This window comes from Micromonospora chalcea, assembly GCF_028768405.1.
Taxonomy (GTDB): domain Bacteria; phylum Actinomycetota; class Actinomycetes; order Mycobacteriales; family Micromonosporaceae; genus Micromonospora; species Micromonospora chalcea.
Genome location: NZ_CP118233.1, coordinates 1,330,402 through 1,555,511, shown reverse-complemented (window position 1 = coordinate 1,555,511; position 225,110 = coordinate 1,330,402). Strand labels below are relative to the sequence as shown.

The 225,110-nt window shown below is 73.9% G+C and carries 220 protein-coding genes, 1 tRNA gene, 1 pseudogene and 3 riboswitches (2 of these 225 only partly in view); of the genes and pseudogenes, 125 read left to right on the top strand and 97 right to left on the bottom strand.

Annotated elements, in window-relative coordinates:
* The 6 genes from PVK74_RS07300 to PVK74_RS07275 form a co-directional block, all read left to right on the top strand.
* Positions 1 to 197 carry the end of a hypothetical protein gene (locus tag PVK74_RS07300; RefSeq protein ID WP_274478603.1) on the top strand. Its footprint begins 535 nt before the window's first position, so 197 of the gene's 732 nt are visible here — the last part of the coding sequence; its start codon lies beyond the left edge, outside the window; the stop codon is at positions 195 to 197.
* Positions 198 to 352: 155 nt separating this feature from the next.
* Positions 353 to 1,588, top strand: a complete 1,236-nt coding sequence (egtA, locus tag PVK74_RS07295) for an ergothioneine biosynthesis glutamate--cysteine ligase EgtA (RefSeq protein ID WP_064445809.1) — start codon at positions 353 to 355, stop codon at positions 1,586 to 1,588.
* Positions 1,585 to 2,913, top strand: coding sequence for an ergothioneine biosynthesis protein EgtB (egtB, locus tag PVK74_RS07290; RefSeq protein ID WP_274478601.1), 1,329 nt, complete (start codon positions 1,585 to 1,587; stop codon positions 2,911 to 2,913). The genes egtA and egtB overlap by 4 nt, the downstream gene beginning before the upstream one ends.
* 9 nt (positions 2,914 to 2,922) lie before the next feature.
* A complete protein-coding gene (gene egtC, locus PVK74_RS07285) occupies positions 2,923 to 3,669 on the top strand; it encodes an ergothioneine biosynthesis protein EgtC (protein WP_064445811.1) in 747 nt (248 codons plus the stop codon).
* Positions 3,670 to 3,706: 37 nt separating this feature from the next.
* Complete coding sequence (gene egtD / locus PVK74_RS07280) at positions 3,707 to 4,672, top strand: L-histidine N(alpha)-methyltransferase (protein ID WP_274478599.1); 966 nt, start codon at positions 3,707 to 3,709, stop codon at positions 4,670 to 4,672.
* Between the two features lie 227 nt (positions 4,673 to 4,899).
* On the top strand, positions 4,900 to 5,487 hold the full coding sequence (locus tag PVK74_RS07275) for a TMEM165/GDT1 family protein (protein ID WP_043323720.1): 588 nt from the start codon (positions 4,900 to 4,902) through the stop codon (positions 5,485 to 5,487).
* Positions 5,488 to 5,542: 55 nt separating this feature from the next.
* Here the strand turns inward: PVK74_RS07275 and nhaA are convergent, their stop codons facing one another.
* The gene (gene nhaA, locus PVK74_RS07270) at positions 5,543 to 6,841 is read right to left on the bottom strand and encodes a Na+/H+ antiporter NhaA (protein ID WP_113972798.1); all 1,299 of its coding nucleotides are present in this window, start codon (positions 6,839 to 6,841) and stop codon (positions 5,543 to 5,545) included.
* Between the two features lie 154 nt (positions 6,842 to 6,995).
* Complete coding sequence (locus PVK74_RS07265) at positions 6,996 to 8,843, bottom strand: nucleoside-diphosphate sugar epimerase/dehydratase (RefSeq protein ID WP_274478597.1); 1,848 nt, start codon at positions 8,841 to 8,843, stop codon at positions 6,996 to 6,998.
* A gap of 185 nt (positions 8,844 to 9,028) precedes the next feature.
* On the opposite strand from PVK74_RS07265, the gene PVK74_RS07260 reads away from it, so the two are divergent.
* Positions 9,029 to 10,480: a tyrosine-protein kinase domain-containing protein gene (locus PVK74_RS07260; RefSeq protein WP_043323724.1), complete on the top strand. Its 1,452-nt coding sequence runs from the start codon at positions 9,029 to 9,031 to the stop codon at positions 10,478 to 10,480.
* Here PVK74_RS07260 and PVK74_RS07255 read toward each other — a convergent pair.
* On the bottom strand, positions 10,461 to 11,015 hold the full coding sequence (locus tag PVK74_RS07255; protein ID WP_043330096.1) for an arsenate reductase/protein-tyrosine-phosphatase family protein: 555 nt from the start codon (positions 11,013 to 11,015) through the stop codon (positions 10,461 to 10,463). The genes PVK74_RS07260 and PVK74_RS07255 overlap by 20 nt on opposite strands.
* Before the next feature lie 144 nt (positions 11,016 to 11,159).
* On the opposite strand from PVK74_RS07255, the gene PVK74_RS07250 reads away from it, so the two are divergent.
* The 8 genes from PVK74_RS07250 to PVK74_RS07215 all read left to right on the top strand — a co-directional run bounded on the left by PVK74_RS07250 (position 11,160) and on the right by PVK74_RS07215 (position 20,156).
* Entirely contained in the window at positions 11,160 to 12,422 is a 1,263-nt protein-coding gene (locus tag PVK74_RS07250) for a glycosyltransferase family 4 protein (RefSeq protein ID WP_274478596.1), read from the top strand.
* 78 nt (positions 12,423 to 12,500) lie between these two features.
* A complete protein-coding gene (locus PVK74_RS07245; RefSeq protein ID WP_140946351.1) occupies positions 12,501 to 14,285 on the top strand; it encodes a DUF4012 domain-containing protein in 1,785 nt (594 codons plus the stop codon).
* 13 nt (positions 14,286 to 14,298) lie between these two features.
* Positions 14,299 to 14,919, top strand: coding sequence for a hypothetical protein (locus PVK74_RS07240; RefSeq protein WP_043323730.1), 621 nt, complete (start codon positions 14,299 to 14,301; stop codon positions 14,917 to 14,919).
* 98 nt (positions 14,920 to 15,017) lie between these two features.
* Complete coding sequence (locus PVK74_RS07235; RefSeq protein ID WP_166455883.1) at positions 15,018 to 15,434, top strand: protein-tyrosine phosphatase family protein; 417 nt, start codon at positions 15,018 to 15,020, stop codon at positions 15,432 to 15,434.
* Positions 15,435 to 15,534: 100 nt separating this feature from the next.
* On the top strand, positions 15,535 to 16,833 hold the full coding sequence (locus PVK74_RS07230) for a D-alanyl-D-alanine carboxypeptidase family protein (RefSeq protein WP_274478594.1): 1,299 nt from the start codon (positions 15,535 to 15,537) through the stop codon (positions 16,831 to 16,833).
* A 54-nt stretch (positions 16,834 to 16,887) separates the two neighbouring features.
* Positions 16,888 to 18,051, top strand: coding sequence for an MGDG synthase family glycosyltransferase (locus PVK74_RS07225; RefSeq protein ID WP_274478593.1), 1,164 nt, complete (start codon positions 16,888 to 16,890; stop codon positions 18,049 to 18,051).
* Complete coding sequence (locus PVK74_RS07220; protein WP_069088599.1) at positions 18,048 to 18,770, top strand: polysaccharide deacetylase family protein; 723 nt, start codon at positions 18,048 to 18,050, stop codon at positions 18,768 to 18,770. Before PVK74_RS07225 ends, PVK74_RS07220 begins: the two co-directional genes overlap by 4 nt.
* Before the next feature lie 99 nt (positions 18,771 to 18,869).
* Positions 18,870 to 20,156, top strand: coding sequence for a D-alanyl-D-alanine carboxypeptidase family protein (locus PVK74_RS07215; protein ID WP_274478591.1), 1,287 nt, complete (start codon positions 18,870 to 18,872; stop codon positions 20,154 to 20,156).
* Positions 20,157 to 20,171: 15 nt separating this feature from the next.
* On the opposite strand, the gene PVK74_RS07210 is transcribed toward PVK74_RS07215, so the two are convergent.
* A complete protein-coding gene (locus PVK74_RS07210; protein WP_043323734.1) occupies positions 20,172 to 21,197 on the bottom strand; it encodes a LacI family DNA-binding transcriptional regulator in 1,026 nt (341 codons plus the stop codon).
* Positions 21,198 to 21,396: 199 nt separating this feature from the next.
* Between PVK74_RS07210 and PVK74_RS07205 the strand changes: the two genes are divergently transcribed.
* From PVK74_RS07205 to PVK74_RS07195, 3 genes are read left to right on the top strand one after another with little or no spacing between them, the layout of a single operon-like run.
* Positions 21,397 to 22,362, top strand: a complete 966-nt coding sequence (locus PVK74_RS07205; protein ID WP_043323736.1) for an acetylxylan esterase — start codon at positions 21,397 to 21,399, stop codon at positions 22,360 to 22,362.
* A 60-nt stretch (positions 22,363 to 22,422) separates the two neighbouring features.
* Positions 22,423 to 23,235, top strand: a complete 813-nt coding sequence (locus tag PVK74_RS07200) for a M15 family metallopeptidase (RefSeq protein ID WP_069088688.1) — start codon at positions 22,423 to 22,425, stop codon at positions 23,233 to 23,235.
* Positions 23,236 to 23,279: 44 nt separating this feature from the next.
* Positions 23,280 to 23,786 (top strand): DinB family protein, encoded by a 507-nt coding sequence (locus PVK74_RS07195; protein ID WP_064445820.1) that lies wholly within the window; start codon positions 23,280 to 23,282, stop codon positions 23,784 to 23,786.
* Positions 23,787 to 23,796: 10 nt separating this feature from the next.
* On the opposite strand, the gene PVK74_RS07190 is transcribed toward PVK74_RS07195, so the two are convergent.
* Positions 23,797 to 24,570 (bottom strand): alpha/beta hydrolase, encoded by a 774-nt coding sequence (locus PVK74_RS07190; protein ID WP_043323740.1) that lies wholly within the window; start codon positions 24,568 to 24,570, stop codon positions 23,797 to 23,799.
* Between the two features lie 147 nt (positions 24,571 to 24,717).
* Between PVK74_RS07190 and PVK74_RS07185 the strand changes: the two genes are divergently transcribed.
* The 3 genes from PVK74_RS07185 (at position 24,718) to PVK74_RS07175 (ending at position 27,434) form a co-directional block, all read left to right on the top strand.
* Entirely contained in the window at positions 24,718 to 25,110 is a 393-nt protein-coding gene (locus tag PVK74_RS07185; RefSeq protein ID WP_043323741.1) for a hypothetical protein, read from the top strand.
* A 76-nt stretch (positions 25,111 to 25,186) separates the two neighbouring features.
* Positions 25,187 to 25,861, top strand: a complete 675-nt coding sequence (locus tag PVK74_RS07180; protein WP_064445822.1) for an HAD family hydrolase — start codon at positions 25,187 to 25,189, stop codon at positions 25,859 to 25,861.
* A 373-nt stretch (positions 25,862 to 26,234) separates the two neighbouring features.
* Positions 26,235 to 27,434, top strand: coding sequence for an RtcB family protein (locus tag PVK74_RS07175; protein WP_064445823.1), 1,200 nt, complete (start codon positions 26,235 to 26,237; stop codon positions 27,432 to 27,434).
* Between the two features lie 32 nt (positions 27,435 to 27,466).
* Here the strand turns inward: PVK74_RS07175 and PVK74_RS07170 are convergent, their stop codons facing one another.
* From PVK74_RS07170 to PVK74_RS07150, 5 genes are all read right to left on the bottom strand, one after another.
* A complete protein-coding gene (locus PVK74_RS07170) occupies positions 27,467 to 27,631 on the bottom strand; it encodes a hypothetical protein (protein WP_274478586.1) in 165 nt (54 codons plus the stop codon).
* A complete protein-coding gene (locus PVK74_RS07165; protein WP_030499989.1) occupies positions 27,628 to 27,846 on the bottom strand; it encodes a helix-turn-helix domain-containing protein in 219 nt (72 codons plus the stop codon). Before PVK74_RS07165 ends, PVK74_RS07170 begins: the two co-directional genes overlap by 4 nt.
* Entirely contained in the window at positions 27,846 to 28,325 is a 480-nt protein-coding gene (locus PVK74_RS07160; RefSeq protein ID WP_274478583.1) for a DUF2975 domain-containing protein, read from the bottom strand. Before PVK74_RS07160 ends, PVK74_RS07165 begins: the two co-directional genes overlap by 1 nt.
* Positions 28,326 to 28,356: 31 nt before the next feature.
* Entirely contained in the window at positions 28,357 to 28,998 is a 642-nt protein-coding gene (locus PVK74_RS07155) for a dihydrofolate reductase family protein (RefSeq protein WP_274478582.1), read from the bottom strand.
* Positions 28,999 to 29,081: 83 nt separating this feature from the next.
* Positions 29,082 to 29,702, bottom strand: a complete 621-nt coding sequence (locus PVK74_RS07150) for an HD domain-containing protein (RefSeq protein WP_274478581.1) — start codon at positions 29,700 to 29,702, stop codon at positions 29,082 to 29,084.
* 139 nt (positions 29,703 to 29,841) lie between these two features.
* Here PVK74_RS07150 and PVK74_RS07145 point away from each other — a divergent pair, with 139 nt between their 5' ends.
* The 5 genes from PVK74_RS07145 to PVK74_RS07125 all read left to right on the top strand — a co-directional run bounded on the left by PVK74_RS07145 (position 29,842) and on the right by PVK74_RS07125 (position 34,295).
* Positions 29,842 to 30,789, top strand: a complete 948-nt coding sequence (locus tag PVK74_RS07145; RefSeq protein WP_113972788.1) for a TolB family protein — start codon at positions 29,842 to 29,844, stop codon at positions 30,787 to 30,789.
* Positions 30,790 to 30,896: 107 nt separating this feature from the next.
* Positions 30,897 to 31,667, top strand: coding sequence for a class I SAM-dependent methyltransferase (locus PVK74_RS07140; protein ID WP_064445828.1), 771 nt, complete (start codon positions 30,897 to 30,899; stop codon positions 31,665 to 31,667).
* Positions 31,668 to 31,722: 55 nt separating this feature from the next.
* The gene (locus PVK74_RS07135; protein ID WP_274478580.1) at positions 31,723 to 32,727 is read left to right on the top strand and encodes a hypothetical protein; all 1,005 of its coding nucleotides are present in this window, start codon (positions 31,723 to 31,725) and stop codon (positions 32,725 to 32,727) included.
* Entirely contained in the window at positions 32,724 to 33,377 is a 654-nt protein-coding gene (locus PVK74_RS07130) for a hypothetical protein (protein WP_064445830.1), read from the top strand. Before PVK74_RS07135 ends, PVK74_RS07130 begins: the two co-directional genes overlap by 4 nt.
* 15 nt (positions 33,378 to 33,392) lie before the next feature.
* Positions 33,393 to 34,295: an inositol monophosphatase family protein gene (locus PVK74_RS07125; protein WP_064445831.1), complete on the top strand. Its 903-nt coding sequence runs from the start codon at positions 33,393 to 33,395 to the stop codon at positions 34,293 to 34,295.
* 28 nt (positions 34,296 to 34,323) lie between these two features.
* On the opposite strand, the gene PVK74_RS07120 is transcribed toward PVK74_RS07125, so the two are convergent.
* On the bottom strand, positions 34,324 to 35,088 hold the full coding sequence (locus tag PVK74_RS07120; protein WP_210871602.1) for an SDR family oxidoreductase: 765 nt from the start codon (positions 35,086 to 35,088) through the stop codon (positions 34,324 to 34,326).
* A gap of 140 nt (positions 35,089 to 35,228) precedes the next feature.
* Here PVK74_RS07120 and sigJ point away from each other — a divergent pair, with 140 nt between their 5' ends.
* Entirely contained in the window at positions 35,229 to 36,089 is an 861-nt protein-coding gene (gene sigJ, locus PVK74_RS07115) for an RNA polymerase sigma factor SigJ (protein WP_113972785.1), read from the top strand.
* A gap of 56 nt (positions 36,090 to 36,145) precedes the next feature.
* Here sigJ and PVK74_RS07110 read toward each other — a convergent pair whose 3' ends face one another.
* From PVK74_RS07110 to PVK74_RS07100, 3 genes are read right to left on the bottom strand one after another with little or no spacing between them, the layout of a single operon-like run.
* Positions 36,146 to 37,045 (bottom strand): GNAT family N-acetyltransferase, encoded by a 900-nt coding sequence (locus PVK74_RS07110; protein ID WP_274478579.1) that lies wholly within the window; start codon positions 37,043 to 37,045, stop codon positions 36,146 to 36,148.
* 55 nt (positions 37,046 to 37,100) lie between these two features.
* A complete protein-coding gene (locus tag PVK74_RS07105; RefSeq protein WP_043323765.1) occupies positions 37,101 to 37,424 on the bottom strand; it encodes a nuclear transport factor 2 family protein in 324 nt (107 codons plus the stop codon).
* 10 nt (positions 37,425 to 37,434) lie between these two features.
* Positions 37,435 to 38,667: an ArsB/NhaD family transporter gene (locus PVK74_RS07100; RefSeq protein WP_043323767.1), complete on the bottom strand. Its 1,233-nt coding sequence runs from the start codon at positions 38,665 to 38,667 to the stop codon at positions 37,435 to 37,437.
* A 108-nt stretch (positions 38,668 to 38,775) separates the two neighbouring features.
* On the opposite strand from PVK74_RS07100, the gene PVK74_RS07095 reads away from it, so the two are divergent.
* A complete protein-coding gene (locus PVK74_RS07095) occupies positions 38,776 to 44,541 on the top strand; it encodes a WD40 domain-containing protein (protein WP_274478578.1) in 5,766 nt (1,921 codons plus the stop codon).
* A gap of 464 nt (positions 44,542 to 45,005) precedes the next feature.
* Here PVK74_RS07095 and PVK74_RS07090 read toward each other — a convergent pair whose 3' ends face one another.
* From PVK74_RS07090 to PVK74_RS07055, 8 genes are all read right to left on the bottom strand, one after another.
* Positions 45,006 to 46,241, bottom strand: coding sequence for a ricin-type beta-trefoil lectin domain protein (locus tag PVK74_RS07090; protein ID WP_274478577.1), 1,236 nt, complete (start codon positions 46,239 to 46,241; stop codon positions 45,006 to 45,008).
* A 114-nt stretch (positions 46,242 to 46,355) separates the two neighbouring features.
* On the bottom strand, positions 46,356 to 47,636 hold the full coding sequence (locus tag PVK74_RS07085) for an MFS transporter (protein ID WP_166457647.1): 1,281 nt from the start codon (positions 47,634 to 47,636) through the stop codon (positions 46,356 to 46,358).
* On the bottom strand, positions 47,633 to 48,208 hold the full coding sequence (locus PVK74_RS07080) for a helix-turn-helix domain-containing protein (RefSeq protein ID WP_043323777.1): 576 nt from the start codon (positions 48,206 to 48,208) through the stop codon (positions 47,633 to 47,635). The genes PVK74_RS07085 and PVK74_RS07080 overlap by 4 nt, the downstream gene beginning before the upstream one ends.
* A gap of 61 nt (positions 48,209 to 48,269) precedes the next feature.
* Positions 48,270 to 48,707 carry a VOC family protein gene (locus PVK74_RS07075; RefSeq protein ID WP_187694610.1) on the bottom strand — a complete coding sequence of 146 codons (438 nt, stop codon included), beginning with the start codon at positions 48,705 to 48,707 and terminating at the stop codon, positions 48,270 to 48,272.
* A 109-nt stretch (positions 48,708 to 48,816) separates the two neighbouring features.
* A complete protein-coding gene (smpB, locus tag PVK74_RS07070) occupies positions 48,817 to 49,308 on the bottom strand; it encodes an SsrA-binding protein SmpB (RefSeq protein ID WP_166457646.1) in 492 nt (163 codons plus the stop codon).
* Positions 49,281 to 49,940 (bottom strand): lysoplasmalogenase, encoded by a 660-nt coding sequence (locus tag PVK74_RS07065; RefSeq protein WP_233607917.1) that lies wholly within the window; start codon positions 49,938 to 49,940, stop codon positions 49,281 to 49,283. The genes smpB and PVK74_RS07065 overlap by 28 nt, the downstream gene beginning before the upstream one ends.
* Positions 49,941 to 49,951: 11 nt before the next feature.
* Complete coding sequence (locus PVK74_RS07060; protein ID WP_043323784.1) at positions 49,952 to 50,779, bottom strand: sterol desaturase family protein; 828 nt, start codon at positions 50,777 to 50,779, stop codon at positions 49,952 to 49,954.
* Positions 50,776 to 51,504, bottom strand: a complete 729-nt coding sequence (locus PVK74_RS07055; RefSeq protein WP_043330104.1) for a FadR/GntR family transcriptional regulator — start codon at positions 51,502 to 51,504, stop codon at positions 50,776 to 50,778. The genes PVK74_RS07060 and PVK74_RS07055 overlap by 4 nt, the downstream gene beginning before the upstream one ends.
* Before the next feature lie 197 nt (positions 51,505 to 51,701).
* Here PVK74_RS07055 and htpG point away from each other — a divergent pair, with 197 nt between their 5' ends.
* Entirely contained in the window at positions 51,702 to 53,534 is a 1,833-nt protein-coding gene (gene htpG, locus PVK74_RS07050) for a molecular chaperone HtpG (protein WP_244206151.1), read from the top strand.
* A gap of 559 nt (positions 53,535 to 54,093) precedes the next feature.
* On the opposite strand, the gene PVK74_RS07045 is transcribed toward htpG, so the two are convergent.
* Genes PVK74_RS07045 through PVK74_RS07035 form a run of 3 tightly spaced genes read right to left on the bottom strand, consistent with a single transcriptional unit; the run spans position 54,094 to position 56,911 of the window.
* The gene (locus PVK74_RS07045; RefSeq protein ID WP_064445843.1) at positions 54,094 to 54,792 is read right to left on the bottom strand and encodes an SDR family oxidoreductase; all 699 of its coding nucleotides are present in this window, start codon (positions 54,790 to 54,792) and stop codon (positions 54,094 to 54,096) included.
* 33 nt (positions 54,793 to 54,825) lie between these two features.
* The gene (locus PVK74_RS07040) at positions 54,826 to 55,302 is read right to left on the bottom strand and encodes a winged helix-turn-helix transcriptional regulator (protein ID WP_043323791.1); all 477 of its coding nucleotides are present in this window, start codon (positions 55,300 to 55,302) and stop codon (positions 54,826 to 54,828) included.
* Positions 55,303 to 55,348: 46 nt separating this feature from the next.
* Complete coding sequence (locus PVK74_RS07035; RefSeq protein ID WP_209962033.1) at positions 55,349 to 56,911, bottom strand: LLM class flavin-dependent oxidoreductase; 1,563 nt, start codon at positions 56,909 to 56,911, stop codon at positions 55,349 to 55,351.
* Positions 56,912 to 57,082: 171 nt separating this feature from the next.
* Positions 57,083 to 57,228: riboswitch (cyclic di-AMP (ydaO/yuaA leader) on the top strand.
* Between PVK74_RS07035 and PVK74_RS07030 the strand changes: the two genes are divergently transcribed.
* Positions 57,227 to 57,871 carry a transglycosylase family protein gene (locus PVK74_RS07030; RefSeq protein WP_274478571.1) on the top strand — a complete coding sequence of 215 codons (645 nt, stop codon included), beginning with the start codon at positions 57,227 to 57,229 and terminating at the stop codon, positions 57,869 to 57,871. (Overlaps the previous riboswitch by 2 nt.)
* A gap of 183 nt (positions 57,872 to 58,054) precedes the next feature.
* Positions 58,055 to 58,504, top strand: a complete 450-nt coding sequence (locus PVK74_RS07025) for a YbaB/EbfC family nucleoid-associated protein (RefSeq protein ID WP_043323797.1) — start codon at positions 58,055 to 58,057, stop codon at positions 58,502 to 58,504.
* 134 nt (positions 58,505 to 58,638) lie between these two features.
* Here PVK74_RS07025 and PVK74_RS07020 read toward each other — a convergent pair whose 3' ends face one another.
* The 4 genes from PVK74_RS07020 to PVK74_RS07005 form a co-directional block, all read right to left on the bottom strand.
* A complete protein-coding gene (locus PVK74_RS07020; protein WP_274478570.1) occupies positions 58,639 to 60,702 on the bottom strand; it encodes a M4 family metallopeptidase in 2,064 nt (687 codons plus the stop codon).
* A 403-nt stretch (positions 60,703 to 61,105) separates the two neighbouring features.
* Positions 61,106 to 63,424 (bottom strand): transglycosylase domain-containing protein, encoded by a 2,319-nt coding sequence (locus tag PVK74_RS07015; protein ID WP_187694301.1) that lies wholly within the window; start codon positions 63,422 to 63,424, stop codon positions 61,106 to 61,108.
* A 192-nt stretch (positions 63,425 to 63,616) separates the two neighbouring features.
* Positions 63,617 to 64,282 (bottom strand): hypothetical protein, encoded by a 666-nt coding sequence (locus tag PVK74_RS07010; protein ID WP_113972776.1) that lies wholly within the window; start codon positions 64,280 to 64,282, stop codon positions 63,617 to 63,619.
* A 130-nt stretch (positions 64,283 to 64,412) separates the two neighbouring features.
* A complete protein-coding gene (locus PVK74_RS07005) occupies positions 64,413 to 65,567 on the bottom strand; it encodes a hypothetical protein (RefSeq protein ID WP_274478568.1) in 1,155 nt (384 codons plus the stop codon).
* A gap of 152 nt (positions 65,568 to 65,719) precedes the next feature.
* Here PVK74_RS07005 and PVK74_RS07000 point away from each other — a divergent pair, with 152 nt between their 5' ends.
* The 4 genes from PVK74_RS07000 (at position 65,720) to PVK74_RS06985 (ending at position 71,317) form a co-directional block, all read left to right on the top strand.
* Positions 65,720 to 66,655, top strand: a complete 936-nt coding sequence (locus tag PVK74_RS07000) for a diacylglycerol/lipid kinase family protein (RefSeq protein WP_069088619.1) — start codon at positions 65,720 to 65,722, stop codon at positions 66,653 to 66,655.
* Positions 66,656 to 66,684: 29 nt separating this feature from the next.
* Positions 66,685 to 67,455, top strand: coding sequence for a nucleotidyltransferase domain-containing protein (locus tag PVK74_RS06995; protein WP_274478567.1), 771 nt, complete (start codon positions 66,685 to 66,687; stop codon positions 67,453 to 67,455).
* Positions 67,456 to 67,491: 36 nt separating this feature from the next.
* Positions 67,492 to 70,287, top strand: a complete 2,796-nt coding sequence (locus tag PVK74_RS06990) for an FAD-binding and (Fe-S)-binding domain-containing protein (RefSeq protein ID WP_274478566.1) — start codon at positions 67,492 to 67,494, stop codon at positions 70,285 to 70,287.
* Between the two features lie 163 nt (positions 70,288 to 70,450).
* On the top strand, positions 70,451 to 71,317 hold the full coding sequence (locus PVK74_RS06985) for an SDR family NAD(P)-dependent oxidoreductase (RefSeq protein ID WP_043323809.1): 867 nt from the start codon (positions 70,451 to 70,453) through the stop codon (positions 71,315 to 71,317).
* A 105-nt stretch (positions 71,318 to 71,422) separates the two neighbouring features.
* Here the strand turns inward: PVK74_RS06985 and PVK74_RS06980 are convergent, their stop codons facing one another.
* The gene (locus tag PVK74_RS06980; RefSeq protein ID WP_274478564.1) at positions 71,423 to 74,407 is read right to left on the bottom strand and encodes a glycosyl hydrolase; all 2,985 of its coding nucleotides are present in this window, start codon (positions 74,405 to 74,407) and stop codon (positions 71,423 to 71,425) included.
* A gap of 260 nt (positions 74,408 to 74,667) precedes the next feature.
* Positions 74,668 to 75,012: a hypothetical protein gene (locus tag PVK74_RS06975; RefSeq protein ID WP_043323812.1), complete on the bottom strand. Its 345-nt coding sequence runs from the start codon at positions 75,010 to 75,012 to the stop codon at positions 74,668 to 74,670.
* A gap of 96 nt (positions 75,013 to 75,108) precedes the next feature.
* On the opposite strand from PVK74_RS06975, the gene PVK74_RS06970 reads away from it, so the two are divergent.
* Both PVK74_RS06970 and PVK74_RS06965 read left to right on the top strand, forming a co-directional pair.
* Positions 75,109 to 75,729: an L-threonylcarbamoyladenylate synthase gene (locus PVK74_RS06970; RefSeq protein WP_064445853.1), complete on the top strand. Its 621-nt coding sequence runs from the start codon at positions 75,109 to 75,111 to the stop codon at positions 75,727 to 75,729.
* 78 nt (positions 75,730 to 75,807) lie between these two features.
* Positions 75,808 to 77,382, top strand: a complete 1,575-nt coding sequence (locus tag PVK74_RS06965) for a Na+/H+ antiporter (protein WP_231915433.1) — start codon at positions 75,808 to 75,810, stop codon at positions 77,380 to 77,382.
* Positions 77,383 to 77,420: 38 nt separating this feature from the next.
* Here PVK74_RS06965 and PVK74_RS06960 read toward each other — a convergent pair whose 3' ends face one another.
* Entirely contained in the window at positions 77,421 to 78,356 is a 936-nt protein-coding gene (locus tag PVK74_RS06960) for an NHL repeat-containing protein (RefSeq protein ID WP_274478562.1), read from the bottom strand.
* A gap of 116 nt (positions 78,357 to 78,472) precedes the next feature.
* A complete protein-coding gene (locus PVK74_RS06955; protein ID WP_274478560.1) occupies positions 78,473 to 79,921 on the bottom strand; it encodes a glycoside hydrolase family 10 protein in 1,449 nt (482 codons plus the stop codon).
* A gap of 382 nt (positions 79,922 to 80,303) precedes the next feature.
* Here PVK74_RS06955 and PVK74_RS06950 point away from each other — a divergent pair, with 382 nt between their 5' ends.
* Positions 80,304 to 81,149: a S1 family peptidase gene (locus PVK74_RS06950; RefSeq protein WP_274479256.1), complete on the top strand. Its 846-nt coding sequence runs from the start codon at positions 80,304 to 80,306 to the stop codon at positions 81,147 to 81,149.
* A gap of 52 nt (positions 81,150 to 81,201) precedes the next feature.
* Here PVK74_RS06950 and PVK74_RS06945 read toward each other — a convergent pair whose 3' ends face one another.
* A complete protein-coding gene (locus PVK74_RS06945; protein ID WP_043323822.1) occupies positions 81,202 to 81,534 on the bottom strand; it encodes a putative quinol monooxygenase in 333 nt (110 codons plus the stop codon).
* Between the two features lie 40 nt (positions 81,535 to 81,574).
* Positions 81,575 to 82,537 (bottom strand): hypothetical protein, encoded by a 963-nt coding sequence (locus PVK74_RS06940; protein ID WP_064445857.1) that lies wholly within the window; start codon positions 82,535 to 82,537, stop codon positions 81,575 to 81,577.
* A gap of 165 nt (positions 82,538 to 82,702) precedes the next feature.
* Here PVK74_RS06940 and PVK74_RS06935 point away from each other — a divergent pair, with 165 nt between their 5' ends.
* Positions 82,703 to 83,008, top strand: coding sequence for a DUF1330 domain-containing protein (locus PVK74_RS06935; RefSeq protein WP_043323825.1), 306 nt, complete (start codon positions 82,703 to 82,705; stop codon positions 83,006 to 83,008).
* Between the two features lie 7 nt (positions 83,009 to 83,015).
* On the opposite strand, the gene PVK74_RS06930 is transcribed toward PVK74_RS06935, so the two are convergent.
* Positions 83,016 to 83,759, bottom strand: coding sequence for a hypothetical protein (locus PVK74_RS06930; RefSeq protein ID WP_064445858.1), 744 nt, complete (start codon positions 83,757 to 83,759; stop codon positions 83,016 to 83,018).
* Between the two features lie 71 nt (positions 83,760 to 83,830).
* On the opposite strand from PVK74_RS06930, the gene PVK74_RS06925 reads away from it, so the two are divergent.
* Positions 83,831 to 84,253: an acyl-CoA thioesterase gene (locus tag PVK74_RS06925; protein WP_043323829.1), complete on the top strand. Its 423-nt coding sequence runs from the start codon at positions 83,831 to 83,833 to the stop codon at positions 84,251 to 84,253.
* Between the two features lie 7 nt (positions 84,254 to 84,260).
* Here the strand turns inward: PVK74_RS06925 and PVK74_RS06920 are convergent, their stop codons facing one another.
* Together PVK74_RS06920 and PVK74_RS06915 are read right to left on the bottom strand one after the other, a co-directional pair.
* Positions 84,261 to 84,920 (bottom strand): response regulator transcription factor, encoded by a 660-nt coding sequence (locus PVK74_RS06920; RefSeq protein ID WP_043323831.1) that lies wholly within the window; start codon positions 84,918 to 84,920, stop codon positions 84,261 to 84,263.
* Positions 84,908 to 86,191, bottom strand: a complete 1,284-nt coding sequence (locus PVK74_RS06915) for a sensor histidine kinase (protein WP_113972768.1) — start codon at positions 86,189 to 86,191, stop codon at positions 84,908 to 84,910. Before PVK74_RS06915 ends, PVK74_RS06920 begins: the two co-directional genes overlap by 13 nt.
* A 132-nt stretch (positions 86,192 to 86,323) precedes the next feature.
* On the opposite strand from PVK74_RS06915, the gene PVK74_RS06910 reads away from it, so the two are divergent.
* From PVK74_RS06910 to PVK74_RS06895, 4 genes are all read left to right on the top strand, one after another.
* A complete protein-coding gene (locus PVK74_RS06910; RefSeq protein WP_274478559.1) occupies positions 86,324 to 86,965 on the top strand; it encodes a DUF998 domain-containing protein in 642 nt (213 codons plus the stop codon).
* 4 nt (positions 86,966 to 86,969) lie between these two features.
* Positions 86,970 to 87,257 carry a DUF1905 domain-containing protein gene (locus PVK74_RS06905; protein WP_069088624.1) on the top strand — a complete coding sequence of 96 codons (288 nt, stop codon included), beginning with the start codon at positions 86,970 to 86,972 and terminating at the stop codon, positions 87,255 to 87,257.
* Entirely contained in the window at positions 87,254 to 88,114 is an 861-nt protein-coding gene (locus PVK74_RS06900) for an SIR2 family NAD-dependent protein deacylase (RefSeq protein WP_113972767.1), read from the top strand. The genes PVK74_RS06905 and PVK74_RS06900 overlap by 4 nt, the downstream gene beginning before the upstream one ends.
* A gap of 104 nt (positions 88,115 to 88,218) precedes the next feature.
* Entirely contained in the window at positions 88,219 to 89,457 is a 1,239-nt protein-coding gene (locus PVK74_RS06895) for a low temperature requirement protein A (RefSeq protein ID WP_274478546.1), read from the top strand.
* A gap of 3 nt (positions 89,458 to 89,460) precedes the next feature.
* Here PVK74_RS06895 and PVK74_RS06890 read toward each other — a convergent pair whose 3' ends face one another.
* The gene (locus PVK74_RS06890; protein ID WP_043323841.1) at positions 89,461 to 90,006 is read right to left on the bottom strand and encodes a hypothetical protein; all 546 of its coding nucleotides are present in this window, start codon (positions 90,004 to 90,006) and stop codon (positions 89,461 to 89,463) included.
* A gap of 69 nt (positions 90,007 to 90,075) precedes the next feature.
* Between PVK74_RS06890 and PVK74_RS06885 the strand changes: the two genes are divergently transcribed.
* Positions 90,076 to 90,654: a TetR/AcrR family transcriptional regulator gene (locus tag PVK74_RS06885; protein ID WP_274478545.1), complete on the top strand. Its 579-nt coding sequence runs from the start codon at positions 90,076 to 90,078 to the stop codon at positions 90,652 to 90,654.
* Between the two features lie 25 nt (positions 90,655 to 90,679).
* Here the strand turns inward: PVK74_RS06885 and PVK74_RS06880 are convergent, their stop codons facing one another.
* Genes PVK74_RS06880 through PVK74_RS06860 form a run of 5 tightly spaced genes read right to left on the bottom strand, consistent with a single transcriptional unit; the run spans position 90,680 to position 97,760 of the window.
* On the bottom strand, positions 90,680 to 93,424 hold the full coding sequence (locus tag PVK74_RS06880; protein ID WP_274478544.1) for an ATP-binding protein: 2,745 nt from the start codon (positions 93,422 to 93,424) through the stop codon (positions 90,680 to 90,682).
* A gap of 48 nt (positions 93,425 to 93,472) precedes the next feature.
* Positions 93,473 to 94,894 carry a hypothetical protein gene (locus tag PVK74_RS06875; protein ID WP_209962010.1) on the bottom strand — a complete coding sequence of 474 codons (1,422 nt, stop codon included), beginning with the start codon at positions 94,892 to 94,894 and terminating at the stop codon, positions 93,473 to 93,475.
* Between the two features lie 8 nt (positions 94,895 to 94,902).
* The gene (locus PVK74_RS06870; protein ID WP_064445868.1) at positions 94,903 to 95,448 is read right to left on the bottom strand and encodes a hypothetical protein; all 546 of its coding nucleotides are present in this window, start codon (positions 95,446 to 95,448) and stop codon (positions 94,903 to 94,905) included.
* A gap of 12 nt (positions 95,449 to 95,460) precedes the next feature.
* Positions 95,461 to 96,012: a hypothetical protein gene (locus tag PVK74_RS06865; protein WP_104114162.1), complete on the bottom strand. Its 552-nt coding sequence runs from the start codon at positions 96,010 to 96,012 to the stop codon at positions 95,461 to 95,463.
* Positions 96,013 to 96,059: 47 nt separating this feature from the next.
* Complete coding sequence (locus PVK74_RS06860) at positions 96,060 to 97,760, bottom strand: sugar ABC transporter permease (RefSeq protein WP_274478543.1); 1,701 nt, start codon at positions 97,758 to 97,760, stop codon at positions 96,060 to 96,062.
* Positions 97,761 to 97,874: 114 nt separating this feature from the next.
* Between PVK74_RS06860 and PVK74_RS06855 the strand changes: the two genes are divergently transcribed.
* Complete coding sequence (locus tag PVK74_RS06855; RefSeq protein WP_274478541.1) at positions 97,875 to 98,804, top strand: diacylglycerol/lipid kinase family protein; 930 nt, start codon at positions 97,875 to 97,877, stop codon at positions 98,802 to 98,804.
* A 5-nt stretch (positions 98,805 to 98,809) separates the two neighbouring features.
* Here the strand turns inward: PVK74_RS06855 and PVK74_RS06850 are convergent, their stop codons facing one another.
* Positions 98,810 to 99,070, bottom strand: a complete 261-nt coding sequence (locus tag PVK74_RS06850) for a hypothetical protein (RefSeq protein ID WP_064445871.1) — start codon at positions 99,068 to 99,070, stop codon at positions 98,810 to 98,812.
* Positions 99,067 to 99,465: a DUF2267 domain-containing protein gene (locus PVK74_RS06845; RefSeq protein WP_064445872.1), complete on the bottom strand. Its 399-nt coding sequence runs from the start codon at positions 99,463 to 99,465 to the stop codon at positions 99,067 to 99,069. Before PVK74_RS06845 ends, PVK74_RS06850 begins: the two co-directional genes overlap by 4 nt.
* 135 nt (positions 99,466 to 99,600) lie before the next feature.
* Here PVK74_RS06845 and PVK74_RS06840 point away from each other — a divergent pair, with 135 nt between their 5' ends.
* Genes PVK74_RS06840 through PVK74_RS06830 form a run of 3 tightly spaced genes read left to right on the top strand, consistent with a single transcriptional unit; the run spans position 99,601 to position 102,495 of the window.
* Positions 99,601 to 100,353 (top strand): dienelactone hydrolase family protein, encoded by a 753-nt coding sequence (locus PVK74_RS06840; RefSeq protein WP_069088633.1) that lies wholly within the window; start codon positions 99,601 to 99,603, stop codon positions 100,351 to 100,353.
* Between the two features lie 60 nt (positions 100,354 to 100,413).
* Positions 100,414 to 101,772 (top strand): FUSC family protein, encoded by a 1,359-nt coding sequence (locus tag PVK74_RS06835; protein WP_274478539.1) that lies wholly within the window; start codon positions 100,414 to 100,416, stop codon positions 101,770 to 101,772.
* Between the two features lie 9 nt (positions 101,773 to 101,781).
* Positions 101,782 to 102,495, top strand: a complete 714-nt coding sequence (locus PVK74_RS06830; RefSeq protein ID WP_274478538.1) for an RraA family protein — start codon at positions 101,782 to 101,784, stop codon at positions 102,493 to 102,495.
* A gap of 5 nt (positions 102,496 to 102,500) precedes the next feature.
* Here the strand turns inward: PVK74_RS06830 and PVK74_RS06825 are convergent.
* From PVK74_RS06825 to PVK74_RS06795, 7 genes and pseudogenes are all read right to left on the bottom strand, one after another.
* Positions 102,501 to 103,126 (bottom strand): annotated as a pseudogene (locus tag PVK74_RS06825) (response regulator).
* Entirely contained in the window at positions 103,123 to 104,340 is a 1,218-nt protein-coding gene (locus tag PVK74_RS06820) for a sensor histidine kinase (protein ID WP_274478537.1), read from the bottom strand. The pseudogene PVK74_RS06825 and the gene PVK74_RS06820 overlap by 4 nt, the downstream one beginning before the upstream one ends.
* Positions 104,341 to 104,349: 9 nt before the next feature.
* Entirely contained in the window at positions 104,350 to 104,802 is a 453-nt protein-coding gene (locus PVK74_RS06815; protein WP_274478534.1) for an ABA4-like family protein, read from the bottom strand.
* The gene (locus PVK74_RS06810; protein WP_064445878.1) at positions 104,799 to 105,731 is read right to left on the bottom strand and encodes a hypothetical protein; all 933 of its coding nucleotides are present in this window, start codon (positions 105,729 to 105,731) and stop codon (positions 104,799 to 104,801) included. The genes PVK74_RS06815 and PVK74_RS06810 overlap by 4 nt, the downstream gene beginning before the upstream one ends.
* Positions 105,732 to 105,836: 105 nt before the next feature.
* Positions 105,837 to 107,024: a DNA polymerase IV gene (gene dinB, locus PVK74_RS06805; protein ID WP_274478533.1), complete on the bottom strand. Its 1,188-nt coding sequence runs from the start codon at positions 107,022 to 107,024 to the stop codon at positions 105,837 to 105,839.
* 99 nt (positions 107,025 to 107,123) lie between these two features.
* The gene (locus PVK74_RS06800; RefSeq protein WP_274478532.1) at positions 107,124 to 110,309 is read right to left on the bottom strand and encodes a penicillin acylase family protein; all 3,186 of its coding nucleotides are present in this window, start codon (positions 110,307 to 110,309) and stop codon (positions 107,124 to 107,126) included.
* A gap of 259 nt (positions 110,310 to 110,568) precedes the next feature.
* On the bottom strand, positions 110,569 to 111,702 hold the full coding sequence (locus PVK74_RS06795) for a peptidoglycan recognition protein family protein (RefSeq protein ID WP_274478530.1): 1,134 nt from the start codon (positions 111,700 to 111,702) through the stop codon (positions 110,569 to 110,571).
* Positions 111,703 to 111,914: 212 nt separating this feature from the next.
* Here PVK74_RS06795 and PVK74_RS06790 point away from each other — a divergent pair, with 212 nt between their 5' ends.
* The 9 genes from PVK74_RS06790 (at position 111,915) to PVK74_RS06750 (ending at position 122,674) form a co-directional block, all read left to right on the top strand.
* Positions 111,915 to 112,361 carry a thioredoxin family protein gene (locus tag PVK74_RS06790; RefSeq protein ID WP_233607907.1) on the top strand — a complete coding sequence of 149 codons (447 nt, stop codon included), beginning with the start codon at positions 111,915 to 111,917 and terminating at the stop codon, positions 112,359 to 112,361.
* A gap of 113 nt (positions 112,362 to 112,474) precedes the next feature.
* Entirely contained in the window at positions 112,475 to 112,915 is a 441-nt protein-coding gene (locus PVK74_RS06785; RefSeq protein WP_274478527.1) for a DUF4395 domain-containing protein, read from the top strand.
* Positions 112,916 to 112,956: 41 nt separating this feature from the next.
* Positions 112,957 to 114,747: a CehA/McbA family metallohydrolase domain-containing protein gene (locus PVK74_RS06780; protein ID WP_274478525.1), complete on the top strand. Its 1,791-nt coding sequence runs from the start codon at positions 112,957 to 112,959 to the stop codon at positions 114,745 to 114,747.
* 292 nt (positions 114,748 to 115,039) lie between these two features.
* A complete protein-coding gene (locus PVK74_RS06775; RefSeq protein ID WP_274478524.1) occupies positions 115,040 to 116,677 on the top strand; it encodes a serine/threonine-protein kinase in 1,638 nt (545 codons plus the stop codon).
* A gap of 54 nt (positions 116,678 to 116,731) precedes the next feature.
* Positions 116,732 to 117,739 (top strand): hypothetical protein, encoded by a 1,008-nt coding sequence (locus tag PVK74_RS06770; protein WP_113972755.1) that lies wholly within the window; start codon positions 116,732 to 116,734, stop codon positions 117,737 to 117,739.
* A gap of 73 nt (positions 117,740 to 117,812) precedes the next feature.
* Positions 117,813 to 118,817: a mechanosensitive ion channel family protein gene (locus PVK74_RS06765; RefSeq protein ID WP_043323872.1), complete on the top strand. Its 1,005-nt coding sequence runs from the start codon at positions 117,813 to 117,815 to the stop codon at positions 118,815 to 118,817.
* Between the two features lie 204 nt (positions 118,818 to 119,021).
* Positions 119,022 to 120,251 carry an MFS transporter gene (locus PVK74_RS06760; RefSeq protein ID WP_274478521.1) on the top strand — a complete coding sequence of 410 codons (1,230 nt, stop codon included), beginning with the start codon at positions 119,022 to 119,024 and terminating at the stop codon, positions 120,249 to 120,251.
* A gap of 81 nt (positions 120,252 to 120,332) precedes the next feature.
* Positions 120,333 to 122,195 carry a transketolase gene (locus PVK74_RS06755; protein ID WP_064445888.1) on the top strand — a complete coding sequence of 621 codons (1,863 nt, stop codon included), beginning with the start codon at positions 120,333 to 120,335 and terminating at the stop codon, positions 122,193 to 122,195.
* Between the two features lie 89 nt (positions 122,196 to 122,284).
* Positions 122,285 to 122,674, top strand: a complete 390-nt coding sequence (locus PVK74_RS06750) for a DUF2267 domain-containing protein (RefSeq protein WP_043323876.1) — start codon at positions 122,285 to 122,287, stop codon at positions 122,672 to 122,674.
* Positions 122,675 to 122,771: 97 nt separating this feature from the next.
* Here PVK74_RS06750 and PVK74_RS06745 read toward each other — a convergent pair whose 3' ends face one another.
* Positions 122,772 to 123,170 carry a YchJ family protein gene (locus tag PVK74_RS06745; protein WP_274478518.1) on the bottom strand — a complete coding sequence of 133 codons (399 nt, stop codon included), beginning with the start codon at positions 123,168 to 123,170 and terminating at the stop codon, positions 122,772 to 122,774.
* Positions 123,171 to 123,280: 110 nt separating this feature from the next.
* Between PVK74_RS06745 and PVK74_RS06740 the strand changes: the two genes are divergently transcribed.
* Positions 123,281 to 124,282 carry a phosphotransferase family protein gene (locus PVK74_RS06740; RefSeq protein ID WP_274478516.1) on the top strand — a complete coding sequence of 334 codons (1,002 nt, stop codon included), beginning with the start codon at positions 123,281 to 123,283 and terminating at the stop codon, positions 124,280 to 124,282.
* A 3-nt stretch (positions 124,283 to 124,285) separates the two neighbouring features.
* On the opposite strand, the gene PVK74_RS06735 is transcribed toward PVK74_RS06740, so the two are convergent.
* From PVK74_RS06735 to PVK74_RS06720, 4 genes are all read right to left on the bottom strand, one after another.
* The gene (locus PVK74_RS06735) at positions 124,286 to 124,927 is read right to left on the bottom strand and encodes a class F sortase (RefSeq protein ID WP_069088694.1); all 642 of its coding nucleotides are present in this window, start codon (positions 124,925 to 124,927) and stop codon (positions 124,286 to 124,288) included.
* Between the two features lie 73 nt (positions 124,928 to 125,000).
* The gene (locus tag PVK74_RS06730; RefSeq protein WP_043323881.1) at positions 125,001 to 125,483 is read right to left on the bottom strand and encodes a hypothetical protein; all 483 of its coding nucleotides are present in this window, start codon (positions 125,481 to 125,483) and stop codon (positions 125,001 to 125,003) included.
* Positions 125,484 to 125,724: 241 nt separating this feature from the next.
* The gene (locus tag PVK74_RS06725) at positions 125,725 to 126,393 is read right to left on the bottom strand and encodes a response regulator (protein ID WP_069088645.1); all 669 of its coding nucleotides are present in this window, start codon (positions 126,391 to 126,393) and stop codon (positions 125,725 to 125,727) included.
* On the bottom strand, positions 126,390 to 127,493 hold the full coding sequence (locus tag PVK74_RS06720; RefSeq protein ID WP_274478513.1) for a sensor histidine kinase: 1,104 nt from the start codon (positions 127,491 to 127,493) through the stop codon (positions 126,390 to 126,392). Before PVK74_RS06720 ends, PVK74_RS06725 begins: the two co-directional genes overlap by 4 nt.
* A gap of 169 nt (positions 127,494 to 127,662) precedes the next feature.
* Here PVK74_RS06720 and PVK74_RS06715 point away from each other — a divergent pair, with 169 nt between their 5' ends.
* The 5 genes from PVK74_RS06715 to PVK74_RS06695 all read left to right on the top strand — a co-directional run bounded on the left by PVK74_RS06715 (position 127,663) and on the right by PVK74_RS06695 (position 132,342).
* Complete coding sequence (locus PVK74_RS06715) at positions 127,663 to 128,079, top strand: DUF6069 family protein (protein WP_274478511.1); 417 nt, start codon at positions 127,663 to 127,665, stop codon at positions 128,077 to 128,079.
* Between the two features lie 178 nt (positions 128,080 to 128,257).
* Positions 128,258 to 128,665, top strand: coding sequence for a YciI family protein (locus PVK74_RS06710; protein ID WP_043323886.1), 408 nt, complete (start codon positions 128,258 to 128,260; stop codon positions 128,663 to 128,665).
* Between the two features lie 8 nt (positions 128,666 to 128,673).
* Positions 128,674 to 129,819 (top strand): RNA polymerase sigma factor, encoded by a 1,146-nt coding sequence (locus tag PVK74_RS06705; RefSeq protein ID WP_274479255.1) that lies wholly within the window; start codon positions 128,674 to 128,676, stop codon positions 129,817 to 129,819.
* Between the two features lie 42 nt (positions 129,820 to 129,861).
* Positions 129,862 to 131,109: an MFS transporter gene (locus PVK74_RS06700; protein ID WP_043323888.1), complete on the top strand. Its 1,248-nt coding sequence runs from the start codon at positions 129,862 to 129,864 to the stop codon at positions 131,107 to 131,109.
* Between the two features lie 48 nt (positions 131,110 to 131,157).
* Positions 131,158 to 132,342, top strand: coding sequence for a lycopene cyclase family protein (locus PVK74_RS06695; RefSeq protein WP_338020355.1), 1,185 nt, complete (start codon positions 131,158 to 131,160; stop codon positions 132,340 to 132,342).
* Between the two features lie 45 nt (positions 132,343 to 132,387).
* On the opposite strand, the gene PVK74_RS06690 is transcribed toward PVK74_RS06695, so the two are convergent.
* Both PVK74_RS06690 and PVK74_RS06685 read right to left on the bottom strand, forming a co-directional pair.
* Positions 132,388 to 133,503, bottom strand: coding sequence for a serine hydrolase domain-containing protein (locus PVK74_RS06690; RefSeq protein WP_274478510.1), 1,116 nt, complete (start codon positions 133,501 to 133,503; stop codon positions 132,388 to 132,390).
* A gap of 91 nt (positions 133,504 to 133,594) precedes the next feature.
* On the bottom strand, positions 133,595 to 134,383 hold the full coding sequence (locus PVK74_RS06685) for a tyrosine-protein phosphatase (protein ID WP_274478508.1): 789 nt from the start codon (positions 134,381 to 134,383) through the stop codon (positions 133,595 to 133,597).
* Between the two features lie 70 nt (positions 134,384 to 134,453).
* Here PVK74_RS06685 and rnhA point away from each other — a divergent pair, with 70 nt between their 5' ends.
* The gene (gene rnhA / locus PVK74_RS06680) at positions 134,454 to 135,017 is read left to right on the top strand and encodes a ribonuclease HI (protein WP_043323891.1); all 564 of its coding nucleotides are present in this window, start codon (positions 134,454 to 134,456) and stop codon (positions 135,015 to 135,017) included.
* Here rnhA and PVK74_RS06675 read toward each other — a convergent pair.
* The 4 genes from PVK74_RS06675 to PVK74_RS06660 form a co-directional block, all read right to left on the bottom strand.
* Positions 134,936 to 135,196 (bottom strand): hypothetical protein, encoded by a 261-nt coding sequence (locus PVK74_RS06675; protein WP_043323893.1) that lies wholly within the window; start codon positions 135,194 to 135,196, stop codon positions 134,936 to 134,938. The genes rnhA and PVK74_RS06675 overlap by 82 nt on opposite strands.
* Before the next feature lie 73 nt (positions 135,197 to 135,269).
* The gene (locus PVK74_RS06670; RefSeq protein WP_104115932.1) at positions 135,270 to 135,524 is read right to left on the bottom strand and encodes a preprotein translocase YidC; all 255 of its coding nucleotides are present in this window, start codon (positions 135,522 to 135,524) and stop codon (positions 135,270 to 135,272) included.
* A gap of 190 nt (positions 135,525 to 135,714) precedes the next feature.
* Positions 135,715 to 136,590: a pentapeptide repeat-containing protein gene (locus PVK74_RS06665; RefSeq protein ID WP_420800516.1), complete on the bottom strand. Its 876-nt coding sequence runs from the start codon at positions 136,588 to 136,590 to the stop codon at positions 135,715 to 135,717.
* Between the two features lie 124 nt (positions 136,591 to 136,714).
* The gene (locus PVK74_RS06660; RefSeq protein ID WP_274478504.1) at positions 136,715 to 137,107 is read right to left on the bottom strand and encodes an SSI family serine proteinase inhibitor; all 393 of its coding nucleotides are present in this window, start codon (positions 137,105 to 137,107) and stop codon (positions 136,715 to 136,717) included.
* 410 nt (positions 137,108 to 137,517) lie between these two features.
* On the opposite strand from PVK74_RS06660, the gene PVK74_RS06655 reads away from it, so the two are divergent.
* From PVK74_RS06655 to PVK74_RS06630, 6 genes are all read left to right on the top strand, one after another.
* Positions 137,518 to 138,549, top strand: a complete 1,032-nt coding sequence (locus PVK74_RS06655; protein ID WP_210882755.1) for an ABC transporter permease — start codon at positions 137,518 to 137,520, stop codon at positions 138,547 to 138,549.
* 59 nt (positions 138,550 to 138,608) lie between these two features.
* On the top strand, positions 138,609 to 140,354 hold the full coding sequence (locus PVK74_RS06650; protein WP_064445899.1) for an ABC transporter substrate-binding protein: 1,746 nt from the start codon (positions 138,609 to 138,611) through the stop codon (positions 140,352 to 140,354).
* A gap of 65 nt (positions 140,355 to 140,419) precedes the next feature.
* Positions 140,420 to 141,409: an ABC transporter permease gene (locus tag PVK74_RS06645; RefSeq protein ID WP_043330115.1), complete on the top strand. Its 990-nt coding sequence runs from the start codon at positions 140,420 to 140,422 to the stop codon at positions 141,407 to 141,409.
* 17 nt (positions 141,410 to 141,426) lie between these two features.
* On the top strand, positions 141,427 to 142,491 hold the full coding sequence (locus PVK74_RS06640; RefSeq protein ID WP_274478502.1) for an ABC transporter ATP-binding protein: 1,065 nt from the start codon (positions 141,427 to 141,429) through the stop codon (positions 142,489 to 142,491).
* Entirely contained in the window at positions 142,488 to 143,513 is a 1,026-nt protein-coding gene (locus tag PVK74_RS06635; protein ID WP_274478500.1) for an ABC transporter ATP-binding protein, read from the top strand. The genes PVK74_RS06640 and PVK74_RS06635 overlap by 4 nt, the downstream gene beginning before the upstream one ends.
* Before the next feature lie 269 nt (positions 143,514 to 143,782).
* On the top strand, positions 143,783 to 144,013 hold the full coding sequence (locus PVK74_RS06630; RefSeq protein ID WP_274478499.1) for a hypothetical protein: 231 nt from the start codon (positions 143,783 to 143,785) through the stop codon (positions 144,011 to 144,013).
* Here PVK74_RS06630 and PVK74_RS06625 read toward each other — a convergent pair.
* Together PVK74_RS06625 and PVK74_RS06620 are read right to left on the bottom strand one after the other, a co-directional pair.
* Positions 143,951 to 144,658 (bottom strand): B3/B4 domain-containing protein, encoded by a 708-nt coding sequence (locus tag PVK74_RS06625; protein WP_104115798.1) that lies wholly within the window; start codon positions 144,656 to 144,658, stop codon positions 143,951 to 143,953. The genes PVK74_RS06630 and PVK74_RS06625 overlap by 63 nt on opposite strands.
* A 13-nt stretch (positions 144,659 to 144,671) precedes the next feature.
* The gene (locus tag PVK74_RS06620; protein WP_274478498.1) at positions 144,672 to 145,280 is read right to left on the bottom strand and encodes a LysE family translocator; all 609 of its coding nucleotides are present in this window, start codon (positions 145,278 to 145,280) and stop codon (positions 144,672 to 144,674) included.
* A 28-nt stretch (positions 145,281 to 145,308) separates the two neighbouring features.
* Here PVK74_RS06620 and pdxR point away from each other — a divergent pair, with 28 nt between their 5' ends.
* Positions 145,309 to 146,784, top strand: a complete 1,476-nt coding sequence (pdxR, locus tag PVK74_RS06615; RefSeq protein ID WP_064445906.1) for a MocR-like pyridoxine biosynthesis transcription factor PdxR — start codon at positions 145,309 to 145,311, stop codon at positions 146,782 to 146,784.
* Here pdxR and PVK74_RS06610 read toward each other — a convergent pair whose 3' ends face one another.
* Positions 146,785 to 147,768, bottom strand: coding sequence for a helix-turn-helix transcriptional regulator (locus PVK74_RS06610; RefSeq protein WP_274478497.1), 984 nt, complete (start codon positions 147,766 to 147,768; stop codon positions 146,785 to 146,787). It lies immediately after the preceding gene.
* Positions 147,769 to 147,813: 45 nt separating this feature from the next.
* Between PVK74_RS06610 and PVK74_RS06605 the strand changes: the two genes are divergently transcribed.
* Entirely contained in the window at positions 147,814 to 148,290 is a 477-nt protein-coding gene (locus PVK74_RS06605; protein WP_274478496.1) for a hypothetical protein, read from the top strand.
* Positions 148,290 to 148,745, top strand: a complete 456-nt coding sequence (locus PVK74_RS06600; RefSeq protein WP_274478495.1) for a hypothetical protein — start codon at positions 148,290 to 148,292, stop codon at positions 148,743 to 148,745. The genes PVK74_RS06605 and PVK74_RS06600 overlap by 1 nt, the downstream gene beginning before the upstream one ends.
* Here the strand turns inward: PVK74_RS06600 and PVK74_RS06595 are convergent.
* Positions 148,720 to 149,400, bottom strand: a complete 681-nt coding sequence (locus PVK74_RS06595) for a TetR/AcrR family transcriptional regulator (RefSeq protein ID WP_064445910.1) — start codon at positions 149,398 to 149,400, stop codon at positions 148,720 to 148,722. The two genes, PVK74_RS06600 and PVK74_RS06595, sit on opposite strands and share 26 nt — an antisense overlap.
* 116 nt (positions 149,401 to 149,516) lie before the next feature.
* Between PVK74_RS06595 and PVK74_RS06590 the strand changes: the two genes are divergently transcribed.
* From PVK74_RS06590 to PVK74_RS06570, 5 genes are all read left to right on the top strand, one after another.
* Positions 149,517 to 151,007, top strand: coding sequence for a flavin-containing monooxygenase (locus tag PVK74_RS06590; RefSeq protein ID WP_274478494.1), 1,491 nt, complete (start codon positions 149,517 to 149,519; stop codon positions 151,005 to 151,007).
* Positions 151,000 to 151,911 (top strand): SDR family NAD(P)-dependent oxidoreductase, encoded by a 912-nt coding sequence (locus PVK74_RS06585; protein ID WP_274478493.1) that lies wholly within the window; start codon positions 151,000 to 151,002, stop codon positions 151,909 to 151,911. Before PVK74_RS06590 ends, PVK74_RS06585 begins: the two co-directional genes overlap by 8 nt.
* Positions 151,908 to 152,747, top strand: a complete 840-nt coding sequence (locus PVK74_RS06580) for an alpha/beta fold hydrolase (protein WP_274478492.1) — start codon at positions 151,908 to 151,910, stop codon at positions 152,745 to 152,747. Before PVK74_RS06585 ends, PVK74_RS06580 begins: the two co-directional genes overlap by 4 nt.
* A gap of 73 nt (positions 152,748 to 152,820) precedes the next feature.
* Entirely contained in the window at positions 152,821 to 153,471 is a 651-nt protein-coding gene (locus PVK74_RS06575; protein WP_043323924.1) for a GntR family transcriptional regulator, read from the top strand.
* The gene (locus tag PVK74_RS06570) at positions 153,468 to 154,748 is read left to right on the top strand and encodes an MFS transporter (RefSeq protein WP_064445915.1); all 1,281 of its coding nucleotides are present in this window, start codon (positions 153,468 to 153,470) and stop codon (positions 154,746 to 154,748) included. Before PVK74_RS06575 ends, PVK74_RS06570 begins: the two co-directional genes overlap by 4 nt.
* A 38-nt stretch (positions 154,749 to 154,786) precedes the next feature.
* Here PVK74_RS06570 and PVK74_RS06565 read toward each other — a convergent pair whose 3' ends face one another.
* On the bottom strand, positions 154,787 to 155,200 hold the full coding sequence (locus tag PVK74_RS06565; RefSeq protein WP_030504610.1) for a hypothetical protein: 414 nt from the start codon (positions 155,198 to 155,200) through the stop codon (positions 154,787 to 154,789).
* A gap of 139 nt (positions 155,201 to 155,339) precedes the next feature.
* Here PVK74_RS06565 and PVK74_RS06560 point away from each other — a divergent pair, with 139 nt between their 5' ends.
* The 4 genes from PVK74_RS06560 to PVK74_RS06545 all read left to right on the top strand — a co-directional run bounded on the left by PVK74_RS06560 (position 155,340) and on the right by PVK74_RS06545 (position 159,088).
* A complete protein-coding gene (locus tag PVK74_RS06560; RefSeq protein ID WP_043323928.1) occupies positions 155,340 to 156,428 on the top strand; it encodes an S-(hydroxymethyl)mycothiol dehydrogenase in 1,089 nt (362 codons plus the stop codon).
* A complete protein-coding gene (locus PVK74_RS06555; protein WP_069089614.1) occupies positions 156,425 to 157,054 on the top strand; it encodes an MBL fold metallo-hydrolase in 630 nt (209 codons plus the stop codon). The genes PVK74_RS06560 and PVK74_RS06555 overlap by 4 nt, the downstream gene beginning before the upstream one ends.
* Positions 157,055 to 157,469: 415 nt before the next feature.
* On the top strand, positions 157,470 to 158,210 hold the full coding sequence (locus PVK74_RS06550; protein WP_176722887.1) for a hypothetical protein: 741 nt from the start codon (positions 157,470 to 157,472) through the stop codon (positions 158,208 to 158,210).
* A gap of 326 nt (positions 158,211 to 158,536) precedes the next feature.
* A complete protein-coding gene (locus tag PVK74_RS06545) occupies positions 158,537 to 159,088 on the top strand; it encodes a hypothetical protein (RefSeq protein ID WP_274478491.1) in 552 nt (183 codons plus the stop codon).
* 51 nt (positions 159,089 to 159,139) lie between these two features.
* Here the strand turns inward: PVK74_RS06545 and PVK74_RS06540 are convergent, their stop codons facing one another.
* On the bottom strand, positions 159,140 to 160,057 hold the full coding sequence (locus PVK74_RS06540; protein WP_274478490.1) for an alpha/beta fold hydrolase: 918 nt from the start codon (positions 160,055 to 160,057) through the stop codon (positions 159,140 to 159,142).
* Positions 160,054 to 160,395: a hypothetical protein gene (locus PVK74_RS06535; RefSeq protein WP_274478489.1), complete on the bottom strand. Its 342-nt coding sequence runs from the start codon at positions 160,393 to 160,395 to the stop codon at positions 160,054 to 160,056. The genes PVK74_RS06540 and PVK74_RS06535 overlap by 4 nt, the downstream gene beginning before the upstream one ends.
* Before the next feature lie 71 nt (positions 160,396 to 160,466).
* On the opposite strand from PVK74_RS06535, the gene PVK74_RS06530 reads away from it, so the two are divergent.
* On the top strand, positions 160,467 to 161,024 hold the full coding sequence (locus PVK74_RS06530; RefSeq protein ID WP_274478488.1) for a helix-turn-helix domain-containing protein: 558 nt from the start codon (positions 160,467 to 160,469) through the stop codon (positions 161,022 to 161,024).
* On the opposite strand, the gene PVK74_RS06525 is transcribed toward PVK74_RS06530, so the two are convergent.
* The gene (locus PVK74_RS06525; protein ID WP_274479253.1) at positions 160,997 to 162,427 is read right to left on the bottom strand and encodes an MFS transporter; all 1,431 of its coding nucleotides are present in this window, start codon (positions 162,425 to 162,427) and stop codon (positions 160,997 to 160,999) included. The genes PVK74_RS06530 and PVK74_RS06525 overlap by 28 nt on opposite strands.
* Positions 162,428 to 162,431: 4 nt before the next feature.
* On the bottom strand, positions 162,432 to 162,668 hold the full coding sequence (locus tag PVK74_RS06520; RefSeq protein ID WP_043323944.1) for a hypothetical protein: 237 nt from the start codon (positions 162,666 to 162,668) through the stop codon (positions 162,432 to 162,434).
* A gap of 137 nt (positions 162,669 to 162,805) precedes the next feature.
* On the opposite strand from PVK74_RS06520, the gene PVK74_RS06515 reads away from it, so the two are divergent.
* Both PVK74_RS06515 and PVK74_RS06510 read left to right on the top strand, forming a co-directional pair.
* Positions 162,806 to 163,951, top strand: coding sequence for a geranylgeranyl reductase family protein (locus PVK74_RS06515; protein WP_166457411.1), 1,146 nt, complete (start codon positions 162,806 to 162,808; stop codon positions 163,949 to 163,951).
* 9 nt (positions 163,952 to 163,960) lie between these two features.
* Complete coding sequence (locus tag PVK74_RS06510) at positions 163,961 to 164,752, top strand: DUF2785 domain-containing protein (RefSeq protein WP_274478486.1); 792 nt, start codon at positions 163,961 to 163,963, stop codon at positions 164,750 to 164,752.
* A gap of 10 nt (positions 164,753 to 164,762) precedes the next feature.
* Here PVK74_RS06510 and PVK74_RS06505 read toward each other — a convergent pair whose 3' ends face one another.
* Positions 164,763 to 165,797 (bottom strand): NAD(P)-dependent alcohol dehydrogenase, encoded by a 1,035-nt coding sequence (locus PVK74_RS06505; RefSeq protein WP_274478485.1) that lies wholly within the window; start codon positions 165,795 to 165,797, stop codon positions 164,763 to 164,765.
* 95 nt (positions 165,798 to 165,892) lie between these two features.
* Here PVK74_RS06505 and PVK74_RS06500 point away from each other — a divergent pair, with 95 nt between their 5' ends.
* Positions 165,893 to 166,078, top strand: a complete 186-nt coding sequence (locus PVK74_RS06500; RefSeq protein WP_274478483.1) for a hypothetical protein — start codon at positions 165,893 to 165,895, stop codon at positions 166,076 to 166,078.
* A gap of 39 nt (positions 166,079 to 166,117) precedes the next feature.
* Here the strand turns inward: PVK74_RS06500 and PVK74_RS06495 are convergent, their stop codons facing one another.
* Complete coding sequence (locus PVK74_RS06495; protein WP_274478481.1) at positions 166,118 to 167,908, bottom strand: bifunctional metallophosphatase/5'-nucleotidase; 1,791 nt, start codon at positions 167,906 to 167,908, stop codon at positions 166,118 to 166,120.
* A 152-nt stretch (positions 167,909 to 168,060) separates the two neighbouring features.
* Here PVK74_RS06495 and PVK74_RS06490 point away from each other — a divergent pair, with 152 nt between their 5' ends.
* On the top strand, positions 168,061 to 168,963 hold the full coding sequence (locus PVK74_RS06490; RefSeq protein ID WP_064445930.1) for an SDR family oxidoreductase: 903 nt from the start codon (positions 168,061 to 168,063) through the stop codon (positions 168,961 to 168,963).
* Positions 168,964 to 169,102: 139 nt separating this feature from the next.
* Here the strand turns inward: PVK74_RS06490 and PVK74_RS06485 are convergent, their stop codons facing one another.
* Entirely contained in the window at positions 169,103 to 169,753 is a 651-nt protein-coding gene (locus tag PVK74_RS06485; protein WP_069089624.1) for a nucleotidyl transferase AbiEii/AbiGii toxin family protein, read from the bottom strand.
* Positions 169,750 to 170,076, bottom strand: coding sequence for a hypothetical protein (locus tag PVK74_RS06480; RefSeq protein ID WP_043323958.1), 327 nt, complete (start codon positions 170,074 to 170,076; stop codon positions 169,750 to 169,752). Before PVK74_RS06480 ends, PVK74_RS06485 begins: the two co-directional genes overlap by 4 nt.
* A 519-nt stretch (positions 170,077 to 170,595) precedes the next feature.
* Between PVK74_RS06480 and PVK74_RS06475 the strand changes: the two genes are divergently transcribed.
* From PVK74_RS06475 to PVK74_RS06435, 9 genes are all read left to right on the top strand, one after another.
* Positions 170,596 to 171,186, top strand: coding sequence for a hypothetical protein (locus tag PVK74_RS06475; RefSeq protein WP_274478478.1), 591 nt, complete (start codon positions 170,596 to 170,598; stop codon positions 171,184 to 171,186).
* Between the two features lie 302 nt (positions 171,187 to 171,488).
* Positions 171,489 to 174,812, top strand: coding sequence for a formate dehydrogenase (gene fdh / locus PVK74_RS06470; protein ID WP_274478477.1), 3,324 nt, complete (start codon positions 171,489 to 171,491; stop codon positions 174,810 to 174,812).
* A complete protein-coding gene (locus tag PVK74_RS06465; RefSeq protein ID WP_043323965.1) occupies positions 174,805 to 175,848 on the top strand; it encodes a 4Fe-4S dicluster domain-containing protein in 1,044 nt (347 codons plus the stop codon). The genes fdh and PVK74_RS06465 overlap by 8 nt, the downstream gene beginning before the upstream one ends.
* Positions 175,845 to 177,014 (top strand): NrfD/PsrC family molybdoenzyme membrane anchor subunit, encoded by a 1,170-nt coding sequence (gene nrfD / locus PVK74_RS06460; protein WP_274478476.1) that lies wholly within the window; start codon positions 175,845 to 175,847, stop codon positions 177,012 to 177,014. Before PVK74_RS06465 ends, nrfD begins: the two co-directional genes overlap by 4 nt.
* Before the next feature lie 45 nt (positions 177,015 to 177,059).
* Positions 177,060 to 177,155, top strand: a tRNA-Sec gene (locus tag PVK74_RS06455).
* 21 nt (positions 177,156 to 177,176) lie between these two features.
* Entirely contained in the window at positions 177,177 to 178,469 is a 1,293-nt protein-coding gene (gene selA, locus PVK74_RS06450; protein WP_104115415.1) for an L-seryl-tRNA(Sec) selenium transferase, read from the top strand.
* Positions 178,470 to 178,474: 5 nt separating this feature from the next.
* Positions 178,475 to 180,238, top strand: coding sequence for a selenocysteine-specific translation elongation factor (gene selB / locus PVK74_RS06445; RefSeq protein ID WP_113974169.1), 1,764 nt, complete (start codon positions 178,475 to 178,477; stop codon positions 180,236 to 180,238).
* Positions 180,239 to 180,283: 45 nt separating this feature from the next.
* The gene (locus tag PVK74_RS06440; RefSeq protein WP_030503909.1) at positions 180,284 to 180,481 is read left to right on the top strand and encodes a hypothetical protein; all 198 of its coding nucleotides are present in this window, start codon (positions 180,284 to 180,286) and stop codon (positions 180,479 to 180,481) included.
* A gap of 66 nt (positions 180,482 to 180,547) precedes the next feature.
* Positions 180,548 to 180,730 carry a hypothetical protein gene (locus PVK74_RS06435; protein WP_043323969.1) on the top strand — a complete coding sequence of 61 codons (183 nt, stop codon included), beginning with the start codon at positions 180,548 to 180,550 and terminating at the stop codon, positions 180,728 to 180,730.
* Positions 180,731 to 180,735: 5 nt separating this feature from the next.
* Here the strand turns inward: PVK74_RS06435 and PVK74_RS06430 are convergent, their stop codons facing one another.
* Positions 180,736 to 181,392 (bottom strand): hypothetical protein, encoded by a 657-nt coding sequence (locus PVK74_RS06430; RefSeq protein WP_043323971.1) that lies wholly within the window; start codon positions 181,390 to 181,392, stop codon positions 180,736 to 180,738.
* A gap of 127 nt (positions 181,393 to 181,519) precedes the next feature.
* On the opposite strand from PVK74_RS06430, the gene PVK74_RS06425 reads away from it, so the two are divergent.
* A complete protein-coding gene (locus tag PVK74_RS06425) occupies positions 181,520 to 181,720 on the top strand; it encodes a hypothetical protein (protein ID WP_043323973.1) in 201 nt (66 codons plus the stop codon).
* On the opposite strand, the gene PVK74_RS06420 is transcribed toward PVK74_RS06425, so the two are convergent.
* The 3 genes from PVK74_RS06420 to PVK74_RS06410 form a co-directional block, all read right to left on the bottom strand.
* The gene (locus PVK74_RS06420; protein WP_043323975.1) at positions 181,717 to 182,190 is read right to left on the bottom strand and encodes a hypothetical protein; all 474 of its coding nucleotides are present in this window, start codon (positions 182,188 to 182,190) and stop codon (positions 181,717 to 181,719) included. The two genes, PVK74_RS06425 and PVK74_RS06420, sit on opposite strands and share 4 nt — an antisense overlap.
* Entirely contained in the window at positions 182,187 to 182,396 is a 210-nt protein-coding gene (locus PVK74_RS06415; protein ID WP_030503913.1) for a hypothetical protein, read from the bottom strand. The genes PVK74_RS06420 and PVK74_RS06415 overlap by 4 nt, the downstream gene beginning before the upstream one ends.
* A gap of 69 nt (positions 182,397 to 182,465) precedes the next feature.
* Entirely contained in the window at positions 182,466 to 183,305 is an 840-nt protein-coding gene (locus PVK74_RS06410; RefSeq protein ID WP_064445938.1) for a universal stress protein, read from the bottom strand.
* A gap of 128 nt (positions 183,306 to 183,433) precedes the next feature.
* Between PVK74_RS06410 and PVK74_RS06405 the strand changes: the two genes are divergently transcribed.
* The 15 genes from PVK74_RS06405 (at position 183,434) to PVK74_RS06335 (ending at position 195,151) form a co-directional block, all read left to right on the top strand.
* Complete coding sequence (locus tag PVK74_RS06405) at positions 183,434 to 184,180, top strand: SAM-dependent methyltransferase (RefSeq protein WP_043323979.1); 747 nt, start codon at positions 183,434 to 183,436, stop codon at positions 184,178 to 184,180.
* A gap of 89 nt (positions 184,181 to 184,269) precedes the next feature.
* Positions 184,270 to 185,457, top strand: a complete 1,188-nt coding sequence (locus PVK74_RS06400) for a PP2C family protein-serine/threonine phosphatase (protein ID WP_043323981.1) — start codon at positions 184,270 to 184,272, stop codon at positions 185,455 to 185,457.
* A gap of 48 nt (positions 185,458 to 185,505) precedes the next feature.
* On the top strand, positions 185,506 to 185,976 hold the full coding sequence (locus PVK74_RS06395; protein ID WP_043323983.1) for a MarR family transcriptional regulator: 471 nt from the start codon (positions 185,506 to 185,508) through the stop codon (positions 185,974 to 185,976).
* Between the two features lie 305 nt (positions 185,977 to 186,281).
* Positions 186,282 to 186,920, top strand: a complete 639-nt coding sequence (gene clsA / locus PVK74_RS06390) for a cardiolipin synthase ClsA (RefSeq protein WP_043323984.1) — start codon at positions 186,282 to 186,284, stop codon at positions 186,918 to 186,920.
* Entirely contained in the window at positions 186,917 to 187,873 is a 957-nt protein-coding gene (locus PVK74_RS06385) for a DUF881 domain-containing protein (RefSeq protein WP_043323986.1), read from the top strand. Before clsA ends, PVK74_RS06385 begins: the two co-directional genes overlap by 4 nt.
* On the top strand, positions 187,870 to 188,202 hold the full coding sequence (locus tag PVK74_RS06380; protein WP_007071104.1) for a small basic family protein: 333 nt from the start codon (positions 187,870 to 187,872) through the stop codon (positions 188,200 to 188,202). The genes PVK74_RS06385 and PVK74_RS06380 overlap by 4 nt, the downstream gene beginning before the upstream one ends.
* Positions 188,203 to 188,212: 10 nt before the next feature.
* A complete protein-coding gene (locus tag PVK74_RS06375; protein ID WP_043323991.1) occupies positions 188,213 to 189,142 on the top strand; it encodes a DUF881 domain-containing protein in 930 nt (309 codons plus the stop codon).
* A gap of 54 nt (positions 189,143 to 189,196) precedes the next feature.
* Positions 189,197 to 189,577: a glycine cleavage system protein GcvH gene (gene gcvH, locus PVK74_RS06370; RefSeq protein ID WP_043330119.1), complete on the top strand. Its 381-nt coding sequence runs from the start codon at positions 189,197 to 189,199 to the stop codon at positions 189,575 to 189,577.
* 216 nt (positions 189,578 to 189,793) lie between these two features.
* Positions 189,794 to 190,246, top strand: coding sequence for an oxoglutarate dehydrogenase inhibitor Odhl (gene odhI / locus PVK74_RS06365; RefSeq protein ID WP_030503922.1), 453 nt, complete (start codon positions 189,794 to 189,796; stop codon positions 190,244 to 190,246).
* A gap of 50 nt (positions 190,247 to 190,296) precedes the next feature.
* Positions 190,297 to 190,998 carry a transcriptional regulator FtsR gene (gene ftsR, locus PVK74_RS06360; RefSeq protein ID WP_176722889.1) on the top strand — a complete coding sequence of 234 codons (702 nt, stop codon included), beginning with the start codon at positions 190,297 to 190,299 and terminating at the stop codon, positions 190,996 to 190,998.
* A 212-nt stretch (positions 190,999 to 191,210) separates the two neighbouring features.
* Positions 191,211 to 191,675, top strand: a complete 465-nt coding sequence (locus PVK74_RS06355; RefSeq protein WP_043330120.1) for a bifunctional nuclease family protein — start codon at positions 191,211 to 191,213, stop codon at positions 191,673 to 191,675.
* Between the two features lie 218 nt (positions 191,676 to 191,893).
* Positions 191,894 to 192,481: a MerR family transcriptional regulator gene (locus PVK74_RS06350; protein WP_064446489.1), complete on the top strand. Its 588-nt coding sequence runs from the start codon at positions 191,894 to 191,896 to the stop codon at positions 192,479 to 192,481.
* A gap of 437 nt (positions 192,482 to 192,918) precedes the next feature.
* A complete protein-coding gene (locus PVK74_RS06345) occupies positions 192,919 to 193,308 on the top strand; it encodes a group I truncated hemoglobin (protein WP_043323993.1) in 390 nt (129 codons plus the stop codon).
* A gap of 2 nt (positions 193,309 to 193,310) precedes the next feature.
* Positions 193,311 to 194,471, top strand: coding sequence for a globin domain-containing protein (locus PVK74_RS06340; protein ID WP_064445942.1), 1,161 nt, complete (start codon positions 193,311 to 193,313; stop codon positions 194,469 to 194,471).
* A complete protein-coding gene (locus tag PVK74_RS06335; protein ID WP_064445943.1) occupies positions 194,468 to 195,151 on the top strand; it encodes a DivIVA domain-containing protein in 684 nt (227 codons plus the stop codon). Before PVK74_RS06340 ends, PVK74_RS06335 begins: the two co-directional genes overlap by 4 nt.
* Before the next feature lie 43 nt (positions 195,152 to 195,194).
* On the opposite strand, the gene PVK74_RS06330 is transcribed toward PVK74_RS06335, so the two are convergent.
* On the bottom strand, positions 195,195 to 195,851 hold the full coding sequence (locus PVK74_RS06330; protein WP_069089634.1) for an NAD(P)H-binding protein: 657 nt from the start codon (positions 195,849 to 195,851) through the stop codon (positions 195,195 to 195,197).
* 80 nt (positions 195,852 to 195,931) lie between these two features.
* Between PVK74_RS06330 and PVK74_RS06325 the strand changes: the two genes are divergently transcribed.
* Both PVK74_RS06325 and gcvP read left to right on the top strand, forming a co-directional pair.
* Complete coding sequence (locus PVK74_RS06325; protein WP_064445944.1) at positions 195,932 to 196,774, top strand: NAD-dependent protein deacetylase; 843 nt, start codon at positions 195,932 to 195,934, stop codon at positions 196,772 to 196,774.
* A 59-nt stretch (positions 196,775 to 196,833) separates the two neighbouring features.
* A riboswitch (glycine riboswitch) is annotated at positions 196,834 to 196,925 on the top strand.
* Between the two features lie 72 nt (positions 196,926 to 196,997).
* Complete coding sequence (gene gcvP / locus PVK74_RS06320; protein ID WP_274478470.1) at positions 196,998 to 199,820, top strand: aminomethyl-transferring glycine dehydrogenase; 2,823 nt, start codon at positions 196,998 to 197,000, stop codon at positions 199,818 to 199,820.
* Positions 199,821 to 199,914: 94 nt separating this feature from the next.
* Here the strand turns inward: gcvP and PVK74_RS06315 are convergent, their stop codons facing one another.
* Entirely contained in the window at positions 199,915 to 200,115 is a 201-nt protein-coding gene (locus PVK74_RS06315) for a DUF5999 family protein (protein WP_013286363.1), read from the bottom strand.
* Positions 200,116 to 200,238: 123 nt separating this feature from the next.
* On the opposite strand from PVK74_RS06315, the gene PVK74_RS06310 reads away from it, so the two are divergent.
* The gene (locus PVK74_RS06310) at positions 200,239 to 201,435 is read left to right on the top strand and encodes a chorismate-binding protein (protein ID WP_274478468.1); all 1,197 of its coding nucleotides are present in this window, start codon (positions 200,239 to 200,241) and stop codon (positions 201,433 to 201,435) included.
* A gap of 54 nt (positions 201,436 to 201,489) precedes the next feature.
* Here the strand turns inward: PVK74_RS06310 and pip are convergent, their stop codons facing one another.
* Complete coding sequence (gene pip, locus PVK74_RS06305) at positions 201,490 to 202,440, bottom strand: prolyl aminopeptidase (RefSeq protein WP_274478467.1); 951 nt, start codon at positions 202,438 to 202,440, stop codon at positions 201,490 to 201,492.
* 99 nt (positions 202,441 to 202,539) lie between these two features.
* On the opposite strand from pip, the gene def reads away from it, so the two are divergent.
* Entirely contained in the window at positions 202,540 to 203,049 is a 510-nt protein-coding gene (def, locus tag PVK74_RS06300) for a peptide deformylase (protein ID WP_064445948.1), read from the top strand.
* Here the strand turns inward: def and PVK74_RS06295 are convergent.
* Together PVK74_RS06295 and PVK74_RS06290 are read right to left on the bottom strand one after the other, a co-directional pair.
* Positions 203,029 to 203,832 carry a GNAT family N-acetyltransferase gene (locus tag PVK74_RS06295; protein ID WP_274478466.1) on the bottom strand — a complete coding sequence of 268 codons (804 nt, stop codon included), beginning with the start codon at positions 203,830 to 203,832 and terminating at the stop codon, positions 203,029 to 203,031. The genes def and PVK74_RS06295 overlap by 21 nt on opposite strands.
* Positions 203,817 to 204,587, bottom strand: coding sequence for a sulfite exporter TauE/SafE family protein (locus PVK74_RS06290; RefSeq protein ID WP_176722890.1), 771 nt, complete (start codon positions 204,585 to 204,587; stop codon positions 203,817 to 203,819). Before PVK74_RS06290 ends, PVK74_RS06295 begins: the two co-directional genes overlap by 16 nt.
* A gap of 174 nt (positions 204,588 to 204,761) precedes the next feature.
* Between PVK74_RS06290 and PVK74_RS06285 the strand changes: the two genes are divergently transcribed.
* Positions 204,762 to 205,541 (top strand): endonuclease/exonuclease/phosphatase family protein, encoded by a 780-nt coding sequence (locus PVK74_RS06285; RefSeq protein ID WP_210882863.1) that lies wholly within the window; start codon positions 204,762 to 204,764, stop codon positions 205,539 to 205,541.
* Between the two features lie 3 nt (positions 205,542 to 205,544).
* On the opposite strand, the gene PVK74_RS06280 is transcribed toward PVK74_RS06285, so the two are convergent.
* Positions 205,545 to 206,411, bottom strand: coding sequence for a bifunctional 5,10-methylenetetrahydrofolate dehydrogenase/5,10-methenyltetrahydrofolate cyclohydrolase (locus PVK74_RS06280; protein ID WP_064445951.1), 867 nt, complete (start codon positions 206,409 to 206,411; stop codon positions 205,545 to 205,547).
* Positions 206,412 to 206,424: 13 nt separating this feature from the next.
* Positions 206,425 to 206,506: riboswitch (ZMP/ZTP riboswitch) on the bottom strand.
* A complete protein-coding gene (locus tag PVK74_RS06275; protein WP_274479252.1) occupies positions 206,505 to 207,437 on the bottom strand; it encodes a hypothetical protein in 933 nt (310 codons plus the stop codon). (Overlaps the previous riboswitch by 2 nt.)
* A gap of 225 nt (positions 207,438 to 207,662) precedes the next feature.
* Between PVK74_RS06275 and PVK74_RS06270 the strand changes: the two genes are divergently transcribed.
* A complete protein-coding gene (locus PVK74_RS06270) occupies positions 207,663 to 208,685 on the top strand; it encodes a beta family protein (protein WP_274478465.1) in 1,023 nt (340 codons plus the stop codon).
* On the opposite strand, the gene PVK74_RS06265 is transcribed toward PVK74_RS06270, so the two are convergent.
* From PVK74_RS06265 to lanKC, 4 genes are all read right to left on the bottom strand, one after another.
* Positions 208,675 to 209,670 carry a tyrosine-type recombinase/integrase gene (locus PVK74_RS06265; protein WP_274478464.1) on the bottom strand — a complete coding sequence of 332 codons (996 nt, stop codon included), beginning with the start codon at positions 209,668 to 209,670 and terminating at the stop codon, positions 208,675 to 208,677. The genes PVK74_RS06270 and PVK74_RS06265 overlap by 11 nt on opposite strands.
* A 449-nt stretch (positions 209,671 to 210,119) precedes the next feature.
* Entirely contained in the window at positions 210,120 to 210,842 is a 723-nt protein-coding gene (locus PVK74_RS06260) for a hypothetical protein (RefSeq protein WP_147265160.1), read from the bottom strand.
* A gap of 133 nt (positions 210,843 to 210,975) precedes the next feature.
* A complete protein-coding gene (locus PVK74_RS06255) occupies positions 210,976 to 212,241 on the bottom strand; it encodes an MFS transporter (protein WP_274478463.1) in 1,266 nt (421 codons plus the stop codon).
* A gap of 329 nt (positions 212,242 to 212,570) precedes the next feature.
* On the bottom strand, positions 212,571 to 215,186 hold the full coding sequence (lanKC, locus tag PVK74_RS06250) for a class III lanthionine synthetase LanKC (protein WP_274478462.1): 2,616 nt from the start codon (positions 215,184 to 215,186) through the stop codon (positions 212,571 to 212,573).
* A gap of 285 nt (positions 215,187 to 215,471) precedes the next feature.
* Here lanKC and PVK74_RS06245 point away from each other — a divergent pair, with 285 nt between their 5' ends.
* From PVK74_RS06245 to PVK74_RS06235, 3 genes are all read left to right on the top strand, one after another.
* Positions 215,472 to 216,041 (top strand): hypothetical protein, encoded by a 570-nt coding sequence (locus PVK74_RS06245; protein ID WP_158560005.1) that lies wholly within the window; start codon positions 215,472 to 215,474, stop codon positions 216,039 to 216,041.
* 7 nt (positions 216,042 to 216,048) lie between these two features.
* Complete coding sequence (locus tag PVK74_RS06240; protein WP_069089646.1) at positions 216,049 to 217,308, top strand: sensor histidine kinase; 1,260 nt, start codon at positions 216,049 to 216,051, stop codon at positions 217,306 to 217,308.
* A gap of 99 nt (positions 217,309 to 217,407) precedes the next feature.
* On the top strand, positions 217,408 to 218,115 hold the full coding sequence (locus PVK74_RS06235) for a response regulator (RefSeq protein ID WP_043324014.1): 708 nt from the start codon (positions 217,408 to 217,410) through the stop codon (positions 218,113 to 218,115).
* 39 nt (positions 218,116 to 218,154) lie between these two features.
* Here PVK74_RS06235 and PVK74_RS06230 read toward each other — a convergent pair whose 3' ends face one another.
* The 4 genes from PVK74_RS06230 to pdxY all read right to left on the bottom strand — a co-directional run bounded on the left by PVK74_RS06230 (position 218,155) and on the right by pdxY (position 222,420).
* Positions 218,155 to 220,530: an excinuclease ABC subunit UvrA gene (locus PVK74_RS06230; RefSeq protein WP_274478461.1), complete on the bottom strand. Its 2,376-nt coding sequence runs from the start codon at positions 220,528 to 220,530 to the stop codon at positions 218,155 to 218,157.
* Positions 220,531 to 220,586: 56 nt separating this feature from the next.
* Positions 220,587 to 221,000 carry a VOC family protein gene (locus tag PVK74_RS06225; RefSeq protein ID WP_043330132.1) on the bottom strand — a complete coding sequence of 138 codons (414 nt, stop codon included), beginning with the start codon at positions 220,998 to 221,000 and terminating at the stop codon, positions 220,587 to 220,589.
* Between the two features lie 5 nt (positions 221,001 to 221,005).
* Positions 221,006 to 221,470, bottom strand: coding sequence for a helix-turn-helix transcriptional regulator (locus PVK74_RS06220; RefSeq protein ID WP_113974130.1), 465 nt, complete (start codon positions 221,468 to 221,470; stop codon positions 221,006 to 221,008).
* A 98-nt stretch (positions 221,471 to 221,568) separates the two neighbouring features.
* Positions 221,569 to 222,420, bottom strand: a complete 852-nt coding sequence (gene pdxY, locus PVK74_RS06215) for a pyridoxal kinase PdxY (RefSeq protein WP_043324020.1) — start codon at positions 222,418 to 222,420, stop codon at positions 221,569 to 221,571.
* Between the two features lie 178 nt (positions 222,421 to 222,598).
* Between pdxY and PVK74_RS06210 the strand changes: the two genes are divergently transcribed.
* A complete protein-coding gene (locus PVK74_RS06210; protein WP_274478459.1) occupies positions 222,599 to 224,008 on the top strand; it encodes an OFA family MFS transporter in 1,410 nt (469 codons plus the stop codon).
* Positions 224,005 to 224,130 carry an MFS transporter small subunit gene (locus tag PVK74_RS06205; protein ID WP_255361250.1) on the top strand — a complete coding sequence of 42 codons (126 nt, stop codon included), beginning with the start codon at positions 224,005 to 224,007 and terminating at the stop codon, positions 224,128 to 224,130. The genes PVK74_RS06210 and PVK74_RS06205 overlap by 4 nt, the downstream gene beginning before the upstream one ends.
* 51 nt (positions 224,131 to 224,181) lie before the next feature.
* Here PVK74_RS06205 and PVK74_RS06200 read toward each other — a convergent pair whose 3' ends face one another.
* The gene (locus PVK74_RS06200; protein WP_069089648.1) at positions 224,182 to 224,910 is read right to left on the bottom strand and encodes an SDR family NAD(P)-dependent oxidoreductase; all 729 of its coding nucleotides are present in this window, start codon (positions 224,908 to 224,910) and stop codon (positions 224,182 to 224,184) included.
* A 75-nt stretch (positions 224,911 to 224,985) separates the two neighbouring features.
* Here PVK74_RS06200 and PVK74_RS06195 point away from each other — a divergent pair, with 75 nt between their 5' ends.
* Positions 224,986 to 225,110 carry the 5' end (the start) of a patatin-like phospholipase family protein gene (locus tag PVK74_RS06195; RefSeq protein WP_274478458.1) on the top strand. Its footprint extends 709 nt past the window's final position, so 125 of the gene's 834 nt are visible here — the first part of the coding sequence; it begins with the start codon at positions 224,986 to 224,988; the stop codon falls past the right edge of the window.

Genomic DNA, 225,110 nt, shown 5'->3' with positions numbered 1-225,110 from the left:
GGATCGTCGCCCACTGCCGCGCCTACCTGGTCAAGTCGGAGCGGCAGCGGGAGAAGGCGCTGACCAGGCCCGGCTTCGCCGACCTGGTGGCCGCCGCCGGCGGCCCCGAGCAGGTGGAGAGCTACTGCCGGAATCTGGTGGGGGAGCCTTCGGGGACCCCGCCAGCCGAAGACGACGACCAGGACGAGGACGACTGAGCGCGGGGGCGCAATCAGATTCCGGACAAAAATTCATCTCTCCGGGCAAGCGGATCACGTCTGCTAGACAGAGGATGGTGTGACGGCGTCCCGCGCCGAACGGGCCGGGCGCGTCGCGACACCGTGGTCGTCCGTCGCCGAGGAGGAGCCGCCCCATGGTGATGTCGCCGGACCTGGACCGCGCCGTCGTCCTGGGCGACGAGCAGGCGGCCCGGGGCCACCTGGCCCGGATCTGCTTCAAGACCGGACCGCCCACGCTCGTCGGCGTCGAACTGGAATGGACCGTGCACGACGCCGCGGACCCGGCCCGGCCGGTCGACCGCGAGCGACTACGCAGGGCGCTGGGGCGGCACAGCCCCGTGACGCTCGACCCCACCAGCCCGGCCGACGAGCTCCGTCGCGCGAGCGCCGTGACCGTGGAGCCCGGCGGGCAGGTGGAGATCTCCGCCGCGCCGCGACCGACTGTCGGCGCGCTCGTCCTGGCCACCGAGGCCGACGTCGCCGAGCTACGGGCCCGGCTGGACGCCGCCGGGCTGGTGCTCGGCCGTAGCGGCATCGATCCCTGGCGGCTGCCGCGACCCGTCGTGGAAACCCCCCGCTACCGGGCCATGCGGTGCGCCTTCGACCGGCGCGGCCCGGCGGGGCGGGCGATGATGTACAGCACGGCGGGCCTGCAGGTCTGCCTCGACGCGGGCGAGCCGGAGCACCTCGCGCAGCGGTGGGCCGCCGCGCACGCCGTCGGCCCGCCGCTGCTGGCCGCCTTCGCCACCGCCGACCGGCACGCGGGCCGGGCCACCGGCTGGGCCTCCGCCCGGATGGCCACCTGGCTGGCCATCGACCCGGCCCGGACCCGCCCGGTGTGGTCGCCCGAACGCGCCGACGAGGATCCGGTGGCCGCCTGGACCGGGTACGCGCTCGCCGCGCCGCTGCTCTGCGTACGCGGCGACGGCCCGGACTGGACCGCGCCGCCGGACGTCACGTTCGCCGACTGGCTGGCCGGCGCGCTGCCCCGCCCGCCCACCACCGACGACCTGGAGTACCACGTCAGCACGCTCTTCCCGCCGGTGCGCCCGCGCGGCTACCTGGAGCTGCGCTACCTGGACGCACAGCCCGGGGCGGCGTGGACCGTGCCGCTGACGGTCCTGGCCGCGCTCTTCGCCGACCCGGCGACCACCCGGGACGCGCTGGCGGCGGCCGCGCCGGTCGCCGACCGGTGGCGCGCGGCGGCCCGCTGCGGACTGGCCGAGCGCCCGCTGGCGACCGCCGCGGCGGCGCTGTTCGACCTGGCCCTGACGGCCCTGCCCCGCCTCGATCTGCCGCCCGCCATCCACGAGGAGACCCACCGAGAGATCCGGCGGCGACGTGCCGCCGCGGAGAGGGGACACCGGTGACCACGACCGAGCGACCGGGCACTGACGCCGAACGACTGCGCGACCGGATCGCCGCGGAGCTGGAGCGGACCCGCGCCCGCACCGCGACACTCACCGACGCGGTGGACGACGACGACCTGGTCCGGCAGCACTCCACGCTGATGTCGCCGCTGGTCTGGGACCTGGCGCACGTCGGCAACCAGGAGGAGCTGTGGCTGGTCCGCGACGTCGGCGGCCGCGAACCGGTGCGCCACGACATCGACGACCTCTACGACGCGTTCAAGCAGCCCCGCAAGGACCGCCCGGCGCTGCCGCTGCTGCCGCCGGCCGAGGCGCGCGCCTACGTGCGTACGGTCCGCGACAAGGTGTTCGACCTGCTCGACGGCATCCGCTTCACCGAGCGTCCCCTGGTCGCCGACGGGTTCGCGTTCGGCATGATCGTGCAGCACGAGCAGCAGCACGACGAGACCATGCTCGCCACCCACCAGCTGCGCGCCGGCGCCCCGGTGCTGGACGCGCCGCCACCGCCGGAGCCCCGGGCCCGGATCGGCGGGGAGGTACGGGTGCCGGCCGGGCCGTTCACGATGGGCACCTCCACCGACCCGTGGGCGCTGGACAACGAGCGCCCGGCGCACACCGTCGACCTGCCCGCGTACCTCATCGACGCCGCGCCGGTCACGAACGGGCAGTACCGCGCGTTCATCGCCGACGGCGGATACGACGAGCCGCGCTGGTGGAGCGAGGCCGGCTGGCGGCACCGGATCGAGGCGGAGCTGAGCGCGCCGATGCACTGGCGGCGCGACGGCGACGGCTGGGCGTACCGCCGGTTCGGCCGCTGGTCGGCGGTCCGCGACGACGAGCCGGTGGTGCACGTCTGCTGGTACGAGGCGCAGGCGTACGCGGCGTGGGCCGGCAAGCGGCTGCCCACCGAGGCGGAGTGGGAGAAGGCGGCCCGCTGGGACCCGGCGTCCGGCCGGTCCCGCCGTTACCCGTGGGGCGACGAGGATCCGGGCGCCGAGCACGCCAACCTGGGCCAGCGGCACCTGTGGCCGGCGCCGGTGGGCGCGTACCCGGCGGGCGCCTCGCCGCTGGGCGTGCACCAGCTCGTCGGCGACGTGTGGGAGTGGACCTCGTCGCCGTTCCGCGGGCACCCGGGCTTCACCGCGTTCCCGTACCGGGAGTACTCGGAGGTCTTCTTCGGCGACGACCACAGGGTGCTGCGGGGCGGCTCGTTCGGCACCGACCGGTCCGCCTGCCGGGGCACGTTCCGCAACTGGGACTACCCGATCCGGCGGCAGATCTTCAGCGGTTTCCGCTGCGCCCGTGACGCCGGACCGGAGGAGTGAGCCGGCCCGATGTGCCGTCACCTCGCGTACCTCGGTCCACCCGTGCTCCTGGGCAGCCTGCTGTTCGACCCGCCGTACGGCCTGCTGCGCCAGTCGTGGGCGCCGCGTGACATGCGCGGCGGCGGCACCATAAACGCCGACGGCTTCGGCGTCGCCTGGTACCCGGACGACGGCGACCCGGTCCGGTACCGGCGGGCCCAGCCGATGTGGAGCGACACCACGCTGCCGGAGCTGGCCGCCGTGACGCGGGCGCGGGCGGTGCTGGCGGCGGTCCGGTCCGCCACCGTCGGCATGCCGCTGCACGAGACGGCGGCGGCCCCGTTCGCCGAGGGACGGTGGCTGTTCAGCCACAACGGCGTGGTGCGGGGCTGGCCGGACAGCCTGGTCCCGATCGCCGCCGGCCTGCCCGTGCGCGACCTGATCACGCTCGACGTGCCGACCGACTCGGCGCTGCTGTGGGCGCTGGTCCGGCACCGGCTGCGCGCCGGGGCGCCGCCGGACGAGGCGGTCGCGGACACGGTCGCGGCGGTCGCCGCAGCCGCTCCCGGCTCGCGGCTGAACCTGCTGCTCACCGACGGTACGACGGTGGTGGCGAGCACGGGCGGCCACGCGCTGTCGGCGCGTCGCGGGCCGGACTCGGTGCTGCTGGCCTCCGAACCGTTCGACGACGACCCGGCCTGGCAGGCGGTGCCGGACGGCCGGCTCGTGGTGGCGTCCACGGGCCGGTTCGACGTGCGGGAGCTGACCGCCGCCTGACCTTTTCCCATCACCGGCAGGACAGAGAGGACACCTGATGAGCGCGGAGCCGCTGGAGATCCACCTGGAGGAGCGGGACCTCGACCGTGGGTTGCGGGAGGACGTACGGGTGGGGCTGGCCGCGACGCCGAAGTGGCTGCCGCCGAAGTGGTTCTACGACGCCCGGGGCAGCGAGCTGTTCGAGGAGATCACCCGCCTGCCGGAGTACTACCCGACCCGGGCCGAGCGGGCCGTGCTCGCCGCGCACGCCGACGACGTGGCCACCCTGACCGGCGCGAAGACGCTGATCGAGCTGGGGTCGGGCTCGTCGGAGAAGACCCGCCTGCTGCTGGACGCGTTCACCCGGCACGGCGACCTGGGCACGTTCGTGCCGCTGGACGTGTCGGTGAGCGCGTTGCGCTCCTCCACCGAGCAGATCGCCGCCGCGTACCCGGGGCTGCGGGTGCGGGGGATCGTCGGTGACTTCACCCGCCACCTGGACCGGCTGCCCACCGGCGGCCGGCGCCTGGTGGCGTTCCTCGGCGGCACGATCGGCAACCTGCTGCCGGCGGAGCGGTCCGGGTTCCTCACGGCGATGCGCGCGGCGCTGGAGGCCGGCGACTGGCTGCTGATCGGCACCGACCTGGTGAAGGACCCGGCGGTGATCGTGCCCGCGTACGACGACGCGGCGGGCGTGACCGCCGAGTTCAACCGCAACGTGCTCCGGGTGATCAACCGGGAGCTGGGCGCGGACTTCGACGTCGACGCGTTCCGGCACGTGGCGGTCTGGGACCCGGAGCGGGAGTGGATCGAGATGCGGCTGCGCGCCGAGCGCCCGACAACGGTGCGGGTGCTGGACACCGACGTCGTGTTCGCCGCCGGCGAGGAGCTGCGTACCGAGGTGTCGGCCAAGTTCCGGCCGGAGGGGATCGCGGCCGAGCTGACCGCCGCCGGGTTCACCCGGCAGGCGTTCTGGACCGACCCGGGCGGGCTGTTCGGGGTGAGCCTGGCCCGGGCCGACTGAGGGCCTGGGTGGTCCGGGCCACACCCGCTGACGGGCCCGGCGGGTGATCGGCTAGGCTGGCTGCGCGAAGGGGAGTAGCCCCCAATGTCGTGGTCGACACACTGGTGCGTTCCGCATCCGGCCACGCGGCCCCGGTCTCCGGGGCGGGCGAGACCTTCGACTCAGGCTGTCGCAGCCGGGTCGAGGGCGCCCCCGTTCCTCCTCCCGGCTTGATCGGGAAGGTTCACATGGAGGGTTTCCTCGTCGCGCTGGTGGTCAGCTTCGGCGTGATCTTCGTTGCGGAGCTGGGCGACAAATCCCAGCTCATGGCGCTGACATTCGCCACTCGGTTCAAGACGGTGCCGGTGCTCATCGGCATCACGATCGCCACCGCGATCGTGCACCTGGCCTCGGTGGCCATCGGGTACGGCCTGAACGCCGCGCTGCCCACCGGCTGGATCTCGCTCATCGCCGGCCTGGCGTTCCTCGGATTCGGCGCGTGGACGCTGCGCGGCGACAAGCTGACCGAGGAGGAGAAGCGCAAGGCCGAGCGCAGCGGCAAGTCGGCGATCCTCGCGGTGGGTGTGGCGTTCTTCCTGGCCGAGCTGGGCGACAAGACCATGCTCGCCACCATCACGCTGGCCACCAAGTACGGCTGGTTCGGCACCTGGCTCGGGTCGACGCTCGGCATGGTCGCCGCGGACGCGCTGGCGATCCTGGTGGGCCGGATGCTCGGCCGGCACCTGCCGGAGCGGGCGATCCGTTACGGCGCGGCAGTGCTGTTCGCCATCTGCGGCCTGTGGCTGATCTTCGAGGCGGTGGCGGAGCTGAACTGATCGGCCCGTGTCGCGCCGGCCGTCCTCTCCCGGGGGACGGCCGGCGCGACACGGGTCAGGCGGTTCCGCCCTGGTAGACGTCCGGGATGCCGTCACCGTCGGCGTCCCGGTTCTCCCGTTCGCTGATCCGGCGGTAGACCCGGTTGCGGCGGACCAGCACCACCGAGGCGAGCAGGGCGGAGGTCAGCGAGCCGAGCAGCACCGCCACCTTGACGCCGTCCTCCTCCGGGCTGCCCGTGCCGAACGCGAGCTCGCCGATGAGCAGCGACACGGTGAAGCCGATGCCGGCCAGCAGCGCGAGTCCGAGCAGGTCGGCCCAGGTGATCTCCTCGTCCAGTTCGGCCCGGGTGAACCGGGCGAGCAGGTACGTCGAGCCGAACACGCCGACGACCTTGCCCAGCACGAGTCCGGCGGCGACCGCGAGCACCACCGGGTTGCTGAGCACGCCGCCCACGTCCACGCCGACCAGCGTCACCCCGGCGGCGAAGAAGGCGAAGACCGGTACGGCCAGGCCGGCGGAGACCGGCCGCCAGCGGTGCTCCAGCCGCTCGGCCAGGCCGGGCGAGCCGTCGCGTCCGCGCAGCACGGGCACGGTGAAGCCGAGCAGCACGCCCGCGACCGTGGCGTGCACGCCGGAGGCGTGCACGAGCGTCCAGGCGGTCACGGCCAGCGGGATCAGCGCCCACCACCAGGTGCGGCGCCGCTGCACGAGCAACCCGAACACGGCGATCGGCAGCAGCGCGCCGAGCAGCGGCAGCGGGTGGAAGTCGGCGGTGTAGAACACCGCGATGATGGTGATCGCGAAGAGGTCGTCCACCACCGCGAGGGTGAGCAGGAACGCGCGCAGCCCCTGCGGCAGGTGGGAGCTGACCACGGCGAGCACTGCGAGGGCGAACGCGATGTCGGTGGCGGTGGGGATGGCCCATCCGCGCAGCCCGGCGCCGCCGGCGCTGAGCGTCACCGCCAGGTAGATCAGCGCGGGCGCGACCATGCCGCCGACGGCCGCGATCACCGGCAGCGCGGCCCGGCGGGGATCCCGCAGGTCACCGGCGACGAACTCGCGTTTGAGTTCCAGGCCCACCACGAAGAAGAAGATCGCCAGCAACCCGTCGGCGGCCCAGGTGCGCAGGCTGAGGTCGAGGTGCAGCGCCGCGCCGCCGGGCCAGGGCACCCAGTGGCTCAGTTCCGCGTACCCGGCGCGCCACGGCGAGTTGGCCCAGATCAGCGCGATCACGGCGCCGAGAAGCAGCAGAGCGCCGCCGACCGTCTCGGTGCGCAGCACGTCGGCCAGGAACCGGGCCTCCGGCCAGGAGCGGCGGGAGAGCAGGCGCGACGGAGGTGGGGTGTGGGTCATGCGGCGTCCGTTCGGGAGCTGGGGTCGGCGAATCCATCGCCGACCAGGCTTCCCGGCACACCGGTTCCAAGCCTAACGGCCGCCGGGACCGGCGGCGAGCTGGGCCGGTGGGACGCTCGTCCCATCTCGTGGGCGGGCGTCCCACCGGCTCCGGTCAGCGCTGGCCGGGCAGCGCCGGCAGGGCGGCGCCGGCCGGTTCGCAGAACGCCGCCAGTCGCTTGATCAGCTCGTCCGGTTCCGCGTACGGGTCCAGCGTCCGCACCTCGTCCGGGTCCAGTTCCGGCACCGGGACGTGGGAGATCAGCGGGTGCAGCGGGCGGGTGTCCACCTCGTCCGCGCCGAACAGGTGCTCGTGCAGCTTCTCACCGGGCCGCAGCCCGGTGAAGACGATCTCCACGGGCCGGTCCGCCTCGGCGGCGAGCCGGCGCGCCACGTCCGCGATCCGGACCGGCTCGCCCATGTCGAGCACCAGCGCCTCGCCGCCCCGGCCGATGGTCGCGGCCTGGAGCACCAGGTGCACCGCCTCCTGGACGGTCATGAAGTAGCGGGTGACGTCGGGGTGGGTGACGGTGACCGGCACGCCGGCGCGGATCTGCGCCTGGAACGCGGTGAGCACCGACCCGCGGCTGCTGAGCACGTTGCCGAACCGGACGCTGAGGTAGGTGCCGTTGAGCCGCTGCGCGTGGTACGCGGTGAGCCGCTCGGTGATCCGCTTGGAGTAGCCGAGCACGCTCGCCGGGTTGGCCGCCTTGTCGGTGGAGATGTTCACGAACTGGGCGACGTCCCGGCACGCCTCCAGCACGTTCAGCGTACCCAGGATGTTGGTCTTGATCGCCTCACCGGGGTGGCGCTCGAGCAGCGTGAGGTGCTTGAGCGCGGCGGCGTGGAACACCACGTCGGGCTGCCGGTCGGCGATCACCCGGGCGATGCCCTCGGCGTCGCGGATGTCGGCCAGGATCAGCTCCGGGCCGTCCAGCAGCGCGCGCCCGTGCAGGGACATCTGCAGCGCGTGCAGCGCCGACTCGTCCCGGTCGAGCATCATCAGCTCGTCCGGCTCGCAGCGGGCGATCTGCCGGCACAGCTCCGAGCCGATCGAGCCGCCGGCGCCGGTCACCAGCACCCGCCGGCCGGCCAGCCCACCCCGCTCCACGCTCAGCTCCGCCACCCGGTGCGCCCGGCCCAGCAGATCGGTGAGCTGGACGTCGCGCACGTCGGTGGCGGCGACCGGCCGGTCGAGCAGCTCGCGCACCGGCGGCAGCACCTTGAACGCCGCCCCGGCCTCCAGGGTCCGGGTACGCACGTCGCGCAGCAGCTGCGGGTCCGAGCCGCTCATCGAGAAGATGACGGTGGTCGCCCCGGTCGCCCGAACGGCGTCGCCGACCTGCTCGCGGCCGCCCAGTACGCGCAGCCCCTCCAGCCGCAGGCCGCGGCTGTCGGCCGCGTCGTCGAGCAGGCCGACCGGCCGGTAGCTGCTGTCGGGATCCTGCAGCAGCACCCGGACGAGCCGCTCGCTGGCCGCGTCCACCCCGTAGACCAGGCAGCGCTCGGCGTTCCGTGGGGCGGGTGGCCGGCGGTCGGCGTGGGCACGCCACAGGCCGCGGGCGGTCGCCATCACCACCAGCGCCACCGTGCCGCCGACGAGCGGCGTGCTGGCCGGTACGGGATGCCGCGTCCACTGCATCACGGCGACGGCGCCGACGGCCGCGACGAGCGCGACGGTGACGGCGAGCCCCTGTGCGTCCCCCGAGCTGCCGATCGGGTAGCGGCCGTAGATCCGGGAGCGCAGCAGCGTGAGCGCGGCGTACAGCGCGGCGCAGGCCAGCGCCAGGCCGAGCGTACGGGCGCTGGCGGCGACGGTCAGGTCGAACTCGTACCTCGTCCAGGCGGCGCCGAGAAATCCTCCGCACCACGCGGCCGTGTCCAGCGTTAACAGGGAAAGGGTGGCGGCGCGGTGGGTGATCCGGCGGTGCGGTCGCACTGCTGTGCTGGCTTCACGATCCATGGGCTGCCCTCTGTGTCCTATCCGGATTGAAAGGATTAGACCTTCTGTGCCTGTTCGGTCGTTTACATTCGTCAAGTCACGTAACGTCGTGAATAGGCGATTCGATCCTGGCACGGGTACGGGTGCTTTTAGGGGGCTTTCGTGCAGTTTCATCGGCAGACCGGCGTGTCGCTAGGGAGGGCGTGATGGACGTTCTCGGCTACCTGCGCCTGGTCCGACGCCACTGGTGGATCGTGTTGGTGACGGTGATGCTCGCCCTGGGCACCGCCGCGCTCGTGACGGTCCGGACGGCGCCTCGGTACGAGGCCTCGGTGACGTTCTTCGTCACCACGCCCAGCCAGGGCGTCACCGACGCCTACCAGGGCAGCCTCTTCCTTCAGCAGCGGGTGAAGTCCTACGGTGACCTGCTCACCAGCGACCGGCTGGCGCAGAGCGTGGTGGCCGACGCGCCGCTGGGTCTCACCGCCGACCAGGTGCGCAGCCGGATCCGGACCGCCAGCACGACCGGCACGGTCCTGCTCAAGGCCACGATCACCGACACCGACCAGACCCGGGCGCTGAAGACCACCGAGACGCTCGCGACGAAGTTCACCGAGCTGGTGCGCAAGGTCGAGACGCCGCCGGACGGCAATGCCCCGCCGATCAAGATCGAGGTCGTCAGCGGTCCCCGGGTGACGTCCAGCCCGGTCTCGCCGCAGCCCACGCGCAACCTGGTCATGGGCGGTGTGCTGGGCCTGCTGCTCGGCGCCGCGCTGGCCGTGCTGCGCGGGCTGGCCGACGTCCGGATGCGCGACGGCGCCGCGCTGCAACGGGTGACCGGCAGCCCGCTGCTCGGCGAGATCCCGTACGAGAACGGCGCGAAGGCGGCGCCGCTGATCGTCGGCGCGGCGGCCACCTCCGCCCGTGCCGAGGCGGTCCGCAAACTGCGCACGAACCTGCGCTTCGTGGACGTGCACGAGCCGGCCCGGGTCATCGCGGTCACGAGCGCGTTGCAGGGCGAGGGGAAGACCACGATGGCCTGCAACACCGCCATCGCGCTGGCCGAGGCGGGCTGGCGGGTGCTTCTCATCGACGCCGACCTGCGCCGCCCGAAGGTGGCCGACTACCTGGGCCTCGACGGCGGCGTCGGCCTCACCGACGTGCTGGTCGGCGACGTCCAGGTCGGTGACGTGGTGCAGCGCTGGGGGGAGAAGTCCCTTCTCGTGCTGCCCAGCGGCGCCACCCCGCCCAACCCGAGCGAGCTGCTCGGCTCGAAGTCCATGGCGGACCTGCTGGTGGCGCTGCGGGACTCGGCGGACATCGTGGTGATCGACACCGCGCCGCTGCTGGCCGTCACCGACGGCGTGGTGGTGGCCGTGCAGGCCGACGGCGCGCTCCTGGTCACCCAGCAGGGCCGGACCTCGCGCAGCCAGGTGGCGGCGGCGGCGAACGCGCTCAGCTCGGTCTCGGTGCGCCTGCTCGGCTGCGTGCTCAACATGGCCAAGGTGGCCAAGTCGGACGCCTACCAGTACGAGGCGTACAAGGTGGTCGTGCCGCCGGCCGCGCCCTCGGTGCCGGCCGACCGGGCCGGCAGCCGCCGGGGCGCCAAGGCCGTCGGGGGCGACCGGACGCAGGAACTCACCCGGCTGTCGCGATGAGCGCGAGCACGGGGCGGATCGACCGCTCGATCTCCTCCGCGCACCGCCGGAAGTCGGCCGGCGAGCCGCCGATCGGGTCGCGCAGGTCGTCCACGTCGGGGGCGGCGGGTTGCAGCCGCCCCCGGGCGCGCACGGCGGCCGACACCGCCGCCCGCAACGGCGTGCCCGCCTCCGCCTCATCCGCCCGGGCCTCGGTGGCCAGCCGGGCGAACTGCCGGAGCGTGAACGTCCGCGCCAGCGTGGCCGGGGCCATCGCGGTGCAGGCCGAGCGCTGGCGGCGGGTCGCGGTCAGCACCAGCGCCGCTCCGGTCAGGTGCTCGGGGCGCAGCCGCCGGGTGCGGAAGGCCGCCGGGTCCGCGCCGGTCCGGGCGGCCACCTCGACCGCGTACGGGTGCATGGCGGCGCCGTCGATCGCGTCGGTGCCCGCGCTGGCGACCGCCAGCGGCAGACCGGCCAGCATCCGGCGGGCGATGAACTCCGCCATCGGTGACCGGCACATGTTCGCGTGGCAGACGAAGAGGACCTCGTCGACCATCTGCACCCCTCTCGTCGGCACGGTCGCGACGCAGAGTGCCGCGACGGCGTTCTTCCGGCGGTCGCGGCCGGACGCAGAGGGGTTGCCGGAATCGTACGCGCCGCGCCGCGCGCCCGTCCGGCAAGCCGCGCCGGGAGCGTGGACATGAGGATCGGCATCCTGTCGTACCACTTCCCGCCGGAGCCGGCGTTCGTCCCGGGCAGCCTGGCCGAGGAGCTGGTCGCCCGGGGCCACGAGGTACGGGTGCTCACCGGGTTCCCGGACTATCCGGGTGGCCACGTCTATCCGGGCTGGCGGCAGCGCTGGCGGCACCAGACGCACAGCGAGCGGCTGACCGTACGCCGGGTGCCCCGGTACGCCGGCGGCGACGGCACGCCCCGGGCCCGTACCGCGAGCTGGCTCTCCTTCGCCGGCAGCGCCGCGCTCGCCGGGCGGGGCCTGCTGCGGGGCGTCGACGCGCTCTACGTCTTCGGTCACCCGGCGGTCACGTTCGCGGCGTCCGGGCTGCTGCGGCTGCTCGGCCGTACGCCCACCGTCCTGCACGTGCAGGGCGTCTGGACGGAGCACGAGCCGGGCCCGGCGCAGAGCGACCGGGCGCCGGCCCGGCTGGAGGCCGCCATGCGCCGCCTCTACCGGGAGGCGGCAGTGGTGGCGGTCAGCTCGCCGTCCATGGCGGATCTGGTGCGCGCCCGCGGGGCCGATCCGGCGCGGGTGCGTACGGTGCTCAACTGGACCGACGAACGCATCTTCCGTCCGACCCAGGCCGGTCCGGCCGTCCGCCGGCTCATCCGGCGGGACGACCGTTGCGTGGTGATGCACGCCGGGACGATCGGCGTGCGCCAGGGGCTGGAGACGGCGGTCCGCGCGGCGGCGGCGCTCGGCGACCGGATGGACCTGGTGCTGGTCGGCTCCGGTCCGCAGGAGCGGCGGGTGCGGGGGCTTGCCGCCGAGCTCGGCGCGGACAACGTCCGGTTCGTCGAGCGACGGTCCGCCGTGGACATGCCGCAGCTCTACGCGGCCGCCGACTATCAGCTCGTGGCGCAGCGCGACCTGCCCGAGCTGCGGGGGACCGTGCCCGCCAAGCTCCAGGCCGCGCTCTCCTGTGCCGCGCCGGTGGTCGCCTCCGCCGGTGGGGAGACGGCGGAGCTGGTCGAGCGGGCCCGCGCGGGGCTGTCCTGCCCGCCGGAGGACTGGGCGGCGCTCGCCGACCGCTTCTGGCTGGCCGCCGCCATCCCGGCGGCCGCCCGGATCGACATGGGTAGGCGGGGCCGGGGCGCGTACCTGCGGGAGATGTCGATGCGGACCGGCGTGGACCGAATCGAGGCCCTGCTGCAGGAGGCGGCGGGTGTGGCGCCGAAGCGAGCAAAACTCGCAGAAGCGATGCAAGCCGACAGAGCGGCGGAATAGCCAACTAAAGCTTCCTTTTCCATGCTAGAAAGCAACTCGATTGCGAAAAGTGTCTTATTCGTCTCGTAGGAGGATTTTGTGTCCGGACCCGGTCCTTCGCCCGGCCGCCGACGGCGCTCGCGGCGGCGCCGGCGCGCCCGGGTCCGCCGGATCCTGCTGACCGGGCTGGTCGTCGTCTCGGTGCTGCTCAGCGCCGGTGGCTGGGTGGCGTTCCGGGGCTGGCAGGCCCGCGCCCACCTGGTCAACGCCGCCGGGCTGGCCAAGGAGCTCAGCGCCCAGGTGCTCGACGGCGACGTGGCCCGGGCGCAGCGCACGCTCGCCGCGTTGCAGGAGCAGGCGGCCGCCGCGCGCGGCGCTACCGGGGATCCGGTCTGGTGGGCCGGCCAGCAGGCCCCCTACGCGGGGGACAACCTGGCCGCGGTGCGGCAGATCTCGGTGGCGGTGGACGACCTGGCCCGGCTCGCGTTCCCCACGCTGCTGCGGGTCGACCTCGCCTCGCTGGTGCCGAAGCAGGGCCGGCTGGACCTGGCCCGCCTGCGCGGGGTCTCGGCCGAGGTCGCGGCGGCCGACCAGGCGGTCCGGGCCACCGCCGAGCGGTTGCGGCAGGTGCCGGTGGACAGCCTCGTGGCGCAGGTGCGCGACGCGGTCACCGCGCTGCGCGCGGAGCTGGACAAACTGGGCGAGCTGACCTCGGCGGCGGATCGGGGCGCGCGGCTGCTGCCGCCGCTGCTCGGTGCGGACGGGCCACGCAGTTATCTGCTCGTCTCGCAGAATCCGGCCGAGCTGCGCGCCACCGGCGGCATGTTCGGCGCGTACGCGGTGCTGCGGGCCGAGGGCGGCCGGGTCCGGTTGGTCAAGCAGGGCAGCTCGTCGGACCTGCGGTCCTTCGACCCACCGCTCAAGATCGGCGCGGAGGCGAAGCGGCTCTGGGGCGACCTGCCGGGCATCTATCCGGCGGATGTGAACCTCAGCCCGGACTTCCCGGCCGCCGCCGCGCTCTACCGGGACATGGTGCGCCGCCGTACCGGCACCACCGTGGACGGCGTGCTGGCGGTGGACCCCGTGGTCCTGTCGTACCTGCTCGGCGTGGTCGGCCCGGTGACCGTGCCGGACGGGCCTTCGCTGGCCGCCGCCACCGCCGTGCGGACGCTGCTCAGTGACTCGTACCGGGACCTGGACACCAAGGACCAGGACGTGTTCTTCGCCCGGGCCGCGTCCGGCGTGTTCGACACGTTGTTCACCAAGACGGTCGACCCTCGGTCGCTTTTGACCGTTTTTAGTCGTTCCATTAGCGAACGTCGGATATTGTTCTGGAGTGTCCGATCCGATGAGCAGCGCGCGCTGGCCGACACCCGGCTGGCGGGTCAGCTCCCGGAGAAGGACACCGTGCCGACTGTCGGCGTGTTCCTCAACGACGGCAGCGGCGCGAAGCTCGGTTACTACCTCAGGTTCTCGGCCACCGTGACGGTCGGCGAATGCCATCCGGACGGGCGCCGCGAGCTGCGGCTGAAGGTGACGGTGCACTCCACCGCCCCGAAGTCGGGCCTGACCAAGTCGGTGACCGGGCTGGCCCTGTCCGGCGACAAGTACACCGCACGCACCTTCGTCTCCGTCCACACGCCCACCGGGGGCGCCGTCCTCACCGGGCGGCTCGACGGGAGGGACACCGCGATGGGCAGCGGCACCGACGGCCGCCGCCAGGTGGCGGTGGCCAACGTGGAGACCCGCCCGGGGCAGACCCGGACGCTCGACGTCACGGTGCTCACCGGCCAGACCGGTGCCGGGACGGCCGAGCTGGTGCACACGCCCACCGTCACCCCATGGACCACCCAAGTAGTCAACGCACCAAGCTGTGAACAGTAGGAGGGAAACCATCATGCGGCTATCCCGCATCATCATGGCGCTCACGGTGGGCCTGGCCGTAGCGGCCGTGCCGACCGCGGCCGGGGCGGCGCAGCCGCAACCCCCGGTCTACCCGCCCGAGGTCGCGTCGCTGACCGTCTCACCGACGACCATCCGGCTCGGCGAGACGTTCACCCTGCGGGGATCGAACTTCGGGCCGAACGAGACGGTCCGAATCGACGTGGCGATCTCGGGCCTGCCCGCGGCCGCCCCGGCCGACGGTTCCGCGCGACGCAGCGACGGCAGCACGGTGGCGATGGCGCCGGTCGCCTACACGCCCAACCGTGCCCAGCCGCAGCCCGCGCCGACCACGTTCACCGTGACGACCGACGCCAGCGGCAACTTCACCGTGACCTACCGGCCGACCCGGCCCGGGCGGTACACGTTCACCGCCACCGGTCTGACGTCCGGTCGGATCGCCAGCGCCACCGGCACCGTCCTGCCGCCGCGGCCGACCAAGTCCCCGCACCACGGCGGGCTGCCGGTCACCGGTGACAGCATTGGCACGCCGCTGAAGCTCGGTGGGGGCCTCGCCGCCGCCGGCGCGGTGCTGCTGCTGGCCTCCATGGCCTGGCGTCGCCGTCGCCTCGGCTGATCCGGGGCGCGCCGGGAAAGACCCGGCTCGATCGTGAGTGCCCGCCGGACGGAGTCCGGCGGGCACTCACGTGTCCGTGCCACACGACACAATGGGCCATGGACGCGACACCGTGGACCGATCAGGCCGGCCTGCTCACGCTGCCCGGGGGCGCCACCGTCCGCGGGCGGCGAGTCGCCGAGCCCGCCTCGCCCGCCGACTTCGCGCTGCTGCTGGCGCCCGGCCCCGAACCGGAGTGGCCCGCCCGGCGCATCCGCTGGCCCGACTTCTGGATCCCGGCCGACCGCGCCGACGCGCTCGACGCGCTGCGGGAGGCATGGCGGCGCGCGTACGCGGGCGAGCGGGTCGAGGTGGCCTGCCACGGCGGTGTGGGGCGTACCGGAACCGCGCTCGCCGCCTTCGCCGTACTGGACGGGCTGCCGCCCGCCCGGGCGGTGGCCTGGGTCCGCTCCCGCTACCACCGGAAGGCGGTGGAGACGCCGTGGCAACGATGGTGGTTGCGCGGCGTGCGCTGACCCCCGGCCGGTCACCGAGCGGGGCGGCGTGATCGGCGCGGCGTCACGGTCCCGGTGAGCCACCCGGCCCTGATCAACGGGCTCGGTATGGTGCCTTCTCATGAGAGCCCGGGTCCTGGCCGCCGTCACCGCCGTCACCCTGCTCGCCGCCGGGACACCCGCACCGGCGCCGGCCGCCCCCGGGACGGCCCCCGCGCCCGGCGCCCCCGCGCCCGGCGCCCCCGCGCCCGGCGCCACCGTGCCCTGCCCCCGGCAGCCCGCGCCGAAGGTGAGCCGGCCGCCCCGCCCCACGCCGCCGGCCACGACGCCCGAACAGGCGGCGGTGGGCGGGGAGGCGCTGGCCGGCGCCGGACTGGTCGCGCCGCCGGGCAGCCCCGCGCCCCCGGCGGTCACCGCCAGCACCTGGCTCGTGGCGGACCTGGACACCGGCGCCGTTCTGGGCGCGTGCGGGGCGCACGTCCCCGGCACGCCGGCCAGCACCCAGAAACTGCTGCTGGCCGCCACCATGCTGAGCCGGCTCGACCCGAAGCAGGTGGCCGTCGCGACCCGCGCCGACCTCGACATCGAACCGGGCAGCTCGGCCGTCGGGCTGCTCGTCGGTGGCCGCTACAGCGTGGAGACGCTCTGGCTGGGCCTGCTCCTGCAGTCCGGCAACGACGCGGCGAACATGCTGGCCCGTCTCGGCGCCGGCAGCACGCAGGCCGGCGTCGCCGAGATGAACGCGCAGGCCCGCCGGCTCGGCGCCGGGCAGACCCACGCGGTCACCCCGTCCGGACTGGACGGCCCCGGGCAGTTCACCACCGCGTACGACCTGGCGCTGATCGCGCGGGCCTGCTTCGCCGACGCCGCGTTCCGCCGGTACGCGCTCACCGAACGCACACAGATCCCGGCCCAGCCCGCCCTGAAGAAGGGCGGGTTCCAGATCCAGAACGAGAACCAGCTGATCTACCGCTATCCGGGCGCGCTCGGCGGCAAGACCGGTTTCACCGAGCTGGCCCGGCACAGTTACGTCGGCGCCGCGCAACGCGGCGGACGCCGTCTCGTGGTGACGCTGCTCGGCGCCGAGGCCCGGCCGGTACGCGGCTGGCAGCAGGGCGCCCAGCTGCTCGACTGGGGCTTCGGGCTGCCCCGGGACGCCTCGGTCGGCCGGCTGGTGGAGCCGGGTGAGGGGGACGCCGCGGCGGCGGAACCCCGTAACGCTCCCGCCGCCGCGCCGGCCCGTACCGTCTCGCCGCCGTGGCGGGGGCCGGCCGGCACCGCGCTGCGCCGCGTCGGCGAGGGGGACTGGCGGATGATCGTGCCGCTCGCCGGTCTGCTCGCCCTCACCGTCGGCGGGGTGGCGGCGGTGCTCGCCGCCCGCCGGGGCCGGTCCCGCCGCCGCGGACGCCGCCGCGCCTGAACCCGGCGTCCCGGCGGGTCGCGTGGACACCGATTCCGTGGGTATGCGCCCGGCATGGAGCACCCGGGCCGGATCGTGGTGGTCTCGGCGGACATCGGCGCCGGACACGACCGGGCCGCTGACGAGCTGGCGCAACGGCTGCGTGCGCGGGGCTTCGCGGTGGACCGGCTGAACCTTCTGCACCTGCTGCCCCGCCCGCTGCACCGGGCGGTGCGCGAGACGTACCGGGGGGTGCTGCACCGGCTCCCGTGGGGCTACCACGCGCTGTTCCGGCTGACCGGCAGCTCACCGACGGCCGTACGCGCGATCCGCGCGCTGCTGAGGCCGTTGCGCCGTCGCCTGCGCCGCCGCATCCCGTCCGACACCCGGGCCGTGGTCACCACCTATCCGTTCGCCAACCAGCTCCTCGGCCCGTTGCGGCGGCACGGGCGGCTCCGTGTCCCGGTGATCACCTACGTGACCGATTTCGTGGTGCACCCGACCTGGCTCGCGCCGGGCGTGGACGTGTACTGCGCGGTCCGCCACGCCGAGACGCGCCAGGCCGACGCCGCCGACGTCACGGTGGTGCAGCCGCTGGTGTCCCGCGCCTTCGCCCGGCCCGGCCCGGAGGACCGGCAGCGGGCCCGGCAGCGGTTCGGCCTGCCGGCCGACGGTGTGCTCGCGCTTGTCGTCGCGGGCTCCTGGGGCGCCGGCGAGGTGCCGGCGACGGTGGCCGAGGTCGCCGCGGCGGGTGTCCGCCCGGTGGTGGTGTGCGGGCACAACGCGGCGCTGCGCCGCCGGCTGCACGGCGCCGGCCGGTACGTGCTGGGCTGGGTCGACGACATGCCGGCACTGATGCGCGCCGTCGACGTGATGGTGGAGAACGCCGGCGGGCTGACCTGCCAGGAGGCGCTGGCGGCCGGGCTGCCGGTGGTCACGTACCGGCCCATCGCCGGTCACGGGCGTGCGAACGCCGCGATCCTGGCCCGCGCCGGCCTGATCCGGTGGGCGGGCACACCGCAGCAGCTCGGGCCGGTGCTCGCGGCGGTGATCGGGACTTCACCGGTGATCCCGTCCCACGACGACGTGTCCCAGGACCCGGCCGGCCTGGTCGCCGAGGCGGCTCGCCGGGCGCCGCCCGCGGGTTCGGCCGGCACGCGCCGCCCGTTGCTGGACCCGGTCGGCGACGCGGTCGCCGTACTCGCCGCGATGCTGCAGTCCACCGGCGGTCTGCGATGAGAGCGGCGACCCTGGCCCGGGCCGCCGCGCTCGCGCTGCCGGTGTTGCAGGTGGCGCCGTCGGTCACGGCGCTGCCCGCCGTGCGGCGGCGGTGGCTGCCCGGCCTGCACGGAATCGGGGCGCCCGACCGGGTCGCGCTGACCTTCGACGACGGCCCGGACCCGGAGTCCACCGGCCACGTCCTGGACGTGCTGGCGGCACACCGGGTCCGTGCCACGTTCTTCGTGCTCGGCGCGATGCTGCGGCGCAACCCGGCGCTGGGCCGCCGGCTGGTCGACGACGGCCACGAGGTGGCCGTGCACGGCTGGACGCACGACAACCTGCTGCTGCGCGGCCCGGCCCGCACAGTCCGGGACCTGACCCGCGCGTACGACCTGGTCACGGACGTGACCGGCCGTGCGCCCCGGTTCCTGCGACCGCCGTACGGCGTGCTCACCGCCGCGGCTCTCACGGCCGCCCGGCGGCTGCGTCTGCGGCCGGTGCTGTGGAGCTGCTGGGGGCGGGACTGGACCGCCACGGCCACCGCCGACACGGTCGCGCGAACCGTCCTGTCCGGGCTGGAGGGAGGCGGCACGATCCTGCTGCACGACTCCTCCCGTACCGCCGCGCCGGGCGCCTGGCGTGCCGGTGTCGCCGCGCTTCCGCGCGTGCTGGCCGAGTGCCGTCGCCGCGGATGGCACGTCGGCCCGCTCAGCGGCCACGGGCTGCCCGCGCGCTGATCCGGGCACGGGCGGGGAGCCTACCGCGTGGCCCCGGCGCCGGGGCCCGAATCCCGGAGCCGGTGACCCGTTCGGGTCGGCGTGGCTAGCGTCCGGGTCATGAGGACCTGGGGATCCTTCGTGGCGCTGGCCGCCGCCCTGCTGGTGCCGGTGTCGGCGACGCCCGCGGTGGCGGGCGTCCGCGCGCCCGTACGCCGGATGCCGGCCGCGCCGCCCTGCCCGAACGTGCCGCCCTCGTCGACCCGGCCGCCGCAGCCGCCGCCCGCGCCCGATCCGGCCGCGCGGGCCGTCGGCGGCGCGGCGCTGGACACCGCCGGGCTGGTCGTCCCGCCCGCGTCGACCGCGCCGCCGCCGGTCACCGCCACCTCCTGGGTGGTCGCCGACCTGGACAGCGGCGCGGTGCTCGGCGGCTGCGGGCCGCACGAGTACGCGGTGCCCGCGAGCGTGCAGAAGCTGCTGCTGGCGGCCACGATGCTGCCCCGGCTGGACCCGAACCGGGAGGTCACCGTGACCGCCGGGGATCTGGCCGTGGAACCGGGCAGCTCGGCGGTCGGGCTGGTCGAGGGCGGGCGGTACCGGATCGAGACGATCTGGCTGGGACTGCTGCTGCGTTCCGGCAACGAGGCGGCGAACGCGCTGGCCCGCCTCGGCGGCGGCCCGGACGGGCTGGCCGGCGGGGTGCGGGCGATGAACGAGGAGGCGCACCGGCTCGGCGCGCGGCAGACCCACGCGGTCACCCCGTCCGGGCTGGACGGTCCGGGCCAGTTCACCAGCGCGTACGACCTGGCGCTCATCGCGCGGGCGTGCTTCGCGAACCCGGCCTTCCGCCGGTACGCCGCCACCCGTACGGCGCAGATCCCGGCCCAGCCGGCGCTGCGCAAGAAGGCGTTCGCGATCTCCAACGACAACATGCTGCTGGACCAGTACCCGGGCGCGATCGGCGGCAAGACCGGCTTCACCGACCTGGCCCGGCACACCTACGTCGGCGCCGCCGAGCGCGGCGGGCGGCGGCTCGTGGTCACGCTGCTCGGCGCCGAGGTGACCAGCCAGCGGGGCTGGCAGCAGGGCGCCGCGCTGCTGGACTGGGGATTCGCGCAGCCTCGGGACGCCTCGGTCGGGCGGCTGGTCGAGCCGGGTGAGCTGGACCGGACCGCGCCACCGGCGGGCGGCGGGGCGTCGGCCCTGGCCGGGCACGCCGACCTGCGTGGCGGCGCGCCGGGCCCCGGCGCCGCGCCCAGCGCCGGTGTGACGGTGGCGGTGGGCGCGGTGCTGACGGCCGGGGGAGCGGTGCTGCTGGCACGGCGGCGCCGGCACGCCGCGGCGGCCGCCGCCACCATGTCGACCGGGCCGGTTCTGCGCGAGCCGGAAATTCCGGAACAGGACTGAAAGCGGCGGTCCGGGTCAGCGGCAGGCGGGCGCCGCGGTGCTGTCGCGCACCACCAGTTCGGTGGCCAGTTCGACCCGGGGCGAGTCGATCTCCTCACCCTGGGCCAGCCGCAGCACGGTACGCGCGGCGAGCCGGCCCATCTCCACGAGCGGCTGGCGCACGGTGGTCAGCGGCGGGGAGGCCCACCGCGCCTCGGGCAGGTCGTCGAAGCCCACCACGCTCACGTCGTCGCAGACCCGCAGGCCGCGCCGGCGCACCGCCTCGTACACCCCGAACGCCATCTGGTCGCTCGCCGCGAAGATGGCCGTCGGCGGCTCGTCGAGGTCGAGCAGCGCGCCACCGGCGGTGAACCCGGAGGCGTGGTAGAAGTCGCCGGGCTGCACCAGCCGGTCGTCGGCGGCCACACCGGCAGCGGCCAGCGCGGCCCGGTAGCCGTCCAGCCGGGCCCGGCTGCACAGCAGGTGCGGCGGGCCGGCCACGAAACCGATCCGCCGGTGGCCGAGCTTGAGCAGGTGCTCGGTGGCGGCCAGGCCGCCGGTCCAGTTGGTGGCGCCGATCGCCGGCACGTCGGTGGCGGCCACGCCGGCGGCCGGGTCGACCACCACCACCGGCACGTTGAGGCGGCGCAACTGGGCCTGCACGGCCGGGCTCAGGTGCGAGGTCACCACGATCACGCCGTCGGACGCGCGGGCGCGCAGGTTGTGCAGCCACTGCCGGGTGGAGCTGGACTCGCGGTGGATCGCCGAGACGACGGTGCCCACCCCGGCGGCGTGACTGACGTCCTCCACGCCGCGGATGATCTCCACGGCCCAAGGGCTGTCCAGGTCGTTGAAGACCAGGTCGACCAGGTCCGCCCGGCGCACCGTACGGCTGCCCCGGCGCCGGTAGCCGTGGTGGCGCAGCAGCTCCTCGACCCGTTCCCGCGTGTCCGGCGCGACGTCGGACCGCCCGTTGAGCACGCGCGACACGGTCGGGACCGAGACGCCGGCCTCCCGTGCGATCGCGGTGATGGTCACCCTGCGTTCGTCGTCCGCGCTCACCCGTGTTCCCTTCGCCGGCTGCCGGAACCGACCGGTAGACCGTCCCGCCCCACGCACATCTTGCCGTACGCAGAGGGCTTGACGACAGGCCGGACCGGCCCTAGCGTTCGCACGAGTTGCGGAAACGTTCCGGAAATGCGCCAGTCATCTTCCGGCGGCTCGCCGTCCACCCCCGACGAACGACGAGGAAGACCGAGGCGTGCTCACCGACCTGACCGAGGCCGAACTCCGTACCTACCGCAGCGACCTGCACGAGCCTGCCGACTTCGACGCCTTCTGGGCTGACACTCTCGCACAGGCGCGCTCGTGCGGCGACCCCGTGACGGCGACCCCGCTGCCGACGCCGCTGACCGGTGTCGACGTCTTCGACGTGACCTTCCCCGGCTTCGCCGGACAGCCGATCCGCGCGTGGCTGCGGGCGCCGCGCGGCGCGTCCGGCCCGCTGCCCACGATCGTGCAGTACGTCGGGTACGGCGGCGGGCGCGGCCACGCGCTGGAGAACCTGCTCTGGTCCGCGGCCGGCTTCGCCCACCTCCAGATGGACACCCGTGGCCAGGGCTCGGGGTGGAGCCGGGGCGACACCCCGGACGTGGCCGCCGCCGGGCCGCAGGCCCCGGGCATGGCCACCCGGGGCATCGAGGACCCGAACAAGTACTACTACCGTCGTTTCCTCACCGACGCGGTCCGCGCCGTGGACGCCGCGCGTGAGCTGCCGGCAGTCGACCCGGACCGGATCGCCGTTCTCGGTCACAGCCAGGGCGGGGCCGCAGCGCTCGCGGCCGCCGCGCTGGCGCCCTCGGTACGCGCGGCGGTGGCGTACGTGCCGTTCCTCTGCGACATCCCGCGCGCGATCACGATCACCGACTCCGCGCCGTTCCGGGAGATCCGGGACTACCTCGCCGTGCACCGCGACCGCGAGGAGCAGACGCTGCGCACGCTCGGCTACGTCGACGGCGTCGCGTTCGCCCGCCGCGCCACCGCGCCGGCCCGGTTCTCCGTCGCGCTGATGGACGAGATCGTCCCGCCGTCCACGGTCTACGCCGCCTACCACGACTACCGGGGCGACAAGGACCTGACGGTGTGGCGGTTCAACGGCCACGAGGCGGGCGGCATCGACGACGACGCCGCCGCTGTGGACTTCCTGCGTACCGTGCTGGGCGCCTGACCACCGGTTCCGCCGATGCCGGCCCGCCCGGGCTGGTAGACACGGCGGATGGGCACCGGCATGCGCGCGACGGCGGGCCTGGCCGTGGCGACCGCGCTGCTCGCCGCCGCCTGCCAGCGGCCCGCGCCGTCGCCGTCGCCGTCCGCGCCGCCGTCAGCCACCCCGACCGGCCCGCGGGCCCCGGCGGACTTCGTGGACCTCAGCACCGTCGACCCCACCGTCCGCACCGACATCCGGTACGCGGGCCCGCACAACTTCGTCGGCCGTCCGATCGACGGGTACGCCGAACCACGCTGCCTGCTCACCCGCCCGGCGGCGCAGGCGCTGCACCGGGTGCAGACCGCCGCGCTCGCCGGCGGGCACAGCCTCAAGGTGTACGACTGCTACCGCCCGCAGCGCGCCGCCGACGACTTCGTCGCCTGGGCGAAACTCCCCGGCGAACAGCTGATGAAGGGCGAGTTCTACCCCGCCGTGCCGAAGGACCGGCTCTTCGCCGACGGGTACATCGGCGCGCCCACCGCGCACAGCCGGGGCAGCACCGTCGACCTGACCCTGGTCCCGGTCTCCGGGCCCCCGCAGGCCGGGTACACGCCCGGCCAGCCGCTGGTGCCCTGCACCGACCCGGCCGGCCGCCGCTTCGCCGACGACTCGATCGACATGGGCACCGGCTTCGACTGCTTCGACCCGCGTGCCCACACCGCCGACGCGCGGATCAGCGACACCGCCCGCAACAACAGGGACCTGCTGCGCCGGCTGATGTCCGCGCAGGGCTTCGAGAACTATCCGCTGGAGTGGTGGCACTACCGCTACGTCGACGAGCCGTACCCGGACACCTGGTTCGACTTCCCGGTGGCCGGTTCGTCGCTGCGGTGACGCGGCCGTTCCATCATGATCGATTGCGGCTAGGGTGGGCGTTCATGGAGACCGAACGGATCGGCCCGCCGCTGCTCGGCGGGGAGCGGGAGTCGCTGCGCGCGTTCCTCGACTTCCACCGGGCCACGCTCGCCCTCAAGTGCGAGGGGCTGACCGACGAGCAGTTGCGCCGGCAGGCGTCGCCGCCGTCCACGCTGTCCCTGCTCGGGCTGGTCCGGCACATGGCGGAGGTGGAGCGCACCTGGTTCCGCCGGGTCATCGCCGCCGAGGACGTGCCGCTGGTGTGGTCGGACACCGGTGACTTCCAGCAGGCGTACGACGCCCGCGACGCCGACGTGGCGGAGGCGTTCGAGGCCTGGCAGCGCGAGATCGAGCACGCCCGGCGCATCGAGCGGGAGGCCGAGTCCCTCGACGTGACAGGTCACCAGGCCCGCTGGGGCGAGGACGTGTCGCTGCGCCTGGTCATGCTGCACATGCTGCACGAGTACGCCCGCCACAACGGGCACGCCGACCTGATCCGCGAGGCGATCGACGGCACCGTCGGCGTCTGAGTCCGGCCGATCAACGCGTGCGCAGCGGCAGCCAGGCCAGCACGTCGGAGATGCGTGCGTCCCAGTACGCCCAGTCGTGGTCCCCCGGACCGAAGTCGACGGTGACCGGCACGTCGCGCTTGCGGGCCGCGTCGAGGAACCGCACGTTGTCCTCGTACAGGAAGTCCTCGGTGCCGCACGCGACGTAGAGCGCCGGCCGGTCGTCGCCGGAGCGCTCCAGCAGCCCCACCGTGTCGTCGTCCGCCGGCACCGGGTCGTCGCCCCAGACCGTGTGCCACACCGCCGGGTCGACCGGGTGGGTCGGATGGTGGCGGCGGCGGGTCACGTCCAGCGCGCCGGACAGGCTGGCCGCCGCCGCGAACCGCTCCGGCCGGCGCAACGCCCACTTGAGCGCGCCGTAGCCGCCCATCGACAGGCCCGCGACGAACGTGTCCTCCCGGCGGTCGGACAGCCGGAAGAACGACCGGCACACCTCGGGCAGCTCCTCGCTGAGGAACGTCCAGTAGCGGTTGCCGTGTGCCTCGTCGCAGTAGAAGCTGCGCTGCACCTGCGGCATCACCACGGCCAGCCCCAGCGGCGCCACGTACCGCTCGATCGACGTGCGGCGCGTCCACACCGTGTCGTCGTCGGTCAGCCCGTGCAGCAGGTAGAGCACCGGCGGGTCACCGTCCGCGCCGGAACCCGCCATGCCGATCCCGGCGGCGCCCGGGTCGGGCAGCAGCACCGTCATCGAGGTGCCCACGCCGAGCGCCTCGGAGAAGAAGTCACACCGGATGTGCGCCATGAGGCGGGAGCGTACCTCGCAGGGGTTCGATGAGGGCGTTCCTATTGCCCCCGGACGGTCGTACGGGACAGGATGGCCGTGCGTGCCGGTAACACACCCGTAACCTGCGCGCTGCTGGTCTCTGTCACAAGGAAGTGGGAGTCAGGCATGAGCGACGTGTCGGCCGCACTGGGTGTGCGCCTCTACCCGGACCTGGTCGAGCCGGGTGGTCTCGCCCCCGCGCTCGTGGCGACCGCCGCCGCGCACCAGCTCGACGTCGGCGCGGTCTCCGCGCCCGAGCAGGGGCGCAGCCGCTTCACCTGCGCCGAGATGACCTCCCCCCGGGGCGTGGTCTGCGTCAGCCTCGGCTCCCAGGCCCGCTACTTCATGATCGACCTGAGGGTGGACGGCGACGTCCAGGCCCGCGGCGACGCCACCGACCTGCTCCAGGTCGCGCAGGTGGCGGCCGCCTGGCGGGCGGGGATCACGCTCGCCGAGCTGACCGCGCGCTACCCGTTCATGGAGGAGATGCGGCGCCACCCGGTCGCGCAGGCCGGCTGAGGCCGGGCACCCTGGCCCGGCCCGATCCAGGTCGACCGCCGCTCCCGGACGCGCCGTGTCGATCTAGGGTGATGCGATGACCGCCAGGCGCGTGACGACAGTACTGTTCGACTTCGCCTGGACTCTGTTCGCCAGAGACTCGGAGCGCTGGGTGGGCAACGCGGCGGCATCGATCGACCGGACATTGGCTGTCGGCGAGGCGCACCGTATTGCCGGCGACTTCGCGGAACTGTTGCGGGAGACGGCCACGGATCCGGCCCACATCGCCCGAGATCTGGACCCGCGAGTCTGGGATCGGGCGATCCTCGCTGTGCTGGAACAGATTCCTGGGGTGGACCAGGCGCTGGCATCGGCCATGCACGAAACACACGCCGAAGCAGTCGAGCCGTACGCCGACACCGTCGCCACCCTGTCCGCATTGCGTGACAGCGGTGTTCGCATCGGCGTTGTCAGCAACGTCGGCTGGGACATCCGCACATGCTTTGCGCGGCACGGACTCGACGGCTATGTCGATGCGTTCGTACTGTCCTACGAGGTCGGCTTCGTCAAACCGGACCCTCTGATCTGGGTCGCCGCCCTCGAAGCCCTCCATGCCGCACCGGGCCAGACCCTGATGGTCGGTGATCATCCCGCCGGCGACGGCGGATCGGTTGCCGCCGGCATACCGGCGCTGATCCTGCCAATGGTGGATTCGCCCGCGCAGAAACGCGGATTCGAATACGTGCTCAGGCTTGCCCAGGTTCCGTCCTGACGGGTCTTTCGCTGGTCACTCACGTGAAGCTCCTGGTAATCAGCGCGTGCGCGGAAAGGTTCAGTGCTGTCGCAAATTCGCGTTGCCGCCGGTGCGCGGCGCCCGTACGGTGAGCGGGCAACGTCGATCTGATCCACCAGGGAGTCCACCGTGTCGCAGCAGAACCGCACCCGCGCCGAGCGGCAAGCGCCGCGCGCCGGTGCCCTGCTGCCCGAGCCGGGCACGGGCCGGGAACGGCAGTGGCAACCAGGGTGGTGGCGCGTCTAGCGCCGGCGCGACGATCCGCGCGAACCGCCCGCCCCGACACCGGAGCAGGGCGGTTCTCCGTTTCCGGGGGTACCTATCTCCGACGGACACGAGCAAGGAGACGACGATGGGTTTCACCCCGCTGGCCGGTACCCGGGCGCCGGTCCGGGTCTGGACCGACCCGTACACGATCGAGGCGCAGGCGGCCCGGCAGCTGCGCAACATCGGCGCGCTGCCGTGGGTGCAGGGCGTCGCGGTGATGCCGGACGTGCACTTCGGCAAGGGCGCCACTGTCGGCTCGGTGATCGCGATGCGGCAGGCCGTGTCGCCGGCCGCGGTCGGCGTGGACATCGGCTGCGGCATGTCCGCGGTGCGGACCTCGCTGACCGCCGCCGACCTGCCCGACGACCTCGCGCCGCTGCGTTCGGCAATCGAGGCGGCGATCCCGGTCGGCTTCGCGATGCGCGACGACGCTGTCGATCCGCGGCGGGTCCGGGGCCTGGAGCAGGCCGGCTGGGACGAGTTCTGGCGGCGGTTCGCCACGCTGGACCGGAAGGTCGCCCAGCTCGAGACGCGGGCGCAGCGGCAGCTCGGCACGCTCGGCGGCGGCAACCACTTCATCGAGGTCTGCCTGGAGCAGGGTGGCCCGGACGACGGCCGGGTCTGGCTGATGCTGCACTCCGGTTCCCGCAACATCGGCAAGGAACTGGCCGAGCGGCACATGTCGGTGGCGCGCGGGCTGCCGCACAACACCGACCTGCCGGACCGGGACCTCGCGGTGTTCCTCGCCGGCACGCCGGAGATGGAGGCGTACCGGCGGGACCTGTGGTGGGCGCAGGAGTACGCCCGGCGTAACCGGGCGGTCATGCTCGCGCTGCTGAGCCAGGTGGTCCGGGAGGCGTTCCCGCACGTGCGCTACGACGAGCCGATCTCCTGCCACCACAACTACGTGGCGGAGGAGAGCTACGACGGGGTGGACGTGCTGGTGACCCGCAAGGGAGCGATCCGGGCCGGTAAGGGGGACCTGGGCATCATCCCCGGCTCGATGGGCACCGGGTCGTACATCGTGCGCGGCAAGGGCAACGTCGACGCGTACTGCTCGGCGTCGCACGGGGCCGGGCGGCGGATGTCGCGGGGGCAGGCGAAGCGCACGTACAGCACGGCGGATCTGGCCGCGCAGACCGCCGGTGTGGAGTGCCGTAAGGATGCCGGTGTGGTGGACGAGATTCCCGGCGCGTACAAGGACATCACCGAGGTGATGGCCCAGCAGGAGGACCTGGTCGAGGTGGTCGCCCACCTCAAGCAGGTCGTCTGCGTGAAGGGCTGAGCGGCAGGGCCGGCGTCGAGGGGGCGCCGGCCCTAACGGGTACGCCGGGCGACACGTACGCCGATGGCTACCGCGCCGATGACGAGCAGCGCGGACAGGAACTGGAGGCCGGGGGAGTCATCGGCCTCGCCGTACACGAAGCCGGCGACGCCGAGCACGACGGCGAGCACCGCCACGGCGGCGGCCAGGTGCCTCATCGCTCCTCCTCGTCGGGGACCCATTCGAGCAGGTCGCCGGGCTGGCAGTCGAGCACCCGGCACATGGCCTCCAGGGTGCTGAACCGGACGGCCTTGGCGCGGCCGTTCTTGAGCACGGCGACGTTGGCCGGGGTGAGCCCCACGCGCTCGGCGAACTCGCCGACGCTCATCTTGCGCTTGGCCAGCTCCACGTCGATGCGCACGACGATCGGCATCAGATCACCGCTTCCATGTCGGTGCGCAGCGTGGTGGCCTGGCGCAGCAGCGCGCGCAGCACAACCATCAGCAGCCCCAGCACGGTGACGCCGGTGACCAGCAGGAACAGCAGCAGCGGCAGCCCGGGGTCGTCGGCGTTGAAGCCCACATAGCCGAACACACCGACGAGCACCACCCAGGCGGCGGCGACCGCCCAGACGATCCCGTCGACCCAGCGCAGGGACGCCTCGGTGAAGATGCGGTCGCGCTTGACCAGGGTGAGCAGGTGCCAGGTGCAGACGATCACCACCTGGACGCAGAGCACCCAGAAGACCGTGACCGCGGTGGCGGGCCATCGCAGGTACGCCATGTCCGGGTCTTCCCGGGCCATGTGGGCGAACTGGCCGGGCAGCGACATGGTCTGGAACAGCACCAGGATCGCGAACAGCAGGACCAGGAAGGCGCGGAGTGGTGTCACCGCGCGTTGCGCCGTAAGCATGCATCGACTATCGCGCGGAACCTATCGAAAGTCAATCGGTATCGCTCGCGCGGCGGGTGACGGCGTAGCGGACGTGCACGGCGTACCGCGAGTGGTGCACGGCGCGGATCTCCAGGTCGACGTCCCGGTCGAAGCCCTCGAAGAGCCGCTTCCCGCCGCCGAGCACCACCGGAGCCGTGGACAGGCCCAGCTCGTCGACCACGCCGGCGGCGAGCGCCTGCCGGATCACGTCGGCGCCCCCGCCGATGACCACCGCGCCGTCACCGGCCGTACGCCGGGCCGCCGCCAGCGCCGCGTCGAACCCGTCGACCATGAGGAAACCGGCGTCCGGATCGGGCTGGTCGGCGGTGCGGTGGGTGAGCACGACCAGGGGCGCCTCGAACGGGTTCCGGCCGCCCCAGGCGCCCGCGGCGTCGTACATGCCCCGGCCGCACAGCGCCGCGCCGGCACCCTCCAGCAGCTCGTCGAAGTACGCGCGGTCCTCGGCGGTCATGCCGGCACCGGGTTCGCGTGGCGTGTCGTACGTCCACGGCCCGCCCATCACCCAGTAGTGCAGCCGCTCGCCGCCGGCACCGAGCCCCTGACCCGCGTGGTCGTCCGGACCGGTGACGTAGCCGTCCAGGGACACGGTGACGAACGCCCGCACCCGGCCCCGCGCTTCGCTGGTGCTCATGCTTCCTCCCGGAGACTCGGAGAACACCGACTCACCGAAGACCGCGCACCGGCACCGGACTCATCGCCGTCCTCGGTCCGGCGTCAGCCGTACACCGGATGTTCGGCCTGGAACGCCAGCCGGCGGTCCGCGCCGGCGGCCAGCTCGGCCAGCACGTCGTCCAGGTCCAGGAACGTCTGCCAGCGCTCCTGGCCGGTGATGCCGGCGAGCCGGTCGACCACGAGTTGCTCCAGGTCGGCGACCCGGCGGCCCTTCCACACCTTGTCGGCCAGGCTGACCATCAGGTCCTCCAGCTGTACGCCGGGGGAGTGCCAGGCGGCGTGGGTCACGGCGAAGCGGGCCCGCTCCTCCGGTACGCCGAAGCGGGCCCGCTCCTCCGGTACGCCGAAGCGCAGCAGCAACTGGTAGCCCGCCTCCTCGTGCGCGGACCCCGGGCCGGTCAGCTCGGCCGGATGCTCGACCTTGCCGAGGTCGTGCACCGCGGCGCCGAACAGCACCGCCTGCCTGTCGAACGGCACCGCGGCGAACCGGTCGGCGAACGCGGCGGTCAGGTGCCAGGCGACGTCGTGCACCAGCCGCAGGTGCGCGCCGAGGCGCGGCGGGGCGGCGAGGGCGGCCAGCAGCTCGACCGCCACGCCGGGCAGCGCGAGCAGCGGCGGGTCACCCGGCTCGGTGAGGGCGCGGCGCAGGGCGTCGGAGGTCATCGGGGCGAGCGTACCGGGTCGCTGCGGCCTCACCAGCGGTGATGGACGAGCAGCCGAACGTGAAGCGGCCGCTCGCCCGATTCCCGTCGATCGATCCACTCGGGAGGGTGGGGGCCACGTCTCTCACGGGGGTTGTCGAATGACCGCGTTGAATCGTCGTGCCCTGCTGCGTACCGCCGCGTTGACCGGGCTGGCCGCCGCGACCGGGCTGGCCGCCACGTCCCACGGCGCGGCCGCCGCCGAGCCGGTCAACGGGCCGTGGCTGGTCAGCGTCGGCTGGGGTGTGCTCCAGGTCGACCCGGGCCGCACCACGCCGCGGGAGCTGCTGCCGAACGGGGACCACGCCAAGACCTCGCCCGACGGCCGGTACGTGGCCTGGGTCAACACGGCCCGCTCCGGCGACGGCACGCTGGAGCCGTTCGTCGCGGTGTACGACCGGACCACCGGCCAGAAGCGCACGCTGCTCGCCGACCCGTTCGGCGTCCGCTACGGCGCGCCGACCTGGTCGCCGGACGGCACCGAAATCGCGCTGGTCACCGGGCAGGACAACGACCGCCTGATCGCCGTCGACGTGGCGACCGGTGCCACCCGGGTGCTGGTCGAGGGGCACGTTATGGCCGACCCGGACTGGTCCCGGGACGGCTCCTCGATCGCCCTGCGGTGGCGCAGCCGTTCCGAGGGGCCGCAGCTGCGCGTGCTGGACCTGGCGACCGGCAGGGCGCGGCCGATCTACACACCGCTGGCCGGCGAGCGGTTCGGCTCGCCGGTCTTCATGCCCGACTCCGGGCGCGTGGTGTTCTGCACCGACCGCTGGTATCCGGACCTGGAGACGCTCAACCAGTCCCTCGCCTCGGTGCGGATCAACGGGACCGGGCTGAAGAAGCTCACCGACGAACCCCGGTTCTACCTGTCCCCGGTGTTCTCCCCGGACGGCCGCTACTGCGCCGCGCTGTCGATCCCGCCGGAGAACGAGTACCCCGACGGCGGCAACATCATCGTGTCCACCAGCGGTTTCGGCGAGCAGTGGTGGATACCCGGCGACGAGTACGACGACAGCACCCGGCTGGACTGGGCGCGGGCGATCTGACGCACCGGGCGCGCGCATCACGGACCGGATGCGCGCCGCCGGGCGTGACCGGTGCGAGGCTTGGAGCGGACGCCGCCGACGGGGCCGGCGTCCGCTCTGGAGGGGTGATGGCCGAGCCGCCGACCGGGACGTCGTCGCACCGCGCGCAGGCGCACGGCCGGCACGCCAACCACCGCCGCTACCACGACGGCGCGGAGGTCGACGGGTACGTCGACGACCCGTACCACAGGGTGCGCCGCGCGGTCGCGGCCCGGCTGGTGACCGAGGGGGTGACCGGCGGCGGGCCGGTGCTGGAACTGGGCTGCGGACCGCGCGGCATGCTCGACCCGGCGGCGCTGCCCGGCCCGCTCGTGCTCGCCGACATGGCCGAGGCGGCGCTGGGCGCGGCGCGCGCGGTGACCGGCGGCCGGGCGCTGCCGGTCTGCCTGGACGCCACCCGCGGGCTGCCGTTCCGCGCCGGCAGCTTCGCCGGGCTGCTCGCCGGGGAGCTGATCGAGCACGTGTACGACCCGCTGGCGCTGCTGCGGGAGTGTCACCGGGTGCTGGCGCCGGACGGGCTGCTGGTGCTCACCACCCCGAACCTGGCGCCGGTGCAGGACCGGCTGGCGTTCCTCGCCGGCCGCGCGCCACGCCAGGTCGACCCGCTGCACCCCTATCTGTGGCTGCACATCCGCCCGTTCACCGCCTCGCTGCTGCGCCGCACGCTGCGCCGGGCCGGGTTCACGCCGGTGGCCCTGCGCTCCAACGAGGTCGGCTGGCGGCTGCCCGGCGGGCGGTGGGTGGCGTCGCGGCGGCTGGCCCGCGCCGCGCCCGGGCTCGGCGGCTCGCTGATCTGCGCCGCCCGCCGGCAGCCGCCGCCGGCCGGAAACAGGGTGTGATGGTGACATTGACAGCGGGCTATCATGGAGGTTCCGTCGTCGACCGGGGGATGTCATGACGCGCCTGCTCGCCTGGGTCGTGACCAACCTCGACGCGTTCATCGGTCTCGTCCTGGCCCTCACGGTCGCCGTGCTCGGCCTGACCAACGACGCGGTCAGCCAGGAGGTCGTCAACAGCGCGATCCTGCTGGTGCTGGGCCTGCTCGCGCAGGCGGTGCTGCGGGACCGGCTGCGCCGGCGCACCACCGAGCGGGAGATCCGCCAGGTCATCGTGGACACCCGCGACCGGCTCACCGAACTGGTGCCGCAGATGCGGGAGATCACCGGCCCCGAGGGCGCGCTGAACCGGGCCCGCGAGGCCATCGACAGCGTCTCCATGGTGCGGGTGCTGCACGGCAGCGAGGTCGGGCAGGCGCTCGCCGAGGCCCGGCGGCACACCGACCAGTGGAGCTTCAAGGGCGGCACCGGCACCTTCCTGCGCGCGGTCACGCTGCCGGACTGCCTGGAACACGCCCGGCGGCGCAACGCCACGCTCACCGTCGCCATCGAGATCATCGACCCGACCGACGAGGAGGTCTGCGAGCGGTACGCGCGGTTCCGGCGCAGCCTCGACCCGGACGCGCCGGGCGAGCCGTGGACCGTCGACCGCACCCGCGAGGAGTCGTACGCGACGGTGCTGGCCGCCTGCTGGCACCTGCAACGCTCCGGCCTGCTCACTGTCGACGTGCGGCTCTCCGCGCAGATGACCACGTTCCGCTACGACCTCTCCTCCTCCTGCGTCGTCGTCACCCAGGAGAACCCGCAGACGCCCGCGCTGCGCATCGACCGCGGCGAGGTCTACTACAACCGTTTCAACATCGAGCTGGACTACAGCCGCCGGCAGAGCCGGCGCGTGCCGATCGAGGCGGCGGCCCAGGTCAAGCTCGACGACGAGCCGTCGGTCGAGCAGGTACGGCGGTTGTTCACCGCCCTCGGCCTGACGCTGCCCCGGTCCTTCGGCGACCGCGAGGTCGCCGACATCATCGGCAAGGCCGTCCAGGCGAGGAACCCCTACTCATGACCAGTTACGCCGACCTCGAACGGGAGATCGACCGGGGCACCCGGCCGGAGCTCCTACGCGGCTGGGCGCTGGACGTGCTCGACGACGTCGCCGAGGGGCGGCGGTCGCTGCGCGCGGTCCGGCACCCGCTCGGCTTCACCTGCCTGCCAGTGGAACGCGACGGCCCGGACGGCGTCTGCGTGCACGCCTGGCCCGCCGACCCGCCGCCGGTGCGCCCGACCACCTCCACCATGCACTCGCACAGCTGGGACCTGCTCAGCCACGTGCTGCACGGCACCGTCCGCAACGAGCTGATCGAGGTCGACGACGCGCCGGCCGACCCGGCCTGGCGGGTCTACGAGGTGCGCAGCCTCGGCGAGGTGGACGAGATGGCCGCCACCGACCGGCTGGTCACCGCGATGACCGCCACTGTGGAGACGCACTCGGCCGGCGACTCGTACGCGCTGCGCGCCGGCGGCTTCCACACCTCGGAGGTCGACGCCGGTGAGCCGGCGGTGACAGTGGCGCTCGGCCGGACCACTCCCGGCGCGTGCGACCTCAGCCTCGGCGCGGTGGACGGGCGCAGCCACCGGGTACGCCGGGACCGATGCGACGCGGTGGAGACCGCGCGGATGGCGCGGCAGATCGCGCGACTGGTGGCACGGGGCTGACTGGCTGGAGGAGCCATGGACGTGGAGCCGAGCAGAGGCGGGCCCGACCTGCGCGAGGCGCACCGGTTCGCGGTGGAGGCCGCCCAGGCGGCGGGCCGGCTGCTGCGCCGGGGCACCCGGGGGGAGGTGCGCGCCCGGGCCAAGAACGACACCGGCGACCTCGTCACCGACCTCGACCTGGCCGCCGAGCGGCTGATCGTCGACCGGATCCGGGCCCGCTGGCCGGAGCACGGCGTGATCGCCGAGGAGGGCGGCGAGTACGCCCCGGACACCGCCTTCGCCTGGCTGGTCGACCCGCTCGACGGCACCAACAACGTGGCGATCGGACTGCCCGCGTACGTGGTCGGGATCGCCCTGTGCGACAACGGCTCGCCGGTGCTCGGCGTGGTCCACGACCCGGTCGCCGGCCGTACCTGGTCGGCGGTGCGCGGCCGGGGCGCGTTCGTGCACCCCTCCGGCCCGGCCGCCCGTCCGCTGCGCGCCGCGCACCGGCCGGTGCCGGCCGCGCCGGTGCTGGCCTGGACCCAGGGGCACGAGGTACGCCGGGACGACAGCACCGCCCGGGCGCTGAAGGTGGTGCTCGACACCACCGCGCGGCGGGTGCTGCAACTGTGGGCGCCGCTGCTGTCCTGGGTGATGCTGGCCCGCGGCGACATCGACGGCATCGTCGGCTACCGCCCCGAGGCGGTCGACCTGCCCGCCGGGATGCTGCTGGCCGCCGAGGCCGGCATGGCGGTACGCGCGCTCGACGGCGGCACGTTCGACGACCGGTACGGCTGCCCGGCGGACCGGCGCAGTTTCGTGGCCGGGCCGCCGGAGACCATCGACCGGCTGGTCAAGCTGGTCACCGCGGCACAGTGGATCGAGCCGCAGGTGCGCCGCCTCACCCCGGTCAGTCTCGGCTCGGTCGGCTGGTGAGACGCGATCCGCTGCAGACGAACCTGCGCTACCCCGGCCTTCGGTCGGCCAGGAAGTCGGTCCAGGTCCGCACGCCCCTCGCCGCACCGGGCCGGGCGAGGTTCGCGCCGTCCCGGTACGCCCGGCCCGCCCGCCCGGGGATGCGGACCGGCAGGCGTGCCCGGCGCTTCCCGGTGGCCGCCAGGTAGCCGGTCAGCAGCTCGCCGATGCCGTGGGTGTGCGGCCCGGCCAGGTCCGGCACCAGCCCGGCCGGTGCGCCCAGCGTCAGCTCGGCCAGCCGCGCCGCCACCTCGGCGGCGTCGACCGGCTCCAGCCGCAGCCCGCCCGGCACCGGCGTCACCGGCAGCCGGGTCATCGCCGTCAGCATGGTCAGCACCAGGTCGTGCACCTGCGCGGCGCGCAGCACCGTCCACGGGACGCCGGAGTCCGTCACCGCGCGCTCGGCGTCGAGCTTGGACCGGATCCAGGCCAGCGGCACCCGGTCGGCGCCGGTCACGGAGATGTGCACCAGGTGCGCCACACCGGCCCGGTGCGCGGCGCGGGCCAGGTGGGCGGTGGCGCAGTCGTCGCCCCTCGCGCCGCCGGCCAGGTGCAGCACCGTGGACACCCCGCGCAGCGCGGGGCCGAGGTCGGCGCCGGTGAGCAGGTCGGCGGTCACGTGGGTGACGCCGTCGCCGGACCGTCCGCCGCGCCGGCTGAGCACCCGCACCGGATGCCCGGCGGCGCGCAGCAGCGGTACGACGTGCCGGCCGATCGTGCCGGTGCCGCCGGTGACCAGGATCTGTGGGTTCATCGTCTTTCCCTCCGTCGCCTGTGCTGCCACGTCGACCCGCGCCGACCCGTCGACGTGACAGGTGTGACGGTGGTCACCTCCGGTCACCTCGGCCGGTTGTGGCGGGTCGGGACGACGTGCGGGAGAGGGAGGCTCAGGTGATGGACCACGGGCTGGCGGAACGGTTCGAGCGGGAGCGGCCGCGTCTGCGCGCTGTCGCGTACCGGCTGCTCGGCTCGCTCACCGACGCCGAGGACGCGGTGCAGGAGACCTGGCTGCGGCTGGCCCGTACCGACCCGGCCGCCGTGGACAACCTGGATGCCTGGCTCACCACAGTGGTCGCCCGGGTCAGCCTCAACGCGCTGCGGTCCCGCGCCGCCCGCCGGGAGGACCCCCTCGACGTACGCCTGCCCGACCCGGTGGTGGACGCCGACGACCCGGCGCATGCCGCGGTGCTCGCCGACTCGGTGGGGCTGGCGTTGCTCGTGGTGCTGGACACGCTGAGCCCGGCCGAGCGGCTCGCGTTCGTGCTGCACGACATGTTCGGGGTGCCGTTCGACGAGATCGGTCCGCTCGTCGACCGCTCACCGGCGGCGGCCCGGCAGCTCGCCAGCCGGGCCCGCCGCCGGGTACGCGGACAGGCGCCCACCCCCGATCCCGACCTCACCCGGCAGCGGGCGGTGGTCGACGCCTTCCTCGCCGCCGCCCGCGACGGCGACCTCGACGCGCTGATCGCGGTGCTGCACCCGGACGTGGTGCTGCGTTCCGACGCGGGGACCGCCCGCGCCCGCCACACGGTCGTGCTCACCGGCGCGACGACGGTGGCCGCGCAGGCCACCACGTTCGGGCGGCTGTTCCCGCACGCCCGGCCGGTGCTGGTCAACGGCGCCGCCGGGGTGCTGGTGAGCGCCGGGGACCGCCCGCTGTCGGTGATGGCGTTCACCGTCACCGGCGGACGGATCGCCGCCGTGGACGTGATCGCCGATCCGCGCCGGCTGGCCGCGCTCGGCCTCACCGGCTGACCCGGAGCCCGCTCGGTCGGCCGGGACCAGGTCGGCTCGGTCGGGACCAGGTCGGCTCAGTCGACCAGGGCCAGGTTGGCCATGTCGACCACCGGCCGGAAACCGAGGCCGGCGTAGAGCCGGTTCGACACCGGGTTGGCCTGGTCGGTGAACAGGCACACCCGCGCGCCCTCGGCCGTGAGCAGCCGGCTGACCTCGGCGACCGCGTTGCCGGCCCAGCCGCGTCCGCGCTGCTCGGGTGGCGTGTAGACCGGACCGACCCGGGCCACGCCGAACGACGGCGGGTTGGCGGCGGTCAGGTGCACCGGAGCGCCCGACCCGTCGGTCCAGAACCAGACCCGGCCGTCCCGGATGCGGCGCAGCAGATCGGCGCGGTCGGGCGTCTCGTGGGCGCTCGTGCCGCGCGGGCGGCCCGCCTGCTCGTCGGCGTCGGCCATGAACGCGGCGAACCACGCGGCGACCAGGTCGACCTCGTCGGCGGTGGCCGTCCGCAACGCGCCCGGCGCCGGCGCGGGCGGCGTGAGCTGGTCGAGCACGTGCAGCCGGGTGTGCTGGGCGACAGCGACCCGGCCGCCGTCGAGCCGGGCGACCTCCTCGGCGCAGGCGCGCGCGGCGGGCAGCGCGCCGTTCACCGCGCGGACCCGCTCGCCGCGCCGGTGCCACGCGCGGGCCAGCGCCTCGGCGGCCTCCGGCGGCATCGGCAGCAGGAACGCCGGTCGCGGCGGGAACGGCGCGGTACGCATCGCGGCGCCCACCACCGCCCCGGAGGCGTCCCGCACCACCAGCCACCAGTCGTCCTCGGGCAGCGTCACGCCCTCGGCGCGGCGGGCCGCCATCCGGCGCGTGACGCTGGCGACGACGGTGCTCACCACCGGGTCGGCGGCCAGGTACGTCCCGGCGGCGGCGAGGAACTCCTCCGGGTCGGCGTAGAAGCGCAGGGTGGGATCGGCGGTCATGCGGGCACGGTAGCCACTGCCCGCGGCCGGGCCGTAGCGGTTTTCCCGCCCCGGCTCAGGGTGCGATGCGCAGTCGGCGGATGCGGGTGTCGTCGTACTCCTCGAACCGGAACCGCAGCCCGGCGAACGGGCTGCCGGGGAAGTCACCGCTGATCGTGGCGGTCACGACCGTCCCGGCGGGTGTCTGCTCGACGTCGGTGATCTCGTACGACACCAGCGGCGTGCCGTCGCGCCAGGCGCGGATCTCCCCGATCCCGCGGTGGGTGCGGCCCTCGTCCTCGACCACCGCGTCGTCGGCGAACAACGCGAGCCAGGGCTCCTTGTCGGCCTGGCCGGCGAGCGCGAAGTAGCGGCGGACGATCTCGGGCGGGTTGCTCATGGACGCGATGCTAGGCGCCGGGACCGACAAGAAGCGCTGTGACGGTGGCGGTGGTGGCGAGCACGGCGAGCGCGGCGCTGGTCGCCACGAACCGGCCCAGCGGCACGGCCACCCCGGCGGCCCGGCAGCGCTCGTACCAGATCAGTGTCGCCAGCGACGCCCACGGCGTGGCCAGCGGACCCACGTTCGTGCCGATCAGCAGCGCCAGCAACTGGGTGTGCCGGTCGGCCGCGATCACCGCCTCGCCGGCCAGGTACGCGGGCAGGTTGTTCACCGCGTTGCTGAACAGCGCGCCGACCGCGCCCGCCCGCAGCGCGCCCTCCGCGCCCGGGTCGGTGCCGATGAGCGTGCCCATCACGGAGTCCAGGCCGTACCGGCCGATGGTCTGCACCACCAGGAACAGCCCGGTCACGAAGACCAGCAGCCGCCACGGCACCAGCGCGAGCCGCAGCCGGTGCCGGGCCCGTACCGCGAAGCCGGCGACCAGGATCGCGGCGGCCACCCCGGAGGCGACGCCGATCTCCACCCCGGCGAGGATCCCGGCGACGAACAGCAGGCAGGCGGCGAGCGCGGTGCGGTAGAGCACCCGGTCCGGCGGCACGTACGGCGGCGGCGGGTCGAACGGGTCGGCCCCGGCGCGCGCCGGACGCCAGTACCACCACCACAGCAGCAGCGCGGTGACCGCCACGGCGACCAGTTGCGGCCACCACATCCGGGCCGCCCACGGCACCGGGTCCAGGTCGACCCGGTCGCTGGCCAGGATGTTCGTCAGGTTGGACACCGGCAGCAGCAGGCTGGCCGTGTTCGCCAGCCACACGGTGGTCATGGCCAGCGGTGTCGGCGGCACGTTCAGCGCCCGGGCCAGCGCGATCATCACCGGCGTGAGCAGCACCGCCGTGGTGTCCAGGTTGAGCGCGATGGTGGTCACCGAGGCGAAGCCGACGCAGAGCCAGAACAGGGCCCGGAAACTGCCCCGCGCGGTCACCGCCACCCGGGTCGCGAGCGCGTCGAACACCCCGGCCACAGCGGTCAGCTCGGCCAGCACCACCACCGTGCCGAGGAAGATCAGGATCGGGATGATCCGCCGCATCGTGCCCTCGGCGTCGGCGCGCGGCAGCAGCCCGGTGAGCACGCACACCAGCCCGACCGCGGCCAGGCCGATCGCGATCCAGTCCAGCACGTGCAGTCGGCCCCAGCGGGAACGGTCGGGCACGGCGTTCGGCGGATCGCCGGGGGTCTCCACGAGTGATGATCCTCGCACATGCGGGCGTGGCCGCAGGAGCCCGACGCGGGCCCGATCCGGGCTGCCGAGGGTGTCGATCTGTTGACCGTCGGTGGCCATAATGACCACGTGGCTGTAGGCGCGCACCCCACCCGGTCCGACCGCCCCATCGACTTCTTCATCAGTTACTCACCGGCCGACGAGCGCTGGGCGACGTGGCTGGCGTGGGAGTTCGAGGCGGCCGGCTACCGCACACTGTTGCAGGCGTGGGACTTCGTCGCCGGCACCAACTTCATCGACTTCATGGACCGTGGCGTCCGCGAGGCCGAGGTCGTGGTGGCGGTGCTGTCCGAACGCTACCTGCACTCCACGTACGGCAAGCTGGAGTGGCAGGCCGCGCTGCGCGCCGACCCCGACGGCACCGGAAACAAGCTCGTCACGGTACGCGTCGAGGACTGCCCGATCGACGGGCTGCTCGCCACCATCACCTATGTGGACCTGGTCGGTGTGGACGACCCGGCGCAGGCCCGTAACCGGGTGCTCGACCGCATCCGGGAGGCGCTCGACGGCCGGGCCAAACCGATGCGGCAGCCGGCGTTCCCGCACCACCCGGCCGACCCGCACGGGGTGCTCGCCGCGCCCGCCGCCGGAGCGCCCGCGCCGCGCCGCGCCCGGCGTACCCCGATCAACCCGCCGCCGTTCCCGCCGGCCGCGGTGGCGCCGCCGACCGCCCGGGACACCGTCACCGTGCTCCAGGTCGCCGGGCCGCGCTTCGGCCGGGGCGTGATCACCCCCGGCGCGCCGGTCACCCCCGGCGAGGTGCAGGAACACCTGATGGGTGACCTCACGCTGCTGATGAACGACGGCGTGCCCCGGCCGGACCTGCTCGTCGTCGCCGGCAACCTGACCGAGTCGGGCAGCCCGCGCGAGTTCTCCGACGCGCTGAGCTTCCTCACCGGCCTCCGGGTGCTGCTCGGGCTGGAGCCGCACCGCCTGATCGTGGTGCCCGGCCCGCGCGACGTGACGATGGCCGCCTGCCGCGCGTACTTCGCGACCTGCGAGGCCGACGACGTCGACCCGCAGCCGCCGTTCTGGCCGAAGTGGCGGCACTACGCGCGCCTGTTCGACGACCTCTACCAGGGCCTCGAGGACCGGATCTTCGACAGCGAGCAGCCCTGGACGCTGTTCCCCGTCCCGGACCTGCGGGTGGTGGTGGCCGGGCTGAACTCCACCATCGCCATCACCCACCGCGAGGAGGACCGGTACGGCTTCCTCGGCGAGGCGCAGTCCAGCTGGTTCGCCCAGCGGCTGCGCCACTACCAGCAGTCCGGCTGGCTGCGGCTGGGCGCGATGGCGCACGCGCCGGGGGCGCGCAGCCCGTACGCCGACGAGGTGCCCCCGGACCCGGTGTCGCTGCGCGACCGCGGCTCGGTGAACCGGCTGGTCGGCCCGATGCTCAACCTGCTGCTCTCCGACGCCGCGCCGTCGGCCCGGGTCGACCCGGTGGTGCCGCTGGCCGCCGCGCCCCGCGACGGCCGGGCGCAGGTGCTGCGGCTCGGCGGCGACGGGATGACCCGCTGGGTGCTCGGCCGCGACGACCGCCTCGACTCCGGGGCGCTGACGGCGGTGAACTGGCCGCATGCCGAGGCGACGTTCGGCGCGGCCGGCCCGGCCCAGGTGCCCGACCCGCGCCGCCCGGTGGCCGTCGAGGGGGCCACCCAGGGCGTGGCGGTCACCGCCGCACCGGTGCAGCGCCTGCTGGACCGGCTCGCCGAGGTCTGCGAGGCCCGCTACGACCGGGTGGTGGTACGCCGCGTCGACACCGACCCGCCGCACCTCTACATCAGCTACCGCTCCGACGGCGTGGTCCGCCAGCAGCGCGTCGGCGCGCACGTGGGCACCCCCACCGCCGCCGACGTGGACGTCTTCGCCCGCCGGGTGCACGCCACCGATCCGGACATCGCCTCCGAACTGGTCTACGACGGTGACCGGGTGCCGCGCGGGCTGGCCGAGGAGGCGCAACGCCGGGGCGTGCGCGTGCTGCACCTGACCGAGTTCCAGGGCCTGCTCGACCTGCGTGACTACGTCGCGGCGCAGACCGCCCGGCTGCAGGCCGACCGCCTCTACCCGCCCGGGCAGTACGTGCCGCAGCGCTACCGCCATCTCGTCGGCGCCGACCAGCGCGTCCGCGACGACGTGGTGGACGAGCTGCTGGAGACCGTCTCCGCCCCGGACGGCCGGTTCGTGCTGGTGCTCGGCGACTTCGGCCGCGGCAAGACGTTCGCGCTGCGCGAGGTGGCCCGGCGGCTGCCCACCGCCGCGCCCGACCTGATCCCGATCCTGGTCGAGCTGCGCGCGCTGGACAAGGCACACTCCGTCGACGGCCTGGTCGCCGCGCACCTGGCCAACCACGGCGAGCAGGTGATCGACCTCAAGGCGTTCCGCTACATGCTGCGCCAGGGCCGCATCGTGCTGCTCTTCGACGGGTTCGACGAGCTGGTCGCCCGGGTCACGTACGACCGGGCGGCCGACCACCTGGAGACGCTGCTGCAGGCCGCCGAGGGCAACGCGAAGATCGTGGTGAGCAGCCGGACCCAGCACTTCAAGACCAACTCGCAGGTGCTGACCGCGCTCGGCGAACGGGTCGGCCTGCTGCCGCACCGGCGCGTGCTCGCCGTGGAGGACTTCACCCCCGGGCAGATCGAGGCGTTCCTGCGCAACCGGTACGGCGGCGACGAGCGGGCCGCCCGCGAGCGGATGGACCTGCTGGCCGGCGTGAAGGACCTGCTCGGGCTCTCCCGCAACCCGCGCATGCTCGGCTTCATCGCCAACCTGGACGAGGGGCGCCTCGCCGCCGTCGCCGGCGCGGGTGGCACGTTCAGCGCCGCCGCGCTGTACCGGGAGATCCTGGAGTCCTGGCTGGACTTCGAGGAGCGCCGCACCCAGGGCATCCCCGGCGCGCCGGTGAGCCTGCGCCGCCCCGAGCTGTGGCAGGCGGTGAGCCGGCTGGCGTTCCAGCTCTGGGAGAGCGGCGAGGCGTACCTGCGCCTGGCCGAGCTGGCCGAGTCCACCGGCCAGCTCGCCGGGCGCGCCGACTCGCGGCTGTCCGGCCCGCAGGCGGCGCACGCGGTCGGCGCGGGCAGCCTGCTCGTCCGCACCGACGACGGACTGTTCGGGTTCATCCACACCTCGGTCATGGAATGGCTGGTCGCCGAGGGCGTCGCCGAGCAGATCAACCGGGGCGAGGAACCGGCCGCGCTGGCGGTGCGGTCGCTGTCCGCGCTCGCCGTCGAGTTCCTCGGCGACCTCGCCGACCCGGCCCGCTGCACCGCCTGGACCGCGCGGGTGCTCGGCGACGAGTCGGCGGGGGAGACGCTGCGCGCCAACGCGCTGCGGCTGTCCGCCCGGCTGCGCCTGCCCGACCGGGCCGACCTGCGCGGCGCGGTGCTGCGCGGCGAGGACCTGTCGCACCGCGAACTCGCCGGCGCCGACCTCACCGGCGCCGACCTGACCGACGCGCGGCTGGTCGCCACGAACCTGACCGAGGCGCGGCTGGAACACGCCCGGCTGCGCGGCGCCCGCCTGGACCAGGCCCGCCTCGCCGGGGCGGACCTGCGCGACGCGGAGCTGGCCGGGGCGCGGCTGTTCCGTACCGACCTGCGCGGCGCGCGCGTGGGCGGCAGCAGCTGGCACCGCACCGCGCTGATCGACGTCAGCGCCGACGCGGCCATGCTGCGCGCCCCGGAGCTGCGCGGCGCCGTCGTCGCGCCGGGCCGGCCGGTCGCGCCGGGCCTGGCCCCGCCCGCGGTGGGCGTCGCCTACGGCTTCGAGGTGGGCCGGCTGCCGGTGCCGGCGGCGTACAGCCCGGACGGCGCGGTGCTCGCCGTCGGCAGCGACGACGGCGGTGTGCTGCTCTGCGACACCAGCACCGGGCTGCCGGTACGCACGCTCCAGGGACACCGGTCCCGGGTGTACGCGGTCCGCTACGACGCCGCCTCCCACCAGCTCGTCACCGGCGCGGCCGACCTCACCGTACGGCTGTGGGACGCCGACCACGGCGACGTGCGGCACGTCATCGAGGACGTCTTCACCGGCTGGGTGTGGCCGCTGCTCACCGACGGCCGCCGCGGCCGGCTCGTGGTGGGCGACGCGGCCGGCGTGGTGCGGCTGTACGACACGCGCACCGCCCGGCTGCGCCACGAGTGGCCCGGCCACGCCGCGCCGATCTGGGGCACCTCGTTCAGCCCCGACGGCCGGCGGGTCGTGGTGGCCGACAGCGGCGGCACGGTACGCGGCTGGGACATCCCCACCGGCCGGCTGGCGTTCGAGGTGCGCGAGCCGGAAGTCGTCTACCGGCTGGCGCACACGCCGGACGGGCGGCTGCTGGCCGCGGTCGGGCAGCACGGCCGGGTCTGGGTCCGCCGGGCCGCCGACGGCGAGCTGCTGCGCTCGCCGCGCGGCCACGAGGCCGACGTGTACGCCCTCGACATCCACCCCGACGGCACGCTGATGGCCACCGGCGACACGCACGGCGCGCTGCGGCTGTGGGAGACCGAGACCGGCCGGCCGGTACGGGTGCTCGGGCGGCAGCGGGGCGCGATCTACAGCGTCCGGTTCAACGGCGACGGCAGCCTGCTCGCCACCGCCGCCAGCGACGGCGCGATCCAGCTCTGGGACACCGACGACGGGCAGGTCCGGCACGAGCTGACCCGGCACCGCGGCTCGGTCTGGCCGGTGGTCTGGCGGCCGGACCAGAACCAGGTGGCCACCAGCAGCAACGACGGCACCACCCGGCTGTGGGACGTACGCACCGGGCAGCTCCAGCACACGTTGCGCGGGCACGGCCGGCGGGTCACCGCGCTGTCCTTCCGCGACGACGGGGAAGTGCTCGCCGCCTGCGGCAACGACGGCGTGATCCGGCTCTGGGAACCGCGTACCGGCCGCCTGCTGCGCCAGCTCGCCAGCCCCGCCGACCGGCTGCTGTCCGTGGTGTTCTGCCCCGAGGAGCCGCTGGTCGCCTCGCCCAGCGGCGACGGCGGCGTGCACCTGTGGAACACCGACACCGGCGCCGACGAGCGCGAGCTCAACGTGGACACCGACCACGTCTGGGCGGTCGCGTTCAGCCCCGACGGCGACGCGCTCGCCACCGCGAACGACGACGACACGGTACGCCTGTGGTACCGCCGCACCGGCCGGCACTTCGCCACGCTCACCCCGCACCGGGGCCGGGTGCGCACCGTCGCGTTCAGCCCGGACGGCGAGACCATCGCCACCGGGTGCGACGACCAGACGGTTCGGCTGTGGGACGCCGCCACCGCCACCTGCCGGATGACGCTGGAACACCACACTGACCGGGTCTACTCGGTCGGCTTCAACAGCGAGGGCACGCTGCTGGCCAGCGCCGGCAACGACGGCACGGCGGTGGTCTGGGACGTGCAGACCGGCCAGCCGCGTGTCGTGCTCACCGAACACGACGGCCGCCTCTGGTCGTGCGCGTTCAGCCCGGACGGCAACCTGCTCGCCACCGCCGGGGACGACCTGGTGATCCGGCTGTGGGACCCGGTCACCGGCCGGCTGCACGGCACGCTGGCGGCACACACCCGGCGGGTCTGGTCGGTGCACTTCAGCCCGGACAGCAGCCTGCTCGCCAGCGCCGGTGACGACGGCACCGTACGCCTGTGGGACGTGGCCGACCCGGAGCACGCCCAGCTGCGGACCACGCTGATCGGGCTGCCGGACGGATGGGCGGCGGTCAGCCCGGACGGCCGGTACAAGCTGGACGGTGACCCGGGCGGCCAGTTCTGGCACGTCATCGGCACGTGCCGCTTCGAGGTGGGCGAGCTGGATCCTTACCTGACCCAGGTCCGCCGACTACCCGTGGACGCCCCCTTCTGACCCCCGCGAATCTCCCCGTGCTCTCCGCGGTGATCAAGGAGTTTGTGTCCCGATCCGCGCCCGATCCGGACACAAACTCCTTGATCACCGCCGTGGGTGCTGCCGGGAGGTGCTCGTCCCGCCGGGCCGCCGTGGGCGCCTCGTCCGAGGCGGTCCGGAGATCTTGGTAGGAAAGGGTCCCTATGGGGGCCCTTTCCTACCAAGATCTACTGCAGTCCCGGGACGTGGTCCGCGAATCCTGGAAACCGGACACGCGTGGCTGGTGCGGGTGGCCGGGCGGGGGGCGGGTGGGCCGGCCGCACCCCATGCCCGCGATCTTGCACTTTGTACCCGGGCGAACGGGACATTCGGAGCGCGACTCGGGCCGAAAGTGCAAGATCGCGGGTGCGGGTGCGGGTGCGGGTGCGGGTGCGGGTGACGCCGGGGCGGGCGGATGCGCCGCCCGCCCCGGGCCGGGACGCCGGTCAGCGGCGCCACTTCTGGTTGGCGGCGCCGGTGCAGTCCCAGATCTGCAGCCGGGTGCCGTCGGCCGAGCTGGGACCGGTGGCGTCCAGGCACTTGTTGGCCTGGGGATTCACGATGTCGCCGGCCGCGCTGAACACCCACTTCTGCGCGCCGGTGCCGTTGCAGTCGTAGAGCTGCACCTTGGCGCCGCTCGCCGTGGACCCGGCGGCCACGTCGAGGCACTTGCCGAGCGCGCGTACCGAGCCGTCGGCGTTCCAGCTCCAGCGCTGGGCGGCGGTGCCGTTGCACGTCCAGAGCTGCACCGGGGTGCCGTTCGCGGTGCCGGCGCTGGCCACGTCGACGCACTTGTTGCCGTACCCGGTGATCTGGCCGCCGGTGCCCCCGCCGCCGTTGTCCCAGGCCTGGACCCGGACGTAGTCGATGGTCATGGTCTGCGGGAACGTCGTGCTGCCGTCCGGCGAGCCGGGCCAGTTGCCGCCGACCGCCACGTTCATGATCATGAAGAACGGGTGGTCGAAGACCCAGCGGTTGCCGCCGATGTCGGCGGGCGTCTTGCGGGAGTACGCCACGCCGTCGAGGTACCAGGTGATCGAGTCCGGCGCCCAGTCCACGGCGAACGTGTGGAAGGCGTCGGCGAGCGCCTGCCCGCCGGGCAGCGAGGTGGAGGCGCCGACGCCGCTGCCGCCGGAGTAGCCGGGGCCGTGCAGCGTGCCCCAGACGGTCGACGGCGCGTAGCCGATGTTCTCCATGATGTCGATCTCGCCGCTGCCGGGCCACGGGTTCGTGCCGATGTCGTTGCCGAGCATCCAGAACGCCGGCCACAGCCCCTGTCCACGCGGGACCTTGATGCGCGCCTCGAACCGCCCGTACGCCTGGGCGAACGTGCCGTTGGTGAGCAGCCGGGCCGAGGTGTACTGGCAGCTTCCGTACCAGCAGTTGTAGCCGCCGGGGTTCTCCCGGCGGGCGGTGATGACCAGGTTGCCGTTGCCGTCGAGCGCGGCGTTGCGGGTGCTGTTGGTGTAGTACTGCAACTCGTTGTTGCCCCAGCCGCCGCCACCGATGTCGTAGCGCCACTTGCTCGCGTCGGGCGCGGCGCCGGCGGGGCCGTTGAAGTCGTCGGACCAGGTGACCGCGCCGGGGGCGGCGATCGCGGGGGAGTGGGGGACGACGGTGAGGGCGGCGGTGAGGCCGACCGCTGTCACCGCCAGGGCGGCGAGGGTACGGATGGTGCGCACGGGGCGCCTCCTGCGGGGGTGGTGGCCGTTTCCGTCACGGCGGCCGGCCCCGCCCAACGGTTAACAAACCATACAAATAGACTTCGATGAAGGTATGAACGAAGTCGGTCGATGTCAAGAGAGCGTTTCCCGCCTGCGCTCCGAGACGGGCTCGGGCTCGCGCTGCCGCACCACTGTGGGCCGGCGCATGTCCCGCCACGGGCCGCCCAGCAACGGCGTCAGCACCACCAGCAGGTAGCAGGCGCCCATCACGACCAGTGTGGACGTCGGGCCGAACCGGTCCGCGGCGAATCCCGCGCCTACCGCGCCGGCCGGCATGGCCGCCCACGCGCCCGCGCCGATCACGCCGTACACCCGGGCCCGCATGGCCGGCGGCACCCGCTCCAACTGGACCGCGCCCATCAGCGGGTTGAGCGCGCCGGCGGCGAGCCCGGCCATCGCCACCACGGCGGCCACCACCGGCAGCGGCGGCGCGGCGGCGAGCGCCCACAGCGGTGGGGCGCCGCACAGCGCGTACGCGGTGACGAATGTGGCCCGGCGGGGCAGGCGGTGCCCGATCGCGCTGAACACCAGCGAGCCGACCAGCGCCCCACCACCCATGACGCCCACCAGCAGGCCGAACGCGGCCGGCCCGCCGAGTTCCCGTTCGGCGACCACCGGCAGCAGCACCTGGCTCTTGGCCGCGTCGAACAGGTTCGTCACCAGCACCAGCAGGACCATGGCGCGCAGCAGCGGCTCGCGGACCAGGAAGCGCAGCCCGGCGGCGAACTGCCGCCAGTAGCCGCCGGTCTCCGGCTCGCTCCCGTCGTCGGACGGCCGCAGGCCACGCGGCACCAGCAGTGTCACCACGAGCGCCGACACGGCGAACGTCACCGCGTCCAGCGCCAGCACCGGCACCGCCCCGAACACGCCGACCAGCAGGCCGGCCAGGGGTGCGCCGATCATCCGGGCGCCGCGCGAGGTCGCGTCCTCCCACCCGGCCGCCCGCTCGATCGGCACCCCGGCCGCCGCCGCGGCCTCCGGCAGCAGCGCGGTGCGCGCGGTCTGCCCCGGCGTGTCGAGCAGTCCGCTGACGAAGACCAGGGCCAGCAGCGCCGGGAACGGCAGGCCGACGGTGGAGTGCAACAGGGGTACGGCGGCGATCGTCACGCCGGAGACCACGTCGGCGAGCACGCTGGAGCGCCGGTAGCCGATCCGGTCGACGAGCACGCCGCCGAACGCGCCGCCGAGCACCACCGGCGCGGTGGCGAACGCGCCGGCCAGCCCGGTGGCGCCCGGCGAGCCGGTCTCGGCCAGCACGTAGAGCGGCAGCGCGATGAGCGTGAGCACGTTGCCGGTCAGCGAGACGGCGTGCCCGATCAGCAGTCCGGCCAGCGGCCGGCGGTCGCGGGTCACCGCGGCCCCCGGTACGCCTGCCAGATGAGCGTGACCATCTCCGCGCCGGGCCGGCCGGCGGCGCCGCGTTCCCGCCAGCGCCGGCCCAGCTCGGACAGTTCGTCCCGCAGCTCCACCAGCTCGTCGGGGGTCAGGTGCAGCACCGTGTCGCTGCTCGTGGTGCCGCGGACCCAGGCCGGGTCGAGGTCGGCCTCCGATTCCAGGTACGCCTGGTAGCGGGCCACGTAGCGCTGCATGGCGGCCTGGCGCAGCAGGTTGCCGGCGAGCCGGCGCTCGGGGTCGTCGAGCAGTTCGAGGGGATCCCAGTCGGTGGTGGCGTGCGCGGCCCGCCACCACCGTTCGCGCCGGTCCCGGGCCAGTTCGGGGGCCTCGGTCACGAAGCCGTGCTCGGCCAGCTTGCCGACGTGGTAGCTGACCGAGCCGACCGCCTCGCCGGTCCGCTCGCTCAGCATGCCGACGGTCTGCGGGCCGCGCAGGCGAAGCTCGCCGAGCAGCCGCAGCCGGGTGGGGTGGGCCAGCGCCCGCATGGCGCGCGGGTCGCTGAGGCGCCGGTTGCCGGTTCCGTCGGTCATGCCGTCAGGCTAGACCGACAAGAAGTAATGTACAAGGAGCCTTGTTGAATCTCCTCGGGTCTCAGTCGAGGCAGAACTCGTTGCCCTCCGGATCGGTCATCAGCACGTGCCCCGCCTCCAGCGGGGGAGCGGGCTCGAAGCGCCCGACGCGCGTCGCGCCGAGCGGAACGAGCAGGTCGGCCGCCGCCTCCAGCGCCGCCATCCGGGCCTCGCCGGTCAGGCCGGGCGCGGCCCGGACGTCCAGATGCACCCGGTTCTTGATCCGCTTGGACTCCGGCACCCGCTGGAAGAACAGTCGCGGACCGGCGCCCTCCGGGTCGACCACTGCCGAGGCGTCGTTGTGCCGCTCCGGCGGAACGCCCATCGCGGTCAGCGCCTGCTCCCACGAGTCGAAGCCCTCCGGCGGGCCCTGGACCCGGTAGCCGAGGACCTCGGCCCAGAACGCCGCCAGCTTCGCCGGGTCGGCGCAGTCGATGGTGATTTGCACGTCGCGGGCCATCTCGGCTCACCTTCCGTCGGTCCCGCCGGCGAACCGGCGGCACGTGTGATCGGTCGCCGTCCAGCCTGCCGGAGCCAGCGGACAGCGACTGTCCTCAACACGGGACGGATCAGGTTCGGCGGCCGGTGGTGCGGCCCTTGAGCCGGCGACCCATCTCGCGGGCGATCTCCTTCTTCGCGTCCCGCTCGGCCAGCGCCTGACGCTTGTCGTACGACCGGCGGCCCCGGGCCAGGCCCAGCTCCACCTTGGCCCAGCCGTCGGCGAAGTACATCGACAGCGGCACCAACGTGACGCCGCCGTCGCGCAGCTTCTCCAGGATGCGGGCGATCTCCACCCGGTGCAGCAGCAGCTTGCGGGTGCGCCGGGGCGCGTGGTTGGTCCAGGTGCCGAAGCCGTACTCGGCGATGTGCAGGCCGTACAGCATGATCTCGCCGTCGCGCTCCTGGGCGAACGCGTCGACAAGCGACACCCGCCCCTCCCGCAGCGACTTGACCTCGGTGCCGGCCAGCACGATACCCGCCTCGTACGTCTTGAGGATGTCGTAGTCGTGCCGCGCCTTCTTGTTCGAGGCGATCAGCTTGCGCCCGTTCTCCCTGGCCACGCGAGCAGGGTACCCGCGGGCGGCGACTCCGGGCCGGTCGCCGGGCGGGTCGCGGCCACCCAGCCGGTGGTGATCAGCAGCAGCGCCGCGCAGTAGGTGGTCATCACCAGCAGGCCCCGCCCGGGCAGCTCGATCCCGGCCGCGCCCACGCCGATGAGCAGGTCGGAGACGAGGAAGAACGCGCCGCCGGCGGCGACAGGCGCGGACACCCCGGCCGCGGCGGCGGCCATCAGGCACAGCGCCAGGCTGTAGCCGAGCACCGGCAGCCGCAGCGGCCCGAGCATGCCCCACAGCAGCGCGTTCGCCCCGGCCCAGGCGAGCAGGTAGCCGGCCCACGCCACGACCGGCGCGCGCCGGTGCCGGACGAAGGCGGTTATGAACGCGATCTGGGTGACCAGGAAGAAGCCCATGCCGGCCAGGAACGCGGTGTCACCCTCCAGGAGCAGGGCGACGTCGCCCGCGGTGGCGGCGACCAGGCCGACCGCCACCGCGTCCACCCGGCGGCGGCGCGCCCAGAGGTACGCCAGCAGCACCGGCGCGAGCAGCGGCTTGGCCAGCCACTGGAGCACCGTCGAGTCGAGCGCGACCCCGACCAGTTCGACGGCGGCGACCAGCCCGAACAGGAGCAGCATCCAGGAGCGCCTCATCGGGCCGGCTGCCAGCCCGGGCGGCCGAACAGGTAGCCGAGTCGGTGCCGCCAGCAGTCGGCCCGGCGTACGTCGGACCAGATCGCGGCGAACTCGTGGGTGGCCACCCGCAGCGGGTTGTAGGTGCCGATGTTCTTGGTGAGGCCGTAGCGCGCGGAGGCCCGCTCGGGCTCGAACGTGCCGAACAGCCGGTCCCAGATGATCAGGATGCCGCCGTAGTTGCGGTCCAGGTACTCGGTGTTGGAGCCGTGGTGCACCCGGTGGTGCGACGGCGTGTTGAAGATCCACTCGATCGGCCGGGGCAGCACCCTGATCCGTTCGGTGTGCAGGAAGAACTGGTAGAGCAGGCTGACCGACTGCTGCAGGAAGATCATCCACGGCGGAATTCCGAGCAGGGCCAGCGCGAGCCAGAACGGCAGCGAGGTCATCGGCGTCCAGCTCTGCCGCAACGCGGTCGAGAAGTTGTAGTAGACGCTGGAGTGGTGGACCACGTGGCTGGCCCAGAGCACGCGCACCTCGTGGTGCGAGCGGTGGAACCAGTAGTAGGCCAGGTCGTCGGCGAAGAACAGGATCACCCAGGTCCACCAGTCGCCGGGGGACAACTGCACCGGCGCCACGGTCCACAGCGCCGCGAACAGGCCGACGGTGAGCAGCTTCCACGGGAAGCCGATGATCTGGCTGCCCAGCCCCATGGACAGGCTGGTGGTGGTGTCGCGCAGCTCGTAGCCGCGCTCGTCGTCGTCGGGCAGGAAGCGGTAGGAGACCGCCTCGATCACGATCAGGAGCAGGAACGCCGGGACGGCGTACAGCACGGCGGGGATCATGCGCGCGCTTCCCTTCCGGGGGTGGTGGTGGGGGTGGGGGTGACCGGCGCGGTCAGCAGCTCCCGGGCGTGCCGGGCGGCCGCCGCGCCCTGACCGGAGGCGATCGAGGTGGCGAGACGGCGGTGCCCGGCGACGTCGAGCAGTTCGGCCGCGCGGGCGTCCGGGGGGACGTCACCGACCGCGAACGTGCCGGCCACCAGGCTGTTGAAGGCGAGCTGGTAGGCGGTGTTGCCGCTGCCGCGTACGACCAGCCGCCAGATGGCGATGTTCGCCTCGTTCATCAGGTCCAGGTCGGGGGCCAGGTCGCCGTACTCCTCGGCGGCCCGGACCACGGCGGCGACGACGGCCGCGTCGCCGCGCTCGGCGCACAGCCGGGCCGCGTCGATCCCGACGCACGCCCGCATCTCCAGCATGTCGCGCACCAGCGTCTCGACCGGGAGTACGTCACCGGAGCGGGCCAGTGACAGCGCCAGGTCCAGCCCGGCGTGGACCCGCCAGTCCAGCACCCGGGTCGCGCCGCCCTGGCTGACCCGGACCAGGCCGAGCTGCTGCAGGCGGCGCAGCGCCTCCCGGACCGCGTGCCGGTTGACCGCGAACGCGCCGGCCAGCTCGCGCTCGCCGGGCAGCGTCTCGTCCGGCGCGTACCGGCCGGAGACGATCGCGTCGCGCAGCCGGCCGAAGACGTGGTCGGAGACCGAGACGCGGGGCGCGGGATCGAAGGTCATGCGCAGCAGTGTGGCCCCGTGCACATCAACCCGTCAACTGGTTGTACCAGTCGATTTCCGGGGCGGCCGGTGCGTGCCGCAGCGGTCACCCCTCGTATCCTTTCCGCCGTAGGAGCCGCCAGAGGGAAGGAGCCGGTGTGAGCGACGGGGTCGAGACGTTGGAGTTCCAGGCCGAGGCCCGTCAGCTGTTGCAGCTGATGGTGCACTCGATCTACTCGAACAAGGACGTCTTCCTGCGCGAACTGATCTCGAACGCGTCCGACGCGCTGGACAAGCTGCGGCTGGAGTCGCTCGTCGACAAGGACCTGCCGGCCGACACCTCCGACCTGCACATCGAGATCGAGGCCGACAAGGACGCCCGTACGCTCACCGTGCGGGACAACGGCATCGGCATGACCCGTGACGAGGTGGTCCGCCTGATCGGCACCATCGCCAAGTCCGGCACCGCCGAACTGCTGCGCAAGCTGCGCGAGTCCTCCGACGCCGCCGCGTCCCAGGAGCTGATCGGCCAGTTCGGCGTCGGTTTCTACGCCACGTTCATGGTCGCCGACAAGGTGACGCTGCTGACCCGCCGCGCCGGACAGTCCGGCGGCACCCGCTGGGAGTCCACCGGCGAGGGCACGTACTCGATCGAGGAGGTCGAGGACGCACCCCAGGGCACCTCGGTCACGCTGCACCTCAAGCCCGTCGACACCGAGGACAACCTGCACGACTACACCGCCGAGTGGACGATCCGGGAGATCGTCAAGCGCTACTCCGACTTCATCTCGTGGCCGATCCGGATGACGGTCGACAAGCCCGGCGAGGACGGCGCCACCACCCGCGAGGAGCAGACGCTCAACTCGATGAAGGCGCTCTGGGCGCGCTCGCGGGACGAGGTCGACGAGGCCGAGTACAAGGAGTTCTACCGGCACGTCGCGCACGACTGGGCCGACCCCCTCGAAACCATCCACATGCGCGGCGAGGGCACCTTCGAGTACGAGGCGCTGCTGTTCCTGCCGTCGCACGCCCCGCTGGACCTGTTCTCCCCGCAGGGCCGCCGCGGCGTGCAGCTCTACGTCAAGCGCGTGTTCATCATGGACGACTGCGACGCGCTGATGCCCAACTACCTGCGCTTCGTCAAGGGCGTGGTGGACGCGCACGACCTGTCGCTGAACATCTCCCGGGAGATCCTCCAGCAGGACCGGCAGATCCGCGCGGTGCGCCGCCGGCTGGTCAAGAAGGTCCTCGCCACGCTCAAGGACATGTCCGCCGAGTCGTACCGCACCTTCTGGACCGAGTTCGGCGCGGTGGTCAAGGAGGGTCTGCTGGAGGACCCGGACAACACCGAGACGCTGCTGGAACTGGTCCGCGCCGCCAGCACCCACGACCCGGCCGAGCCCACCACGCTGCGGGCGTACGTGGAGCGGATGAAGGACGGGCAGAGCGAGATCTACTACGCCACCGGCGAGAACCGGGCCACCATCGAGAACTCGCCGCACCTGGAGGCGTTCCGCGCCAAGGGCTACGAGGTGCTGATCCTCACCGACCCGGTGGACGAGGTGTGGGTCGAGCGCGTCGGCGCGTACGACGGCAAGACGCTGCGCTCGGTCGCCAAGGGCCAGGTGGACCTGGAGACCGAGGAGGAGAAGGAGAAGGCCGAGGCCGAACGGCAGGAGTACGCCGACCTGCTCACGTTCCTCGGCGGCGCGCTCGCCGACAGCGTCAAGGAGGTGCGCCTGTCCACCCGGCTGACCACCTCGCCGGCCTGCGTGGTGGGCGACGCGCACGACATGACGCCGACGCTGGAGAAGATGTACCGGGCGATGGGCCAGGAGGTGCCCCAGGTCAAGCGGATCCTGGAGCTGAATCCGGCCCACCCGCTGGTCACCGGGCTGCGCAAGGCGCACGGTGAGGGCGGCGACACGGCCGCGCTGACCGAGACCGCCGAGCTGCTGTACGGCATGGCGTTGCTGGCCGAGGGCGGCGAGCTGGCCGACCCGGCCCGGTTCACCCGCATCCTGGCCGACCGCCTGGCCCGCGGCCTGTAGCCCGACCCGACCCGGCCCGCTTGATCGACTCCACTACGCCGAGGTGGCGGTATCTGGGTGCCCCCGATGCCTCCACCTCGGCGAGCTTGTCGATCAAGCGCCGGGAAGTCGATCCGGGTGGTTGTCGGGTCAGTCCTTCGCCGGGCTCGTGCGGGCGGCTGGCTGCCGCTTGATCGACTCCAGCTCGCCGAAGTGGTGGTATCAGGCGGGCTCTGACCCCGCCACTTCGCCGAGCTGGTGTTGATCACCTGGGGCGTCCCGGAATGAGGAAGATCGATCCCAGTTGGAGGGACGCTCGGGGCTCTAGATGAGTGAGGGCTCTGGCGGAGATGGTCTTGCGGGCCCGCGTCGGCGGGGCGGCCCTAATGCGCAGGTGTCGAGCGGGTGGATCTGACGGAGCGCCGCTTGGCGAGCGTCGGCTGATGTCGGGCTCTTGTCGAAGGCTGTTGATCGGCTGTGTCCGGGCGGTTGTCGTGGCTTGTGCTTGATCGACACCATTGCGCCGAAGTGGCGGCATCGGACGGGTTCTGACCCCGCCACCTCGGCGAGACGGGTCTGTTCAGGGGAGCGCGGGGTAGAGCGCTGCCACCCCACCGGACAGCCCCGCCTGGACCCGGCGGGCGACGTCGTCGGCCAGGATCTCGTAGCTGCCGGACTCGATGCCGTCGGCGGCGAGCCGGGCGACGTCGGCCGGGTGCGCCTTCGGGCCGGGCACGGCGGCGGCCATCTCGGTGTCCATGTAGCCCACGTGCAGCCCGGCGACCCGGACGCCCCGGCCGGCCAGTTCCAGGCGCAGCGCGTTCGTCATCGACCACTCGGCGGCCTTGGCCGCGCCGTACGCGCCGACGCCGGGGATCGTGAACCAGGACAGCGCCGACAGCACGTTCAGGATCGTGCCGCCGCCGTTCGCCGCGATCCGGGGCGCGAACGCGCGTACCACCGACAGCGTGCCGAGGTAGTGCGTCTCCAGCTCCAGCCGGATCTGCGCGAGGTCACCGTCGAGCAGGTCGGCGCCGGTGCTCACGCCGGCGTTGTTCACGAGCAGCGTCACGTCACCGGCCCGCTCCGCGGCGGCGGCCACCGAGGCGGGGTCGGTGATGTCGAGGCGTACCGGGGTGACGCCGGGCAGGTCGACGGTGTCCGGGTTGCGGGCGCCGGCCCAGACGGTGGCGCCGCGCGCGACGAGTTCGGCGGCCAGGTGCCGGCCGAAGCCGCGGTTGGCGCCGGTGACCAGGGCGGTGCTTCCAGCGATCTTCATGTCTCGCTCCGAGGGGTGGGGAAGGAAGGTGGGTCAGGCGGACAGCAGGCCCGGACCGGGCAGGACGGCCAGCTCGCCGGGCGGTACGTCGTGTCCGGCGTCGCAGCGCAGCCGGGCGTGCACGGCCGCGCCGCACTCGTCGTGGGTCAGCCGGACGGCCGGGCCGGCCTCGTCGGCGGCGTACGTGTCGCCCCACTGCCGCAGCGCGACCAGCACCGGGATCAGGTCGCTGCCCTTGGCGGTGAGCACGTACTCGTCGCGGGTGCGCTGCCCGGGCTCGCGGTAGGGGCGCCGGTCGAGCAGCCCGTCGGCGACGAGCTGCTTGAGGCGTGCGGCGGCGACGGGCTCGCTGACGCCGACCCGCCGCGCGAAGTCGTCGAAGCGGCGGGTGCCGAACGACGCCTCGCGCAGCAGGAGCAGCGTGGTGCGGTTGCCGACCACCTCCAGCGCCCGGGCGATCGAGCAGTTGGCGGTGGACCAGGAGTCACGCTGCGCAAGGAGGTCCGTCATGGCGTCGACGGTACCCCCTGACTTAGGAAATCAAAAGTCAGCTACCTCACAGCTGGCCGGGGAAGAAGCCGTGCCGGGCCAGCGGCTCGACGATCTGGTGCTCCTCGTACGACAGGTGCGACAGCAGCGTGTCGGTGAGCAGGTCCACCGCCTCCTGGAGCTGCGTGAAGTCGCCGGGCCGGTGGACCAGTTCCACGAGCGCCCGGTCGACGCTCTCCACCACCCCGTGGATCACCACGTGTTCCTCCTCGAGGCGGTCGAGCACGGCCGCCAGCCCGGCCTCGGAGCGGCGCAGGTGCGGGAAGATCGAGGCGTCCTCCAGCCCGTGGTGCTGGGTGACCATGGTGCAGTAGGCCGCGCAGTACGCCCCGAGCGTCCAGTTGTTCTGCCGCATGGTCATCTCGTTGAGCGCCGCACGCGCCCGGCCCGGCGAGACGGCGCCCCGCTTGACCTGTTCCAGCAGGTCGCGCACCTGGGCCAGCTCCTGGCGCAGGTGGTCGTGCACGTCCACCAGGTGCTGCCCGGCGGCCTGCCCCCGGGGTGGGTAGACCTGGCCGGCCGGAGGCGGCGGGGCGGTCGGCCGGGTCGACTCGTCCCAGGGGCGGCGCGCGCTCAGACGTACCCCCGGGTCGGGGGTGGGGGTGACCGCCAGTGTGGCCGCGCCGCCGGTGGCGGCCGTGTCGTCGGCGACCGCACGGGCCCCGCTGCCGGGCGCGGTGCGCTCGGCGGCGACGAGTTCGCGGACCGCCGGCGCGACCTCCTGGGCGAAGATCTGGATCGCGCGCGGCTCGTCGCTGCCGAGGATGAACGTGGTGATGCCGTGCTCCAGCGTGAGCCCGGCCAGCTCCTCCGCCCACTGCGCCGGCGGCCCGGCCAGGAAGCCGGCCGACGAGCGCGCGAACGTGCCGTTCACGTTGAGCATGCGGCGGATCTCGGCCGGGTCGCGCCCAGCGGCCTCGGCGCCCTCGTCCACGAGCGCGTTCAGGGCGGGCAGCTCGTCGGGGCCCTTCGGCAGGTAGGACAGGGAGGGCAGCCAGCCGTCCGCGGCGCGGCCGACCAGGCGCAGCATGCGCGGCTTGTACGCGCCGACCCAGATGCCCACCTGATGAGCGGGTGCCGGACCGCGCTTGGCGCCGACCACGCGGTAGTGCTCGCCGTCGACGCGGATCATGCCGCGCCGGTCGGTGTCCCAGACCTCGCGGATCACCCGGATCGCCTCGTCCAGGGCCTGGACCGCCGCGCCGGGGGACAGGCGCCGCCCGCCCGTCGCCTCGATCGCGTCCCAGAACGCGCCCGCGCCGAGTCCCATCTCGACCCGGCCGCCGGTGAGCAGGTCCAGGCTGGCCACGCTGCGGGCCAGCACCACCGGCTGGCGCAGCGGCAGGTTGAGGACGTTGCCGGCCAGCCGGATGCGCTCGGTGACGGCGGCCACGTAGGACATCAGCGTCCAGGTGTCCAGGAAGCCCGGCTGGTACGGGTGGTCCTGGAACGTGACCAGGTCCAGCCCGACCTGTTCGCAGAGCGTGGCCAGCGCCACCACCTGGTCGGGCTGCCCGGCGGCGGGGGTGATGAAGCCGCCGAAGGTCAGCTCGTGTCCGTGATCGGTCATCCGTTCCGCCCTCCCGTGATCTTGCTCGGCCCTGCCACGGTAGCTCCACAGGTGGTAGCCCGGCCGGGTGAACACCGTCACAAGAAGTGGACGATCGCCGCAAACCGTCCTTAGCGTCGGTTTCGTTCGCATTCGCGGGCACCGCGGGCCGGAAACGCCAAATCCCGCCGCCGGCCCCGGTAACCGAACCTCGCGCGGGAGCGGGGGAACCACACGTTCCACGGTGCATCGTCACCTCGGGGTGAAGCCGCCACCGGCGGCCGGGCTCCTCGGCCCGAACCCGACAGCTCACCTCGTCGGCGTGGAGGAATCCACATGTCAACTGCATACTCGGCCCGAAGTCGCCGTACCGCTCTCGGTGCGGTGGTGACCGGCGCCGTCGTCGGCGTCGCGACCCTGTTCGGCCCGGCCGCTCCGGCCAGCGCGGGCGTCAACTGGGACGCGGTCGCGCGCTGCGAATCCGGCGGCAACTGGAAGATCAACACCGGCAACGGGTACTACGGCGGGCTCCAGTTCTCCCGCGCCACCTGGAACGGCTACGGCGGCCAGAAGTACGCCGCCCGCGCCGACCTGGCCAGCCGGTCCGAGCAGATCGCCGTCGCGGAGAAGGTGCTGCGCGGCCAGGGCATCGGCGCGTGGCCGACCTGCGGCAAGAAGGGCGGCTCGGCGAACGCCGCGGCGACCCGGTCCGAGCGGGCCGCCCCTAAGAAGGCCACCTCGAAGAAGTCCGCCCCGAAGCGGGCCGCCACGCGCAAGGCCGCGCCGGAGCGGGCCGCGATGACTGCGGCGCCGCAGCCGTCGGCCGGGACGTACGTGGTCCGGCGCGGGGACACGCTGTCGGAGATCGCCGTGGCGCAGCGCGTCGACGGTGGCTGGCGTGCCCTGCACGAGCGCAACCGGGCAGTGGTCGGCGACGACCCCGGCCTGATCTTCCCCGGTCAGCGGCTGCGTCTGCGCTGATCTGGTCCGGACGCCCGGCCGGTTCGACCCGGCCGGGCGGCCGGCCGCCCGCGACACGCCGCGCCGCCGGTGTCCGGCCTGCTCGCGGCGCCGGACGCCACCCGTGACGGCCGCTGACCGCGATTCGTCGGAGCCGGTTGCTAGGGTCACGATGATCGGCTCAGACGTGAAGAAAGCGCGGAAATGACCAACGATCCGTTCTCGGCGGCCGCGAGCATCGACGAACTGCTGACCCGCACGCAGCAGGCGCTCACCGCGATGCGCTCCCGGGCCTCGGAGCACGCCGACGGCGAGCCGGGCGACCTGCTGCGCGCCGAGGGCACCGCAGCCGACGGCCGGGTCCGCGCGGTCGCCGTTCAGGGTGGCCGGCTGGATTCCGTGACGATCGACCCGGACTTGGCCGGCGAGCCCCTCGACGTCCTGTGCGGACATGTCACCGCCGCCGCCAACGCCGCGCTGTCCGAGCTGGACGCCCGGGTCAGCGCGTCGGCGCGGGCCGACGCCGACGCGCTCGCCGCCCGGCTCGGCAGCATGGGTGACCAGGCCGAGCTGTTCGGTCGCGCGATGCACGAGGCGGCCGCGCGGATCCACCGCGACCGCGGCACGGCGTCCCAGGCCGGGCGTCCGGCCTGACCCGACCGCACACGGCCCGGCACGACGCGGCGCCGCCCCGGCACGTGGCGGCGGCCACGCGCGACGCGGCACCGCCCGGCACGACGATGCGGCCGGCCGCCGGGAGGACGACGACCGGCCGCGCTACGCCACGGTCAGCTCAGGGTGACCGCGGTGTCGTCGACGACGAAGGACGTCTGCAGTGAGCTGTCCTCCACGCCGCTGAACGAGATGGTCGCCGTGGTGCCTGCGAGCGACGAGATGTCGAAGGACCGCTGCACGTAGCCGGTGGCCTTGTTCAGGTTGGAGTAGGTGGCCAGCGTGGTGCTGCCGGCCTTGACGGTGAGCTTGTCGTACGCGGTGCCGGTGGTCGTCTCCGCGCTGTCGATGTGCAGCCAGAAGCTGAACGTCGCGCGGCATCCGGCCGGGATCGTCACCGACTGACTGAGCATGTCGGTGTGCGACGAGCCGTACCCGTCCAGCCACGCCTTGTACGAGCCGCCGTGGGCGGCCTGGCCGCTGTCGGTGGTGATGACGCCGGACGAGGCGGTCCAGCTCACGTTGCCCGACTCGAAGCCGGGGTTGGCGAGCTTGTTGCCGGAGCAGCCGCCCGACGGCGGGGTGGTGGTGGCGGTCGGCGTGGGCGTCGGGGTGCCGCCGGCGCAGGTCGGCTCACCCGACTGGGCCGGCACGCTGACCGCCGCCCAGGCCGCCTTGACCGCGTTGAACTCGGTGCAGCTGCTCGGGTAGAGGTTCTTCGCCGCCTGCAACGTCCAGACGCGGTACTTCAGGTAGGACGAGGACGACGTCTTCAGCAGCATGGCGTTGTACATGATCTTGATGGCCTTCTGGATGCCCAGGCCGCTCACGCTGCTGCTGTTGCAGGTCGAGCTGGACGGCTGCCCGTTGGTCGGGCTGCTGCCGTTGGCCAGCAGGTAGAACCAGTGGTTGCCGGGCCCGGCCGCGGCGTGCACCTCGGTCGACGGGATGCTGCTGGAGTAGCAGTTCGGGTCGCCGAGCGCCGACGGGTTGTACATGTTGCGGATCGGGCCGGAGCCGACCAGGTTGATCTTCTCGCCGACCAGGAAGTCCGGCGCGTCGTAGCTGGACGGCTCGTTGGCGAACCACTCGGTGGCCGCGCCGAACGTGTCCGCGACGAACTCCTGCGTGCCGCCGCCGGAGATGCCGCCGGGGGTGTTGTCGTCGATGCCGTGGCCGATCTCGTGCGCCACCACGTCCAGCGAGCCGATCCACTGACCGGCGGTGTTCTTGCCGATCTGCACCTGGCTGCCGTCGTAGTAGGCGTTCTGGTCGTTGAGGCCCACCCGGATCGGCCAGTAGCCGCCGTTGCCGTTGGCGCCGTTGCGGCCCAGCCACTGGGCGAGCATCTTGTGCTCGGTCTGCGCGGAGAACAGCGCGTCCACGCAGCCGGTCTCCTTGTTCGTGGCGGTGCCGTTGCCCCACACGTCGTCGGAGCCGCTGAACGTGGTGTTGTTCGCCGCGTCCTGGCAGCTCAGGTTCGTGACGGTCGGGTCCTTCATGGTGTACGTGGAGCCCGACTGGGTGGTGTTGAGCGTGAGCGGGCTGGGCCCGTTCCAGGCGCCGGTGCCGGTGCCGCGTACCACGTGCTCCTGCTTGCGCAGGACCGCGCCGGTGCGGGCGTCGACGTCGACGGTGAGCCGGCTCGGGCCGTCCGCGCTGGTGCCACGTACCGTGGTCTCCCAGGCCAGCGCCGGTGCGGCGCCGAGCGTGTAGACGACGAGCGTGGTGCCCTCGACGGCGCTGACGGTCTTGAGCTGGGCGCGCGCCGTGGCCGCGGCGGCGGCCTGGGTCAGCGCGGGCGTGGTGGCGAGGGCGCCGATCGGCCGCTGCTGGGCGACCGAGGCGTACTTGAGGTTGCCGGCGGAGTCGGTGGCCAGCACGAAGTCGCCGCCGACCACGGGCAGGCCCTTGTAGGTGCGCTCGTACGGCACGTACTGGGTGCCCTCGGAGGAGATGACCGGCTTCTGGACGAACGCGTCGTCGGAACCGGCCTGGAGGTAGGCGGGGCGGTTCGCGACCAGCGCGCGGGTCGAGTCGGCGGCGGCTGCTCGGGCCTGGGCCGGGTTGGGGGCGGCGGGCCCGGGTGGCGCGGCCTGCACGGCCGCGGCGGTGCCGGCGGCGATGACGCCGGCCGCCGCCGCGCCGGTGAGCGCGGCGAGGCGAGGTGAGAGTTTCACGGAGGTTTGCTCCTGTTCTACAGGCGCGCCGCACGAGCCCGGTGGGGACGGGCGGCGCGGTGGTGCGAGGCAGGGTGACGGCCGGTCACCGGAGCTGCCGGCGTGGCTCCGGGTCGACAGATCGACCGTCGCGATTCGCCGGGGGTCGGCGGTTCGCTGGTGCACAATCACACGCCGCGCGAGCCGTGAGCAATGGGTGACCTGGGCAACGGCTGGCAGTCGGGCGTGTCGCCGCGCGTGTCGTCCCAGGCAACCATGATCTTCAATAGGCCCTGATCAGGGCGAACATCGCCGACAGTGGATGGGGCCCGTGCAAATTGCGGACGTTGCCTATGTGCGCGAATGGCGCACATAGACGCGAGGACGCCGCCGCACGCGGGCCGCCACCGCGCGGCCGGGTGCGTCAGCGCGGGCCGCGGGTCCGCGTCGGCGTGATCGTGGGCGGCGGTGGCAGCGTGGGCGTCAGCGTGGGCCGCGACGTCGGCCGCCCGGTCGGCTCCGGGCTCGGGCTGGGGCTCGACGGGGTCGGGCTCGGGCTCGGGGAGTCCGACGGTGTGGGCGCGGCGGTGGACGGCGGCGGTGCCGACGCGGTCGGCTCCGGGGTGTCGCCGGGAAACTTCGGCTCACCGAAGCGGTACTTGCCCGGGTCGAGCTTCATCGCCTCGGTGGCCTTTGTCATGAACTGCCGCCAGATCGGCGCGGCGCCGGTCGAGCCGTACACGTCGTAGCTGCCGTCGCTGGTCCGCAGCGGCTTGCCGTCGGTGGTGCCCAGCCACACGGCCGAGGCCAGCGCGCCGGTCCAGCCCACCATCCAGGTGTGCACGTTCTGCGTGGTGCTCTTCCCGGCCTGCCAGGTGCCGGTCTTGCCGGCGGAGTCCCAGCCGTTGTCCAGCTTGGCCGCCCGGACCCGGCGCAGCGTCCAGTCAAGCTGGTCGACGGCCTCCCGGTCCAGCCCGAGGTCGGTGGTGCGTAACTGCTCGGTCCACACCTCCTCGTCGTCCTTGCTCACCGACCGGACGAAGTGGGCGTCGGCGCGCTTGCCGCCGGCCGCGAACGTGGCCATCCCGTTCGCGTGGTCCTGCACGGTGATGCCGTACTGCCCGATGCCGACCTCGGTGGAGAACCGCTTCGCCACCTCGTCGGCGGGGTCGCTGCGCAGGTCGACGCGCTGCGGTCGGGGGTTGCCCCGGACCGTCTCCCACATCGACTCCACGCCCGCCTGCCGGGCCATCTCGATCACCTTGTCCGTGCCGAGCCGCTCGGTCAGCTCGAAGTAGGTGACGTTGAGCGAGGCGACGGTGGCCTCCCAGAGCGCGCAGTCCGGCTGGCAGGGCGCCCGCTCGGCGTTGCGGATCGGCCCGGCCGCGCTGCCCTTGGTGCGCCCCGAGGCGGGGAACTCCTTGGTGTCCGGCGAGTCGAACCGCTCCTTCACCGAGATCCCGTCGCGCACGGCGGCGGCCAGGTCGTACACCTTGAACGACGACCCCGGCGGATGCTGGCCGAAGCCGCGGGCCTGGCCGTCCTCGTCGGAGTACCAGCCCGCGTAGTCCGCGCCCGAGCCCTTGTCGCCGCCGTAGTAGCCGAGCACCCGGCCGGTGCCCGGCTCCACCGCCACCAGCGCCGCCTGCCAGTTCCGCGGCTGCCCGCGCACCGCTCGCGGGGCGGTGTCGCGGCGGATGTCCGCCGCCGCCTCGGCCGCGTCCTGCACGCGCTTGTCGATGGTGGTGACGATGCGGTAGCCGCCGTCCCGGATCACCTCGTCCGGCTTGCCGCGGAACGGCTCGGTCCCGCGCAGCTCGGCCAGCACGTGGTTGACCACCAGGCCGGTCGGCCGGTCCAGGTCGGACCGGCCCGCGTCCTTGTCGATCGGCCGGACCGTGTCCGGGTACGCGAGGTCCGCCGCCTGCTGCGACGTCAGGTAGCCGAGCTTGACCATGCCGTCGCGGATGTAGTTCCACCTGTCGATCGAGTTCTGCTTGGCCAGCGCGTTGCGGCGCGGGTCGTAGCCGGGCGTGCCCTCGGGGTCGGCCGGATCCGCCTCCGGCTGCTTCACCATGGCGCAGAGCACCATCGCCTCGGCCTGGGTGAGCTGCCGCTCGGGTGGGGCGTCCCGGCGGACCGTCTTGCCGAAGTACGTCTGCGCGGCCGCCTCGATCCCGTACGCTCCCCGGCCGAACGGCACGGTGTTCAGGTAGAAGCCGAGGATCTCCTCCTTGGTGTACGCGTCGTCGAGCTTCCACGCGATCACCGCCTCGCGCAGCTTGCGGGAGTAGGTGACCCCGCGCAGGTCGGCGGCGATGCGCGCGTACTGCTGGGTGAGCGTGGACGCGCCCTGCCGCTGCCCGCCGCTCACGTTGGCCCAGGCGGCGCGCAGCACACCCTTGAAGTCGATGCCGCGGTTGGTCCAGAAGGTCCGGTCCTCGGCCGCCACGATCGCCTGCTTGGCCGAGTCGTTCATCTGGTCGTACGGCACGATGGTGCGGTTCTGCGCGCCCAGCTTCGCCATCGGCGTGCGCCCGTCGGCGTAGAAGACGGTTGTCGACTCGGGCAGCTTCAGGTCGCTGGGCGTGGGCACGCTGTCGAAGTAGTAGCCGCCCGCGACCAGGCCGCACCCGGCCAGCAGCACGCAGACCGCGAGGACGACCGGCAGGCGCCGCCGCTTGCGCTTCGGGCTCGCGGTCGTGGCGCCGGCCGGCCCCGGGGTCTCTCCCGTTCCTCGCACCGTTACCTCCGGTCGCTCGGCGAAGTCGTGCCCGGCTCGCAGGCTAACCGAGGTGCGGCGCCCGCACCGGCCGACGACGTCGGGGCAACGGATCAACCTCCGGCTCGCCGAGGCCGAGCACAGCGACGTCTGCGTGAAGGCGGCGGGCGGGAGCCGGGGCGGCTGGGTGGCCGCCCCGGCCCGGTCAACCGGTCAGCGCGCCGCCCGGTCGGTGGCCCGGCCGTCGCGGTCCGGGCGGCCGAAGCCGCGGTGACGCACCGGCCAGCGGTCGTTGCCGCCCGCACGGAACGGCGTCGACCGCCACAGCGCCCGCAGCTCGGTGCCGTCCGGGGCCGCGAAGGCCTCCCGTGCGGTGTAGCCGAGCCGCCGCAGCAACTCCTCCTGCTCCCCGGCGCACGGGTGCGCGTAGGTGGGCAGGCTGAGGGTGTCCATCCGGCGCTGCGCCCCGGCGAGCGCCTCCGCCGCACCGCCCCGGGGAGCGGCCAGCAGCGCCAGGTTGTTGTGCGGCTCGACCGGACGCCGGGCGGCGAGCGCGTCACCGAGGCGGCGGAACCGCTCCTCGTCCGGGCCGGCGGCGGCGGCGAGACGATCGGCGTACCGGTGGGGCGTCGGGATCGGCCGGTAGCGGTGGAACCACACGGTGGCGGCGCTGCCGTCGGGCAGCAGGAACGCGTCGCCGAACAGCAGCGCGTGTTCGGTCCAGATCCGCGCCACGGCGGCGAGGACCGGCAAACGGCGCGGCGCGTCGGGGACGAGCCAGGCCGCCAGGGCGGTGGGCATCAGGGCCTCGGCGACGAGATCGGCGATGCGGCCGATGTCGCACCACCGGGCGCGGGCGACGGGCAGGGCTGTGCTCATGAACGAACTCCTGTTTCACAGGCGTGATCGGGTCTGGTGCGGGCGCCGGACGACGGCGCCGCCGCGCAGGCGCGGCAGTCGGGCGGGACACGCCCGTGCTCCGGATCGCATGTGGTCCTGTGAAGTCCGCTCAGGCGGGTCTGGTGCCGGGCCGTGACGTGCGGGAGGCCGGCAGGCGTTCGTGCGACGGGCGCCCGTACTGGTGGGCGAGCGTCGGCAGCCCCCAGCGGCACGCGTCCGCGTCGGCCGCCTCGCTGTGCACCGCGCCGCCGGCATGGCTGGCGCCGTCGTACGGCTGCGGCGCGACGGGGGTCGGGGCGAAGTCGGCCGCCGTGCGGACAGCCTGTGTCGCGCTGCGCGCGGCGGCGCCCCGGGGTTCGACGGCGAAGGCACGCGCCACCGGGCCGGCGGCGACCGTAACGCTGTCGCCCACGCGGGCCGGCGCAGCCGGGCGGGCCTTCACGGCCGGATCAGCGGTGCCGGCCGGATCAGCCGGACCAGCCGGATCAGCCGGGTCGGCGGGGGCTGTCGGGTCACCGGGGTCGGTCGGGTCAGCGGGGTCGGCCGGGTCCGGCTGCGACGCCGCCGGTGGGTCGAGCAGATCGGTCACCGGGCTGAGCGGGTCGAGCACCGGGTCCAGCGGCGCGACCACCGGTTCCAGGCCCCGCCAGACCGGACCGAGAATCGGGCTCAGCGGCTCCACGACCGGGGACAGCACGTCCGCGACCGGTTCGAGCACGCCCTCCGTGACCGGGCCGGTGAGCGGGCGCAGGGCCTCCGCGACGGGCGTGAGCAGGTGATCGCGTACCGGGTCGGTGGCCGGGCGCAGGCCCTCGGTGACCGGGGTCAGCACGTGGTCGCGGACCGGCGTCACCACCGCCTCGACGACGCGGCCGGTGACCGGCGTCGTGGCGGCCGGGGCCGCCTCCGGGGCCGCCTCCGGGGGCGTCGCCACGGCCTTTCCGGGCGTGGCCGTGCCGGACGTGGGCGTGCCGGGCGCGTCAGCGCTCGGCGCGGTGGCGTCGGCGGCGGGAGCTGTCGTGCCGGATGCCGGCGCGGCGGCGGGTGTGGACTCGACACCGACGGCCCCGGACGCGGGCAGGCCGAGAACCGCGCCGAGTGTGTGGGTCAGAGTCTCCACGGTGGCCGTGAGCGGCGGACGGTCGGCGGCGTGGGCGGCCGAGCCGGCCGCCACCTCGTGCGCGCCCCAGACGGCTGCCACGCCGCCGAGCAGCAAACCGAGGCGCAGCGTGTAGTACGCCACCCACCCGATCCGTCGCTTCATCGCACACCCTCCGGATCCGCGCCCGGCGGCGCGGATCATCGTCCGCACTGTACCGAACGTGGCCGTCCGGGCACAGTACGCCGCGAATCGGTTTCGGGCGCGTCGCGCCGGGCGCAGGCGTGGGACGCGCGCGCTCCGGGTACAGCGGGACCATGAACACGAGCACGGCCGAGCGCCCGGCCACCGCCCCCGCCGCGCCCCCGGCCGGTGTGGTCGCCGTCGTCGCCCATCGGAAGAAGACGTTCGGGGGAGGGCTCGACGAGCTGCGCTCCCGGCTCGTCGCCGCCGGGGTCGGGCGGCTGCTCTGGTACGAGGTGCCGAAGAGCCGCAAGGCGCCCAAGCGGGTCCGCGCGGCGCTGGACTCCGGCGCCGAGCTGGTGCTGGTGTGGGGTGGCGACGGCATGGTGCAGCGGTGCGCCGACGCGCTCGCGGGCAGCGGCGTGCCGATGGGCATCCTGCCGGCCGGCACGGCCAACCTGTTCGCGGTGAACCTGGGCATCCCGGTCGACCTGCCGGAGGCGGTACGGATCGCGCTGCACGGCCGCCGCCGCGAGCTGGACCTGGGCCGGATCAACGGCGAGCACTTCGCGGTGATGGCCGGCGCCGGGTTCGACGGCGACCTGATCCGGGACGCCGACCGGCAGCTCAAGGGCCGGTTCGGCCGGATCGCGTACGTCTGGACCGGGCTGCGGCACGTGCGCGGCGAGTGCGTACGGACCCGGATCCGGGTCGACGGCGCGGACTGGTTCGACGACGAGGCGAGCTGCGTGCTGTTCGGCAACGTCGGCACCATCACCGGCGGCATCCCGGCCTTCGACGACGCCCGTCCGGACGACGGGGCGCTGGAGGTCGGCGTGTCCACCGCCAGCGGCGCGGTGGACTGGGCGCGCACGCTGGGCCGGATGGCCGCCGGACGCTCCGAGGAGTCGCCGTTCGTGCGGATCACCCGCGGTCGCAAGATCACGGTGCGGTTCGACGCGCCGAAGACGTACGAGCTGGACGGCGGCGCCCGGGGCAAGGCGAAACGCCTCAAGGTGAAGGTGGTCCCGGGCGCGTTGACGGTGTGCTGTCCCGACCCGCCGGACTGACCGCGTTCTGGCCGGGGCAGGATGCCGGCATGCGCGACGACATCCGCGACTACCTGGCCGAACTGGTCCACCGCTCCCGGGACGTGCTCGGTGACGACCTCGTCGGCGCGTACGCCGCCGGGTCGGTCGGGCTGGGCGCGTACCAGCCGGGGCGCAGCGACGTGGACGTGGCGCTGCTGGTCGCCGGGCCGCTGCCCGAGGCGGCCAAGCGGATACTCGTGGAGCGGCTGCGGCACGAGTCGCTGCCCTGCCCGGCGCGCGGCCTGGAACTCGTGGTCTACCGCCGCGACGTGGCCGCCTCCGGCGCCCCGGAGCCCGGCTTCGAGGTCGAGCTGAACACCGGCGCGACAATGCCGTTCCGCGCCACCTACGACCCGGCCGACCGGCCCGCCGCCGACGGGCGGTTCTGGTACGCGCTGGACCGCAGCATCCTGCGCCAGTCCGGCCTGACGCTGCTCGGCCCGCCCGCCGCCGACGTGTTCGCCGACCCGTCACCGCAGGCGCTGCGGGCGCTGCTGGCCGACGCGCTGCGCTGGTGGCTGGCGCTGCCCACCCCACCCGGCGACGCACCGGCTCCCGGCGCGGAGGACGCGGTGCTCGGCGCCTGCCGCGCGCTGGTGCGCCACCGCGACGGCGTCTGGCTGGGCAAGGTCGACGCCGGGCTGCGGGTGGCCGCCGACGACCCGGACGCCGCGCTGATCCGCGCCTCGATCGAGGCCCGCCGCGGCGGCACGCCGCCGTCCGGACCGGCCGCCCGCGCGTTCCAGCGGCGGGTGCTGGACCGGATCACCGCGGACTGAACCGCGACTACTGTGAGCCGGGGAGGTGCGGTGATCATGACGGAGCTGAGCGCGTCCACGCGGGCCGGACTGGAGTCGGTGGTGCCCGGCGGCGTGGCGACCCGGGCCGCGGACCGGCTGCGGATGGCCCACGACGCCTCGCACTATCTGCTGCACCCCGGCGCGGTGATCACCCCGGCCGACGCCGGTCAGGTCGCCGCGCTGCTGGCGCACAGCCGCCGCACCGGCACCCCGCTGACGTTCCGCTCCGGCGGCACCAGCCTCAGCGGCCAGGCCGTCACCGACCGGCTGCTCGTCGACGTGCGACGGCACTTCCGCGACCTCACGGTGCTCGACGACGGGCGGCGGGTGCGGGTCCAACCGGGGGTGGTGCTGCGGCAGGTGAACGCGCGGCTCGCGCCGTACGGCCGCAAGCTCGGCCCCGACCCGGCCAGCGAGTCCGCGTGCACGGTCGGCGGCGTGGTCGCCAACAACTCCAGCGGCATGACCTGCGGAACCGAGTTCAACACGTACCGGACGCTGGAGTCGCTGGTCCTCGTGCTGCCCAGCGGCAGCGTGCTGGACACCGGCGCCCCGGACGCCGACGCCCGGCTGCGCGCCGCCGAACCGGCGCTGCACGCCGGGCTGCTGCGGCTGCGCGACCGGGTACGCGGCAATCCCGACTCGGTGCGCCGCATCCGCGCCCAGTACGCCATGAAGAACACCATGGGGTACGGCGTGAACGCGTTCCTCGACCACGACGACCCGGCCGATCTGCTCACCCGGCTCGTGGTGGGCAGCGAGGGCACGCTCGCGTTCGTCGCGTCGGCGACGTTCCGCACCGTACCCGTGCACCGCCATGCCGCGACGGGCCTGCTGGTCTTCGACTCCCTCGGCGCGGCGATGGCGGCCATGCCGGCGCTGGTGGCCGCCGGGCCGGCGGCGGTCGAGCTGCTCGACGCCGCCGCCCTGCGGGTCGCCCAGCGGGACCCGAAGGCGGACGCCACGCTGCGCGGCCTGGCCGTGCGCGGGCACGCCGCGCTGCTCGCCGAGTGGCAGGAGTCCGACGCGGCGGCGCTCGCCGACCGGGTCGCCGACGCCGGACCTGTGCTGGCCGGTCTGCCGCTGAGCGCCCCGGCGCGGCTCAGCGGCGAACCGGCCGCCCGGGCCGCGCTGTGGCACATCCGCAAGGGCCTGTACGCGGCGGTGGCCGGCGCGCGCCCGTCCGGCACCACCGCGCTGCTGGAGGACATCGCCGTGCCGGTCGAGGCGCTCGCCGGCACCTGCGCGTCGCTGGCCGAGCTGTTCGAGCGGCACCGGTACGCCGACAGCGTCATCTTCGGCCACGCCAAGGACGGCAACCTGCACTTCATGCTCAACGAGCGCTTCGACGGCGGTGCGGCCCCGGCGCGCTACGCCGACTTCACCGAGGAGATGGTCGACCTGGTGCTCGGCCACGGCGGCACGCTCAAGGCCGAGCACGGCACCGGCCGGGTGATGGCCCCGTACGTGCGCCGCCAGTTCGGCGACGAGCTGTACGAGGTGATGCGCGAGCTGAAGACGCTCTGCGACCCGGACGGCGTGCTCAACCCGGGGGTGCTGCTCAGCGACGACCCGGAGATCCACATGCGGCACCTCAAGACCGTGCCGACGGTGGAGGAGGAGGTCGACCGCTGCGTCGAGTGCGGCTACTGCGAGCCGGTCTGCCCCAGCCGCGACCTCACCACCACGCCCCGGCAGCGCATCGTGCTGCGCCGGGAGATCGCCGCAGCGCAGGCCGCCGGCGACACCGCGCTGGTCCGGGAACTGACCGACGACTACGACTACGACGCGGTGCAGACCTGCGCCGTCGACGGCATGTGCGCCACCGCCTGCCCGGTGCTGATCAACACCGGTGACCTGGTCAAGCGGCTGCGCGCGCAGGAGCACGGCCGGGCGGCGGGGACCGCCTGGCGCGGCGCGGCCCGCCGCTGGGGCGCCACCACCCGGGGCATGGCCCGGGGACTCGATCTGGCCGGGGCGCTGCCGCCCGCGCTGCCCGAGGCCGCCACCCGGGCCGCCCGCGCGGTGCTCGGCTCCGACCGGGTGCCGCAGTGGCAACGGGACCTGCCGCGCGGCGGCACTCCGCGCCGCCCCCACCCGGCCGACGACCCGGACGCCGTGTTCGTGCCGTCCTGCCTGGGCACGCTGTTCGCCCCGGCCGATGGCGGCAGCGGCGTCGCAGCCGCGCTGCTCACGCTCGCCGAGCGGGCCGGCGTACGCCTGCTCGTGCCCGACGGCATCGGCGACCTGTGCTGCGGCACCCCCTGGTCGTCGAAGGGACTCACCGACGGCTACCGGCAGGTCCGCGACCGCGTCCCGCCGGTGCTGCGCGCCGCCAGCCGCGACGGCGCGCTGCCCGTGGTCAGCGACGCCGCGTCCTGCACCGAGGGCTTCGAGCGGCTGCTCGACGGCGCCGGGGACGTGCGGGTCGTCGACGCCGTCGCGTACACCGCCGGCACGCTGCTGCCCCGGCTGACAGTGCGCCGCCGGATCGGCTCGCTCGCGCTGCACCCGACCTGCTCGTCGGTCCGCCTCGGACTCGACGACGCGCTGCTCACCGTGGCCCGCGCGGTCGCCGACGAGGTGGTCGTCCCGGAGGGCTGGCAGTGCTGCGGCTTCGCCGGGGACCGGGGACTGCTGCACCCGGAGCTGACCGCGTCGGCCACCCGGGCCGAGGCCGCCGCCGTCACGGCACGCGCCTTCGACGGGTACGCCTCGGTGAACCGTACGTGCGAGATCGGGCTGGCGCGGGCGACCGGGCAACCGTACCGGCACGTGCTGGAGTTGCTGGCCGAGGCCACCTCGCCGTAGCGACGTCCGCGGAGTGCCGGCTTTTCGCGTGATCGACACCAGTTCGGGGATGAGGGGAGCAGGCGCCGTGAGCTGGGCTGGCGTACCGAGGGCTTGATCGCGGGCGGGGCGGGGACGGCAGGGCTTACGGTGCGGGAGGGGAGTCCACGGGAGGGGTGACGCGGTGGCTGCGGGCGTGTTGTCGGGGCGGGTCGCTGTGGTCACCGGCGCGGCGCGGGGGATCGGCCGGGCCGCGGCGGTGGCGCTGGCCGAGTCGGGCGCGGACGTGGCCGGGATGGACGTCGCCGGGCCGGTCAGCCCGATCCTGGACCTCCCGCCCGCCACCCCGGAGGACCTGGCCGAGACCGGGCGCCGGGTGACGGCGGCCGGCGCCCGCTGGTCCGCGCACGTGGCCGACCAGCGCGACATCGGGGCGGTACGCGCGTTCGCCGAGGCGGTCGAGCGGGAGCACGGCGGCGTGGACGTGCTGTTCGCCAACGCCGGCATCCAAGCGTTCGCGCCGCTGCTGGAGATGACCGACCAGCACTGGCACGACCAGATCGACGTGAACCTCACCGGCGCCGCGAACGTGCTGCGGGTGTTCGCGCCACTGCTGGTACGGCGCGGCGGCGGGCGGATCGTCATCACGTCGTCCACCCAGGGACAGCACGGCACCACGAACGGGTCCGCGTACTCGGCGTCCAAGTGGGGGCTCATTGGGCTGATGAAGTCCGCCGCGCTGGAACTCGGGCCGCACGGCGTGACGGTGAACGCGGTGATCCCGGGGCTGGTCGACACCGCGCTGACCCGGCACCGGGACCGTTACGTGCAGGCGCTGGTGGAGGCGGGGAAGTCACCGTCGGGTGACCTGGCCGAGGTGGAGCGGGAAGCGGTCGGGGCGCTGCGGGCGAAGACGCCGCTGGGCGTGCCGTGGGTGGAGCCGGAGGACGTCGCGCCGCTGGTGGTGTTCCTCGCCTCCGACGCGGCGCGCATGGTCAGCGGCACGTCGTTCGCCGCGACAGCGGGCGACAGCGCGCACGTGACCGCCTGATCCCGCCGGGCCGCCGGCGACGGCGGTCGTGGCCGGGGACGCATCGAGCCGGCGCCCCGGCCACGAGGGCCGGGGCGCCGGAGTCGCGCGTTCAGGAGCTTCGGGTCAGGAACCGTACGGCAGCGTGACAGTCGAGCCGTTGCCCACGCCGAGGATCGTGGGCGCGCCGCCGATGGCGTTCCACACCTCGACGCGTACCGTGCCGCCGGACAGATTGCCCAGCGTGCCGGTGGCCGAGAGCAGGCCCTGGGTCTGCCGGTAGCGCTCCGCGCCCGGGATCGGATCGGTGGCGAAGTACCGGTAGGTTTCCACCCGCTCGACGCTGCCGTTGCCGGTCAGGTCGTAGGAGACCCGGATCTGGACGCCGTTGCCGATCGCCGTGCCGGCGTCGACGGCCAGGTCGAAGGCGGTCGCTCCGCCGGTGTACGTGCCGGTCAGCCCGGTGGCCGTGAACACCTGCGGGTTGGTCGGCGTGCCGTCGTGGTTGCCGTTCGCCGCCGCCACGTTCACCGTGCCGGCGGTGCCGGCGTTGCCGTCCAGCCCGCCGCCCGAGCGCAGGTACCGGACCGGCTTCAGCGCGCTGCCCGTACCCGTCGGGCTGGGGCTGGCGGAGGTCGGCGTGGGACTCGCGGTGGTGGGGGTGGGGCTGGGCGTCGAGGTCGTCGGCGTGCCGGTCGGCACGGTCCCGCCGCCGGTGGCGTTGCCGCCGCTCCACGTGTACGCCCCGGACGTGGCGGTCTTGCCGGCCGGCACGGCGAGCGTGACGCCGTTGGAGAACGTGACGGTGAGCGGCCGGGCGGTGATGTTCGACGCCACGTAGGTGCGGACGCCGTTCTTGACGAACACCTTCGCCAGCGGGTGGTTGGCGGTGACCGTGGTGTCCACGGTGCCGAGCGCGGCGAGGTTGCGGATCCAGTGGAACGTGTGCGCCTTGCTCTCGCCCTCCTCGCTGGTGAACCCGCTGTTCGCGCGGAAGTTGCGCAGCGCCTGCTCGCCGTCGCCGAGGGCCAGGAACTCCCAGATGATGTCCTGCCACACCGTCGGCGGGCCGCCCTTGTTGGTGACCAGCTCGGCGTAGTTGGCCTTGACGTACTCGGGGAAGTCGCCCAGGTAGAGGTGACCGCCGGTGATCGGCAGCATGTTGATGCCCTGGATCATCTCCGGCGCTGCGGAGAACCAGGTGGAGTACGACCCGCCGTCGCCCCACACCATGCCGACGGTCTTGTGCCCGAACGCGGCCGGGAAGTTCTGGTCGTACACGTCGAACCAGTACTCGGAGATGGCCGCGGACTGGGTGGTCCACAGGTAGACCCCGGCGTCGCGCACGGCGGTGTCGCCGGTGGCCTGACCCCACTGGATCAGGGCGTTGGCGAAGTTCATCCCCTCCGACGAGGACTCCTGGTTGTTGCCGGCGAAGAACGGCGCCAGGCCGGAGGCCCAGTCGTGCCCGGCGTAGATGTCGAAGTCCCGCAGGTAGGGGAAGCGGCTGTCGGCGCGGTCGTAGTTGTTGGCGTCGCGGATGAGCAGGTCGATCATGCCGCCGTAGCGGCTGTCGTCGGCCCAGCCCGGGTCGAACTTGGCGACCGTGGCGGCGGCGGCGATGAAGTAGCCGTAGTGGAAGTGGTGGTCGTTGAGGTCCTCGTCGGAGCCGTACGAGGCGGGGTAGCCGATGAGCGTGCCCCAGTTGCGGTCGTAGTAGAACAGCTGGCCGGTCTCGCCCGAGCTCGCGGTGAGCCAGTTGGTCAGCCGGTTCTTCATCGCGGTCACCGCCGCGTCGCGGACCGAGGTCTGCCCGAGCTGGTCGGCGATCTCGGCGATCCGGGCGGCCCGGCCGAGTCCCTTGCCGGCCCAGTACGTGTCGGTGCCGCTGACGCCTTCCGGGTTGCCCTGCTCGGCGTTCAGGTAGCCGGTGACGGTGGCCAGGTCGGCGCCGCTGGAGTCGCCGACGGCGGGCACCTCGGGCAGCACGCCGGTGAAGCGCATCGTGGTGGTGAACGACGGCACACCGGTGAGCACCCGCATGGCGCCGCGCGCCGAGACGTACGTCGGGGTGATCGGGGTGGCGCCGGTGAGGCTGCGCCACTGGTGCGGGTAGAGCGCCACCACGGTCTTCGTCTCGCTGCCCTCGCGGGGCGTGGTGGTGAACGCGTACGTGGTGCGCACCGTTCCCGCCGACGGGTCGTACGTGTAGCTCATCCGGGTGCCGGTGACGTGGGCGTGGGCGTACCGGCCGTAGGTGTCGGCCAGGGCGGCCCGGTCACCGCCGCCGGGCAGCACCGCCACCGAGAAGTACCCCTTGCCGGCCAGCGTCGAGCTGATGCCGGCGCCGTTGACGGTCCAGGTCGCGCCGGTGGGGGCGTACGCGACGTAGTCGTGGCCGTTGACCGTGAAGCCGATGGTGGCGCCGGAGTTGCGCCACACGGTGGGCGTCGCGGTGGCGGTGAGCTGCGCGGTGCCGCCGCTGACCGTGTAGTAGCTGAACGGCAGCCCGTGGCCGATGGTGGCGCGCATGGTGCGGCTGCCGTCGCTCCAGTCGGCGGTGACCGTCCAGTCGCTCCAGCCGGCGGCCTTGACCACCGGCGCCGACAGTCCGGGCATCCCGACGCGGACGTCCTCGCCGTACGGGTAGTGGAACTCGCCGACGCCGGTCGCGGTGCCGCTGATGGCGGGCGTGGTGGTGTACGACAGGCCGAGCCCGTTGTTCTCGGCCTTGAACGCCAGCGGGTGGGCGTGCAGGTTCTCGCTGCCGGCGCAGTTGTTGCGCTTCCAGATCAGCGACGACCACCAGTCGTTCGTGGGGATGGCGCCGGCGGGCGCGTCGGCGGTGGTGAAGATGCGCGGGTTGGTGCTGATCGCGCCGCAGCCCTTGGGCAGCAGGGCGCCGGGCGGCAGCGTCTCGGTGTAGCTGCCCGCGCCGACGGCGCCGGCGGTGGCGGTGCCGCCGCCGCCGACCACGGCGCCCAGCAGGCCGGCGGCCAGCACGGACGCGGCGACGAGGGCGGTCGCCCGCAGACCGCGACGGCGGGCCGGGGACGGGACGGGCGCGGTCGGGGGTACGGGGTCGGGAGAGAAGTCCCGCAGGAGGGTCATGGAGGTCCCCTTCACGAGGAGAAGGCGGGGTACGGAGTGGTGGTGCGGCAGTCGTGAGAGCGCTCTCCTGAGAAGGGACAGTAAGGTTCGGGTTACGGATCCGTCAATGTCTTGTTACCGAAGAGAGCGCTCTCCCGCACACGCGACCGACCCTTCGATCACCTCACGAAGCGCGCTGACCAGGCTCGACGGTGCGCACGAGCGCCGCCCCGGGCCGAGGCGGCCGGGGGCGGCGTGAGGACGCGTGTGCCTACGCTGCGTCAGGCGGCGGTGGCGGCGAGGCTCCGCGCGTCGGTCCGTGCCGCGGCCGTGCCCGGCTCACCGGCGGCACCGGGCCGGCTGACGCCCGGCTGTCCGGCGACGGGCCGCGAGGCGGACTGCGGCGAGCCGGCGGACTGCCGGGGCGCGCGGGCGGCACTCAGCCCCGCCTGCGCGTTGTTCCACGCGCCGCAGGGCCAGGCGGCCCCGGCGCAGCTCGGGCTCGCGCAGACACGTTCGGCGTCGGGCTGGTGCGCGTCTGCCACCGCGGCGGCCAGGTCCCACAGCAGCGGATCGGTCACCTCCGCGGGGCGGTCGGTGACGCGGTCTGTGCTGGCTTCGGACATGATTCGGTCCCCCTGTCGTGAACGGCCCCCACCTGTTTCCGGAAACCGCCCCGGCCAAACCTGCGCCCGCCAGGTCGCGGGCATAGGCTGGCCGTCGTGGCGAGGTACTACGACCTGCATCCGGACAACCCCCAGCCCCGCGTGATCCGGCAGGTGGTGGACCTGCTGCGCGCCGACGGGGTGATCGCGTACCCGACGGACTCCTGCTACGCGCTCGGCTGCCGGATCGGCAACCGCGACGGCGTGGAACGCATCCGCGAGATCCGGCGGCTCGACGACCGGCACCCGTTCACGCTCGTGTGCGCCGACTTCGCCCAGCTCGGCCAGTTCGTCAAGCTCAGCAACGCGGTCTTCCGCCAGGTCAAGTCCGTCATCCCGGGCAGCTACACGTTCCTGCTGCCGGCCACCGCCGAGGTGCCCCGGCGGTTGCAGGACCCGCGCCGGCGGGTGGTCGGGGCGCGCGTGCCGAGCCACACGGTGACCCAGGCGCTGCTGGCCGAACTGGGTGAGCCGCTGCTGTCCAGCACGCTGCTGCTGCCCGGCGAGGACGAGCCGATGACCCAGGGCTGGGAGATCAAGGAACGGCTCGACCACCTGATCGACGCCGTGGTCGACGCCGGTGACTGCGGGCTCGAGCCGACCACCGTGGTCGACCTGTCCGGCGAGGAGCCGGAGATCCTGCGTCGCGGCGCCGGAGACCCGGCCCGCTTCGAGTAACGATCACCGATTCCGCCCCGTCCGGGCGCCGTCGTGGGGCACGGTAGGGACCCGGGGGAACGGTGACGGGGGTACGGCGTGGAAGCACTCCTGCTGATCACGGTGCTCGGCGCGACAGTGCTCGTCGGGACCACGATCGGCGGTCGCTACAGCGTCGCGCCGCCCGTGCTGCTGATCGCCATGGGCGCGCTGATCGGCCTGCTGCCGCCGTTCGACAACCTGATCCTCGAGCCCGAGGTCGTGCTGGTGCTGTTCCTCCCGGCCATCCTCTACCGGGAGAGCCTGGTCATCAGCCTGCGCGAGATCCGCGCCAACCTGGTGGTGATCATCGGCCTCGCCGTCGTGCTGGTGATCATCACGATGGCCGCTGTCGCGTTCACCGCGCAGGCTCTCGGCGTGGCGGCGTCCGCCGCCTGGGTGCTCGGCGCGGTCCTGGCCCCCACCGACGCCGCCGCCGTGGCCGGCCTGGCCAAACGGATGCCGCGCGGCATCCTCACCACGCTGCGCGCGGAGAGCCTGGTCAACGACGGTACGGCGCTCGTGCTCTTCGCCGTGGCGGCCGGCGTGATCGCGGGCGGGACGGTGCCCGGGCCGCTGCTGCTCACCGGCGAGTTCATCGGCAAGTCGGCCGGCGGCGTGGCCGCGGGACTGCTCGTCGGCGCGGTCGTGGTGCTGATCCGCAAGCACGTCGACGACCCGATGCGCGAGGGCGGGCTGAGCATCCTCACCCCGTTCGTCGCGTTCCTGCTCGCCGACGCGGTGCACGCCAGCGGCGTGCTCGCGGTGGTGGTGTCCGGACTGTTGCTGTCCTACGCCGCGCCCCGGGTGATCCGGGCCCGCTCCCGGGTCACCGCGTTCGCGTTCTGGGACCTCTCCACCTTCATGATCAACGGCGGCCTGTTCGTGCTGCTCGGCACGCAGGTGCCGCGTTCACTGCGCAGCATCACCAGCCACTCGCCGGCCGCGTCGCTCGGCATCGCGGTGCTCGTCGCCCTGGTCGTGGTGATGATCCGGCTGCTCTGGGTGCACCTGTCGGTGTCGGCGCTGCAACGGGCGGACCGGCGGGAGTCGAGCCGGGCGCGGCACTTCGACTTCCGCATGCGTACCGCCGTGGGCTGGGCCGGGTTCCGCGGCGCCGTCTCGCTCGCGGCGGCGCTGGCCGTGCCGGTCACCATGCACGACGGAAGCACGGTACGCGAACGCGACCTGATCATCTTCGTGACCGTGGTGGTGATCGTGCTGATCATGCTGGTGCAGGGCACCACGCTGCCCGCCGTCGTGAGCTGGGCCGGCCTGACCGGCGACCGGGAACGCGACGACGAGGTGCGCTGGGCCCGGATCCGGGCCACCGAGGCAGCCCTGGAGGCGCTGCCCCGGGCCGCCAGCGACGTGGGCGCCACCCAGGACACGGTGGACCGGCTGCGCGCCGACTACGAGGACCACCTGGCCGCCGCGCGCGACCCCGGCGGCGAGGAGGCGGAGGGGGAGCGGCAGATGGCCCGCCGGCTGCGGTTGCGGGTGCTCGACCACAAGCGGCAGGAGATCACCCGGCTGCGCAACACCAGGCAGATCGATGACGTGGTGCTGCGGCAGCTCCAGGCGGCCATCGACATCGAGGAGATCCGCCTGCTCGGGCCGGAGATGGAGGAGTGAACCGGCCGCCACCCGGAGAGGGTGGCGGCCGGCGTGGCTCAGCGCGCGTCGACAGCGACGACCGTGTACGGGGTGGTCGGAGTCGGCGGGGTGGTGAACCGGCCGTTCGGCAGGTAGAGCCGGCCGAGCGCGGCGGCCACCGTGGTCGGCACGTCGAAGCCCGGGTCGGTGATGACGCCTCGGGCGACGCCGGCCGTGCCGGCGCGGTTCAGGTCGACCACGGCGACCTGGTTGAGGAAATTCTGCACCACGTACAGCCTGCGGCCGAGCAGCAGCAGGCCGTCACCGTTGAGGAAGGTGGCGCCCGGCACGTCGACGGCGGTGGTGACGCCGGTGGCCGGGTCCACCCGGAACAGCGTGCCGGTGTTCGACTGCACGACGATCAGCGCCCGCCCGTCCGGGGTGGGCGCGATGCCGTTGAGGTTGACGCCGGTGCCGATCTGCTGGAAGTCACCGGTGAGCGGCAGCGTGGTGAAACCGCCGGCGGGCGGCAGCGTGCCGCCGTGTCCGAGCGGCAGGCGGTAGAGCACCGGCCGGTTCGAGTCGGTGAACCAGGCGGCGTCGCGGGTGAGCGTCACGTCGTTGACGAACGTCGGCGCCTCGGCGAACCGGTAGCTCGCGAGCACGGCGCCGGTGCGGGTGTCGACGACCCGGGCGTCCCCGGCGGTGCCGCCGGCGACGAAGAGCCGGTCCCGCGCGTCGACCTTCAGGCCGAGCGACGGGGTGCCGGTGGCGGGGCTGACCTGCTTGCCCGCCCCGGTGATCAGGTCGGCGCGGTAGATCTCACCGGTGGCCCGCGACCCGAACCAGGCGTAGCGGCCGGCGGCGGCGACGCCCTCCGGCTGGAAGCCGTCCGGCAGCGTGATGACCGTGGGACGGCGGTCGTGGGCGGAGGCGGCGGGGGCCGGGGCGGCGGTGGTGACGAGGGTGGCGGCCAAGGCGACGCCGAGGACGGTCCTGATGCGTCGGTTCACTGTGGTCCTTCCGGACGAAACGGTGGAACAGGACCTGCCCCACTGTACGGTCACCGGCCGGTGACCGCCGGGGACGCGACCCGGCACGGTGCTCCCGTGCCGGGTCGCGCCGACTGTCAGCCTGCCGCGCAGGTCGGCGTGCCGGAGGGCGCGGTACCGGTGCCCTGGAACCCGAACTCGGTGGTGCCACCGGCACCGACCTGGCGGTTGTAGTCCACGTTGCGGAACGTCACCGCGCCGGTGGTGCCGCTGGCCTGGGCGCTCCAGGTGTTCGTGACCGCCGAGCCCGAGGGCACGGTGAGCGACACGGTCCACCCGTTGAGCCCGCTGGAACCCGCGGTGATCCGTACGTTGGTGACGAAGCCGCCCGGCCACTGGTTGGTGGTGATCGTGGCGGTGCAGGCGCCGGTCGGCGGCGGAGTCGTCGTCGGCGGCTCACTGGTCGGCGGGGTGCTGGTCGGCGGCGTCGAGGTGGGCGGGGTGCTGGTCGGCGGCGCGGTGGTGGGCGGCGGGGTGCCGCCCTCGTTGAGCGCGTTCAACACGGCGGTGTACGCCTGCTTCTTGTTGCCGCTGCCGTCGAACAGCAGCGGGGTGCCGCTGGCCCGCCACGAGTCGGTGTCGCGGATGCCCCACACGGTGATGCCGTTGCAGCGCGCCACCGCCAGGCAGTCCCGGGTCACGTTGCCGTACGAGGTGGCCTGGCTGCTGCCGGAGCCCTCGATGTCCAGCTCGGTGATCTGCACGTCGACGCCGAGCGCGGCGAAGTTCTGCAGCGTGGTGCGGTAGTTGCTCGGGTACGGCGACCCGCTGTTGAAGTGCGACTGGAGGCCGACGCAGTCGATCGGCACGCCCCGGGACTTGAAGTCCCGCACCATGTTGTAGACGCCCTGGGTCTTGGCCCAGCTCCAGTTGTCGATGTTGTAGTCGTTGTAGCAGAGCTTGGCGCCCGGGTCGGCGGCGCGCGCGGCACGGAACGCGGCCTCGATCCAGTCGTTGCCGGTCTGCTGGAGGTTCGAGTTGCGGCGGGCGCCGCTGTTGCCGTCGTCGAACGCCTCGTTCACCACGTCCCAGGAGTGGATCTTGCCCCGGTAGTGGGTGGCGACCTGGGTGACGTGGTTGATCATCGCGTCGCGCAACGCGCTGCCGGACAGGCTTCCCGTCCACCCGGGCTGCTGCTGGTGCCAGAGCAGCGCGTGGCCGCGTACCCGCATGCCGTTGGCCTGGGCGTGCGCGACGAGCCGGTCGCCGTTGGTGAAGTTGAACTGGTTCCGGGACGGCTCGGTGGCGTCCCACTTCATCTCGTTCTCGGCGGTGACCATGTTGAACTCGCGGTTCAGGATGCCGACGTACGTGCTGTCGGACAACTTGTTCACCGCCACCGCCGTGCCGAAGTACCGGCCCTGCTCCGCCGCCGACGCGCCGAGCGTCGTGCCGGCGCTGGCGCTGGTCGCCACCGCTATCGTGGCGGCGACCATCGCGGCCCCCGCCACCATCGCGACCACAGCGGTCCGCGGGCGTGACCGGGCTGCCGCGCTCCCGCTGCCGCGGGCGAGCACCTTGTCCATCTGAACGCCTCTCTAGCCTGTCAATGGGATCGGCTCGCCTCGGCCACCGCCCGCCACGATGTCGGCTCCGCGCGGTCGCCCGGTGGCCGCGCCAACTCGGGGAGCGACTCCCCGGGACATCGTGAGTGGATCGAAGCGAATCTCTGCCCGAAGCCTACCGGAAGCGTTCCGAAAACTTAATCACCTCGATGCGTCGACATCGGGGCACGCGGTGGCGGGTGGAGGCCGGGAATCCGAGGGCGGGCGCGGGGGGACGGGCGCGCGCACCGCCCGCCGCTACTCCGGAAGTTTCGGGAATCGCCGGTTCTGCCGGTTGAGTGGATCGCGCCCGCGGGCTGATGCTGTGCCAATCGACCGTAGACGATGGAGGAGGTCCCGGATGATGCGCCGACCCGCGCTCGTCGTACTCGTCCTCGCCGTCCTGCTGACCGGCGCTCCGGCGGTCGCCCGGGCCGGCGTCGCCACTCCACCGGCCGGGCCCGCCGCGCTCGCCGGGATCCGCACGCCCGGCACCGCCTGGGAGCACGACCCGGCCACCGGCCGGCTCACGGTCACCGCCGACGACACGGTACGCGGCAGCGAGCTGGCCGCGCTGCGCCGCACCGCGGCCCGGGCCGGCGCGGTGCTGCGCCACGAACCCGGGCGGCTGCGTACGCTCATCGCCGCCGGTCAGGCGATCTACGGCGGCGGCGGGCGCTGTTCACTGGGCGCGAACGTGCGCAGCGGCGCCACCTGGTACTTCGTCACCGCCGGACACTGCACGCGCCTCGCCGCCACCTGGTACGCCGACAGCGCCCGCACGACGGTGCTGGGCAGCCGGACCGGCAGCAGCTTCCCCGGCAACGACTACGGCGTGGTCCGCTACACCGGAACCGTCGCCCACCCGGGCGCGATCCACACCTACCCGGGGCAGGTCACCGTAACCGCCGCCGGCAGCGCGTACGTCGGGCAGGCGGTCTGCCGCAGCGGCGCCACCACCGGCGTACGGTGCGGCACCGTCACCGGGCTGAACGCCACAGTCAACTACGCCGAGGGCAGCGTCACCGGGCTGATCCGCACGAACATCTGCGCCGAGCCGGGCGACAGCGGCGGACCGCTCTACGTGGCCGCGACCGGCACCGTCCTCGGCGTGCTGTCCGGCGGCAGCGGCAACTGCACCAGCGGCGGCACCAGCTACTACCAGCCGATCCTGGAGATCCTCGCCGCCTACGGCCTGACCATCCCCTGACCGGCCGCGCGGGCGGCCCGCCGCGCCGCCCGCGCGCAGTTGCGCCGTCCGGTCAGGCGTCGCCGGGTACGGCCATCTCGCCCAGGCGCGACCAGTCCTGCTGCGGCACCGTCACGTTGACGATCCGGGGCGTCTCGGCCAGGTGCGGCGGCAGCGTGCGCTGGGCTTCGCGGAAGTGCTCCGACTGCACGTGCGCCGCGCCCGCCTCGTCGTCGCGGAACGCCTCGACCAGCACGTACTCGGTCGGGTCGTCCAGGCTGCGGGACCAGTCGAACCACAGGCAGCCGGGCTCGGCCCGGGTCGCGGCGGTGAAGTCGGCGGCGATCCGCGGCCAGTTGTCGGCGTCTTCGGGGCGGACCCGGAACTTGGCGGTAATGAAGATCATGGGATCAGGCTACCCAGGGCCGCCGGTGACCCGCGCCCGATCAGCTCTTGGCCGCCGGGCCGAGCAGTTCGGCCGCCCGCCGGTCGGCGAACGCGGTGACCGCCTGCTGCCCGGCGCCGAACACGATGGCCAGGCCCAGCAGCGCGGCGGTGCTGCTCACACTGGTCTCCACCAGGCCGCCGATGACCAGCATGATGCCGACCACCGCCACCAGCGGGCCGACCGCGAGCTTGAGCAGCCCCTGCTGGAACGGCAGCTTGTAGGGCAGCCCGCCGGACCGGGACGTGATCATCGACGGCAGCGCGCTGAGGAACGCGCCGAGCGCCCCGGCGATCAGCACGAAGAACAGCAGCCGCCAGGCCGGTACGCCACCGGCGTCGGTCGGCGCCTCCAGCAGCCGGACGTCGTGGCTGAGCCACTGCACCAGCACCACGAGGATCTCCGCCACCAGCGCGAACACCGACAGCCCCAGCATCCGGTTGCGCAGCCGCCGCGCCGACTCGTGGAACTCGTCGGACGCGGAGTGGAAGCGCAGCAGCAGCGCCTGCACCCGGGCGCGCAGCAACTCCACGGGCACCCCGCCGGTCGCGGTGTCGAGGTCGCTGAGCACCTTGTCGTCGGCCGGCAGCACCTGCGCCGCCGCGCTGCGGTACGCCGGCAGCAGCCCGGCCAGCTCGTCCGGGCTGCGCAACCCCACCATGGCCCGCTCCACCGAGTGGATGGTCTGCCACGCGTACTCCAGGTTGCCGCCGCGCAACCACTCGACCACGCCGCTGCGTCCGAGCACCACCTCCACCCGGGACAGCTGCGCGCGCAGCGCCTCGGCCCGATCGGGGTCGCGCGCGGACAGCACCGCGAGCTGCTGGTACAGGTCGTCGAGTTTGGTCCGTACGCGGACCTGCCACACCGCGCCGGGAACCGGCGTGGCGGGCCGGGACGGCCCGCCCTCCGGCGTGTTCCGGGGCTCGGGTATGGCCTCCGGCTGGGTCTCCTGCTCGATCATCCTGCCCCACCTCTTTCCCCCACGCCGCCCGGACCTGCTACCAGTATTCGCAGGTCAGAGCCATAATGGCTAGAGCACACCGGACAGTCGACCCGGCTCGCGGAGGCGGCGGATCCGGCCCGACGGACGAGGCCGGAGCGCTCGGGCGGTCGGTAGCCTGAGCCGGTGACCGTCTACGCCCTCGCGCAGCTCACCATCCACGACCGGGCGCGCTACGACAGGTATGCCGCCGCCTTCCCGCCGGTGCTGGCCCGCTACGGCGGTCGGCTGCTCGCCGCCGACACCAGCCCGCGCGTGGTCGAGGGGGAGTGGCCGCACCACAAGGCGGTGCTGTTGTCGTTCGACAGCCGGGAGGACTTCGAGCGCTGGTCCACCTCGCCGGAGTACCGGGAGATCTCCCGGGACCGGGAGGCGGCCACCGAGGGCGTGGTCCTGCTGCTCGACGGGATCGGTCACGCCTGGCCGGCCTGACGACCGGTCAGAGCCGGTGGCGTACCCACACGTTGGGCTCCACGTACGCGGCGTGGTCGTGGTCGACGTCGACGAGCACCGGCGTCAACGCACCCGGCACCCGCACCGGCCCGGAGGTGTCGAACGGCAGCCCGGTCCAGCGCCGCCAGTCCGCGAGCGTCCCGGTCACCGTCATCGACCGGGGCGCGACCCGCTCGATCACCCCGCCCGCCCGCACGTGCACCCGCAGCCACGGATCGGCCGGCAGGCCGTCGGGGCGGCGGCGGGCCGCGTACTCGGTCATCGGCACGTCCGGGGCGTCGGCCTTGCCGTTCGGGCGCACCGGCGCCACCAGCGTGTCGAACCCGGCGCGGGCCACCGCCGCGCGCATGGCCGCGAGCATCAGCCCGGACACCCCGCCGCCGCGCCGGTCCGGGCGCACGCAGATCTCCAGCGCGGACACCAGGTTGGGGGTGGACCCGGTGAGCCGGCCGAGCGTGGCCCGCTGGATCACCCGGTCCCAGCCGCCGTCGGGCAGCTCGTCCTCCGTCCAGCGCAACGGCGCCGCGTAGCCCCGGGCGACGGCCCGGCCCGGCTCGGCCGGGTCGACGGCGGCGAAGACGAACTCGGGGTACGTCTCGTGTGCGACGCCGTAGTAGAGCGCGCCCATCGGATCCCAGAGCATGAACGGCGGCCAGGCGCCGTCGAAGTCGGTGTCGAGCAGCGGCGCCAGGTCGGGCCGCTGCGCCAGGGTCACGATCTCCAGAGTCACGCCGGGGAGGCTAGAGCCGCGTGGCCCGGACCGCACGCCGTTTTGTCCGCGCCGCTGGTTAGGCTGCCGGCATGGCAGATCCGTTCCGGGTGCGCGTCACCGTGCGCGGCTACGAACTCGACACGCAGGGGCACCTCAACCAGGCGGTCTACCTCCAGTACGCCGAGCACGCCCGCTGGGAGTGCCTGCGCGCCTCCGGCATCGGCCAGGACCGGCTGATCGCCGGCGGCGTCGGGCCGGTCGCGCTGGAGGTGACTGTGCGTTACCTGCGGGAGCTGCGCGGCGGCGACGAGGTCGACGTGACCTGCGAGTTCCACTGGGGCGAGGGCAAGACGTTCCGGATCGGCCAGGAGTTCACCCGCGCGGACGGCACCCCCGTCGCCTCGGTGTCCGGCGTCGGCGGCCTGCTCGACCTCGCCGAACGGCGGCTGGTGCCCGACCCGCGCGAGCGGTTCCGGGCGCTGGCCACCGACCCCGCGCCGATGAGCCTGTAGCGCCCGGTCAGCCCGCCGCGCGCAGGTGGGCGAGCACTGCCAGCACCCGTCGGTTGGTGTCCTCGTCCGGCGGCAGGCCGAGCTTGGCCAGGATGTTGCCCACGTGCTTGCCGATCGCCGCCTCGGTCACGTGCAGCCGCGCCGCGATCGCGCTGTTGGAGTGGCCCTCGGCGACCAGGCCCAGCACCTCCCGCTCCCGGGGGGACAGCGCGCCGAGCGGGTCGCGCGGGCGGCGCAGCAGGTGCCGCACCACGTCCGGGTCGACGGCGGTGCCGCCGGCCGCCACCCGGCGCAGCGTCGCGGCGAACTCCTCGACGTCCGCCACCCGGTCCTTGAGCAGGTAGCCGACCCGGTTGCCGTCGCCGCTGTCGAGCAGCGCGGCGGCGTACCCGCTCTGCACGTGCTGGCTGAGCACCACCACGGCGAGGTCGGGGCGTTCGGCGCGCAGCGCGACCGCCGCCCGCAGGCCGTCGTCGCGGTGCTGCGGCGGCATCCGGATGTCGGTCACCAGCAAATCGGGCCGGTGGGTGCGGACCGCGTCGAGCAGGTCCGGGGCGGAGCCGACGGCGGCGTCCACAGCGAAACCGAACCGGGTCAGCAGGCCCACCAGGCCCTCCCGGAGCAGCACCTCGTCCTCGGCCAGGACGACGCGGATCACGGACGGCACGGCAGCTCCACCCGCACGAGGGTAGGCCCACCGGGCGGGCTGGACAGCAGCAGCCGCCCGTCCACCGCCGCCACCCGGTCCGCGAGCCCGGTCAGACCGGTGCCGCGCGCCGGGTCGGCGCCGCCCCGGCCGTCGTCGCGCACCTCCACCACCAGCAGTCGTTCGTCGCGGATCAGGCGCACCTGCGCCCGGGTCGCCCCGGAGTGCCGGGCCACGTTGCCGAGCGTCTCCGAGACCACGTACCAGGCGGTGGTCTGCACCAGGTCCGGCACCGGGCGGGTCAGGTCGGCGTGCACGGTGACCGGGACGACCGACCGGGCGGCCAGATCACCGACGGCGGCGGCCAGGCCGAGTTCGGTGAGCTGCTGCGGGCGGATGCCCTGGACGATCCCGCGCAACGTCACCATCAGCTCCTTGGCCTGCTCGTGCGCCGCCGCGAGCGGCTTCGCCGCCGGGGAGCCGTCCGGCACGTCGAGGCGGGCCAGCCCGAGCTGGAGGGTGAGGCTGGTCAGGCGCGGCTGCACGCCGTCGTGCACGTCCCGCTCGACGCGGCGGCGCTCGGCCTCGTAGGCGCTCACCAGGCGGGCCCGGGACCGGGTCACCTCGCGCAGCGCCGTCCCGCCGGGCGCGTCGTCGAGCAGCAGGCGGGTCACCGCCGCCTGGGCCGCGACGAGCAGACCGGCCAGGTAGACCAGCGCGGGGACCGCCAGCAGACCGGCGACCGCGTACGGCACCGCCTCGGCGGGGGAGTCGACAGTGGCCCAGATCAGCACGATGCGGTCCTCGCCGCCGGCCAGCCACGGACCGGCCACCAGCGCCACGTCCAGCAGCACGAGCAGACCGAACATCCCGTACGCCAGCGGCACCGCCACACCCAGCACCGCCAGGTACGCGCCCTCCCGCCACCCGTCGGCGGTGGTGAAGCGGGCGACGAGTCCCCGCCATTTCGGCGCGGTCACCGGGCGGTCGTCGACCAGGCCGAGACGCCACCGCTCGACGGCCGCCACCGGCGCGCCGGCCAGCGGCGCGAGCGCCACCACCGCCAGCGCCAGCACGGCCAGCACCGCCAGCGCCGTGGCGTCGACCGGGCGGCCCCGCCGCAGCGCGCCGGCCACCAGCAGCAGCGGCGCGGCGACCACCGCCGCGCCGAGCGCCGCCGCGCCGGCCAGGGGCAGGGTCGTGACGGCGTACGCCAGGGCCCGCCACGGCCACGCGGACAGCAGGTAGCGGCGGCGGCGCAACGCTGCCGCCAGCCCGTGATCAACGGTCATGCCGTGACGCTAGCCAGACCCCGCCGCCCTTCCCAGCCATCCAGGCCCCATCCGCGGGTAGGTCTGGCCCTACCTCGAACCGGCCCGCCACGCCCCGTGCGCCGGGGCGCCCCGAGACGGTGCACTCGTCGGGTGAGAAACCGTCTCGCGGGCGCCTGCTGGCTGCTCGCCGCCGTGTCGTTCCTGACCGCCAACGTCCTCGTCGGCCTGGCCTGGGACCAGCCCCGGTTCAGCTGGGCCGAGCACAACATCAGCGACCTCGGCAACGTGACCTGCGGCGTGTGGGACACCAGCCGGCCGCGTCCGGTCTGCTCACCGTGGCACGCGGGCATGAACGCCGTGTTCGTCGGCGCCGGGCTGCTGCTCGCGGTCGGCGCGCTGCTCGCGCGCCGGGCGCTGCGCCCGGGCCGCGCCGCGACCGTCACCGTGGCGTCGGCAGTGGCCGCCGGGTCCGGGTACGTGCTGGCCGGTCTCTACCCGGCCGACGTGGACGAGAACCTGCACATGCTCGGCGCGCTGCTGGTCTTCGCGCTCGGCAACGCGGCGCTGCTGGCCGCCGCGCTCGGCAGGTCGCCGCTGCTGGGTGAGCTGCGGACCGTCAGCGCGGTCCTGGGTCTGCTCGGCCTGGCCGGCACCGTGCTGTTCCTGGCCCGGGTGGACGCCGGCATCGGCGTGGGCGGCATGGAGCGTGTCGCCGTGTTCCCGTTGTTCGCCTGGGTGACGGCGGCCGGGCTGCGGCTGCTCGGGTTCCGTCGGTCCCGGCCCCTATCCTGACCGGATGGAGCTGGCGTTCAGCGGCGAGGTGTGGTTCTGGCGCGGCCCGGCGCCGTACCACTTCGTCACGGTGCCCGACGAGCAGAGTGCGGCGATCGAGGCCGCCTCGGCGTCGGTCACCTACGGCTGGGGCATGATCCCGGTGACGGTCCGCATCGGCGGCACCGACTGGCGGACGTCGCTGTGGCCCAAGGACGGCCGGTACGTGGTGCCGCTGCGGGTCGCGGCGCGCCGGGCCGAGGGCATCGAGCTGGGTGACCGGGTCGACGTGCGGCTGACGGTGGACGTGTGACCGGGCCGGAGCTGGCCGAGGCGGGCCGGCTGCTGGCCGCCGCGCGCCGGCCGGTGGTGTTCACCGGCGCGGGCATGTCGGCGGAGAGCGGCGTGCCGACGTTCCGGGACGCCCAGACCGGGCTGTGGCAACGCTACGACCCGCAGGAGCTGGCGACACCGGCCGCGTTCCGCGCCGACCCGGCGCTGGTCTGGGGCTGGTACGAGACACGTCGGCGCGGGGTTCGCCGGGCGCTACCGAATCCGGGGCACCGGGCGGTCGCGGCGATCGCGGCCCGGCTGCCGGACACCGTGGTGATCACCCAGAACGTCGACGACCTGCACGAGCGCGGCGGCGTGCCCGCCCCGGTACGCCTGCACGGCAGCCTGTTCGCGCCCCGCTGCTCGGCCTGCGCCCGGCCCGCGCCGCTGCCGTCGGACCTGCCGCCGTCCGCCGGTCCGCCGGAGCCGCACGACGGGGCGGAATCGCACGGCGGGGCGGAATCGCACGGCGGGGCGGAATCGCATGCGCCGGAGGCGCACGACGGGCCGCTGGACCCGCCCGCGTGCGCCGACTGCGGCGCGCCGGTGCGGCCCGGGGTGGTGTGGTTCGGCGAGGCGCTGCCGTCGGCCGCGCTCGACGCGGCGGTCGAGGCGGCCTCCGGTTGCGACCTGCTGCTGACGGTGGGCACCTCCGCGCTCGTGCACCCGGCCGCCGAGATCCCGCTCGTCGCGGCCCGTCTCGGCGCGCCGGTGGTGCAGGTGAACCCGGTACCGACGCCGCTGGACGCGATCTGCGCGGTGAACCTGCGCGGCCCGGCCGGCGAGGTGCTGCCCGCGCTGGTCCGCGCCGCCTGGCCGGACGACGCGGTCGGCTGAACTGACCGCAGGCCGAGCCCGGCGTGATCCCGGGAATCGCCCGATCGCCCGCCCTGCGCCACCTACCGTCGGCGCAGGAGGTGGACCGGCGGAGGGCGGCGGGCGTGGGACGCGAACGGGTGCGACGACGGCCGCGCGCGCCCCGGCCGGGGCCGGACGAGCGCCGGGTCACGCCCTTCGAGATCTTCTTCGATCTGGTCTTCGTCTTCGCGCTCACCCGGATCATGGCGCTGATCGAGCCGCACCCGACCCCGGCCGGGATGGCCAAGGGCCTGCTCCTGCTCGTGCTGCTCTGGGTGGCGTGGTTGTCGTACACCTGGTTGGGCAACCACACGCCCGCCGACGTCGGGGTGGTGCGCGGCGGGTTCCTGGTCGCGATGGCCGCGTTGTTCCTGGCCGCGCTCGCCATGCCGCAGGCGTGGACGCCGGGCCCGGGGCTGGACGGTCCGTTGATCGTCGTGCTGGCCTACGTGGTGCTGCGCGCGGTGCACCTGACGCTGTTCCACTGGGCCGCGGCGGGTGACCCGGAACTGCGCGCCCGGATCCGGTTCTTCGCGTGCGTCAGCGCCGTCGGGTGGGTGCCGCTGCTGCTCGGCGCGCTGCTGGACGGTGCCGCGCACGCGGCGCTGTGGGTGCTGGGCTTCGCCGTCGAGGTGGCCGGGCAGCGGCTGTCGTACGCCCGCCGGGGCGCCTGGCCGCTGCGCAGCCCGACGCACGTCGCCGAGCGGTACGGCCTGGTGCTGATCATCTCGCTGGGGGAGTCGGTGGTGGCCGCGGGAGTGGGCGCGGCCTCGGCGGTCACCGAGCTGTCGGTCCTCGCCGTGGCGCTCGTCGGTTTCGTGGTGACCGTCTGCCTCTGGTGGCTCTACTTCCGCAGCACGTCCCCGGAGGCGGCCCGGGCGCTCGCCGCCGCACCGGCGGCGCGGCGGGACCGGATGGCCGCGGACGCCTACAGCCAGACCCATCTGCTGCTCGTCGCCGGCGTCATCTACCTGGCGCTCGGCATCGAGCAGGTGCTGGAGCACGTCGCCGACCCGGAGGCCGGGCCCCGGCTGAACCGCTCGGCCGCGGTGGCGCTGTTCGGTGGCGCGGCCGTCTACCTGGCCGGACGGCTGCTGTTCCGGCGGCTGACCGGTCAGCCGGTGGGCGCGGCCCGGCTGGCCGTCGCCGGTGCGGCGTTGCCGCTGGCCGCGCTCGGGACGGCGCTGCCGCCGCCGCTGGCGCTGGCGGCGCTGGCCGGGCTGTTGCTGGTCGCGATCGCCGTCGATCGGCGCGGTGAGCCGTCCGCCGCCGGGCGGTCGGCGAATCAGCCGGTAGGCCGGGTCGCCGGGGGCGGAGGGTGAGCCTCACGCGTCGCGCGGCGCCCGCTTCGGGAAGACGGTGTACGCGACCGGCCAGAACACCAGCCAGCCCGCCATCACCACGGTGAGCCGGCCGGCCCACGCCCACAGCTCGGCGGTGCGCTCGCCGTCGCCGACCAGGGCGATGCCGCCGAGCAGCACGGCGCAGGCGACCGTCCAGCCGATCATGCCCTTGCCCCACTCGCGCCACTCGTGCCGGGCCCGCGCCATCCCGTACTTCGGGGCCCGGCGCGGGGGTGGCCCGCCGGCGAACCGGTGCGCGAACCGCTCGTCGGCCCAGCGCACCATGCTGTGCCCGAACGCCACCGAGAACCCGAGGTACGCGGCGGCGAGGCCGTGGGCGAACGTGGCTGTCGCGCCCCGGCGCAGGTCGATCATCGTGGCGGCCAGCAGCACGAGATCGACCACGGGCACGGCGATCAGCAGCGCCGCGCCGAGGCGGGGCCGGCGCAGCGGGTACCGGGCGATCAGCCCGGCGAGCAGCACCACCCAGAACGCCACCTCGCATCCGACGATCACTGCCACGAGCATGCGGCCTCCTTTTTTAGTACGCTGTGCGATAACCGTAGCAGCGTTCGTCGACCAGGTTCCGGAGGGCCCGTGCCCAAGATCGTCGACCACGACGCGCGCCGTGCCGAACTGGCGCGGGCGATGTGGCGGGTCGTCTACCGCGACGGCGTCGGCGCCGCCACCGTGCGCAGCATCGCGGCCGAGGCGGGCTGGTCACCGAGCGCGCTGCGGCACTACTTCGCGACCCAGACCGAACTGCTGGTGTTCGCCATGGAGCACGTACAGGCCGAGGCGGCCGAGCGGATCGCCGCCGACGACCGGACCGGCGGCCCCCGCGAGGTCGCCCAGCGGGTGCTGGAACACCTGCTGCCGCTGGACCGGCAGCGCGTCCGCGAGGCCGAGGTGTGGCTGCTGCTCGCCGCGCGCGCCCAGACCGACCCGGCCGCGCGATCCCGGATGGCCGAGGCGGACGACGGCATCCGCCGCGCCGCCGAGTTCGCCGTCTGCCTCCTCACCGGGGAACCGGCCCCCGACCCCGAGGCGGTCGACGGGCTGCACGCCCTGCTCGACGGGCTCGCGCTGCACGCGCTGCTGCACCCCGAGCGGATGCCACCCGGGCGCGCCCGGGCGCTGCTCGGCGCGCACCTGGACACGCTCGCCGCGTCCTGACCGCCCTGGCCGCGTCCTGAGCGACTCAGTCCTCCGGACGCCGGCCCATCGCCGCGCCCAGCTCGGCGCGGCTGGCGATGCCCAGCTTGCGGTAGACCCGGGCCAGGTTCGCCTCGACCGTCTTCGGGCTGATGTAGAGCGCGTCGGCGATGAGCCGGTTCGTCTGCCCCCGGGCGGCGAGCCGGGCCACCCGCTCCTCCGTCGCGGTGAGCGCCGTCGGGGCCGGGGTGCGGGCGCCGATGCGGCCCAGCTCCGCCCGCGCCCGGTCGGCGAACGCGGACGCGCCGAGCGCGTCGAACTCGGCCACCGCCGCGTCGAGCGCCGCCCGCGCCTCCCGCCGCCGCCGCACCCGCCGGTACGCCCGCCCGGCCGCGAGCAGGCAGCGGGCCCGGTCCAACGGCAGCACCGCCTCCGGCACCGTGGCCCGGGCCTGCGTCAGCGCGTCCAGCGCCTCGCCCGGGTCCGCGCCCGTCGCGCCGGCCAGCAGCACCCGGCTGCGGGCCAACCCGAGCGTCGTCCACGGCCGCGGCAGCCGCGCGTGCCGCCGGGCCAGCCGGTCCAGCGCCGCGTGCGCGGTGTCCAGGTCACCGGCGCCCACGCACGCCTCGATCCAGTCCGGCTCGAACCGCTGCCCCAGCGGCTCGACGATGCCCGAACCGTCCAGGTCGGCCGCGAGCGAGCCGTACGCCGCCGCGGCCGTGACCCACTCGCCCGAGGCGAGCGCCACCAGCCCGGTGAGCTGGTGGTGCAGCCGGCGGCTCCACGCGTCGCCGAGGTCGTCGTCGCGACGTAGCCCGGCGGCGGTGGCACCCGCCCGCGCCAGCCGGCCCCGGTGCGCGTCGAGCATGCCGGCCAGCCAGCTCTCGCCCACCAGGCCGGTGCCGAGCTGCTCACCCAGGTCACGGGCGTCGGCGATGTGCGTACCGGCCTCGGCGAACCGCCCGGCGAGCAGTTCCGTCTCGCCGAGATGGGTGAGCGCCTCGTGCCGCAGCGGGTCGTCCCCGCGCGCCACCGCCCGGTCCAGCATCAGGTGCAGCCGGGCCCGCGCCCGGTCGTGGTCGTCCACGGCCTTCCACCAGATCGCCGGCACCGAGCCGGCCAGGTAGGACGGTTCGCCGGCCTCCAGCGCCAGCGCCCGGTCGAGCAGGCCGGTCGGCGCCTCGCCACCGGCGCGTACCTCGTGGAAGAAGAACAGCAGCAGCGCGGCGGTGAACAGCGGGCGGTGGTCGTCGCGGTCGGAGAGCCGGGCGATCGCCGCCCGCGCGTGCGCCCGCGCGGCCTCCGGCTGGTCGTGGAACATCGTCAGGTGCGTGTGGATCCGCCCGGCCAGGTCCCCGTCCGGCCCGGCCGCGGCGAGCGCCTGCTCGGCCACGCGCACCGCGGTGACCAGGTCGTCGGCGCACCAGGCGACGAGGGCGCGCAACAGCAGCGCCTCACCCCGCTCGGCGCCGGTCAGCTCCTCGGCCGCGGCCTCGGCGGCCCGGCCGGCCGCCGCGTAGTCCCCGCTGTCGATGCGGCACTGCACCGCGTCGAGGCGACGCCGGTTGCGGTCGGCGGTGGCGGCCTGCGGGGTCAGCTCGGCCGCCCGGGCGTACCAGTCGGCGGCGAGCGCGGGCGCGCCGCGTATGCGCTGCCGGGCCGCCGCGGCGGCCAGGTCGGCGGCGACGTCCGCGTCCGGCGCGACAGCGCACCGGGCCAGTTGCCGGGCCCGCTCGTCGGGGTCGGCGACCGCGCGGGCGAGCACCGCGTGCAGGCGCCGCCGGGCTCCCGGCGGGATGCTCTCCCGGACCGCCGCGGCGTACCGGGGGTGGGCGAAGCTGATCCGGCTCGGCGTGACCACGACCAGCCCGGCGTCCTCCGCCGCGTCCAGCGCGCCGGGCGGCATGCCCGCCGCCGTCAGGTCCCGCATGTCCGGCACGGTCAGCAGCGCGGCCAGCCGGACCGCCTCCCGGCTCGGGCCGGGCAGCGCCCGCAGCGTCTCGGCGAGCAGCCGGCGCAGCGACGACGGTACGGGCAGGTCCTCGTCGTGCGCGGGTGGGCGGGGCAGCCGCAGCACCGCCCGGGCCAGTTCGACGGCGAGCAGCGGGTTGCCGTCGGCGTCGCGTGCCAGCCGCTCGACCAGCGGGCGGCTGAGCGTGCCGCCGAGGCGGGCCTGAAGGATGCGGTGCAGGTCGGGCGCGGGCAGCGGCGGTACGTCGGCGCGCAGCAGCGGGTGCCGGCCGGTCGGGTCGTCGTCCAGCCCGAGCGGCACCGGCGTCGCCGGGGTCTCGCCGGTGCGGTGGGTGGCCAGGACGGCGGGCCACCGGGACAGCCGGCGCAGCGCGAACCGCAGCGCCCGGGCGCTCGGCAGGTCCAGCCACTGCGGGTCGTCGACGGCGAGCAGGAGCCGGGGCGCGTCCGTGACCGCCGCGTCGAGCAGGGTGCGGGTGGCGGCGCCCACTGCCCGTTCGTCGACCGCCGCGCCGTCGTGCTCGCCGGTCAGGAGCACCATGTCGGCCGCCGCGCGTTGCGGCGCCGGCAGCCCCGGTAGCGCGTCGGCCAGCGGGCGCAGCACGTCCGCCAGCGCCGCGTACGGCAACGCGCTCTCGGCCTCGGTGGGCGCGGCGGACAGCACCCGCCAGCCGGTGCGCCGGGCGTGGTCGAGCACTGCTCGCCACAGCGTCGTCTTGCCGATGCCGCTGGGACCGTCGAGGAGCACCGGAGTGCCCGCCGCCAGGGCGCGCCACACCCGCTCGACGACCGCGTCGCGGCCGACCAGTGCGGCGTCCATGGCGGGATGGTGGCACAGCCGCGCCCCCGAACCCAGCGTCGGCGCGGCCTAGCCCGGAACCTGTCCGCATATCGAGACGGGCGGGATCACCTCCTGGTTGCGGTAGACGTCGGCGCTCCAACTCGGCCCGCTGGTCGCCGCGATCGGCGGGATCCGGGGCGCCCGGGACGGGCTGAGCAGGCTGAGGAACTTGTTGATCACTTGGACGACGGGTTCCAGGATGCGGTAGCCGATGCCGAACCTCGCCCGTACGCCGAGGCCGACGCCCCGGCACACCGCGTACGGGGCGCCGAGCGCGGACCCGATCGTGGCCCCGTACGAGGTGACCAGCTCGAACCAGATGCCGGCGGTGAACAGGAACGCGCTGATCCCCATGGTGAACCGCACGCCGTGCCGGACGACCAGCCCCATCACGCCGACCGGCACGCCGGTGAGCGAGTCGAGCAGGCTCACCCGGCGCGCGAAGCCCTCCGTCACGCGCGACCCCACCTGGCCGTTCGCGTAGCCGAACCCGAGCTTGCCGGCCAGGGCGTACTCGCCGGAGCCGCGGAACGTGCCCAGTTTCGCGCCGAACGCGGTGGCCACCTCCAGCGTCTGGCTCACCGTGAACGACAGCGGCAGGCCGGCGACCAGTCCGATCGGGAACGCGATGTCGACCGGGACCGGGAACGTCTTGCGGTGGTTCTGCCCGCCGTCGACGCCGGCGGTGAAGTCCACCTTGATGCCGAAGCCGCCGCCGATCTCCAGTTCGGCCCGGGTCACCTTGCCCGCGCCGATGGCCAGGTGGAACGACGCGGCCGGGCGGCCGACTGTGAGCGTGACGGTGCCGGCGAGCCGGACGCCGCCGTCGTCGTACGTGAAGTGCGTGCCGACGCCACCGGCGCAGCAGAACGTCCGTACCCGGTAGCCGTGGGCGCTCGCGGCGGCCTGCCCGCCCGGCGCGGGCGGCGGCTGCGCGGGCGCGACGGCGAGCGGCCGGGATCGGCCGAGCGTGCCGCCGGCCGCCGCGGCGTCCCGGGTCCACGACGGCTCACCTGCTACGTAGACGGTCGGCTGGTCGAGGGTGACGTCGTCCCCGCCGAACGTGCCGTCGCGGATCACCTCGGTGAGTGTGACCGGGCCGATCGTGACGACCAGGTCGCCGCCTTCCTCGGCCAGGTCGAGCACCCGGCCCACGCCGCGCCCGGTGAGGAACATGACCCGGCCGGGCGCGAGCCGGTCGGCGTCGCGCGCGCCGGGGTCGAGCCGCCAGGTCAGCCCGTCCGGGCTCACCGACCGCACGGTGCGGCTGCCGCCGCCGACCAGCACCACGTCCGGTTGCAGCGTGACGTCCTTCCCGGGCGCCGGCGCCTGCCCGTACCGGGGCTGCCCGTCGTCGGCCGCGTCGGCCGGGCCGGGCGTGGGGCCGCCGCAGCCGGTCACCGCCAGCAGCGCCGCCACGCCGGCCGCGAGCAGCCGACGGCCGCGCACCGGCCCCCTCACATCCGGCCGGCGACGGTACGGGCGAGCCGTTCCAGCGGCGCCCGGTTCTCCTGCGGGTCGTTGAGCCGCACCAGCCGCACCGCGACCCACAGGTCGCCCTTGCGCAGGAAGAACGCCTCCGCGGTGAGCAGGGCCTCGTCGGCGGTGCCGGCCAGCTCACGGATCTCGTGCTCGAGTTGCCGCTCGATGTCGAGGTACTTCTTGGCGCCGTCACCCACGAACACCTCGACCTGGGCGGTCGGCCCGCTCGTCGGCCCCGTGTAGGTGCAGGACTGCCCGGCGGCGACCGGCTCGTCGAGGGGCGTGCCGGCGAGACGTTCGGCGTCGGCCTTGGACACCAGCGCGCAGGCGTCCGGCCCGGCGGCGTCGTCCACCGGTTCGGCGCTCGGCTCGGCCGGCGCCTCCCCGGTCGGGTCCGCGACCGGCGAGCCCGCGCCGGGCGCGGCGGAACCGGCGGCCGGCGGTTCGTCGCCGCCGCAACCGGCCGGCGCGGTGAACAATGTCGCGGTCAACGCGAGCGCGATCAGTCGACGGGTTCGCATGCCGGCCCCCGCTCAGGCCGGGATCGCGTCGAGCGTGCGGCGCAGGATCTGCTCGTTGCCGGCGGTGCCGCCGCCGAAGCTGCTGATCGTCACCGTGTACGTGCCCTTGCCGTCGATCAGCACCGCCTCGCCGCGCACGTCCTTGACCGCGAGGTAACCCCGCTCGCCCCGGTCCAGGTCGACGACCTTCTCGTACTGCTGGCCGGCCTGCTCGTGCTGGTAGTCGTAGGTGGCCTTGCCGGCGGTGGCCGAGGCCGTGGTGACCGCCAGCTGGGCGATGCCGTCGCCGAACGAGCAGTTGCCCTCGTCGCGCAGCTTCCGGTCGACCAGTTCGGAGACCTGGGCGGCGGTGAACGGGCACGGCGGTCGCACGTCGTCCACCGCGCCCGCGTCGGTGTCGCCGCCGTCCTCGCCCGCCACGGTGTCGGCCGCGCCTCCGTCGAGCACGTCGCCGCCGGAGTCGCACCCGGCCGGCGCGAGCAGGGCGAGCAGCACCAGGGGCAGCGCCAGGCGGGCGCGGTGGAGACGGGCGGTCCGGGCCGGTGTGAGCGCGTCAGTTGCCATGCCTGCGACGCTAGGCGCGACGTCACCGCCGGTAATCGGGGGTTTCCCTATGCGGTGACCTTGGCGGCAGGCTCGCGCGCCCCGGTAGGCGGCGCGTCCGGGCCGCCGCGCCGCCCCACCCGGACGGCGAGCCGATCCAGGTAGCCGACCATGAGCGCGACGAACAACACCACGAACAGGATCAGCATGGGCAGCGGCAGGACCAGGCCCAGCGGAAGCTCGCCCCCGGCGCCGAAGGCGCGGCCGGCGATCATCTGCACCAGCGCGGGAGCGGTGAGGCTGTCCGGGCCCCGGCCCACGAGCATCGACCACAACGGCGACTGGGCGTGTGCCAGCCAGGTCGGCAACGCGGTCACGGCCAGCATCGGCAGCGCCGGCAGCAGCAGCGTACGGCCGGCGCCGCCGCCGGAACGCCACCGCTCGTGCTGGCCCCGGAACAGCAGCGTGAACGCGAACAGCGCGGGCACCGACAGCCAGGTCGGCGGCACCAGGCCGAGGAACAGGCCCAGCTGTTCGCGCTCCATCGTGCGTTCGAAATTGGCGATGGCCAGTGGGCCGGCGCCGACGAACAACCACGGCGCGAACGGCACCAGCAGCAGCTCGCTCCAGCGCCCCAGCGGGCGCAGCGCGCTGATCCCGAACCCGGCCAGCGCCGCGACCGTCACCGCGACGAGTGTGGACAGCAGCGGCGGCACCCAGGTGTTGGCGAACAGGTTCGCCGTCTCGACCCCCTTGGGCAGGGGCCCGGTGTCGGCGGAGAAGTTCCGCAGCCACGGCAGCGACGCCCAGACGGTCACGCCGAGGACGACGACGAGCGCGACAGCGGTCAGCCCGACGAGCAGCGGCCGGCGGCCGGTGAAGGACTCCGCCTCCCGGACGGCCGGGCCGTCCCGCCAGCCGTCGAACTCGATGCGCAGCCGGGTGGCCAGGATGAGCGCCACCGCGGCCATCCCGAGCAGCCCGAGCAGCACCAGCAGCAGCGTCGACGTGGCGGACCCGACACCGAAGCGCATCGTCCGGAAGGTGGTCTGCACGGCGGTGAACACCGGCGTCGCAGTGGATTCGCCGCGCGGCCCGCCGCCGGTCAGGATCACCGGGGCGGTGTAGGTCTGCAGGGCGGCGGCGAGGACGCCCAGGCCGAGCAGCCCGCCGACAGTCAGCATGGCGGGCGCGGGCCGCTGGTCGGGGTCCCGCCGGCGCAGGGCGCTCAGGTACAGCGTCGCGGCCACCGCGACGACCAGCCCGAACGTCACCTGTGCCAGCGCCGAGACGAGGAACGTCCGGGGGGACTGCAGATCCTGGGTCAGGGTGCCGTCCTCGATGCCCTCGGCGCGCCGGCCGAGGTACACCGCGACCGGCGCGTACGCGGCGAGCGGCAGCGCCAGCACGCCCCGGGTGACCAGGCGGGCGACCCGGCCGGCCCGGTCGGCGAGGACGGCGAGCAGCGGCGCGGCGAGCAGCGCCACCGCCAGCGGGATCAGGGCGAGCAGCACCGCGAACCCGACCTGCCCGGCGAAGCCGGAGGTGAGGGCGGCCTCGTAGTTCGCCGTACCGGCCGACTCGCCCGAGCCGCGCGGCCCGTCACCCTGGAAGCTGCGGGCCACTGTGGACAGGGTGGGCAGGACGTACGACCAGACCCAGGCGATCACGGCCGGGACGATCAGCGCCAGCCCGATCAGGGTCTGCGCCGGGCGGTTCGGCTGGGTGTGCTGGGGCGCTGGCGCCTGCGGTGTTGCCGGCTGATTCATCGGGACATCCACCCTCGAAGATCGACGATCACGGCCGTCGCGACGGTAACCGATGCCGTCCACGTCGGCAGCGCGACCGGACCGCTGCCGGGCGGGGCGGCTACTGTCGCAACCGTGCGGAGCAAGCAGGAGCTGACCACGGCGATCCGGGGACGACGGCGGGCGGCGCTGGTGGTCAACGCCCACTCCCGCCGTGGCCGGCGGCTCTACGACACCGTCCACGCACGCCTGCGCGCGGCCGGGTTCACGCTGCTCGGCGCGTACCCGGTGGACCGGCCCGGCGAACTGGACCGGGTGCTCGCCGAGGCCGCCGACCTGGGCCCGGACCTGCTGGTCACCGGCGGCGGCGACGGCACCGTCGGCGCGGCCGCCCGGCTGCTCGCCCACCGGGACGTCGCGCTGGGTCTGCTGCCGCTGGGCACCACCAACAACTTCGCCCGCACCGTCGGCGTGCCGCTCGACCTGGACGCCGCGATCGCGGTGCTCACCGACGGCAAGGTGATCGACGTCGACCTGGGCCTGATCGGCGACACCCGGTTCACCAACCACGTCGGGATCGGGCTGTCCGCCGACATCATGCAGGCCGCGCCGCCGGGGCTGAAGCGGGCCGCCGGGCGGCTCGCGTACCCGATGACCGGGCTGGGTCTGCTGGCCCGGCACCGGCCGCTGCGCGTGACGGTCCGCGCCGAGGGACGCGAGCACACGTTCACCACCCATCAGGTGTACGTGGCAAACGGCGGTTTCCACGCCGGCCGCCCGATCACCGCCGACGCCACCGCCGACGACCGGCTGCTGGTCGCGTACCCGGTGGGTGGGCCGACCCGGCGCGGGCTGCTGCGCGAGACGGCGCGCAACGCGGCGGCCGGCCACCGCCGCACGCTCAGCGACGAGCCGTTCCTGGCGGTACGCCAGCTGTGGCTGGACACCGACCGGCCGGCCCGCATCGAGGTCGACGGCGAGCCGTACGGGCAGACCCCGGTCCGGATCGGTCTGGACCCGAACGCGCTGCGGCTGATGGCCCGGGCGGACAGCCCGGACCACTGAGCCGGTCAGGCCCAGTGCTCCTCGTCGGGCAGCGGGATCTCCGTGTTCTGCTCCACCGCGTCGGCGGCGGTCAGATCGTCGCGTACCGACTCGCCCAGGCCGGCCCGGTCGCTCGGCGGGCGCAGCACGCCCTGCTCGGCCAGGTCCGCCTCGCTCGCCTCGGGCACCGCCCTGTCGACCGTGTCGGGTGGCCCGACGAGCGTCTCGTCCTGCCGCTGTTCCTGCGCGTCGGCCTCGGGCGGGCGGCGCAGCGCGTCCTCGCTCACGCGGTGCGCCGCACGTACGGGGCGCTCTGGTCGGCCACGTCGCCGTACTCGGCGGGAAGCTGCGTGACGACCTGGGTGTACGCGGCCGGGTCGACGGCGTCGCGCAGTACGTCGAACACCGCCGTGATGCCGTCGCGGGCGGCGTCCACGTCCACGTCGGCGCGTCCGCTGACCCGCTCCACGAACACGTCGAGCCCGAACGGCTCGGCCGCCTCGGCCGGGCCGAACGCGTAGGCCCGCAGCGCCTCGGGCAGCTGGTCGGCAAGGTCGCGGGCCTCCCCGCCGTCGATCCGCTCGGCCAGCGTCGTCAACGTCGCCCGGGTGATCGCCGTGGCCTGCTCCGCGGACGCGCCGCACCGCCGGGCCACCGCGCCGATGAACTGATCCTGGTCCATCTCGCCGCCTTCCTCCGCTGGGATTGCCGGATTCCCACGCTGGACGTCGGCAAACGGGTCGCGAGCCCGAGGCGCCGGCGCCGCCGGGCCGGGGGTAGCGTGCAGCCCGGAACCCGCAGCAAGGAGGCCCCGACAGTGCAGCCGACGACCGTGGACGTGCCCACCCCCGACGGAACGGCGGACGCCTACCTGGCGCGGCCGGACTCCGGTGGCCCCTTCCCGCCCGTCCTGCTGTTCATGGACGCCTTCGGGCTGCGGCCCCGGGTGGCGGAGATGGCCGCGACGATCGCCGAGCGCGGATACGTCGTGCTGGCGCCCAACCTGTTCCACCGCGCCGGACGCGCCCCGCTGATCGACCTCGGCGCGCTCGCCGACGACAGCCGCCGCGGCGCCCTGTTCGAGAGCATCGGGCCGATGATGGCCGCGCTGACGCCGGAGACGGTGGCCCGGGACACCGCCGCCTACCTGGACTTCCTCGCCGCCCAGCCGGACGTCGCGCCGGGTCCGGCGGCGATCACCGGGTACTGCATGGGCGGCATGAACGCGCTGCGCGCGATCGAGGCGCTGCCGGACCGGATCGCCGCGGCGGCCGCGTTCCACGCCGGGCGGGTCGTCACCGACGCGCCGGACAGCCCGCACCTGGGCCTCGGCGCGGTGAGCGGCGAGCTCTACTTCGGGCACGCCGACGCCGACCCGTCGATGACCGCCGAGCAGATCGCCGTGCTGGAGAAGGCGCTGGACGCGGCCGGTGTCACCTACCGCTCCGAGGTCTATCCCGGCGCCCGCCACGGCTACACCCAGTCGGACACGCCGATGTACGACGAGCAGGCCACGAAGCGGCACTGGGCCGCGTTGTTCGACCTGCTCGACCGCACCTTCGGGCGCTGATCCGGGCGCCGGCCGGGCCGGGCGGACGATTCACCGGCACGGGGGCGGGTAACCGGCGACATGGCCGACCGCCCTCGCGACACCGTCCGCTCGCCCCTGGACCGGGTGGTCGAGCGGGGCGGCAGCGCCCTCGCCCGGGCCCGTGCCGAGGGCGGCATGGCCAGCCGGAACCGGATGCGCCAACTGGAGATCACCGTGGTGATCTCCGCGCAGGCCGGGCTGGCCGCGGCGCTCGCCGCGCTGCTCGCCCAGTGGCTGCTCGGCTCCGGCGGGCACGTCTTCGCCCCGGCCGCCGCGGTCGGCACCATCGCCACCGCGATCGGCCAGCGGGCCCGGCGCACGTTCGAACTGCTCATCGGCGTGGGCCTCGGCATCGTGGTCGGTGACCTGCTGCGCGCCCTGCTCGGCAGCGGCTCCTGGCAGACCGGCCTGGTGGTCACGCTCGCCATCGCCACCGCGCTGCTGGTGGCCGGGCGCGGCGGCGCGCTGGTCGGCCAGGCCGGTGGTACGGCGGTGCTGATCGCCACGCTCGCGCCGGTGCAGCCCGGTCTGGAGCTGCCCCGGCTCTTCGACGCGCTGGTGGGTGGGCTGGTCGGCCTGTTCGTGGTGGCGCTGCTGCTGCCGGTCAACCCGATCCGGGTACTGGGCAAGGCGGTGGAGCCGGTGACCGCCGGGCTCACCGCGCAACTCGACGCCGTCGCGCACGCGCTGACCCGGCGCGACGCCGACGAGGCTCAGCGCGCGTTGGAGGACCTGCGCGGACTCGAGCCGGACATCGGGCGGCTCAACGACGCGCTCAGCGGGGCCGAGGAGGTGGTGACCATCGCGCCCGTCCGCTGGCGCCGCCGGGCCCAGTTCCACAGGTACGCCGAGGCGACGCAGCACCTGGAACGGCTGGTGCTCTACGCCCGGTCGATCGCCCGGCGCTCCGCCACCGCGTTGCAGTACGACGAGCCGATCCCGCCCGCGCTGCCGGACGCGGTGGTCCGCCTCGGCGCGGCCACGCGGGAGCTGAACCGGGCCTGCCGCGGCGGCGACGACGAGGACCTGGAACGCACCCGGGAGTTGGTGCGGGAGGGCGCGGAGCTGGCCGGACGCGCGTGGTCGCAGGGGGTGCGCACCTACGGCGAAGCGATGATCAGCGACCTGCGGACCGCGCAGAGCGAGCTGCTGCGGGCCACCGGCTGCCGGGCCGAGGACGCCAACGGCAGCGTGCGCCGGGCCGCCGGCGCGGGCGAGGCCGAAGCGCGCCCGCCGATCCGGGCCCGGATGAGCCGGCCGGTCCGGCGCCGGGTGGCCGGGCGGGGCGTGCCCGGTCGGCGCCCGGACATGTTCCGCCCGCCGACCCGCGTCGGCTGGGGGCTGTCGAAGGCCACCGGGCGGCAACTGGCACCTGCCCCGGCCGGTCCGGCTCGTTAGCGTCGGCCCATGGACACCCGTCACGCCGCGCTGGTCGCGCGGTTCGCCGCGCTGACCACCGCTCACGTCGCCGACGCCTGCCTGCGCGCCGGCGTCGAGGTCCGGTGCGCTGCGGCCGCCGTACGCCCGGTGCTGCCCGGGCGGCGGCTTGCCGGGCCGGTCCGCCCGGCCCGGCACGTCGGCAGCGTGGACGTCTTCCTCGAGGCGATCGAGCGGGCCGCCGAGGGGGACGTGCTCGTCGTCGACGACGGCGGGCGCACCGACCGGGCCTGCGTCGGCGACCTGGTGGTGCTGGAGGCGCGGGCCGCCGGGCTGGCCGGCCTGGTGGTGTGGGGCGCGCACCGCGACACCGTCGACCTGGTGGCGGTCGGGCTGCCGGTGTTCAGCCTCGGCGCCACCCCGAGCGGGCCGCTGGAGCTGGACCCCCGCCCGGACGGGGCACTGGAGCACGCCCGGGTCGGGTCGTTCACCGTCGGCCCGCGGGACCTTGCCCTGGCCGACGACGACGGCGTGCTGTTCGTGCCCGCCCACCGGGCCGGGGAGCTGTTCGACCTGGCCGAGTCCATCCGGGACACCGAGCGGCGGCAGGCCGACCGGATCCGGGCCGGCGAGTCGCTGCGGTCGCAGGTCGGCTTCGCCGCCTACCTGACGGCCCGCGCGGCCGACCCGGCGCTGACGTTCCGGGCGCACCTGCGCGCCGTGGGCGGCGCGATCGAGGAGTGAGCCGCTCAGCCGCCGCGCGCCCACAGCGCCAGGCGTACCCGGTTGGGGCTGCCGGTCTTCGTCATCAGGCTGGTGATGTGCGTCTTCACCGTGGTCACGCCGATGTGCAGCCGGTCGGCGATCTCGGTGTTCGACAGTCCGTCGGCCACCAGGTCCAGCACGTCCCGCTCGCGGGCGGTCAGCTCGGCCGCGCGCCGGGGCGCGCCGGCTCGGGCGTGCACCGCGCGTTCGACCAGCCGGCGCAGGATCTCCGGGCTGAACGGGCTGTCCCCGGCGGCGGCGCGGCGGATGCCGTCCAGCAGGTCGGCCGGGGCGCGTCCTTGAGCAGGAAGCCGCAGGCGCCGGCGGTCAGCGCCGGGTAGAGGTGGTCGTCGTCGCCGAACGTGGTGAGCACCATGATCCGGGTGGCGGGCCGGTCGGCGAGGATCCGGCTGGTCGCGGTGATGCCGTCGACGCCGGGCATCCGCAGGTCCATCACCACCACGTCGGGCCGCAGCCGGGCGGCGAGGGCGATCGCGTCCCGGCCGTTGTCGGCCTCGCCGACCACGTCGAGGTCGGGCTGGGCGTCGCAGAGCATCCGCAGACCGGCCCGGATGAGGTGCTGGTCGTCGACCAGCAGCACCCGGATCACGCCGGCTCCGGCGCGCCCGCGCGGGGGCGGGGCGTGTCGGGGGCGGGCCCGGCCGCCGGCAGCACGGTCCGTACCCGCCAGCCGGACCCGGTGGGCCCGGCCTCCAGCCGACCGCCGAGCACCTCCACCCGTTCCCGCATGCCGACGATGCCGTGGCCGCCGCCGGAGGGCACCCCAGCCGGCGCCGCGCCCCGCCCGTCGTCGGACACCGCCCAGTGCACCGCGCCGTCCTCGACCGACACGGTCAGCTGCGCCCGCGCCGCCGCGCCCGCGTGTTTCGCCACGTTCGTCAACGCCTCCTGGGTCAGTCGCAGCACCGCCTGGCCGCGTACCGCGTCGAGCGCGCCGACAGCCGGGTCGACGTCGGCCTCCACCACGACGCCCGCCTGCCGGGCCCGGTCCACCGCCGCGCCGAGCGCCGCCGGAAGCGCCGACGGCTCGATCGCGGTCAGGGCGGCGTCGCCGCGTACGCCGTCCGGGTCACGCAGCACCGCGACCAGCCGCCGCAGGTCGGTCAGCGCCGCCGTGCCGGTGGCGTGCACGTCGTCGAACACAGCGCCGACCCGGGGGTCCAGGTCGGGCAGCACGTGCCGGGCCACCCCGACCCGCAGCACCATCGACGCGACGTGGTGCGCGAGCACGTCGTGCAGTTCCCGGGCGATGGCGCCGCGCTCGTCGGCGCGGGCCGCCCGGCTCTCCGACTCGCGCCGGCGCCGGTCCGCCTCGGCCCGCTCCTCGGCCTGCCGGCTCAGCTCCCTCGTGGTCCGCACGACCAGCCCGAGCAGCAGGGGCAGGCAGACGGTGACGGCGAGCCCGAACAGCCCGGTCAGCGCTGTGCGGACCGGTTCGCCGATCAAATTGGTCAGGTCGACGGCGGCGAGCAGCCCGGCGCCGAGCCAGATCGTGCGCGGCCAGGTGGCCCGCATGGTCAGCTCCAGCAGCGCCCAGCTCGCGCCGACCTGGTTGATCATCACGTCGTCGACCAGCGGGAACGCCGCCGCGAGCAGCGCCGACTGGAGGAGCAGGTTCAGCAGCGGCCGGCGGTGGCACAACAGCGCCAGGAGAAACGCCGGGACCGCCAGCGCCCACTGCGTTCCGGTGGGCCCGGGGCGGCCGTGCACGCCGACGACCAGGTAGCCGATGCCGCTGAGATCCAGCAGCAGGATCCGCGCGAGCGTGTCGCGTGCGTCGAACAGCCGACCGACCCAGCCCACCGCGTCAGCCTAGGCAACCGGCGCGGCCGGGGCCACCGCGTTGGCTCGCCGCCGCCGGACGGCGCGCAGTCCGAGATGGACGGCCAGCCCGAGCGGGCCGAGCACGACGGTGAGCAGCAGCACCGGAGCGGTGAGCAGGGCCGGCAGCCCGCGCTCCCGCGCGTCCTGCCAGATCCACCGGCCGACGAACAGGTCGAAGGCGATCATGTGGGCCCAGGCCGCCGCCGCGCCGTCTGCGGTGCCGAGCAGGTCCCGCAGCCCGTCGAGGGTGGGCGCTGTCACCACCGGCAGCACCGTTCCGAGCGACGGGAGCACGAGGACGGCGTAGACCAGCAGCACCGGCGCGACGATCAGCGGTGAGCCGACGATCCGGGCGGTCCAGGACCAGCGCGGCGCGAGGATCATCAGCGCCCAGAACGGGGCGGCGAGCAGGAACGTCAGGTCGAACAGGATCCCGATCATCCGACGAGCACCACCCCGGCGCGGCGGGCCCGGCGCGCCAGCACCAGCGCGGAGGCGGTTGCCGTGGCCGCCACCAGCACTCCCGCCGCGGCGAGCGTGAGCGCGTCCGGGGCGAGCAGCGGCTGCCCGCGCAGGGCCTGGGCGGTCACCAGCAGCGTGAGTCCCGCGTACGCGGCCCCGCCGACGAGCACCAGCCGGGCCCGGGTCAGCCCGTCCAGCCGCCGGCCGAGGAACCGGTCGAGCAGGATCGCCAGCAGAGGCAGCGCCTGCAGCGCGTGCATCCCGACGAAGTGCCCGACGCGCAGGTCGCCGCCGGTGGTGCTCCAGCCGAGCAGCGGCAGCCCGGGACCGCCGTCGGGCACCCCGACGCTGTGCGCGCCGCTGATCCCGGCCGGCGCTCCGGCGGGCTGCCGCATGACCATCGGGAACGCGACGACCATGCCGAGCAGGGACACGGCGAGGCCGAGCCGTACCGCGTATCCGCCGGCGCGGTCCGCGAGCGACCGGCGGGACAGCACGACCGCCAGCACGAGTTGGGCGGCGAACAGCACGGTGATCGCCGCGCCCATGACGCTGTACAGCATCGCGTCCAGTGTCGTGGCGCCGTTGAAGTGGCTCGCGGTGCCGCGCAGCACCTGGCCCACGATGATCGTCATCTCCAGCACCGCCATGGCCACGATGAGTGTGGCCGCCCGCTCGGCGGCCCGGCTGCGGCGCGGCAGCAGGGACAGCATCCAGGCCAGCGTGACGCCGTAGAGCACGAACGAGATCGCGAACTTCAGCGGCTTGGCCCAGATGGGCGCGCCGGTCAGCACGCGCGGGTCGGCGACGACGCCGACCGCGGCGACGACGGTGAGCACCGCCATCGCGGACACGAGGAGCATCAGGGGGCGGTGCCATCCGGCCGCCCGGTTCCGCACGGTAGTCATGCCTGTAGATGCTGGTGGCGGACCGGGACCCGCGCGCCCGTCCGCAGGCCGCGTCCGTGACCCCGGGTCGGAGCGCGCCTCCTACCGGGGGAGGAGGCGGAGCGGTCAGTCCGGCAGCCGGGGCATCTCGACGCCCGGATCGCGGCCGAGCAGCACCCCACGGGTCAGCGCCCGTGATCCGAAGCGGTCGCGTACCGCGTCGACGGCGGCGTCCAGCGCCGGACCCGGGTCGGCGGTGAACGGCAGGGCCAGCTGGGTGTGCCCGCCGCCGAGGTTTGCCACCGAGACGCCGAGCAGCGTGACGCCGCGCAGCGCGATCTGCGGCAGCGCGGCGCCCAGCAGGTCACGGGCGGCGTCGCGCAGCGGCGCGGTCTGCGCGGTCGGCTCGTCGAGCGTGTGCGACCGGGTGACCCGCGTGTAGTCGGCGAAACGCAGCCGCAGGGTCACCGTGCGGCCGGTGCGCCGGGCCGCGCGCATCCGCCCGGTCACCCGGTCGACCAGACCGGCCAGCACCGCGTCCAGCTCGGCGGGGGAGTGCGGGCCGCGCCCCAGCGCGTGCTGCGCGCCCATCGAGGAGCGGCGGCGGCCCACCTGCACCGCCCGGGGGTCGCGGTTGTGCGCCAGGGCGTGCAGGTGCCGGCCGGCGCCCGCGCCGAGCAGCGACACCAGCGCCGGCTCGTCCAGCCGTGCCACCTGCCCGACGGTACGGATGCCGCGTTCGCGCAGCCGGGCGGCGGTGACCGGGCCGACGCCCCACAGCCGCTCCACCGGCAGCGGGTGCAGGAACGCCAGTTCCCGCTCCGGCTCGACCACCAGCAGCCCGTCCGGCTTGGCCACGCCGCTGGCGACCTTCGCCAGGAACTTCGTCCGGGCCACGCCGACGGTGATCGGCAGGCCGACCTCGCGGCGTACCCGCTCCCGCAGCGTGGCCGCGACGGCGTCCGGCGTTCCGGCGAGCCGCCGCAGCCCGCCCACGTCGAGGAACGCCTCGTCGATGCTGAGCCCTTCGACCAGCGGGGTGGTGTCCCGGAAGATCTCGAACACCGCCCGGCTGGCGGCCGTGTACGCGGCCATCCGGGGCGGCACCACGATCGCGTCCGGGCAGAGTCGCCGCGCCTGCCGGCCGCCCATGGCGCTGCGCACGCCCCGGGCCTTGGCCTCGTAGCTGCACGCGAGCACCACGCCGCCGCCGACGATCACCGGCCGGCCGCGCAGCCGGGGGTCGTCGCGCTGCTCCACCGAGGCGTAGAACGCGTCCAGGTCGGCGTGCAGGATGGTGGCCTCGCTCGACACCCCGCCATCCTCGCACACATGTTCGAACGGGCGCGGCTGACCTGCCCGGACGCACGCGACCGGCCGGCGGATGGCTCCCGCCGGCCGGCCGCGTGCGCCTCACCGTCCGTAGACCTCGAACTCGTAGAGCGAGAAGCCGTACGAGGTCGCCCGCGTCACGCCGTACATCCGCACGTAACGGGCGCTGACCGGGGCGAACGTCACGTTGTCGACGCCGCCGTTGCCGGTGGTGGTGCTGAACACCGGCTGCCAGGAGTTGCCGTCAGCGGAGACCTCGATCCGGTAGCCGGTGGCGTACGCAGCCTCCCACCGCAGCACCGCCCGGCTGATCGTCCGGGCCGAGCCGAGGTCCACCCGCAGCCACTGGTTGTCGTTGTAGCTGCTGGCCCACCGGGTGTCGAGGCTGCCGTCGACCGCCTTGGCCGGGGTGTTGCTGGTCAGGAACTGCGTGCTGGACGCGGTGGCGGTACGGCCCTGCGCCAGGTTGGTCACCGTGTCGCCCCGGCGCGCCGGGAACGACACGACCTGCTGGTACGTGGGCCGGTTCTGCCAGCCGATCAACGGGTGGGTGATGCCGCCGAGCCCGGACTGGGCGATCGCGTCGGCGCACCACTGGTCCCCGGCACCGCAGGACGAGTCACCCGGGTAGACGGTGGCCGCCGGGGCGGCGGTGGCCTGGCCGAGCGTGTCCAGCAGCGCCTGCCGGCACGCGCCCAGGTTGCCGTTGCCGCAGTACGTGCGCCCGAGCCCGCCGGCCACCGGGTCGCCGAGCACCGCGCGCAGGTCCTTGTCGACGTAGCCCCACCAGCCGTACTGGAACGCCGAGCCCTTGTGCGCCTGGCCCTGCGACGCCCAGCTCACGCTGCCGTCGCGCGCCGCGTTCTGCCCGCCCGAGGGCGACTCGTTGACCTGCAGCGCGTCGACCAGCGCGCCGTACAGGTCGGGGCCGAGGCCGGGCCGGAACTGCGCCGCCGCCAGCAGCGGCCACCAGGCGTCGAAGATCCGGATGGCGTCGGCGTGCTGGTAGACCTTCGAGCCCGGTGACGTCTCCACCCGGCGGGACCCGGCCTGCTGCCAGGCCCGCAGCTTGGTCACCGCGGCGGCGAGCGCCGGGTCGGTGACCGGCGTGCTGTCCAGCACCCGCAGCAGTTCGCCGAGGACCTGCTGGCCACGCAGGTCGGTGACTCCCGCCTCGGCGGTGATCCGGACGACGTCGGCGCGGCTGAGCTTGCGCTGGGCGATGGCGGCCTTCACCGGGCCGTCGAGCAGTTGACCGCGGTGCACCGCGCCATAGCTGAAGTTGCCGTCGGCCGCGCCGAAGTCCCGCGCCTGCTTGTTGTTCCAGCTGACGTAGTAGTCCTGGTTGACCGACTGCGGGTGGGCCGACGCCGGTGCGTAGGTGGCGTCGTTGGTGTCCGGGTTCCAGCCGACCCACTCGTACGCCGGCTCGGCCTTGGCCGGCAGGTTCGGGTCGAGCGTGGCCGGGCGGACCGGGTTCGCGCCGGAGTTGTAGTACGCCGCCTCGGTCGAGTTGACGTAGAACCAGTTGAACGCGTACCCGACGTTCGCGGCGGACGCCTGGAACGCCGCCGCGCTGCCCATCGCCGCCGGGTCGTTGAACGCCTGGAAGCCGATCGCCGAGTCGGCCTCGTGCCGGTAGGTGGAGCGCAGCTTCGTGAACGCGGTCGGCTGCCCGTTCACCATGCCCCGGTAGGCGACCAGCCCGTACTTGGTGCGCAGCGCGCGCAGCGTGTACGCGCCGGCCGGGGTGGAGTCGGCGAGCGTCGGCGACCACGAGTTGCGCTTCTCCAGCACCTCCATGGCCACGCACTGACCGCGGTAGAGGTAGCGGTTGGAGCGCAGCGTCGGCGCGGTGCCGTCGGTGGTGCACAGCGGCACCGCGTACGTGTCGGTCAGGTCCTGGGAGGCGGAGGTGGCGCTCCACGCGTAGTCCTGGCCGCGGCCGAGCAGCACGTAGAGGTTCAGCCCGGCGAACGCGGCGCCGCGCGCGCTGATCCCCGGCCCCTGCAGTTCCTGGAGCATGAGCAGCTGCGGGGCGAAGTAGCCGGTCTGCGGGCCGAACACGGCCACCGGGTTGCCGGTGGTGGTGTGCCGGCCGGAGACCACCACCGCGTTGGACATGCCGTGCGTGCGCAGGGTGGACAGGCCGCCGAGCAGGTCCTTGGTGGCGGCGCTGCTGCCGGTGCGGGCGGCGGCCCCGCCGGTGGCGTCGTACGCGAGCGGCTCGGCGACCACGGTGCCCGCGTCCGGCAGCACCGCGCTGGTGGCGCCGGGCGGTGTCGCGCCGTACGGGAAGCTCTGCCCGTCGTGCAGCGTCAGTACGGTCTCCGGGTCGTTCTGCGAGCGGAACGCCGCCCAGACCCGGTCGCCCTCGGTCGGGCCGTACTTGGCGCGGGCGGCCACCCGGACCAGCGCGGACCGGACCTCGCTGCCGCCGCCTCCGCCGAACAGCCCGCCGATGACGCCGGCGGTGGCGATCAGGTCGGTCATGGTGAAGTGCTTGGGCTTCCCGGCGCCGGTGAGCACGTACTCGCCGGGGTAGTTGTCGTCGGCGATCGACTTGTCGATGTAGGCGTTGATGCCGGCGATGTAGTCGGCCACGTCGGTGTAGAGCTGCTGGCCCCGGGTGCCCTTGAGGCGCAGCGCGTCCACCTGGGCCTGGAGGTCCGCCTCGGTGTAGGGCGAGTTGGCCCAGACGCTCTGCTCCAGCTCGCGGTTGCCGGGGGCGCCACCGGCGAACGAGCTGACGTTGCCGCGGCCGACGTGCCGCAGCAGGTCCATCACCCAGAGCCGGTCCTGGGCCCCGGCGTACCCGGCGCCGAACATGGTGCCGCCGCGGGTGGTGCCGGTGATGTGCGGGACGCCGGTGGCCTTGTCCCGCACGATGGTGACGTCCGAGCGTGGCGAGATCCTGCTCTCGACCTGGGCGTCGGGGACGCCGAACGAGGCGTCGTTGTAGAAGTGGGCGATCTGCTCGTCGGTCAGCCCGGCGTAGTTGTAGACCAGGTTGGCGTACTCGTCGAGCTGGTCGCTGGAGTGCGCGGGCCGGGTGCCGAGCGTCTGGTGGGCGAGGATCGCCACGAGCGTGGCGTTGCCGTTCTGCCCGGGCGGCAGGATGTCGGCGCACTGGCCGAGGCAGTAGTCGTCGGGGGTGAACGTGGTGGCGGCGAGCGCCGGTGACGGCGCGATGACCGTCAGGACGCTCGCGGTGAGGGCGGCGGTGGTGAGCGCCGCGAGGCGGGCACGGATGGCGGGTAATGGCATGGCGATCCTCCGGGGGACGCGGAGTAGGGCCGTTCGGTACGCCCGGCTGACGGCGTCTCGGCCTCCGCGCCCGGGCGTCCTGCCCGGAGGTGAGAATGACTCATATCTATCTGCGGGCAATGATCGGGGCACCACCGCCGTCCGGGATAGCCGTCGTTCACCAGTCGTCAATGCCGACGTTTCGCCGCGATCCCGGCCGTAACGACGCGGTGGGGGTGGCACCGTTGCCACCCCCACCGCTCTCCCCGCCGGTGCGCCGTCAGTGCTTGTGGAACGACTGGCGCACCACACCCCCCACCAGCGCGCACCAGGTGGTGGTGCTGATCTTGCCGTTGGGCGGTAGTCCGTGCAGGCGCTGGAGGTCCTTCACCGCCGTGCGGGTGGCGTGGTCGTACTCGCCGGTCTCGATCACCTCGGCGTAGCCCTTGGCGGCGAGCATGAACTGCGCCGCGGCCACCGGGACGCCGGTGGACTTCTGGTCCAGCTCCGGGGCGAGGGTCTCCCAGGTCGGCGCGGTCAGCGTGGCGTCGACGTCGACCGGGATGCCGTTGCGCGCCTGCCAGTCCTGCACGGCGGCGACGGTGGCCGCGTCGAACACGCCGGTGACCGGCACGGTGTAGCCGCGGAACGTCAGCAGGCGCTGGGCGACCTGGACCACCGGGCCGCCGACGAAGCGCCAGATGTCCGGCCAGCGGCGGGCCGGCACGTCGCCGAGCCTGGTGCCGAGCTGCTTGAACACCGCGCGGCGCAGCGCCGGGAACTCCCGGTAGAACATCGCGCCCGGGCAGAGCGTGGCCCGGAAGTCCCAGTGGCCGAAGATGTCGTGGGCGTGCAGCCCGTACTGCCGGCAGATCGCGGCGCACAGCCGGGCGAGGGAGTCGAGCAGTTCCTCCGGCGGCGTCTCGGTGACGTACGTGCCCTCGTTCTCGATGCCGATGGCCCGCCCGTTCTCGCCGGGGCAGTGCGCGGAGATCATCTGCCGGTCGCCGGCGCGCAGCCGGTCCAGGCTGCCGTGCCGTCCCTCCAGGACGTGGCCGCCGCGGCTGACGGTGAAGTGTTGCCCGGTGTCGGACCAGCCGTTGCCGTCCATGTGCAGGTCCTGGCAGTCGCGGGCGAGCTGCTTGGCGTGCTCCTCGGAGTAGTCCGTGACGTTCGGGAACGCCATGTGGTGCACGATGATCTTGTTGGTGGGGGTCGCGCTCACCGACAGCGGATCGGCCGGCGGGCGGGCGGCCCACTCGTCGCAACCGATGATCCAGTCGAGGTCCGCGCCCGGCGCGGCGTGCGCGGCGGCCGGCCGGACGAGCTCGCTCCCGACGACCGCGACCGCGGCGGCGCCGAGGCCGGCCCGCAGCAGCGTACGGCGGTCCAGCTCGGGGTGGTCGAAGTGCATTCCGCCTCCTCGATGGCCCGGCCGGGGCCGGGTGATGTAAAGGAACTCCAACGGCTGCGCGCGAGGTGGAGAATATTGCCAAGGCGGCGCGGCGCGCCAGAGGACAAAAGCGACGTTCGCCGGGCCGCTCCTACCGCCGGAGTAGGCGATCTCACGTCCGCTGACCGGGACGGACCATGTCGCGTCGTGATCGGCCGTGGCAGCCTGGACCCGTGCAGTCGCCCAGCCCGGCCGGGATTCTCGTGCTCGTCGCGGTGCTCGCGGCCGCCACCGCGTTCGGCTGGTGGCGCCGCCGCCACGACGGGCGGCTGCGCGCCGTCCGGAAGCGCCCATCGGACGCCGCCGCGCCGCACCGGGCCACCCTCACCGCCCTCGGGGTACGCCCCGGCGAGCGCACGCTGGTGCAGTTCTCCGCCCCGGTCTGCGCGCCCTGCCGGGCCGCCCGCCGGGTCCTCGCCGACGTCGCCGCCCGCCTCGACGGGGTCACGGTGCTGGAGGTCGGCGTGGACGAGCACCTCGACGCGGCCCGGGAACTGGACGTGTGGCGTACCCCGACCGTGCTGGTGGTGGACGGCGCCGGCCGCGTCGTGCGCCGGGCCGCGGGCGTGCCCGACCGCGACGAGCTGATCGCCGCGCTCACCGCCGGGGCGGCCCGATGACCGGCGTACGGCTGACCCGCCGCCGGGTGGTGGACCACGGGCGGCTCGCCGCGAGCCTCTGTGCGCCGGTCCGTCCCGCCTGACCGCCGCCCCCGCACGAACGGACCCACCCCATGCTGCTCGACCCCCGGGGACCGCGCTTCGCCGCCGTCCTCACCACAGTCGTCCTCGCCGTCGTCCTCGTCACCGGCTCCGGGCTGCTCCTGCTCGCCCAGGCCGTCGTGTTCGCGCTCACCGCGCTCAACCCGCGCCTCGGCCCGTACGGCCTGCTGTTCCGCGCCCTGGTGGCGCCCCGGCTGGACCCGCCGGCGGAGCTGGAGCCGGTCGCCCCGGTGCGCTTCGCCCAGCTCGTCGGCCTGGTCTTCAGCGTCGTCGGCGCGGCCGGCTGGCTCGCCGGACTGCCCGCGCTCGGCCTGGCCGCCACCGGCGCGGCGCTCGCCGCCGCCTTTCTCAACGCCGCGTTCGGGCTCTGCCTCGGCTGCGAGGCGTACCTGACGATCCGCCGTCTGGCCGGGCGGCCGCTGGCCGGCCGGGTGGCGGCGCCCCCGCGCTGACCGTCCGCCCGTACGCTGGCCCCGGCGGATGGGGGAGGGGCATGGCAGGTCGCGCACGGCTGGACCGGCGCAGCGTGCTCGTCGCGGCGGGCGGCCTCGCGGTGGCCGGGATCGGCGTGCCGGTCGGGCTGGCCGCCACGAACGACCGGCCACCGCCGCCCGCGCCGCGCGGACGGCGGCCGATCAGCATGGCGATGCACCTGCACGCCTCGTTCAGCGAGGGCGTGGCCAGCTACGCCGCCCACCTCGACCAGGCCCGCCGCAATGCCGTCGACGTGCTCTGGTGGACCGACCACGACTTCCGGGTCGCCGCCCACGACCACCGCCGGGTCGTCCACTTCGACGGCCCGGAGGAACGCGAGGGCGGGCTGGCCTGGACGTGGCAGCCGGCCACCGAGGGCCGGCTCACCGCGTCGGCCGCCGACTTCGTGGACGTCCCCGACGCCCCCGACGGTCCCGGCCGCGCGCTGCGCCTGGTCGCCGCCGGGACCGGCGCCCACTGGTACGCGGGCAAGGCGTGGAACTGGACGCACACCTCCAACATCTCCGACACCACACTGCACCTCGACGTACGCCCCGAAGCCGCCGGCCGGGACGCCACGCTCACCGTCGAGATCGCGCTGTCGCACCACCCCGCCGGAACCGGCCGCCCCGCCGGGCAGCTCGTGCTGCGCTACCGCCTCGGCGGCGTCGACACGGTCCGGCACTCCGTCGACGGCCGTTTCGGCACCGTGGAGCGGCCCGCCCCGGCCGGCGCCTGGCAGCGGCACACGTTCGAGCTGCTCGCCGACGTGCGGCGGCTCTGGCCCGACCTGGTGGCGGGCGACAACTCGCTGCGCGGGCTGCGCCTCGGCGTCACGGTGGCAGAAGGCGCGCGCGGCGCGTACCTGGTGGACCGGCTCGTCTTCGACCGCGCCCGCCGGGCCGGGCAGGCCGGTGAGGAGATGCGCGCCGAGGTGCTGCGCGGCTACGACGGGGCGTACCCGGGCGTGACCCACCACCGCGCGTACGAGGTGTCGATGGTGCGGCACCTCAACTGGTTCGGAGGCGACGGCACGCTGCCGAGCTTCCCGTCCCCGCCGTACCGGGACAACGATGTCGAGGCCACCGAGAAGATGGTGCGGTTCCTGCACTCGCACGGCGGGGTGGTGTGCTGGAACCATCCGCTGGACACCGAACGCCGCGAGTCACTGGCCCGGCTGCTGGTCAGCCGCAACGCGCTCGGCGTCGACCTGATCGAGATCGGGCGCCGGCCGGTCGAGGACTACCTCTGGGCGTACGACGTGGCGGCCCGCAACGCGATCCCGCTGACCGCCGTGGGGGTCACCGACGACCACGACGGCACCGACTGGCGGGCCGGCCGGGACCGGAACGTCACCTCCGTCTGGGCGGCCTCGACCGGCCGTGACGACCTGGTAGCGGCGCTGCGCGCCGGGCAGGCGTGGTTCGCCGACCTGGCCGGTTACCGGGGCGCGCTGGACCTGGAACTCGGTGGCCGCAGCGGCATGGGCGCGCTCGCCGTGCTCGCCGAGGACCCCGTCACGGTGCGGCTGCGCGCCACCGACCTGCCCGCCGGGGCCACGCTGGAGGTGGTCACCGGCGACGTCGACCGGGCCGGTGTCGCGGACCCGACTCCGGCGGTCCGGGTCGGGCGGGTTCCGTGGCGGCAGTTGCGGGCGGGCTGGCACGACCAGCCGGTGCGCGTCGGCGCCGGCACGTACGTGCGCACCCAGGTACGCGACCGCGAGGGCGAGATCGTGGGCGCCAGCAACCCGATCTGGCTGCTCCGCACCCCTCCGCCCGCAGGCATCCCCCCACCCCGCCGCTTCTGACCGCCACCCTCCGCCTGTTCCGTCGATCATGAAGTTGACGGCGATGTCGGTCCCTTTTGTCCACGCCAACCTCATGATCAACGAGGTGAGGGTGGTTGCCGGGATCTGGTACTCGTGGCGGTGTGTCCGATACCGACCACCTACCGCGTCGCGCCGTGCCGCGCGGGCGCCCGGCCGCCGACCGGCGACCGGAAGCAGCCGTTGCGCCGATGGCCGGCCGCCCCGGCCCGGTGAGAATGACCAGCGAGGCGGCATCCGACACCCGCCCGTGGGACGCGGTGGAGTCTGTCGCATGAGCGGCTGGGAACTGTCCGGCTACACGCCGGTCCGCCGGCTCGGCGCCGGCGCGTCCGGCAGCGTCGTGCTCGCCACCCACGACCGGACCGGCACCCCGGTCGCCATCAAGTACCTGGTCCGCGACCTGGGCGAGGACTCGTCGTTCCGGACCGCGTTCCGCGCCGAGGCCCGGCTGCTCGGCGAGATCGACGACCCGCACGTCAGCCGCCTCTACGAGTACGTGGAGAGCCCGCACGGCGCGGCCATCGTGATGGAACTGGTCGACGGCGTGTCGCTGCGCCAGATGCTGCGCGCGCACGGCCCGACCACGCCCGAGGCCGCGCTCTGCGTCCTCAAGGGCTCACTCGCCGGCCTGGCCGCCGCCCACGCCCGCGGTGTCGTGCACCGCGACTACAAACCGGAGAACGTGCTCGTCACCGGCGCCGGGCTGAGCAAACTCGCCGACTTCGGCATCGCCATGCCGGTCGGCCAGGGCTCCGACACGACTGTCTCCGGCACGCCCCGCTACATGGCCCCCGAGCAGTGGACCGGCGCCCCCGCCGCCCCGACGTGCGACGTCTACGCCGCCACCGCCACGTTCTTCGAATGCCTCACCGGCCGGCCCCCGTACCAGGGACCGGACCTGCTCTCGCTGCGCGACCAGCACGCCTTGGCGCCGATCCCCGCCGAGGCGGCGCCCCCGCCGGTGCACGAGCTGCTGCGCCACGGCATGGCCAAGCGCCCCGACGAGCGGCCCGAGTCCGCCGAGGCGTTCCTCGGCCTGCTGGAACAGGTGGCCGGCGCCGGCTACGGCCCGCAGTGGGAGGAACGCGGGCTGCGCGAGCTGGGCCGCCGGGCGGCGCTGCTGGCCGCGCTGTGGCCGTTCCCCGAGCGGGCCGAGGGGGCCACCGCCGTCGCCCACACCGAGGTGGCGGACACGGCGCTCGGCGCGCGCTCCGGCCGGCGCGGACTGTTCCGCAAGGGCCGCACCCGTACCGCACTCACCGCCGGAGCCCTGGCCGCCGCCGTCGTGGCCGGCGGCGCCGGCTACAGCTACGCCGCCAACGACGGCACCGACGCCGCCGCCCCCACCGGCCCGGCGAGCGCCGCCCCGGCCACCACGACCGCGCCCACACCGGACCCGACCGCCGCCGGGACGCCGAGCCCGTCGCCGACACCCACCCCGCCCACCGCGTCACCGCCGCCCGCGCCGTCCGCCACCCCGGACCGGACCGGGTCGCCGACCCGCGCCGGCACGCCCACCCCCAGCGCGTCGCGCAGCACCACCCCGCCACCGCCGGACGTGACCGCGCCGGTCGTGGACGGGGTACGCGCCGACCCCGGCGAGCTGGACCCGAAGGGCTGCCCCTACGGCGCGAAGAGCAGCACCGTCACCGCCACCGTCACCGACGACCGCAGCTCCCCGGCCGCGCTGACCGTCACCTTCGGCTACACCCTCGACGGCGCCACCGGAACGGTCCGGATGGCCGCCGCCGGCCGCGGCGTGTTCACCGGCACGCTCGGCCCGCTGTCCACGCCCAAGCGCAGCGCCCGCATCCCGATCCGGGTCACCGCCGCCGACGCCGCCGGCAACACGACCACCTCGGCGTCACCGGTGTACGTGACGCTCTACCACGACTGCACCCCCGGCTAGGAGTACGACAGTGCCCGCTGCCCAGCACCGCATCCCGTTCCGGGGACGTCCGGCGTGACCCGGCCCGACGAGCCCACCGAGGCGCTGCCGACCCGCGCCCTGCCGGTGACCCCGCCCGGGGACGCCGATGCCGCCGAGCCGACAGTCCACCTCGTCGCGCCCCGCGCCGCCGCCGAGGCGGAGCCGACCGTTTCTCTGTCTGCGGTGAACGGCGAGCCGACGGTGTCGCTGTCCGTGGACGGCGCGGAGCCCACTGTGCCACTCGCCCGGCCGGAGGTGGACCGCTCGCCAGATGCCGAGCCGACCGTCCACCTGAGTCCGGCTCCGGCTCCGGCAACGGCTCCGATTCCGGCCCCGGGCACCGTGACCGGGCAGGCGACAGTGCGTCCGCGGCCGGCGCCGCCGGCCAGGGGCCCGGGCGTGGAGCCGACCGTCTCGTGGCAGCCCACCGGGGTACCGCATGGGCACCAGGCCGGCGGGCCGCCGGCGGCGACGGGCGCCGGGGCGTACCCGGATCGGACCGTGGGCGCGCGGGCGCCCAGCGGCGTCCCGGCGCCCGCGCCCGGCGGCGAGTTGCGCTTCGGGCCGGGCGTGCCGGTGACGCCGCCGCCCGCGCCGCCCTGGCCGACCGCGCCCCCGATCCGGCCGCGACCGGTCTGGCGGCGTGTCGTCTCGGTGCTGTCCACGCTGCTCACCGCCGCGCTGCTGCTCACTGTCGGCCTCTACCTGTGGCAGCGGCTGCGCCCGATGGAGGTCGAGCAGGTGTCGGTGGCGGCGAACCGGCCGGCCGGTGTCGCGTGCGACGTGACGGTGGACGTGGTGGCCACGGTACGGACCAACGGGCGCGCCGGAACGATCCGCTACCAGTGGTTCCGCTCGGACGGCCCGCCCGGCGCGGTGCTCACCGAGCGGGTCGGCAGCGGGCAGCACACCGCGACCCTCACCCTGGAGTGGACGTTCTCCGGAGTGGGCACGACAGTCGGCACGGCCACCGTCAACATCATCGAACCGGCGCCGATGCAGGCCGGCACCCGCGTCAGATACCGCTGTCCCGGCGGCTGACCGCGTTTCCCCGCGCGCGGGTCCGGGTAGCCCCACCCGAACAAACCTGGACCACGTACGTGGAGGCCCTTCGATGAGAGACAACTTCGGGGACGCGGTGGGCGACGCGTTCCGTTCGGTGATGCTGTTCCTGCCCAAGGCGGTCGCGTTCGTCGCGATCCTGATCGCCGGCTGGCTGATCGCCAAAGCCGTGCTGAAGCTCGTGGACAAGGTGCTGGAGCGGGTCCACTTCGACCGGGCCGTCGAGCGCGGCGGCATCAAGACCGCGCTGGCCCGCTCCAAGTACGACGCCAGCGACATCGTCGCCAAGCTCGCCTACTACGGCGTGCTGCTGGTCACGCTCCAGCTCGCGTTCGGCATCTGGGGCCCCAACCCGATCTCCGACCTGATCGCCGGTGTGATCGCCTGGCTGCCCCGGGCGTTCGTCGCCATCGTCATCGTGGTGGTCGCCGCGGCCATCGCCCGTGCCGTGAAGGACATCATCTCCAGCGCGCTCGGCGGCCTCTCCTACGGCCGGGTGCTGGCGAACCTCGCCTCGGTGTTCATCCTGGGCCTCGGCGTCATCGCCGCGCTCAACCAGATCGGCGTCGCCACCACTGTCACCACTCCGGTGCTGATCGCGGTGCTCGCCACCGTGGGCGGCATCCTGGTCGTCGGTGTCGGCGGCGGCCTGGTCCGGCCGATGCAGAGCCGCTGGGAGAACTGGCTGACCCGGGCCGAGGAGGAGTCGCGCACCATCGCCACGCACGCCCGCGCGTACCAGGCCGGGCGCCGCGACGTCGAGGCCCGCCTGGCCGCCACCGGCCCGTACGCGGACTCCGAGCTGACCCAGCCGGTGAGCCGGGACGCCGAGGCGGACCGTACGCAGCCCGTCCCCGCGTACCCGGCCACCCCGGCCGCCGCCGGTGCGGACGCCACCGAGCCGGTGCCGGCGGAGGCCACGCAGCACATTCCGGCGTACGCGGACTCCGACCGTACCCAGCCGGCCACGCCGCGCCAGCCGACCGCCGAGCAGGCCGCGGACAGCGAGGCCACCATGGTCATCCCGCAGGCCGACGTGGAGAAGTTCCGCCGCTGACCTGGCGGCAGTGACACTCGGGGCCGGGACCGCACGGTCCCGCCCCGATCTCGTGCCCGCCGGGGGACCACCGGGGCGCCTCGCGGCGGATAGGATCCCGGCATGACCTGGCGATGTTGATGCCCTACTGAGCGACGAGGCCGCGGGCCGCCGCGGACGCCGTGCATTCCGGCCGGTGTCCGTCACGTCCCGTGGGAAGGTCCCATGCTCGTCGCTCCTGCCCGCGTACCCGCGACCCGCCGCCTGGCGGCGACGCTCTACGGGTACGCGTTCCTCACCGACCTCGTCCTGCTCTACCCGCTCTACGTGCTGCTGTTCGCCGACACCGGGTTGTCGGTCGGGCAGATCTCCTCGCTGTTCGTGCTCTGGGCGGCCGCCGGCATCGTGCTGGAGGTGCCCTCCGGGGTGTGGGCCGACACGGTGTCGCGCCGGCTGCTGCTGTGCCTGGCGCCGCTGCTCGCCGCCGCCGGTTTCGCGCTCTGGGTGCTGCTGCCGTCCTACCCGGCGTTCGCCGTGGGTTTCCTGCTGTGGGGCGCCGGTGGCGCGCTGCGCTCGGGCGCGCTGGAGGCACTGGTCTTCACCGAGCTGGAACGTCTCGGCGCGGCCGACAGGTACGCCCGGCTGATCGGCCGGGCCCGCACCGCCGAGGTGCTCGGCGCCGTCGGGTCCGGGGTGCTCGCCGGGCCGGCGTACGCGCTCGGCGGCTACCTCGCGGTCGGCGCGGCCAGCGTGGCGACCTGCCTGCTGGCGGCAGCCGTCGCGGCCCGCTTCCCGGAACACCGCCCACGATCGTCCGCGCCGGTTCCAGGTGGCGAGCCGGACGGGCCGCGCGCGAGTGCCGCGCCGGGTGACGACGAGCCCGGCTGGCTGGACAGCCTGCGCCTGGGCCTGCGCGAGGTGCGCGCCGACCGCCGCGTCCGGGCCGCCGTGCTGCTGGTCGCGGCGGTGACAGCGATCTGGGGTGGGCTGGACGAGTACACCGGGCTGCTGGCCGCCGACACCGGCATGGCCGAGGTGGGCGTACCGCTGCTGCTCCTGCTGGTCTGGGCCGGGATGACTGTGGGTGGGCTGCTCGCGCCGCTGGGCAAGCGGCTGTCCCACCGGGGGTACGCGGGCCTGCTGGTGTTCGCGGCGGGCGCGACGGCGGCCGGGGCGCTGCTGCGGCACCCGGCGGGGTTCGTGCTGCTGGCCGCCGCGTTCGCCGCGTTCCAGCTCGCCACGGTGCTCGCCGACGTGCGGCTGCAGGCCCGGATCGCCGGGTCGGCCCGGGCCACCGTCACGTCGCTGGCCGGGATGGCCACCGACCTGACCATCGTCGCCTTCTACGCCGGGTACGGGCTGCTCGCCGGCGCGGTCGGCAACCCGGCTGCCTTCGCGGTCGCGGTGCTGCCGTACCTGCTGGTGGCGCTGTGGCTGTTCACCGGTCGAGCATGAATCACCAGAAAAGGGACCAATGGTCGCGTTCGCGGCCTAGCGTGGGTCCGGAAAATCGGCGACCCCGGGGAGACGATCGCGGTGACGTTGGAAGCAGAGCGCACACTGCGCGACGAGGACCTGACCGGGCTGGCGGAGCTGGCCGCCCAACTCCGGGTGGACGCCATCCGGTGCAGCACGATGGCCGGCTCCGGGCACCCGACATCGAGTCTCTCCGCCGCCGACCTGCTCGCCGTGCTGGTCGCCCGGCACCTGCGCTACGACTGGTCCTACCCGGGCAACCCCGGCAACGACCACCTGATCCTCTCCAAGGGGCACGCCTCGCCGCTGCTGTACGCGGTGTTCCGGGCCACCGGCGCGATCAGCGAGCAGGAGCTGCTGGAGACGTACCGGCAGGCAGGGTCGCGCCTGCAGGGCCACCCCACGCCGGTGCTGCCCTGGGTCGACGTCGCCACCGGCTCACTCGGGCAGGGGCTGCCGGTCGGCGTCGGGGTGGCGCTCGCCGCCCAGTACCTCGACCGGTCACCCGCGCACGTCTGGGTGCTCTGCGGCGACAGCGAGACCGCCGAGGGATCGGTGTGGGAGGCGCTGGACAAGGCCGGGCACTACGGGCTGCGCAACCTCACCACGATCGTGGACGTCAACCGGTTCGGCCAGCGCGGCCCCACCGAGCTGGAGTGGGACCTGGACACCTACCGGCGTCGTGTCGAGGCGTTCGGCTGCCGGGCGATCGTCGTCGACGGCCACGACCTCGGCGCGATCGACGAGGCGTACGGGCAGGCACGCGAGGCCACCGGGCCGACGGTGGTGCTGGCCCGCACGGTCAAGGGCAAGGGCGTGCCGGAGGTGGAGAACGACCCGGCCTGGCACGGCAAGGCGTTCGACCCGGAACTGGCCGACCGGGCCGTACGGGCGCTCGGCGGCCCCCGCCGGATCCGGGTCGCCGGGCCGAAACCTCCCGCCGCGCCGCGCACCGCCGCCGCCGAGCACCGGCAGCCGGAGCTGCCCCGGTACGAGCGCGGGACGAAGGTGGCCACCCGGAACGCGTACGGCGACGCGCTGCGCGCCCTCGGCGCCGCCCGGCCCGACGTGGTCGCGCTCGACGGAGAGGTCAGCGACTCCACCCGGGCGGAGAGCTTCGCCGCCGCGTACCCCGATCGGTTCTTCCAGATGTTCATCGCCGAGCAGCAGCTCGCCGCCGCGGCGGTGGGCCTGGCGGTACGCGGCTACCGGCCGTTCGCGGCGACCTTCGCCGCGTTCTGGTCCCGGGCGTACGACTTCATCCGGATGGCCGGGGTGTCCCGGGCCGACATCGCGCTGGTCGGCTCGCACGCCGGGGTCGAGATCGGCCCGGACGGCCCGTCCCAGATGGGGCTGGAGGACATCGCGGCGCTTCGCGCGGTGCCCGGCTCCACGGTGCTCAGCCCGGCCGACGCGGTCTCCTGCGCGGCGCTGGTCGCCCAGATGGCCGACCACCCGGGCATCACCTACCTGCGCACCACGCGCGGCAAGTACCCGGTGCTCTACGACGACGGCGAGCCGTTCCCGATCGGCGGCAGCCGAATGGTGCGCGACGGCGGCGACGTGGCGCTGCTCGGCACCGGCGTGACGGTGCACCTCTGCCTCACCGCCGCCGACGAACTGACCCGCGAGGGCATCGACGCGCGCGTGATCGACATGTACTCGATCAAGCCGGTGGACCGGCAGCGCCTCGCCGAGACCGTGGTGGAGACCGGCGGGCGGCTGGTGGTGGTCGAGGACCACTACCCGGAGGGCGGGCTGGGCTCAGCGGTGCTGGAGGCGCTCGCCGACCTGGGCGAACCGTCCCGGGTCAACCACCTGGCGGTACGCGGGCTGCCCGGCTCCGGCACCCCCGCCCAGCAGTTCGACCGGGCCGGCATCGGCGTCGGCGCGATCGTCTCGGCGGCGCGGGCCCTGGCCTGAACGCCTGGTCGCCGGGGCCAGGTCAGCGGCGGTGTTTGCCGAAGCCGGCGGCGGGTAGCCACGCTGCCGTTGCGACGGGAGGACAGACGATGGCCGAACCGGAGTTCTACGCGCGGGTGTCCGCCCGCGCCGGCGTACCGGTCGAGACGGCCCGCGCGCTGACCGAGGCGACGCTGCGCACGCTCGCCGAACGGATCAGCGGCGGCGAGGCCGACGACCTGTCCGCGCACGTCGCGCACGAGCTGCGTCCGCTGCTGGCACGCGCCCGGGTCGAGGACCCGGAGGTCTTCGGGTACGACGAGTTCCTGCGCCGGGTCGCCGAGCGCTCCGGCGCGACCCCGTCCGACGCCGAGCGCGGCGCGCGGGCGGTGCTGCAGGCGCTGCACCGGGTGGTCGGGCCGGCCCAGTTCAACCGGGCGCTGTCCCAGCTGCCGCGCGAGATCGCCGAGCTGGCCCAGCCCGCCCCGCGCCCGGCCTAGGCGAAAGGAAGGGCCCCTTGTTAACGCCTCCGGTAGAGGAAGGGCCCCTTGTTAACACCCGCCGCCGCAGGCTGCGCGCGTCGGTGCCGGGGAGGCGTCACTCGGGCAGCGCGTCCAGGTAGACCCAGCGGCCGTCCTCGCGGGCGAAGCGGCTGTGCTCGGCCAGCACACCCGCCCGGCCACCCTCGCGGTAGTGCGCCCGGAACCGGACCGTGCCGGCGCTGTCGAACAGGCCGCCCTGCCCGGTCTCCACGATCTCCAGCCGGGTCCAGCGGGTGCCCGGGTCCAGCTCCAGCCGCTCGGGCCGGGTGGTCGAGTGCCAGCTGTGCCGCAGGTAGGCGGCGTCGCCGAGCGCGAACGCGCTGAACCGGGACCGCATCAGCGCCTCCGCGGTCGCCGCCGTCGCCTCGCCCCGGTGGACCGGGGCGCAGCAGTCCGCGTACGGCCGGCCGGTGCCGCACGGGCATGCCGCCGTCCGTTCACCCCGTCTCGCCATGCCGCGATTCTCCCAAGCCTCGGAGAGGTGTTAACAAGGGGCCCTTCCTCTACCGGAGGCGTTAACAGGGGGCCCCTCCTTACACCTCAACCCAGTAGGCTTCCCGGACCATGAGCGTGAGTCCGACTCAGCGTGTCCTCGACCCCGATCAGGTCCGCCGATACCTCACCGCCTCGCTCGGGCCCGGCGTCGAGGTGGCCGACTGCGGCCCGCTGACCGGTGGCGGCTTCGCCGCCGTCTGGCAGGTACGCCTCACCGACGGCCGGGACGTGGTGCTCAAGGTCGGTCCGCCGCCGCACGTGCCGCTGCTGCGCTACGAGCGGGACATGGTCGGCGCGGAGGCGCACTACCTGCGCCTGGTCGCCGACCACGCACCGGGGGTGCCGACGCCGGCGCTGCTGCACCACGGAACCGACCCCGAGCTGGGCGACTGGCTGATCATGGCGCGGCTACCAGGTCGTACCCTCTGGGACCTGAGCCAGGCCGGCGCGGAGGTCGGGCCGCTGCGCGAGGAGTTCGGCCGCGCGCTCGCCGCGCTGCACGCCGTCACCGGCGAGCGGTACGGCTACGACGGCGACCGGGCGCACGGGGCTACCTGGCGGGACGCGTACACGGCGATGGTGGACGACATGCTCGCCGACGCCGCCGACTGGGCGGTGCCGCTGCCGGTGCCGGCGTCCCGGATCCGGGAGCTGGTGGCGCGGCACGCGGCGGTGCTCGACGCGGTACGCCGTCCGGCGCTGCTGCACTTCGACGGCTGGGCCGGCAACGTGCTCGCCGTGGACGGGCCGGACGGCACGCCCCGGCTCACCGGCCTGGTCGACGGCGAACGCTACCTGTGGGGCGATCCGCTGATGGACCTGGTGTCGCCGCTGCTGTTCCGCCGCGCCGAGGACGAGCCGGACGACCCGCTGGTGCGCGCCTACCGGGCGGCGGCGCCGTTCCCGCTCGACGCCGGGGCGCGGCGGCGGCTCGGGTTGTACCGGCTGTACCTCTACCTGCTGATGACCGTCGAGATGCCCAGCCGGAACATCACCGCCGACAACGACCCGGGCCGGGTGGCGCTGCTGGCGAAGCTGCTCGACGCGGAACTGGCCGACCTGGAAGGCTGAGCGTCAGCGGGTAGCGGTGGCGAAGACCACGATGTTGTCCGGGTAGCTGCCGGTCCGCGGGTCGAACCGCCCGCCGCACGTGATCAAACGCAGCCGCGCAGCAGCGTCGCCGCCGTAGACCCGCGCGGTGGGGAAGCGTTCCTTCGGGTACGCCCCGACGCCGTCCACGGTGAACGCCGCGGTCCGGCCGTCGGCGCGCAGCACCCGGATCGTGTCGCCGGGGCGCAGCCGGCCGAGGTCGAAGAAGACCGCCGGGCCGTGCTGCGAGTCGACGTGCCCGACCAGCACCGCGTTGCCGGCCTGGCCGGGGGCGGGACCGGGGTGGTACCAGCCGGTGACCTCCGGGCGTTCCAGCGGCGGGACCTCCAGCGCGCCGTCGGCGTCGGTGGCCACCGGCACGATCTCGGCGTCCACGCCGATGCGCGGGATGGTCACCCGCACCGGTGTGGCGCGGGGGAGCGCCGGGCCTGCCGTACCCGGTCGTTCGGTGGCGGGCGCGGCGGAGACGCCGGGCTGTGGCGGTGGCGTCGACGTGGTGCCGAGCCCGGCCGAGACCAGTCCGGTGCCGGTGGCGGCGGCGACGGTGACGGCGGTGACCACGACGGCGGTGCGCAGCCGCGACCGGCGCTGCGACTCCGACAGCATCCCACCTCCGTCCGACAGGGACGTGCCGCCCGCGCCGGGTGCTCCGGCGCGGGCGGACCGCTCGACGATCCGGTCAGGCGACGGCGCCCGCGCGGCGTCGGCGGATGACCGCGTACGCGCCACCGGCGAGCGCCCCGGCGGCCAGCACGCCCCCGGCGACCAGCACCCCGGTGTCGCCGTCGCGCCCGCCGCCACCGGCCTGCGCGCCGCCGATCGGGGTGACGGTGAACGTGGCGCTGCCGCCGTCGCTGCCGTCGCCGCACGTGGTGGCGACGGTGTACGTGCCGAGCGTGAATCCGGCGGTGAACAGTTCGGCGCTCAGGCCACCGCCCGCGGCCGCAGTGGTGGACCGGACGTTCTGGTCCCGGTCCGGGCCGGTGACCCGGAAGATCGCGTCACCGGCGTTCGGGTTGCACGTGGTGGTCAGCACGACGGTGCCGCCGACCGGTGTGGCGGCGGGTGAGACTCTGGTGTCCGCCAGCGCGGCGGCCGGGAGCAGCAGTGCGCCGAGGCCCACGCCGAACGCCGCCGATCCGAGAAATGACTGTGCCTTCATCCGCGTCTTCCCTCACTTTTCGTCCGCTGTAGGCGTGGGACGTCGTTCGGGTGGCCAACTCCGTGACGAGCACCGGTGTGGCCAACACTAGGAGGGTTGCGGCGGTCACTGGGGGTAATTGAGAAATCTTCGTTGCCGTCCGGTGTGCTCCCTGCCGCCGTCGGAGGGTGGACATGCCGGGCCAGGCCGGACGGCGAGCCGTCCCGCTTCGCCGTGTCTGGGTCCGCTGTCCGTTTCGCGCCTACCGGACGGGCGGTTCCGGCCGGACCAGCCCGGTGTCGTACGCGAGCACCACCGCCTGGATCCGGTCGCGCAGGCCCAGCTTGGTGAGGATCGCCGAGACGTGTGTCTTCACGGTGGCGGTGCTCAGGTGCAGCCGGGCGGCGATCTCCGCATTGGACAGTGCCCGCGCGGTGAGCGTCAGCACCTCCCGTTCGCGGGCGGTCAGCACGGCGAGGGCGTCACCGGTGGGCGTGGGCGCGGGCAGCCGGTCGGCGTACCGGTCCAGCAGCCGCCGGGTCACCGTCGGCGCGAGCAGCGCCTCGCCCCGGGCCACCACGCGTACCGCCTCGGCGAGGTCGGCCGGGCGGGTGTCCTTGAGCAGGAACGCGCTGGCCCCGGCGCGCAGCGCGGCGTAGACGTGTTCGTCCAGGTCGAACGTGGTCAGCATGACCACCTTGGCCGGGTTGCCGGCGGCCACCAGGTCGCGGGTGGCGGCGATGCCGTCGCGGCGGGGCATCCGCACGTCCATCAGCACCACGTCCGGCCGCGTACGCGTCGCCACCGCGACCGCCTCGACGCCGTCGGCGGCCTCGCCGACCACGCTCAGGTCGGGCCGCGCGTCGAGGACTGTGCGCAGCCCGGCGCGGATCAGCTCCTGGTCGTCGGCGATGACCACCCGTACCGTCATCGGGCCGCCTCCACCGGCAGCCGGGCGTGGACCCGGAATCCGCCGGCCGGCAGCGGGCCGGCGTCCAGTGTGCCGCCGAGCAGCCGGGCCCGTTCCCGCATGCCGACGATGCCGCGCCCGGTGGTCGTGCCGGGGCGGCGGGCGGGCGCCGGGCCGTCGTTGACGACCTCCAGCCGCAGTACGCCGTCGCGGTAATCGACGTCCACGTCGGCGCGGGTGGCATGCCCGTGGCGCAGCGCGTTCGTCAGCGACTCCTGCACGATCCGGTACGCCGACAGCTGCACCCCGCCGGGCAGCGCCTCGCCGTCGCCGTCGCGCCGCAGCGTCACCCGCAGGCCCACCGCCCGTACCGCGTCGGCGAGCGCGTCGAGCTGCGCCAGTCCCGGCTGCGGTCCGTCCGGTTCGGACCCGTCGTCGAGGGCGAGCGCGTGCAGCATGGCCCGCAGTTCGGTCAGCGCCGACCGGGCCGCCGTGTCGATCGCGGCGAGCGCGGCGCGGGCCTGCTCCGGCTGCTCGTCGAACACGTCCTCGGCGGCGGCGGCCTGCACCGCGATGACCGCGACGTGGTGCGCCACCACGTCGTGCAGCTCCCGGGAGATCCGCTCCCGTTCGGCGGCGCGTACCTGCCGTTCGCGCTCGCCGCGCCGTTGCGCCTGGCCCCGTTGCAGTTCGCCGAGCGTCCAGCTCAGGCCCAGCGCGGTCACCGCCAGCAGCAGGTCCCGCCAGCCGCCGGTGACCAGCTTCCACGGCGTGGGCGCGAGCAGCAGCCCGAGCGCGACGAGCGAGTACCGGGGCGGGCGCAGCCGGGCCACGTACGCCATCGGCACCGCGACCAGGCCGAGCCAGCCGAGCTGCGGGCAGAGCGCCTCGAGGCCGACGCCGGCGAGCGCGGCGACGCCGAGGGCGTACCCCGGGTGGCGCCGGATCCACAGCAGACAGCCGGCCTGCGCGACGGCGAGGCCGACCGCGACGGCGGTCGCGCCGGTCGTGTCCGGGCCGGCGTCGGAGGCCAGCAGCGCGAGCAGGCACACGGCGAGGCTCACGGTGGCGATGCCGCCGTCGAGCAGCAGCAGGAGCCGGGGCCGGGACGCGCACCTCATGCCCGGATGCTAGGCCGCGTGCGCACCGCTTCTCATCGGTCGCCAGACGGAGATCCGGGCCGGTGATCGGTCCGGCGACGGAGCCGGGAACCGCTCCGCGGCCCGATCCGCGCGGCGGCCCGCCGGACCTAGCGTCGGCGGCAGTCGTCCCGATGCCGAGGAGCTACCGATGGAAACCACGATTCCGACCGCCGCCACCCGCCCGACCCGCCGCCGGGTGCGGCTGCTGACGGTGCTCGCCGCCACCGTGGCCACGCTGCTGGGCTGGGTGGTCGCGGTGCCGCTGGCCGGGGTGGAGCTGACCGCGCGCACCGGTTCGGACGTGCAGCGGGTGACGCCGGTGGCGGTGGCGGTGAGCACGCTGCTCGCCGGGCTGTCCGGCTGGGCGCTGCTGGCCCTGCTGGAGCGGCTCACCGCCCGCGCCCGGACCGTCTGGACGGTGGTCGCGGGCCTGGTGCTGCTGGTGTCGCTGCTCGGTCCGCTAAGCGGGGGAGTGGGGGGCGCGGCGACGCTGACACTGGTGGCGTTTCACCTGGTCGCGGGCACGGTGCTGATCACCGGTCTGCGCCGCGGCGCCGCCGCCTGACGGGCCGGGCCGCCGCGACGGGGGCAGGCGGCCCGGCCTCCAGAACTAGCCTCCTAGGATGCCCTACGCGATGTGACGCCGGAAATTCCGCCGCCACCGATGTCGAGAACGGGCAGGCGGCTTCGTCCCCGGAGTGAACGCGGCCAGAATGGGTCGCACCCTCCACGAGGAGACACAGATGAAGTACCTGCTCCTGAAGCACTACCGCGGCGGCCCGACCCCGGTCACCGACATGCCGATGATCGACAAGTGGACGCCGGAGGAGATCTCCGCGCACGTGAACTACATGCAGGAGTTCGCGGCCCGGCTGCAGGAGAGCGGCGAGTACGTCGACGGCCAGGCGCTCGCCCCGGAGGGCACGTTCGTCCGCTACGACGGCGAGGGACGCCCGCCGGTCACCGACGGCCCGTTCGCCGAGACGAAGGACCTGATCGCCGGCTGGATGGTGATCGACGTGGACAGCTACGAGCGCGCGCTCGAACTGGCCGCCGAGCTGTCGGCCGCGCCGGGGCAGGGCGGCAAGCCGATCCACGAGTGGCTGGAGCTGCGCCCGTTCCTGACCGCGCCGCCGACCATCACCGAGTGATCCGTCCGATGGACGAGGTCGCGCTCCGCAGCCTCATCCCGGGCGTGCTCGGTGTCCTCGTCCGCCGCGGAGCCGACTTCGCGGCGGCCGAGGACGCGGTGCAGGACGCGCTGATCGAGGCGTTGCGTGTCTGGCCGGCCGACCCGCCCCGCGACCCGTTGGGCTGGTTGGTGACCGTGGCGTGGCGCCGGTTCCTGGACGTGGTCCGCGCCGACGCCGCCCGGCGCCGGCGTGAGGATCTCGTGGACGAGGAGCCGCCGCCCGGGCCGGTGCCGGCGGTGGACGACACGCTGCGGCTCTACTTCCTCTGCGCGCATCCGTCGCTGAGCCCGTCGTCGGCCGTCGCGTTGACGCTGCGCGCCGTCGGCGGGCTCACCACCCGGCAGATCGCGCAGGCGTACCTGGTGCCGGAGGCCACCATGGCGCAGCGGATCAGCCGGGCCAAGCGCACCGTCTCCGGGGTCCGCTTCGACCAGCCCGGTGACGTCGCCACCGTGCTGCGCGTGCTGTACCTGGTGTTCAACGAGGGCTACTCCGGCGACGTGGACCTGGCCGCCGAGGCGATCCGGCTCACCCGGCAGCTCGCCGCCGCGATCGACCACCCCGAGGTGGCCGGGCTGCTCGCGCTCATGCTGCTGCACCACGCCCGCCGGGCCGGCCGGACCGCGCCCGACGGCAGCCTGGTGCCGCTGGCCGAGCAGGACCGCAGCCGGTGGGACACCACGCTGATCGCCGAGGGCGTGGGCATCCTGCAGACCGCGCTGTCCCGCGACCGGCTCGGCGAGTTCCAGGCCCAGGCGGCGATCGCGGCACTGCACGCGGACGCGCCCACCGCCGCGGAGACCGACTGGGTGCAGATCGTCGAGTGGTACGACGAGCTGGTCCGCCTGACCGGCAACCCGATCGCCCGGCTCAACCGGGCGGTCGCGGTCGGCGAGGCGGACGGCCCGCGCGCCGGGCTGGCGGCGCTCGCGGCGCTTGACGACACATTGCCCCGGTACACGGCGGTGGCCGCGTACCTGCACGAACGCGACGGCGACCCGGACCGGGCAGCCGGCCTGTACGCCGACGCGGCCCGTCGCGCGGCCAGCCTGGCCGAACGCGACCACCTCAACCGGCAGGCGGCCCGCCTCAACTCCCGCCGCCCCGGATAAACCGGTCGGCAGGCTTCGTCGCCGCTGGTAGGTTGCCTCGCCGTGACGGGGGAACGGCTCGGCGGGCGCTTCGCCCGACTGTGGACGGCGAGCACGCTGTCCGCGCTGGGCAGCGGGACGGCGACTGTGGCCGCGCCGCTGTACGTGGCGTCGCTCACCGACGATCCGCTGGTGGTGTCGGCCGGGGCGGCGGTGTCGTGGCTGCCGTGGCTGCTGTTCGCGCTGCCCGGCGGCGTGCTGGCCGACCGGGTGGACCGGCGGCGGCTGATGGTGCTCATCGACTGGGTACGCGTCGGCGCGCTCGCCGTGCTCGCGGCGGCGATGCTCGCCGACCGGGCCGGGATCGCGCTGCTGTACGCGGTGCTGTTCGTGGTGAACACCGGCGAGGTGGTGTTCCGTACCGCCGCGCAGGCGGTGCTGCCTGCGGTGGTGCCGCGCTCGCTGCTGGAACGCGCCAACGGGTGGCTGGGCGGCGGCACCCAGGTGATGCAGAACATGATCGCCGGCCCGCTCGGCGGGTTCCTGTTCGTGCTGGCGGCGTCGCTGCCGTTCGCCCTGAACGCCGGCACGTACGCGCTCAGCGCCGTGCTGGTCGGGCTGCTCGCCGGGACGTACCGTGCCGGGCCGGCGCCGGACGGGCGGCGTTCGGCGCGGGCGGAGGTCGCGGAGGGGTTCCGCTGGTTGTGGGGGCAGCGGCTGCTGCGCACCATGACCGTGCTGATCGGCCTGCTCAACGTCACGCTCACCGCCGCCGTGGCGGTGCTGGTGCTGCTCGCCACCGAACGGCTGGGTCTCGGCTCGGTCGGCTACGGCGCGTTGTTCACCTGCATGGCAGTGGGCGGCGTGCTCGGCTCGGTGGTGGGGGACCGGCTGATCGCCGCGATCACGCCCACCTGGACGGTGCGGACCGGGCTGCTGGTCGAGGCGGGACTGCACCTGGCGCTGGCCGCGTCCCGCAGCGCCGCCGTGGTCGGGTTCGCGCTGTTCGCGTTCGGGGCGCACAGCGCGCTGTGGAACATCGTGGCGAACTCGCTGCGGCAGCGGCTCACGCCGCCCGCGTTGATGGGCCGGGTCGGCAGCACCACGTTGTTCGTCGCGGCGGGCGGAAACTGCGTCGGCGCGCTGCTGGGCGGTGTGGTGGCGGCCCGGTTCGGCATCACCGCGCCGTACTGGGTGGGTTTCGTGGTGGCGGTCGCGGTGATCGCCGCGACGTGGCGGGTCTTCGACCGGGCGACGGTGGCCGCCGCCTACGCCCAGCCGGCCCCGCAGGAGCCCGCCCCGGTGGCCTGAGCGCGGGTCGGCCGAGGGCCGCGCCCGCCGATGTGACAGCGTGGTCGGGTGCAGGCATCCTCAGCGGTCGACGTCGACCTCGCGCTGGTCGGCGGCGGCGGCGCCGCGTCCCTGGTCCTGGCCGCGCTGGACCGCCACGGCGTGACCGGGCTGCGGGTCGCGGTGGTCGACCCGGTGCACAAACGCGGCCAGGACCGCACGTGGGCGTTCTGGGGCCTGCCCGGCGACGACCTCGACCCGCTGCTGAGCGCGAGCTGGTCGCAGGTCGACGTGGTCACGCGCGCCGGCCGCCGCGTCCTCACGCTCGACCCGCTGCGGTACGCCATGCTGCGCTCCGCCCCGGTCTACGACCGGGCTGCCGCGGCCGAGCGGCGGCTGGACGCGGTCCGGATCAGCGCTCCGGCGGGGGAGCTGCACGACGACGGTGAGCGGGTCACTGTCCGCGACCCCGAGAGGCGTGAGCTGGTGCGGGCCGGCTGGGTGCTCGACTCGCGGCCCCGGCGGCCGAAACGACCGGGGCGGACCAGCTGGTTGCAGCACTTCCGGGGCTGGTGGCTGGCCGCCGACCGACCGACGTTCGATCCGCAGCGGGCCGTTCTGATGGACTTCCGCACCCCACAGCCGCAGCGCGGCGTCTCCTTCGGGTACATGCTGCCTGTCGACGACCGGTTCGCGCTGGTCGAGTACACCGAGTTCGGCCCGGCCCTGCTCGACGACGCGGGCTACGACACGGCGCTGCGCGGCTACGCCGACCTGCTCGGGCTGGACCTGACCGCGCTGCGGGTGCGGGAGGTCGAGGACGGCGTGATCCCGATGACCGACGGCCCGTTCGAGTCCCGCCCGAGCCCACGCGTGGTGCGGCTGGGCACCGCCGGTGGGGCGACCCGCCCGTCCACCGGCTTCACGTTCTCCGCGATGCTGCGCCAGGCCGACCAGGTGGCCCGGGCGCTCGCCGCCGGCCGTCCGCCGGTGCCCGCGCCCGCGTACCCGGGGCGGCACCTGTGGATGGACGCGGTGGCGCTGCGCGCGCTGGACCGGGGGCACGTCGGCGGGGTGGAGTTCTTCGAGCGGCTGTTCGACCGCAACCCGGCGGAGCGGGTGCTGCGGTTCCTCGACGGCGTGACCAGCCCGGCCGAGGACCTGGCGGTGATGCGGTCCAGCCCGCTGCTGCCGATGACCGGCGCGGTGCTCGGCGACGCGGCCGGCCGGCTGCGGGCCCGCCTGCGCCGCTAGTCTGCTCGCCTGTCCGGGTCGTGGCCGGCGTCTGCCTTCTCGGCGCTACCGGTGGCCGGTCGCCTCGGCGACGCGGTCGCGCACCAGCGCCCGCAGCTGCTCCATCGGGTCGCCGTCGCCCGCGCCGAGCCGGTTGCGCACCGCCGCCACCGTCAACCCCAGATCCGGGTACGCGAACGCGAGGCTGCCACCGCTACCGGCGGTGCCGAACGATCCGTCGTCCTCGACCGCGTACCCGAGCCCGAACGTGCTCTCCTGGCCGAACACCCACTCCTGGGCGCGTACCGCCGGGGCGGACACCTCCCGCATCCGCGCGGCGGAGATCAGCCGTACCCCGTCGACCGGGCCGAGCAGCGCCGCGTACATCCGGGCCACCGCGCGGGCGCTCATCGTGCCGACCGACGGCACGTCGGCGCGCAGCACGTCGGGGCGGGAACCGATGACGGTGTCGGGGCGTACCGCTGGCGGGGCGACCGCGTCGAAGTGCGGCAGGTTCGCCCCGGCCCACGTCATCAGCGCGGACAGGCCGGCGTCCTCCAGCCGGGCCAGCCGGGCCAGGTCCGCCTCCGGTACGGCGAGGAACAGTTCCCGGTCCACGCCGAGCGGCCCGGCCACCTCGTCGGCGAGCACGCGCGACACCGGCGCGCCGGCGACCCGCCGGACCACCTCGCCGAGCAGCCACCCCCACGTCCAGGCGTGGTACGCCAGCCGCTCGCCGGGCGCCCACAGCGGCCGCGCGTCTGCCAGCAGCTCGCACATGCGCGTCCAGTCGGTGAAGTCCTCCGGCGTGACGCCGGCGGGCAGCGCGGGCAGGCCGGCGGTGTGGGTGAGCACGTGCCGCAGCGTGATGGCGTCCTTGCCGTGCCGGGCGAACTCCGGCCACACCGCGGCAAGCGGCAGGTCGTAGTCGAGCCGTCCCCGCTCGGCGAGCACGTGCACGACGGTGGCGGTGAGTCCCTTGCCGGTGGAGACCGCGTGCACAGGCGTGTCGGCGGTCATCGGCCGTCCGGTGGTGGTGTCGGCGAGCCCCGCGTGTTCGGAGACGATCGCCACCCCGTCCAGGTACGCGGCCACCTGCACACCGGCCTCCCAGCCGGAGGAGACCAGCTCGTCGATCGTGTCCCGTACCTCGGCCCGCAGGCCGTCCCACCGCGTGTCCACGATCTCGCAGCGTGCCAGACCGCCGCGCCGCCGTCGCTCGCTTTTCGGCCGCCGGTTCTCCGTCGCTGCGTGCTCGGCCGGGCGGCGGCGCTCAGCGGGCGAGTGTCGTCGGCGTGGCGCCGGTGGCGCCCTGGGTCGGCAGCGGGTCCGTGTCGCCGGTGAGCAGCCGGGCCCGCAGCGCGTCGATCGTCTGCGCGTCGACACCGAGCCGGCCGGTCACGTACCCGTGCACGGAACCGTGTGCGGCCCGCAGGTCGGCCAGCACCAGCCGGATGACCTCGGCCGGCGCCCGCCCGTACGCGGGCCAGCCCGGCGTCGCGCCGCCGTTGCGGTCCCGCCACTCGGCGACCAGCCGGTCGGTGGCGTGCTCGGTGAGCGCGAAGTCCGCGGCGATCTGGTCGTCGTCCACCCCCAGCAGGGACAGCACCAGCGCGGCGAGCAGGCCGGTACGGTCCTTGCCGGACGCGCAGTGGAACACCAGCGGATGCTCGCCGTCCGCGATCACCTCGACCGCCCGGCGCAGCTCGGCCACGCCGTCCTCGGCCACCTCGGCGTACCGGTCGGCCAGGTAGCGCCACGGGTCCACGTCGGGATCGATGTCGGCCTGCACGTACGGCCGGTGCTCGATGCTCAGGTTGTGCCAGGTCACGCCGAGGCTCTCCGGGGCCCGGCCGCGGTCGGCGATCTCCCACGGATACCGCAGGTCGATCACGGTGCGGACGCCGAGCGCCGCGAACCGTTGCAGGTCGTCACCGGCGAGCTTGGCCAGCGAGTCGGAGCGGTAGAGGCGGCCCCGGGCGACGGTGCGGCCGTCGCCGGTCCGCCAGCCGCCGAGGTCCCGGAAGTTGCAGAGGGTGGCGAAGTCCGGGGGAGTGGTCATGCCGGCACGGTAACCGCGCGCGGCGGGTCGGGTGGTCCCGCGTGCTCGCGTACCCGGTAGGTTGCCGGGCATGGCGGAGGCGGAGACCGGCCGGGTCGTGGAGATCTGGACCGACGGCGCGTGCAGCGGCAATCCCGGGCCCGGCGGGTGGGGCGCGGTGCTGCGCTGGGGCGGGCACGAGCGGGAGCTGTGCGGCGGCGAGGCCACCCCGACCACCAACAACCGGATGGAGCTGACCGCCGCGATCCGGGCGCTGGAGAGCCTGACCCGCCCGGTCACGGTACGGCTGCACACCGACAGCACCTATGTACGCAACGGCATCACCGGCTGGCTGAACGCCTGGAAGCGCAACGGCTGGCTGACCGCCGCGAAGCAGCCGGTGAAGAACGCCGACCTGTGGCAGGCGCTGGAGGCGGCCTGTGCCCGGCACGACGTGACGTGGCTGTGGGTGAAGGGCCACAACGGGCACCCGGAGAACGAACGCGCCGACGCGCTGGCGAACCGGGGCATGACCGAGGCGCGGAGCGGCACGGCCGCCGCCCCGCGCACGCGTCAGCGCAGCGGCCGGCCCTCCTCGATCTCCTCCGGCTCCTCGGACGGGTCGCCGGTCCCGGAGACCGCGTCGACGTCGTAGCCGGCGCGGCTGACCTCCCGCGCGGACCGGCGGTCCTCGGCGGGCAGGTCGGCGAAGTCGTCACCGGTGTCGTCGGTGGTGTGCAGGGACTCGCCCGGCGGGCGCAGGGACGCCTCGTACGCGGTCACGCCGTCGGGTTCGTCGCCGGCCGCGCGGCCGAAGGACTCTTCACTGGTCATGTCGCACTCCTGCCCGCAGCGGGTGACGGCAAACGTTCGGGTGGCCTGGTGTCCGGCCGGTGCTCGCGCCTGCTCAGCCGGCGGCGTCCCGTCCGCGGGCCGCGTCCGGGTGGGTCGGCATCGAGGAGCCGCCCGAGCTGCTGCCGGAGGCGCCGCCCGCCATGCCGGAGCCGTCGTCCTCGGTCACCTCGTCCGGTTTCGGCGCGCCGGGTGCGGGCGCCGGCACGTCGGTGTCCGCGGCCGTCTGCACCAGCGGAACCTGCCCGGCCTCGTCCTCGGCGTGCGCCGGATCGACCGGCTCCTCACCGTCGCGTGCCCGATATCCCACCGGTGCCCCTCCCGTCGACCAACAGTCGTCCGCGCCGCCTACCCCACCCCATCCCCACCAAACCCCGCCCCCTCCGCCCTCCGGCCCCCCTTCTCCCCGTTGATCAAGGAGTTTGTGTCCCGATCCGGCCCCGAACCAGCCACAAACTCCTTGATCGTCGCCCAGTGTCCGGACCGGCGGGCCGGGCGGGTCAGCGGCGGCGGGGGCGTGGCCGGGGGCGGGCCGGGGTCAGCGTCAGGGACCAGTGGGCCGGGCGGCGCAGCCCCGGCGGCAGGACCGTGCGGTGGTCGCCGCGCGCGGCGTCGAGCTGCGACTGGTGCGTGAACAGGCACTCGCTCAGGTCGGCGCCGCGCAGGTCGGCCCCGCGCAGGTCCGCGCCGGTCAGGTCGGCCGCGCCGAGCCGTACGCCCCGCAGGTCCGCGCCGATCAGGCAGGCGCCGCGCAGGTTGGCCCCGGCCAGTGGCGTACGGCGCAGGTCCACAGCGATCAGCGTCGCGCCCCGGCGGTCCGGGCCGGCCCGCCCGGCGCGGGCCTGTTCGGCGGCGCGGGACAGGAGCCGGTTGGCCCGGTCCCGATGCGCGTCGACGTCGAGTGCGAGCAGCTCGTCAGGGGTGCCGTCGGCGAGCCGGCCGGTCTCGTCCAGCACTGCCGTCAGCTCGTCGCGCAGCGGGCCGGGCGGGGTCAGGCGTACCGCCTCGGTCAGGTACCAGAGCAACTCGTGCAGGGGCCGCAACACCGCGAAGGTGTCGAACATCCGCGCTGCGGTGGCCGGGTCGGCGCGCCAGTCGCGGCCGGCGAACGTGTGCCGGGTGAGGTGCTGGCCGGCACCGAAGCAGTCGAACACGGTGCATCCGGGGAAGCCGCGTTGCCGCAGCTCGGTGTGGATGCCGCAGCGGAAGTCGGCGCCCAGGTTCGGGCAGGGCCGTCCGGCGGGCTTGTCGATGGCGAAGTCGGCGGACGCGGTGAACGCCGGCGCGACGCAGCAGACCCCGGCGCAGCGCGAACAGTCCGCCCGCAGCTCCCGCCCGCCACCGACCGTGCGCGCCTCCACAGCACCCCCGTCCACCCGCACCATTCTCCGCACCCACCCCACCCCCACCCCACCCACCCCGTCGATCATGAGGTTGACGGCGACAAAACGGACGGCAACCGCCGCCAACCTCATGATCAACCAGAACGAGAGGGGAGGGTCAGAAGGTGAAGAGGGAGGCGGTGGTGCGCTGCATCAGGCAGGGGTTGGCGAACGTGCGCGTGTAGGAGACCGGGCGGGCCTGCCAGAAGCCTGCGGCGCGGGCGACGACCGGGGCGTACTGGGAGGTGCACGGCGCGCCGTCCACGTCGAGCGCGTCCAGGTCGCCGTCGACGCGGGCGACGAGCCGGCAGGCGGTGAACGGGTCGGGGTGCAGACCGCCGGTCGGCCCGCAGGTCAGCACCGTGGCGTGTACGCCGGCGCCGTCGTCGACGGTGAGCAGCAGCACCGAGGGGGTCTGCGGGCCGGGGCGCGGCGCGGCCTGCGCGGGGGAGGCCGGCGCGCCGAGCGCGGCGACCAGGGCCAGTGCGGCGGTACGTCGGGCGAAGGGCATGGGTGGTCCTTCCGTCGGGGCCCCGGGGTGCGGGGCCGATGGGTGACCCGGTCCGTCGTGCGAACCGGGCCGCCGAGAACCCTAGGTGGACGGTGTGAACGCGAAGAGTCACGAAGTGTTACACCAGCCGACCGCGTCGCACGTTCGGTGTGACATCGGCGTACGGGAATGCCCGAACGGCTGACAACCGCTTCCGCGCCTCGCGTAAACGCATTCCGAATAAGCGTGACGCCTGCCTGAAAGGCTGACAACCAAATCGGCCCGTTATTGCGCCGATGCATTCCGTACGCCGGATCGTTGTCAATGGATGACAACCGGAACGGCCGTTACCGTAACGATTCTTTCCGGTGCTCCGTATCCCTTTACCGTCGGGTGGCAGGGCGTTTTCGCCCCCGTCGGAGGGACTGTTCATGAGCGATCTCTCACACCCGCCGCCCCGGACCACGGCCGCCGAAGCGACCATTCCCGGCCCCGAGATCCAGGCCGACTCCGAACCCGTCGGCCGGACCGCCGAGTTCGTCGGCCGGTCACCGAACCAGCTCGCCTGGCTGCGGCTCAAGCGGGACCGAACGGCCCGGGTCAGCGCCCTGACGCTCCTCGTGGCCGCGGTGGTGGCGCTCGGCGCGCCGCTGCTGGGGCGGCTCACCGGAATCGACCCGACCGACAAGTTCGTCGACCGGTTGAACGATTTCGGAATGCCGATCGGGTATGCCGGCGGGATCAGTTCCGATCATTGGCTGGGCCTTGAGCCGGGCAGTGGCCGGGACATCCTGATGCAACTGGTCTACGGCCTTCGGACGTCGCTGTTCATCGCGTTCACCTCGGCGCTGCTGGCCTCGTGCATCGGCGTCGCGGTCGGTGTGCTGGCCGGATGGGCCAGAGGCTGGCTGGACAGTCTCGTCAACTGGCTGATCGACCTCACGCTGGCGTTCCCGTTCCTCATCTTCGCGCTCGCGGTCATCCCGATCCTGCAGGACCGCTTCTACTCCGACCGGGAGGCGCCGTCGCCGGCCTTCCGGGTGGCCCTGATCGTCGCCACCTTCGGCCTGTTCAGCTGGACGTACACCGCGCGGCTGGTCCGCGGGCAGGTGATCTCGCTGCGGGAGCGGGAGTTCGTCGACGCGGCCCGGGCCGCCGGCGCCGGCACCGCGCACATCCTGCTGCGGCAGCTGCTGCCGAACATCTGGGCGCCGATCCTGGTCACCGTCTCGCTGATGGTGCCCCAGTTCATCGCCATCGAGGCGGCGCTGGCGTTCGTCAACATCGGCGTCACCGAACCCACGCCCGACCTGGGCCGCATGATCTTCAACAGCATCGGCTACGTCGCGAGCGACCCCTGGTACACCCTGTTCCCCGGGTTGACGATCTTCCTGCTGGTCCTGGCGTTCAACCTGCTCGGCGACGCGCTGCGCGACTCGCTGGATCCCCGCTCCACCCGGTAGTCCCCACGGCCATCACACGCCCGGCCGGCGGGGGCCGCCGGGCACGAAGGGAGCACACCGTGCGCGCACGAACCCGGACACTGACAGGTGTCCTCGCCGCGGCGGCGCTGGCCGCCGCCGGCTGCAACCCCACGCCCGACGACAGCGGCGGCGACGACCAGAAGACCAAGACCCAGAGCGGCTCGATCTCGTACGAGGCCGCCGACAACCAGGGCCCGGCGAAGCCAGTCGACGGCGCGTCCCGGGGCGGCACCCTCACCGTCATGCAGCCGGCCGACTTCGAACACCTCGACCCGGCCCGCAACTACGTCAACGTGCAGCAGGTCGCCGGCGGCATGCTCTACCGCCCGCTCAACGGCTACAAGGAGGACGGCACCGGCAAGCTGCTGCTCGTCGGCGACCTGGCCACCAACCCCGGCAAGGACGTCGACGGCGACTGCAAGGTCTGGGAGTTCACGCTGCGCGACGGCGTGCGCTACGAGGACGGCACGCCGGTGAGCAGCAAGGACGTCGCCCACGGCATCGCCCGCTCGTTCGCGGCGAACCTCAACGAGGGCCCGCACTACATCCAGCAGTGGCTCTACCCGGGCGGGGCGTACAACGCCACCTACAAGGGACCGTACGACGGCGGCAAGCCGGTGCCCGACGGCGTCACCACCCCCGACGACCGGACCATCCGGTTCACGTTCCCGCAGCCGCACTGCGACATGCCGTACGCGGCGGCGCTGCCCACCAGCGCGCCGGTGCCCGCCGCCAAGGACACCCGCGCCAACTACGATCTGCGGCCGTTCTCGTCCGGCCCGTACCGGGTGAAGTCCTACCAGCGCGACGTGTCGCTGGAGCTGGAACGCAACCCGAACTGGGACCCGGCGACCGACCCGCTCCGCAACGCGTACCCGGACACGGTCCGGATGACGTTCGGCCTGGAGCAGGCCCAGATCGCCGAGCGGCTGGTCGCCGACGGACCGGCCGACCAGGCGGCGCTGAGCTGGTCGGACGTGCCGCCGTCGGTGCTGCCCCGCACCACCGGCGCCGGCGTCGCCGACCGGGTCGTCCGCGGCCCGACGCAGTACAACTGGGTGCTGAGCATCAACACCCAGCGGGTCACCGACCTGAACGTACGGCGCGCGCTGAACTACGCGGTCGACAAGGACGCCCTGCTCAAGGTCCTCGGCGGCCAGGCCGCCGGGACACCCGCGACCACGCTGATGTCACCCACCACCGCCGGGTTCGTGCCGTACGACGTGTTCAACGCCCCGGTGACCGGCGACAAGGCGAAGACCGCCGAGTTGCTCGCCGGAAAGCGGCCGAAGCTGGTGCTCGCCCACTCCAGCCTGGAACTGCGTACCCAGCAGGCCGAGGCGCTGCGCAAGAACCTCACCGACATGGGGTTCGACATCGTCATGAAGCCGATCGACAACAGCAGCTACTACGACGAGGTGGGCCGCAAGGACAACCCCTACGACCTCTACCTCACCGGCTGGGGCTCGGACTGGCCCACCGGCTCCACAGTCATCCCGCCGGTCTACGACGGACGGGAGATCGTGGCCGAGGGCAACCAGAACCTGTCGTACCTCAACGAGGCGTCGGTCGGCGCGGAGATCGACCGGGTCCGCGCCCTGCCCGCCGCGGAGCAGGACGCCGGCTGGATGGCGCTCGACCGCATGATCATGGAGAAGTACGCGCCGGTGGTGCCCTGCTACTACGACGCCACCTACGAGCTGCACGGCTCGAAGGTCGGCAACGCCTTCCTCAGCGACGCGTTCGGGATCATCTCGCTCAACGGCATCTACGTGAAGAAGTGACAGCCGCGCGGGGACGGCTGCCACGGCGGTCGTCCCCGCGCCCCACCCCGGGGGAGGTGCTCCCGTTGCTCCGTTTCGTCGTCCGGCGGCTGCTCGTCGCCGCCCTGACCCTGGTCGTCATCAGCCTCGTCACATTCGGTCTCTTCTTCGCGGTGCCGAGCAGCCCGGCGAAGGTGATGTGCGGCAAGAACTGCACGGCCGAGGACATCGCCCAGGTCGAGCGCCGCCTTGGCATCGACCAGCCGCTGCCCCGGCAGTACGCGGACTTCGTCGGCGGCGTCTTCGCCGGCCGTACCTACGGCGAGGGGGACTTCCGGCAGGATTGCCCGGCGCCCTGCCTGGGTTACTCGTTCCGCAACAACCAGCCGGTCACCGAGATCGTCGCGCAGCGCGCCCCGGTGACGTTCAGCATCGTCCTCGGCGGCGCCGTGCTCTGGCTCGGCCTCGGCATCTCCCTGGGCATGGTGTCGGCGCTGCGCCGGGGTACGGCGTTCGACCGCGCCGCCATCGGCGTCACCCTGGCCGGCGCGTCCATGCAGGTCTACTTCTTCGGTCTGATCCTGCTCTACCTGCTCGTCTACTCCACCGGGCTGCTGCCGTTCCCCAGCTACACGCCGCTGACCGAGAGCCCGGCCCGGTGGGCGGCCGGGCTGCTGCTGCCCTGGATGACGCTGGGTTTCCTCAACTCGGCGCTGTACGCCCGGCTGTCCCGGGCGCAGATGCTGGAGACCCTGTCGGAGGACTTCATCCGCACCGCCCGGGCGAAAGGGCTGCCCGCGCGGCAGGTGCACACCCGGCACGCGCTGCGCGCGGCGATCACGCCGATCGTCACCATCGCCGGGCTGGACATCGGCACCAGCCTCGGCGGCACGTTCATCACCGAGACCATCTTCGGCCTCCAGGGCCTCGGCAAGGCGACAGTGGAGGCGGTGCAGTTCCTCAACCTGCCGGTGGTGATGGCGACGGTGCTGCTGGCGGCCGTGTTCATCGTGGTCGCCAACATCGTCGTCGACGTGCTGTACGCGGTGATCGACCCACGGGTCCGGCTGGGCTGAGGAAGGAGGAGACGGACATGGTGGAGCTTCCGACGCCGCGACGCGGCGAGGACCCGTACCTGCGGGTCACGGATCTGCGGGTGCGGTTCGACACCGAGGACGGTGTGGTGCGGGCCGTGGACGGGGTGTCGTTTGCTGTCGAGCGGGGTCGCACGCTGGGGATCGTGGGCGAGTCCGGTTCCGGTAAGAGCGTCACGTCGCTGGCGATCCTCGGCTTGCACAACGTGAAGCGGACGACCATTTCCGGGGAGATCTCGGTCGGTGGGCGTCAGTTGGTGGGTCTGGGTGAGGAGGAGATTCGTCGGTTGCGGGGCCGGGACATGGCGATGATCTTTCAGGATCCGTTGTCGGCGTTGCATCCGTACTACTCGGTGGGGCGGCAGATCGCGGAGGCGTATCGGGTGCATCATCCGAGGGCCGGGCGGCGGGAGGCCCGGACGCGGGCGGTGGACATGCTGGGCCGGGTGGGGATTCCGCAGCCGGCGAAGCGGTTCGATCAGTTTCCGCATGAGTTCTCGGGTGGGATGCGGCAGCGGGCGATGATCGCGATGGCGCTGGTGAATGATCCGGAGCTGTTGATCGCGGATGAGCCGACGACGGCGCTTGATGTGACGGTGCAGGCGCAGATCCTGGACCTGCTGGCGGATCTGCAGGCGGAGTTCCGGTCGGCGATCATTCTGATCACGCATGACCTGGGTGTGGTGTCGCAGGTGGCTGATGACGTGTTGGTGATGTATGCGGGTCGGGCGGTGGAGCACGGGAGTGTGGAGCGGGTGTTGCGGGCGCCGCAGCATCCGTACACGTGGGGGTTGTTGTCGAGTGTGCCGTCGTTGCACGGTGACGCGGACGCGGACCTGGTGCCGATCCCCGGCAACCCACCCAGCTTGATCAATCTGCCGTCGGGGTGCGCGTTCCACCCGCGGTGCCGGTGGGCCGGCGTGAACGGTGACCGGTCCCGCACCGAGATCCCGGAGCTGGGCCCTGCTGGTGCGTCGGGTCATCTGGTGGCGTGTCATCTGCCGGTCGCCGCGCGGGAGCGGATCTACCGGGACGAGGTCGCGCGGGTGGGGGTGGCCCGATGAGCGCCGAGACCGAGCCGCTGCTGTCGGTGCGGGGACTGACCAAGCACTTCCCCGTCCGGCAGGGCCTGCGTAGCACGGGTGCGGTGCGGGCGGTGGACGGGCTGGACTTCGATGTGCGTCCGGGTGAGACGCTCGGCCTGGTGGGGGAGTCGGGGTGTGGGAAGACCACGACCGGGCGGATGTTGGTCCGCCTGCTGGAGCCCACCTCGGGCAGCATCATGTTCGCGGGGCGGGACATCACCCACGGCGGACGGCGTGAGTTGCGTGCGCTGCGGCAGGACCTGCAGATCATCTTCCAGGACCCGTACGCCTCACTGAACCCCCGCCACACCGTCGGGCGGATCGTGGCCATGCCGTTGCAGGTCAACGGCATCAACCCGCCCGGCGGCGTGAAGAAACGCGTCCAGGAACTCCTCGAACTCGTCGGGCTGAACCCGGAGCACTACAACAGGTACCCGCACGAGTTCTCCGGCGGGCAACGCCAGCGCATCGGCATCGCCCGCGCCCTCGCGCTGAAACCCAAGCTCATCGTCGCCGACGAACCCGTCTCGGCGCTGGACGTGTCGATCCAGGCGCAGGTCATCAACCTGCTCCGCGACCTGCAACGCGACCTCGACCTGGCGTTCGTGTTCATCGCCCACGACCTCGCCGTCATCCGCCACTTCTGCCACCGCGTCGCCGTCATGTATCTCGGCAAGATCGTCGAAATCGGCGACCGCGACGACATCTACACCCGGCCCCAGCACCCCTACACCCGCGCCCTGCTCTCCGCCATCCCCGACGTCACCACGCTCGGGCCCGCCGGCCGGATCCGCCTCACCGGCGACGTCCCCACCCCGTTGAACCCGCCATCGGGCTGCCGCTTCCGTACCCGCTGCTGGAAAGCCACCGACCACTGCGCCACCGAAGAACCGGCGCTGACCACCCGGGACGACGGCGGGCAACTCACCGCCTGCCACTACCCGGAGAGCGGACCGGTCGGCATGTCTACCGGCGAACCCGGCAGCAACGAACGCACCTGACCCACGACGGAGCCGGGGACGACCCTGCCCGGAGCAGGTATCAAGCCTGACTGTGCCCTGAGCCGGGCGCGGTCGCCCCCCGGCCGCCGATGCCGGAGTCCGCGCCGGTGACGATCGCGACCCCGGTCGTAGTGCCCGTATCGCTGGGGCTTGACCGCGCACTACCCGCGCGCGGCGACCTCAACCGGGCGGACGACCCCGACTCGGCCGCCGGTTTCGTCGGAGGCGGTGGCTAGGGTACGGGCGTGATAGCCGATGAGTCCGATGCCGTGACCGTTCGCTTCCTGCGCATGATGAGCGCCGAGCTGCACACCGAGCGGGTGGGCGACGACTCGCTCGGCCGCACTGTCGAGCTGGCCCGGCAGTGGTGGGGCACCGCCGACGACCGGCTCGCCGACGCCCTGCGCGAGCTGCACGGCGAGCCGTCCGAGCCGGCGTCAGGCGGTCCGGACGGGCACGGCGAACTCCGGGGCCTGCGAGGTGAGCACCCCCGTCCGTGACGGCACGCGCCACTGCTCGGCCAGCGCCGCCGCCAGCTCGTCCAGCATCCGGCGTACGGTCGGCGCCGCCCCGGCGTGCATCGCCTCGATGACCACGAGGACCTCGACGGTGGCGGCCCGTACCGCCGAGGCGCCGCTCTGCCGGTGGCACCAGCGCCGGGCGTGCGCGTGCCCGCCCTCGTCGGCGAAGATCACCTCGCCGGGCGCGGGCTGCTCGGACTCCCCACCGAGGCCGAGATACGACTCGGTGCCGTCGGCCGGGCGCACGGTCAGGTCGCCGTCGATCCCGGCCAGGTCGAGCACGGCGACCGGGACCGCGTACCCGACGGAGAGCGCGTTGCCGAGGTCCACCAGCGGGTGCAGCCGGGGCAGGTCGCCGTCGCGGCGCAACCGGCGCAGCAGTGACTCGGCCGCGCAGCGGTAGCGCGTCGGCGGGCAGCCCATCCGGGTGAACGCGCGCCGCCACGCCTGGATCTCCGGGAAGCCGCCCTCCGGTGCGGCGGCGAGCCGGTCCCGGGCGACGCCGAGGTGACCGGCGAGGCGCGGCGTGACGTCGGCGTCGGGCGTGATCCCGGTGGCGTGCAGGACGCCGCAGGTCAGCTCGGGGAAGGACGACCAGATCTCGGGGGAGTGCCGGAAACGCACTGATGAACTCCTTCTAGGCGGTGAACGCGAGGCCGAGGCCCAGGGCGAGGAAGCTGCCGGCCACGGCGTGCCGCAGCAGCGCCCTCAGCCGGGGCCGGGCCAGCACGCGGCGGCGCAACGCGCCGGCGAGCACCGCGTACCCGGCGAACACCAGCAGCGTGACCAGCATGAACACCAGGCCGCAGGCGAGCATGCGGACGGGAGCGGCGGGCGTGCCCGGGGGTACGAACTGCGGCAGGAACGCCACGAAGAACACCGTCACCTTCGGGTTCAGCAGGTTCAGCAACACCCCGTCGCGGAACACCGCCGACGCCGGGCGCGGCGGCCGGTCCGCGTCGACGGTGAACGCGCTCCGGTCGCGCCACGCCGACCAGGCCATCCAGAGCAGGTACGCCACGCCCAGCCAGGTCACCACCCGGAACGCCGGGGTGCCGGCGCGAAGCAGCGCGGCCAGGCCGGTCACCGCGGCGATCACGTGCGGGACGAGGCTGAGCGTGGCACCGGCCGCGGCGGCCAGCCCGGCGCGGCGTCCGGCGGTCACGGCGGTGGCGAGCGTGTGCGTCACCCCGGTGCCCGGAGTGACGGCGACGACGAGTGCGGTCAGCAGGAAGGCGATGGTCACCCGTCCAGCCTCTGGCCATAATGGTCCGGTGGACAGGGCCAAAGCCGTCGTTTCCGAGAGGTCCAAATCGGTCGGCGCGGACTTCCTCCAGCTCGATGTGGGCGAGGCCCCGCCCGGCGGCCGCGCGGACTGGCTGGCCGCCCGGCTGCGCTCGGCGATCGCCGACGGCCGGGCGCCAGTAGGTACCCGCCTGCCACCCAGCCGGGTGCTCGCCGCCGAGCTGGGCGTCTCGCGCGGCGTGGTGACCGAGGCGTACCAGCGGCTGGGCGAGGACGGCCAGGTGGCCGGGCGCGGCCGGGCCGGCACCGTCGTGGTGGCCACCCCGGCCGCCGTGCGCGCCCGGCCACCCGAGCCGAGGAGAGCACCGGAGGTGTTCACCGGCCGGCCCGGCCTCGACGTCTTCGAAGCGCTGCGCGCCGCCCCCGCGAGGGTGGACCTGACGCCCGGCGTACCCGATCTGGCGGCATTTCCCCGCGCGGCCTGGCTGCGGGCCGAGCGGGCCGTGCTGCACCGGGCCACGCCCGCCGCGCTCGGCTACGGCGACCCGACCGGCACGCCCGCGCTGCGGCGGGCCGTCGCGAACTGGCTGGCCCGCAACCGGGGCATCCGCGCCGACCCGGCCGAGGTGGTGGTAGTGGCCGGGGTGTCCCAGGCGCTCGGCCTGCTCGCGCGGGTGCTGCACGAGCGGGGTACGCGCACCGTCGCGGTGGAGGACCCCGGCTCGCTCGGCGTGCGGCAGCACCTCACGTACGCCGGGATGGCGACGCCGCCGGTGCCGGTGGACGACAGGGGCCTGCGCGTCGACGAGCTGGAGCGGTCCGGCGCGCCGGCCGTGCTGCTCACCCCGGCGCACCAGTTCCCGACCGGGGTGGTGCTCGACGGTGAGCGGCGTCGCCGGCTGCTGAGGTGGGCGCGCGACGGCGGCCTGGTGCTGGAGGACGACTACGACGCCGAGCACCGCTACGACCGCCCGCCCGTGCCGGCGCTGCGCGGCATGGCCCCCGACCGGGTCTGCTACACCGGCAGCATCTCCAAGCTGCTCGCCCCGGCCCTGCGGATCGGGTGGACGCTGGTGCCGCCGTCGCTGCACGCCGACGTGGTGGACGCGAAGCGGACGGCGGATCTGGGCAACGCGGCGCTGCCGCAGCTCGTGCTGGCCGAGCTGATGGAGTCGGGAGCGCTGGAGCGGCACCTGCGGCTGCTGCGCCACCGGCACGTACGCCGCCGCGACGCGATGATCCGGGCGGTCCGCGCGTACCTGCCGGGGGCGGTGGTGCACGGCGCCGCCGCCGGGCTGCACCTGACGGTCACGCTGCCCGGCGACGTGGACGACCTGGCGCTCGCGGCGGAGGCGCTGCGCCGGGGCGTCAAGGTCCACCCGCTGTCCTGGCACGGGCAGCGTCCGCAGCCGCCGGGCCTGGTCCTCGGGTACGCGGCCACCCCGCCGTCGGAGATCGACCGCGCCCTGTCCACGGTGGCCGATGCCCTCCACGCCCTTCCTTGATCAACGAGGGAGAGGTGGGGGGTAGAGGGCGGCCAGGGCGGTGGCGGTGGCGGCCAGGCGGGCGCGCAGCTCTGCCGGGGACAGGACCTCCACGTCGGCGCCGAGCCGCAGCAGGTCGCCGTGGGCGTGGGTGAGCGACTCGATCGGGATGACCGCGCGCACCCAGCCGCTGTCGTCGGGCGGGCCGGCGCTCGCCTCGGCGGCGGCGACCACCACGTCGCTGCCGATCTCGCGCAGCCGGGCGAACCCGCGCGGCGACAGCCGGATGCTCGCCTCGTCGCGGTGCAGCCCGGCCCGGAACGCCACCACGTGGGCGCGCCACCAGGCCGGCAGGTCGAACTCGGGCCGCTCGAACGTCTCGTCCAGCGGGGCCAGGTCGAGGATCTGGTTGACCCGGTAGGTGGCCGGTCCGGCGCGGTCCGGGCGGGCGGCCACGAGATACCAGCGCCCGCCCTTGAGCACCAGCCCGTACGGTTCGAGCACGCGGGTCGTCTCGCCGCGCCAGCCCCGGTAGCGCACCCGGATCCGGCGCTCCCGCCACACCGCCTCGGCGGCCTCGGCCAGGTACGGCGACGGGTCGCCGTCGGAGTACCAGCCCGGCGTGTCCAGGTGGAACCGCTGTTCCAGCCGGGCGGCCCGGTCGGCCAGCGGCGCTGGTAGCGCGGCCCGCAGCTTGAGCTGCACGGCGGTGACGACCGATTGGTAGCCCAGTTCGGCGGCCGGTCCGGGCAGCCCGGCGAAGAGCAGCCGGTCGGCCTCCTCGGCGGTCAGCCCGGTCAGCCGGGTCCGCCAGCCCTCCACGAGCCGGTAGCCGCCGTCGTGTCCGGCCTCGCCGTACAGCGGGATACCGGCGGTGTGCAGCGCCTCGACGTCCCGGTAGATGGTGCGTACCGACACCTCGAGGCGGGTGGCCAGGTCGGCGGCGGTGAGCCGGCCGTGCGCCTGCAGGAGCAGCAGGATGGACAGGAGTCGACTGGCCCGCATTCCGCTGACACTAGCTGTCAGGGGACCACCCCTACCGTCCCGATCATGGCTTTCCACGACAAGGAGCTGACGGTGCCGGGGACGATCGAGGTCGCCGGCCGGCACGTCAAGCGCTACCACATCGACCAGCCGGACCGCCGCCTCGAACCACGTGTGGTCGACGCCGCGTACGCGTACCTTCCCAAGCTGCTGCCCGGTCCCGACGGCGGCACCCCGCCGGCGAGCTGGGTGGTGCTGCACCGGGGCGCGGACAGCGGCGCGTACCTGCTGGCGTACACCTGGTTCTTCGACAACGTGGTCGAGTGCCGCATCGCGATCGCCGGGCAGCCCGCGCTCGACTGCCCGGACGACGATCCGGCGCGCTTCGTGGACCTGGAGCGACCCGGGGTGGGCTGCGTCTGGGAGCTGGGCGTGCTGGAACACGAACGCGCCGCCTGGATCCGGCACGTGCTCGCACCGGACCGACCGGACCTGGCCGGCTACCTGGCCGACGCCCGGCCCGAGGGGCCGGTGGGGTCCTGATGGGCGACTTCGACTTCCTCGTCGGCACCTGGGACGTGACCAACCGGCGTCTGCGGCAGCGGCACGTCGGCAGCGACGACTGGGACGAGTTCGCCGGCGTCAGCGAGGCCCGCTCGTTCTTCGACGGCGCGGGCAGCTTCGACGAGATGCGCTGCCCCAGCCGGGGCTTCTCCGGCTCCAGCGTGCGCGTCCTGAACCCGGCGACCGGGCTGTGGTCGATCTACTGGATGCACAGCGCGCGGGGCGTGCTGGAGCAGCCGCCGGTGGTGGGCCGGTTCACCGACGGCGTCGGTGAGTTCCACGCCGACGACACCGACGAGGGCCGCCCGGTGCGCTGCCGGTTCCTCTGGTCGGCGATCACCCCGGTCACCTGCCGCTGGGAGCAGGCGTTCTCCACCGACGGGGAGCGCACCTGGGAGACCAACTGGATCATGGAGTTCCGGCGGACGGCATGACCGGCGGGGTGGTGGTCCGGTAGATCGCGGTCAGCCAGACGTCGAGCAGCACGTCGACCACGTCCCGCTCGGCCACCGCCGGGCCGTCCCCGGCGAACGTGGCGTACCAGACCCGTTCGTTCATCGAGTTCAGCGCGATGGAGAGGTCCCGGGCGGGCAGCCCGTCCGGGGCCGCTCCACGTGCGCGTTCGGTCTCGATCGCGGCCTGCACCGCGCGGACCCAGCGTTCCAGCACCTCGGCCCAGAGCCGCCGCACCTCGGCGTTGGTGCCGCGTACCTGGGCGCAGGCCAGCACCACGTCCCGGTGCCCGCCGAACGTGGCGTGGAACCGGGCGATCAGCTCCCGCCAGTGGGCGCGCGGGTCCTCGGCGAGCCGGTCGAACACGCCGCCGGCCGCCGCGTCGGCCTCCTCGGTGACCCGGTCCAGCAGCGTGAGCAGCACCGCGTCCTTGGACGGGAAGTAGAAGTAGAACGTGGGACGGGAGATGCCCGCGCCGCGCGCCAGGTCGTCGATGGAGATGTCGCCGAACGCGCGCTGCCGCAGCAGCCGCTCGGCGGTGGCCAGGATCGCGGTCTCCCGCTCGTCGCCGGCGGAGCGGCCGGCCCGCCGCCCGCGGCTGGGCGCGGCGCCGGCCGGCGTACGGGCGGTGGTCATGTCGGCTGATGCTACACCCGCTCAACACCCTGTCGATTAAGCTCGACACGGTGTTGACTGCGCTCGACGGCGATGGATAGTGTCCGGTCCACCGCCGGTGCGAACGGGAGAAACCGATGGCCGCAGACCACGTCGACGTCCTCATCGTCGGGGCCGGCCTGTCCGGCATCGGCGCCGCCGTCCACCTCGGACGCGAGTGCCCCGGCAAGACCTACGCGGTGCTGGAGGCCCGGGGCGCCATCGGCGGCACCTGGGACCTGTTCCGCTACCCGGGCATCCGCTCCGACTCCGACATGTACACCCTCGGCTACTCGTTCAAGCCGTGGACCGACCCGAAGGCCATCGCCGACGGCGACTCCATCCGCGCGTACGTGCGCCAGACCGCCCGCGAGTACGACGTCGAGCGGCACATCCGCTTCCACCACCGGGCCGTGCGCGCGGAATGGGACAGCGCCACCGCCCGCTGGACGGTCCACGCCCGCCGCGACGACACCGGCGAGGACGTCACCATCACCTGCGGGTTCCTGTTCACCAACTCCGGCTACTACCGCTACGACTCCGGCTACACGCCGCGTTTCCACGGCGTCGAGCGGTACGCCGGCACGCTCGTGCACCCGCAGCACTGGCCCGACGACCTGGACTACACCGGCAAGCGGGTCGTGGTGATCGGCAGCGGCGCCACAGCCGTCACCCTCGTGCCGGCGATGGCCGAGCGGGCCGCCCACGTCACCATGCTTCAGCGCTCACCCACGTACGTGATCGCGCTGCCCTCGCGCGACCCGTTCGCCGACGCCGCGCGGCGCTGGCTGCCCCCGAAGGCCGCGTACACGGTGGCGCGGTGGAAGAACGTCGCGCTCGGAGTGGCCAACTTCCAGCTCAGCCGGCGTGCCCCCGGCGTGGTGAAGCGGTTCCTGCGCCGGGCCGCGAAGGGCCGGCTGCCCGCCGGGTACGACGTCGAGCGGCACTTCTCGCCCCGGTACGACCCGTGGGACCAGCGCCTGTGCGTGGTGCCGGACGGCGACCTGTTCACCGTGCTGCGCGAGGGACGCGCGTCGGTGGTCACCGACACCATCGACACGTTCACCGAGCACGGGCTCCGGCTCGCCTCCGGCGAGGAGCTGCCCGCCGACATCGTGGTCACCGCCACCGGACTGAACCTGCTCGCGCTCGGCGGCATGACCCTGGCGGTCGACGGCGCCGACGTCGACCTCGCCTCGACGGTGGCCTACAAGGGCATGATGCTGTCCGGCGTGCCGAACTTCGCCATGACGATCGGCTACACGAACGCCTCGTGGACGCTCAAGGCCGACCTCGTCGCCACCTACGTCTGCCGGCTGCTGCGCCACCTCGACGAGACCGGCCAGCAGATCGTCACGCCGCTCGCCCCGGACACCGACGACCTGGCGCCGATCATCGACCTGCAGTCCGGCTACGTGCTGCGCGCCGTCGACCAGCTGCCCAAGCAGGGGCCGCGCGCGCCGTGGCGGCTGCACCAGAACTACCCCCGCGACGTACGCCTGATGCGGCACGGCCCGCTCACCGACGGCGTACGCTTCGCCCGCGCCGGTGTGCCCGCCGCCGCCACCTCGGGAGGAACCGATGCGTGACCTCGTCTTTCCCGGCGGCACCGCGGTGCTCACCGGCGCGGCGAGCGGCATCGGCGCGGCGCTGGCCCACGGCCTGGCCCGGCGCGGCGCCGACTTGGTCCTGCTCGACCGCGACGCCGACGGCCTGACCTCGGTCGCCGCCGCGATCTCGGCGGCGCACCCGGACCGGCGGGTCGAGACGCACGTGGTCGACCTCGCCGACGCCGAGGCCACCGAGCGGGTCGCCGCCGAGATCCACCGCGCGCATCCCCGCATCCGGCTGCTGATCAACAACGCCGGGGTGGCGCTGGGCGGGCGTTTCGACCAGGTCACAGTGGAGGAGTTCCTCTGGGTCGTCGAGATCAACTTCCGGGCGGTGGTGCGCCTGACCCACGCGCTGCTGCCCGCGCTCAAGGCCGAACCCGGCGCGCACCTGGTCAACGTCTCCAGCCTGTTCGGCATCATCGCGCCCGCCGGGCAGGCCGCGTACGCGGCGAGCAAGTTCGCCGTCCGCGGCTTCACCGAGGCGCTGCGGCACGAACTCGTCGACGACGGCGTCGGCGTCACGTCGGTGCACCCGGGCGGCATCCGCACCCGGATCGCCAGCAGCGCCCGGGTCGGCAGCGGCGTTGACCGGGCCGAGTACGAGACCGGGCTCAGGCAGTTCGAGAAGCTGCTCACCATCGACCCGGCGAAGGCCGCCGAGGCGATCCTGCGCGGCGCGAAGCGGCGTCGCGGCCGGGTGCTGATCGGCTGGTCGGCGAAGCTGCCCGACCTGCTGGCCCGGGTCGCCCCCGCCGGGTACGGCCGGGTGCTCGCCCTGGGCATGCGCCCGTCCCGCCCGGCGGCCGTCGCCGAGGTGCCGGCGCCGCGGGCCGAGACGCCCGGCGAGGAGGCCGCGCGGGAACCCGGACGCACGGCGTGACGGTGGCCCTCCCGCCGGCCGACGAGCGCACCGTCGACGGCCGGCGCGTGCGCTGCCGGATCAGCGGCGACGGGCCGCCCGTGGTGCTGCTGCACGGCATCGGCCGTACCCTCGACGACTTCACCGCCCTGCACGCCGCGCTGGCCCGCGACCACCTGGTGCTCGCGGTGGACCTGCCCGGGCACGGCGGCTCCGCGCCGCTGGACGGGCCGCACACGCTGCCCGCCCTGGCCGGCGCGGTCGCCCGGTTCCTCGACGTGGCCGGGGTGACCGGCCCGGCGCGCCTGGTCGGCAACTCCCTCGGCGGGGCGGTGGCGATGCGCCTAGCGGTCGACGCGCCGCAGCGGGCGGCCAGCCTGGCGCTGCTCAACAGCGCCGGCTTCGGCCGGGAGGTGACGGTGGCGCTGCGGCTGCTCGCGATCCGCCCGCTGGCGCCGTTGCTGCTGCGCCCGCATCCGGGGATCGCCCGCCGCAGCGAGCGGGCCATCTTCTTCGACCCGGCGTACGTCACCGAGGAGCGGATCGCCACCGCGCTCGCCGTCGCCGGGCAGCCGCACGCCGCCCGGGTGATGCTGGAGCTGGTCCGCGACCTGGGCACCTGGCGCGGGGTGAAGCCGCGGTGGCGCGCCGAACTGCTCGACGCGGTGGCCGCGCTCGACCTGCCCACGCTGCTCGTCTGGGGCGACCGTGACCTGATCCTGCCCGCCACGCACCTGGCGTACGCCGGCAGCCGGCTGCCGCACGCGCGCCGCCATCTGTTCCGCGACACCGGGCACATGCCGCAGATCGAGCGGACCGCCGAGGTGGAGGCGCTGCTGCGGGAGTTGTGGGCCTGACCCGCGGTGGCCTGCGCCACTGCCCGGGCCCGCGATCGAGCGGCGGGACGAGCCGCGGAGCAAGCTTAGATACATGACGCATCCCAGCCGGACCGCGCCGTCCGCCGCCGAGCGGGCGTACCGGCACCTCAAGCAGGCCATCCTGGAACAGGTCTACCCGGGTGGCCAGCTCGTGAGCGAGGGCGAGATCGCCGACGCGACCGGCGTGTCCCGCACCCCGGTCCGGGAGGCGCTGCTGCGGCTGGAGACCGAGGGTCTGGTCAAGCTCTACCCGAAGCGCGGCGCGCTGATCCGGCCGGTATCGGCCCGGGAGATCGCCGACGTCATCGAGGCCCGTCGGCTGGTCGAGCTGCACGCCGCCGAGCGGGTCTGGGACCGCCGCGCCGAGTTGCGCGCCGACCTGGCCCGCCGGCTGGAGGAGATGCGACGCGCGCACGCCGCCGGTGACATCAGCGCGCTGATGGGCGCCGACCGCTCGTTCCACGCCGCCGTGGTCGAGGCCGCCGGCAACGAGATCCTGGCCGAGCTGTACCACCGGCTGCGCGACCGGCAGCTGCGCATGGGCGAGGCGAGCTTCCGGCTCTCGCCCGGCTGGGCCGAGGTCGCCCTGGCCGAGCACGCCGGCCAGCTCGCCGCGCTCGACGGCGACGACCCGCAGGCGTGGCGCGACGCGGTCGCCGGGCACATCGACACCGCCGCGCGGATGCTCGGGACGCTGCGGTGAGCGTGTCCCGCCGGCCCGCGGCCCTGGTGTACGCGGTGGCGCTGACCGCGTACCTCACAGCCGTGTTCCACCGCAGCTCACTCGGCGTCACCGGGGTCGACGCGGCGGATCGGTTCCACATCAACGCCTCCGCGCTCGCCACGTTCTCCGTGGCCCAGCTCGCCGTCTACGCCGCCATGCAGGTCCCGGTCGGGGTGCTGCTGGACCGCTACGGCTCGCGCCGGCTGCTGCTGGCCGGCGGCGCGCTGATGGTGGCCGGGCAGATCGTCTTCGCGGTCGCCACCGACGTGCCGGCCGCCGTCGCCGCGCGGGTGCTGGTCGGCCTCGGTGACGCCATGACCTTCATCAGCGTGCTGCGCATCGTCGCGTTCTGGTTCCCCGGCCGCCGCAACCCGCTGCTGGTGCAGCTCACCGGCACCGTCGGCCAGCTCGGCGCGGTGCTCGGCGCCGTACCCCTGGTGCTGCTGCTGCACCGCGCGGGCTGGACCCCGGCGTTCCTGACCGCCGCGGCGCTCGGCGCGACGGTGGTGCTGATGATCCTCGTCGCGGTACGCGACACCCCGCACGCCGAGCACGCCACCGCGCTCGCGCCCGACCTGGCGACCGTGCGCCGCCAGCTCGCCGAGGCGTGGGCCGAGCCGGGCACCCGGCTGGGCCTGTGGACGCACTTCGTCACGCAGTTCTCCGGCTCGGTGTTCGCGCTGCTGTGGGGGTACCCGTTCCTGGTGCAGGGCCAGGGCTTCTCGCCCACGGCGGCGGCCGGGCTGCTCACCCTGATGACGATGGTGACGCTCGTGTGCGGGCCGGTGCTCGCGCATCTGTGCGCCCGCTTCCCGTTCCACCGCTCGGTGTTGGTCTTCGCCATCACCGCCGGCACCGCCGGCATGTGGGCGGTGGTGCTGGCGTGGCCGGGCCGGGCGCCGCACGCGCTGCTGGTGGCGCTCGTGGTGGTGCTCGCGGTCAACGGTCCCGGTTCGATGATCGGATTCGACTACGCCCGCTCGTTCAACCCGGTGCACCGCATCGGCAGCGCCACCGGCATCGTCAACGTCGGCGGTTTCGCCGCCTCGATCGTGCTGATCCTGGCCGTCGGCCTGGTGCTCGACCTGGCCACCCCGGCCGGGCACGACGCGCCGCCGCTGTCCGCGTTCCGCTGGGCGTTCGCCGTGCAGTTCCTGCTCTGGGCGCTCGGCGCGGCGCAGGTGCTGCGCTACCGCAACGCCGCCCGCCGGATCGCCGCCGACCGGGCCGCCGCGACGGCCGCGGCCCCCGTCTGAGTACGCGGCCGGCCCGGAGCGGCTTCGGCGCGGGCGGCTCAGCGCCGGTGTCGCACCAGCGAGTCGAGCATCAGCGTCAGCCCGGCGCCGACCAGCCACACGTCCTTGGCCAGCCCGATGCCCTCCTGGCTCGGCCGCAGGCTGCTGCCCTCCCGCATGCCGGGCGTCTTCAGGTAGAGCTGCACCAGCCCCGCGCCGAACGCGGTGAGCGCGGCCCCGGCCAGCAACGACGGCACGAACGGGGCGAGCAGCGCCGCGCCGAGCGCCGTCTCGCCCCGGGACAGCAGCACGGCGAACCGGTCCGGCGGGATCTGCCGCAGCTGCGGCATCGCGCCGGCCGCCATGCCGTGCATGCCCGCGGCAGCCTCACCCTCCAGGCCCCGCTTGCCCAGCCCGGAGTTCAAGATGTACGCGCCGATGGCGACCCGCAGCGGCGCATGCGACAGCCTCATGATCACTCCCGTCCCACCTGGTAGAACCGGCACACCGGGTACCCGGTCATGACCAGGACAATCCGGCGGGCTTCATTGGTTCGCGGGTCATGATCAGCGGTAGGTTCGGGGTGCAGAAGCACGCAACAAGGGAGGCACTGTGAGCCAGGAAGTCCGGGGAGTCGTGTCGCGGCGCAAGGGCGCGCCCGTGGAGGTCACCACCATCGTGGTGCCCGACCCGGGACCGGGCGAGGCGGTGGTCCGCATCCAGTCGTGCGGCGTCTGCCACACCGACCTGCACTACCGTGAGGGCGGCATCAACGACGACTACCCGTTCCTGCTGGGCCACGAGGCCGCCGGCATCGTCGAGCAGGTCGGCGACGGCGTCACCGACGTGGCACCCGGCGACTTCGTGGTGCTGAACTGGCGCGCGGTCTGCGGGCAGTGCCGGGCCTGCCGCCGCGGCCGCCCGTGGTACTGCTTCGCCACCCACAACGCGACGCAGAAGATGACGCTCACCGACGGCACCGAGCTGACGCCCGCGCTCGGCATCGGCGCGTTCGCCGAGAAGACGCTCGTGCACGCCGGGCAGTGCACCAAGGTCGACCCGTCGGCCCGGCCGGCGGCCGTCGGCCTGCTCGGCTGCGGCGTGATGGCCGGCCTCGGCGCGGCCATGAACACCGGCAACGTGACCCGGGGCGACTCGGTCGCGGTGATCGGCTGCGGCGGCGTCGGCGACGCGGCGGTGGCCGGCGCGGCCCTGGCCGGCGCGACCACGATCATCGCGGTGGACACCGACTCCCGCAAGCTCGACTGGGCGCGCAAGTTCGGCGCCACCCACACCGTCAACGCCTCCGAGGACGACGCGGTGGAAGCCATCCGCGCCGCCACCGGCGGCTTCGGCGCCGACGTGGTGATCGACGCGGTCGGCCGCCCGGAGACCTGGAAGCAGGCGTTCTACGCCCGTGACCTGGCCGGCACGGTCGTGCTGGTCGGCGTGCCGACGCCGGAGATGACTGTCGACCTGCCGCTGCTGGACGTGTTCGGTCGCGGCGGCGCGCTCAAGTCCAGCTGGTACGGCGACTGCCTGCCCAGCCGCGACTTCCCGATGCTGACCGAGCTGTACCGGCAGGGCCGGCTGGACCTGGACGCGTTCGTCACCGAGGAGATCGCCCTCGACCAGGTCGAGGAGGCGTTCAGCCGGATGCACCACGGCGACGTGCTGCGCTCGGTGGTGGTCTTCCCGTGACCGCCCGCGTCGACCACGCCGTCACGTCCGGCACGTTCTCCCTGGACGGCCAGACGTTCGACGTCGACAACAACGTCTGGGTGATCGGTGACGACGCCGAGTGCGTCGTCCTCGACGCGCCGCACGACGTCGCGGCCATCCGCCAGGTGATCGGCGACCGGCGGGTGGTGGCGATCGTGGCCACGCACGCCCATGACGACCACGTCCGGGTCGCGCCCGAGCTAGCCCGGGCCACCGGCGCGCCGGTGCTGCTGCACCCGGCCGACCGGGTGCTGTGGGACATGGTGCACCCGGGCACCGCCCCGGACGGCGAGCTGACCGACGGGCAGAGCATCACCGTCGGCGGGACCACGCTGCGGGTGCTGCACACCCCCGGCCACAGCCCCGGCGCGTGCAGCCTGTACGCGCCCGACCTGGGCGCGGTCTTCACCGGCGACACCCTGTTCGCCGGGGGACCGGGCGCCACCGGCCGGTCGTACAGCGACTTCGGCACCATCGTCGAGTCGATCCGTACCCGTCTGCTCACGCTGCCGCCGGAGACGGTGGTGCACACCGGGCACGGCGACGACACCACGATCGGGGCCGAGGCGCCGCACCTGGACGAGTGGATCGCCCGGGGCCACTGAGGACCACACACCCGCGCGGGTCCGGCCGGAGCAGTCCGGTCCGGGCCCGCGTGCGGCGTCTTCCGGCCCGTCCGCGCCCGGGTGGCGCCGGGTGTCCGTCCGCTTCGGACGGGTCCGGAAAACCGTGTGGGCGGGCGACGTTCCGCCCCGGTGACACTCGCGTCCGTGCTGGTCCGGTGCGGCGTCTCGCCCTGATCGTCCCGTTCCTCGCCCTTCACCCAGGATGCGGACCGGGTGCCCGGAATCGCGGGTGACCTGGACCGCAGCCTCGGCGCTGCCCGGCATTTCCGGAATGACCGACACTGCGGGCTCGTTGTGTCCCCCATACCGTCGGAACCCAAACACCTACCCGGCGGTAGTCCCCCGAGGGGCGCTCATCCCGGAGCGCGTCGTAACGATCGAAAGGGCAACCATCGTGAAGCAGCACTTCACTCGATGGCTCCCCGCCATCGCGAAGACCGCCGTGGCGAAGACCGCCGTCGCGAAGACCGTCGCCGTCGCCAAGAACCGCCGCGCCGTGCTGAGCGTGGCGGGCGTGGCCGTCCTGGGCGGGCTGGCCGTCGGCCCCACCGCCGTGGCCGCGCCCGTGACCAGTGGCCCGCACGCCGGCGCCAAGGCCGCCATCGACCTGGCCACCGGCAAGCAGACCTCGACCGAGGCGGTCAAGCCCGGCCAGACCACCGGCCTGGACAAGCTGCCGACCAGGGCGGACCGGCCGGCCAAGGAGAAGCTCGTGCCGCACGGCGTCGAGGGCGCGCAGTCGCGCATCCCGCTCGACGACGCGCAGCTCGCCAACGCCAAGGCCATCGTCGAGGCGGCCAAGGAGACCGGCGTGGGGGAGCGGGGCGCCGTGATCGGCGTCGCCACCTCGCTGCAGGAGTCGAAGTTGTACAACCTGGGTCACCTCGGCGCGTACAACGACCACGACTCCGAGGGCCTGTTCCAGCAGCGCCCGTCGTCCGGTTGGGGCACGTCCGAGCAGATCACCGACCCGGAGTACTCCAGCAAGGCGTTCTTCAACGCGCTGAAGAACGTCGGCGGCTGGCACGAGCTGCCGCTGACCACCGCCGCGCAGACGGTCCAGGTGTCCGCCTACCCGTACGCGTACGCGCAGTGGGAGGAGCAGGCGGCGGACATCGTCCAGCAGGTCTGGTGACCCACCCGTAGCGAACGGCCGGCCCTCCGGGGTCGGCCGTTCTCGCCGATCTTGGAATTGTGGTGCCTCGCATACCTCTGATACCGGACATCCTGGGCGCCACAACTCCAAGATCGGCGGGGCGGGGCGGGGGCGGGTGGGGGGCGTTGTAAGCCGGTGCGCGACCGGAGTGGCGCCGGCGAGCGCCCCCGGGGAACAAGCCCGGGGCGTCGGTCGTTGCAGATGCACCCGGCACGCCCCGCGCTGCCGGATCCCCCGAGAACTTCGAGCGCCTGACGGTGCCCACGCATCCCCCCGGATGCGTCGACCCCCGAACGGAGCCCACCATGAACACGATCCTGCGCAAGAGCATCCTCGGTATCGCCGGTCTCGCCTTCACCGGTGGCGTGTTCGCCGGTCCGGTCGCCGCCCACGCGGCGGAGACCACCAAGCCGGCCGCCGTCGCGGTTCAGGGCGTGAGCCCGCAGGGCGAGCAGTCGCACGTGGACCTGAACGACGAGCAGATCGCCAACGCCAAGGCCATCATCGCGGCCACCAAGAAGGCGGGCCTGCCCGAGCGGGCCGCTGTCGTCGCGATCGCCACCGCGCTGCAGGAGTCGAAGCTGGAGAACCTGGGTCACCTGGGTGACCGCAACGACCACGACTCGCTGGGCCTGTTCCAGCAGCGGCCGTCCAGCGGCTGGGGTACGCCGGAGCAGATCACCGACCCCGAGTACTCGACGCTGGCGTTCCTCAAGGGCCTCAAGCAGGTCGACGGCTGGCAGGACATGCCGCTGACCGAGGCCGCGCAGACCGTGCAGGTCAGCGCCTACCCCGACGCGTACGCGCAGTGGGAGAAGCAGGCCGCCGAGATCGTCGCCGAGCACTGGAACAAGTAAGAACCACCGAAAGGCCGGTACCCGGATCGGGTGCCGGCCTTTCGCGTGCTCTCAGCCGCCGTGCGCGGCGAGCCACGACAGCACCGGCTCGACCACCTCGGGGGCCAGCGGCTGCTTCGCCTCGTCCCGGTACGCCCGCAGCGACGGCGGACCGGGCTGGCGCCGCAGCACGTGGGTGACGTCCGGCAGCACGCCGGTCCGCACCGGCCCGCCCGCGTGCGCGGCGATGACCGGCAGGTCCGCCGGGTCGGTCTGGAGGTCCTTGTCGCCGGTGAGCGCGAGGATCGGGGCGTCGACGCGGCCCAGGTCCGGCCGGGGGTCGTAGCGCAGGAACTCCCGGAACCAGCGGGCGTTGAGCCGCTGCCCGCCGACCCACGCCACGTCCTTGTCGGTGGCGAGGATCTTCTCGTGGTTGCGGGTCACCTTCGCCACCAGGTCGGTGCGGGTGAGCCGGAGCACCAGGCGTACCGGCGCGGGCAGCGTGGGCAGCAGCCGTCCGGCCTGCCAGCGCAGCACCTCGGCGCCGGTGCGCCCGGGCGCGGACAGCAGGACCAGGCCGGCCACCGGTACGCCGCGCGCGGCGAGCGCGACAGCGGTGAGCGCGCCCTCGCTGTGCCCGACCAGGAACATCCGTCCGGCGTCCACGGCCGGGTCGTCGCGCAGCGCCGCGAACACGGCGGCCGCGTCGTCGACGTTGTCGAAGAAGCCGGTACGCAGGAACTCGCCGGTGCTCTCGCCGACGCCCCGCCGGTCGTACCGGGCGACCGCGATCCCGGCCCCGGCGAGCGCTGCGGCCAGGTGCCGCTGGATGCCCAGGGGCAGGCGGCGGTGGTCGCCGTCGCGGTTGATCGGCCCGGAGCCGGGCAGCAGCAGCGCCACCGGGTGCCCTCCGGCGCCGTCGGGCAGCGTGAGCGTGCCGGACAGCCGCTGCTCGCCCGAGTCGACGACGAGCGGACGGTCGATCGTCACGGCAGCACCGCCACGGCCAGGGCGGAGGCGTCGTCGGCGCCGATGAGCAGGGAGTCGTACGCCTGGCCGGTGAGGGTGATGCGGACGGCCGGCTGGCCGCCGCGGACGCTGACGAACTCCTTACCGGCCCTGCCGCGCCAGGTGCCGACGTTGCGCGTGCGGGGCACGCCGAGGCCGGGCGCCCGGATGCCGCGGGTGGCGCGCGCCCTGTCGGGCACGACGACGGCGCCCGCGACGGCGGAGCGGGGGAACGACAGGTCGCCGCGCAGGGCCCAGATCTTCTCGGCGGTGGTGAGCCGGACGTCGATGCGGTCGGGGGTGATGTCGATGGTGGCCATCGGCGCGCTCCTCGGTTCTGTTATCGTCGGTGAGAACATTACCGGAGGCGATAACAAAAAGGGGAGCCACTGTGGCACTCGACACCGTGGAGCTGCTGATGCACCCGGTCCGGCTGCGCATCGTCCAGGCGTTCCTGGGCGGCCGCACGCTGACCACCGCCGACCTGCGCAGCGAGCTGAGCGACGTGCCGCCGGCCACGCTCTACCGGCAGGTCGCCACGCTCGCCGAGAACGGCGTGCTGCACACGGTCGGGGAGCGGCGCGCCCGCGGCGCGGTCGAGCGCAGCTACCGGCTCCACGAGGCTGCCGCGTCGGTGGACCCGGACGAGGCCCGGGCCATGAGCCCGCAACGGCACCGCCAGGCGTTCCTCACCTTCGTCGCGGGCCTGCTCGCCGACTTCGACGGCTACCTCGACCGCGGCGACCCCGACCTGGCCCGCGACGTGGCCGGCTACCGGCAGAACGCGTTCCACGCCACCGACGCCGAGACCGCCGAGTTCGTCACCCGGTTCCGCGAGCTGTTCGCCGAGTACGCCGCGCTCGGCCCCGGGCCCGGCCGCACCCGGCGGCTGCTCACCACCGTGCTGCTGCCCGGCGCCGATCAGGAGCGGCCCGCCGGGCGCCGGTGACCGGCCACGATGTCCGCCACAGCGGCACCCAGCGCCAGCACGATGATCCCGGCGGCGAGCAGCAGTGAGTGGCGGAACGCCGTACCCCAGTCGCCGTGGTCGTCGGCGATCGTGGAGAAGAACAGCGCGCCCACCGCGGCGATGCCGGCGGCCGAGCCGATGCGCTGCCCGGTCTGCAGCATGCCCGCGCCGCTGCCGGCCATCGGCACCGGCACCTCGGACAGCGTGAGCGTCTGGTTCGGCGCGATCACCAGGCCGCTGCCCAGCCCCGCGACGAGCAGCGGCAGCGCGGTCCGCAGCGGCACGTTGTCGTGCGGCCCGCCCGCCAGCACCAGGTCGGTCGCGATCAGCCCGGCCACCACCGCCAGTAGCCCGATCGCGACGAGCGGACGGCCGTACCGGGTGACCACCCGGCCGCCGAGCGCGGAGGCGAGCGCCGAACCGAGCGCGAACGGCGTGATCGCCAGACCGGCCACGAGCGCGCTGTAGCCGAGCCCCATCTGCAGGTAGAGCGTGAAGATGAAGAAGATCGCGGTGAACCCGGCGAAGTAGATCAGGCCGATCAGCGCGCCGAGCGTGTACGAGCGCACCGTGAACAGCCGCAGGTCGAACAGCGGCTGGGCGCGCCGGGCGTACCGGTGCTCCCAGAGCGCGAACCCGGCGAGCAGCAGCAGGCCGACCGGGATCAGCAACCACTTGCCCGGGCCCCGCCACTGCTCCCGCTGCACCAGCGGCAGCAGGATCACCGTCACCCCGGCGCCGAGCAGCAGCACGCCGAGTGGATCGAGGCGGCCCCGCCCGGCGGGGTTCGTCGCCCGGGTCGGCATCAGCCGCCAGCCGAGCAGCATCGCCACGATCCCGACCGGGATGTTCACGAAGAACACCCACCGCCAGCCGTGCTCCGCGCCGCCCAGCTGGATGAGCAGGCCGCCGAGCAGCGGCCCCACGGCGGTGGAGATACCGATCGTCGCGCCCAGCAGGCCGAACGCGCGACCCCGGTCGGCGCCCCGGAACAGCTCCTGGATCATGCCGCTGACCTGAGGGTTCACCACACCGGCGGCGGCGCCCTGGACGAGCCGGGCCACCACCAGCCACTCCGGCGAGCGGGCCAGCCCGGCCAGCGCGCTGGTCAGCGTGAACAGGCCCACCCCGACCACGAACGCGGTACGCCGCCCGCGCGCGTCGCCGAACCGCCCGGCCGGCACCAGCACCAGGCCGAACGTCAGCGCGTACCCGGACAGCACCCACTGCAGGTCGCTCGGTGTGGCGTGCAGCGCCCGGTCGATCGACGGCACCGCGACGTTGACGATGCTGACGTCCAGCAGCGTCATGAACGCCGCGATCAGGCCGACGCTCAGCGCGCGCCAGCGACGCCGATCGTCGTACCCGGTGTCCGGCACGATCCGATCACGCCACCTGGCGCGCGCACCACCGCGGCCCGAAGTCCAGGCCGGACATCGGGGAGTCCTCGCGGTGCAGCAGCCCTCGCTCGGTGAGCGAGTGCAGCGGCTCGCGCAGTTCCTCCTCGGTCATCCCGGTCTCCTGGGCGATCAGGTCCGGGTAGGGGACGTGTCCCTGCACCTCCAGCGCGGACACCGCCTGGTACACCCGTTCCTCGACCGCAGACAGCTGGACCTGAGGCATCGCTTCCCTCCTCGGCGTGGACCGTCCGACCCGCGGACGGCCGGCGACCGGCGGTTACCCGGACGGGCCACGATGATGCTCACCCGTTCGACTGTCGTGCCGGGCGGGGCGGCACGGCGGTGCCCTAGGCTGCACCAGTGATCATCTGGGATCTCGTCGTGGTCGGCGGTGGGCCCGCCGGACTCTCCGCCGCGCATGCCGCGGCCCGCTCCGGCGTCCGCACGCTCGTGGTCGAGCGGGCCACCCACCCCCGGTACAAGACCTGCGGCGGCGGCCTGATCGGCACCTCGCTGGCCGAGGTCGCCGACCGCCTCGAGGTGCCCGCCCACGACCGGGTCGACCGGATCACGTTCACCCGCGACGGGCGGCGCGCGTTCACCCGCCGGCACCCGTCGCCGCTGGTCACGATGATCCGCCGGGAGGAGTTCGACGACCGGCTGCGCGCCGCCGCCGTCGCCGCCGGGGCTCAGGTCCGCGAGGGCGTCGCGGTCCGCGCGGTCGAGCAGGACCCCGACGAGGTACGCCTGCGCCTGGCCGACGGCGAGGTGGTGCGCGCCCGTGCCGTCATCGGCGCGGACGGCTCCTCCGGCGTCACGGCACGCCACGTCGGTGTCCGTTTCCGCCAGGTCGACCTCGGCCTGGAACTGGAACTGCCGGTGGACGGTGCCGAACGGGAACGCTGGCGCGGCCGGGTGCTGCTCGACTGGGGGCCGCTGCCCGGCTCCTACGCGTGGGTGTTCCCCAAGGGCGACCGGCTCACCGTGGGCGTCATCTCGGCCCGGGGCGACGGCGACCGCACCCGCGCCTACCTGCGCGACTTCACCGACCGGCTCGGACTGTCCGGGGTGACGCCGGAGCACGACTCCGGTCACCTCACCCGCTGCCGCGCCGACGACTCGCCGCTGCGCCACGGGCGGGTGCTGGTCGCAGGCGACGCGGCCGGGCTGCTGGAGCCGTGGAGCCGGGAGGGGATCAGCTACGCGCTGCGCTCCGGCCGGCTGGCCGGGGAGGCGGTGGCCGTCGGTGACCTCGGCGCGTACGCCCGGGAGGTCGGCCGGCGGCTGACGCCGGAGATGCGCGCCGGGCACCGGCTGCTGGAGACGTTCGAGCGGCGGCCCGACGTGTTCCACGCGATGCTCGCCAGCCCGCCCGGCTGGCGGATGTTCGTCCGGTTCTGCCAGGGCCGGGCGAGCTTCGCCGAGATGCTCGACCGGCGGCCGGTACGCGCCGGGCTCGCGGTGCTCGACCGCCTGCCCGCGAGGGCGCGGGCCGTGGCCGGTTAACCTGGCGCGGTGACCGACTGGGATCTCGTCTGCGGACGCGACTTCGCGGTGCCGGACGGCCGCGACCTGGACGACCTCGTCGCCGAACTCGCCGCCGCGCTGCGCGACCCCGACCCGGCGGTCCGGGACGGCGCGCCCTACGTGGTGCTGCGCACCTGGATCGCCCGGGACGTGATCGACGCCGGCCGCCGGGCGAAGCTGGGCGCGATCATGGCCGAGCGGTTCACCGACCCGGAGATCCAGGCCCGCACGTTCGCGCCGCTGGTGCTGGACATGATCGTCAGCCGGGGTGACCTCGACCCGGCCTGGCTCGCCGCGTTCAGTGCCTGGTACCCGGCCGAGACCGACCTGCGCGGGTACGACGCGACGCTCGGCTGGCTGCACGCGGTGGCCCACGGCGCCGACCTGCTGGCCACGTTCGGCCGCCACCCGTCTGTCGACCCGGCGAGCATGCTCGACCTGGCCGCGGCCCGCCTCGTCGCGCCGACCGGGCACCTCTTCGCCGAACAGGAGGACGACCGGCTGGCCCGCGCGATCGCGCTGGTGCTGGCCCGGCCCGGCCTGTCCGGCGCCGACGCGCTCGGCTGGCTGGAACCGGTCGCGGCGAGCTTCGCCGCGCTGCCCCGGGGCACCACACCCGCGCACGCCTCGAACAGCATGCGGACGTTGCGGGCGCTGTACGTGCTGCTGGACACCGGCATCGGGCCGAGCCGGGACGCCCCGGCGCTGCCGCAGCCGCACCGCGACGCGGTCAAGGCACGCCTGGCCGAGGTGCTCGCCCCGGTCTTCCAGCACGGCTGAACGCCCCCGGTCAGGGGACGATGACCGCCCGCCCGTGCACGTCGCCCCGGCGCAGCGCCTCGTACGCCTGCGGCGCCTCCGCGAGCGGGAACGTCTGCACGTCGGCGTGCAGCCGGCCGTCGTGGGCCAGCGCGATCACCTCGTGCAGTTCGGCCCGGGTGCCCCAGAACGGCACCGCCACAGCGGCCTCGAACGGCACGGGCGGCGGCTCGTCGGCGACCGGCCGGATCGGCAGCGTACCGCCGGCCAGGCCGACCAGCAGCAGCTGACCGCCGGTGGCGACGACCTGCCGGGCGGTGTCCAGGGTCGCCTGCGCGCCGACGAAGTCGAGCACCACGTCCGCGCCGTCCGGGGCCGGCCCGACCAGCTCACGGATCTTCTCCACCGCGTCCGGGCCGGCCTGCACCACGTGGTGCGCGCCGAGCCGGCCGGCCAGGTCCAGCGCCGCGGTGCTGGTGTCCACCGCGACGATCCGTACCGCTGTGGTGGCGAGCAGGATCTGCAACCCCATGTGCCCCAGCCCGCCGATGCCGATCACCACGCAGGTGGTGCCGGGCCGCAGCCGGGGCCGGGCCAGCTCCACCGCGTGGTACGGCGTCAGCCCGGCGTCGGTGAGCGGCGCGGCCTGGGTCAGGTCCATGTCGCCGACCGGCAGCAGCCGGGACGCGGGAACCACGACGTACTCGGCGAGCCCGCCGTCGCGGCTGAGCCCGACGCCGCCGACCGGGGTTACCCGGCAGCGGTTCTCCTCGCCCCGCAGGCAGGCCCGGCACCGGCCGCAGCCGATGATCCCGTAGACCGCGGCCCGTTCTCCGGGCGACCAGCCGACCACCCCGGCGCCGACCGTGTCGACGGTGCCGGCGATCTCGTGCCCCAGCGTCATCGGGATCGGGAACACGCCGGCCGGAGCGTCGAGGATGTGCAGGTCGGAGTGGCAGGCGCCGACCGCGCCGACGCGCAGCAGCACCTCACCGGGGCCGGCCTCGGGCGTGGGCACCTCCGTGTGCTCCAGCACCCCGGGCGCTGTCATCCGTACTGCGCGCATGTCTCCTCCACCTCGTCGCCGACGGTCGTCGCGGCGGCATACCCCTGCCGTGGTGGTTGATGCGCCGGCGGGACGGGCGGGCGCACAATGCGGTCATGAGTGAGCCGGCCGAGTCGTTCACCGACGAGGAGTACGCGTTCCTGCGGCACGTCCGCTTCGGCGAACTGCCGGCCCGGGTACGCCCCGAGGAGCTGACGCGCTCCGTGGAGACCGAGACCCCGCCGGACCGGCCGGACCCGGTCGGCGGGGAGTCGGAGTGGCACCTGCGCGCGTGCGGCTGACGGGGCCCGGGCACCGGCCCGGGCCCCGTCGCCGCAGGGTCAGAAGACCGGCACGCCGTCGCGCACCAGCTTCCAGTTGGGTACGAAGAAGTCGGCCGGGTCGATGACGCCCTTGGCCTGCGCCCAGTCGATGAGCAGCTGGCGGATCTCCTGCTGGGCGTTGTAGACCTGGGTCTTCACGATGCCCGGGAAGTTGCCGCCGCCGCTGCGCCGGTAGTTGTTCACCGCCACCACGAACCGGGCGTCCGCCGCGACCGGGGTGTCGGTGCCGGCCAGCACCAGCCGGGTGATCCGCTGGCCGACCGGCTTGGCGATGTCGATGTCGTAGTCGACGCCGGAGAACACGTCGTAGTTGTAGTCCGGCACCGCCGGGTCGCTGATCGTCTCCGGGTTCACCGGCGCGCCCGCCGGCAGCGTGACGAAGTACTTCGCCGAGTACTCCAGGTACGCCTTCACCTCGGCGCCGGTCAGCACGACCGCCTCCAGCGTGTTGTCGTACACGTAGAGGCCCGCCACGTCGCGGATGCGCACGTCGCCCTGCGGGAACACCGCGGTACGGCTGAACGGCGCGGCGATGGACAGCACCGGCAGGCCCGCGTACTCGCCGCCCGCGAGCGCCTCGGTGACGACCTCGGTCTGGACGTGGTTGATGAAGTCCAGGATCGGGGTGTCCTTGTACCGCGACTCGGCGGCCGACAGCTCCACGCTGGACTGCGCGACGACGCGGTTGACGTACTCGACGGTCTTGGCGTGCTGGCCGCGCACGGCCGCGAGCACCGCCGGGTCCTCGACCACGGTGTTGGTGTTGAGCGTGGTGGCCGACTTGGCGGTGACCTTCCAGCGGCCCTTCTCCCGGGTCAGCGTGAAGTCCATCCGGGTCAGCCGCTGGCCCCACTTCGACGGCTCCGAGGTGAGGACCCGCTCGCCGGTGGTGAGGTTGGTGACGAACTTCTCCGGCACCTCGTTGTGCGCGTGGCCGAACAGGATCGCGTCGATGCCGGGCACCTGCTCGGCGATCAGCGCGGTCGGGTTCTCGTTCGGCAGCTCCGGGCCGTAGCTGGAGGTGCCGCTGTCGCCGCCGTGCGCCGAGATGACGACCAGGTCGGCGCCGCGGCGGCGCATCTCCGGCACCCACTTCGCGGCGGTGGCGACCATGTCGGCGAAGACCAGGCGGCCCTCGACGTTGCCCTTGTCCCAGATGGCCACGCCGGGGTTGGTCAGGCCGAGGATGCCCACGCGCAGCTTCGGCGCGCCGTGCCCGCCGAGCTTGACCTCCTTGATCACGTACGGGAGGAACGCCGGCTTGCCGGTCTTCGCGTTGAGCGCGTTCGCGGCCAGGGCCGGGAAGCCGAGCTGCTCGATCCAGGTGGCCAGCAGCGGCAGGCCGTAGTTGAACTCGTGGTTGCCGAGCGTCACCGCGTCGTACTTGAGGATGTTCATGGCGCGGGCCATCGGGTGCGTCTCACCGGTGCTGGTGATCGGCTCCTGCTTGGCGTAGTACGTCGCAAGCGGCGTGCCCTGGATGGTGTCGCCGGCGTCGAGGACCAGCGTGGCCCTGCCCTTGCGCTCGGCGCGGATCTGGTTGACCAGGGTGGCGAGCTTCGCGACGCCGACGTCGTTCTGCTTGCTGTCGTCGAACTCCGCGTCCTTGTAGTAATCCCAGTTGTAGACGTTGCCGTGGGTGTCGGACGTACCGAGGATCGTCAGGTCCCAGGTCTTCGGCTGCTTCGGCTTCGCCTCGGCGGGCGCGCCGGCCAGCAGGGGAGCGGTCGCGGCGGCGGCCGCGACGGCCAGCACCTGGCGCCGGGAGGCGCCGGAGGAGGAAGTCATGAGGTGCCTTTCCAATGGGGGGTACGCGCCTCGTGGGCGCCGTTGCGCACCATAACCACCACATGTCGCGTGCGCCACACCGGCCCGTTTTGTTTCCCCTACGGTCACGGTGCTGCTGTTTCCCCTCCGGTCACCGGGGTAGGGGCGCAGACATGAGCGAGGACCAGTTCACCCAGCAGCACCCGGCCGAGCAGTACGGACAGCGTGAGGGACAGCCGTCGCAACAGCAGACGCCGCCCGGCAACGAGCAGGAGATGGGGCCGAAGCCCGACCACGGCGAGCAGTCGTACCGGGGCAGCGACCGGCTCACCGGCAAGCGCGCGATCATCACCGGCGGCGACTCCGGCATCGGGCGGGCCGTGGCGATCGCCTTCGCCCGCGAGGGCGCCGACGTGCTCGTCACCTACCTCGCCGACGAGGAGGAGAAGGACGCCCGGGAGACGGTCGCCCTGATCGAGCAGGCCGGGCGCACCGGCGTCGCGGTCCGGTGCGACCTGCGCGAGGAGGCCAACTGCCGTGCCCTCGTCGACCAGGCGATGCGCGACCTCGGCGGCGTCGACATCCTGGTCAACAACGCGGCGTACCAGATGTCGCAGGACAACGGCCTGCTCGACATCACCACCGAGCAGTTCGACCGGGTGTTCAAGACCAACGTGTACGCCATGTTCTGGCTCTGCAAGTTCGCCGTGCCGCACATGAAGGAAGGCTCGACGATCATCAACACGTCGTCGATCCAGGCGTTCGACCCGTCGCCGCAGCTGCTCGACTACGCCACCACCAAGGCCGCCATCGCGAACTTCACCAAGGCGCTCGCGCAGAACCTCGCCGAGCGGGGCATCCGGGTCAACGCGGTCGCGCCCGGTCCGATCTGGACGCCGCTGATCCCGGCCACCATGCCGGAGGAGAAGGTGAAGCAGTTCGGCACCGACACGCCGCTGGGCCGTCCCGGTCAGCCGGCCGAGCTGGCGCCCGCGTACGTCTACTTCGCCTCCCAGGAGTCCAGCTACGTCACCGGCGAGATCCTCGGCGTCACGGGCGGCCGCCCGACGAAGTGAGCGTCCGGTCCGGCTGCGTCTCTGGTCCCGGCTCGCCCATCCGGCCGGTCCGGCTTGTCCCGGCTCGGTCGTCTGGTCCGGTGCGACTCGGGCGTCTGTCCGTCCGGCGCGGCGCGGCGGGGTCGTCTGGTTCCGTTGCTCAGCGGGGCCAGACGGCCATCCGGCGGCGCACCTCGGCGATGCGCGGCGCGTCCAGGCCGTAGCGGGTGAACCGCCGGTCGGCCAGCCCGTCCAGGTAGCGGCCGGCGGCGCGCACGTCCTCGTCGTCCAGCGCCGGGTCCACCTGCCGGGCCAGCTCCAGCAGCTCCGCGACCGTGTACCGGTCCAGCGCGGCGGAGACGTCGATGTAGTCGCGTACCTCCCGCCGGTTCACCAGCGCGGCGGTCTTGTTGGCGATCAGGTCCCGCACGTCCATCACCGGGCCGAAGTCCATCACCACCGGGCTGCGGTGCCGGTCCAGGCGGGCCAGGCTGAGGCGGATCTGCCGGCCGTCCCGGCTCACCACGAAGTCCCGCAGGTCCCGGTCGAAGCCGTCGAACACCTCGCCCAGCCCGCCCGGATCCGCCTCGGCCACCTGGTAGCCGGCCCGTTCCAGTGCCGCGCGTACCCCGTCGGCCGCGGCCGCGGCGGCGCCCTCCACGTCGGCGAACAGGTCGACGTCCTCGGTGGGGCGGGTGACCAGGCCGTGCGCGGCCCAGGCGACACCGCCGCCGAGCACGAACCGGTGCGGGCCGGCGGCGGCGAGCGCCACCCGGGCCACCTCCCGGTAGAAGTCGTGCGGATGGGTCACGCCGGGCGCAGGCTCCGGTGCCGGCCCTCCCAGGCCAGGCGTACGCCCCGGGGCAGGTTCAACAGCGGCCACAACCGGCGCAACGTGCCCCCGTGGATCAGCTCGCGCAGATCCTCCACCCGGGTCGTCTCGCGCAGCACGTTCTCGTACATCCAGAGCAGTTCGTCCGGGTCGGCCAGGTCGAACGCGCGCTCGCTGCTCCACATGAGGCGTACCGGCAGTTCGACGATGCCGGTGGTGGGGCCGGTCAGCTCGTCCAGGGTGCGCGCCACCACGGCGGGTCGCCCGGGCCGGGCGAGGTACGCGTGCGCGGTGGCCGACATGGCATCAGGGTAACCCCAACCCGGCCCATCACCCCCCTCCCTTCCCGCCCTTGTCGCGTCGGGCGGGCCCACCCCAGCCCGTTGATCAAGGAGTTTGTGTCTGCCTCAGGCCTCACGGGTGACCCAAACTCCTTGATCAATGACCGTTCACTGAGGCCTGATCGATCATGAGGTTGGCGGCGACAAAACGGACACGAGGTGCCGTCAACCTCATGATCGACGCTTCCGGGTCACGGGAGGGTGAGCCGGGGTGGCGGGTGGGGTGGGTGTCGGGTTTCGGGGTGGTCGGGGACACCCGGGTGGCGGAATCGGTGGCGGGGCGGGGGCGTTATACCTGGTGAACGACCGCAGCAGCATCCCCCGGCACCCCGGAATGATCCCGGGGCGGCGGTCGTTGGACATGTCTCCGGCCCCCGCAGCCACGGGCAGCGAGCCGGATCCCCCCGAAGACTTCTTGAGCGCCTGACGGTGCCCACGCACTCGCCCCCGGGTGCGTCGACCCCCGAATGGAGCCCCCTCATGAACACGATCCTGCGCAAGAGCATCCTCGGTATCGCCGGTCTGACCGTCGCCGGTGGCCTCGCCGCCGGCCCCCTCAACCACGACACCAGCACCCCCACCACCCGCGACGCCGCGGTCACCACCACCCAGGCCGCCAGCAAGCTCGACAGCGCCGCGCTGATCCCGCACGGCGTGCAGGGCACCCAGTCCCGCATCGACCTCGACGACGAGCAGACCGCCAACGTCAAGGCCATCATCGCGGCGACGAAGAAGGCCGGCATGGACGAACGCGCCGCGGTCGTGTCGATCGCCACCGCCCTGCAGGAGTCGAAGCTGGAGAACCTCGGCCACCTCGGTGACCGCAACGACCACGACTCGCAGGGCCTGTTCCAGCAGCGCCCCTCCTCCGGCTGGGGCACGGTCGAGCAGATCACCGACCCCGAGTACTCGACCATGGCGTTCCTGAAGGGCCTGAAGCAGGTCGACGGCTGGCGCGACATGCCGCTGACCGTCGCCGCCCAGACCGTCCAGGTCTCCGCGTACCCCGACCACTACGCCCAGTGGGAGCAGCAGGCCGCCGACCTGGTCGCCGAGCACTGGAACAGCTGACCCGGCGGTGACCGGGGTCACGAGGAACGAGCGGAAGAACCGTGACCCCGGTACCGTTGTGCAGAGCGTCGGTGTGTCCAGTGTCCCCGGGCCTCACCTAAATTGCCTTCGCGGAATACCGTTCGGCTGGAGCCGCGTCGCGCCACTCGCCGAGAGGCGACATGCACACCGACGCCCAGAGCCGCCCCGGCCGAATGGCCGGGGCGGCTCTGTCTGTGGGCTCGACTCGCACGCCTCCGGCGGCTGGCCTAGGGTGAGAAGGAAGAGGTGAGAGCCGTTCTCGACGCGGAGGGGGTGCCCGGGTGGGTCTGAAGACCTTCATCCAGGGGTGGCCGGTCTACCGGCAACTCACCGGCACCGATCCGCTCGGTCGCGGCGCCGCCGCCCAGTCGGCGCGCTCCGCCGCGCTGACCGCCCGCACCGAGACCGCCGACGGCATGGCCCGCTCGGTCTGCCCGTACTGCGCGGTCGGCTGCGGGCAGCGCGTCTTCCACTCCGACGGCAAGGTCACCCAGATCGAGGGCGACCCGGACAGCCCGATCTCGCGCGGCCGGCTCTGCCCGAAGGGCTCGGCCAGCAAGAGCCTGGTGACCAGCCCGCTGCGCCAGACGAAGGTCCGCTACCGCCGGCCGTACGCGACCGAGTGGGAAGACCTGGACCTCGACGTCGCGCTCGACATGATCGCCGACCGGATCCTCGCCGCCCGCGCGGAGACCTGGGAGGACGTCGACGACGAGGGTCGTCCGCTGAACCGGACGCTCGGCATCTCCAGCCTCGGCGGCGCGACGCTGGACAACGAGGAGAACTACCTCATCAAGAAGCTGTTCACCGCGATGGGGGCACTCCAGATCGAGAACCAGGCCCGTATTTGACACTCCGCCACCGTCCCCGGTCTGGGGACCAGCTTCGGTCGCGGCGGCGCCACGGACTTCCAGCAGGATCTCGCCAACGCTGACGTCATCATCATCCAGGGCTCGAACATGGCCGAGGCCCACCCGGTGGGTTTCCAGTGGGTGATGGAGGCGAAGAAGCGCGGCGCGAAGGTCTTCCACGTCGACCCGCGGTTCACTCGCACCAGCGCGCTCGCCGACACGTACCTGCCGATCCGGGCGGGCACGGACATCGCGCTGCTCGGCGGCGTGGTGCGCTACATCCTGGACAACGAGCTGGACTTCCGGGAGTACGTGCTGGCGTACACCAACGCGGCCAACATCGTCAGCGAGCGGTTCGCCGACACCGAGGACCTGGACGGCCTGTTCTCCGGCTACAACCCGGACACCGGCTCCTACGACCACGCCAGCTGGCAGTACGAGGGCCAGGAGGACAACGCCAAGATCCGGGGTACCGGCAAGGAGCGTGACTCGGCTTCCGGGCTGGAGCACGAGTCGCACGGCGAGCCGGTGCCGGCGCAGGCCCCGCGGGACGAGACGTTGCAGCATCCGCGCTGCGTCTACCAGATCCTGAAGCGGCACTTCTCCCGCTACACGCCGGAGATGGTGGCCCGCGTGTGCGGCATCCCGGAGGAGAAATTCCTCGAGCTGGCGCGTGCCTGGACGGAGAACTCGGGGCGGGAGCGCACCGGCGCGCTCGTCTACTCGGTCGGCTGGACGCAGCACAGCGTGGGCGTGCAGTACATCCGCACCGGCTCGATCATCCAGACGCTGCTGGGCAACATGGGCCGTCCGGGCGGTGGCATCCTGGCGCTGCGCGGTCACGCCAGCATCCAGGGCTCCACCGACATCCCGACGCTGTTCAACCTGCTGCCCGGCTACCTGCCGATGCCGCACCACGCCGACCACCCGACGTTCGACAGGTGGGTGGACAGCATCCGGCACCCGGGCCAGAAGGGCTTCTGGGGCAACTCGCGGGCGTTCGCGGCGAGCCTGCTCAAGGCGTACTGGGGTGACGCGGCGACGCCGGAGAACGACTTCTGCTACGGCTACATGCCCCGGATGACCGGCGACCACGGCACGTACCAGCAGGTCCTGAACATGATCGACGGCAAGGTGAAGGGCTATTTCCTGCTCGGCCAGAACCCGGCGGTCGGCTCGGCGCACGGCCGCGCCCAGCGCCTCGGCATGGCCAACCTCGACTGGCTCGTGGTCCGCGACCTGTTCATGATCGAGAGCGCCACGTTCTGGAAGAACGGCCCGGAGGTCGCCACCGGTGAGATCGTGCCGGAGGAGTGCCGTACCGAGGTGTTCTTCCTGCCGGCGGCCTCGCACGTGGAGAAGGAGGGCACGTTCACCCAGACGCAGCGGCTGCTGCAGTGGCGGGAGAAGGCCGTCGACCCGCCGGGCGACGCCCGCTCCGAGCTGTGGTTCTTCTACCACCTCGGCCGCGTGCTGCGGGAGAAGCTGGCCGGCTCCACCGAGCGCCGCGACCGGGCGCTGCTGGACCTGGCCTGGGACTACCCCACGCACGGTCCGCACGCGGAGCCGAGCGCCGAGGCGGTGCTCAAGGAGATCAACGGGTACGAGGTGGCGACCGGCCGCCCGCTGAACGCGTTCGGCGAGGCCCGCGACGACGGCTCGACGGCGATCGGCTGCTGGATCTACTCCGGCGTCTACGCCGACGGGGTGAACCAGGCGGCCCGCCGCCGGTCCCGCCACGAGCAGGACTGGGTGGCCGCCGAGTGGGGCTGGGCGTGGCCGGCGAACCGCCGCACGCTCTACAACCGCGCCTCCGCCGACCCCGAGGGCCGGCCGTGGAGCGAGCGCAAGAAGTACGTCTGGTGGGACCCGGATGCCGGCGAGTGGACCGGCTACGACGTGCCGGACTTCGAGAAGACGAAGCCGCCGTCGTACCGGCCGCCGGAGGGCGCCTCCGGGCCGGCCGCGCTCGCCGGTGACGACCCGTTCGTCATGCAGGGCGACGGCAAGGCGTGGCTGTACGCGCCGAGCGGCGTCCTGGACGGCCCGCTGCCGACGCACTACGAGCCGGCCGAGTCGCCGATGCGCAACCCGCTCTACGGTCAGCAGGCCAACCCGACCCGCAAGATCTACGAGCACCCGATCAACCGGATGAACCCGAGTCCGCCGGAGCCGCACAGCCAGGTCTTCCCGTACGTGTTCACGGTCAGCCGCCTCACCGAGCACCACACCGCCGGTGGGATGAGCCGTACCGTGCCGCGCCTGGCCGAGCTGCAGCCGGAGATGTTCGTCGAGGTGTCCCCGGAACTGGCCGGCGAGGTCGGGCTGGCGCACCTGGGCTGGGCGCACCTGATCAGCGGCCGCGCGGTGATCGAGGCGCGGGTGCTGGTCACCGACCGGCTCACTCCGCTGCGGGTGGACGGGCGGATCATCCACCAGGTGTGGCTGCCGTACCACTTCGGCACCGAGGGTCTGGTCACCGGCGACTCGGCGAACGACCTGTTCGGCATCACGCTGGACCCGAACGTGCTCATCCAGGAGAGCAAGGTCGGCACCTGCGACATCCGGCCCGGCCGTCGTCCCACCGGTCCGCCGCTGCTGGACCTGGTCGGCGACTACCAGCGGCGGGCCGGGATGACGCCGGACCGGAAGATCCCGCTGGTGACCACCGACGCGGCCGGCGGGGACGACGCCGCCGGCAGCACCGACGAGCAGTCGCCCGCCGCGCACCAGGACGGGGAACCGGATGCCTGACGCCAACAGCCTGTACGGTCCGCTGGACCCGGCCCCCGACGCGGGTTGGGTCGAAGCGCCGCCCCGGATGGGCTTCTTCACCGACACCAGCGTCTGCATCGGCTGCAAGGCGTGCGAGGTGGCCTGCAAGGAGTGGAACGGCGTCCCGGACTCCGGGTTCGACCTGCTCGGCATGTCGTACGACAACACCGGCGCGCTGACCGCGAACTCGTGGCGGCACGTCGCGTTCATCGAGCAGCCCCGGCCGGCCGGGCACCGCACGCCGCCGTTCGCCGGCGACCCGACCGGCCCGGCGACCAGCCCCGCGTCCGCGGCGGTCGGCGCGGGCACGGCCCCCGACACCGGCACGAATCCCGGTCTGCCGCCGGGGCGGCCGGAGGCGGCGGCACGGATGGCGGCCGGTCCGGAGTTCCTCGGCATGCCCGGCGCGCAGCCGCCCGGGCGGGACAGCGGCGCGGAGACCCGCACCGACTTCCGCTGGCTGATGATGTCCGACGTGTGCAAGCACTGCACGCACGCGGCCTGCCTGGACGTGTGCCCGACCGGTTCGCTGTTCCGCACCGAGTTCGGCACGGTGGTGGTGCAGGAGGACATCTGCAACGGCTGCGGCTACTGCATCTCCGCCTGCCCGTACGGCGTGATCGACCAGCGCAAGGGCGACGGCCGGGCGTGGAAGTGCACGCTGTGCTACGACCGGATCGGCGCGGGCATGACGCCCGCCTGCGCGCAGGCGTGCCCGACCGAGTCGATCCAGTACGGCCCGCTCGACGAGCTGCGGGAACGGGCCGCCACGCGGGTCGCCGCGCTGCACGAGCGGGGCGTGCCGGAGGCGCGGCTGTACGGGCACGACCCGACCGACGGCGTGGGCGGCGACGGCGCGTTCTTCCTGCTGCTCGACGAGCCGGAGGTGTACGGGCTGCCGCCGGACCCGGTGGTCACCACCCGGGACCTGCCGAAGATGTGGAAGCGGGCCGGGTTCGCCGCGTTGGCCATGGCGGCGGCTGCCGTCGCCGCGTTCGTCGGAGGATCGTCGTGAGCCCGGACCGCCCGGTCGGTGACCTGTTCCGCCGCTTCCGCGAGCGCCTGTCCACGGGACCGGAGGACCGCGGCGCCGCCGAGCGGGAGAACGGCAGCCGGGCCACCGCGGCCGGTCCCGGCGTGGGACGCACCGACGAGGGTTCCCGCGACGCGCGGCTGGCCCCGCACCCGCCCCGCGACGCGGCCCCGCGCCGGCGCGGCAAGGGTGGTGGTGAGCAGCTCAACGTCCCGCCGGCCGAGTTCACCTCCTACTACGGCCGGCCCGTCCTCAAGCCGCCGGTGTGGCGGTGGGACATCGCCGCGTACCTGTTCACCGGCGGTCTCGCCGCCGGCTCGTCGCTGCTGGCCGCGGGCGGGCAGCTCACCGGCCGCCCGGCGCTGCGCCGCGCCGGCCGGGTCACCGCCCTGGCGGCGGTGGGCGCGAGCACGTACTTCCTGGTCCACGACCTGGGCCGGCCGTCCCGGTTCCACCACATGCTGCGGGTGGCGAAGGTGACCTCGCCGATGTCGGTGGGCACCTGGATCCTCAGCGTGTTCGGCCCGGCCGCCGGGCTCGCCGCGATCGCCGAGGCGGCCCCGCTGCTGCCCGAGCGCGGCGTGCTGGGGCTCGGCCGCCGGCTGCTGCCCCCGGCCGGGCACACCGCCGGTGTGGTCGCCGCCGTCACCGCGCCCGCGCTGGCCACGTACACCGGGGTGCTGCTGGCGGACACGGCGGTGCCGTCGTGGCACGAGGCGTACCCGGAACTGCCGGCCATCTTCGCGGGCAGCGCGCTGGCCAGCGGCGCCGGTGTCGGGCTGGTGGCCGCGCCCTGCGCCCAGGCCGGTCCGGCGCGGCGCCTCGCGGTCGCGGGCGCGGCGATGGAGCTGTGGGGTTCGCACCGGGTGGAGAACCGGCTCGGGCTGCTCAGCGAGCCCTACACGCAGGGCACACCCGGCAAGCTGCTGCGCGCGGGCCGCGCGCTGACCGCCGCCGGTGTGGTCGGCGCGCTGGTCGGTCGCCGCAGCCGGGTGCTGTCCGCGCTGTCCGGCGGCGCGCTGATCGCCGCGTCGGTGTGCACCCGGTTCGGGATCTTCCACGGCGGCGTCGCCTCCGCGCGCGATCCGCGCTACACGGTGGTGCCGCAGCGCGAACGCGCCGACCGGCGGGCCGCCGACCAGGTCTGACACCTCCCCGGGCGGCCTCCCGTCCGCTGTGGTTGACTGCTGCGTGGAGGCGTTCAGGCGGCTGGTGCCCCTCCCGGTCTTCAAAACCGGTGTGGTCCGGGACCCGGGCCAGGCGGGTTCGATTCCCGTCCGTCTCCGCCAAACCGTTCCCGGGAGTGCGCGATGCGTGAGGTCGACCCGCGACGGCGGGTGCCGCGCACCGACGCGCTGCTCGCCGATCCCGCGCTGGCCGCCGCCGCCGTGACGCTGGGCCGCGACCGGGTCAAGGCCGCGATCGTCAGCGCGCAGGACCGCGCCCGCCGCGGCGAGCTGACCCCCGATCAGGTACGCGATGCGGCGCTCGCCGACCTGCCCGGCCGTACGCCACGCGCCGTGCTCAACGCCACCGGCGTCGTGCTGCACACCAACCTGGGCCGTGCCCCGCTCGCCCCGTCCGCCGTGGACGCGCTCGTAGCCGCCGCCGGGCACACCGACGTGGAGCTGGACCTGCGTACCGGACGGCGGGCGCGGCGCGGCCGGGAGGCGCTGGACGCGCTCGCCGCCGCCGTGCCCGACGCCGGGGCGGTGCACGTGGTGAACAACGGCGCCGCCGCGCTGGCGCTGGCCGCGACCGCGCTCGCCGCCGGCCGGGAGATCGTGGTCAGCCGCGGTGAGCTGGTCGAGATCGGCGACGGGTTCCGCCTGCCCGACCTGCTGGCCAGCACCGGCGCGCGGCTGCGCGAGGTGGGCACCACCAACCGCACCACGCGCGCCGACTACGAAGCCGCGATCGGCGAGCACACCGGGTTCGTGCTGAAGGTGCACCCGTCGAACTTCGTGGTCACCGGCTTCACCTCGGCGGTGCCGGTCGCCGAGCTGGCCACGCTCGGCGTACCGGTGGTGGTCGACATCGGGTCGGGCCTGCTCGCGCCCGACCCGCTGCTGCCCGACGAGCCGGACGCCGCCACCACGCTGCGCGCGGGCGCGCACCTGGTCACCGCCAGCGGCGACAAGCTGCTCGGCGGCCCGCAGGCCGGTCTGCTGCTCGGCGACGCCGACCTGGTGCACCGGCTGCGCCGGCACCCGCTCGCGCGGGCGCTGCGCGTCGACAAGCTCACCCTCGCCGCGCTCGCCGCCACCCTGTACGCCCCGACCACGCCCACCCGCGACGCGCTGCACGCCGACCCGGTCCGGCTGCGGGAGCGGGTGGAGCGGCTGCGTGACCGGCTCGGTGAGGACGGCTGCAAGGCCGAGGTGGTGCCCAGCGCGGCAGTCGTCGGCGGCGGCGGGGCGCCCGGCGTGGAGCTGGACTCGTGGGCGCTGAGCCTGCCCGAGCGGTACGCCGAGCCGCTGCGCGCCGGCGACCCGGCGGTCCTCGGACGGGTGCTGCAGGGCCGGCTCCTGCTGGACCTGCGCGCCGTGCCGGAGGGCGCCGACGACCGGGTCCGTGTGGCCGTGCTGAGCGTGGAGGACTGACCGGCATGTGGGTGGTGGCCACCGCCGGGCACGTCGACCACGGCAAGTCGACGCTGGTGCGGGCGCTGACCGGGATGGAACCGGACCGGTGGGCGGAGGAACGCCGCCGGGGCATGACCATCGACCTCGGCTTCGCCTGGACCACGCTGCCCTCCGGCGGCACCGTCGCCTTCGTCGACGTACCGGGGCACGAGCGGTTCGTGCCGAACATGCTCGCCGGTGTCGGCCCGGTCCCGGCCGCGCTGATCGTGGTGGCCGCCGACGAGGGCTGGATGCCGCAGTCCGCCGAGCACCTGGCCGCGCTGGACGCGCTGGGTGTGTCGTACGGGCTGCTGGCGGTGACCCGCGCGGACCTCGCCGACCCAGGGCCGGCGACGGCGCGGGCCCGCACGGAGATCGCCGCGACGTCGCTGGGCGAGGTGGAGGCGGTGCCGGTCTCCGCGGTCACCGGCGCCGGACTGCCCGAGCTGCGCGCCGCCCTGGACCGCCTGACCGCCCGGCTGCCCGACCCGGCCGCTGACGCGCCGGTGCGGCTCTGGGTGGACCGCGCGTTCACGGTACGCGGCAGCGGCACCGTGGTCACCGGCACGCTCGGCGGCGGCCGGCTGCGCGTCGGCGACGAACTGGAGCTGGCCGGCACCGGCGAGGCGGTGCGGGTACGCGGACTGCACTCCCTCGGCGCCGCGCACACCGCCGTCGAGGCGGTGGCCCGGGTCGCGGTGAACCTGCGCGGCCTGCCCCGGGACCGCGTCGGGCGCGGCGACGCGCTGCTCACACCCGGCCGGTTCGGGCGTACCGACCTGCTCGACGTGCGCCTGTCCGGCGACCCGGCCGCCGACCTGCCGGCCACGCTCATGCTGCACGCCGGCTCGGCGGCGGTGCCTGCCCGGGTCCGGCCGCTGGGCCCGGACACGGTCCGGCTGCGCCTGGCCCGGCCGCTGCCGCTGCTCATCGGGGACCGGGCGCTGCTGCGTGACCCCGGCCGGCACCACGTCTGCGGTGGCGTCACGGTGCTGGACGTGGACCCGCCGCCGCTGCGCCGCCGGGGCGCGGCAGCGGCCCGCGCGGCCGTGCTCGCCGGGCTGGACGGGCGCCCGGACCTGCACGGGGAGCTGCGCCGGCGGCTGCTGATCCGGGCCGGGGACCTGACCCGGATGGGCGTGCCGCCGACCGCGACGCCGGTGGCCGGGCAGTGGCTGGCCGACCCGGAGCACTGGCGGGACCTGGGCCGCCGCCTCACCGAGGAGGTGACCCGGTACACCGCCGAGCATCCGCTCGCCGCGGGCGTACCGGTCGACGTGCTGCGGCACCGGCTCGACCTGCCCGACCGCGCGCTGGTCACGGCGCTGCTGCGCCCGCCGCTGCGGCTGCGCGACGGCCTGGTCACCGCCGCCGGGCAGCACACGCTGCCCGATCCGGTGGCGCGGGCGGTGGACCGGGTCCGGGCCGAGTACGGCGACCGACCGTTCCAGGCGCCCGAGGCGCACCACCTGGCCGACCTCGGGCTCGGCCCCCGCGAGATCGGCGCCGCCGTCCGGGCCGGCGCGCTGCTGAAGCTCGCCGAGAACGTGGTGCTGCTCCCCGGCGCCCCGGACGACGCGGTACGCGTGCTGGCCGGGCTGCCGCAGCCGTTCACGCTCAGCGCCGCCCGGCAGGCGCTCGGCACCACCCGCCGGGTGGCGGTGCCGCTGCTGGAGCTGCTGGACCGGCGCGGCGCCACCCGGCGGCTGCCCGACGACGCCCGCGAGGTGCTCCGCCCGCCGGGCTGACGCAACAGGCGTCGCCCGCCCGCTCCGGTCACCTACCGTGACGCCATGGACCCTTCCGCGGTCTGGCGGGACAAGAACCACAAGTGGCGGATCGAGGCGTACCGCGCACCGGACCTGAGGTTCGCCATCTACGCCACGAACGGCCCCACCGAGTCGGCGCCGCTGTGGCTGTTCGGGATGGCCGCGCTGGCCCGCTGGCTGATGACCCACGCGATCTCCCTGGACGACCTGGAGACGGACTGACACCCGGACGGGGGACGGCCGCCCGATCCCCGCCCCGGGCGGCGCCGCCGGTCGTACGGTGCGGGCGTGAAGGACAGGGGACTGCGTACGTTCATCACCGTGCTGGCCGGACTGGCCGTGATCTACTTCGGCTTCTCGGGAAGCCGCGACAGCGGCGGGGAGGGCGGCGTCTCCGGCGGTGTGGTGCTGCTCGCGCTGCTCGCCGCGCTGCTGGCCTGGAACCTGACCAAGCCCGGGCCGGCCAAGTAGCGCTCTCAGCGCGCCGTGGCGGCGCTGCGGCTCACCTCGCCGGCCGACTCCTCGCCCAGCGCCACCCGCACCAGCGCCGACGCCAGCCGCCCGAAGTCGGCCTCGCCGACCAGCCCGACCAGGTCGCCGGGGCTCGCCGGCAGGCCCAGCCGTTTCGCCCCGGCCAGCGTGCGCCGGTCGGCGTACGGGCGCACGTCCGGCCACACCGACTGCGCCTCGCGCAGGAAGATGTCCGCCCCGGTGGGGCCGATGCCGGGGAACTCGGTGAGAAACCGGCGCAGCGCGGCCCGGTCGGCGCCGGCTTCCTGGTGCAGCCGGCGCAGGTCGCCGTGCCAGCGGTCCAGGCAGAGCCGGGCGCCGGTGCCGAGCATGGTCGCGGTCCGCTCGTCGTAGCGCCGGTAGTGGCCCCGGCCCAGCGCGTCGACCCGGTCCTGCCAGCTCGCCGCCTCCATCGTCTGCGGGGTGCGGTAACCGGCGGCGAACAGCTCCCGGGCGGCGGCCACCGCCACCGACGCCCGGATCCGGGTGCTCAGCAGCGTGGTGAGCACCAGCAGCTGGTAGAGCGGGCCGGGCCGGTCGGCGAGGGTGATCCCCGCCTCCTCCGCGTACGTGCGGGACTGCCGGTCCAGCAGAGCGCGCGCGACGTTGCGATCGTCTGGCATCCATCCGGCTTACCCGTCCCGGCCCCGGCCAGACCCCCGCGCCGATCCGGAATGCGCCGGGCGGCGACGGGTACGCCTGTCTGGTGCGCGGCCGACGGCCGTGCGCCCCACCGGGAAGGAGAGAGCCGTGGTCAAGCCGCAGCAGGAGGAACTGCGCCGGAACGATCTCGGCGCCACCAGCCAGGACAGCCGCAAGACGGCCACCCAGGCGGGCGGCCGTTCGCGGAGCCGGGGCACGTCGAACGCCGACGCGGGACGGCCCGTTCCGAAGGGTCAGGTGTCGCCGTACGGTCCGGCCGGTGAGCCGGTTGCCGACGACGAGAGCTAACCGCGAGCCGACGCCGGCCGCAGCCGCCGCCAGGTGGCTGCGGCCGACAGCCCGTACGCCAGGTGCGGGATCAGGTCGGAGACCCAGTCGGCGCGCCGCCAGGTACGCGGGTCGGTCACGCCCAGCACCGTCATCGAGCCGTCCGAGGTGGCCATCACCCCACCGCCGAGCAGCACCGTGGCCAGCGGCAACGGGATCCGCCGTTGTCCGGCGAGCAGACCGAACGCGGCCCCCGCGGCGATGCCTGTGGCGTACCCGAGCAGTGGCCCCAGACCGGAACGGCGGTTCGCCGCCTCGTCGCCGGGGCCCAGGTCGACGTGCGTGACGTCGGCCAGCCGTCCGGCCACCGACTCCGGGGTGCTGCTCGCCGGCCGCGCCCGCAGCGCCATGTCGAGGTAGGAGACCGCGTTGAGCACGGCGCTGCCGACGGCGCCCGCGATGGCGCCGTCGACGGCGGATGCCGCTCTCACTTCGGGTCACCCGGTTCCCGGTTGCCCTTGGGGCCGTAGGTCCGTTCGCCCCGGACCACGCCGCGTTGCCCACGGTCGTCCTGCAGGATCCGGTTGGCGACCTGGTTGGCCTCCTTGTCGGTGGCGCGCCCGGACTGCTCGACGAGGTCGCGCAGCCGTGCCCGTTGCTTGTCGTACGCGTTGCTGCCCGGACGGGGTCCTGCCATCACTGCCTCCTCGGGTCGCCGTCGGCTGACGAACCCGTCTACCCGCCCGGGCCGGGGCCAACCGTGCGCTCAGGCCGGGGCGCGGACGACAGCGACCGGGCACGCGGCGCGGTGCAGGATCCCCTGGCTCACCGAGCCGAGCAGCAAGCCGCTGAGCTCACCGCGGCCTTGCCGGCCCACCACGACCAGTTGGGCGTCCCGGGACGCCTCGGTCAGCGCTGTGACCGGGCGGGCCCGCACCGCCTCCCGGTTGATCGGCACGTCCGGCCAGCGCTCGGCGACGCCGGCGACCGACTCGGCCAGGACCCGCTCCTGCTCGTCGGCCTGCGCCGACCGGCCGCCCGGGTGGGCGTGCAGCACACGCAGCGGGGCGCCGCGGTGGGACGCCGTTTCGGCGGCGAACTCGACGGCGGCGCGGGACAGCGCGGAGCCGTCCACCCCGGCCACCACCGGGCCGGTGTCGCGGGCGGCGCCCCGGGCCACCAGCACCGGGCAGTCGGCGTACGCGGTGACCTGCAGCGCGACCGAGCCGATCACCAGCGAGGCGAACCCGCCGAGACCCCGGTCGCCGAGCACGATCAGCGCGGCGGTGGGGGACTCGCCGATCAGCACGGCGGCCGCCTCCCCGTCGATGATCTCGCCGGTGATGCGCAGCCCGCGCTCCTGCGCCTGGGCCGCGTTGACCGCGTCGGCGACCAGTTGCTCGGCCTGGTGACGCAGGCCGGCGTGCGGCGGCGCCCCGGCCGGAGCGGCCACCGGTACGCCCAGCAGCGGCCAGATGAATCCGTGGACCACCCGCAGCGGCCGGTTGCGGCGGGTGGCCTCCCGGGCGGCCAGGAGCACGGCCCGGGTCGCCGGCTCGGAGCCGTCCACCCCGACCACCACGGCCGCACCGTCAGCGGAGTTCACCAGGTACCTCCTCGTGGCCGGCGCTCCCGCGGCCAGTATCGCGGCCGGCGGGACCGGCCCGGGGCGATACCGCGCCGGTCGCCCGGTCGGTACGCTGGCGGACAGCGCCCAGGGAGGGAGGCCCGTCGATGGATCAGCCGGACGGACCGAGCACCGCCCGCATGATCGACTACTGGCTCGGCGGCCGGCACCACCGTCCGGTCGACGTCGCCGCGGCCGCCGCGTTCGAGGCGGCGTACGGGCCCTGCGCGGCGATCTTCCGCTCGCTGCGCGGTTTCCTGGGCCGGACCGTGCGCGCCATGGCCGGCGACGGCGTGGACGGCTTCCTGGTCTTCGGTGCGGGCGTGCCCACCTGCGGAAACGTGCACGAGGTCGCACCGAAGGCGACGGTCCTCTACACCGACGTCGACCCGGAGACGGTCCGGCTCGGCCAGCGCCTGCTCGCCGGCAGTGACCGCGCCGGTTACGGCTACGGCGACGCCACCGACATCGGCACCGTCGACCGGGCGCAGCTGCACCGTTTCGTGCCGGGGTGGGGGAGACGGCCGGTCGGAGTGGTGTTCCTCGGGCTGGCCGCGTTCCTGGACGACGACACGCTCGCCCGTACCCTGGACGAGTTGTACCGGGCGGTCGCGCCGGGCAGCCGGCTGGCGATCGACTTCGACAGCGAGGAGCTGGCCGGGCACCCGCAGGCGCTGGCCATGATGGGCCCGGCGTTCCGGATGCGCGCGCCCGAGCGGTTCGCGCCGCTGCTGGGCCGCTGGCGTCCCACCGACGAGGGCGTCGTGCCGGTGGCCCGGTGGCGGCCCGAGGGTGAGCCGGAGCCGGTGCCGGACGCGTTCTACGGCGCGTTGGCGCTGCGGCCGGCGGACTGAGCCGCGCCGGTCGAGGCGGGCCGTTCGGCGGTCGGGGGTCCTTCGTATGATGTTTGCTCTGTAGCAATAGTCGTCATCGGAGGATGAGCATGCCGGAGGCGTCCGGATCGGTGTCACGTGCCCTGCGCACGGCGCCACCCGACCAGCTGGTGGAGACCGCGGACGCGGTGCTGCGCCAGACGCTCGGGGCCGCGCGGGCGGAGGTGTTCGTCGCCGACTACCGCGCCAGCGGCCTCTGGCCGGTGCTCGACCCGGACGTGCCCGACGGTGGCCCGTTGCCGGCACACACCGTGGCGCAACGCTGCTTCAGCAGCCAGGAGCCGGTCCTGGACATCATCGACGACGGCCGCTGCCGGGCCTACCTGCCGCTGTCGGTGTGGGGGGAGCGGCTCGGCGTCCTGATGGTCGAGCTGCCCGGTGACCCGGACGCGGCCACAGTGGAGGCGGCGCGGGACGCCGCCGGCGAGCTGGCCGTGGCCATCCGCGCGGCCGACCGGGAGACCGACAGGTACCGCCGCGCCCGGCGGCGGGAACGGCTGAGCATGGCTGCGGAGATGCAGTGGGACCTGTTGCCGGGGCGCAGCGTGCGCCACGGCGACGCGTTGCTGGCCGGGCAGCTCGAACCGGCGTACACGGTGGGCGGTGACCACTTCGACTGGTCGGTGGACTGTGAGCGGCTCACCCTCACCGTGCTCAACGGCACCGGCAGCGGGCTGGCCGCGTCGCTGCTCACGGCGATGACGGTGAACGCCATGCGCAACGCCCGGCGTTCCGGCGGCAGCCTGGTCGAGCAGGCGGAGCTGGCCTCGGACACCATCTACTACCAGCACCGGGGCGGCCGGCACGTGGCCACGCTGCTGCTGGAGCTGGACAGCCGCCGGGGCGTGGTGCGGGCGGTGGACGCCGGTTCCCCGCAACTGCTGCGGCTGCGGGGGAGGCGGGTCACCCCGATCGCGTTGGAGCAGCAACTGCCGTTGGGCATGTTCGCCGAGACCCGGTACGACGTGCAGGAGTTCACTCTGGAGCCGGGCGATCGTCTCTTCGTGGTCAGCGACGGGGTGTATGCGGCGGAGCCCGACGGGCAGGAGCCGTACGGCGTCCGGGCCATGGCGCGCGCGATGCGGGCTACTCGGCTGCAGCCGGCGACCGAGGCAGTTGGTACGGTGATGCGCGAACTGCATGCGTACCACGCCGACGCGGATCTCCGTGACGACGCGGTCGTCGTCTGCCTGGACTGGCGCGGTTCCGGCCGGTCCGACGACGTCACGGGGCAGTGATCGGGGCGGCGGAGCGAACACGAGCGGGACGATCGCAGGGGACAGCGGGTGGAGCGACCTCCGAATCTTGCCGCGGCCATCGAGTCGGCTGCCGAGGCGCTCATCGGTGTGCTCGACTCCGCGACCTCACGGCACACCGTCAGCGTCTCGCCGACGCAGCTGCGGGTGCTGTCGCTGATCGTGTCCCATCCCGACACCAACGTGAACCGGCTGGCCGAGCTGCTGGACGTGGTCCCGTCGTCGGCGAGCCGGCTCTGTGACCGCCTGGAGGCCGTCGGCCTGCTGCGCCGGGTGGCCGACCCGCGTGACAGGCGAGAGGTGCGCCTGATCCCGACCGCGGCGGCGGACACGTTGCTGCGCGATCTGCAGCAGCGGCGGCACCGTGCGGTCCAGGCGGTGCTCGACCGGATGCCCAACCGTGCGCAGCACGAGCTGCTGCTGGCGCTCGTGGCGTTCAGTCAGGCCGCCGCGGCGGTCGCGCCGCAGGCGGGCTCCGACTCCACCGCCCGCACCGCCTGAGTCCCACCCCGGCGCTGATCCTGACCAACGGCCGTGATGGTCAGCTAGTGTCCTAGGATGCCATAGCGGTTGTGACGGTCCCCACCCTCACAACACTGAGCAACGGCGCAGCGCGGCCACCGGCCGGAGCGGGGGAGCCCGATATAGTGGCAGCGCAACTGAGCGGCCGGTGATCACCGGCCGCGTCGGGGGAGGTCCCAGCCCGGGATCACAGAGGGCGCCGGCGTCTGACCGGCCGGCAACGCGCACGTCCCTCCAGCGGCCGCTCGTCCGGCTGCCGGACCGTGCTGCGAAGGGAGGGTTCGGTGTCGCGTCGGCCGGCTCCAGCGGAGCACCCGGATTCCGGGGACGCCACGGTCGTGGGAGACCGCGTCCTCACGCTGCCCAACCTGATCAGCTTCGTCCGGCTCGTCGGCGTGCCGATCTTCCTCTACCTGTTCCTCGTGGTCCGCGCCGACGTCGCGGCCATCGTGGTGCTCGCCGTGGGCGGCACCAGCGACTGGGTGGACGGCTGGATCGCCCGCCGGCTGGGGCAGGTGAGCCGACTCGGCGAACTGCTCGACCCGCTGGCCGACCGGCTCTACATCCTGGCCACGCTGCTGGCCTTCACCGCGCGGGAGGTGGTGCCCTGGCAGTTCACCGGGGCGCTGCTGGCCCGCGAGTTGCTGCTGCTGGTCTCTCTCGGCGTGCTGCGCCGCTACGGCTACGGCCCGCCGCCGGTGCACTACGTGGGCAAGACCGCCACCTTCCTGCTGCTGGCGGCGTTCCCGATCCTGCTGCTGGCCGACGCCGTGCCGGACATCGGCACCGCGGCCGGCGCGATCGGCTGGGGCCTGGGCTGGTGGGGTCTGGTCCTCTACTGGGTGGCCGGCGCGATGTACGTGGTGCAGGCGAGCCGTCTCGTACGGCAGATGCGGGCGCGGCGCGCGGAGGTGGCGGCGTGACCGGGCCGGCGTCCGGCGACGCGGAGAAGGAGCGCGACCCGTCGAGCCGGGTGTACGCGCCGGACTTCCTGACCGAGCTGTTCCGCAATCCGCTGGACCCGGGGTACGGGGACGCGGCGGCGCGCCGGGCGGCGGGTGGCATGTCGCGGGTGCGGCAGGTGCTGGGCCGCCCGGTGAGCCTGCTCGTCCTGGCGGTGATCGGGTTCCTGTTCGCGGTGGCGTACCGGGAGACGATGGCGGAGGAGCCGAGCCGGGCGACGGCGCGGGCGGGGCTGATCGCCGAGATCAAGGGGCGTGAGGCGGCGACCGACCGGTTGACCGAGCGGGCCGAGCAGTTGCGCGAGGAGGTCGGCCGGCAGCGCGACGCGGCGCTGAGCGGTTCGCAGGCGTCCCGGTTGCGCACGCTGGAGGCGGGCACCGGTCTGGCTCGGGTGCGCGGTGACGGCGTGGTGGTGCGGCTGGCCGACGCGACGGCGGACCAGGACGGCGTGACCAGCGGGGACGCGGGCCCGTCCCGGGTGCTGTACTCGGATCTGCAGAAGGTGGCCAACGCGTTGTGGGCGGCGGGCGCCGAGGCGGTGGCGGTGAACGGCCAGCGGTTGACCGCGACGTCGACGATCCGGTCGGCGGGTGAGGCGATCCTGGTGGACTACCGGCCGGTGACGGGCCCGTACGAGGTGCAGGCGATCGGGCCGCGGTCGATGCGGGACCGGTTCAACGAGAGCCGGGCGGCGGCGCTCATGCGTGAGGTGGCGCGGACGACGGGGCTGTCGTTCGGGGTGAAGCGGGTCGACGACCTCACCTTGCCGGCGGCGCCGCAGCCGCGGCTACGCTACGCCGAGCCTTCGGTCAGTCCGAGTCCGCGTCCGTCGGGTTCGGGGGCCGCCGGTTCGTCGAGTCCCGGGTCGTCCGGCCCGGGTGGTTCTTCCAGCCCCTCGGGAGGTGGCCGATGATCGCGGTGCTGGCGTTGCTCGCCGGTGTGGTGCTCGGGGTGTATCTGGACCCCACGGTGCCGGCGGCGTTGCAGCCGTATCTGCCGATCGCGGTGGTGGCCGCGTTGGACGCGGTGTTCGGTGGGGTGCGGGCGAAGCTGGACCGGATCTTCGACGACAAGCAGTTCGTGGTGTCGTTCATCTCGAACGTGCTGGTGGCGGGGCTGATCGTGTACCTGGGTGACCAGTTGGGCGTGGGTGGTCAGTTGTCCACGGGTGTGGTGGTCGTGCTCGGGGTGCGCATCTTCGGAAATGTGGCGGCGATCCGTCGGCACCTGTTCCGGGCGTAGGTTTGTGGCGATGAGTGAGGAACACAGGGAGACGGGGACGGGGTGGCCGCGTCCGGTGGAGCCGGAGCGGCCGTCGGGTCCGGCGGGTGAGCCGGATCCGCGCCCGGACGCGCCCGATCCGGACGAGTTGAGCCCGTTGGCGCCGGTGGAGCCGGCGCCGGATGAGTCGTCGGAGCCGGCGGAGCGGGAGGCGGTGCCGGAGTCCGAGCCGGAGCCGGGTGCGGTGGCGCGGCCGTCGCGGTCGCGGCGGTTCTCCTCGGCGGGTCTGATGATCGCGGTGCTGCTGGCGTTGCTGGGTTTCACGCTCGTGGTGCAGTTGAAGACGACGTCGACGGACCCGACGCTCGCGGCGACGCGGGAGGAGGATCTGGTGCGGATCTCGTCGGATCTGGATTCGCGGGAGCGGCGGCTGCGTCAGGACATCGACGCCCTGGAGGAGAGTCAGCGGCAGTTGCGCTCGGGTGAGCAGGGCCGGCAGGCGGCGCTGGAGGAGGCGACGCGGCGGGCGGACGAGCTGGGCATCCTGGCGGGTACGTTGCCGGCGGTGGGTCCGGGGCTGGAGGTGCGGTTCTCGGGGCCGGCGAAGGCGGTGTCGTCGACGCGGATCCTGGACGCGGTGCAGGAGCTGCGGGGTGCGGGCGCGGAGGCGATGCAGATCCAGGGCGCTGATGGTTCGGCGGTGCGGATCATCGCGTCGACGTATTTCGTGGACGGGGCCGATGGTGTTCTGGTGGTGGACGGGCGGCGGTTGACGGGTCCGTTTACGATCATGGTGATCGGGGATCCGGCGACGATGCGTACGGCGTTGAACATTCCTGGCGGGGTGGTCGCATCGGTGCGGGACGGCGGCGGTAACGTGACCTCCGAGGATCGTGAGGTTGTGGAGGTTTCGCAGCTGCACGCGCCGATCAAGCTGGACCACGCGCGGCCGGTTTCCTGACCGGGCGCGGCCGCGCCGGTTTTTCCGGTGCACCGATGACGAAGGACGCAGTTGGTGATTCCTGAGGATCTGCGGTACACCGCCGAGCACGAGTGGGTGGTCGGTGGTGACGGTGGTGTCGTCCGCGTCGGTATCACGCACTTCGCGCAGGACGCTCTGGGTGACATCGTGTTCGTGCAGCTGCCGGACTCCGGTTCGGTGGTGGCGGCGGGCGAGTCGCTGGGCGAGATCGAGTCGACGAAGAGCGTGTCGGAGATCTACGCGCCGTTGAGCGGCACGGTGGCGGCGCGCAACGAGGCGCTTGCCGACACCCCTGAGGTGATCAACACGGATCCGTACGGTGCGGGGTGGTTGGTGGAGATCACTCCGGATGATCCGGCGGCGGTCGAGGGGTTGTTGACCGCTGATGCGTACCGCGAGCTCACCGAGAGCTGAGTTCGTGCTGTTCCGGGCGGCGGCGTGGTTCCGCGCGTCCGGTTGCCCTGCATTTCGGCGCTGGCTAGGCTCGCCCAGTCGACCGAGAACCAATAGTTTGAGCGTTGCGGAATGCGCCTTCCCGGGCACGGGGAGCCAGCCGCCGGGTGTGGTGTTGCCCGGCGGCCAGACCCGCCATTTCCTGACGCCGACCGAACAGATCCGTGAGGTGGTCCCATGACGCGCCCAGACGACGAGTTCCCCCCGCTCGACGTCACTTCGACGCTCAATCTCGGTTCGCTCGACGAAGTGCTGGAGGGGCCGGACACCGATGTGGTGCCGAGCCGGATGTCCGGTTCTTTGCCGCCGGGTATGGCGTTGCTGGTGGTTCGCCGGGGTCCGAACGCGGGCGCCCGGTTCCTGTTGGACCACGACGTGACGACGAGTGGGCGGCACCCGGACAGTGACATCTTCCTGGACGATGTGACGGTGTCGCGTCGGCACGCGGAGTTCCACCGGGACGGTGGGACGTTCACGGTGCGGGATGTGGGCAGCCTGAACGGCACGTACGTGAATCGTGAGCGGGTCGAGGCGGCGACGTTGAGCAACGGTGACGAGGTGCAGATCGGTAAGTTCCGGGTGGTGTTCATCGCCGGTCCGCGCCCGGAGGGTGAGGCCGGCCGGGGGTGAACGAGCCTGCGGCTTCGACGCCGTCCGGGGCTGGGCGGGCGCCTGCGCTGATGAGTATCGGCGAGGTGCTGGCTCAGTTGCGGCCGGAGTTTCCGGACGTCACGATCTCGAAGTTGCGATTCCTGGAGGCCGAGGGCCTGGTGGAGCCGCAGCGGACGCCGGCGGGTTATCGCAAGTACGGCTGGGACGATGTGGCGCGGCTGCGGTTCGTGTTGACCGCGCAGCGGGATCAGTATCTGCCGTTGCGGGTGATCCGGGAGCAGTTGGCCGAGTGGGACGGTTCTGGTCCGTCGCCGGGGCGGGGGCGGCCGAATCTGGTGGCTGTGGGTCCGGGTGGTGAGGTGCCGGGCCGGGAGCCGGTGGATTCGGTCGAGTCGTCGGAGGTGCGGCTGGACCGGGCGGGGCTGATCTCGCGTAGCGGCGTGGACGAGTCGACGCTTGCGGAGTTGGAGCGGCTCGGTGTGCTGGTGTCGGATCCGCCGGGGTGGTACGACGCGGATGCTTTGATCATCGCGAGTGCGGTGGCGGGTCTGGCGGCGTACGGGTTGGAGCCTCGGCATCTGCGGGCGTACCGGTCGGCGGCGGATCGTGAGGTTGGTTTGTTCGCGCAGCTTGTGGCGCCGTTGGCGCGGCAGAGTGATCCGGCGGCGCGGGCTCGTGCGGCGGAGACGGCGCGGGAGCTGGTGGCGTTGTCGCAGCGGTTGCACGCGGCGTTGGTGCGGGTGGGGCTGCGGTCGACGTTGGGCCGGTGAGGTTGTCGGTGAAGGGCCGGGTGTCGTGGACGCCCGGCCCTTCGTCGTGGGGTGGCGCGGAAAGATCTGGTCGGGGGAGCGTGTCGTAGGCTTGCCGGGGTAAGCCCCTCCGGCGAGGCGTGGTGCACGTAGCGTGTGGGACTCCTGTGTCCTGGTCCGTGTACCGTGCAGGGAGGGGCGCGGTGCAAGGTGACGACGACACGGAGGCGGCGGTGCGCGAGCTGAGCGTGGTCGGAGTTCGGGTGGAGTTGCCGAGCAACCAGCCGATCGTCCTGCTGCGGGAGGTCGAGGGGGACCGCTATCTGCCGATCTGGATCGGCGCGGTCGAGGCGACGGCGATCGCTTACGAGCAGCAGGGGGTCAAGCCGGCCCGGCCGTTGACGCATGATCTTCTGCGGGATGTGCTGGCGGCGTTGCAGGCGCCGTTGCGAGCGGTGGAGATCACCGAGTTGAAGGACAACGTGTTCTACGCGGATCTGCTGCTGGGTGACGGGGTGCGGGTGTCGGCGCGGCCGAGTGACTCGATCGCGTTGGCGTTGCGGGTCGGCGCTCCGATTCGTTGTGCGGAGCAGGTCCTCGGCGAGGCGGGGATCGTGATTCCGGACGAGCAGGAGGACGAGGTGGAGAAGTTCCGGGAGTTCCTGGATCAGGTGCGTCCGGAGGACTTCGCGGGTTGAGGTGTGCCCGGCCGGGTGGCCGGGGTCGGCGCGGCGGTGGTTGTCACTGTGGGTGATGGCTGGCCGCCGTGTGTCGTTGGTGCCGGGCGGTCGCGCGGCGTGTCGCGGTGTCTCCTGCGGGTGAAGTGCGGGCGGCGGCGATAGGGTTGCCGTGTCGAGGGGTGTGCGTGACGGGGAGTCGGCGCGGCACCGCCACGGACGCGGGGAGGTTGGTCCGGATGCACGAGCCGCGGGATCCTGGTCCGGGTGCGGAGCAGCAGGCGGGTGTGGGGCCTGAGTCGGTCGGTGACGGTGAGGTCGGCTACCGGGGTGTGACCGCGTGTTCGGCGGTGGGCATCAGTTACCGGCAGTTGGACTACTGGGCGCGTACGGCGCTCGTGGTGCCGAGTGTGCGTGATGCTTCGGGTTCGGGGACGTCGAGGTTGTACTCGTTCCGCGACCTGGTGGTGTTGAAGGTCGTGAAGCGGCTGCTGGACGCCGGGGTGTCGTTGCAGAACATTCGGAAGGCGATCGAGGCGTTGCGGTCGCGTGGGGTGGATGATCTTGCGGGCATCACGTTGATTTCCGACGGGACGACTGTGTATGAGTGCCGGTCGCCGGAGGAGGTGGTCGACCTGTTGCAGGGCGGCCAGGGCGTGTTCGGCATCGCGATCGGTGGGGCGTTCAAGGAGATCCAGGGTTCGTTGTCGCATCTGCCGGCGGAGCCGGTGGGTGGGCAGGAGCCGGCTGCTCCGGCGGTGGAGCCGGAGGCGGACGCGGTGGGTGACGAGCTGGCGGCGCGTCGGGCGCGGCGCCGGGCCGGGTGACCTGCGTCGCGTCTCGTTGACAGGATCGCGCCGCGCCCGAAAAGGGTGCGGCGCGATTCGTGTTTTGGTGACGGGGTGTGCTGTGCGGGGCCCGGGCGGGCCCGGTCCGGTGGTCGGGCGCGGCCCGGTCGGTGTATCCGCAGGTCGCGGCTGGTCGGTGCGCAATGTCCGAAAGGGACGGTACGCGCTGTGGGTTGACCGGGGGTGCTCGGCTGACTGCGGTGTGTTCATCGTATTCGCGGCTGTTGTTGACTGTCCGTAGTTGACGGTTCTCGGGATCGGGACAGGGGCGGCGTGAAGCGTGGTGGGGGGCGCGCTATCGTCCGTTCCGATCGTCGGCGTGTCGACGTCACGGTGGAACGCTGTGTGACTTCGCGCGCCGGACGGTGAGCCCCTGACGCGGCGCTGCCCGCGGACCCCTGGTGGAAGGACCGAGCATGACGGTGACGAGCGAGACCACCCCGATCTCCCATTACGAGCGCATCGGCGGCGCGGCGGCGGTGAAGGCCGCTGTGGAGTTGTTCTACGACAAGGTGCTGGCCGATGCGGATCTCGCGGGCTACTTCACCGGGGTGGACATGGTGGAGCAGCGGCGGCACCTGGCGCTCATGCTGGCGGTGGTGCTCGGTGGGCCGAACGAGTACGCCGGCCGTGGGCTGGCCGAGGCGCACCAGCCGTTGAGCATTCCGGGTGAGCACTACGCGAAGGTCGGTGAGCACCTGACGGCGACGCTGGTGGAGCTGGGCGTGCCGGCCGACGTGATCGCCGACGTGCAGGTCGTGCTCGGGCAGGTCCGCGATCAGGTCGTGTCGGCGGGGGATGCCTGAGCGTGGACGCGGCACGGCTGAAGCAGAGCTGGTCCCTGGTCGCCGCGCACGGCGACCAGGTGCCGCTCTACTTCTATTCGACGCTGTTCCTGGCGCATCCGGAGACCCGGCAGATGTTCCCGACGAACATGGCCGGGCAGCGGGATCGTCTGGTGGCGGCCCTGGGGCATGTGGTGTCCCACGTGGACCAGGTGGATCAGCTGGTCGGGTTCCTGCGGGACCTGGGCGCGGATCACCGGAAGTTCGCGGTGCGCGCGGAGCACTATCCGGCGGTCGGTGAGGCGCTGCTGGCGACGTTGCGGCATTTCTGCGGTGAGGCGTGGACCGACGAGCTGGCGGCCGACTGGACCGCGGCGTACGGCCTGGTGGCGCAGGTGATGACCGACGGCGCGCAGGCGGCGGAGTCGCAGTCGCCGCCGTGGTGGGTGGCGGAGGTGCTGTCGCACGAGCAGCGCACGTTCGACGTGGCGGTGCTGACGGTGCGCCCGCAGTATCTGCTGCCGTTCAGGCCGGGGCAGTCGATCGGGGTGTCGCATCCGGCGGTGCGGTCGTGGCGGTACTACTCGCCGGCGAACGCGCCGCGTTCGGACGGCACGGTGGAGTTGCACGTGCGGGCCGCGCCGGGTGGCGTGGTGTCGTCGCGTCTGGTGTACGGGTGCGCGGCGGGTGATCAGATCCATCTGGCGTCGCCGGTGGGTGAGCGGTTGACGTTGTGGCAGGCCGGGTCGTCGGATCTGCTGCTGTTGGCCGCCGGGACCGGCTGGGCGCCGGTGAAGGCGCTGGTGGAGCAGGTGGCGGCGGAGGGTTCCGGGCGGCGGGTCGACCTGTATGTGGGGGCCCGTTCGCGTACGGAGTTCTACGACAGCGAGGCGATCGACAAGTTGGCGGCGACGCATCCGTGGTTGCGGGTGTCGTACGTGGCCGGATCGGATCCGCAGCGGCCGGGGGAGATGGTGCGGCTGGCCGACCGGGTGCTGGCCGACGGGGACTGGCGGTCGAGGCACGTGTATGTGTGCGGGTCCGACGAGATGGTCGGTGATTCGGTGGCGGCGCTGACCGCGGCGGGTTACCAGCCGGGCCAGCTGCACCACGAGGGTTTCGGCAAGCACTGGTACGGCCCGTCCTGGCGGACGGTGGCCGAGGGAACAGAGGTGATCCGGTGAGCGCGAGCCCGATCAGCAGCTATGACTCGCAGCACGTGTCGGGTCCGGTGCAGGTGCGGCTGACCGCGGACCGGGTGCGTCGGTGGGAGTTCGGGTCGGCGGCGTTCACCCGGCGCGGGTACGACCCGGCGGACGTGGACCGGTTCCGGTTGCAGGTGGCCGACGAGCTGGATCTGCTGGCGGCGCAGGTGGGGGATCTGCGGGCGGAGAACGAGCGGCTCAACGACCATCTGGAGCTGCACCGGCACGGGGTGATCCCGAGCGCGGAGAAGGCGCCGGCGGCGCCGGCGGCGAAGGAGGTCAACCTGCTGTCGGCGGCGCAGCGGGAGGCCGAGCAGATCATCGCGCAGGCGCACGACTACGCGCGCCGGGTGGCCGAGTACGCCCGTACCCAGTACGAGAGTTACATGCGGGCGGCGGCGGAGGAGGCGAAGCAGGAGGCCGAGCGGGCGGTGGCGGAGTACCGCAGCGCCGCCGGGGGCAGCTTCGACGACTCGGTGGCGACGCGGGAGGCGTTGCGGATCTTCGGCGAGATGATGATCTCCCACATGCAGGCGGCGGCGCGGCATCTCGACGACGGTAGTGAGCAGTTGGCGCGCACGATGGAGCGGATCTCCCGGGAGTTGCCGGCGGCTGGTGGCGGCGCGCCGCAGCCGGCGTTGCCCCGGCATCAGCGGTGACCGTACCGCCCGGCCTGCGGTGCGGCGGGCCGGGCGGTACGGCTCAGGTGGTGACGGCGGTGATCGCTTCGGCGATGGGCGTGTCGCCGCCGACCAGTTCGAGGGTGTGCCCGGCGGTGCCGGGGGCGTAGAGCAGGGCCAGCAGGACCCGGGCGACGTCGGCGCGGCTGATCGCGCCGCCGGTGACGTGCCGGGCCAGCGTGATGCGGCCTTCGGGTTCGTCGTCGGTGAGCCGGCCGGGCCGCAGCACCGTCACGTCGAGGTCCCGGCCGGTGATGTCGTCCTCGGCGGCTTTCTTGGCCCGCAGGTACGCCGCCCACACGTCGTCGGTGCCGTCGGCGGGTGCGTCGTCCACGCCCATGGAGGAGACCAGCAGGTAGCGGCGTACGCCGGCTTGTGCGGCGGCGTCGGCGAGCAGCACTGCGGCGCCGCGGTCGACGGTGTCCTTGCGGGCGGCGCCGCTGCCCGGTCCGGCGCCGGCGGCGAACACGACGGCGTCGGCGCCGGCCAGGTGGGCGGCGAGGGTGTCGACGTCGGTGTGTTCCAGGTCGCAGAGGACCGGTTCGGCGCCGGCGGCACGTAGCGCGGCGGCGTGGTCGGGGTTGCGGATGAGCCCGAGCGCGGTGTCTGCGCGTCCGGCCAGTTCCCGCTCCAGCAGTTTGGCGATTTTGCCGTGCCCTCCGGCGATGACGACGCGCATGCGATCAACGTAGCCCGGCCGGGCGCGCCCCGCCGGGCGTCCGGGTGGGAGGTGCGGGTCCGGCGAGGGACCATGGACGGGTGAGTGAGGCGTTCGAGGCGTTGGCGCGGCTGGTGGCCGCCGGGGACGTGGTGGTGCTCAGCGGCGCGGGCCTGTCCACCGAGTCGGGCATTCCGGACTACCGGGGGCCCAGCGGCGCGTCCCGCCGGCACACCCCGATGACGTACCAGGAGTTCACCCGGGATCCGCTGGCGCGGCGGCGGTACTGGGCGCGCAGCCACCTGGGCTGGCAGACCATCGCGCGGGCGGCGCCGAACGAGGGGCACCGGGCGGTGGCGCGGCTGCAGGCGGCCGGGCTGCTCGGCGGCATCATCACGCAGAACGTCGACGGGTTGCACACCGCCGCCGGCGCCACCGGGGTGATCGAGTTGCACGGCCGCCTCGACGAGGTGACGTGCCTGGACTGCGGCAACGCCACCGGCCGCGAGGAGCTGCACCGGCGCCTGTCGGAGGCGAACCCGGGTTTCGACGCGCGGGTGGCGCACGTCAACCCCGACGGCGACGTGGACCTGCCGGACGAGGCGGTGGCCGGGTTCCGCACGGTCGACTGCGCGCTGTGCGGCACCGGCATGCTGAAACCGGACGTGGTGTTCTTCGGCGAGACGGTGCCCGCGTCGCGGGTGGCCGACTGTTTCGCCCTGGTGGAGGGGGCCCGGGCGCTGCTGGTGCTGGGGTCGTCGTTGACGGTGATGTCGGGGCGGCGGTTCGTGCTGCGCGCGGCCCGCCACGGCATCCCGGTGGCGATCGTCAACCAGGGCGTCACCCGCGGCGACACCTACGCGGCGCTGCGCCTGGACGCGCCGCTGGGCGCCACCCTGCGCGCGCTGGCGGACCGGTGCGCGGCGGCCCCGGCGCCGGTGTGATCGACAACCCCGGGACATGAGCCGGAAACACGCCCGCTGGTAGCGTTGGGGGTGCCGGTACCACCCACGTGGGAGAGACCGCCGATCCCGGCGGCGCCGAAGGGGCAGATTCTCCCCGGAACCTCTCAGGCAAAAGGACCACGTGGGCAGGCGCTGTGGAGCGCGTCAGCGCGACTCAGGGGGAGGCCGACCCGTCGACCTCGCCCCCCAAGGAGCGCAGCGCATGACCGCAGAGCAGTTCGCCGACCGGCACATCGGCCCCGGCCCGGCCGACGAGCGCCGGATGCTGGAGGCCGTCGGTTACGGCTCCGTCGACGAGCTGATGGACGCCGCGATCCCCGAGGTGATCCGCTGGCACGGCACCCTGGACCTGCCCGCCCCGGCCAGTGAGCGGGAGGCGATCGCCGAGCTGCGCGCCCTCGCGTCCCGCAACACCGTCGCCGTGTCCATGATCGGTCTGGGTTACCACGGCACGCACACCCCGGCGGTGATCCGCCGCAACGTGCTGGAGAACCCCGCCTGGTACACCGCGTACACGCCGTACCAGCCGGAGATCAGCCAGGGCCGGTTGGAGGCGCTGCTGAACTTCCAGACCATGGTCACCGACCTGACCGGTCTGGCCACTGCGAACGCCTCGATGCTCGACGAGGGCACCGCCGCGGCCGAGGCGATGACCCTCGCGCGCCGCGCGTCCAGGAGCAAGAGCCCGGTGTACGTCGTCGACGCCGACGCGCTGCCGCAGACCGTCGCGGTGATCACCAGCCGCGCCGAGCCCCTCGGCATCGACGTGCGGGTGATCGACGTGGAGCGTGACGAGCTGCCGGCGGAGTTCTTCGGCCTGCACCTGCAGTACCCGGGCGCGTCCGGCGCGGTCCGCGACGACCGGGCACTGGTCGACGCGGCGCACGGCGTGGGCGCGCTGGTGACCGTCGCGGCGGATCTGCTGGCGTTGACGCTGCTGCGCCCGCCGGGCGAGATCGGCGCCGACATCGCCGCCGGCACCACCCAGCGCTTCGGTGTGCCGATGGGCTTCGGCGGCCCGCACGCCGGCTACCTGGCGGTGCGCTCCGGGCTGGAGCGGATGCTGCCGGGCCGCCTGGTCGGGGTGTCCCGCGACGCCGACGGCAACCCGGCGTACCGGCTGGCGTTGCAGACCCGCGAGCAGCACATCCGCCGGGAGAAGGCGACCAGCAACATCTGCACCGCGCAGGTGCTCCTCGCCGTGATGGCCGGCATGTACGCCGTCTACCACGGCCCGGACGGGCTGCGTGCCATCGCCCGGCGTACCCACGAGGCGGCGGCACGGCTCGCGGCCGGGCTGCGCGCCGGCGGCGTTCAGGTCGCGGACGTCGCGTTCTTCGACACCGTCACCGCGACCGTGCCGGGCCGGGCCGCCGACGTGGTGGCCGCCGCCGCGGCGCGCAACGTGAACCTGCGGCTGGTCGACGCCGACCGGGTCGGCATCTCCTGCGACGAGACCACCACGCCCGCGCACCTGCAGGCGGTGTGGGCGGCGTTCGGCGTCGACGGGTTCGACGGCGAGGTGGACGCGGCCCTGCCCGGCGGGCTGGCCCGCACGTCGGAGTTCCTCACCCACCCGGTGTTCCACAGCCACCACTCGGAGACGGCGATGCTGCGCTACCTGCGCCGTCTGGCCGACTTCGACTACGCGCTGGACCGCGGCATGATTCCGCTGGGGTCGTGCACGATGAAGCTCAACGCCACCACCGAGATGGAACCGATCACCTGGCCGGAGTTCGCGCACCTGCATCCGTTCGCGCCGGACGCGCAGACCGCCGGGTGCCGGGAGCTGATCGCGCAGCTGGAGGGCTGGCTGGCCGAGGTCACCGGCTACGACGCGGTCAGCGTGCAGCCCAACGCCGGGTCGCAGGGTGAGCTGGCCGGGCTGCTGGCGATCCGCGGCTACCACCGGGAGCGCGGCGAGGCGCACCGCGACGTGTGCCTGATCCCGTCGTCGGCGCACGGCACCAACGCCGCGTCCGCCGTGATGGCCGGCATGCGGGTCGTGGTGGTCGGCTGCGACGCCGACGGCAACGTCGACCTGGTCGACCTCGACGCGAAGATCGACAAGCACCGGGACGCGCTCGCCGCGATCATGGTGACGTACCCGTCGACGCACGGCGTGTACGAGACCGGCATCGCGCAGTTGTGCGCGAAGGTCCACGACGCCGGCGGTCAGGTGTACGTCGACGGCGCGAACCTCAACGCGCTGGTCGGGTTCGCCAAGCCGGGCCGGTTCGGCGCGGACGTGTCGCACCTGAACCTGCACAAGACGTTCTGCATTCCGCACGGCGGCGGCGGCCCCGGCGTCGGGCCGGTGGCGGTGCGTTCGCACCTGGCGCCGTTCCTGCCCGGCGACCCCCTCGGCGCCCGCGCCGACGGGCGGCCGGCGATCTCGGCGGCCAACCACGGGTCGGCGGGGATCCTGCCGATCCCGTGGGCGTACCTGCGGATGATGGGCGCCGACGGGCTGGCCCGCGCCACCGGCGTGGCCGTCCTGGCCGCGAACTACGTGGCGGCGCGGCTGCGTAACCACTTCCCGGTGCTGTACGCCGGCAACAAGGGCCTGGTCGCGCACGAGTGCATCCTGGACCTGCGTCCGCTGACCAAGGCCACCGGCGTGAGCGTCGACGACGTGGCGAAGCGGCTGATCGACTACGGCTTCCACGCGCCGACGATGTCGTTCCCGGTGGCGGGGACGCTGATGGTGGAGCCGACCGAGAGTGAGGACCTGGCCGAGCTGGACCGGTTCTGCGACGCGATGATCGCGATCCGGGCGGAGATCGACAAGGTCGGCTCGGGGGAGTGGCCGGCGGGGGACAACCCGCTGTCCAACGCGCCGCACACCGCGGCGATGGTGTCGGCCGACGAGTGGCCGCACCCGTACCCGCGGTCGGTGGGCGCCTACCCGGCGGGCGTGGACCGGGCGGGCCGCTACTGGCCTCCGGTGCGGCGCGTCGACGGCGCGTACGGCGACCGGAACCTGGTCTGCTCGTGTCCCGCGCCGGAGGCGTTCGAGGACTGAGCGGCGAACGCCGGGGCGGTGGGCTCTCGCCGCCCCGGCCGGCGCGCCGGCCGATCATGACCGGCGCGTACGCTCACTGACGCTGCGTGATGGCTCAGGCCACGAGAGCGTGACGGGCCGGACCCCGGTGCGGGGCGATGGTGCGTCCGTCGGGGAGCAGCTCACCGGTGTCCTCGAAGACGATGACACCGTTGCAGAGCAGGCTCCAGCCCTGCTCAGGGAAGCAGGCGAGGACGCGGGCGGCCTCGCGGTCGGTCGCGTCGGCGGAGGGGCAGGTGGGCTGGTGCTGACACATCGGGTTCTCCGGACTGTGGGGGCACTGTGTCATGGTTCACATGACCAGTGACGCACAGTACCAAGGAAAACTGAGCGGCAACGAGCAAGGATGCGTCTTGTTCACCGAGAATGGGCTGAACGGATGACCCGTAACGGGCCAGACGTTGTGGAAGCGCTCCCACAGGTGGAGGTCGATACCCCCGGCGCCCCGCCCGGATGCCGTCGCCGACTGGTCGAGACGGCCCGCCTGAACTGGTCCGCCACCGACGGCGGCGACCCCGCTGACCTGGCACAACGCTTCCTCGCCGCGCACGGCGTCACCCGCGACGACCTGACCCGCCCCGGCCGCCACGACCCCGACGACGCGGTCTGCGGCGCGGCGCTCTACCTGTCCGCCGCCGCCGGCGCGTACACCCTCGGCGTGTCGCCCGGCGCGCCGAGCCCCGCGCCGACGCTGCCCGACCTGGTCGTCGTTGTCTACCACCACACCGACCGGCCCACGCCGACCCCGCCACCGGCCCACGCTGGCGGGTGGCGGCTCGGACCATGGCGCGACAGCTGGACCCCGGCCGCGCACGCCGCCGCCGTCGACGCGGTCCGCGCCGCCATCGCCCGCGGCGACGTCTACCAGACCAACCTCGTCGGCCACGCCGCCGCCCCGTACACCGGCGACCCCCGGCCGGCGCTGGCCCGCCTCGCCGCGCTGCCCGGCGCCCGCTACGGCGGCACCCTGCACGGCCCCGGCTGGGCGCTCGGCTGCGCCTCCCCGGAAACCCTCATCGCCGTCGAACACGGCCGCCTGGTCACCCGCCCCATCAAGGGCACCCGCCCGGCCACCCCCGCCGGCCGCCGCGAGCTGCTCGCCTCCGCCAAGGAACGCGCCGAACACGTCATGATCGTCGACCTGGAACGCAACGACCTGGCCCGCGTCGCCCGCACCGGCTCGGTGCGCGTCGACGAGCTGTTCGCCGTACGCCGCTGGTGTGACCTGTGGCAGGCGGAGTCGACGGTGTCCGCGGCGCCCGCCGACGGCCTCGGCCTGGCCGACCTGCTGCGCGCGGTCTGCCCCGGCGGCTCGGTCACCGGCGCGCCCAAACGCGCCGCGCTGGCGCAGATCGCCGCGCTGGAGCCGGTCGGACGCGGCGCGAGCATGGGCGCGCTCGGCTGGGTCGGACCCGACCGGCTCGACCTGGGCCTGACCATCCGCACCGCCGCCGCCGACGGCGACCTGCTGCACCTGTGGGCCGGCGGCGGCATCACCTGGGACAGCGACCCGGCCGCCGAGGTCGCCGAGGCCGCCGCCAAAGCCGCCCCGATCCGCGCCCTGCTCGCCGGCTGACGGGCCGGCCCGCTCGCGGCGGCTCCGCCGGCCGGTAGCGGCCGTGCGCGGCGGTTACCGGCCGGCGGCGAACGCGTCCAGGGCGGCGACCACCCGCTCGCTGATGCCGTGCCCGCCGCCGTGCCCGCCGGACTCCACGATCTCCAGCCGCGCATCAGGCCAGTCCCGGGTCAGCAGCCACGCGATGTCCGGCGGGCCGCTGACATCCAGCCGGCCCTGCACCAGCACCCCCGGAATCCCCGCCAGGCGGCCCGCGTCGCGCAGCACCTGCCCGTCCGGCTGGAAACCCCGGTTCGCGAAGTAGTGCGTCACCAGCCGGGCGAACCCGTACCGGAACACCGGATCGGCGAACCGCGGATCCGGCGCGTACCCGCCCGCGAGGGACACGTGCACGTCCTCCCAGTCGCACCAGTCCCGCGCCGCCCGCTCCCGCACCGCCGGGTCCGGGTCGTCGAGCAGCCGGGCGTACGCCGCCGACAGGTCACCGTCCCGGTCGGCCTCCGGCACCCCGTCACGGAACCGCGCCCACTCCTGCGGGAACACCCGGCCCATGTCCCGGGTCAACCACTCGATCTCCCGGCTGGTGTTGGCGACCACGCTGAACAGCACCAGCGCGGTGACCCGCTGCGGGTGCCGCTGCGCGTACGCCAGCGCCAGCGACGACCCCCACGACGCGCCGCACAGCAGCCACCTGCCGATCCCCAGGTGCGCGCGCAGCACCTCCATGTCGGCCAGCAGATGCCCGGTGGTGTTCACCGACAGGTCCGTGGCCGGATCCGACGCCAGGGGTGTGCTGCGCCCACAGCCACGCTGGTCGAACAACACGATCCGGTACGCGGCCGGGTCGAACAGCCGCCGCCACCCCGCGCCCGCGCCCGAACCCGGACCGCCGTGCACCACAAGCGCCGGCCGGCCGTCCGGATTGCCGCACGTCTCCCAGTACACGCGCTGCCCGTCCCCGACGTCCAGCATCCCCTGGGCGTACGGCTCGATCGGCGGATACATGCGGCGGCCTCCCAGCGTCGGTGTCCGCACACCCTACGAGCGTCGCCGCCCCGGCGGGTGCCCCCCACCGCGCGGTAAGCAACGGATAGCCTTCCGGACATGACTATGCGCCCGATCCGGATCATCGGCGACCCCGTGCTGCGCACCCCCAGCGAACCCGTCACCAGCTTCGACGCCGAACTGCGCGCCCTCGTCACCGACCTGATGGACACCCTGCTCGGCGCGCCCGGACGCGCCGGCGTCGCCGCGCCCCAGATCGGCGTCAACGCCCAGGTGTTCGTCTACGACGCCGACGGCCGGCGCGGCCACATGATCAACCCCACGTTGGAACTGTCCGACGAACTCCAGGACGACGACGAGGGCTGCCTGTCCATCCCCGGCCTGTACTTCCCGACCCCCCGCGCCCTGCACGCCACCGCCCACGGCTACGACCAGCACGGCGAACCCCTCACCATCACCGGCAGCGGCTTCCTCGCCCGCGCCCTGCAACACGAGACCGACCACCTGCGCGGACGCCTCTACGTCGACACCCTGCGCGGCGACACCCGTCGCCGGGCCCTGCGCGAGATCCGCGCCGGCCGATTCGACTCACCCAGCCGCGGCCGCTGACGTCAACGCGCACTCGGTGAACCCGGCCACCCGGGAGAACCCCAACCGCTCGTACAGCCGCACCGCCGCCGCGTTGTCCGCCCGCACGTTCAACGTCACATGATCCACCAACGTCAGCAGCCGCGCGCACAACGCCGCCACCACCCCCGCGCCCAGACCCCGACCCCGCACGTCCGGATGCGTCGTCACGTTCCCCAAAGCCGCCACCCGCCACCGCGGCGAGAACACGTGCACCCCCGCCACCGCCACCAACCGGCCCCGCTCCCGCACCCCCACGTACTGGCCCGTGTCCAGCATCCGCGGATCGAACCAGTTCCCCGGATACGCCACCGCGTACAACCCGGAAAGCTCCGCCGCGTCCGCCGGCCCCAACGGCTCACCCACCGCCGGCACCGCCGCCAACCGACCCGGATCCGTCAACGCCATCCGGTGATGCGCCGCCGCCTCAGACACCACGAACCAGCGGCCCACCACCGCCTCCAGCCCGGGGGACAGGTGCGCCCACATCCGCGCCGGCAACACCGGCGCCGCCTCCGCCAGCAACCCCGCCAACTCCGGCACCCGATCCGGCGCCGCGAACGCCAGCAACGTCGGCAACTCCACCCCGTGATACAGCAACACCACCTGGTCGCCACGCCGGAACCACGACGTGTACGGCCAGAAGAAATCGTCCAGATCACCCAACTGGTACGCGTGCAACACCGGATCCCGGCCCAGCAGACCCGCCAGCACCGCCCGATCGTGCTCCGCCCGCACCGCCACCGCGATCAGCCCGCCAACCACTGGTCGTAACCCAACCGGGCCACCAACGCCAGCACCACCACCAGCAGCACCACCCGCACGAACCCCGCACCCCGCCGCAACGCCATCCGCGCGCCCACCGCCGCCCCCACCACGTTGCACACCGCCATCGCCGCACCCAACGCCCACCACACGTGCCCCGTCAACCCGAACACCACAAGCGCACCCAGATTCGTACCCGCGTTCACCACCTTCGCCATCGCCGACGCGTGCACGAAATCCGAACCCAGAATCGCCGTGAACGCCAACACCAGAAACGTGCCCGTACCCGGACCGATCAACCCGTCGTACAGGGCGATGCCCAACCCGGCCACCGCCACCGCCACCACCACCCGCCCCGGCGTGCGCCGCGGCGACGACACCACACCAAGCGACGGCCGCGCCATCACGAACACCGCCACCGCCACCAGCACCACAAGCACCACCGGCCGGTACGCGCCACCCGGCACCGCACCCGCAAGCGCCGCACCCAACCCCGCCGTCAGCACCGCCAACCCCGCCGCCGGACCCGCCACACCCCAGTCCAGCTTCGTCCGCCGCGCATACGTCACCGCCGCCGTCGACGTACCGAAAATCGCCGCCAGCTTGTTCGTGCCCAACGCCGTCGCCACCGGCACACCCGGCGCCGCCACCAGCAACGCCGGCAACAACAACAGACCACCGCCACCCACCACCGCGTCCACCCACCCCGCGACAAGGGCAGCGGTCAGCAACGTCGTCAACGACAGGGCATCCACCGCCGCATTCTGCCCACCCCGCCACCAGCGACAACGCCACCTGTGGCAAGCCTCACCGGCCCCGACGACGCCGCAACCACACCCCCACCGACCCCACCGCCACGAACACCAGCATCGAACAGCACAACAGTCTCAGCACCCGGCAAGACTGCCACGACGACGTAGGGTGTCCAGGTGCGCCTGGCCACCTTCAACCTGCTGCACGGCCGATCCCTCACCGACGGACTCGTCGACCCCGACCGGCTCACCGCCGCCGTCACCGCCCTCGACGCCGACGTCCTCGCCCTCCAGGAAGTCGACCGCGACCAGACCCGCAGCGGCAAACTCGACCTCACCGCCCTGGCCGCCCGCGCCCTGCACGCCGACCACCACCGCTTCGCCGCCGCCGTCGTCGGCACCCCCGGAGAACAGTTCCGCCCCCTCACCCACGACGACGACGGCCACGGCGAACCCCTCTACGGCATCGGCCTGATCAGCCGCCACCCCGTCCGCTCCTGGCAGGTCACCCGCCTACGCGCCGCCCCCGTCCGCTCACCCATCTACGCACCCGGACCCGGCGGCGGCCTCATCCTGCTCCGCGACGAACCCCGCGTCGTGCTCGCCGCCGTCCTCGACACCCCCCACGGCCCCCTCACCGTCGCCGCCACCCACCTGTCCTTCGTCCCCGGCTGGAACGTCTGGCAACTACGCCGCGTCATCCGCGCCCTGCGCGCCCTGCCCGCACCCCGGATCCTGCTCGGCGACCTCAACCTGCCCGCCGGACCCGCCGCCGCGCTCACCCGCTGGCGACCCCTCGCCCGCCGCCCCACCTACCCGGCCGGGCAACCCCGCGTCCAACTCGACCACATCCTCGCCGACCGGCACGCACTCGACCGGCTCCCACCCGTCACCGCCGTCCACACACCGCTGGCCACCATCTCCGACCACCGGCCCCTCGTCGTCGACCTCGGCTGACGCTCAACCCAGCCCGGCCTGCCGCCGCGCCGCGTCCACCGCGTTACGGAACAACATCGCCACAGTCGTCGGACCCACCCCGCCCACACGCGGCGTGATCGCACCCGCCACCTCGGCACACGACTCGTCCACGTCCGGCAGCAACCGCCGCCCCTCGTACCGCACCCCACCACCGACCACCACCGCACCCGGACGCACATGCTCCGGCCGCACGATCCCCGGCACCCCCGCCGCCGCGATCAGGATCTCCGCCCGCCGCGTGTACCGCGGCCAGTCCGCCACCCCCGTGTGCACCACAGTCACCGCCGCGTTCGCCGTCGGCCGCTTCTGCGCCAGCAACATCGCAAGCGGCCGACCCAACGTCGCACCCCGGCCCAGGATCACCACCTCCCGGCCCGCCACCGGCACACCGTGAAACGCCAGCAACGCCTCGATCCCCGCCGGCGTACACGGCAACGGACCCGGCAACCCCAACGCCAGCCGGCCCATGTTCACCGGATGCATCCCGTCCACGTCCTTGTCCGGATCCAGCACCGCCAACGCCCGGTCGTAGTCCAGATGACCCGGGATCGGATACTGCACCAGCACCCCGTGGACCGTGGCGTCCGCGTTGAAATCCGCCAGCACCGCATGCAGATCCGCCTGCGACGCCGACGCCGGCAGATGCACGTGCGGCGACACGAAACCCAACTCCGCCGCCTGGCGTTGCTTGATCCGGATATAACCCGCGCTCGCGTCGTCGTCACCCACCAGCACCGTCGCCAGCGCCGGCGTCACCCCCGCCGCCCGCAACTCGGCCACCGACGCGGCGACCTCCGACAACACCCGCTCCGCCACCGGAGCACCCGGCAACAACCGCGCAGAAGACATACGACACCTCGCCCGCAGGGGCCCAGGCGGTCGACCCCCACGACGAGCTCCCCGATGGTTCACCCATCCCCGTGCCGCCAGTCGCGTTCCCCCTCAGCCTGCCACAGCCTCCGCCACCACCGCATCCACCACCACCTGCCACCCCGGCAACGCCGCCAGCAGACCGTCCGCCCGACGCCGCCGATCCGCCGCCGACGCCACACCCAGATCCGCCAGCACCGCCTGGAACGCCGGCCGCAACGCCCGCTCCCGCTCCGGCGCCACCGCGCCCAAGACCACATGACACCGCGCGTACGTCACCAGCACCCAGAACATCGCCTCCCGATGCCGCCCCGCCCCGATCAGCTCAACCGCACCGTCGAACACCACCGGACGCCCCGCCGCACCCAGATCCGCCCCGAACGCGAACCCCTCCCGCGGCAACCGCGCCACCTCGTCGAACACCACCGCCAACCCGGCCAGATGCGCCCGCACCCGCGCCGGACCCAACCCCACCCCGCCGCCGTCGAGCGTGTCCAGCAACCCCGGATACCGGTCCGCGAACCCGAACCGCGACAACACGCGCTCCGCCCGCACGTACCGCCGCCGCACCGTCGGATCCACCAGCCCCGCCACCGCCGGCCACACCGCCAGCAACGACGTCGGAAACACCCACGTCAACACCTGCTCCGCGGTTGGCAGCTCGGCGTCGACCGCCCGCAACCCGGCCTCGATCCGCCGCCGCACACCCGCACACCGCGCCCGCACCCAGACCGGATCCGCGAACGCCGCCGCCACCCGCTCCCGCACCGCGCCCAACCGGCCCGACGGATCCGCGATCACCCCATCGGTACGCAACATCGGCGCGAACACCCACGACCCCAGCACATCCTCCGGGCCGCCCAACTCCGCCCACGTGATCGTGCTGACCTCCAGCAGCACCCCCCGATGCACGAACTTGCCCACCTTCGCACCGGGCTCCCGGCGCACCAGCAACACATCCACGTCCGACCACGGCGGCAACTGCGCGTCGTCCGGCAACCCCACAGTCGACCCGCTGAAGAACGCCCCCTCGACCGACGGGTCAACGCGCATCCGCTCCCGTACCCACCCGGCCGCCACCGCCCGCGCCGCACCCACCCGCATCCGCCCGATCCTGCCAGCCCGGCAGCGCATTGACTCACCCATTCTGGATACGCACGGTTGTAGATCGGGCACAGAACGTGCAACATCGATACAAGTGACTGTCGTCGAATCGTGTGGGGCGATGCCATGGCGGGCTACTATCCGATCCTCAAAGGTCGAAAAGCTGAGTTCCAGGCCATCGACAACCTCGCTGGCGAACTCGCGCCACACATCGTCCCGATCTTCGAAGTCGTGCCTGACAAGGGACCGATCGAAGACGCCCGCAAGTTCATCGAACGTGTAAAGCGAACACTTCCTCCCGGCATGGTCGTCGCTGTCGATGTGCAGCACCTTCCAGAACCGATGACCGGTACTCGCCGACCACTCCACGACATCGCCGTCGACCTGGAAGCCTGGAGAATCTCAGCGCTGCCCGTCGTGCACCTGCAGGACACAACCCAACAACTTGCGGACGTGCGTAGCGCCGCCGCCATGCACGGAGGCGGCGTCGTGCGAGTCACGGCCAGCCACGCCGAACCAGACGTCACCGAAGTCGACGGTCGGCTTTCTCAGGTGTTGGCCGTGATCGAGTTGCGTACCGAGGACTGCATCGTCGTCCTCGACGCCGCCGAGGTGCGCTCCGACCAGGACCTCACGAAGGCAGAACCCCTGCTCCGCAAGCACCTCGCGTGGACCCGACGCCATCACTGGAAGGACGTCGTCGTCGCGTCGGGCGGCATGCCCCCGAATCTCTCGCAGGTTCCGCCTCATCGGGCAACCCCACTCCGTCGCCGGGACTTCGAACTGTGGCAGCGACTTCAGCAGCACGGCGTCCAATTCGCCGACTACTGCATCGCTCATCCGGGGACGAGCGGCAAAGGCTGGGGACCAGCGCCGAACATCCGGCACACCGGCCGCGATACCTGGTGGACGTACCGGACGACGCGCGACGGCAAGGGCAACATCGGCATCTACGACATCTGCAAGGCCCTTGTGTCCGCCGACCATTGGCCGGCCGCCGGACGGCACTTCTCCTGGGGCGACGAGCAGATCGCTCTGCGAGCCGCAGGCCATGCCGGGACCGGCGTCGCCACGGATTGGATCGCTTGGGGAACGTCACACCACCTGGCGTACGTGGCCGCTCAACTCGGCCTGACCACTACCGCTTGAGCAACCCCGACAACGCCCGATTGGTACGGTTCGCCGCAACCGCCGCCCGCTGCTGACCCGCCGTCACCTCGATGTACGTCTGCGACGACGCCAACGACGCATGCCCCAGCAACCGCATGATCTCCGCCGCGCTCGCCCCGTCCTCCGCCAACCGCGTCGCGAACGTGTGCCGCAGCGCGTGCAAGCGCGCGCCCCGGGGCACCCGGTCACCGATGCCCGCCCGCCGGTAACACGACTCCACCAGGTACTGCAGCCCACCCCGCCGCAACGCCTCACCCTGGCGGTCCACCAGGAACGCAGCGTCCGGCCGCACACTGCGCGCCCCGAACCGGAGCCGCCGGCTGTCCAGATAACCCGTGAGCACCCGGTCCACGGCATCCTCGATCGGCACCGTACGCGGCCGCCCGCCCTTGCCCGCCACGTCCACCCGCCGCTCGCCGTCGCGCCCCGCCACCGACGACACCCGCAGCGCCAGCAGTTCCGACAGGCGCAACCCGGCGCACAACGCCAGCGCCAGCACCGCCAGGTCGCGCTCCGGCCACGGGTCACGCTGCCGGCCCTCCGCCCGGGCCACCGCCGCCAGCAGTTCCTCCGGGGTGTCCTCGCCCCGCAGTGGCTTGGGTCGGGGGAGCGGCGTACGGGGCCGCCCCACCGCCGGCATCGGATTGCCCGGTACGACGCCCTCGGCCACCAGGAACGTGAAGAAGCTGTTCCACGTCGACCAGGCACGATGGACCGACGCGGCGGCGCGGGGAGCGGCGAACCGCGCGAACGCCGCGCGCATCACTCTGGGGGAGAGGGAGCTGACCGCGACCCGGTCCAGGGGGAGGGGAGTGGCGTCGCCGTCGGCGGCGATCAGCTCGGCCACTGCGGTCAGATCCCTCCGGTACGCGGCCAGGGTGTGGGGGGAGGGCTTGCGGGTGGCCCGGGCGGTCAGGAACTCCTCAATCAGAGCACCTACCGTTTCGTCCGGTTTGTCATGCATAAGGGATATTATGCATGATTCTCGCGTTCCTGCCAGGGGGTCCTTTCGAGGGGGAGTGCGGCCCGCTCGCTCGATGATCAACTCCACTACGCCGAGGTGGCGGCAACCCGGGCGCTCCGATGCGGCCACATCCGCGTACTGGCAGCGGCAGTCACACCTGTCGGCACTCGGCCGGAGCAGGGAGGGCGGTGAAAGGGGTCGGCGCCCTCTGCGCTCCGGCGATCATGAAGTTGACCGCGGATGCTGTCCCATTTGTCGCCGCCAACCTCATGATCGCCGGAGCGGTGGATGGGTTGAGAGTGCGGCGTCGGCGGGCCGCGCCTAGGTGTGCGGTGCGACGGGGCAGCTGGCCGGACCTCCAAGTCCCGGAAGGTCAGCCGCCTCGCGAGGACGTCCGGGGAGGCCCGCCGGAGCTTTACTTGACATAATGTGCATTATCGAATCACGGCTCAGGAGGGCTTTACGTCTTCGCCGAGGGTGTCCGACATGACCTTCAGAAGCGCGGCCAGCCGTGGCTGGTGACCTCCGGCCTGCAGTCTCGCGAGTGCCGCGTCCACCTCTGCCTTGACCGCCTGCCGCTGCGACACCTGCCCCGAGTCGAGCGCCTTCTGGACTCGCGGTGTCAGGTCGGCCAACAACGTCAGGGCCTCCGTGTCCGGCGTATCCGCGTCGTCGGACAGTTCCGGGGCCTGCTGCCGGACGTCCGCGAATCGCCCTGCCCCGAACCGGGCCAGGGCGTCCGCCACGTCGTCCGCCGGCTGCCGCACCTGATCGAGGTCGAGCAGCTTCAGGGCCGGCCGCCCGTCGACCGGGCTCCGGCCGGTGAGCGGACGGTCGATCGTCGCGGCGGTGGCCGGCACCAGCAGCACCTTTGCGGCTCTCTGGTTCCGGCCACGGGACGGTAGCGGCTGGTCGAGCACGACAGCGTCGATCTCGGCCCATGCCACCAGCCGGTTGAGCCCGGCGACCCGCAGATCCAGTCCGTCGGCTCCGATGCGGAACCGGAACGGCCTGAGCTGGTAGGCGACGAACAGGCCGGCCGACACCAGCCAGAGGCCGAGAAGGATCCATCGTCCGGTCGACGCGGAAGTGTGGTACAGCAGCGGGAGCACGCCGACTCCGAAGACCGTGAGGCCCCTCCACAGCTTCTCTCGGCTCCTACGCAGCTCCATGCCGGCACCTCGTCCCTTGTGGCCTGTCCTGGGAGGGCCCTACATGGTGGCACGGGCGAGGCGCTCTCGTGATCATCCGAACGTCCCCGGAAAGACCAGCACCTCTCCCCTGCCTGCCGGTACGAAGATCAGCTCAGACCGGCTGCGGGTCGCGGCGCTCGGCCTCGCCGGGCTCCGGGGCTTCCTCGACGGCCCGCAGGTCGGGCATGGCGCGTACGGCGGGCGCGACGGCCGCGCCGACGGCGAGCGCCAGCATGATCGCCGCGAAGCTGCCGAACACCACCGGCGCCGGTACGCGGTCGATCAGCAGGCCGGACAGGGCCGGGCCGAACGGCGCCACGATCAGCGCGATGAAGCTGGTCGCGGCGTTCGCTCTCCCCTGCAGGTCGCCGGGGGTGAGCAGGGTCTGGAGGGTCAGCATGCTGATGTTGGCGGCCGGTACGACCAGGACGCAGGCGCCGGCCAGCGCGCCCAGGACCAGTCCGTTGTCGGTGGTGGCCATCGCGGCGGTCAGCACGGCGCAGGCCCAGACGACGGCGAGGATCAGCCAGCGGGTGGGTACCCGGGCGGTCAGCCAGGACGCGACGAGTGATCCGGCGACGGCGCCGAGCCCGACGCATGCCATCACGGTTCCGGCGGACAGTCCGGAGGCGCCGTTGCGGACCGGCACGACGATGATCGCCAGCAGGACGCCCGCGAACGCGAAGTTCAGGACGGCGCCGCAGAGCAGCGTGAACCGCAGCGACGGTTGCCGCCACAGGAACCGGACCCCGGCGACGGCCTGCCGGGGCAGGGACTCCCCCGGCGTGGTCGCCGACCGGCCGAGTGGGCCGCGCAGCAGGGCCACGGCGACCAGGGAGACGGCGTAGGAGAGCGCGTCGACGAGGAACGGCAGTGCCGGGGCGAGGCCGAACAGGAAGCCGCCGAGCGGCGGGCCGGCGAGGTGGACGACGCCGTTGCGGGTCTCGTTGAACACGGTGGCCGTACGCAGGTCCCGGGCTGGGACGACGGCGCGGGTGGCGGCTGCGGCGGCGGGTTGCAGCGCGGCGCCGAGGCCGGCGGTGGCGGCGGCGAGGACGGCGATGAGCAGGACTGGCGCGTGTCCGACGAGGGCGAGCACGGTGACGCCGGTGACGGCGAGCAGCGCGCCGGCGTCGCAGCAGAGCATGAGGATGCGCCGGTCGCGGCGGTCGGCGAGCAGGCCGGCGGGCAGGAGTACGAGGACCAGGGCGATGCCTTCGGCGAAGGCGACGAGGCCGGCGTCGGTGGCGGAGCCGGTGGTCAGCAGGACGAGCAGCGGCGTGGCGACGGCGGTGACCTGGGTGCCGAGTTTCGACGCGGTGCGGGCGACGGTGATGAGGAGGAAGTCGCGGTTGTGTCGTAGGCCGGTGGGCGGCATGGGGGCTCCGTGTGCGTGGTGGCGGGCGGGATGCCGGCTTCACCGGGCCGGGTTGACGACGGACCCGGGCGGGCGGTGGCCGCCCGCCCGGGTCGCCAGGCGGATCAGGTGTGGCTGGGGCTGGTGGCCCGTTCGCCACTGCCGTCTCAGCCGTTGCAGCAGGCGATGCTGATGCTGCTGGACTGCGGCGGGACCGCGTGGCGGGTGCCGTTCTGCGTGGCCATGGCCTGCAGGTTGAGGAGCTTCGTCATGGGGGTTCACCTCCTTCTCGGGTGTGGTGGGTTGGCCGTCGGTGGTTCCGACGGGGTCTGTGGGCGCCGGGCGGGGGTTCAGCTCGCGGCGAGGAGGTGGCCGGTGGGCGCGACGTGGGTGGGCGCGTCGAGGAAGGGCAGCGTCACGGCGGTGCGGTGCAGCGCGGCGTGCATGGCGGACAGGATTCCGGCGCCGCCGGCGGCGAGGTCGGTGGAGATGCGCAGCAGGGTGTCGCCGGGGAACGCGAGGTGGCCGTCGAGGGCGTAGGCGTGCCAGGCGAGGCGGGTCAGGTGCGCGGGGACGTGGTGGGGCGCGTCGTCGCGGACGAGTCCGACGGGGCGGTGCGGGGTGGCGCGGCGCGGTGGGTCGTCGGTGAGCAGGGCGGCGGTGGCGAGGAGTCCGGCGCGGCCGTGGAAGAGGCCGGGCAGCAGGACGAATTCGACGTCGATGGTGCGGCGGACGGTGGTGACGATGTCGCGCAGCCACTGGCGTTCGCCGTGGCGGAGCAGTGTGTGGGCGGCGACGGCGATGCCGGCGCTGCCTTCGTCGAGGTAGAACAGTCGTCGTGCGCCGTCGCGTACGTGGAGGTTGCCGTTGTCGTCGCGGACGGTGTGTTGCAGGTCGCGGCGCAGGGCGGTGCGGGCGGCGCGGAGCCAGGCGGGGTCGCCGGTGGTTTCGTGCAGGCGGGTGAGGAAGGTAGCGGGGCCGGACCAGCCGTGGAGCAGGCCGGGGCGGGTGGGTTCGGGTACGGGTTGCGTGGTGTCGCCGGTGAGGGTGCGGGCGAGTCGGTCGCCGATGTGCAGGGCGTCGTCGGGGGCGGGTCGGCCGGGGCGCAGCAGGGCGAGTCCGATGCCGGCGAGGCCGCTGTGCAGGCCGGGGCCGTAGCGGTGGTGCAGGCCGGTGCGACATCGGTCGAGCAGTTCGTCGGCGTCGTCGTGGCGTCCGGTGCGGTCGAGGAGGGCGGCGATGCCGGCGAGGCCGTCGTAGAGGCCGAGGTGGGCGGCGGGTAGGCGGTGGGCGGCGCGGGTGAGCCAGTCGAGGTGTTCGTCGCGTTCGGGGTAGTCGACGCCGGTGTTGACGAGTGCCCAGATGATGCCGGCGGCGCCGTGCGCGAGGGTGGCGCCGCCGTGGGGGAACTGGCCGGGGTCGCCGGGGAAGAGCCGGTCGGTGCGGTGCGGTGTGGCGGTGGCGCGGATGCCGGCGGCCAGGGATTCGATCAGCTGGCGCGGGTCGGCGGACCACTGGTGGCGGGTGACGCGGCGGCGGCCGGGCGTGGGTGGGTGCAGTGCGGTGCGCAGGTCGTCGCGGATGCGGTCGAGGTATCCGGGTGGTACTGGGAAGCGCCGGGCGATCGTGAGGAGGTCGTCGAACTTGTCGTCGCTCAGGGCAGCGAGTGGTGTCAGTGGTACGAAGACGGCGAGGCGCAGGCAGGCGAGGGCGTAGGTGTCGACGGCGGTGCCTCGGCGGATGCGGGGTGTGGCGAATCCGGGGTCGCCCAGTGAGGGGGTGAAGTCCTCGTCGGTCAGGTACGCCTGTTCGAAGTCGACGAGCACGATCCGGCCGTCGGGGCGGATCATGATGTTGGCGGTGTGCAGGTCGCCGAAGACCACTCCCCTGGCGTGTATCTGGGCCAGGGCTGCCTGGACCTGGTCGATGACGTCGAGTGCCCAGGTGGTGTAGTCGGTGAGGTCCTGCTCGGTGGGGTCGGGGTGGATGAGTGGGTGCCGCATGGCGAGGTGGTGTTGGAGGGTGTCGCCGTCGACGTGCTCTTCGACCAGGAACTGGTGTTCCCACCAGGTGAGGCGGTCGAGTAGTTGGGGTACGCAGTCGAGGCCGGCGAGGCGCCGCAGCATGGTCTCTTCGCGGCGCAGGCGGGTGAGCGCGTCGGTTCCGGCGCCGTCGAGTCCGGCGTGCGGGCGGGCTTCGCGCAGGACGACGGTGCGGCCGTCGCGCAGGTCGGTGGCGCGGTAGACGCCGCCGGCGTTGGAGTGGTGCAGGGCTTCCTCGATGCGGTACGGGGGTTCGTCGTCCGTCTGCGCGTCGACAGCGGCGACGGCGGCGATGTGCTCGGCGACGAAGTCGGGCACGGGGGCCCAGTCGGGCACGGTGAAGACGGGTTCGCGGCGGTCGGGGACGAGGGTTCCGTCGGGGCGTGCGACGGCGGGGACGGGCTGGTCGCCGTCGACGCACCAGAGCTCGGCGAATCCGCCGTAGCGCAGGTAGAGGGGTCCGTCGTGCCAGCGCAGGTCGCTGAGGACGTAGGGGCCGCGGTATCCGGCGAGGCGGGCGCCGAGGTCGTCGAGGACGCGGCGCAGGGCGGTGTCGTCGGCCGGGTAGAGGGCGGCGAGTTTGCCGCTGCCGGCGCGGTGGGCGTACTTCTCGTTGTTGACCAGGGCGAGGCGGCGGCTGCGTTGGAACTTGAAGGCGACCCGGTGGGTCACGCAGTGGTCGCGTACCAGGTCGAGGACGTCGGCGGCGTCGTCGAGGTTCACCGACACGTGGACTTTCCAGCCCTGCTGGGGCAGCTGCGCCTGCGGCGGGTGCCACATGATCCAGCCGCCGTGTTCGGCGACGCGCCAGCCGTCGGGCGGGGTCTGGTCGGCCAGCGGGAACCGGCTCGCCGTGTCGGCGACGTACGCCGGTGAGTCGACGTGGACCGGGTCGGCGATCAGGAACGCTCCGGGCGTGGGCATGGCAAACCTCGCGGCCGTGACGAATGGGTTGGGTGTCCGGGGCGGTTCGGTGTGTTGCCGTTGTCGCCTGGACTGGTTCCATCGTGGTGGTAGCCGGCCGGTGCTGGCGTCCGGCCGTGGGGCGAGGTTCGGGGTCCGTCCCGGCCCGGTGGTGGGCGTCGGGGGTCCGTCTGGAAGTGGACACCGGATGTCACCCGGTACGGGGACGTCCGGCGGGCCGGTGTGGACCAGAATTTCTCGCGTACGCGGGCTGTTCGCCCGCATTTCCTTCTGTGGAGGTCTGTGATGAGGACCGAGGTCCAGTCGCCGCCGGTGGTGGTGTTCCTGCAGGCGCAGCGGCCGGCGGGGTGGGTGACCGTCGCGCGTGGGGTGCCGTTGGACGGACGGCGGTGTCTGCTGAGGACGGTGGGTGCGGGCCGGGCGCGTTCCGGCGACGCGGTGCGGCTGGTGGGGGTGGCCGGCGGGGACGCGCGGTCGCTCGCTGTCGCCGAGGTGTCGGTGTTGCACCGTGACGAGGCGGACCTGGTGATGGTGTCGCTGGCCGGCGCGACGGTTCCCGGTGGGCACGGCACTGATGCCTTGGCGGTGCGGCGGGTGTTGGCGATGCTCGCCGACGACGCGGACGGGCGGTGGCGGGTGGCCGCGGACGCGGCGGCCGACGTCGTGGCGCCGGTCGTGCTGGTGGGGGCGGGCCGGGCGGGTGCGCCGGGCCGGACGGCGGTGCCGGTGACCACGCACCGGGTGGGCGCGGCCACGCCGTCGCCGGACGGTGACGGCGGCGGTGACGACGACGGCTCGCCGCTGTCCTGGACGTGCCGGTTGTTCGGCATCGGCTGCCCTACGGAAAACTCCTGATCCGCCGATGACGTCGGTGACCGGTGCGGTGGCGCCGTCCGCCCCGGCGCGGGCGGCGAGATGGTGGCGTCACGATCTTCTGCTGCTGCCGGTGCTGGGCCTGCTCGACCTGTTCACGGCGTCGTCCGTGGTGATCCAGAGCGAGCCGGTCGGCCCGGCCCGGCAGTGGTTGCAGGTGCTCGCCGCGGTGTTGTCGGTCGGCGCCCTGTGGTGGCGGGCCCGCGCGCCGGTGGCGGTGTTCGCGTTCGAGTGCGTGCACGGCGTGGCGATGTGGTTCCTGCTGCACGACTACCGGCCGTGGGTGGGCCTGATCGTGGCGTTGTACACGGTGGCGGCGTTGCGGCCGCTGGTGGTGTCGGCGGCGGCGTACGCGGCGGCGTGCGCGCGGAGCCTGCTCAGCGCGTTCGACTCGTTCCGGGTGGAGCCGAGTGCGGGCGCGCGGGCCGGGGAGTTCGTGGTGACCGCGTTGATGTTCGCGCTCATCTACGCGGCTGCGTGGGCGGCCGGGTCGGTGGTGCGGCGGCACCGGCGGCGGGTGGCCCAGTTGGAGCGGGAGCGGCGTGTGGCGCGGGCGGAGGCGGTGGCGTTGGAGCGTCGCCGGATCGCCGCGGAACTGCACGACGTGGTGTCCCACTCGGTGACGGTGATGGTGTTGCAGGCCGCTGGCGCGGCGCGGATCAGCGCGTCCGATCCGGAGCGGACCCGGGAGGCGCTGCTGCACATCCAGCAGGCCGGGCAGCAGGCGATGGCGGAGTTGCGGCGGCTGCTGGCGGTCATGCGGGCCGAGTCGGGGCCGGTGGGCGACGGTGAGCCGGGTCCGCAGCCGCGGCTGGACGACATCGAGGTGCTGCTGACGTCGATGCGGTGCGCGGGGCTGACGGTGACGATGTCGGTGTCCGGGAGTCCCAGGCCGCTGGATCCGAGTATCGAGCTGGCGGCGTACCGGACGGTGCAGGAGAGCCTGACGAACACGCTCAAGCACGTCGGCCGGCGGGCCTGCGCGACTGTTCATTTCGGGTGGCAGGAGCGGGTGCTGTTGCTGCGCGTCGACGACGACGGCTCGGGCCGCGAGGCGGGCGCGGCGGCGGGACTGTCGACCGGTAACGGGCTGGCCAGCCTCGCCGAGCGGCTGGAGCGTGTCGGCGGTCGTCTGGTCGCCGGGCCGCGTGCCGAGGGCGGGTTCCGGGTGAGCGCGACGCTGCCGGTCGCGCAGCACGGCGACCTGGTGGCGGCCTCGGGTGACGGCGGGGCGCCGGCTGTCGGGTGAACGGCGTGTCCGCTGTGCGACATCAGGGTGGCCGCCGCCGCCGGCGTCGATGATCATGTGGTGGGGCCACTGTCCCGGCCGCCGACGACGGGAGCCTTCATGATCCGGGTGCTGCTCGCCGACGACCAGCCGCTCGTACGGGCGGGACTCGCGATGCTGCTCACCAACGAACCTGACATCGAGGTCGTCGCCGAGGCCGACGACGGGGCGCAGGCCGTGGAGGTCAGTCGGCGGCTGCGCCCGGACGTGGTGCTGATGGATGTGCGGATGCCCGGCACCGACGGGTTGGCCGCGACCAGGCTGATGGCCGACGAGCAGCTCATCGACGACCCGCAGCAGCCGGTACGGATCATCATGCTGACCACGTACCACGTGGACGAGGCGGTGCACGCCGCGTTGCGGGCGGGCGCGTCCGGTTTCGTGCTCAAGGACGCCGCGCCCGCCGAGCTGGTGTCGGCGATCCGGGCGGTGGCCGACGGCGAGGCGTGGCTGGATCCGGCGGTGGCCCGGCGGCTGCTCGACGACCTCGCCGCCCGGCCCGACCCGGGACTGCCCACCCCGGTGCAGATGCGCCGGCTCACCCCGCGGGAACGGGAGGTGCTGGTGCTGATGGCGTACGGGATGTCGAACCGGGAGATCGCCGAGCATCTGGTGCTGGGCGACGCGACTGTCAAGACGCACGTCAGCCGGGTGCTGACGAAGCTGGGGCTGCGGGATCGGACGCACGCGGTGGTGGCCGCGTACCAGTGCGGCCTGGTGGAGCCCGGCACGGCGCCGCCGGCCCGGATGGCCGGCCTGTCCCGCTGAGACCCGCGGCGCGGCCGGGGGTCTCAGCGGGCGCGCCGGTCAGGCGCCGACGTAGTCGGCGAGGTGTTCGCCGGTGAGCGTGGACCGGGCGGCCACCAGATCCGCCGGGGTGCCCTCGAAGACGATCCGGCCGCCGTCGTGACCGGCGCCGGGGCCGAGGTCGATGATCCAGTCGGCGTGCGCCATGACCGCCTGGTGGTGTTCGATCACGATGACGGACTTGCCCGCGTCGACGAGCCGGTCGAGCAGGCCGAGCAGCTGGGCGACGTCGGCCAGGTGCAGGCCGGTGGTGGGTTCGTCCAGGACGTACACGCCGCCCTTGTCCCCCATCCGGGTGGCGAGCTTGAGGCGCTGCCGTTCCCCGCCGGACAGCGTGGTCAGCGGCTGGCCGAGCGTGAGGTAGCCGAGGCCGACGTCGGCGAGCCGGTCGAGGATGGTGTGGGCGGCCGGGGTGCGGGCCTCACCGTCGCTGAAGAAGATCTCGGCCTCGTCGACGGACATGGCGAGGACCTGGCTGATGTCGCGGCCGCCGAGGTGGTAGTCGAGCACGGCGGGCTGGAACCGTTTGCCTTCGCAGTCCTCGCAGGTGCTGGCGACGCCGGCCATCATGCCGAGGTCGGTGTAGATGACGCCGGCGCCGTTGCAGGTCGGGCAGGCGCCTTCGGAGTTGGCGCTGAACAGGGCGGGTTTGACGCCGTTGGCCTTGGCGAACGCCTTGCGGATGGGGTCGAGCAGACCGGTGTAGGTGGCCGGGTTGCTGCGGCGGGAGCCGCGGATGGCGGTCTGGTCGACGCTGACGACGTCGTCGCGTCTGGCCAGTGAGCCGTGGATGAGGCTGCTCTTGCCGGAACCGGCGACGCCGGTGACCACGACCAGGACACCGAGGGGGATGTCCACGTCGACGTCGCGCAGGTTGTGGGTGCGGGCGCCGCGGATCGGCAGCGCGCCGGTGGGCGTACGCGGCTTGTCCTTGAGGGTTGCGCGGTCGTCGAGGTGGCGGCCGGTGGTGGTGCTGCTGGCGCGCAGGCCGGCGACGGTGCCCTCGTAGCAGATGGTGCCGCCGGCGGTGCCGGCGCCGGGGCCGAGGTCGACGACGTGGTCGGCGATGGCGATGGTTTCGGGTTTGTGTTCGACGACGAGGACGGTGTTGCCCTTGTCGCGCAGTTGCAGCAGGAGGTTGTTCATGCGGGCGATGTCGTGCGGGTGCAGCCCGATGGTGGGTTCGTCGAAGACGTAGGTGACGTCGGTGAGGGACGAGCCGAGGTGGCGGATCATCTTGGTGCGCTGGGCCTCGCCGCCGGAGAGGGTGCCGGCGGGCCGGTCGAGGCTGAGGTAGCCCAGGCCGATCTCGACGAACGAGTCGAGGGTGTCCCCCAGCGCCTTGAGCAGCGGGGCGACGGAGGGTTCGCGCAGGTCGCGTACCCAGGTGGCGAGGTCGCTGATCTGCATGGCGCAGACGTCGGCGATGCTGACGCCGTTGATCTTCGAGGAGCGGGCTTCGGGGGCCAGGCGGGTGCCGTCGCAGTCGGGGCAGGTGGTGAACGTGATGGCGCGTTCGACGAAGGCGCGGATGTGCGGCTGCATGGCGTCGACGTCCTTGGCGAGCATCGACTTGCTGATGGCGGGGATGAGGCCGGTGTAGGTGACGTTGATGCCGTCGACCTTGATCTTGGTGGGTTCCTTGTGGAGCAGGTCGCTCAGTTCCCGCTTGGTGTAGTCGCGGATCGGCTTGTCCGGGTCGAACAGGCCGCTGGAGCGGAAGATGCGGCCGTACCAGCCGTCCATGCTGTAGCCGGGGATGGTGATGGCGCCCTCGTTGAGGGACAACTTCTCGTCGTAGAGGACGGTCAGGTCGAAGTCGGTGACCGCGCCGCGGCCCTCGCAGCGGGGGCACATGCCGCCGAGGCGGTTGAAGGTGCCCTTCCTGGTCTGGGTCTTGCCGGGGCCGCGGTCGACGGTGATCGCGCCGGCGGCGCGTACGGAGGGGACGTTGAACGAGTAGGCGTTGGGCGGGCCGATGTGGGGGTCGCCGAGGCGGCTGAACAGGATGCGCAGCATCGCGTTGACGTCGGTGGCGGTACCGACGGTGGAGCGTGGGTCCGCGCCCATGCGTTCCTGGTCGACGATGATGGCGGTGGTGAGGCCCTCCAGGACGTCGACCTCGGGCCGGGACAGGGTGGGCATGAAACCCTGGACGAAGGCGCTGTAGGTCTCGTTGATCAGGCGCTGGGACTCGGCGGCGATGGTGCCGAAGACCAGTGAGCTCTTGCCGGAGCCGGACACGCCGGTGAACACGGTGAGGCGGCGTTTGGGCAGTTCGACGTGGACGTCGCGCAGGTTGTTCTCGCGGGCGCCGAGGACGCGGATGACGTCGTGGCTGTCGGCGCGGTGCAGGCCGGTGGTGGCCTCGCTCATGGTCTCTCCGTCCGGGTCGGGTGTTCCGGTCGAGCCAGCGTCCGCCGCGGGCGCCGTCAGCGCCGCTCGTTGATGCGGATGAGGTTGCCGGTGGGGTCGCGGAACGCGCAGTCGCGTACGCCGTAGGGCTGTTCGGTGGGTTCCTGGACCACGTCGGCGCCGCTGGCCGCCAGCCGGTCGAACAGGCCGTCGAGGTCGTCGGTGGCGAGGGTGAGCGCGCCGTAGCTGCCCTTGGCGATGAGTTCGAGGATGGTGCGGCGCTCGTCGTCGCTGATGCCGGGGTCGACGGCCGGCGGGTGCAGGACGATGCCGGTCTCGGGCTGGTTCGGTGGGCCGACGGTGAGCCAGCGCATGGTGTCGCCCTGGCCGACGTCGTTGCGCAGTTCGAAGCCGAGGGTGTCGCGGTAGAAGGCGATGGCGGCGTCGGCGTCGGTGTGCGGCAGGAACGTGTAGTGAATGGTGATCGTCATGGTGGTCACGCTAACGGTGGCCGGCCGGTGCGGGCTTCTCGATTCCTGATCGGTCGGGTCACCTGTTTGGTCAGGCACGGGGGCGGCTCGGCGGTGTCGGGGGCGTGACGGGCGCGGTAGGCGCTGGGCGGTTCGCCGACGAGTTCGGTGAACCGGGTGCTGAAGGTGCCCAGGGACTGACAGCCGACGGCGAAGCAGACATCGGTGACGCTGAGGTCACCACGGCGCAGCAGGGCCATCGCGCGTTCGATGCGGCGGGTCATGAGGTACGAGTACGGGGACTCGCCGTAGGTCTGGCGGAACTGGCGGCTGAGGTGGCCGGCGGACATGTGCTCGCCGCGGGCGAGGGCTTCGACGTCGAGGGGGCTGGCGTACTCGCGGTCGATGCGGTCGCGGACGCGGCGCAGCCGGGTCAGGTCGCGCAGCCGTTGGGCGAACGCGGGGTCGTCGGTGCCCTGGTGCGGTGACACGTCCGCATCCTGCCTGCTGGGCGGTGGTGTCGTCCACCTGTTCGAGCGGCGAGTCGCCGCCCGGGTGCACCTGGGCGGCTGGTGCACCCGGGCGGCGGTCAGCGCAGCCGGCGGGCGGTGAACCGGGTGGGCGGCTCGGCGATGGCGTCCTGGGCGGCGACGAGTTGCAGCTCCCGGGTGCCGGCGTCGAGGGTCGCCTCGAGTACCGCGTAGATCGAGTTTGTGGTGCGTTCCAGCGCGGTCTGTGGTGAGCCGGTGGTGGCGAGGTGCGCCAGGTAGAGGGCGGCGGTGACGTCGCCGCCGCCGTTGGGGGCGATCGGCAGCAGCGGGGTGGTGACGGCCCAGGCGCCCTCGTCGGACACGGCGACGACTTCCAGGTGCCCGGCGGGCAGGTCGCCGTGCAGGACGCTGGTGACCAGGACGTGCCGGGGGCCGGTGGCGCGGACGGTGTCGACGGCGGCGAGCAGGTCGTCGAGGGTATCGGTGGTGCGGCCGGCGAGGAACTCCAGCTCGAACTGGTTGGGGGTGACGATGTCGGCGCGGGGGACGACGGTGTCGCGGAGGTACTCGGGGATGCCGGGGCGGACGAACATGCCGCGGCCGACGTCGCCCATGACCGGGTCGCAGCAGTAGAGGGCGGCCGGGTTCGCCGCTTTGACCTGGGCGACGGCGTCGAGGATGACCGCGCCGACGGCGGGGTCGCCCTGGTAGCCGGAGAGCACGGCGTCGGCGGTGCCGAGCACCCCGCGGTCGGCGATGCCGGCGATGACGTCGGCGACGTCGGTGGGGGCGAGCAGGGGGCCGCGCCAGGCGCCGTAGCCGGTGTGGTTGGAGAAGTGCACGGTCAGGACCGGCCAGACCTCGTGTCGGAGGCGTTGCAGCGGGAACACGGCGGCGGAGTTGCCGACGTGGCCGTAGGCGACCGACGACTGGATGGACAGGATCTTCACCTGCTCATGGTCGCATCCCCGGCGAGGGCTGACGGCCCGTGGTGGGGTGATGACGGGCCGGGACCGCGGTGACCGTTCGGCTCAGGGTTTCGACCGCCGGGCGCGGGGCGGGTTTGGGCGCAGCGTGCGGTGGGGGCATGAACGGGCTGTTCTCGCCTTCTGGACGGAGGAAGCAACGATGCTTTCCGCACTCGATCGTCGGCACACCGTCGCGCCGCCGGGGTACAGCCGCTGGCTGATTCCTCCGGCGGCGCTGGCGATCCATCTGTGCATCGGGCAGGTGTACGCGACGAGCGTGTACAAGAACTCCCTGATCGCGCATTTCGACACAAGTCAGACGGCGATCGGGGTGATCTTCAGCATCGCGATCGTGATGCTGGGGTTGTCGGCCGCGGTCGCCGGTACGTGGGTGGAGGCGAACGGGCCGCGTAAGGCCATGTTCGTGTCGGCGTGTTTCTGGGCGGCGGGATTCCTGGTCGGGGCGCTGGGCATCGCGACCGGGCAGCTGTGGCTGCTGTACCTGGGGTACGGGGTGCTGGGCGGGATCGGTCTGGGGATCGGGTACATCTCCCCCGTCTCCACGTTGATCAAGTGGTTCCCGGACCGGCCGGGGCTGGCGACCGGGCTGGCGATCATGGGGTTCGGTGGCGGGGCGATGGTGGCCTCTCCCCTGTCCCGGCAGCTGCTGTCGTTCTACGACGCCGGGTACGACCCGTCGGACAGCGGTTCCACCGCGTCGGGCTCGGCGCTGGTGTGGCTGTTCGTGACGCTCGGCATCGGCTACTTCGTGATCATGATGTTCGGGGTGTTCAACGTGCGGGTGCCGGCGCCGCACTGGCGGCCGGCCGGTTTCGACCCGTCGACGGTGGCGAAGAAGCCGCTGGTGACCACGGCGAACGTGTCGGCGGCCAACGCGCTGAAGACGCGGTCGTTCTGGCTGCTGTGGGTGGTGCTGTTCTGCAACGTGACGGCGGGTATCGGCATCCTGGAGCAGGCCAGCCCGATGATCCAGGACTTCTTCCGCGACAACGGGACCTCGGCGGTGTCGGTGGCGGCGGCCGGCGGGTTCGTGGGAGTGCTGTCGCTGTTCAACATGGCGGGCCGGTTCGTGTGGTCGTCCACGTCGGATGTGATCGGCCGTAAGCCGATCTACGTGGTGTACCTGGGTGTGGGCATGGTGCTGTACCTGCTGCTGGCGCTGGTGGGGCAGACCTCGACGGCGTTGTTCGTGCTGCTGGCGTCCGTGATCCTGTCGTTCTACGGCGGCGGGTTCGCGACCATTCCGGCGTACCTGCGGGACCTGTTCGGCACGTTCGAGGTGGGCGCGATCCACGGCCGGCTGCTGACCGCGTGGTCGGCGGCCGGGGTGGCCGGGCCGCTGATCGTCAACGGGTTCCTCGACGCGCAGGGCGAGCCGGGCACGTTGACCGCGGCGGCGTACCGGCCGGCGCTGTTCACGATGGTCGGCGTGCTGGCCGTCGGCCTGGTGGCGAACCTGCTGGTGCGGCCGGTGCCGGAGCGCTACCACGAGCCGGCGTCGGGACGGGACGGGACAGCGCAGGGGCCGACGGAGAGGAGCGGATCGTGAACGAGCACAGCGGTGGCGGGCAGCGGACCCGCCTGGTGGTGTCGTGGCTGGTGGTGTCGGTGCTGCTGGGCTACGGGGTGGTGCAGACGGTGATCACGGCGGCGAAGCTGTTCACCCAGTAGCGCAGAAGGCGAGGCGGCGGCCCGGGGCGGACACCCCGGGCCGCCGTCGTGTCAGAGCCCGCCGCCGACGCGCAGGACCGCGCCCGTGGTGTACGAGGCGTCCGGGCCGAGCAGGTGGGCGATCGCGCCGGCGACCTCCTCGGGTTCCCCGGCGCGGCCCATCGGGATCCGCCCGGCGGCGGAGTCGGGGCGGTCGGGCACGCCGGAGCGGGCGTGGATGGTGGTGCGGATGATGCCGGGAGCGACGGCGTTGACGCGGATGCCGTGCGGCGCGAGTTCCTTGGCGAGCCCGACGGTGAGGGTGTCGGTGGCGGCCTTGACGGCGGCGTAGTGGACGTACTCGCCGGGTGAGCCGAGCGTGGCGGCGACGGAGGAGACGTTGACGATGGCGCCGCCGCGGGTGAGCCGCCGGGCCGCCTGCTGGGCGCAGAGCACGTACCCGATGAGGTTGACGTCGACGACCTCGCGCAGGTCGTCGACGCGCAGGTCGGTGAACGGGCCGATCGGGCTGGTGACGCCGGCGTTGTTGACCAGGCCGGTGAGCGGGCCGAGCCGGTCGGCGGCGTCGAAGATGCGGCGTACCTGGTCCGGGTCGGTGGTGTCGGCGGCGACGGTGACCGCGCGGCGGCCGGCCGCGCGCACGTCGGCGGCCACGGATTCGGCGGCGGTGTGGTCGGCGCGGTAGCCGATGACCAGGTCGTGGCCCTCGGCGGCGAGCCGCCGGGCGGTGGCCGCGCCGATGCCGCGTCCTCCCCCGGTGACGATGGTGACGGAGGTCAATGCACTTCTCCCCTGCCTTGCGGTGGGGGCGACGTTACCGTGGGCGGGACCATCCGGGGTGGAGAGGACTGTCACATGGGGCGCGCGTTGGTGCTGGGTGGCGGCGGGGTCACCGGGGTGGCCTGGGAGCTGGGTCTGCTGGCCGGGCTGGCCGGGCACGGCCTGCGGTTGGACGAGGCGGAGCTGGTGGTGGGCACGTC

Coding starts and splice junctions, on each gene's coding strand:
- egtA (WP_064445809.1), top strand. CDS start 353: ATGGTGATGTCGCCGGACCTGGACCGCGCCGTCGTCCTGGGCGACGAG.
- egtC (WP_064445811.1), top strand. CDS start 2,923: ATGTGCCGTCACCTCGCGTACCTCGGTCCACCCGTGCTCCTGGGCAGC.
- egtD (WP_274478599.1), top strand. CDS start 3,707: ATGAGCGCGGAGCCGCTGGAGATCCACCTGGAGGAGCGGGACCTCGAC.
- PVK74_RS07275 (WP_043323720.1), top strand. CDS start 4,900: ATGGAGGGTTTCCTCGTCGCGCTGGTGGTCAGCTTCGGCGTGATCTTC.
- nhaA (WP_113972798.1), bottom strand. CDS start 6,841: ATGACCCACACCCCACCTCCGTCGCGCCTGCTCTCCCGCCGCTCCTGG.
- PVK74_RS07265 (WP_274478597.1), bottom strand. CDS start 8,843: ATGGATCGTGAAGCCAGCACAGCAGTGCGACCGCACCGCCGGATCACC.
- PVK74_RS07260 (WP_043323724.1), top strand. CDS start 9,029: ATGGACGTTCTCGGCTACCTGCGCCTGGTCCGACGCCACTGGTGGATC.
- PVK74_RS07255 (WP_043330096.1), bottom strand. CDS start 11,015: ATGGTCGACGAGGTCCTCTTCGTCTGCCACGCGAACATGTGCCGGTCA.
- PVK74_RS07250 (WP_274478596.1), top strand. CDS start 11,160: ATGAGGATCGGCATCCTGTCGTACCACTTCCCGCCGGAGCCGGCGTTC.
- PVK74_RS07240 (WP_043323730.1), top strand. CDS start 14,299: ATGCGGCTATCCCGCATCATCATGGCGCTCACGGTGGGCCTGGCCGTA.
- PVK74_RS07235 (WP_166455883.1), top strand. CDS start 15,018: ATGGACGCGACACCGTGGACCGATCAGGCCGGCCTGCTCACGCTGCCC.
- PVK74_RS07230 (WP_274478594.1), top strand. CDS start 15,535: ATGAGAGCCCGGGTCCTGGCCGCCGTCACCGCCGTCACCCTGCTCGCC.
- PVK74_RS07225 (WP_274478593.1), top strand. CDS start 16,888: ATGGAGCACCCGGGCCGGATCGTGGTGGTCTCGGCGGACATCGGCGCC.
- PVK74_RS07220 (WP_069088599.1), top strand. CDS start 18,048: ATGAGAGCGGCGACCCTGGCCCGGGCCGCCGCGCTCGCGCTGCCGGTG.
- PVK74_RS07215 (WP_274478591.1), top strand. CDS start 18,870: ATGAGGACCTGGGGATCCTTCGTGGCGCTGGCCGCCGCCCTGCTGGTG.
- PVK74_RS07200 (WP_069088688.1), top strand. CDS start 22,423: ATGCGCGCGACGGCGGGCCTGGCCGTGGCGACCGCGCTGCTCGCCGCC.
- PVK74_RS07195 (WP_064445820.1), top strand. CDS start 23,280: ATGGAGACCGAACGGATCGGCCCGCCGCTGCTCGGCGGGGAGCGGGAG.
- PVK74_RS07190 (WP_043323740.1), bottom strand. CDS start 24,570: ATGGCGCACATCCGGTGTGACTTCTTCTCCGAGGCGCTCGGCGTGGGC.
- PVK74_RS07185 (WP_043323741.1), top strand. CDS start 24,718: ATGAGCGACGTGTCGGCCGCACTGGGTGTGCGCCTCTACCCGGACCTG.
- PVK74_RS07180 (WP_064445822.1), top strand. CDS start 25,187: ATGACCGCCAGGCGCGTGACGACAGTACTGTTCGACTTCGCCTGGACT.
- PVK74_RS07175 (WP_064445823.1), top strand. CDS start 26,235: ATGGGTTTCACCCCGCTGGCCGGTACCCGGGCGCCGGTCCGGGTCTGG.
- PVK74_RS07170 (WP_274478586.1), bottom strand. CDS start 27,631: ATGAGGCACCTGGCCGCCGCCGTGGCGGTGCTCGCCGTCGTGCTCGGC.
- PVK74_RS07165 (WP_030499989.1), bottom strand. CDS start 27,846: ATGCCGATCGTCGTGCGCATCGACGTGGAGCTGGCCAAGCGCAAGATG.
- PVK74_RS07160 (WP_274478583.1), bottom strand. CDS start 28,325: ATGCTTACGGCGCAACGCGCGGTGACACCACTCCGCGCCTTCCTGGTC.
- PVK74_RS07155 (WP_274478582.1), bottom strand. CDS start 28,998: ATGAGCACCAGCGAAGCGCGGGGCCGGGTGCGGGCGTTCGTCACCGTG.
- PVK74_RS07150 (WP_274478581.1), bottom strand. CDS start 29,702: ATGACCTCCGACGCCCTGCGCCGCGCCCTCACCGAGCCGGGTGACCCG.
- PVK74_RS07145 (WP_113972788.1), top strand. CDS start 29,842: ATGACCGCGTTGAATCGTCGTGCCCTGCTGCGTACCGCCGCGTTGACC.
- PVK74_RS07140 (WP_064445828.1), top strand. CDS start 30,897: ATGGCCGAGCCGCCGACCGGGACGTCGTCGCACCGCGCGCAGGCGCAC.
- PVK74_RS07135 (WP_274478580.1), top strand. CDS start 31,723: ATGACGCGCCTGCTCGCCTGGGTCGTGACCAACCTCGACGCGTTCATC.
- PVK74_RS07130 (WP_064445830.1), top strand. CDS start 32,724: ATGACCAGTTACGCCGACCTCGAACGGGAGATCGACCGGGGCACCCGG.
- PVK74_RS07125 (WP_064445831.1), top strand. CDS start 33,393: ATGGACGTGGAGCCGAGCAGAGGCGGGCCCGACCTGCGCGAGGCGCAC.
- PVK74_RS07120 (WP_210871602.1), bottom strand. CDS start 35,088: ATGAACCCACAGATCCTGGTCACCGGCGGCACCGGCACGATCGGCCGG.
- sigJ (WP_113972785.1), top strand. CDS start 35,229: ATGGACCACGGGCTGGCGGAACGGTTCGAGCGGGAGCGGCCGCGTCTG.
- PVK74_RS07110 (WP_274478579.1), bottom strand. CDS start 37,045: ATGACCGCCGATCCCACCCTGCGCTTCTACGCCGACCCGGAGGAGTTC.
- PVK74_RS07105 (WP_043323765.1), bottom strand. CDS start 37,424: ATGAGCAACCCGCCCGAGATCGTCCGCCGCTACTTCGCGCTCGCCGGC.
- PVK74_RS07080 (WP_043323777.1), bottom strand. CDS start 48,208: ATGACCGACGGAACCGGCAACCGGCGCCTCAGCGACCCGCGCGCCATG.
- PVK74_RS07075 (WP_187694610.1), bottom strand. CDS start 48,707: ATGGCCCGCGACGTGCAAATCACCATCGACTGCGCCGACCCGGCGAAG.
- PVK74_RS07065 (WP_233607917.1), bottom strand. CDS start 49,940: ATGCTGCTCCTGTTCGGGCTGGTCGCCGCCGTCGAACTGGTCGGGGTC.
- PVK74_RS07060 (WP_043323784.1), bottom strand. CDS start 50,779: ATGATCCCCGCCGTGCTGTACGCCGTCCCGGCGTTCCTGCTCCTGATC.
- PVK74_RS07055 (WP_043330104.1), bottom strand. CDS start 51,504: ATGACCTTCGATCCCGCGCCCCGCGTCTCGGTCTCCGACCACGTCTTC.
- htpG (WP_244206151.1), top strand. CDS start 51,702: ATGGTGCACTCGATCTACTCGAACAAGGACGTCTTCCTGCGCGAACTG.
- PVK74_RS07045 (WP_064445843.1), bottom strand. CDS start 54,792: ATGAAGATCGCTGGAAGCACCGCCCTGGTCACCGGCGCCAACCGCGGC.
- PVK74_RS07040 (WP_043323791.1), bottom strand. CDS start 55,302: ATGACGGACCTCCTTGCGCAGCGTGACTCCTGGTCCACCGCCAACTGC.
- PVK74_RS07035 (WP_209962033.1), bottom strand. CDS start 56,911: ATGACCGATCACGGACACGAGCTGACCTTCGGCGGCTTCATCACCCCC.
- PVK74_RS07030 (WP_274478571.1), top strand. CDS start 57,227: ATGTCAACTGCATACTCGGCCCGAAGTCGCCGTACCGCTCTCGGTGCG.
- PVK74_RS07025 (WP_043323797.1), top strand. CDS start 58,055: ATGACCAACGATCCGTTCTCGGCGGCCGCGAGCATCGACGAACTGCTG.
- PVK74_RS07010 (WP_113972776.1), bottom strand. CDS start 64,282: ATGAGCACAGCCCTGCCCGTCGCCCGCGCCCGGTGGTGCGACATCGGC.
- PVK74_RS07005 (WP_274478568.1), bottom strand. CDS start 65,567: ATGAAGCGACGGATCGGGTGGGTGGCGTACTACACGCTGCGCCTCGGT.
- PVK74_RS07000 (WP_069088619.1), top strand. CDS start 65,720: ATGAACACGAGCACGGCCGAGCGCCCGGCCACCGCCCCCGCCGCGCCC.
- PVK74_RS06995 (WP_274478567.1), top strand. CDS start 66,685: ATGCGCGACGACATCCGCGACTACCTGGCCGAACTGGTCCACCGCTCC.
- PVK74_RS06990 (WP_274478566.1), top strand. CDS start 67,492: ATGACGGAGCTGAGCGCGTCCACGCGGGCCGGACTGGAGTCGGTGGTG.
- PVK74_RS06980 (WP_274478564.1), bottom strand. CDS start 74,407: ATGACCCTCCTGCGGGACTTCTCTCCCGACCCCGTACCCCCGACCGCG.
- PVK74_RS06975 (WP_043323812.1), bottom strand. CDS start 75,012: ATGTCCGAAGCCAGCACAGACCGCGTCACCGACCGCCCCGCGGAGGTG.
- PVK74_RS06955 (WP_274478560.1), bottom strand. CDS start 79,921: ATGGACAAGGTGCTCGCCCGCGGCAGCGGGAGCGCGGCAGCCCGGTCA.
- PVK74_RS06950 (WP_274479256.1), top strand. CDS start 80,304: ATGCGCCGACCCGCGCTCGTCGTACTCGTCCTCGCCGTCCTGCTGACC.
- PVK74_RS06945 (WP_043323822.1), bottom strand. CDS start 81,534: ATGATCTTCATTACCGCCAAGTTCCGGGTCCGCCCCGAAGACGCCGAC.
- PVK74_RS06940 (WP_064445857.1), bottom strand. CDS start 82,537: ATGATCGAGCAGGAGACCCAGCCGGAGGCCATACCCGAGCCCCGGAAC.
- PVK74_RS06925 (WP_043323829.1), top strand. CDS start 83,831: ATGGCAGATCCGTTCCGGGTGCGCGTCACCGTGCGCGGCTACGAACTC.
- PVK74_RS06915 (WP_113972768.1), bottom strand. CDS start 86,191: ATGACCGTTGATCACGGGCTGGCGGCAGCGTTGCGCCGCCGCCGCTAC.
- PVK74_RS06905 (WP_069088624.1), top strand. CDS start 86,970: ATGGAGCTGGCGTTCAGCGGCGAGGTGTGGTTCTGGCGCGGCCCGGCG.
- PVK74_RS06890 (WP_043323841.1), bottom strand. CDS start 90,006: ATGCTCGTGGCAGTGATCGTCGGATGCGAGGTGGCGTTCTGGGTGGTG.
- PVK74_RS06880 (WP_274478544.1), bottom strand. CDS start 93,424: ATGGACGCCGCACTGGTCGGCCGCGACGCGGTCGTCGAGCGGGTGTGG.
- PVK74_RS06870 (WP_064445868.1), bottom strand. CDS start 95,448: ATGCGAACCCGTCGACTGATCGCGCTCGCGTTGACCGCGACATTGTTC.
- PVK74_RS06865 (WP_104114162.1), bottom strand. CDS start 96,012: ATGGCAACTGACGCGCTCACACCGGCCCGGACCGCCCGTCTCCACCGC.
- PVK74_RS06860 (WP_274478543.1), bottom strand. CDS start 97,760: ATGAATCAGCCGGCAACACCGCAGGCGCCAGCGCCCCAGCACACCCAG.
- PVK74_RS06845 (WP_064445872.1), bottom strand. CDS start 99,465: ATGGACCAGGATCAGTTCATCGGCGCGGTGGCCCGGCGGTGCGGCGCG.
- PVK74_RS06835 (WP_274478539.1), top strand. CDS start 100,414: ATGGCCGACCGCCCTCGCGACACCGTCCGCTCGCCCCTGGACCGGGTG.
- PVK74_RS06830 (WP_274478538.1), top strand. CDS start 101,782: ATGGACACCCGTCACGCCGCGCTGGTCGCGCGGTTCGCCGCGCTGACC.
- PVK74_RS06815 (WP_274478534.1), bottom strand. CDS start 104,802: ATGATCGGGATCCTGTTCGACCTGACGTTCCTGCTCGCCGCCCCGTTC.
- PVK74_RS06810 (WP_064445878.1), bottom strand. CDS start 105,731: ATGACTACCGTGCGGAACCGGGCGGCCGGATGGCACCGCCCCCTGATG.
- PVK74_RS06800 (WP_274478532.1), bottom strand. CDS start 110,309: ATGCCATTACCCGCCATCCGTGCCCGCCTCGCGGCGCTCACCACCGCC.
- PVK74_RS06795 (WP_274478530.1), bottom strand. CDS start 111,702: ATGCACTTCGACCACCCCGAGCTGGACCGCCGTACGCTGCTGCGGGCC.
- PVK74_RS06785 (WP_274478527.1), top strand. CDS start 112,475: ATGCTGCTCGACCCCCGGGGACCGCGCTTCGCCGCCGTCCTCACCACA.
- PVK74_RS06780 (WP_274478525.1), top strand. CDS start 112,957: ATGGCAGGTCGCGCACGGCTGGACCGGCGCAGCGTGCTCGTCGCGGCG.
- PVK74_RS06775 (WP_274478524.1), top strand. CDS start 115,040: ATGAGCGGCTGGGAACTGTCCGGCTACACGCCGGTCCGCCGGCTCGGC.
- PVK74_RS06765 (WP_043323872.1), top strand. CDS start 117,813: ATGAGAGACAACTTCGGGGACGCGGTGGGCGACGCGTTCCGTTCGGTG.
- PVK74_RS06760 (WP_274478521.1), top strand. CDS start 119,022: ATGCTCGTCGCTCCTGCCCGCGTACCCGCGACCCGCCGCCTGGCGGCG.
- PVK74_RS06750 (WP_043323876.1), top strand. CDS start 122,285: ATGGCCGAACCGGAGTTCTACGCGCGGGTGTCCGCCCGCGCCGGCGTA.
- PVK74_RS06745 (WP_274478518.1), bottom strand. CDS start 123,170: ATGGCGAGACGGGGTGAACGGACGGCGGCATGCCCGTGCGGCACCGGC.
- PVK74_RS06740 (WP_274478516.1), top strand. CDS start 123,281: ATGAGCGTGAGTCCGACTCAGCGTGTCCTCGACCCCGATCAGGTCCGC.
- PVK74_RS06735 (WP_069088694.1), bottom strand. CDS start 124,927: ATGCTGTCGGAGTCGCAGCGCCGGTCGCGGCTGCGCACCGCCGTCGTG.
- PVK74_RS06730 (WP_043323881.1), bottom strand. CDS start 125,483: ATGAAGGCACAGTCATTTCTCGGATCGGCGGCGTTCGGCGTGGGCCTC.
- PVK74_RS06725 (WP_069088645.1), bottom strand. CDS start 126,393: ATGACGGTACGGGTGGTCATCGCCGACGACCAGGAGCTGATCCGCGCC.
- PVK74_RS06720 (WP_274478513.1), bottom strand. CDS start 127,493: ATGAGGTGCGCGTCCCGGCCCCGGCTCCTGCTGCTGCTCGACGGCGGC.
- PVK74_RS06715 (WP_274478511.1), top strand. CDS start 127,663: ATGGAAACCACGATTCCGACCGCCGCCACCCGCCCGACCCGCCGCCGG.
- PVK74_RS06710 (WP_043323886.1), top strand. CDS start 128,258: ATGAAGTACCTGCTCCTGAAGCACTACCGCGGCGGCCCGACCCCGGTC.
- PVK74_RS06705 (WP_274479255.1), top strand. CDS start 128,674: ATGGACGAGGTCGCGCTCCGCAGCCTCATCCCGGGCGTGCTCGGTGTC.
- PVK74_RS06685 (WP_274478508.1), bottom strand. CDS start 134,383: ATGACCACTCCCCCGGACTTCGCCACCCTCTGCAACTTCCGGGACCTC.
- rnhA (WP_043323891.1), top strand. CDS start 134,454: ATGGCGGAGGCGGAGACCGGCCGGGTCGTGGAGATCTGGACCGACGGC.
- PVK74_RS06675 (WP_043323893.1), bottom strand. CDS start 135,196: ATGACCAGTGAAGAGTCCTTCGGCCGCGCGGCCGGCGACGAACCCGAC.
- PVK74_RS06660 (WP_274478504.1), bottom strand. CDS start 137,107: ATGCCCTTCGCCCGACGTACCGCCGCACTGGCCCTGGTCGCCGCGCTC.
- PVK74_RS06655 (WP_210882755.1), top strand. CDS start 137,518: ATGAGCGATCTCTCACACCCGCCGCCCCGGACCACGGCCGCCGAAGCG.
- PVK74_RS06640 (WP_274478502.1), top strand. CDS start 141,427: ATGGTGGAGCTTCCGACGCCGCGACGCGGCGAGGACCCGTACCTGCGG.
- PVK74_RS06635 (WP_274478500.1), top strand. CDS start 142,488: ATGAGCGCCGAGACCGAGCCGCTGCTGTCGGTGCGGGGACTGACCAAG.
- PVK74_RS06610 (WP_274478497.1), bottom strand. CDS start 147,768: ATGCGGGCCAGTCGACTCCTGTCCATCCTGCTGCTCCTGCAGGCGCAC.
- PVK74_RS06605 (WP_274478496.1), top strand. CDS start 147,814: ATGGCTTTCCACGACAAGGAGCTGACGGTGCCGGGGACGATCGAGGTC.
- PVK74_RS06600 (WP_274478495.1), top strand. CDS start 148,290: ATGGGCGACTTCGACTTCCTCGTCGGCACCTGGGACGTGACCAACCGG.
- PVK74_RS06595 (WP_064445910.1), bottom strand. CDS start 149,400: ATGACCACCGCCCGTACGCCGGCCGGCGCCGCGCCCAGCCGCGGGCGG.
- PVK74_RS06590 (WP_274478494.1), top strand. CDS start 149,517: ATGGCCGCAGACCACGTCGACGTCCTCATCGTCGGGGCCGGCCTGTCC.
- PVK74_RS06585 (WP_274478493.1), top strand. CDS start 151,000: ATGCGTGACCTCGTCTTTCCCGGCGGCACCGCGGTGCTCACCGGCGCG.
- PVK74_RS06575 (WP_043323924.1), top strand. CDS start 152,821: ATGACGCATCCCAGCCGGACCGCGCCGTCCGCCGCCGAGCGGGCGTAC.
- PVK74_RS06565 (WP_030504610.1), bottom strand. CDS start 155,200: ATGAGGCTGTCGCATGCGCCGCTGCGGGTCGCCATCGGCGCGTACATC.
- PVK74_RS06545 (WP_274478491.1), top strand. CDS start 158,537: ATGAACACGATCCTGCGCAAGAGCATCCTCGGTATCGCCGGTCTCGCC.
- PVK74_RS06535 (WP_274478489.1), bottom strand. CDS start 160,395: ATGGCCACCATCGACATCACCCCCGACCGCATCGACGTCCGGCTCACC.
- PVK74_RS06520 (WP_043323944.1), bottom strand. CDS start 162,668: ATGCCTCAGGTCCAGCTGTCTGCGGTCGAGGAACGGGTGTACCAGGCG.
- PVK74_RS06505 (WP_274478485.1), bottom strand. CDS start 165,797: ATGCGCGCAGTACGGATGACAGCGCCCGGGGTGCTGGAGCACACGGAG.
- PVK74_RS06500 (WP_274478483.1), top strand. CDS start 165,893: ATGAGTGAGCCGGCCGAGTCGTTCACCGACGAGGAGTACGCGTTCCTG.
- PVK74_RS06495 (WP_274478481.1), bottom strand. CDS start 167,908: ATGACTTCCTCCTCCGGCGCCTCCCGGCGCCAGGTGCTGGCCGTCGCG.
- PVK74_RS06490 (WP_064445930.1), top strand. CDS start 168,061: ATGAGCGAGGACCAGTTCACCCAGCAGCACCCGGCCGAGCAGTACGGA.
- PVK74_RS06480 (WP_043323958.1), bottom strand. CDS start 170,076: ATGTCGGCCACCGCGCACGCGTACCTCGCCCGGCCCGGGCGACCCGCC.
- PVK74_RS06475 (WP_274478478.1), top strand. CDS start 170,596: ATGAACACGATCCTGCGCAAGAGCATCCTCGGTATCGCCGGTCTGACC.
- PVK74_RS06465 (WP_043323965.1), top strand. CDS start 174,805: ATGCCTGACGCCAACAGCCTGTACGGTCCGCTGGACCCGGCCCCCGAC.
- selA (WP_104115415.1), top strand. CDS start 177,177: ATGCGTGAGGTCGACCCGCGACGGCGGGTGCCGCGCACCGACGCGCTG.
- selB (WP_113974169.1), top strand. CDS start 178,475: ATGTGGGTGGTGGCCACCGCCGGGCACGTCGACCACGGCAAGTCGACG.
- PVK74_RS06440 (WP_030503909.1), top strand. CDS start 180,284: ATGGACCCTTCCGCGGTCTGGCGGGACAAGAACCACAAGTGGCGGATC.
- PVK74_RS06430 (WP_043323971.1), bottom strand. CDS start 181,392: ATGCCAGACGATCGCAACGTCGCGCGCGCTCTGCTGGACCGGCAGTCC.
- PVK74_RS06415 (WP_030503913.1), bottom strand. CDS start 182,396: ATGGCAGGACCCCGTCCGGGCAGCAACGCGTACGACAAGCAACGGGCA.
- PVK74_RS06405 (WP_043323979.1), top strand. CDS start 183,434: ATGGATCAGCCGGACGGACCGAGCACCGCCCGCATGATCGACTACTGG.
- PVK74_RS06400 (WP_043323981.1), top strand. CDS start 184,270: ATGCCGGAGGCGTCCGGATCGGTGTCACGTGCCCTGCGCACGGCGCCA.
- PVK74_RS06380 (WP_007071104.1), top strand. CDS start 187,870: ATGATCGCGGTGCTGGCGTTGCTCGCCGGTGTGGTGCTCGGGGTGTAT.
- PVK74_RS06375 (WP_043323991.1), top strand. CDS start 188,213: ATGAGTGAGGAACACAGGGAGACGGGGACGGGGTGGCCGCGTCCGGTG.
- odhI (WP_030503922.1), top strand. CDS start 189,794: ATGACGCGCCCAGACGACGAGTTCCCCCCGCTCGACGTCACTTCGACG.
- ftsR (WP_176722889.1), top strand. CDS start 190,297: ATGAGTATCGGCGAGGTGCTGGCTCAGTTGCGGCCGGAGTTTCCGGAC.
- PVK74_RS06350 (WP_064446489.1), top strand. CDS start 191,894: ATGCACGAGCCGCGGGATCCTGGTCCGGGTGCGGAGCAGCAGGCGGGT.
- PVK74_RS06345 (WP_043323993.1), top strand. CDS start 192,919: ATGACGGTGACGAGCGAGACCACCCCGATCTCCCATTACGAGCGCATC.
- PVK74_RS06330 (WP_069089634.1), bottom strand. CDS start 195,851: ATGCGCGTCGTCATCGCCGGAGGGCACGGCAAAATCGCCAAACTGCTG.
- gcvP (WP_274478470.1), top strand. CDS start 196,998: ATGACCGCAGAGCAGTTCGCCGACCGGCACATCGGCCCCGGCCCGGCC.
- PVK74_RS06315 (WP_013286363.1), bottom strand. CDS start 200,115: ATGTGTCAGCACCAGCCCACCTGCCCCTCCGCCGACGCGACCGACCGC.
- PVK74_RS06310 (WP_274478468.1), top strand. CDS start 200,239: ATGACCCGTAACGGGCCAGACGTTGTGGAAGCGCTCCCACAGGTGGAG.
- pip (WP_274478467.1), bottom strand. CDS start 202,440: ATGTATCCGCCGATCGAGCCGTACGCCCAGGGGATGCTGGACGTCGGG.
- def (WP_064445948.1), top strand. CDS start 202,540: ATGACTATGCGCCCGATCCGGATCATCGGCGACCCCGTGCTGCGCACC.
- PVK74_RS06280 (WP_064445951.1), bottom strand. CDS start 206,411: ATGTCTTCTGCGCGGTTGTTGCCGGGTGCTCCGGTGGCGGAGCGGGTG.
- PVK74_RS06270 (WP_274478465.1), top strand. CDS start 207,663: ATGGCGGGCTACTATCCGATCCTCAAAGGTCGAAAAGCTGAGTTCCAG.
- PVK74_RS06265 (WP_274478464.1), bottom strand. CDS start 209,670: ATGCATGACAAACCGGACGAAACGGTAGGTGCTCTGATTGAGGAGTTC.
- PVK74_RS06260 (WP_147265160.1), bottom strand. CDS start 210,842: ATGGAGCTGCGTAGGAGCCGAGAGAAGCTGTGGAGGGGCCTCACGGTC.
- PVK74_RS06255 (WP_274478463.1), bottom strand. CDS start 212,241: ATGCCGCCCACCGGCCTACGACACAACCGCGACTTCCTCCTCATCACC.
- lanKC (WP_274478462.1), bottom strand. CDS start 215,186: ATGCCCACGCCCGGAGCGTTCCTGATCGCCGACCCGGTCCACGTCGAC.
- PVK74_RS06245 (WP_158560005.1), top strand. CDS start 215,472: ATGAGGACCGAGGTCCAGTCGCCGCCGGTGGTGGTGTTCCTGCAGGCG.
- PVK74_RS06240 (WP_069089646.1), top strand. CDS start 216,049: ATGACGTCGGTGACCGGTGCGGTGGCGCCGTCCGCCCCGGCGCGGGCG.
- PVK74_RS06235 (WP_043324014.1), top strand. CDS start 217,408: ATGATCCGGGTGCTGCTCGCCGACGACCAGCCGCTCGTACGGGCGGGA.
- PVK74_RS06230 (WP_274478461.1), bottom strand. CDS start 220,530: ATGAGCGAGGCCACCACCGGCCTGCACCGCGCCGACAGCCACGACGTC.
- PVK74_RS06225 (WP_043330132.1), bottom strand. CDS start 221,000: ATGACGATCACCATTCACTACACGTTCCTGCCGCACACCGACGCCGAC.
- PVK74_RS06210 (WP_274478459.1), top strand. CDS start 222,599: ATGCTTTCCGCACTCGATCGTCGGCACACCGTCGCGCCGCCGGGGTAC.